The organism is Cohnella silvisoli (assembly GCF_021190915.1).
Taxonomy (GTDB): domain Bacteria; phylum Bacillota; class Bacilli; order Paenibacillales; family Paenibacillaceae; genus Cohnella; species Cohnella silvisoli.
On sequence record NZ_JAIOAP010000010.1, the window covers coordinates 1 to 230,686 of the forward strand.

Below are 230,686 nucleotides of genomic sequence, written 5' to 3' on the forward strand. Positions count from 1 at the left end.
GTAGCCAAGTGCGGAAGGGATAAGCGCTGAAAGCATCTAAGCGCGAAGCCTGCCTCAAGATGAGATTTCCCAATTCGTAAGACCCCTGGAAGAACACCAGGTTGATAGGCTCGGGGTGGAAGCGCGGTAACGTGTGCAGCTGACGAGTACTAATCGGTCGAGGGCTTATCCTAACGAATAGACACGTAAGACAATGGATACTCACCTTCTTCCAATGCAGACCCACACGTATGTGTGGTGTCGACAAACGCTTTGTTTCGCATCCAGTTTTCAAGGCGCAAGCCTTGATTAAAGTTGATCTGGTCTGGTAATAATGGCGGAGGGGTTCCACGCGTACCCATCTCGAACACGACCGTTAAGCCCTCCAGCGCCAATGGTACTTGGACCGCAGGGTCCTGGGAGAGTAGGACGTTGCCAGGCCGGATTCAATTCTTAATGTATGTTTGCTTATATTCCCTGATAGCTCAGTTGGTAGAGCACTCGACTGTTAATCGAGTTGTCACAGGTTCGAGTCCTGTTCGGGGAGCCATTTGGAGAGGTGTCCGAGTTTGGTCGAAGGAGCACGATTGGAAATCGTGTAGGCGTCTAAAGCGTCTCGAGGGTTCGAATCCCTCTCTCTCCGCCACAATACATCAGAAGTAAGCATGGCCCCTTGGTCAAGCGGTTAAGACACCTCCCTTTCACGGAGGTAACAGGGGTTCGAATCCCCTAGGGGTCACCACTACTTAAGAACTGCCAGAAATTAAGTGTTGCAATCGATGTGCGATATAAGGTATGATAAGAAATGTCGCCTCACGAAGTCTCATCATGATTAACGACGCGGGGTGGAGCAGCCCGGTAGCTCGTCGGGCTCATAACCCGAAGGCCGCAGGTTCAAATCCTGCCCCCGCAACCAAATGAACTACCCTCGGGTTGTTACCGAGCTACTAACGTGGAGCTGTGGTGTAGTGGCCCAACATGCCTGCCTGTCACGCAGGAGACCGCGGGTTCGAATCCCGTCAGCTCCGCCATTAATTCACGTAGTTAGGCTCGATAGCTCAGCTGGTAGAGCAGAGGACTGAAAATCCTCGTGTCGGCGGTTCGATTCCGTCTCGAGCCACCATCTACAAACCAAATAACTTTCATGCCGACTTAGCTCAACTGGTAGAGCAACTGACTTGTAATCAGTAGGTTGGGGGTTCAAGTCCTCTAGTCGGCACCATTTCTTATCTCCTAATCGTGGAGGATTAGCGAAGTGGCCAAACGCGGGAGACTGTAAATCTCTTCCTTCGGGTTCGGTGGTTCAAATCCATCATCCTCCACCAGTTTTCTACTCTACATAGGGGCATAGTTTAAGGGTAGAACAGCGGTCTCCAAAACCGTTAGTGTGGGTTCAATTCCTGCTGCCCCTGCCAATTAAATATTAATCGCGGCGGTCGTGGCGAAGTGGTTAACGCATCGGTTTGTGGATCCGACATTCGGGGGTTCAATTCCCCTCGTCCGCCCCATTTGTTTCAAAACCAGACTTGTTGGGGATTAGCCAAGCGGTAAGGCAACGGACTTTGACTCCGTCATCCAAGGTTCGAATCCTTGATCCCCAGCCATTTATATGCGGAAATAGCTCAGTGGTAGAGCATCTCGTTGCCAACGAGAAGGTCGCGGGTTCGAGCCCCGTTTTCCGCTCCATCTTTATCTAGACTTTGGCGCCATAGCCAAGAGGTAAGGCAGAGCTCTGCAAAAGCTTTACCCCCAGTTCGAATCTGGGTGGCGCCTCCAAAACCTTACGCTTGCGCCCTTAGCTCAGCTGGATAGAGCGTTTGACTACGAATCAAAAGGCCAGGAGTTCGAATCTCTTAGGGCGCGCCAATTGTAACGCAATTGAATATGCCGGTGTGGCGGAATGGCAGACGCGACGGACTCAAAATCCGTTTCTCGCAAGGGAGTGGGGGTTCAAGTCCCTTCACCGGCACCACTATCTAAAAGGTACCATGGACTCAATGATCCATGGTTTTTTTATTTTGTCCAAATAAAAGTTACCCCCCGCATACACAAAATCCTGCATTTACATCTTCCAATTTCGCCCCTCCAAGCTCAATTTCACTACTTATTCCTGTTCTTTACGACCATCATCGTTGATTTTCTGACATTTTTCCGAAGGCGATGGCTATATTCTCAAAAGGAATCACTTTATAATAGGACTAATTGGAAGGGTTTACAAACAATTGGAGGGGATGGCGTGATCCACACCAGGGTGATGATCGTGGACGACGAAGTACCCATTCGGGAGAGCCTAAGAATGTTTCCATGGGTCCAGTATGGCTTCGATTTGGTGGGGGAAGCCCGCCATGGAGAGGAAGCGTTGGAGATCAGCGGTCGCCTGAAGCCCGCGATCGTCGTGACCGACATCGTTATGCCGATTATGGACGGTTTGCGGTTGACCCGCTTGCTGAAGGAACGGCAGCCGGAGCTCCAGGTCATACTGCTCACCTGCCATAGCGAATTCGACTACGCCCGCGAAGCATTGGCGCTCGGTGCCAGCGATTATTTGGTTAAGGGCGCATTCCGGGACCAAGACCTGCTTGAGGCATTAAATAAAGCGCAAGAGCGGCTCCCCGAGCAAAAGCCGAACGAACCGGATAAACGTTACGAAATCCGTCATGCGCTCGAATACGTCGATAAGCATTTAAGCGAGCCGTTTGACCTGGGAGCGATGGCTTTGCACGTAGGACTAAGCGCCAATTACTTGGGCGTTCTGTTTCGCAAGGAAACGGGGGCAAGCTTTCAGGATTACGTTAAACGCAAGCGGTTGGAGAAAGCGGCGCATTTGCTCCGGCATAGCCATTTGAAAGTATACGAGGTCGCATCCGAGACCGGCTTTCCGAACTATCGCTATTTCACCGACGTGTTCTGCCAACAATACGGCCGAAGCCCGCGCGAGTTCCGGAATGGCCATGGTTAAGCTGCGCGGCATGTTTGGAAGCATGTTCGTCAAACTGTTCTTGGCGTTATCTTTGGCCAGTCTGCTCGTGTTTTCCGGACAAATGTACAGCGCTCTCGGCAGTTCCCGGCAAGCGCTGATGCAGCAAAAATCGGAAGACATGACGATGTTCATGGAACAGACCGGACAATATCTCGATCTATATCTGCAGAACATCCGCAACATTCTCATTAGCGTATCCGACCGTATGAACGATGATTTGCTGGCTAACCCCGTCGCTATGCAAAGAATGCTTCAGGAGCAAATTGAACGCAACATCGGTATCGTGTCCTTCCTATACATCCAAACGGACGACGGGACGATCGTTTCGAGCAATCAGCTAGCTTACGGCGTGGTCGGACATCCGCAATTGCCCGGCCTTTTCCGTATTTCCGAAGAAACGTATGGGCAGGTCAAATGGAGCGAACCGTATTACTCGCCGATGCTGACCGACCAGACTATCGCTTTCGCTATTGGTTTTAAGAACCGGCCGGGGAAGGTTCTGGCTGAAATCAATAGAGGTAAGGAAGTCGTATACCGGTTTGCATCCAATTCCCTTGGAGATCGTACGGAACGGATCGACTTGATTTACGACGGCGGAGCCGCATTGTCATGCTTGGGACTAGGCGGAAGCGAGGCAGCCGTTCTGACGACGGACCGCAAATTATTGCAGGTTGATCTCGTTAAGGGCACTGTCGGAACAACGGCAGTGTTGCCTGCCGGTGCCGATCTGACGCAACTTCACTGCGTTCTTGACCAAAACACGCTTGTGGCAAGCGATCGGGAGGGCGCTGTGTATGTGGTCAATGGCGAGGGGGACGGTATCCGGCGGTTGGACGGCATTCGCCTCTCTTCCAACGATGCTAGTATCGTTAGGCTTGACGGGGAACGGATCATTTTCTCAGGCGTGAATGATGAAATTCTTATGTATGATCTGCCGAGTGAGCGGTGCGTCACTCTGAACGTGAAAACTCCGTCCATCAAAGGAAGAGCGTTTAGGGCAACGCTGACGGGCGGAGCCGTACTTGCGGACGGAACGATGGTTGGCGGGACAGCGGACGGTTTACTGTTTACCCTCTCGCCGGACCAACACAAAGTGACCGCCTACGGCAGACTGTATTCCAGTGGACAGCTTCGGAATTTCATCAAGCTGAACGGTGATTCCATCCTTGGGGTATATGGTGGCGGCAGGGATGCGGGGCACGTGTTCCATTATTCGCGAGACGGCAGTTTTGTCGATTGGGGCAGACCCCGGGTGATCAAGGACAATATTCAACTCTATTCTCTCGATTCGGAGTGGGCCAGCATTCACGTGATCTCTTGCCTGGCTTATTCTCAAGAGGATGATTGCCTTTATGTCGCGTCGGGAGAACAATACGGGTGCGTCATCCGTTATCAAGGGAATGGGTTTGCGGTAAAAAGGTGCTTGGAATCGTAAAGAAGGGGCTATTCGCCCCTCTTACGCGATTCCAAGCAGACTGGCTGCGTCTCCTACCGCGATCACTCCGGGAGACATAGATCCAACAGACAACCGGAATTCAACCGCGGATTCGTTCCATGTCGCTTCGGCTCCGGCAACAGGTAATGCATCCCCGCTGCCGAGCAGTTTAGTTGGCACCGTAAAAGTCAGCTCCTGTTCCTCATCCGTCAAGTTAAACACATTGATTACGCCTCCAACTTGCTCTTCCAATGTGTGGAGGTGAACATACTCGGTTATTCCATGGAACGTTCCCCGCACGAAATAAGGCTTCAACCTCCGGTACAGACTCATCTGCTCTTTGTAATCGTTATACCGCCGCTCCCGGTCATAGGACGCTAGAGCTCCGGCGAATTCCACGGTCGGATGGCTCGTTTTGCCGCCGATGCCCAAATGCCGTACAGTGGAAGCTGTCCACCAGAAAAACACACACGCGTCGTTGTCGGCTGCCATCGTGATGTGCAAATAAAGCGGGATGCTGCAGCCTAGATTGTAGTAATAGAGCGCTAAAGCTTTGCCTGTCCTCAAGTCTTCGATGCAGTTCCACATATACTCGAAGCCCCAGTTTTCGTCGTAGCTGCCGATTCCCTCGGCGCCTTGCCGGAAATAAGTAGGCACATAGAGCGCATTGGTCCAAGGCCATACCGGATCGTGGACTTCCGTCAGCACATCAGGGCATTGGCGGCGAACCTCCGCGGCCAACCTGTAAACATTGTTGATGTGATCCAGCGGCGTAGAAGGTACCGGGTGCCCGTGGGTCGGGTCATAACAAGGACCGCGCCAATCCATTTCGTCGAACATCATAAACCGGATGCCTTGTTTCGTGATTGCCAGAATCCGTTCCAGCTTCTCCTGATAAAACTCGGGGTGCGAGAGGCACATTTCCCAGAAGTGGTAACCCCACACGGGCTCCATCTTTTCCGGCTGCATAAGTCCGTACGAATGCCGGACCTGATAGTCTTCGTCCCAATGACGTTTGTACGCGCGAAGAATCGTCCGGTAGCCCAAGTCCAGCCCGTATTGCTCCTTCAACTCGCGGACGAGATCGGCTGCGGATCCGAGCCTTGATTCGTCCCAGAGCGTAAGCCCTTCGGCGACCTCCCAACCGGGATCGAGATAAAGCAGCTCGCAACCGCAATCACGGGCCTTCGAGGCCTCTAGCAGAATAGCTTCTTTGTGATAGTGTTGACGCAATTGTTCTTCATTCGAGTGATGCCAGCCGATATCGTATAGAACGTTCCAATTGACGGGTGGGTTATAATCCGCAGCGAACGTATGGCCTTGCTTCTCCAGAAAGGAACGATAGATTGTGTAAGCCGATTGAATACCGCCTTCATAAGGAAAATAATATGTAGTTCCGAAAACAAACTTCTCGCCTGGAGACAAGAGCCGCACTCCGGATGGTTCACCATAAAGGGAGAGCCCTGCGCCCCCAAAGCACAGCACCGCTTCTCCTTCGACATCGCCCGGCCTTGCAATGGAGTATTCGATTTGTTCATTGTTATATTTGATTACGACAATACCCCGCTCGCCATCTCCCCAAGCCCATGCCTCCGAGCGAAGTCCATCCTCGTCGAAGGGCGGCTCTTCTCTCGAAGCGTCTATGTAAGCCGCGTTGCTCGCATTGCCCGACAAGAGGCGTTCAATCGTATAATCGTGTACGCTGCCGTCCAACTGCACCAAGAAGGGAATTGCGCTTAAACGCCAATGTTCCCGATCTTGCAGCAAAGCCGTAAATCCGAATTTTACTTGGTCCACTTGAACCGGATAATCATTAGGGTTAGTTAGAGAAAGGATCTCGGAGAGAAACTCTCCTTCTTTAAGGAATCTCTGCACCAATAATAAACCGGAAGCAGCGAAGGTTCCGGTGATTTCTGTCGCATCGGCATATAGACGGGAGGTCCAATTCGTTAGACTATCCGTGCTGCACAATTGTTCTTGAAAGCGAGATTGAAGCTCGTACTGATAAGGCCGCTCCGAGAAAGTCGTTAGGGAATCCGATGAGGTGAGCAGCGGGGTATTCTCTTGAATGGATAATCGCAGCATGAAACTGCCTCCCAACAATTAGGGTAATATTGCTCTTATTCGCTAATATATCAGATGAAATTTCAAAGTCAACTCAAAAACGAAAAAATGTTGACACTGTTATATCATCTGATATATTAATGAAAAAGGAGTTGTGGATGATAAGATGCCAGACAAAAATCACGACACTATGGATAAAAATTGGCTAGCCGGCAGACTGGATATGAAAGAAGCCATTTACGAAAAGTTAAAAGATATGATCATGAGACGCGATTTCACTCCGAACGAACGGATTGACGCTGCCGAAATCGCCGAGAAATTCGGAATTAGCCGTACTCCCGTGCGTGACGCCTTAAATATGCTGGATGCCGAAGGGTTTATCAAGACTGTGCCGCGTCAAGGGATTTATGTGAAAGGCATTTATAGGCAAGATTTAATCGAGCTTTTCCAATACCGGGAAATGGTCGAACTGTTTGCGCTTGATACCGGCTTTGATGCGTTAATAAAGGATTTGAAAGACATTTCCGCAGATATTCATCGTTTCGAGACGTTCTTGATATCGGAAAATTATGACGGTTATCAGGTGATGGATTCGGATATCAAGCTGCATAAAACAATCGTCGCTTCTACACGAAACAAGGTGATTATGGATTATTACGATAAAGTAAACGGGCATGTCCAGATGGCCAGAGCCTATTACTTGCAAGATTTGCAAAGAATCAAGCAAGCGCATCTCGAACATAAGTCATTTCTTCAAGCTCTTGAGGAGGGGGATAAAGAAGGGGCTAAGCTTCATTTGAAACAGCATTTGGAACAAACATTAGCTAATCTTCTGACGATTATCGATATTTACAAAGTTTTTTAAGGAGGACGTTCAATGAAGAGATTAGCTGGAAAAGTAGCCGTCATTACGGGGGGGACGGCCGGAATCGGTGCCGGAATCGCGAAGTTGTTTGCTCAGGAAGGAGCTAACGTCACCGTTGTAGGAAGAAATCGGGAACGTGGTCTTCAAGTCGTTCGCGCGATTGAAAGCAGCGGCTCCAAAGGCATGTTTATTCAAGCGGATGTAGGCGTCAAAGAGGATACGGTTCGGTACATCGATGAGACGTTATCCGCATTTGGCGGTTTGCACATTATGGTAAACAACGCAGCCATTATTCATCAAGCGCAAGTGGTGGATACTCTGGAGGAAGATTGGGAACTCATTATCCGGAACAATCTCACAAGCTGTTTTCTGGGCAGCAAATATGCCGCGCAAGCTATGATCAAGCAGGGCGAAGGAGGCAGGATCATTAACGTTTCTTCCATTCATGCTACACTTTCGGAGCCTTCCTGTTCAGCTTATACAGCAGCAAAAGGCGGCATTGAGGCTTTTACGAGGACACTGGCCACAGAGCTAGCGCCTCACAAAATTACGGCAAATATACTTGCTCCCGGAGCTACATATACGGAGCTGACGTTGCCGATGTATACGCCTTCTGTGAAGGAAGCGCTGTTCAAAAGAATCCCGTTGAAGGATATTGCCCAACCCGAAGATATCGCTCATGCGGCATTATATTTGGCTTCCGATGAATCCAGATATATGACGGGGTCCACGCTTACGATAGATGGCGGTTACGTTATGGACGGCAGCCTGCCGGATGCAGCCTACTGGGAGAAGTAACTTTTTTTGAGGTTATTGATATATCAACAGATATTTCTGAAAGGGAAAAAGCCAATGAGCGAAAAACTTATAGGTCATGAACAGCTTCACGAATGGTGTGTAAGCAAACTAAAACAGGTTGGAATTAGCGACAGACACGCCGGTATAACGGCTGACGTATTAATTCATGCCAATCTTAGAGGCGTCGATTCTCATGGGGTTCTGCGAATGGAGCACTACGTGCAAAAAGTTAAGCAACAAGGAATAAATTCGGAACCTGATATCACGGTGAAAATCACCGGCCCCGTGACGGCGATTGTGGATGGCGACGATGGACTGGGTCATGTCGTAGCAGAAAAAGCAATGTCCTGTGCGATTGAACTCGCTCATAACAATGGAGTCGGTATCGTTAGCGCCATAAACAGCAGCCATTGCGGGGCACTATCGTATTTTGTAGAAATGGCGGCAAGGGAACAGCTTATTGGCATTGCGATGACGAATACCGATAAAATGGTCGTACCTTTCGGTGGAAGTTCCGCTTACTTCGGTACGAATCCGATGGCGTTCGGCTTTCCGGCCGGAAATCGCCAACCAATTGTTATAGACATGGCTACAAGCTCGGTCGCCTATGGTAAAATTCTCGAAGCCATTCATCTGCGCAAACCAATCCCTGCGGATTGGGCAGTTGATTCAGAAGGACAACCGATTACTGACCCGCATCAATTTAATGCGCTTCTCCCTTTTGGTGGACCGAAAGGTTATGGGCTTGGCATGGTGGTGGACATCTTTGCCGGCATTTTGACGGGGTCGCCGTTCGGTCCTTATATCGGTAAAATGTACGGCGAAGATTTCAGCGACCGCAGGAAATTGGGGCATTTTGTTTGTGCGTTCGATATTTCCAAATTCACCGATCAGGAATTGTTTACCCGGAATATTACGCAAATGATGGACGATTTGCATAATATGCCGCCAGCCCCGGGATTCGACCGCGTCATTCTTCCGGGAGAGCCGGAATGTTTAAGAGAACAGCACAGGCGTCAACATGGAATTCCGATATCTGAGGAGTTATATACCTATTTATGCGTATAACAATAGCGGCGAAAAAAAAGCTCTCAATGGTCAACTGGCCATGAGAGCTTTTTTTATGCCGCCGAGTAGGATGCTGAGAAGATTTCAGGTATATTAATGGGACAGCAAGGAGGGATGAGTGTGAATTTGAAGCATTGGCGAGTGAAAAACAAGATAGCCGGGACCTTTACGCTGCTGTTTTTCGTGGCGATCTTTGGATTGGGCGGCTTGACTTATGTCCATACGGAGAGAGATTACACTAACCGGACGTTGGAGCTGGTTCATACATCGCTTGCGCAGATGACGACAACGGTGGAGCTCTACCTACAGGATATGGAGAGGCTCTCGCTGGCAATTTTCAGCGATCCGATCATTCAACGCATTTTACGCCAATCTTCTTCCGAGTATGGCGTGCAATATGACAATAACGAAATGATGTCCCGGATGGTTCAATTCACCTCTCCGTGGCCGTATATACAAGGCGTCTATCTGTTTGCCGATGACGGCCGGATATTCAGCATTGCGAAAGGCTCAGGGATATCCAGCGATTACAGCATACTACAAGAACCCTGGTATCCCACGATACGTGAAGGTACGGCTGCTCCCTTTTTCTACTGGCCGACGGGACCCGAATCTACGGTAGTCCGCAATCCTCAGCAGGTGTTCTCCTTGATTCGCCCCATTAACGATTTATCTGAAGGGAAAAAACTCGGTTATTTGAAAATAGACATGAACGCGCAAGTGATGAGATCCACATTGTTTAAGGCGGCGCTTGCCAAACAGGATGGAGATCTGCTTTTACGGTATATGCTGCTTGATTCCGAGGCGAATGTCATGTACGACAGCGAGGAGCAGGTGACTGGAAAAAAGGTGCCTTACGAGCTGGAATCCGTGCTCTCGCTTCAGGAAGGGAGCGTGAAATGGTCGGAAACCCGTTATCTGTTCTCCAAGAACAAGTCGAACTATAACAACTGGACTCTCTTGGCTCTTGCGCCTAATAAAGATGTCATTAATCAGTCGGTTAAAATCCGCAGCTTGATCATTTTTCTGGGAATCATTACTTTGGTTGTTATCAGTGTTGCTTCCTATATGCTGGCAGCCGGCATTAGCCGCCCGTTAACTTCTTTAATTAAGACGATGAAGCGCGTGGAGCTTGGCGATTTCAAGGTGCGGGCGGAGGATAGCGGCCAACAAGACGAGATAGGGCGTCTATCCAGAGTGTTCAATATGATGCTGGAGAGCGTGGACAAGCTGATCCATCGGGTATACCTGCTGGATATCCGGCAGAAGGATGCAAAGCTAATGGCGCTCCAAGCGCAAATCAATCCGCATATGCTGTTCAACACCTTAAATAGCATGAAGGCGTTAAGCCGAAAGCAACAAGCGCACGATGTTGCGGATATGGCTGAAAACTTGGCCGATTTGTTCCGTTACAGCATGAAAGGCTGGAATCGTCCGGTAACATTGGCGGAGGAATTGGAGCATGTTCTTAACTATGTCCATATCCAAGAAGTCCGTTATCGGGATAGGCTGAAATTTGAATGTTACATTCCGGATTCTCTGCTTCGTGCCCAAATCGTTAAGCTGTCTATTCAGCCGCTTGTGGAGAATGCTATTATTCATGGATTAGAGCCGAAGATTGAGGGAGGGACCCTCACGCTTAGCGCCCGGGTTCAGCCGGAACCCGAAAGCGAATCCCAGAAAATGATAATCACAGTAAGCGATACGGGCGTCGGAATGTCTCCGGACCGGGTGAGGTCCATTAATGAGGTTCTGGAAAACAACGACATTTCCATGGATGAACTACCGGAGACGAAGTCGGGCATTGGATTGCTAAACATTCATAAGAGGATAAGGCTGCTGTTCGGTGCTCCGTATGGGCTTTATTTGGAAAGCGATGAAGGCGTGTGGACGATCGTTTCTATTCACATCCCCTATAATGACAGCATGATTCACGACAAGGAGTAAATCACAATGAACATTCTAGTTGTTGAGGACGAGCCAATCGCATTGGAAGAGCTCGAATCTTTGCTAAAATCATATGAACCCGGCCATACCGTATATAGTGCCGTAAATGGCCTGCAAGGGTTAGAACTGGCTAAGCGCCATTGTCCGGATTTGATCGTGACGGACATTCGTATGCCGGGAATGGACGGTTTGGAACTGATTCGCCAAATCCAGCAGATCAATCCCAACGTCGAAGCTATTATCATTAGCGGGTATGACGATTTTGCGTATGCACGCACTGGTCTTCAACTGGGCGTGAGAGATTATTTGGTTAAGCCTTGGAAGCAAAAGTCGCTGCTGACCGTGGTTGGCGCTATTCTCGAGCAGCTGTCCGTTCGGTGCGAGGAGAAACGGAAGGCTGACAACTGGAAAATTATTCGGGAATTGGAAGGCCGAAATCCTTATTCGGAACAAATACAGGCGTTGTCCGGAGAATGGATTATTATGGTTTCCACATTAAACAATCTGCGATCCGCGCATAAATGGGTAGAACATGAGCCGCTAACGAAAACCACAATTGCCGAGTTACTTTTTTCCGTTCATATTGTCTTTCCCGATTCCCACTTGCAAGTAGTGTTATTTCCTTGCGATGAAGGAACAACCAAGGCAGTCCTGCAGCAAAGCGTTCAACATATACATGAGGCTTACGCTAACCAAGGGCTGAATGTGCATTCCATTGCTGTCCTTAAGAAAGACGATGAGCTTTCACACGAAGCATACGCCCGAGCGATCAAGATGTTGGAGCAGCAAATTCGATTGGAAAGCAGCACATATACGTATTTGACAACCGAGTATGCTGCGATAGATATGATCGGCGTTTGGAATCAAATCCGGGCTCTGGAGGCTTTGATAGCGAATCGGGAGATCAAGCATATTCGTCCGCAAATCGATCGGATCGTTATGCAGATCCGCGTGCTGAAAGTTCCGGCCAAAGAAATCGGAAGCCTTGTTAACGATATGTTCACAGCGCTGCAATTCAAGCTAATGCCGGATCGGAACTCTCCCTATATCGACATGGAAATCATAACGGATACGCTAATGAGCATTACCTCCTATAGTGAATTGGCAGACTCTCTAGAGAAATGGCTGTTGGAGTTTCTGTGGAATCTAGGCGGCGCGGGCAAGGAGCCAAGAGAGCTTGTCCATAAGCTGATGGGTCAGATCCGTCATGGTTATCATCGTACCGACTCCTTGATTCAATTCGCCGCAGAGCACCATATTAGCGTCAGTTATTTGTCCCGACTGTTTAAGGCAGAGGCAGGTATGAATTTCTCGGAATATTTAATCCGGGTAAAAATCGATCAAGCTAAACAATTGCTGGAGCTGGAAACTCTAAGCGTATCGAAGGTCGGCGAGCGTGTCGGTTACGAGGATAGTAAATATTTCAGCCAGCAATTCAAGAAATATACCGGCTTAACGCCGTCCGAATATCAGAAATCATGCAAAATACTCCCCCCGAAATGAACAAGTTAACCGGAAGCCTTAATGTAGAGCGCCTTTTATAATAAAGACAGTTCCAAATAAAGGGGAGGTCAACAAGGTGATTAATCGCACGAAAATGAGTATTACCGTATGTTGCTTAGCTTTGCTGATTGTATTAGCAGGTTGCGGCGGGGGAGGTAACAATACGGCTGGAGAAGAAGCCTCGCAAGGGGCGGCATCTACGCAAGGGGCGGAATCCTCGCAAGGGGCAGCATCTTCGCAAGGGACAGAGGCCCAGGTTATCCTTAAGCAGTATATCATTAATAACGCGAATATGAATCTGGAAGAAATCAACCGCAGATTCGAAGAAAAATATCCGAATATTAAAATCGAGTATGAAGGCGCTCCGATCGACCAATTTGTAACCGTTATCAAAACTAAGCTTGCTTCGGGCGACGCCCCGGATATATTCACCATTGGCGCAGGAACTGCAAAAGATCCATTCGTCAATGCCGGTTATTTACTCGATTTAAGTGACCAGCCTTGGGTAAGCCGGCTTACGCCGGGGGCGCTTCGTTCAGCGACGACCAATGGCAAAGTTTATGGTCTGCCCCGAAGCCAGAACGTGATAGGCGTTATATACAACAAGAAATTGTTTAAGGACTTGGGGCTGGAAGTTCCAACAGATTGGGAAGCTTTTCTTCAAACCGCCCAAAAGCTGAAGGATGCCGGACTTATTCCGATCGGAATGGGCTTGAAGGATCAATTCGTGACGCAGCTAGTTCCTTACGCAATGGCACCTTCCGCGATTTATCGCGACAATATCGATTTCGACCAACAGATGGCTGAAGGAAAACAAACCTTTGTCGGTTCGCAATGGGAGCAGATGATGAAGGATTATGTCGATCTGGATAAGCAGGGTTATATTAACAAGGGTGCGCTCGGGACGTCTAATGATCAAATTCTTCAGTTAATGAGCGCGGGCAAGATCGCTATGACGGTAAGTCTTAACGCGATGGTGCCAGCATTGAAAGCAGCCAATCCGGAAGCGGATTGGGGAATGTTCCCTTTGCCTTACGTTAAGAAAGGTGAACCGATTTGGGTTTCGGCCGGACCTGCGCTCTTTGCGGGAGGTTATTCCAAAACCAAGTATCCAGATGAAGTGAAAAAGTATTTGGATTTTGTGGCTTCGCAAGAGAGCATGAAACTCATTTTGGATACGGTTCAAGGGTTCTCGGCATTTACCGATGTTACGCCGAATTTGGATTCGGCGCTAATGGAAATCGAGCCTAGCTTGAAAACAGGAGCATACGCCTTCCTGGATCAGAATTGGCCAGCGACCGTGCAACCGGAAATGCTTGTCGGCATCCAGGGCGTATTCGCCGGAGGGGCGATTCCGGATATGCTGGACAAGATGGATAAAGCCTATAACGCAGGCACGAAAAAATAAATGGTTTCAGGGGGCGCAAATGGCAGGCAGCATTTGCGCCTTGCATTTAAGGAGGGGCAGCATGAAGCGAATCGGGTTCGACGGCGTATTTCTAATGCCGGCTTTTATGGTCTTTACTTTGTTTCTGGTATTTCCGGTCATTAGCAGCTTTTATTACAGCATGACCGATTGGAATGGACTCAGCTCCTCGATGGAGTTCATCGGATTGGACAATTTCCAGAGGATGTTTCAGGATAAGGCAGTTTGGAGCGGCTTAAAGAACACTTTTATTATCGCGCTTCTCGTAACCGTTTTTCAGAACGGAATCGGACTTCTATTGGCGCTTGGGCTTCAAGGTACCGGAAGAATTAATCGCTTTATGCGCGTGTGGTTTCTATTTCCCGCGCTGTTAAGCCCGCTTGCGATCGGATATATCTGGAGCTATATGTATAATCCGCTTTTTGGCGTCATTAACTCCATCCTCGAATTTATCGGCCTTTCGGATTGGACACAGGACTGGCTTGGAGATAAGAAGCTGGCAATCTATAGCGTTATATTCGCTATTATTTGGCAATGGGTAGCTTTCAGCATGATTATATACGTTGCAGGGCTGCAATCCATCCCGCGCGACATGTATGAGGCTTCCAATATCGATGGAGCGGGGGCATTAAGCCGGTTCAAGCATATTACTTTTCCGCTCATTGCTCCCGCTTTTACTGTTAACATGGTCGTGACGATGATTGTTGGACTTAAGCTCTTCGATATTGTGTTCGTTATGACAAACGGAGGGCCTGGAGGAGCGACGGAAAACTTAGCACTTATGCTGTACAGACAAGCATTCTCTTTGAATCAGATGGGTTATGCGAATGCGATCGCGATCTTAATGTTTGCGATCATTCTAATCTTCTCGCTCATCCAGGTGACCCTTCTTCGTAGAAGAGAGGTGGAATACTGAGATGAGAGTCCAACGCATGTTTCTTCCGGCTGTGCTGTTGATCTGGTCGATTGTGGTGTTCATTCCGTTTTACCTTGTAGTGACCATGTCGCTGAAATCTCCCATGGATTTGCAGTTCAGTCCATTAAGTTGGCCAAGCTCGCTGCAATTCGCGAATTATTGGAAAGCTTGGACGCAAGCGAATTTGGGGCATTCGTTCATGAACAGTATTCTGATAACGGCGACCTCCGTGATCTTGATTGTCATATTGAGTTCAATGGCTGCCTATCCGTTGGCAAGAAGAACGGAGAAATGGTCGGCGATGTTATATGTGTACTTTCTTGCCGGGATTATGGTGCCGTTTCAGCTCGCTATGATCCCGCTCTATAAGCTATTAAAGGCGCTGCACCTGATAGGGGAGTATACGGGTGCAATCATGATTTATAGTGCGATGGGGATATCATTTGCCGTTTTTTTATATGTTTCTTTTTTCAAGACGGTGCCGCGCGAGATCGAAGAATCCGCGCAAATCGACGGCTGCGGACCGTTGAGGCTGTTTTGGGTCATCCTGTTTCCATTAATTAAGCCGATTACTTCAACAGTCGTTATTATTAATAGTCTTTTCATATGGAATGACTTCTTCATTCCGATGTTGTTTCTGCAAAACAAGGCGATGCGGAACGTTCCTTTGTCGTTATTTACGTTCACGAGTGAATATACGAACAATTGGATGTTGATTTTCGCGGCTGTGGTTATTGGTTCGCTCCCGTTGATCTTGCTATTTATATTGCTGCAAAAGCATTTCATTCAGGGGATTGCTAGCGGAGCCGTTAAGGGTTAATGGGAGAGGATCGTGATAAAATGTCTATTTCAAACAAGCTTGTCGTTGAGCGGTTAAGATGTGAATCAATGATTAATCCGATAGGTATCGATATTGCTATCCCAAGATTTAGTTGGACGCTGAGCTCCGTTCGCCGCGGAGTATCGCAAACCGGATATCAAATCGTCGTTTTCGATGGCAAAGATGTCATCTGGGATTCAGGCAAGGTGCTGACGGATAGCTCTATTCACTGCGAATATGCCGGACCTAATCTGCGATCTAGATGCCGTTATGAGTGGAAGGTGCGGGTATGGGACGAACTGGGGGGGACATCGGCTTGGAGCGAGATCGCCTTCTGGGAGATGGGGCTGCTTCTACCTGAGAATTGGGTGGCGCGATGGGTAGAGCCGGAACAACAGCCGGTGATCGAAGAGTCGCCGATGGACTTTTACGATCGAGCCAAGGGATTGGTACCGACGGATGTCGGGCGTCTACATCCTTGTCCGATGCTTCGGAAGCAGTTTACGGTCGGGCCAGGTGTGAAAAGGGCGCGGATCTATGCGACGGCTCATGGCATCTATGAACTCGAGCTTAACGGAAATCGTGTTGGCGATCAGGACCTAGCACCGGAAATGACAGCTTACCAAGCTTATTTGCAATATCAGACTTATGAAGTAACCGATGTGCTGACGGAGGGCGATCATGTGATCGCAGCGACGCTAGCGGACGGTTGGTATGCGGGTAGAGTCGGGCTAATGGGCGATAACTGCCAGTACGGTAATAAGTTGGCACTGCTTATGCAGTTGGAGATCGATTATGCGGACGGCCGGAGACAAACGGTCATCACAGACCGGAGCTTCAAATCGAATACCGGTGCGCTTGTCTATTCCGATCTATTCATCGGTGAACGATACGATGCCCGGTTAGAGAGAGCCGGATGGAGCACGACAGCTTATGACGACAAAAACTGGCAACCGGTGCGCGAGGTGGAGCATGACCGCGGCTGTTTAATCGCCGCTTATGGCGAGCCTGTTCGGGTCATGCAGGAAATAGAGCCGATTGCTGTATTGCATACGGCTAAAGGAGAAACGGTTGTTGATCTTGGGCAAGTCATTGCGGGCAGAGTTCGCATGCGCGTTCGCGGGGCAGTATCCGGAACAGAGATTAAACTTGAGCATGGAGAAGTGTTGGACGAGAATGGCAACTTTCTCAACAATATTATCGGCCGATACAAAGATCAGACGGATTTTTATGTGGCTCGAGGGGCGGAAGAGGAAGTTTACGAGCCGCGTTTTACCTTTCATGGCTTTCGTTACGTCAAAGTAACCGGATATCCCGGAAAGTTGGATACTGCCGACTTTACGGGGATCGTTCTGTCCTCAGACCTTCGTCCGACAGGGGACTTTGAATGTTCGGATGAGCGGATTAACCAACTGCAGGCCAATATTCAATGGAGTCAAATCGGCAACATGCTCTCCATTCCAACGGATTGTCCCCAGCGGGAACGCGCGGGATGGACGGGAGATATACAAGTGTTTGCCCCGACAGCTTGCTTTAATCGCGACGTGAATGCTTTTCTGACAAGATGGCTGCGCAATGCGGCAGTTGAACAGAGGGTGGATGGACAGGTTCCTATCGTTGTGCCATATTTGAAGGGATATGAAGAAATCACGGCGCTAATGTCGACGGATTCATCGGCAGGATGGGGAGACGCCTGCATTATCGTACCTTGGGTGCTCTACGAGCGATATGGCGATATGAGGGTTTTGCGGGAAAACTATCCTATGATGGCAGGTTGGTTAAACTATATTGAACGGTCTGCATATAAGGGACTGCCGGAAACCGATGACGGATCCATGACACCTGAGCGTAGAGAGCGTCAGCGGTACTTGTGGAATACCGGATTTCATTTCGGGGACTGGCTCATTCCAAGCATGAGCGTCAGCAAAGATGGAAAAGGCGTCGATATGATGCAGAGCGCTTTTGCCACGAAGGAGCTTGTATCCACTTGTTTCTATGCTTATTCGACGCAATTGATGAGCCAGATCGCGCAGCTGCTTGGATGGAATGCGGATGCCCAGCGATATGCTGAGTTGAACCGGAAAGTTCGCATGGCATTCGCCGAAGAATATTTGGACGAGAACGGGAGGCTGCAGGCACACTTTCAGGGCATTTACGTACTCGCGCTGCAAATGAATATGATCCCTGACGAAACTCGCGGCCTTGTTATGAATCAATTGGTAAACCTGATTGAAGAGAACGGCAATCGATTGGACACCGGGTTTCTGTCCGTCCCGTTTCTGTTGGATGTGCTTTGCGATAACGGGCGCAGCGATGTGGCTTACCGTTTGCTGTATCAAACGGAGTGCCCTTCCTGGCTCTATGAAGTCGAGAAAGGCGCGACAACGATTTGGGAAGCGTGGCGGGCAATTATGCCAAGCGGCAAAGTAACGAATGTGTCCTATAACCATTATGCTTTCGGATGTGTCGGGGATTGGTTGTACAGGAAGGTTGCCGGATTAAATAATGCGCTCCCTGGATATAAGCGTATCGTGATCAAACCCGATATCGATTGCGGGCTAACCTATGCGAAAGCTCAATACGAGTCGGTATACGGTACGATTGTGACGGAATGGAAGCTTAAAGGGAATCAGGTCGTTCAGGAAGTTAAGGTACCGGCAAATACGACGGCAATCGTATATTTGCCGGGAGCGAGCTTGGAACGATTGACTGAAGGCGGAGATCCGGTTAAGGACCAGTCGGGGTTAAAGTCCGTAAAGGTTGAAGAGGATGCAGTTGTGATTGAGATTGGCAGCGGTGGTTATGTTTTTGAATATATCAGGACTTGAGTATTTACCCGCTTGATTCGATGGTGTAGCATTGCCTTATAACTGCGCGCAGGAAATAACCGGAAGGGGTATTAAGGTGGCTAAACCAAACGAATCGGCGAGTGCTTTACGTTATGATGAAAATATGCGGTTAGCAGAAACAGATAGCTCCGGTTTGGAATGGTTTTCTCCGATAAGAGGTCCATTTCGAATTTTCGGTTTTGCTTGGCTGCAAAAGGATGAAATTTACCGAAGACTACCGGTTAACCCCGGATGGAATGTTCCAGAGGACGTCGATCAACTGGCCAATTGTACAGCCGGCGGGCAAATCCGGTTTATGACCGATTCATCGAAGCTTTCAATAAGGGTTCGGTTATCCGGGTTGGCAGACATGTACCACTTGCCTGCGACAGGCCAGTGCGGCTTTGATTGCTACATTGGAGAACCGGGGGAACAGCAATATTATTCGACTACAAGGTACGATCATACTCAAAAGGAATATGAAAATGAATTGTTTGACGATGGCGGTGAACGGAAAATTCGGTGCTTCACACTGAATTTCCCACTCTATCAGGGAGTAGAGGAAGTGTATATCGGATTAGAGCCGCGTTGTCATATCAGTGCTCCGCCAGCGTACGATAATGAAAAGAAGGTCATTTTCTATGGTACGTCTATTACGCAAGGAGGCTGTGCTTCCCGTCCTGGCATGGCCTACACGAATATACTAAGCCGCAGAATCAACCTGGAATTTATTAATTTAGGTTTTTCCGGAAACGGTAAAGGCGAACCGGAGTTAGCTCGCATCATTGCGGAAATCGCGAATCCGGCTTGTCTCGTATTGGATTATGAAGCCAACTGCGTAGATACTGAATCACTTCGTGCGAGCTTGCCTGAGTTTATTCGCATTTACAGAGAGAAACATCCGAAAGTGCCGATTTTGATTCTCTCGAAAATTAAGTTCGCTAAGGAAGAATTTAGCGAGACGTCAGCACAAGTGCTGGAAGAACGTAAAGAAATCCAACGATTCAACGTCGAGAAAGCCAAAAATCAAGGAGACGACAATATTCATTTTTTCGATGGATCATCGTTACCGGGTGAATATGCTCAGGAGTGTACCGTAGACGGTGTGCATCCGACAGATTTGGGTTTCCTGATGATGGCCAATGGTTTAACCCCAGTGATACAGAGGCTTGTATCTCAGTAATTATAAAAACTCTCCGGGCTTTAGGCCCGGAGAGTTTTTATTTGTCATCGTGGAAGCAGAGCAGGCAATCATCCTGAAGAATATGCTGGGTCCAGAGCTTCTCGATCCGATCAAAGGGTTCGTTCTGCAACGCGATCAATAACTCCTCATGTTCGGCGGGCACCCTGGCTAAATCCGTGAATAGCTTCGTATTCTTGATAAAATGCAACCGAAGCCTGTTTACGATTCCTGACCAGATTTGTTGCGTATAGGCCGAGTCTTCTGATGAAACAACGATCTCGTGAAAGCGAATGTCTGCTTCGACGAGAGAGGCCAAGTCGCCGTTGTCGGCTGCCGATTTCATAATATCTATGATGTCTCTTAGCGACTGATACATCGTTTCGCTCCAGTTGGAGTGTTTCTGCTTCAATGCATGGATCTCCAACTGCAGACGAATCGGGATCAATAAATCCACGACTTCGCCTTTGCTTACATCCGCTACAGTCGTTTCCCGATAAGGCGAGCTGACGACAAGCCCCAAAGCTTCCAAGTCTCTTAACGCTTCGCGAATGGGCCCGCGGCTAATTGCCATCTGTTGCGAAATATCCAACTCGCGAAGTTTATCCCCGGGCTTAAGATGCCCTTGAATAATCGCATTTCGAATATCGGACATAACGCGTTGACGAAGAGAGAGGTTCTCCTGATTCTTGAAATGGAAAGATGTCATGATTGTCTCCTTAGCTTACAACAGTAAGCGAGATGCTTTATTGGACTAGTATAGAGGAATGAACTCATCAATTCAACAAATGAATGTTTATAATAGATTGTTGACAATTATCGTGCGACGGATCACCAGAGCAGATCGATCGCGTTTTGTAGCGCTTTGGCGATGAATTCATACGAAAAATTCAACAAATGATTGAGATCGATCGATTGTTGACAATCTTCAAAACTGAACGTATGATAGGGCTAAAAAGGTAGAAGGAGGAAAATCCGCATGAATGTATTAGCCATCTGCGCGCATCCGGATGATGCCGAAATCTGGTGCGGTGGAACGCTTGCCAAATACGCCGCCCGCGGAGATCGGGTGACTATCGCAATCGCAACAAACGGAGAGGTGGGTTCGCCTACGCATCCGAAAGAAGAGATTGCGGAAATTCGGCGTCAAGAGTCGATTGTAGCTGCGGAGGTCATCGGAGCGGAATTGATCTGGATGGGCTACCGCGATGAGTTCCTGTTCGATACGGAGGAAACAAGATTAGCTTTCATTGAAGCCATGCGTTCCAGCGGAGCCGATGTAGTGCTTACCCATTGGCCGGACGATCTGTACAATCCGGATCATACGATTACGGGCAGGGTTGCTAACGATGTGGCGATTATGACAACCGTTCCTAACATTGTGACAGCAAGTCCGCCGCTTGGTAAAATCCCTATTGTTTATTTCATCGAAAGCGTTGCCGGACTTGGCTTCCAGCCGGAGGAATACGTGGATATTACGGATTCGTTCGAGCTCAAGCAGAAGATGCTGGCCAAGCACGAGAGCCAAGTTGGCGACTGGCTTAAGGATCAATATGGCTCCAACGCCATGGAAATGATCGAAGTCATCGCCCGTTTTCGCGGTATCCAGAGCGGGGTGCGTTATGCGGAAGGTTTCATCAGAGCCAAAGCTTATCCGCGCAACATTACCGGGACTTTGCTTCCCTGACCTCATTCGAATAGGAGGGATTGGAATTGAGACGATTTGAGAATCAAAGCGTTATCGTTACTGGCGGGGCAACGGGTATCGGATTTGCAACCGCGAAGCTATTCGCAACGGAAGGGGCGAATATCGTCATAGCCGGCCGCAGCGAGTCGAGCGGGGCGCAAGCTTTGAACGAGTTAAAGAAGCTCGGTGGTCAACCGCTGTTTGTTCGCACAGACATAAGCAATGAAGCGGACGTCCGGAATATGATCGAGCGTGCTTCGGAGCAAACGGGCCACATCGATGTAATGGTCAATAACGCGGCGATGTTCTACGAAAGCGAGTTTTTACGGGAAACGACGGACCGTTGGCGCGCTGTCTTCGATACGATCGTCAACGGAGCGTATTGGTGTTCGAAATATGCGGCTAACGCTATGACGGATCAAGGGATCCGCGGAGCAATCATTAATGTATCTTCGATCAATGGATATCGAGCATTGAACCTGTCCAGTCATTACAATGCTGCCAAAGGAGCGCTCGATCAATTAACCCGTTGCACGGCATTTGAACTAGCGCCATATGGAATTCGGGTTAACGGGGTGGCACCCGGCTTTATCGATACGGGGCTGTCGGTCATCGGCGGAGTCAACGAGTTAGAGACGGAATGGTTTAAGAACGACTACGTGGAGAAGCGAAGAATACCGCTCGCTAGAGCAGGGAGTGCCGAAGAGGTCGCATCGGTTATCGCTTTTCTCGCTTCAGAAGCATCCTCGTACATACAAGGCGCAATTATACCCGTAGATGGCGGCTTGTCTATTACATTTTAAGGAGATATCTGAGAGATGTCGCAAGAAGCGTGGCAGCAGATTAACCCGGAAATCCGCCGTAAAATTTTACCGCCCGGCAAGCAAATGATGAGCATGCTGATCGAATTCAAACAAGGCGGCTTCGGGCCTGAGCACGCTCATCCGCATGAGCAGCTTGGCTTCGTAATCCAAGGAAAAATAAAAATGCTGCTAGACGGCAAAGAAATTGTAGCGGAGGCGGGGGATCAAGTTTGCGTACCGGGCAACATCCCTCATTCCGTGCTGGCGCTTGAAGATTCTCTCGTGCTGGAAACGTTCACGCCTTTGCGTGAAGATTTGTTGTCGACGATGCCCGCAATCATAGAAACGGAGATGAAATCATGAAGATTACGGAAGTTGAAGCGATATATTTGAGAATACCGGATCTGGATGCTGCGCAATGCGATGGAACGCAGGATACGCTCCTCATCCGCATCCATACGGACGAAGGAATCGTAGGAGTGGGCGAGGTTGATTCATCCCCAATGGTAGCCAAAGCGGTAGTCGATGCTCCCGCTTCCCATTCCATCGCCGTCGGCCTTCGCAGTTTGCTGATCGGAGAAAATCCGATTGAAATAGAGCGACTATGGGACAAAATGTATCGCGGTACGATTTATTTTGGCCGATCCGGACCGGCGTTGCATGCGATCAGCGGCGTAGACATTGCCCTGTGGGACATTTTCGGCAAAGCTATGAACCGTCCCGTCTGCGAGATGATGGGCGGCGTATTTAATCGGAAGCTGAAAGCCTACGCCAGCGCGCTTATGCCGGAAACGATCGAGGAAGCGGTACGCATGGCGGAGCAAAATGCAAAGCTGGGGTATAAAGCGATGAAGTTCGGATGGGGGCCAATTGGACGGGATCCGAAATTCGACGAGGCCCAAGTCAAGGCGATTCGCGAAGCGGTAGGCGACGATATTGATATTATGATCGATGCCGGGCTCGCTTGGGATTTGAAAGGCGCTCTGCGGATGGCGGATATTTACGAGAAATACGGTGTGTACTGGCTGGAAGAACCGGTCCATTCCAACGATATCGCAGGATACCGCGAGCTTGCGGATCGGACGCGGATTTCCATCGCCGGCGGGGAACAGGAAAGCGGCAGGTTGGCGTTTCAGCGGCTGCTCGACGAGGGGCATTTGGACATTATCCAGCCAGACTTGGCAAGGGTTGGCGGACTGACCGAAGGGAAAAGAATCGCGTATTTGGCTTACGACCGGCATAAGAAGGTCGTCCCGCATGCCTTTAAGACCGGAATTCTAGTTGCAGCCAGCACGCATTTCGCGGTTGCGATTCCGAACGGCTTTATGATCGAATACACAATTTCTAATTCGCCTTTAGCGCGAGATTTGGTCAGCCGGGAAGTGGAATTCAAAGACGGATACGTTACGGTCCCTCTCGATCGCCCGGGTCTTGGCATTGATATAAACGAAACGATTCTAAACCGTTACAGGGTTAACTGAGGAGGAGAGTTCTCATGACAGCAACGATGCGAGCGCTCGTCTACGAAGGACCGTGGACGATGAACATTCGAAATGTCCCAGTGCCGGAACCCGGCGAGAACGAGGTACTTATACATGTTGAACGTGCAGGCATATGTGGCTCCGAATTGGGCGGATTTCTGGGTCATAATTCGTTGCGCAAGCCGCCTCTTATTATGGGCCACGAGTTCGCCGGCACTATTGCGAAGACGGGCAACGGTGCGGTTAAGTATCGAAAAGGCGACCGAGTCACCGTGAACCCTCTTGAAACCTGCGGTGAATGCGTAGACTGCCTAGGTGGAAACGAGCAGCTTTGTTCACGGCGGAAGCTGCTGGGCGCCCATGCGCCGGGTGCTTTCGCGGAATATGTCGTCGTCGCGGAGAACAATATTTACCTCCTTCCGGATTCCGTCACTATGGATCAAGCGGCCTTTACGGAACCGCTCGCTTGCGCTGTTCATTTGTGCAGAATGCTGAATTTAAATCCAGATGACCGGTTGCTTATTATGGGAGCGGGACCAATCGGTTTGTTTGCCCTTGCTGCTGCCCGCACGTTGGGCTTACGAGATATCGTGGTTGCCGATCTCAACGTCGAAAGACTGCGAATCGTCGCGGAGCTTGGGGGTATTCCCGCGCAGGGAGCCGAGGAGATTGCCAAGTTGAAGCCTAATGATGGTTTTCATGCGGCTGTGGATGCAGTCGGCTTGCAAGCGACTCGCCTAGGTTGCGTGGAGTCCGTCCGTAGAGGTGGGAGAATTGGCTTAACCGGTCTTCATGAGGCAGACAGCAACCTTCCTATTAATACGATTATCCGCGAGGAGTTAAAGCTGTTAGGAGCTTTTGCTTACGCGCCGAACGATTTTGAAACCGCATTGCAATGGATCGCGGAAGGAAATATTAATTTGCTGCCGTGGACAGAGCATCGGCCATTGGAGCAAGGGCAGGCTTGCTTCGAGACATTAATTTCGGGACCCGGAGCCATCGCGAAAATCATGCTCCGTCCTTGATAAAGAAAGTATATGAACCATTAATAAGTGATACAGAAGGGATTGAATGTAATGACCGCAAGCTTCGCTTTAGAATGGAAGAAGGGGCCGAGTCGGGGGAACATAACCGTTACTGACGGAAGTGTATCAAGAGGGACAGTGACAAGGGGAAACGGCAAATTTAGCGAGGAAGGTTTCTCCACTGACGGCGGGCAAACTAGACTGGAAGTTACCGTTAATCTTGAAGAGTCGAAAGGATCGGCTGCTACCCTTGTAACCATTGACGCGGCCGAACGTCCGTTCAGCTTTTTTCTGCGCGATGTGAGTGAAAAGTATCCGATTTATATACCCGCATATGGGGTCGCCGTAACCCGATCTGAGGATGCGCGGACCTATGATCAGATCGAGAATGAGATTAGAGCTAACAATCTTCTTACCGATCTGCAGCAAATCGAAGCAGAGCCGGAAGAAAGCTATGATAACGCAGCCAGCCACACTCGCGAGCTTGCGTGTCAAACATGGCTTGGTTTGTCGCGCGATATGAGGATCTTCGGTGTGGGGTTTCGCGGGGTTGGCGGAGAAGAGCGGTTATGGGATTGGATTCAACCGAGATTTCATGGTCATGAAGTAACGCTTCCCGAGAACGAAAATAAACCAGTCTGTTACCGCTATATGCTCGGAAGGGGAATTGGCTGTGTGGATGGCGTAACCCGCAGGCTCGAAGACGGAACGCTCCCCATCCTTCATGCTTCCATCGAGGATAACGATATCATCTATGACACGGTTTCCTTCGTCTCTTATGAGAGTAGCCCGTTAAACGCTGAAACCCTAAGAGGCACCCATTATCTGGCGGCCGATGGATTCGGGCATGGACATATGCTGACCGAAGAGCAGTTAAAGCAGAGGGAGCAATTGTTGCCGCAAGAGTTGAACAGTGAAGAGGAGACGGTGCTCTATTTTCGGGCAGTTGCGACTAATAAGGCGAGAGTACCGCGGTATGCATGGTTCAAGAACGTCATTCCCAACGCCTATGTGATGAACAATGATAAGAATTACGTATTCGATGCCGGGTGCGGTTTTGTTCAATTCTCGGAGGACAGGGTATGCTGCGTTTCGAAATTAAACGGGGAACCCCTCTCAGAGGAAGAAACAGCTATTCTTATCCCTCCCGGCGAGACGGCAACGTTCGAATTTTACTTGCCACATCGGCCGATTACGCGGAATCGAGCGGAAGGGTTGATCCGACAGCAGTTCGTATCCAGACTGGAAGAGTGCCGCGAATTCTGGTTATACAAGCTTTCCCGGGCAGCGTCGATCAAACTTCCGGAAAAGCGCGTGGATGAGATGGTCAAGGCGGGGCTGCTTCATCTCGACCTCGTAACCTACGGCTTGGAGCCGAATAGGACGGTCGTTCCAACAATCGGAGTGTATACGGCTATCGGATCGGAGAGCTCGCCGATTATTCAATTTATGGATTCGATGGGTTGGAGCGATTTGGCGGAGAGATCCCTGCAATTTTTCTTGGATAAGCAGCATGAGGACGGATTTATTCAAAATTTCGGCGGATATATGCTGGAAACGGGAGCCGCGTTGTGGAGCGTCGGCGAGCATTACCGGTATACCCGGAATGATGTTTGGTTGAATCGGATTAAGGGGAATTTGTTGAAGGCGTACGATTATCTCTTGGATTGGCGCAGCCGCAACAAAACGGAGGACCAGCGGGGCAAAGGATACGGCATGCTGGAAGGAAAAACGGCGGATCCGGAAGATCCTTTCCATTCTTTCATGCTGAATGGGTATGCTTATCTGGGGATGAGCCGATTGGCGGAAATTCTGGCTTCAAGCGATCCGGTACGCTCCGAACAAATTCGTGCGGAGGCGGAGGCTTTGAAAGAGGACATCCGTCAAGGATTGTTCGAGGCGATGGCGCGTTCCCCGGTTGTGCCGCTCGCTGACGGCAGTTGGGTCCCCACAGTTCCTCCATGGGTCGAGCACAGAGGCCCGCTCTCCCTATATGCTCAAGGGGGCAAATGGCTAACGCACGGCTCGGTCGTTGCACGCGATTCGCTTCTTGGGCCGTTGTACCTTGTTCTTCAGGAGGTCGTTCAGCCGGACGAAGCCGAAGCGGAATTTATGCTGAATTACCACCTTGAATTGATGTGCACCCGCAACGTGGCTTTAAGTCAACCTTATTACAGCATTCATCCATGGGTTCATCTCAAGCGCGGAGAAATCAAACCGTTCTTGAAGGCCTATTATAACGGTTTTGCCGGATTGGCGGATAGAGACACCTATACCTTCTGGGAGCACTACTGGCACGCAAGCCCGCACAAGACCCATGAGGAAGGCTGGTTCCTCATGCAAACACGTTGGATGTTGTATATGGAAGAAGGCCGCGAACTGAAGCTGCTGCCAGGAATTCCCCGGAAGTGGCTGGATAACGGAAAGGTCATTGAACTGAATGAAGTAGCGACTTACTTCGGATCTGTCTCCTTGCATGTTGAATCGAAATTGGAGCAAGGCGTAATCGTAGCTCGGGTGACCTGCGAATCGGACAGAAAACCGGACACCGTTACGATTCGGCTGCCGCACCCTAATGGCGCAATTCCTGCTCAAATCGTTGGCGGTTCCTATTCCGCTTCGCAGGAATCCGTTCGAATCGATCATTTTACCGGGAAAGCGGAAGTAACGTTACTGTTCTAAGTACAGCGCTCCAGGGATGATTCTATCCCTGGAGTATGTCTTTTTTCTTTTCTTTGAATTTCGATCTAGCATAAAAAATGCCGGGGATCTTCTCATCCGGCGCGTACTTTGATACAATGACCATGTTAAATGATGAAAGGATGTCTCCGGTGAGCCTGCTACCAACAGGCCCGCGCTTTAGGAGGCATCCTTTTCCGGTTGCCGGAATACGGGTCATCAACGATTGGACGTTACAATTCATTTAAGGGGCCAGGCTTCATGAATTATGATAAAGAACCATTCGAACGGACCTTTGAAAGCTTGGAAGAGTTAGCCGATACGATAAGCGAAGCCTTGCAGTGTTCGGTTACGATCGAAGATGCGAATCACAAGCTTATTTCATACAGTTCTCATGATACGGAAACGGATTCCGCACGAATTTCCACGATTATCGGAAGACGTGTTCCGGCGAAAATCATTCAAACGTTATGGCGTGACGGAGTGATCCAGAGGTTGATGAACAGCGATGAGCCTGTGAGGGTGTCAGCCATACAGGAAATTGGCCTCGGGGACCGTTTGGCTATAGCGATTCGTAAAGATAACAGTATTCTGGGTTACATTTGGGTGCTGGAAGAAGAAAAAAGACTGGACGATATAGCTGCCAAACAGCTGATTAAAGCGGCCAAGGCAGCAAAAACTAAACTGCTGCAGCTGCAAATGAAACACAAAAGGGAAGAGCAGGATTATCAAAATTTTTTCTGGCAGCTTCTGACGGGACATATGAAATCGGACACGGAGATTAGCGAACAGGCGGAGAGGCTCAGGCTGTCGCTTCCTCCTCTTTTTCGCGTGAATGTATTGAAATTCGCTTCCGATTTTACGGAAAAAACAATTCAACAGATAAAATATTTGATTACTACCTCATTGCAGAACCACGCGATCTTACATACTTTTAACAACGACCTGCTTATTTTACTCGAGGCCATAACACCGGAAAAGAAATCAAATCGGTCTGCGGATATGATTGCCGTAGCGTTAGAACAAATGAAGGTTCGATTCGGCATGGAGCCCATGGCGAGAGGCTGCGGGTCTGTATACGGACAATATTCAAAGGCTATTCATAGCTATCAGGAAGCTTTAACGGTTATCCAAATAAAGGAGAAGTTCCCCGAGGAAATGAACTCCGTTCATTGGTATGCCGATCTCGGATTTTATAGATTGTTACCGGCCATCTTGAAGGAAAAGCGAGACCATTGTTATGAGAATGAGTGCCTTCAAAAACTGTATAGCTATGATCTTGAACATAACGGCAATCTGCTGCGAACCTTGGAAATTTATTTAAGCAATGATTGCCGAATGAAAGAAACAGCCGAGTTTCTACATATTCACGACAATACTCTCAACTATCGGTTAAAGAGAATTTCTGAGATTGGCGGAATTGACCTGAATAATATGGACCAAAAAGTTACCTGTTAGCTGGAGATGAAAGTGGATAAGTTCGCTGCACCCTCTCGTTAAAACCACAAAGAGTATCTGTTTTTTTCTCGTTTCCCAACATACTCGCAAGAAGACTTCTTCCTTATACTTGATATAGAAGCTTATATCTAAGGAGGAATTATCATGATTATCGGAGTCCCGAAAGAAATTAAAAATAACGAAAACCGCGTTGCCATCACACCGGCAGGCGTCGTTTCCTTCGTGCGCGCAGGACATAAAGTGATCATTGAGAAGGACGCAGGGGCAGGCAGCGGTTTTAGGGACGAGGACTTCAGCGAAGCCGGAGCCCAGATTGCGGCGCATGCCGGAGAGGTTTGGTCCAAGGCTGACATGATTATCAAAGTAAAAGAGCCCGTGAATTCCGAATACGGCTATTTCCGGAATCGGTTAATTCTGTTTACTTACCTTCACTTATCCGCCAATCCGGAATTGGTTCGCGCGCTTAAGGAAACAGGCGTAACGGCCATTGCATACGAAACGGTTGAATTAAAAGGGTCATTGCCTCTATTAACTCCCATGAGCGAAGTGGCCGGCCGGATGGCTGTTCAAATCGGCGCTCAATTATTGGAAAAGCCCCATGGCGGAAAGGGTATCCTTATGGGAGGCGTGCCAGGAGTAAAACGAGGCAAGGTTTCTATTATCGGCGGCGGAGTTGTTGGAACGAACGCCGCCAAGATCGCAACGGGACTGGGAGCGGAAGTAACCATTCTGGATATGAACGCAGATCGGCTTCGCCAGTTGGATGATCTATTCGGACTAAAAGTTAACACGTTGATTTCTAACCCATACAATATTGCCGAAGCCGTCTCCGAATCCGACTTGTGCATCGGAGCGGTGTTAATTCCAGGAGCGAAAGCGCCGAAGATCGTTTCCGAAGACACGATAAGATCAATGAATACCGGCTCTGTAGTTATGGATGTTGCTATAGATCAAGGGGGTATCTTTGAGACCATCGACAGAGTGACAACCCACGACAACCCGACCTATGAAGAACATGGAATCATCCATTACTCCGTGGCCAACATGCCTGGTGCAGTTCCTCGAACTTCTACGATCGCATTAACGAACGTAACCATTCCCTATGCGCTGCAAATCGCCAATAAAGGATTTATGCAGGCGGTTAAAGATATTCCTGCGCTTAAGCTCGGAGTTAACGTAGCTGGGGGCTCGATTACTTATGAAGCAGTGGCTAAAGATTTGGGAGAGGACTATGTCCCGCTGGAACAGATACCGAGCATGACTCTCGCTATGTCCTGAACAGCTGACGTGAGACCTTCAAAATAGAACACCTGAGAGGTGTCCGTCATATGGCCTGGACGATCGATGCTAAGGGCGGGCGAATGATATTCAAGCTCCGCGAAGTGACCCAGTTGTCCCCCGTCAAAGTAGAACTGCATGCAGGAACCTAGGTAATTTTTTCGATTAGAAGGATAGTCCGGATAAACGCCGGAAGGATTTACGCTGAATTGGCGGACGACGAGACTGCTTTTCTTGTCGGCTAATACGCGTGAATACCCGAATCTGCCCGTTGAAGATAGGGCGTCTATGGAAAGCTTAAAGCTGCTCTGGCCTTCGCAATGTAATCTTAATCCATTAGGGAGCAATTCCATATCGATGTTTTCCGTTTGGGAGAACATCGTCAAAGGACGTATGGAACCGTAGGTCGGAGCTATGATTTGTCCACCGGGCGGTACCTGCATGATGCTCCATAGATTGCAAAAGCCGGAGGGGGAGGCGGTTCTGTCCATGGGCTTTGAATTGGAACTAACCGGAGTAAGATTCATATCTGTACGGACTTCATATCCGATATAAGAAACGGACGAGGAATCTGGCGTTAACGCTGAGCTGTTCCTAGGGAACGGGTTCGGCAGAAGCGTAAACCGTTTTTCGAGGTTTACTTGTATCGTTTGGGACGAAGAGGCGTGTTGCAGTTCACAGGACATATTTGCAATCGCGAGAGACTGGGTGGTCTGCGTTAGCTTCCAGTTCCCGGGATCCAACTGAGCTGGAATATGGTAGCTTCCGGAGTCGTCGATGAAATATTCCAATTCGGGGCTGATCCATGTGCGATCGCCGCCCGAATTCCAATTGTTCTCGTTGTGAAGAGCGTTTGGGTCACGCCAGAATGCGGAGGAACTTGCCTCTTCGGCAGTCTTTAACTCCAACACCCGCGCTCCCTTTTCCAGAATGATCAATTGTCCCCCCTGCGAGTTAGACAGGACGGCATAGGAATTGCCGGATTGTTGCAATTGTGATTGGAGCGTATTCCCCATAACAATAATTCCTTCTTTCTGTATCGTTGAAAAGTAGAGATAATTATCGTAATTATAGAACACATGAAGATGTTGTTCAACAAAAGATTGATGTCGATCGATTGTTGACAATTATACAAGTTAAAAAGAGAGGCAGCGAAATCGGCTATGGTTGTTAGCCGATTTCGCTGTTTTCCTTTTCGAGGAGTACTAAATCTATACTATTATCAGTGTTCTGTATATAAAAACTCCGACTTATTGACTTACTAAATCGGATGTTAAATAAAACATCCCATGGCTATAGCCAGAAGTAAAAAGACAAATTGGGATAAGTGCAAAGACGAATTTGAATGTTGTTTATATTGTGCAGTCGTCTACAATTAACGTGTAAGAAAGGAATGAGGAGGTAAATATCATGAGCAAAATGAAAGTGGCCGTTATCGGCTGCGGAACGATCGCCAGCAATGCCCATATCAAGGCATATGCGGCCAATCCGAATGCGGAAATTAAATATTTTTGCGATATTCTCAAGGAAAAAGCCGACATGGCCGTTACTGAATACGGAGGCGGTGAAGCAATCGAAGATTATCACGTCATCTTGGGCGACCCCGAGGTTGAAGCAGTCTCGATTTGCACTCCGAATCACCTTCACTCGTCGATTTCCATTGATTGCTTGCGGGCGGGCAAACACGTGCTTTGCGAAAAACCGGCTGCTAGAACGTATGCAGAGGCGCTGGAGATGCAGAAGGTGCAGCACGAAACCGGCAAAGTGCTCAATATCGGCGTCGTCAACCGCTTTAATAAGGGAGTAAATATAATTAAGGAAATGATTGATAACGGCGACCTGGGAGAGCTCTACCATGTGTACATCAGTTTTCGAGCTCAGCGCTCCATTCCAGGGCTCGGCGGTGCTTTTACGACAAAGTCGATAGCCGGAGGCGGCGTTCTAATCGACTGGGGTGTTCATTTTCTCGATATCGTTATGTACTGCTCGGGAGATCCGCAGCCACGCACGGTTTCCGGACAAGCATACAGCAAGCTTGGGAGGGATATGAAGAACTATGCATTCCTTAACATGTGGGCTGGACCGCCCAAGTATTCGGGCACGTATGACGTGGATGATTTCGTAACGGGTTTGATTCGCACAGAAGGTCCGACCATTTCTCTGAATGGGGCGTGGGCGCAAAATATCGGAGTAGAAGAGATGTATATCGATTTCCTAGGCGACAAGGCGGGCATCCGGTTACAGTACGGGGCCGATTTCAAAATATACAGCGCGCAGAATGGAATTTTGCTGGAAACAGCGGCTAAATACAAAGCAGGCGACATGTTTCAAAATGAAATCGATAGCTTTATTGACTGTATTCGCACGGGCGAAAAGCTTCCGTCCCATATTGATACGGTCATTCTCTCTTCCAAGATCATTCAAGCGATTTATGATTCATCCGAACAAAGATCGGAAATTGTCATTTCTGAATGATGGAGGCAGAAGATAATGAAGAAAATAGGGTTTATCGATTATTATCTCGACGAATGGCATGCCAACAAATACCCGGCGTGGATCGAGCAAGCGACGAACGGGGAGATGAAAGTTACATGCGCTTACGGTAAAAAGGATGCGGAGAACGGTGTCGACAATGCCAGCTGGTGCAAAAACAAAGGCATCGAGCTGCTCGATTCCATTGAAGCGGTTGTGAAGGAAAGCGACTATTTGATCGTGCTTTCTCCAGATCATCCGGAGCTTCATGAGGAGCTGGCGATGCTGGCTCTGCAATCCGGTAAGCCCACTTATGTCGACAAAACGTTCACGCCTGACCGTAAAACCGCGAAACTCTTGTTCGAGACAGCTCATCAACATGGGACGCCTTTGTTTTCGGCCTCGGCGTTGCGATTTGCAGCCGAGTACGAAGCGGCGAACCGGCAAGGAATTGATAGGATATGCAGCATAGGTCCGGGGAATTACGATACCTATTCCATACACCAGATCGAGCCGATCGTTTCCCTCTTGGGCAGCGAGACGGAACGGGTCATGTTCGTTGGATCTAATGTATCTAGTGAGCTGCTAATCGAATTTTCGGGAGGCAGACAAGCCGCGATCCATCATTATACCAACAGCACGTTTAGTCTGACTCTGAATTATCAAAGCAACGATTCAGTATTATTGAAGCCGGAATCGGATTTCTTCGCCGCATTCATCAAGAACATGGTACAATTTTTTCAAACAGGCAAGCCAACGATCGATCCGAAAGAGACGATCGCGATTATAACGATCATCGAATACGGCTTGAAAGCAATGCAAACGCCTTTCCAATGGGTAAAGCTGCCTCAGAATTAAACTTACACAAGATAGAAGCGTGAGACGATGAAGGGCAAGGGAGACGCGGGTTGTCATTTTCACTTTGACAATGTATTTGCTAAGGGCGAGTCGAAGTTCGGCGGCATCGATTTATACCAAATCGGCGAGCTTTGGTGCGAAGCTGGCTATGAAGTTCTTCCGCACAGGCAGTTTTGTCTTGAACTGAGCTATATCGTGTCCGGCAGCGGGTTTTTCTTCATCGACGATGAATGCGTTAAAGTCGGTGAAGGCGATATATTTTACAATGCCGTCGGTCACGTGCATTCAATCAAAACGGATTCCTCCAGCACCCTTCGTTATGTATATTTAGGTTTTATGTTTAACGATGAGGCCGAAGAACAGTTCGCGGATATCCAAGCTTTCTTTCAATCGGCGCAGTATTACCATTCCAAAGACGCTCACAACCTAATGCTTCCTTTTTTTCGCAGCATCGATGAATTTTTTATGCAAAAACCGTGTTCTAACCTTTTGATCAAAAGTTATCTCGAGGAAATTATTGTGCTTTCCTATCGGGCATTGTCCGAGAAGACGGGCAAGATAAGGAGATACAGCCCGCAGAAATCGCCGCATTCGGTTGGCTTTACGGTTTATACGGTTATGCGTCACATCGACAATCACCTGCTGCAGCTCAGAAGCATCAAATCGATCGCCGAAAATCTGGGGTACAGCTATACGTATTTGTCGCATACGTTCAAGGATAAAACGGGAATGACTCTACAGAGATACATTAATCTTAAAAAAGTGGAAAAAGCGCTGGAGATGATAAACTACGGGGGGATATCCCTCACAGAAATCGCGGCGACGCTTAATTATGAGACGATTCAGTCCTTCAGCAAAGCATTTTCACGCATAATGGAGCATCCTCCTTCCTACTATGCTGCGATGCGACGGAATGAAGCCCAAGAAAAATAAATGAATGTTCGCTGTAATGTTGATTCATTGACTTCTCGTCTTTCAAGTGCTGAACCTCGATAGGATATGCTGGGTTTTTATCAACCGTGATCACACGTGGCGATTGATTGTGCGGTGAAGTCAGAGCTTTTTTGAAAAACGTTTGGCCGCGGGAGCAAATGGGGACCTATAAAATCCATCTCTGTGCTGAAAAACTAGTAAAATAAATGATGAGGAGTTGCCCCTGAGGTCTTATCAGACCTTATGGGGCAGCCCCTTCGTGTGTTCGATTTATGATGATGTTATTTCCGATTTTTATCGTTTAGGATTTCTGATTTGGATAATCCGGTAGCTTTCTCAATCACTTCAATGTCTATACCTAATGATAGTAGGTTCATAGCTGTTTCAAGTTTCCCTTCTCGCAAGCCTTCTTGGATACCTTTCTGCAAGCCTTTCTCCATGCCTTTCTCCAAGCCTATTCGCTCGCCTTCCTCGATACCCTTTTTCATTCCCGACCGTTTAGCGGCAGACATAGCGCTGTTATGCTCAATTAGCGCTTCCTCGCGGGCTTCGTACAGACGTAACGTCTCTTTGTCGCTGCTTAACCGAAGCAGGCGTTCCTCTGCAGACTTAATCGTAGAATCCATCGCGATCAACTCCTCTAATTGTTGTTTAGTAACCTTCTCATCTAGAAATAATAGCCAGCGGTGGAGCGGATTATTCAAATCATGCTTCGTACTGCGAAATTTGGGACACTCGAGGAAATGGACTTCCAGAACGTCCGTCAGCATGAAATCCCGTGTGGTATCTTCATATAAGTGAAATGTGCTGTGGAATTGCATGAGCGGTAAATAAGAGAAATCTAAAATATTTATGGCAACTGTTTTCTTTAAGAGCTCGTAATCGTGCCCCTCTTTAATGGAGCTGACGTACATTTTTCCCAGATAGAAAAGGGTGCGTTTATCCATGGCATGCTCGCGTTCAATTTGCACTTCGAGATCGATTTGCTCTTGGTCTGCCGTTTCGCAGCGAACATCAAGGCGTCCGCTCTTGCCATCGATGACCTCTTTGACCAATTCTTTGTTTTCAATGATCGTCACGTCAATAATCTTTTTTTCGTCTATAGGATGAAGAATAGCATTCAACAATGAAATCAGCAGTTGCTTGCTTTCCGTTTCTCCAAATAGGCGTTTAAATAAAAAGTCATTTTTCGGTTTTAGTCGATGTACAATCATCATTGTTCTCCCCTCAGTATATCATGCTCGTTGCTTTCAGAACATGAAAAAGCCGCTTCATCCTGCCCGAGTTAGGGCAAGACAAGCGGCGTGTGCTTCACGTCCGAATATTGCTATCGCTTTCGATTATAGCAGTCGCGAGCCTTTTCATCAATGATCTCACAACAGGCTAATCTGCCGAAACCATTGCCATGTTTCCCACATTAATGTCAACGTAAGACTTCCTGTTTCCTTGGAGAAGTTGTACCGCCCTCGTTAAGCTCGGATTTCGTAATTAGCAAGGAAGAAGTGCCTTCCGGATTACGACTGTTAATGATCTCTAGCAGCAGCGATACGGCCTTTTCATTTTCCGTAGCGGGGACGTATAAGGTAGTCAACTGAGGGACGCTGACCTTCACAAGCTCGGTTAGGCCGGAACCGATTAGACTGACGTCGTTCGGTACGGATACGCCGGTGCTCTGAAGGTACTGAAGGACGCCGAATTGGATAACGGTATTCGCGCAAAAGGCAGCCGTATAATCGAGCCGCAGCTTCTCTGCTCTTTTGCACAGCTCATAGCCATTTTCATCATTGCTAATTTGAATCAGGGATTTGTCCAGAGGAATTCCGTTCGTTTCATGGGCTTGAATATAACCTTCCAAGGCTAATTGATGGATATCGTAATCCAGACTGCCCATAAACAGCGCAATACGGGTATGACCGAGCGACATTAAATATTGGGTAGCATCCAAAGCTAACTTCCTATCATCAAAGGCGATAAAATTAAGCCCCTTTTCTTGGTTGCATAAAGGCAGTCCATAGAAAATATAAGGGGTATTCGAGTGTCGAAACATATTAAGGAGCTTTTCGTCAACGTCGCCGGATATGATGAACCCCTCGATCTCCTGGTTGTCTAGAGATCTTTGCAGTTTGCTCAATGATTCGGGGGCATGCGTTATATTCATGAAAATCAATCCATAATTAAAACGGCTGGCCGCCGCTTCTATGGTTTGCAGATGAACCATATAACGCGGGTCATTCGCATCCCTATCATAGAGAACGAAGCAAAGTTTAGGAGAGACTTCTACGTCCCTGTAGCCAAGGTCTTTGGCCGCCTGAAGTATTTTATTTCGGGTTTCGCTCGATATCGTGCTGCTTGGCGTATTGTTCAATACGAGGGAAACGGCTGTTCGCGAAATGCCGAGATGCTCCGCAATCTCCTTTTTAGTAACCATAGGCTTTCTCCTTCTTAAGAAACAATCATAACGATGGTTATATTATAATTCAAACAGGTAGAAATCGTCAATTTTAAGTACAAAAATGCAGGGCATAATACAAATATAGTAATATGAAAGTATTTTCAAGAGAAAATGCAAGTATAAAAAATAGGATTGACATGCAAATATAACGACTGTTATGATTTCCTTGAAATTAGGTTTACCGATGTATACATAGGAGGGTGGGATCATTCAACGTTTTGCGCCAAATTACAGCAGTACTCGTAGGGGCCGGTGCGAGAGGAAGATTCGTATATGGTGCATATGCGAAGAAGTATCCGGCGGAAATGAAAATCGTCGCAGTCGCCGAACCGAACGAAGAACGAAGACGGCTTGTCGCAACGGAGCACGGACTCTCATCCGATCAGTTGTATGAAAGCTGGGAACAAGTTTTATCAAAAGTAAAAATGGCTGATGTTGCAGTGATATCCACGCAGGATAGAATGCATTACGCGCCGACGATGAAAGCTTTAGAGCATGGTTACGACGTGCTGCTTGAGAAACCGATGTCTCCATCGGCAGACGAAATCATCGCCATGGCTAACGCATCCCGCATGCATAATCGCTTGTTGACGGTCAGTCACGTGTTGCGGTATACCCCGTTCTGGTCGAAGATCAAAGAAATAATAACAAGCGGATCTATCGGGAAGATCGTTTCCGTACAGTTAAGCGAAAATGTGGGTTATTTCCATATGGCACATAGTTTCGTTCGGGGGAACTGGAACAAATCCGAAGAAACGAGTCCGATGATTTTGCAGAAATCCTGTCACGATATGGACATCCTATCCTGGTTGATTGGCGAGAAGTGCGCAAAAATCAGTTCTTACGGCTCGCTGCTGCACTTCCGACCGGAGAATGCTCCGTCCGGTTCAGCGCTCCGATGCACGGACAGCTGCGCGGTCGAACGGGAATGTCCTTATTCGGCGGTTCGAATCTATGAAGAGGATAGTACTCACGAGTGGTCCCGCTTTATCACCAACGATCTGACGCCGGAAGGGATCAATGAAGCGATTAAGAACGGTCCGTTCGGACGCTGCGTATATCGTTGCGATAATAACGTGGTCGACCATCAAGTGGTCAACATGGAATTCGAAAGCGGCTCGACTGCATCGTTTACGATGTCCGGCTTCTCTCACGATGTTTCCAGAACGGTTCAAGTGATGGGAACTTTAGGGGAAATCAGAGGTTATATGGAGAAAAACGAAATTGTTCTATACCCTTATGGGAAAGATGCGATCGATGTTTCCGCCGCCGCCGAAGAAGGAGGGCATGGAGGAGGCGATGAAGGCCTGGTAAGGGAATTCCTGAATCAGGTTCGGGATGAAAATAACAACGGCGGCCAAGGGCTGACGTCGGCTGAAGCTTCGGTACAAAGCCACTTGATGGCCTTTGCGGCGGAGCAATCCAGGTTAGAGGGCGGGAGCTCTGTCGCTATTGCGGAACTGAGCGCTCAACAAACCTGTTCCGTTGGCAGTTGAGCTGAGTTAAACCAGCTTCATATAGCATCAACTGAATAAAACTATTGGGGGGTCACATCAATTGAAAAATGTAAACGCATTATTATTATCTCTTGTTATGGTCGTTGTTCTGTTGGCAGGATGCGCAGGGAATAAAAACAACGAATCGGCGAGTTCCGCGGCAAATACGGAATCAAACGCCAGTCCGAGCGCTATCGCTACAAGCTCAGCAAGCGAAGCCAATGTATACCCGGAAAACGGTTTGTCCAAGGAAGAGAAAGTAACGCTGAAGATGGGTTTCTGGGAAGCTGGTTCCGGACGCGCTTGGATGGATCTGGCGGTAAAGAAATTTACCGAGAAATATCCGAATGTCACGTTCGACATTACTTCGACGCCGACGCTGAATACGATTCTCGAACCTAAGATCGCAGCCGGCGATGATAATGACATGTTCGATTTGTTTATTCCCAATTTCACGGCAGCAGGTCAACTCGAACGTTTGGCTAAAGCCGGCAAGCTGGAATCGCAAGACGATTTATGGGAACGCGACGTACCGGGAGAAACGGGCAAAAAGCTGAGGTCGGTCATCTCTGATGATGCTTACGATTCATCTCTTAGCATGGGCTTTACGGCTAGGGTACCGGTTGCCGGGTATACTGCAGGCCTATTCTATGATCAGAAGCTGTTCGATGAGAAAGGCTGGAATAAAAACCCTGGGACATGGGACGAATTTGTAGCGCTTCTGGATCAAATTAAAGCGGATGGAGTTATTCCGCTTACATTCCCAGGCGTATACGCTGGGTACCTTACGGATTACGTGTTTAATACCATTCAGTTCGACCTGGCCAAAGCCAATGGAACTTTCGATACTTACATCAAAAATTTCCGCAGCTTTACGGGGCCGCAACTCACAACGGCAGAAAACAAAGAAGCATGGAATCGATTATACGAATTTGGAAAGAAGGGTTATTTCCCTTCGGGTGTAGCGGCACTGAACCATACACAATCGCAAATGCAGGTGCTTCAGCATAAAGCTGCGCTTGTTTCAACCGGAGACTGGGTCGGCAATGAGATGAAAGAAAGCACGCCGGAAGGCTTCACTTGGGGATTCATGGCCGTACCGGCTACCAACGATGCTAACCAAACCGTATTCGTTAATTCCGGGGTGGGCGATACCGCATTTGTAATTTGGAAAAACAAGCCTGAGATAAATAAAAAGTGGGCGAAGGAATTCATTATGAGCTTGTACGATTTTGAAATTCAGGAGTCGATTGCTTCGCAAGCGGGAGCCTTTCCGTCGAGACTGGATTATGGCGATGATTCTGCTCGTATCGCGAAGTTGCAGCCAACTCAGGCAGCCGTAATGGATTATGCAACAAAACATAATGTACAGTATATTTCCTATCGTCGCGAATTCGGACTTACAAGTCCTGAAAGCGGTCAAGCTGACAAGATGCTTAGCGAATTAATAACAGCAGCGGCAACAGGGAAGAAAGATCCTTCACCGGTGTTGGAACAAGCGGAGAAACTTAAGCAAATCGCGATTGAGAAAGACCGTCCTAAACAGTAAAAAGCATAGGTTCGGGGGGAAGAGAATTCCTCCCGAATATTTATTCACGTAAGGGGGAGACGCTTTGAACGCCGGGATAAACGGAAATGAAGCGGTTGTGCGGAAGCGGCAGGGATCCGATAAGGCTAGAAGACAGCGAGCCGTCTTTTTATTCCTTGCGGTTGCCCCGTCATTGCTTGGCTATTTTTTGTTCACCTTGTATCCGAATGTAATGTCGGTTTATTACTCCCTTTTAGATTGGGATGGACTAACAGGCGCCACTTATGTAGGATTCGACAACTATGTAAACATGGTCAAAGATCAATTCGTCTGGCGCGCTTTGTACCATAACCTGTTGTATATGATCGTCGTACCTGCGCTTATCGTCTTTATTTCATTATTGCTAGCTTATTTGTTGAACAATAAATCCTATAGAGAAAATTCCATCTATAAAGTTATCTATTTCTTTACGAATGTACTTTCTACCGTTGTTATTGCTTTGCTGTGGTCTTTTATTTTCGATGGAAGCTTTGGATTGCTTAATGGCATGTTGGAGCTATTCGGTTTAAATATGAATGACTTTTACTGGCTTGGGGACTCGAGAACAGCCTTTTGGGCATTGGTATTACCGATGGTATGGGGGGGAGTTGGCCTATATGTCGTTATTTTCATCAATGCGATCAGCGCTATACCTAAATCCCTATACGAAGCGGCCGTTCTTGAAGGAGCGCGTCCGATGACGATCCTGTTCCGGATTACGATTCCGCTCATACGCGGGGTCATTCGAGTTTGTGTGGTTTTTGTCATTCTGGGTTCGATTAAAGGATTTGAGGTCATTATGATTTTGACAAACGGCGGTCCGGAAGGTTCGACTGACGTAATCGGGCTGTATATGTTTAATCTCGCATTTGGAAAAGAATATCACAACTACGGATACGCTTCCGCTATAGGAATGTTCTTGTTCGTCATTCTTGTCGGGGCAAAGTTGATTATCGATAAATGTTTTCCGGAGGAAAATGTCGAGTTCTAGCATGGGTAATCAAGGAGGTAACATGGCATGGCTGAACGGCGAACATTAATGGATGGAGTATGGAGGGTTTTACTGCTTCTGTGGGCGATATCCATCATTTTTCCGGTCATATGGATACTGTATCAATCTTTCAGAACGAACGCTGCTTTCTTCCAAGATATATGGGCTTTACCTACGGAGCTGCGATGGGGCAATTATTCCAAGGCATGGAACGACTATAACATCGGCAAATCGTTCGCGAATACGTTGTATTATGTCGGCGTGAGCTTGGTGCTGGGCACTTTTTTAACAACGCTTAACGCTTATGCGTTAACGCGAATGAATTTTCGCGGAAGAAAGCTGATCTGGGGCTTGATCATGCTTTCGCTGTTTTTGCCGGGAATCAACGCATTGGTACCCCAATACATTCTGATGAAGTCCTTGCATCTGACGAATAGCCTAACAGGCTTGGTAATACTGGATAGCTTCGGGGAGAACGTGTTCTTTCTTATGCTGCTTGGTGGGTTTATGTCCTCGCTTCCTAGAGATTTGGAGGAGAGCGCTTTTATGGACGGTGCTTCGATCTTCCAGATGTTTTGGCGGATTATCGTGCCTTTGTCCACGCCTGGAATCGTAACGGTTGCTATTTTCAAGTTTCTCGGGCTGTACAATAACTTTCTGGGACCATTCATCTATTTGGGAGATCCGGCTAAGTATACGATCGGAGTCAACATGTATCAGGCCAATATGAAGATGCAATATACATCGGATTGGGTGACGATGTTTGCCGGTGTCATGATCGTTATGGTTCCTTCTATTATTTTCTACGTGATCTTTCAGAGAAGAATTATGGAAGGCGCTACTATGGGGGCGATGAAAGGATGAGCAGGAAACAACTCGAACTGTCTTTCTTCGGTGAGTTGAGCGGATTGGATAGCGGTTTGGATATGGTTTGCGGCATGCTCGGCATGAAGCGTACGGACAGCGGAGGCATATCGGTAACGTTGGAGCGAACGGAAGAAGCGATCTTGATTGTGGAATTCGACGGTGTTGGCGCGAGGATAAAATACGCCCAGATAAGCCATTTATTTCGGGCGATCGGGCTAATGGCGGAATCCGTTAAATCGGACAAGCCCATTGAAATTCGAGAAGAGCCGCAGTTCGATACGGTTGGCGTCATGATCGATTGTTCCCGCAATGCGGTACCGAAGACGGAAAGCGTGAAGGAACTTCTGCGTTATATGGCCCTGATGGGGATGAATTCACTCATGCTATATACAGAGGATACTTATTCTGTGGAGAGCGAGCCGTACTTCGGCTACATGCGGGGCAAATATACGCAGGAGCAATTAAAGGAATGCGACGATTACGCCGCAGAGTTGGGAATCGAAATGATTCCTTGTATCCAGACGCTTGCCCACTTGGAGCAGTTTCTTAAGTGGGAGGCGGCATCTCTCTTGAGAGATACGCAGGACGTACTTCTGGCAGGCAACGATTTAACTTACGAATTTATAGAAAGCTTGGTAGATGCAGCATCGCGAAGCTTTCGTAGTAAGCGCATACATATTGGGATGGACGAGGCGCACGGATTGGGGCGCGGCCGTTCTCTCGATCTCTATGGCTACCGTAATAGATTCGAATTAATGAATGAACATTTATCCAAGGTGATGGAAATTACGTCGGCTTATGGCTTGCAACCGATGATCTGGAGCGATATGTACTTCAGGATCGGTTCTGCGGCGAATGACTATTATGATTTGGATGCCGATATCGAAGAAGCTCATGCCAAGCGTATACCTCGGGAAGCGAAGCTCGTCTATTGGGATTATTATCATTACGAGCAAGAGTTCTATGAGGCAATGATACGAATGCACCGTCAACTCGGCTCCGTTCCGGTAATTGCCGGAGGCATATGGACATGGGTCGGAATGTGCACCCATTACGGCCGTACGATGAAATGCTCCAATGCGGCTCTGCAAGCAGGTAAGCAAGAGGGGGTAAGGGAAGTATTCGCTACGATGTGGGGCGATAACGGAGCGGAAAACAATCTATGGTCCATACTTCCGGGAATGCAATTATATGCCGAACACGCTTTCTCCAAAGTATTGGACGAGCAACGATTGAAACAAAGAACGAGCTTCTGCACGGGGATTCCTTACGATCATTATATGAATTTAGAAATGCTGGACGATATTCCGGGTTTGCCGGCGGATCACGGAGATTTCTCCAACCCATCCAAATATTTATTATGGCAAGATGCACTGTTGGGGCTGTTTGACAAACACATAGAAAATCTAGATGTTTCGGGGCATTATGGAAGGCTTGCGGATCTTTATAGCGATCAAGCAACTAATAGCCAAGACGCGAAACGTCTATTTGAGCTTCCTGCCCGATTAAGCGATGTTCTTGCGCTGAAAGCCGATTTGGGAATACGTATTAAACGCGCCTATGATTCAGGAGATCGCGGAATATTGGAGCAAATCGCTTCAAACGAGCTGCCACAATTGTTGCTCAAGGTTGAAGCTTTAAGAATCGCTCATCGCGAACAATGGATGGGAACGAATAAGCCTCAAGGGTGGGAAGTATTGGATATCCGTTACGGGGGCCTGACAGCTAGATTGAGAACGGCGAAGGATCGGATAACGGACTATTTGGAAGGGGGTGTTTCGCGCATAGAGGAATTGGACGAGCAGAGATTGTATTTTGACGACAGGGAAAGACGAGGTGGAGCGGGAACGGACTATTTTACGACGTATCATCGGATTGCGAGTGCTGGAGCTTTCGTTTAATTCAACCTTCAGTTAGGACGGAACTGTTCGATCGCATGAAAAATCTCAATAATATATCAAGTCTATCGCTTTGCTGAAAAACTAGCAAAGTAAGTAATGGAACCAGCATTTGATTGGAAACGCCAAAATAGCTGTTAGTGCTTTATTGCAGTACGGATGCCACATTAATAGGGGCTGTCCCATAAGGTCGTAAATGACCTTAGGGAGCCCCTATTCTCTGGAATTTTTTAATTATTTCAGGAACTCTGCTCTGGATAATCCCGTAGCCTTCTCAATCATTTCAATGTTTATTCCTAATGATAGTAGGTTCTTAGCTGTTTCAAGTTTCCCTTCACGCAAACCTTCTTGCAGGCCTTCTTGGATACCTTTCTGCAGGCCTTCTTGGATACCTTTCTGCAGGCCTTCTTGGATACCTTTCTGCAGGCCTTCTTGGATACCTTTCTGTAAGCCTATCTGCAAGCCTATTCGCTCGCCTTCCTCGATACCCTTTTTCATTCCCGACCGTTTAGCGGCAGACATAGCGCTGTTATGCTCAATTAGCGCTTCCTCGCGGGCTTCATACAGACGTAACGTCTCTTCATCGCTGCTTAACCGAAGCAGGCGTTCCTCTGCAGACTTAATCGTTGAATCCATCGCGATCAACTCCTCTAATTGTTGTTTAGTAACCTTCTCATCTAGAAATAATAGCCAGCGGTGGAGCGGATTATTCAAATCATGCTTCGTACTGCGAAATTTGGGACACTCGAGGAAATGGACTTCCAGAACGTCCGTCAGCATGAAATCCCGTGTGGTATCTTCATATAAGTGAAATGTGCTGTGGAATTGCGTGAGCGGTAAATAAGAGAAATCTAAAATATTTATGGCAACTGTTTTCTTTAAGAGCTCGTAATCGTGCCCCTCTTTAATGGAGCTGACGTACATTTTTCCCAGATAGAAAAGGGTGCGTTTATCCATGGCATGCTCGCGTTCAATTTGCACTTCGAGATCGATTTGCTCTTGGTCTGCCGTTTCGCAGCGAACATCAAGGCGTCCGCTCTTGCCATCGATGACCTCTTTGACCAATTCTTTGTTTTCAATGACCGTCACGTTAACGATCTTCTTTTCATCCACAGGATGAAGGATCGCGTTTAGTAAAGCAATGAGCAAGTGTTTACTTTCGTTCTCTCCGAATAGCCTCTTGAATAGAAAATCATTTTTTGGTTTCAGCCGGTGAGCGATCATTGGTTTTCTCTCCTCAGTATAACATCATCCATAGTTGATGTGCAGAACATGAAAAAGCCGCTATGTTCTTCCCAAGTCAGGGGAGAACATGCGGCGTGTGCTTCACATCCGAATATGGTTTTCGTGGTTTATTGTAGCAGTTGTCAATTTTCATATCAAGGCTAAATTGACCATAAAGGACGTTCTAGAATTGTTGGAATCGGAATATTGTTTAAAATTCATATGTATGAATTAATTATTCATATGAAAAATATTTAATAAAGGAGTGATAAACAATGAAGTCGGAAAAAGTATGGGGAAAAATAAAACGATTTATTTTTTTATCCATGTCGCTTTTGACAGTCTTCTTTGGGACTTCTTATGCCAGCGCATCCGGAACCGGATCATTCGAAGTAGGAGGCTTTTGGCAGCCGCCTATCTATGTGGGAGCAGATTATAACACCAATGCGAATTGGACAAATATAGCTGCTGCTAACATTGATGTCATGACGGGAGTCAGGATGTGGGCGGGTACGATGAATAAGGCTGCTAACGAAACCGGCATTGCCAACAGTTATGCCAACAATGTAAAACTCCAGGTATCAGATGAGAATATAACAGGTAAACTTGTATATTCTGCAGTTGATATCGCAGCCTTGCAAACGGCTCTGACCCCTTATAAAAACGATTCGCGTGTGACAGGTATTCATATCGTGGACGAACCGACGGCCTATCAGATGGAAGGCTTCGCCAATGCTTATAAACAGGCTAAGGCATTTGCTCCTAACATTGATTACTATGTCAACATGTTGCCTAACGTAACGGATGAAAGAGTTCAAGCACCTTATGGTAAATTATTTCTATCCAATTCGGGCGCTCAAGGCAGCAGCTCTAGCGTAACTTCGACTCATAGTTTGGGGCAGACGATTACGATACCTGCAGGCACCCAATATCTTGATGGAGTTGACCTGTATATTGATGCGACCCAGTGGTCCTCGAGTGAAATGTTGATCCTAAGACTTTGGGATAGTCCGGCCAAATCTCTTCTCTTGAGTGAAGCGCTCGCTCTCGGGACTGGTAATAACAAGGACCCGGATTATTATCATTACTTTCAACTAAGCAAAACAGTAACGCCGCTATCCACGTATTACCTGGAGTTGGTTCATACGGGGGGAGGCAATAATTCAATTGGCGGTATTTCACGTTCCAGTACTAATGTCTATATGGGCGGCGCTGCTTATGAGAATGGCGTTGCCCAATCGTATGATTTCTTTTTCAGGCTGTATACCACTCGCGATAATCAAGGCTCGAATTATGAGAACTATTTAGATGATTGGATTCAATATAGCGGAGCGAATTATATACTCTATGATAATTATAATTTTCTATTTGGTTCATCCGATAATCCAAGTTACTTTCAGAATGCAGAGTTAGTTCGCAGCCGGGGTTTGGCTAATGATGTGCTTTACGGCGGATTTGTGCAAAGCCTCGATGGCGACACAAGGACTGTAACGATGGACATGATGAGGTGGAATGTTTATACCTTATTGACCTATGGATCCAAGAAACTGAATTGGTATACCTATTGGCGTCCGGATCCAAGCTCGTCTTTTATCGGAACCCCTGTCGATGACGATGGGACACTCCTTCCCCGCTATACTCAAATTCAGACGCTAAACTCTGAGATGCGCAAGCTTGGAGGAACGCTGAAGGATTTGACTTCCTTGCGTGTATATCATACAGGGACTACACTTCCGCTGGGTACGAAAGCTCTGCCGCCTAATTTTTTTGTCAAGCCGACCGATTTAACGCAACCGATAATTATTGGCTACTTCACAAACGCTAGTGGCCGCAAATACGTCATGCTAACCAATCGAGATTATACTGCGAGTAAAACACTTAACTTTAATTTCAGCCCGAACCCGGCTTTGATCACGGAAATATCCAAGACAACCGGTTTGGAAGTAAGTGTAGCCGGCTACAATTCCGCAACAGGAATAATGAATATTACCCTCAGTCCGGGTGAAGGACGTTTGTTTGCCATGCCAAGTGGATTTTCTCCGAATCTTAACTTAGCCACCGAAGCAACAGTGACTGCCACAAGCTCCTTAGAAAGCTCGAATACAGGATGGGGCAAGCAACTGGTAAATGATGACCAACGCAATACAGTTGCGGGTGCTCTAGGATGGCAAAGCAATAGTAATGTTGCTGCTAATCACACCGAATCTATTACAGTAGACCTAGGCGTTGCGACTACAGTTGGCGAGGTCGACTTGTTTCCGCGCAACGATGCAGGAAATGTCGGCAACGGGTTTCCGATTGACTTCACAATCAAAGTTGCAACAAATTCTTCTGGTCCGTGGACGACGGTTGTAACAAAAACAGGCTATCCTCTACCCGGGAATATCAGTCAATGGTTCTCATTCACCCCCGTAACAGCAAGATATGTGAAGTTTGAAGCAACGAATCTAAGAGTTAATGCCGGTGAGTACCGTTTGCAATTAACCGAGTTTGAGGTTTATGCTGCCCCCAATTATGCTAAAGGTTCGCTTGTAACCTCGACAAGCTCCGTAGAAAATGCGAATTGGGGTGTAGCTAAATCAGCCGATTTAACGCGAAATTCGGTAACCGGATTAATGGGCTGGGCCAGCAATAGCAATGCGGGCATCAATCATACGGAATCTATTTCGTTCGATATGCAAACGACGAGAACGATCAGCAAGGTCGATTTGTATCCAATTAACAATATTGGGAACGTAGGTTCAGGTTTTCCGATTAATTTTACGGTTCAAGCAGCGGCCAATTCCGGAGGTCCTTGGACGACGGTTGTCACCCGAACGGGATATGCATTGCCGCCTGGTTTAGTGCAGAGCTTCACATTTGGCGCACAGTCCGCTAGGTATGTCAAAGTGGTGGGAACAAGCCTGAGAAAAATTACATCTGAGCCAGGCCAGCCCTATCGCATGCAGTTTGCCGAGGTTGAAATTCACTAGAAGTCAATAATCGTTGGACAATTTTATTGGAATTGGATAAAATGAGGGGGGATTCACAAATGTGAATTCAATTCGGTAAAAGGGTGATCAAATTGGAAAAAAATTCTCCAAAAGTTAAGTCCGCCGACCGTGTTCTTGATATTTTTGAGCTTTTTACAGGTGGAACAGACACATATAATCTAACGGAAATATCCAAAAATCTCAAAATGCCTCCAAGCAGTACCTACGGTATATTACAAAACATGCTAAATCGCGGATATTTGGAGGTGGATAAATCAGGGAAGCAATTCAGAATTGGGTATAAGCTATTTATGATCCAAAACAGATATACTCAGGGCACAAGCCTGAGCGATGAATTTTATCAGATTGCCGAGAAAATAGTCGATGATCTCAACGAAACGGTAAGTTTGTCGGTTCGGAAGGACAATCAGCTTCATTACATCGGAGAAAAAGTGAGCTCGCAAGCTTTGCGCTATACACCGAATCAGGGAGATGCGCTTTCGCTGCATGCTACTGCATCCGGGAAAATATTGCTGGCCAATCTAACGATAGAGGAACTGCGGGTGCTGTATCCGACGAATCAATTGGATCAGGTCACTGATAAAACCATAAGCAATTTTGACGATTTGTTAATCGAGTTGGAGAAAGTAAAAAGTACCGGGATAGGCTACAATATTGGTGAAACTGTAAGCGGCGTACATTGCTTGGCATGTGGAGTATATGATCAGAATAATGAGGTCGTTGCGTCAATTAGTATTTCCATGCCAACAGTGCGGATTACTGATGCTACTTGGGCTAAGGCCCATTATTGGATGGAACGTGCAAGCTTTGAACTCAGTCGCAAGGTTTACAATAATATCAGCCGAACTCATGTTAATGAAATATTTTCTCCTGTTTGAGAGGCTTTCGCGTTAGACAAAGAATGTTCGAATGGAATCCTAATCTAATTTGGAATAACCTGAATTCGGTATATATCTCAGGTTGTTCCAAAAAATATTTTAAATGATCGATTATTTGTGCTTTTCCCCTGTTGTCCATCCGATTAAAACCCTCATATTGACTATTGCTGGCTCTTCAAATTTAGTATCCCTTCATTTAAATTCATATTTGAGAAAAAAATTCACAAATGAGAAAAAATCATTGACACTCAAATTGCGGTAACTTACAATACAACTAAATCAGCAATCTATATTATATCGCCTTGCATGTAAGCGTTTTTTTTTAACTTGCAAGTATGAGATGGGGTTTTCTATCATGACAACTGAAGCGATCAAGATTAGCGAAGGAGGAGAAATCACAGCCGTAATATTGTTGGCTCCTGATGCAAATGCTCAAACGTGTCACGCAGCATCGATGCTTGCAAAATATTTACAGCGGTCTACAAGTGGGCAAATATTTCATTTCATCACAACGGATTTACATATACCGCATGAAAAAAAACGTATTTATGTTGGTGTTATGGATCCGGATATCAAATTAAATGCGGAAAGCGCACTCGATGGATTGGGAGATGACGGCTTTGTCATTTATCCGCAAGGAAACAGCATCAGTATTATCGGAAATACTTCATGGGGTACGGAATTCGGAGTACTTGAGTTTCTGGAACGATATGTTGGCGTTTGTTGGCTGATGCCAGGGCCTGATGGGGAGGAGGTTCCGCATCATACCGATATCTCAATTCCAATTGTCATCATACGGGACACACCCCAATCTATCTCGAGACATTTCTTCGGCACGGATAAGCCGGTTACTAGCAGTGAATGGGCCAGACGAAACAGAATGCATGATACGATTCAGTTCCATCACAATATGTCCGAATTATTTGACCCTGAAATTTATGCGGATCATGCTGAGTATTATCCGGATGGAGTATTGCCGAATCATCCTGATAATTGGCAGCCTATCATGAACGACACAACGGCCAATGCGGCGATTCAGCGTATCATTACTTATTTTGAGATGAATCCAGACAAAATTTCTTATTCTCTTGGCATTAATGACAGCCAGAATTACTGTGAAGCTAATCCTGCTCACCCATTGTATACGGGTAAAATAAATTCAATTGGTTATTTGGATATGTCTGACGTTTATTATCCGTGGATTAACAAAATTGTTGCGGGAGTCACCGAGAAATTTCCTGATAAATATTTCGGACTGCTGGCTTATTGGAATGTTTACGACCCGCCAACAAGTGTGAAGCTTCATCCTCGAATCGTACCTTACATCACGGATGATAGAATGTCTTGGATAGATCCCGTTAAGCGGCAAGAAGGACATAACCATACGGAACGTTGGAAGAAAGCGGCGGATCATCTTGCGTTCTATGAATATCTGTACGGCACTCCCTATTGTGTGCCGCGAGTATATATACATAGAATGGCTGAGAACTACAAATACGCAAGGGATGCTAACGTCATTGCACATGTTGCAGAACTGTTTCCTAATTTCGGAGAAGGACCAAAGCCATGGATTTCAGCAAAGCTTCAGTGGAATCCCGGTCTGGACGTCGAAGACTTACTAAGCCAGTGGTATATCCGAACAGTTGGAATAAAGGCGGCCCCATACTTGCGTGAATATTTTGAATATTGGGAATGTTTCTGGGAAACACGTATTTTTAAGACGAAATGGTACCGTAAATGGGCAGATTCCGCCATACGATTTAATTTTCTTGATTTGTTTGATTCCAGTTATTTGCAAGCAGTGACAGACGATGACATGGCAAAGAGCCGCAGGTTAATGGAGAAGGTCGTCTTACATGCGGAAACAGACGCGCAGAAGAAACGAGCTCATCTGCTTATGAGCACTTTCGAATACTATGAAGATTCCGTGCTGAGCTACATGAGAAATAATAGCATCCCCTGCCCGATAAATAATCGGGAAGCGGTGGAGCTGTTATTGGATAATAGTCACAAAGTATCAATAGCTGAGAGGAGGCTGCGCGGATTAAAGGTTCCGCAGGGCGATCCGATACTCGTTCCACCTAGTGACCTTTTCTCCTTCGATGGCGTTTGGATATGGCGCGGTACCGAAAGAGCTTTATCTTCCTGCTTTGCGCAATGGCTTAAGCATACGTCGGATCCTGAGAGGTTCATTCAACAGCTTAAACAGTACGGGAGCAATGAAGAGCAAACGGACTTACGAAATTATGCGCGGTTTATGTTAGCGGAGTTAGATCACGGTGAGAATCTACTGAATAACAATTCGATTTGTTTTGGACCTGCCACGAACACACCCAAAGAAACAATCAAATGGGATTGGTCAGAAAATGCATTAACGAAAATCCGCACCGGCATATGCAGGTTACAAGAAGTTCGCTTGGAACCTGGCTGTTATGGGGTAGTTATCAGACTGAATGTTACGGAAGAGATGGCATTGGACGCGACTATCAATTGGTATTATCAGATTGCCAATGACCGAGATGAGATTGTCGATTATGTCATTACAGGCAGAATACCATTATTGACAGGCAAAGGCGACGAGATCACTTTAGAAGCGATGTTTGAAATTGCGAGTGATAAATGCAGAGTTCCATTGGCATTTCAAGTCTACGAGATTAAGCCGGATGAACAGCTGGATTTGGAAATAGCTCATATAGCAGTGTATAAGCTGAATTAGTTCTGGTCTACCCGTTTATAGTAATCATTCTTAACTAATAACAAAGGGGGTCCTCATAAAATGAAAACGACTAGAACGGCTCGAATCTCCATTCTATTAATTATCTGCTTAATTTCCTTCTGTTTCAGTTCATTATGCGGCGCAGCATCTTCGGCAAGCGTGAATACTGTCAAATATTCCGATTCCAAAGCGGTAAAAGGCGACTATATAAAGGAAGATGAAAGTAAATCACCTAAAAAAGAGAGCAAACCACCTAAAAAGAAGAAGATCAAATCACCTCACTCGTTAACTATTGTAGATTCAGGTGAAGCCGACGCAGTTATTCTGGTGAGTGATACTGCAGACACGCAAACATTGGAAGCAGCTGATTTATTAGTCAAATATATTAAGAAATCGACAGGTGCAGAGCTTGATATTCACACCATTGGGGATGTCGGGATACCGAGCGGAGGTACTCATATTTATGTCGGGGCCATTGCTCCGGGCAGCGAGTCGGGTGTCAATAACCTGCTGCTGAATTTGGGTACAGACGGGTTTGTTATCTATCCTCAACACAATAGCAAGACGATCTCTATTATTGGGGCCAATTCATGGGGAACGGAATTCGGTGTAGTTGAGTTTCTAGAGCGGTACGTAGGCGTACGTTGGCTGCTTCCCGGTCCAGATGGTGAAGATGTGCCGCAGCTATCGGATCTTGTCGTACCCCCCGGAAGCGTTCGGGACCAGCCTGCATTTATTTCCAGGAAATTTTTCGGGATAGAAAGCCTTGCAACGAATGTAGAGTGGTCAAAGCTGAATCGCATGCATGATACCATTCATTTCCATCATAATTTGAATGTATTGTTTGATCCCGCCAAATTCAGCGATCACCCTGAATATTATCCGGGCGGTGTTGTGCCGACCAGTATACATGGCTGGCAGCCATGTATGAATGATGCGACCGCCGCAGCTGCAATTGTTCAAATAAATGCCTATTTCGCGGCCCATCCGGGTGAGATATCCTATTCATTAGGCATTAACGATAACAGTAACTTCTGCGAGGCGAACCCGTCGAACCCTGATTATCCGAATCCGCCTAAATTGAATTCACTTGGCTATTTGGATATGTCGAACGTTTATTATGCGTGGGTCAATAAGATCGTGGAAGGTGTTCTGCAACAATATCCGGACAAGTATTTCGGACTGCTGGCTTACTGGAATGTTTACGAACCTCCAACAGATGCAAATCTCGAGCTGAATCCAAGAGTCATTCCTTATATCACGGATGATCGGCTTTCCTGGAATGATGAAGAAAAGGCAGAAGAAGGGCATCAGCTCACGGAGGACTGGTCTAAGAAGGCAACCGGCTTGGCTTTTTACGAGTATCTATATGGTTTTCCATATGGAGTTCCGCGTTTCTATCCGCATGTCATGGCCAAAAATTATCAATATTCGTTAGCTAACAACGTCGTTGCGCATGTTGCAGAGTTATTTCCGAACTTCGGTGAGGGACCCAAGCCTTGGTTGTCCGCAAAGCTTCAGTGGAATCCAAACCAAGATGTGGACGCGTTGTTGAATGATTGGTATGTGAGGGCAGTCGGCGAGGAAGCTGCTCCGTATTTGAAGCAATACTACGATCACTGGGAACAATTTTGGTCAGAGCGGATATTTTCCTCGGAATGGTATTTGAACTGGGCCAATTCTCCGAACCGTAACAATTTCATGAACCTCTATGACTATATTTATCTGGCTGAAGTAACGGACGAGGACTTGTCCTTAAGCCGCAATTTAATGGAGCAGGTGGTTGAGCATGCAGGAACAAATGCTCAAATTACCCGTGCACAGAAGCTTCTTAGCACATTCGAATATTATGAGGCTTCATCGCTTAGTTATATGCGCAAGTCCAAGATAGCGGCACCAACGTCGCTACAGCAAGCGTTGGATATGCTAACCGAATTAAGCGTTGCGATGGAGATGGCCGACAAGCAAACCGAATTGAATCTAGCTTCGAAATCAGATCCCATTCTTTATCTAACGAGTAATCCAATTAAAGGAACCTTCGGATGGAATGGAACCCAACCGGGCTTGTTCTCCTCGTTATTGTTATGGCTGGAAACTGCACCGTCAATTGAAGTAAATTCCTTTAAGACGAGTCTCACTTCTATCGCACAAGACGGTGAACAACCTTATTTGAAGGAATATGTCTTGCTATTATTAGCGGTAATGAATGATGCTCCTAATTTGGTTAAGAATCCATCCTTTGAGATCGGGGAAGCGGGCGATCCCAAAGAAGCCTGGAACTGGAATCATTGGCAGAACGAAGCAGAGGGCGAATTCATTAGAACTTCAGATTTTAGCCATTCTGGCAACCAGAGTATTGAAGTGAAAGGCGTAACTGCAGTTGGAGGACTTGCTCAAAATGTTCCCCTTAAACAACCTGGTAAGTATGGAGCGCTGCTGCGTTTCTATGTACCGGAAGACTCCGTGACGAAAGGGACCATTCAATGGTATATCAACTTACGGGACATCAATAACAATATTGTCGATAGTGTGATTACGAATTATATGCCGACCTATGCAAACAAGGGTAAATGGGTGACAATGGAGGCCATATTCAATGCTCCCGCATCCGCTGTGACTGCTGAGTATGGTCCTCCGATATGGGGCATGAAATCCGGAGAGAAACTCTATATGGATGACATGGCATTATATTTGTTGGACAGTTCAGCGGTCGATCCCATCCAGGTAACCTCTGTAGAAGCGCAGCAAGGCGCTATTGAAGTAGGATTCGATCAACAGCTTGCATCCGAACCGCTGTTGGCGGATTTCACAATTACGCAAATGCAGCAAATTATTAACAATGGAAAACCTGTTCTATCTTCGGTGAAAGAAATAACGCCGACAGCCCTATCATGGGATGAGTCAACCCATACGGCAAGCTTGTCAATCCCCATACCTTACTCTTCTTATGTGGAGCAAAGTATTATCTACAGTGTATCTTATCAACATCGTACGGCATTACTGTCAAATCCGGTTAATTTGGCTGCTGCAACGAATTTAACTAATTTGTTACAGAATGCATCTTTCGAAACGGGTGATGCACCATGGTGGCTGTGGAAGGAAGGGGTCGACGGCACATTAAGCCGCAGCAGCGCTGTAAAAAGAACGGGTAATTATAGCCTTGGGCTCGATGGCGTCTCCTTCGTGGGCGGGCCGATTCAGACGATAGCTGTAGCTCCGGGTTTATACGAAGCAGTAGCTTATTATTATACGCCTGAAGGTTCCACGACCGGGGCTACAATCCAATGGGGGCTTAATTTGCGGGATCAGAATAATGCAATTGTCAGCAGTGTGGTGACAGGAAAAGAGGCTGTAGCTGCAAGTAACGGTAGTTGGAGAATGATGGAAACTATATTTGAGGTTACAGCGTCGGTTACTCAAGTGCAGCTTATTTTCCCGACATGGGGTCTGCAATCCGGAGAGAAGCTATATTTGGATGATATTGCTTTATACAGGCTGGATGCTCAGGCGACTAAGGTCGCATCCGTACATGCGGAGCAGGGCACAATTGAGGTTGCGTTTAATCAAGCCCCGGCAGCAGCACCTGAGTTGTCCAGCTTTAATGTCAAACAACAAACCAATAATGGTGAGGCAGTAGAAGTGACTCCAACCGCAATGGTATGGAATGAGAATACATTAACGGCAACCTTGAAGATTCCCAAGCCCTACGCAACTTCAGAGGAGAAAAGTATTGTTTATCGTGTCTCCTATGAGGGAGGAGCCTATATTGAAGCAGATCCATTTGTTGTAGAAGCAGCAGCGAATTTATCAAATTTGGTGCTGAATCCCTCCTTTGAAAATGGTGATGCACCATGGTGGTTCTGGAAGGAAGGGGCTAACGGCACAATAAGCCGCAGCGGAACTGTTACGAGAACGGGTGACTTTAGTCTTGAGCTCGATGGCGTTTCCTTCGTCGGCGGACCGATTCAAACGGTCGCTGTCGAGCCGGGTGTATATGAATCTGTATTTTACTATTATACGCCTGCCGGTTCCACCACCGGAGCTACGATTCAGTGGGGCCACAACTTGCGGGATCAGAACGGTGCAATTGTCAGCAGCGTGGTAACCGAGAAAGAATCCATAGCTACTAGCAGCGGCAGTTGGAAGAGAATGGAGCTTGTGTTCGAAGTTACAGCGCCGGTTACCCATGTGCAGCTTAGTTTCCCAACATGGGATCTACAAGCCGGAGAGAAGCTTTATCTGGATGATATTGCATTATATAAGCTAGCAGTACCGCAAGAGTAGTTCGATTTTATTTACTGATATAAAATTATTTCACTTACGTGAAAGAGTTATTGACATCGATTTATGTAAGGGGTAATATCAATTTGACTAAACGTGAAAACAATTCATATCCGTGAAAACGAAAATATGCGGGTTGCTACAATGCAATTGTGAATTGGATAGCGAATAGATCAAACACATTAAATTCGGGGGGCGTCAAAATGAAGGTGTCGATGAACAAAGCCTTAAGCATCATAGTGAGTGTGGTTATGTTGTTAACAATCGTAATCGGTTGCAGCAACAACAATGAGGCTGGAGAAAAAACAACTGCGCCATCGAATAATGCTGCTTCATCAGCGCCAGCTAGTGAAGAAACCAACGTGTATCCGGATAATGGATTGTCTGCAAAAGTTGAAGTAAAGCTCAAGCTCGGGTTTTGGGAAAACGGATACGGTCGTGAATGGATTGATAACGCAATTTCAAAGTTCACGGAAAAATATCCGAATGTGAAGTTTGATGTGACGTATTCTCCCAAAATTATGGATCTAATTAGCACAAAAATTGCCGCCAAAAACGATGATGACATGTTTGACATCATTTCGCCGGCATTTAACTCCAAAGCAGAGAAGGTTCAAGTCATTCAAGCAGGATTGTTCGAAGAGGTAACGGATTTATGGGATCGCGTTCTACCGGATTCGAATGGGCGTACTTTCCGTGAACTTGTCCCTAAAGGCACATTTGAATTCGCGGAACAATATAATGGGAAGTTTTACGAAATTCCGATGGGAGGATCAACTGTCGGGTTGTTCTACGACAAGGCGCTGTTCGAGAAAAATGGCTGGAATGAAAATCCGAAAACCTGGGAAGAATTTCTCCAATTGATGGCGGATATTAAATCCAAGGGAATTATTCCAATCACATATCCTGGTGTATATCCTTCGTATCTATCGTTCGCATTCGGAATCAAACAGTTTGAGATTGCGGAGAAAAACGGCAATTTAGAAGAGTTTACCAAAAGATTCCGGAAGAGCGAATTGCCGATCTATACTTCAGTAGAAAACAAGGAGATTTGGACGCGTATCTACGAGATGGGGAAACTAGGGTATTTCCCTCCAGGAGTAGCGGCACTGAATCATACACAATCTCAAATGCAATTGTTGCAGCACAAAGCGGCGCTTGGGGCAACAGGCGATTGGGTTCAGAATGAGATGAAGGATTCCATTCCGGACGGTTTCAAGTGGGGCTACATGGCGATTCCGTTCAGCAGTACGCCGGGAGATACGATATGGATTGAGAACTACATTGGAGCCGGCGGCATCATGATTTGGAAAAATAAAAGCGATCTGATTAAGAACTGGGCCAAAGAATTTATTGTATTCCTCTTGAGTAATGATATTCAGGCTTATAATAATAAGTCAGCCGGGATTTATCCGATTCGCAAGGACTTCCTGGACAATCCGGACAATATTAAGGAAATGCAGGATGCACCAAAAGCCATTATGGAGTTTTCTAAGAATAACAACATACAGCTTGGATTGACTTCGAAAGAAGTCATCATTGAAGGTCCTATTGCTGCCCAAGCGGATAAGTTGGCAACAGAAATGATTAATGATGCTGCGTCCGGCAAGAAGGATCCTCTACCTGTTCTGGAAGAAGCGGAAAAGTTGATAGAGAGGGCCGTTAAAGAAACGGCTAAAAAATAATACCATTATCTCGGGGGAAGGAAGCAGGATATTCCTTCCCTCTTGTAGTTTCGATCATTTGGAACAGTGTGAAAGGAGACTCAACTATGGCATCGTCTGAAACTACAAGAACAACTCATAAAGGGTCTTTGATGAAAAAGAGCGATATGCAGAAACGGTTGTTTGTACTCATCGCTGTTTGGCCCTGTTTTATTGGATATCTGCTATTTAATCTATATCCGAATATCGTTTCCGTCTACTATTCGTTGATCGATTGGAATGGGATTTCCGAAGCGAAATTCGTAGGTCTATCCAATTTTGTATCCATGTTTCAGGATGTTTTTGTTTGGCGTGCGTTGTATCATAATTTGATTCTAATTCTGACCATTCCTGTTTTGACAGTATATATTTCACTTATTCTGGCGTATCTGCTCATAAACAAAGGTTACCTCGAAGTGAAATTGTACCGAATTCTATTTTTTATTCCTAATATATTGGCCGTTATCGTTATCACCTTGCTGTGGTCTTTTATATACGACGGAAGCTATGGCATATTGAACGGGTTATTAAAAATTATCGGAATCGATATGAAAGAATATTATTGGTTAGGTGATAGGAGCACGGCGCTTTGGGCCTTATTACCGCCGTTAATTTGGAGCGGCGTGGGCTTATATGTCGTCATTTTCATGAATGCAATGAAGAGTATTCCTCCCTCCCTGTATGAAGCAGCAGTTCTTGAGGGAGCATCCCATACGACGAGACTATTTAAAATTACCATTCCATTACTTAGCCCCATTATTAGGGTTGGAGTTTTGTTTATTTCACTTGGGGTATTTAAGGGATTTGAGTTTATGCTGATCTTGACGAATGGCGGTCCGTCCGGGTCGACGGACGTTATTGGACTTTATATGTTTAGTATGGCTTTCGGCAGCACGTCGCATAATTATGGTTATGCTTCGGCCATCGGGATGTTTCTATTCGTTATTCTAATTGCCGTGAAATTGATTACCGATAGAATTGGATCAAAGGAAAGCCTCGAATACTAATTTTACTGCGTATTGAAAGTAGGGGACAGATTGAAGGTAAATGAGCGAACGATAGGTGACTTGTTGTGGAGAATTATTTTATTACTCTGGGCGCTTACCATCATCGTACCATTGCTGTGGGTGCTGTATGAGTCCTTAAAGACGAACCAAGAATTTTTCGCCGATGTATGGGCTCTGCCTCGGAAGTGGGCCTGGGTTAATTACAAAAAGGCATGGGTTTCATATGAGCTTGGTTCGACAATGCTGAACACGTTATATTACGTTGGCGCTAGCTTGGTATTAGGCACTTTTCTTACGACAATTAATGCATATGCTCTTGTTCGACTACAATTTAAAGGACGCCAGCTTATTTGGTCAATGATCATGCTCTCTTTGTTCTTGCCTGGCATTAATGCATTGATTCCTCAATATGTACTTATGCGGGATTTGCATATGCTTAATAGTTTGACGGGTCTTATCCTATTGGATAGTTTGGGCGAGAGCGTATTTTTTCTGATGCTGCTCGGAGGATTCATGCAGTCACTGCCTAAAGAACTGGAGGAAAGCGCGTTTATGGATGGTGCTTCGCTGTTTCAAACTTTCATGCGAATTATTGTCCCATTGTCCACTCCAGGCATCGTCACAGTTGCTATATTCAAATTCCTAGGCTTATACAATAATTTTCTGGGGCCGTTTATCTATTTAAGCGATGCCAAGAAACACACAATTGGGGTGAAGATGTATCACGCAAACCAGATTATGCAATATAAATCGGATCTGGTAACGTTATTCGCCGGTGTCACAATTGCTATGCTGCCAACCCTTATTCTTTATATTGTATTCCAGAAGAAAATAGCTGAAGGAGCAACATTGGGAGCGGTGAAAGGTTAGCAATTTTCAGTACGGGAGGCGATACGACATGAGTTCATTGCAATTGCAAGACAAGGTGATTGTTATAACAGGAGCTTTAGGTGTAGCTGGTCAAGCAGCCATTCAACTGTTTTTGGCCAAAGGCGCGACGATCGCTGCAATAGACATTAAGGAAATTGAAAGCTTTCCAGAAATATATGGCCTGACTAAGAAGTATGGAACAGACCGTTTCGCTTATATTGAAGCCGATTGTACGAATGAAGACCAAGTAAGGGATGTTACCAAACAAATACACAGTCAATTTGGCCGATTAAACGGCTATTATCACAACGCGTATTTCCAACCTTCCAAATCTATAGCGGAAATGTCTTTGAATGAATGGGAACATTCATTAAGGGGAACGTTGACCAGCGGATTTCTCATTTGTAAATATGCTGCACCGTACATGATTGCCTCCGGAGGAGGATCAATCGTGAATACTTCTTCCATTTTGAGCTCTAGGCCTAGGGCGAATAATGCGGCATATGGTTCAGGTAAAGCCGGTCTTGAGCAACTAACTCGTATTATCGCGTTGGAATATTCCGCATATGGGATTCGAGCGAATGCCATTGTCCCGGGCGATTTCAAATCCACGTTGCAGTTAGCGGATTTGGGGCGCGAGCATATCGATGGAATGAAAATAGAGTCGTTGGTTGGTAGAAGCGGGCATCCGAATGAAATTAATGAAGTAGCCGCGTTCTTATTATCCGATTTATCTTCGTATGTAACAGGATCAATCTATCCGGTCGATGGCGGGCTTTGGATATGAGATATCTACAGAGAACAACAATTAGACGGAGGCAACCTTATCATGAATGAGAACCATACAGCATCACGGCTCGCTCCCAAGCCTTTTTCCAGTTCGTCCCGGACGGACTCTTGCCTCTATATTTCCGGGCAGGGTGGACTTGATCCCTTAACTGGTGCTGTCGTGGGTTCCGATATTGAATCTCAGACTGTTTCGACGATGGAGCATATACGCAGAATATTAATCGAAGCCGGGTCATCCTTGAAGGATGTCGTAAAAGTTAATGTATATTTGACGGATCGAGGCCTATATAACGAGTTTAATGAGGTATACGCTCGTTTCTTCGAAGCGCCTTACCCTGCGAGGACGACGATCTATTGCGACCTGAATTATGATTTGTTAGTTGAAATCGATGCAATTGCGGTGGCTGCGTTAAAGAATAATTAATACACAAATGTGCTAATTAAGAGGGATTCATACGAAGGAGTTACGTAAAGTGAGCGAAAAGGTGATTGCAGTCGCTGGCATATTTCACGAGACCAATACCTTTGCACCCGGTCAGACGGGAGAGGAAGCGTTTCGCGAGGAATGGGTTTGTGATCTTGAACAATTCGTTAATGACTATAGCGGCACGCAAACAACCATGGGAGGCCTGATTGACGCAGCCGATAAATGCGGGGTGAGACTGAGTCCTGGTTTATATACGGCTGCATTGCCTAGTGGAATTGTGAAGGCTTCCGTGGCCGATTTACTATTGGACGCTATTATTGAATCTCTTGATGTAAGTGCGCACGGATTAGTATTAATTATGCACGGGGCGATGGTATCCGAGAATTATGATGACTTTGAAGGGGAATGAGAATCTCATGCTGCAGCCATGGCGGCTCCCTTCATTCTTATATCGGGTAAGAAGCAGTGGCTGCAGGGATGGGGATGATTATGGAGCAGCAGGATTACATGACCATGACTTACCGCGGAAGAGGACAAGCATTGGCCAAGGGTCTAAGGTAGATCGGTAATCTTATACCTTGCAACGAGAAAATACGCTATGAATCGTACATTTTTTGGAAAAGCCCCGTTTTTGGGGCTTTTTTGCTATAGTTTTAGATAGAGGTTTACTAAGATCGGAGTGAAATTATAATGTTAAAAACAAACTATGGATTCAGCTATATGGATGAAGCAAAACAACTGATGGTCATTCGAAAAATCGGTTGGGAAAGTACGACTAACGAAACTTATCGTTGGGATGGATTAACGCGAGGAGATAAGTTCGTGGTCTTTCAGTATACGCTTTCGGGAGAAGGGCATTTGGTGTACGAAGACAAACACTTCACGATACCGAAGAACCACGGGTTTTTCGTCAAAATTCCGGACGGACACCGATACTATTACCAATCGGAATCCAAAACACCATGGGAATTTATTTTTTTGGTCGCTGAAGGTGCCCATGTTTTTTCCTACTGGAATGAAATTATCGAGCGTAATGGTCCTATCATGATCCTCAAGCCGAATTCAAAACCTATAACGATCCTTTGGGAAATGATGCAGGATGTTCAAAATAAAGTCATGCTTGATAAATACGATATCTCCGTCCGCTTATACGAGTGGATAGTTAGTTGTTTGCGTTTTATTGACGGAAAGCCCGATTATGGCCATGTCATACCCGAGGCTATAATCAACGCTCAGAAGTTTATGGAAGAGCAGTATCATCGGGTTCTGACGCTGGAAGAAATTGCGGCAGCTGCTAACACATCTAAGTATCACTTTTGCAGGCTTTACGTCAAATATACAGGAGTGACGCCAATCAGCCATTTAACCAAGATTCGCATAGAAGAAGCAGCTAGGCTGCTCCGCGAAACGAAGCAATCAGTTGCGAAGATCGCCGCCTCTACTGGTTTCGAGAACAGCAGTTACTTCGGTAAAGTGTTTCGCAGAATGATTGGCACCTCGCCGCAGCAGTTCCGAGATGCCAGTGACGACCTTCCCGCAAATCATATCTTCATAGATTAAAATATTGAGCAATATTGTTAGAGTTCAATGAAAATATATTGCTATTTACTCCCTATGAATAAGGGATTATGATTATGACCGAAAAGGGAATGAGAGCAATTATTTCATGTGGAGGTATGTTTATATGTTGAGAATTGCCATGATCGGAGCAGGTAGTATCGGGTTTACTCGTAGATTAATCATGGATATGATGGCTGTTCCGGAATTCCGCGATACGGAATTCCGCTTAATGGACATCGACCAGGAGAATCTGGAGATGGTAACGAAATTGAGTCGGCATATGCTCAAACAGAACGGTTTGGATTCGGTGACGATCCTCCCGACAACGAGCCAGAGGGAAGCAATCAAGGGAGCGGATTATGTCCTTTGCCTGGCACGCGTAGGGGGGCTGGAAGCTTATCGGCATGATGTCGAAATCCCATTGAAATACGGAGTCGAGCAATGTATCGGAGATACTTTGGGACCTGGGGGAGTATTCTTCGCCTTGCGGACCATTCCCGTGCTGCTCGATATTGCTCAGGACATGCGAGAGTTAGCCCCGAACGCCTTGTTGCTCAACTATTCGAACCCGATGGCTATGAACACCTGGGCTGTACGTCGCGCTGGCGGCGTCAGAGTTCTCGGACTTTGTCATGGTGTGCAGCACTCACATGAGCAAATCGCCGAAGCACTCGGATTTCCGTTGGATGAGGTAGACCAGATTTGTGCGGGCATCAATCATCAAACCTGGTTTGTCAAGGTAACCCATAAGGGAGAAGATATGCTGCCTCGACTATTGGAAGCATTCGAGAAACATCCGACATTACCACAGACTGAGCCGTGTCGAATAGACGTGCTTCGGAGGTTCGGTTACTATTCCACCGAATCGAATGGACACTTGAGCGAATATTTGCCTTGGTACCGTAAGAAAACGGCTGACATGGACAAATGGATCAACTCCGATGTATGGATCGGCGGAGTGACCGCAGGATATTTGGACTATTGTCTTAATCGTAATGAAGAATATAAAGAGATGTACCCCAAATGGTTAAGCGGCGAATTGGAGTCTATTCCACTAGGACAACGCTCGGAAGAACACGGTTCGTACATTATCGAAGCGTTGGAAACTGGTCGGGTATACCGGGGTAACTTCAACATCGAGAATCGTGGTCTGATTACCAATTTACCGGACAATTGCACAGTCGAAGTTCCATGCTACGTCGACCGGAACGGGATCGCGCCAACATGGATCGGTGATCTGCCGCTTGCCTGCGCAGCAACCTGCCGAGCCAGCATCAGTGTGCAAGAGATGGCGGTAGAGGCTGCTTTGACAGGGAATCGAGAGCTGGTCAAGCTTGCTATTCTTCATGATCCGTTGACCGCAGCGGTTTGTAGCACGGAACAGGTATGGAGCATGGTCGATGAAATGCTGGATGTGCTTGCTCCTTGGTTGCCCCAGTTCAACGGAGAGAACCGTACGTGGAAGGACATCCCTCAGCCGCAAGATAACTATTACCGATTCATCAAGGGTGCGGAGACTGGCCGCACACGTATTGTGCCTCTGTAATTTTATAAATCTATGCAGTTCCGCTCGGAATACGAGAAGATCGCTTCCGAGATTTATATTTTGGATACGCCGGGGGCCAGCACGGCCAACCTGCGTTCGCTGGCATTCAAGAACATACCGAGGCCGATGTATCCGTTCGATGAATCATTCGAATGGACCAGCGCACCTTCGGAGAAAGGTGGAGGGCGATGACGACGGAAAAAACCTATGAAAGCCAGAAAGTACGCAAAATCAGCTTCGAAGGCGACGCGCTCCGAATGTCGATGGACTGGAGCGTCGAAGACCTGGACAAAATCCAGGTACTGGTGGAAAGCACCGCAGGCTCCAGTCATCCGAGCTCGTACCACTTGGGCGAGCTCGCAGCCGAGATGGAGAAGGGCGTTTATCAAATGGGAGGCAAGCCGGCGATATATACGGCGACCGATATTTGCGACGGGGTGGCGCAAGCCCAGGTGGCAGAAGCCGGCCGGATGCTGGCGGCGGCGCAGAGCCTTTCCCGCCGCGAGACGGCGTTCGATCTCGAAGGGGCGTTCGTTTTTCTAGCCTCGCAGGACAGCGATTTTATCACAGGTCAGACGCTGAATGTCGACGGCGGCTGGATGTTACATTAGGAACAATCGATGGTTGATCTGCATAATAGAGACAGCTTCCTGCTGGTTGCTGTCTCTATCTTCTATTTTTTTGAAGAGAATTATTTTGCGAAAATGGAGGGAGAAGCCATGTTCACCATACTTATTGTTGATGATAATAAATCGGACCGGATCGGCATTAAAGGCTTAATCGATTGGGAGCATCTCGGTATTGAGGTGGTTGGACTTGCCGTCGACGGTTCGGATGGATACAAGCAAGCTTTGGATTTACAGCCTGACTTTATTTTGACGGATGTGGCCATGCCTGTTTTGGACGGATTGAAAATGACGCAGAAGATCAAGGCGGAGCTTCCGGAGACGAAGTTTATTTTTATGAGCTGCTTTGATGACTTCGATTATGTGAAAGGCGCAGTGAATCTAGAGGTGAACGGCTACATCTTAAAACCGATTGACTTGACCGAATTAAACGAGGCTCTTCAGAAGGTTAAACAGCTGAAGCAGTTTGAATTGGACAAGGAGCAGAACGAACATAACCTGCGAAGACGCATTCAAGAAAGTTTGCCGGTTCTCCAGGAACAGCTGATCCGGGATCTCCTGACTGGAAAATTCGAGCACGAAGCCGACATCCAAGAACGGATGAATTACTTGGGCATGAAATGTCCGCAGGAATGTTACTCCGTCCTGTTCCTGCAAATTGACAACTATGAAGCGTTATATGCGGATATTACGACCGAAGAAAGGCATTTCATGATCTATAGTATACAGAAATGCGTTGAAGATACGATCTTGAACGAGATTCCCGGTTATATGACGAGTCAGACTTATAACAGCGTTGCAATCATCCTTTTTGTTCAAGATACCGAGAGTGAGGAAGGGTTCAACGGAATCGTCGAGATAGCGAATAGATGCAAGGAAATGGTAAACAGCAAATTGAGCTTGCAAATTACGATCGGGATCAGTGATGTCTCCGACAACCTCAAGCATCTGTCCGGTCAGTTCGAAGCGGCGCAATATGCGGTCAAATCGAAGTTTTACAGCAGCGGCAACCGGATCATCATGGCCTCAGAAGTCATAGATCCTGTAGAAGACTTTCAATATAATCATGCAGACATCAAGCGTAAGCTCGAGTTGCTGCTGGAAAGCAGTGAACATGCGGATATCATCGCTTTTATCGAGGACTGCTACAATGCGAAAGTCCGTTACCCCGAGACGTATATTAAGATTATGACCTATTCGATCATCCATAATATACAGACGATTTTGCTAGTCCGGAATGAAAGCTTCGGCACGGTATTCGGTAGTGAGCTCGTTGTGTGGGACAAGCTTCAGCGCTTCGAAACCCTCGCGGACATCAAGCAATGGCTGATCGACATTCTGGAGACGGTCTGTACGTTTGTGAATAAGGCGGAAAGCGGGCGATACCGGAAGGTAGTCGACGATATTAAAGCCATTATCGATGACAAATATGCCGAAATCGAGAATGTGAGTCAAATCGTCAATTCGCTTTACATCAGCGCGAGTCACGCCAATTTCATCTTTAAACAGCAAACAGGACAAACGATATTCGACTATCTGATCATGAAAAGGATGGAAGTCGCCAAAAAGCTTTTGTTGGATCCATATATGAAAATTTATGAAATCGTTGAAAAAACAGGGTACAAAAGGAATTCGTATTTTACATCCGTCTTTAAGGAGTACACGGGAGTTACGCCCAAACAGTTCAGGGAAAAACATACGGTGTAAAGGGGCTAAGGAACGATGCTCAAACAAATATGGAACTCGTTTTTTTCGGCCTCCTCTCTCAAAAACCAAATATTCCGGAATCTGATTTTGTTTACGACCCTTCCTTTTATCATCATCGCAATTTACATCTATGTATATTCCAGTCAGAAGAACGCGAAAGCGGCCGATGACGAGATCAGAGATAAACTGAACGGCTCCATCCAGTCGATCAATGAAACGCTGGTTAAGTATATCGATAAAAGCAGCTACATCATTACGAACAGGTACCTGATCAAAAATATTCAGAAAGACTATTCGAATGATCTGGAACAAATGATGTATTTTCTCGACAACGTAAGCGCCATGATTGGAGAGCCGTATTCGGATAATATCAAAAACCCCTATATTGTGCATGCCTTTAATGAAACGTTGTACGAAGGCAAATTTGTCGAAGGAAGCGGTTCAATACAAAGGAATGAAACAGTGGACAAGGTGAAGAAATTACCGGCAACGGAAATTGCTTGGGAACCGGATTTGACAGTCAAAAATAACTTTAGATACGTGACATTTTACCGAAACATCGTTGATTTCAACAGATCCGTAGCGATTCTGGAAGTCAATATTCCCTTTCAGGCGATTGAAACGGGAATGGGCGAGATCGGAAGTCCTGAGAAAGGATTGATTTACTCCACAGACGAAACCGGACGCTTGCTGTATATGAATAACCGGACGAGTACGGGCATAACCGACATACGCAATGTTACCCCGAAACATTATAAAATGGTTAGCGGTACCATTAAGAGCGGCTATACGATAACCGTTGCCTTCCCCAAAAGAGTGCTTGATATGAAAAACCTCGAGACTTTTGCTTTACTTATTTTATTCTTTGTATTCTATATAGCGGTCACGCTTCTGGCTTCCCGCATAACGACACAGAAAATGACCAGCAGCTTGGAAAGTTTTATAAGTAAGATCAAAAGGAACGATCATTTGCTGCTGCAGGAAGACTTGATTCAAATCAAAGGAAACGACGAGTTATCCATCATCAAGCAGAAATTTAAAGAACTGGTCAGTCGGATGAATGAAATGTATAAGGAAATGGTAAGCGTAAAGCTGGAAAACAGTTCTATGGAAATGGAGCTGCTGCAAGCTCGAATTAACCCCCATCTGCTGTACAATTCCTTATCTGTAATCAAATGGACCGCTTTATGGAACAAGGACCACAATACGGCACAGATCATCGATGCGATGACGAAGTATTACAGGACAGCCCTGAGCAAGGGGAACAACATTATCAGTATCGCGTCGGAGCTGGACATGATCAAAGAATATGTAACGATCATCCGATATGCTCATTCCTCCAAGTATGAGCTTCATATCGATATGCAGGAAGGGATTATAGACTTCTACACATTGAAGCATCTGCTCCAGCCCATTGTAGAAAATTCGGTCCTGCATGGACTGAATGGGCAAGAAGAAGATGCCCGGGTCACCATCAAAGGTTATAGGGAGCAATCGGATATTGTATTTGAAGTAATCGACAACGGACGCGGGATGGAACGGGAAACCGTTGAACAAATCCTCAATTTGAATTTCACGGCAAGCTATGGGGGATATGGAATTCGAAACGTGATTAAACGAATCCATGCCTATTATGGCAACGACTATGGGATCCAAATCGAAAGTGTTATCGGCAACGGAACTAAAGTGACAGTCAGAATTGAGGCCTTGGTCGAAAATCAATTGAAAGAAAGATTGCAGTCCTCTCTAACACTCCAATAAACCGTCATATAGTGATAAGTTTCAGCAGATTGGAGTCTCGTTATCGCATTTGCAATTTTTTATAATGAGAGTACTTTCCAAGAAAAAATCAACTATAGAGGGTGTGTGGATGGGGCTTATTCATAAAGTAAAGCGGTACAAGTTTTTGTACGTCCTCCTTTCCGGAGCATTGATCTGGACGCTTGTATTTTGTTACGTGCCCATGCTAGGGATTGTCATGTCGTTTCAGGATTTCAACATTTTTAAGGGATTCTTTGGAAGCGATTTCGTCGGCTTCAAACATTTCGTAACGATCTTCACGGATCCGGTTTTTCTGAAGGCGATCGGCAACACTCTGTTATACAATTCGGTTATCCTTTTTCTGGGCTTTCCTTTGCCGATCATCCTTGCACTTCTATTTAACGAGCTGAGGGGCGTGTTTTTCAAGAGAGCAGTTCAAACGATCAGCTATCTTCCGTATTTCCTGTCGTGGATATCGGTTGTTGCATTGTTCTACGCTTTTTTTGAAATGGACGGTCCATTTAACGATCTGAAAGTGATGATTTTCGGAGAGCAAATCGAGCGGACGAACATTTTGATGGATCCGGACAATTTTCTCGGCATCCTGTTCTGGTCGCATATTTGGAAAAATGTCGGGTGGTCTTCGGTCATCTTCCTTGCCGCAATAGCATCGATCGATTCGCAATTGTATGAGGCGGCCGTTATGGACGGGGCCGGAAGATGGAAACAGGTGCTTTATATTACAATACCGGGAATTTGGCCGACGGCCATGATTATTTTCATCCTGTCGTCCGGCAGCCTTGTTTCTTCCAACTTCGAGCAGGTTTTCGGGTTTCAGAATCTGTATACGATGGAGCAGACGCAAGTTGTCAATACGGTTGTGTATAAACTAGGCGTACAGCAGGGCAATTATTCACTTGCCACCGCATTTGGTTTGGCGCAGGGGGTCGTATCCTTCCTCATTGTCTATGTTGTGAACATCATTACGAAGAAATTTAGCAATATCGGCATTTGGTAAAGGAGAAGGCGATGATCAGACACAAGAGCGAACGTATTTTTAACGTTATCAATATCATTTTTATGCTGTTATTATGTGTTGTTACCTTGTATCCCTACTTAAACCAGCTTGCTGTTTCATTGAATGACGGTAAGGATACGATTTTTGGAGGAATAACGATTTACCCCAGGGAGTTCTCTTGGGTAAATTATGCAACCGTGTTTTCGAATTCGGGTTTTGTGACCTCGATCATTGTCTCCGTATTGCGAGTGCTTGCGGGTACGGTTCTCGGATTATTGCTCATTACAGGTGCGGCGTATGCAATTGCGAAGAAAGATTTGCCTGGAAGAAACTTCTTTGTATTCTTCTTGATCATTCCGACCTTTATCTCAGGCGGACTAATCCCGATGTATATCCTTTATAAAAATTTGCATCTGATGAATCATTTCTTAGTTTATATTCTTCCAATGGCGTTCGTTTTCTACTATATGATCATTATCCGTACCTATTTGCAGTCGCTGCCGCCAAGCCTCGAAGAGTCTGCGGTCATCGACGGCGCGAATGAAATGCAGATACTATTTCGAATAATGATACCGCTTTCAATGCCGGTTATGGCAACCGTAACCTTATGGCTGGCCGTTGCCCACTGGAATGACTGGACCAGCTCGCTTTATTTTATAACGAAGAAAGATTTGTTCACCTTGCAATATGTCATGTACAAAGTGGTCAAAGAAGCTGAACTCATTAATGAAATGATGGTTTCAAGTGCAATGACAGGCAATGGGGGAAGTGCCCAACAAGTGAGCGTAACGCCCGAATCCGTCAAAGCGGCTACCATCATTGTCGCAACGCTGCCGATTGTTACGCTGTATCCGTTTCTACAGAAATACTTTATCAAAGGCGTTATGATCGGGGCTGTCAAAGAATAGTAAAGCTCGGATAATACACATCATGTGTTTATCATAATAAAATGACAAAAGGTGGTAGGAACATGCAAAGACACTTGTCCAGATGGCTGAGCTTGTCCATTGTACTGATCATGGTTGTCGGTATTATGGCAGGTTGCACGGAGAACAAAGAGAAGACAGCTGTCGAACAATCGCCGACGGACTCATCAACGGCGCATGCGACTGCGGAAGGGTCAGGTAAAGAAGAAACAGGTTATGTTCCAGGGAAAGAGCTTGAGCTTACGATCTGGAATACGCAAGGGACGGATGTAAAGGCGGTTGAAAAACCGAAGGAAGATATTCCTGGAGACTGGCTGGCCAATAAAACGAAGGTGAAGATCAAGGAGTTTTATGGAAATGGCGGGGGGCAGTGGGATGCCAAGCTTACTACTTTGGTAGCAAGCGGCAATCTTCCGAATCTTGTTCTTACTCAGGCGGGGCAGGGTCCTGCACAACATGCCAAACTCCATGAAGGGGATCTGAACTGGGAATTAACACCTGAAATGATTCAGAAATATGCTCCGGATGTGTGGAAAAGTGTTCCTCCGTTTGTTTGGGATTCCATTAAGGTAGATGGGAAAATTTATGGTATTCCGTTTGGTTTGGCAGTTGATAAAGAAATAGACCCTAGTTTGAGTGATGATTTTGTTACGGCGTTCACTACTCCCAAGGAACGAATAACAAGTAACTCCGGCAGTACTTTGATGGTAAGAGACGATATCCTTAAAAGATTAATACCGTCGGCATTAAACTATGAAGAAATAATGAAGCTTGTTAAAGAGAAAAATGCTCCGATCGGCGATAGCTTCGTATTGCCAATAAAATCTACAGATGAATATGTAAAGTTTATGTACGATATAAAAGCATTAAATCTAAAAGAAGGCAACAAGCCCGTGTATGCGACAGGTTATGATGGTGGGGACAATTGGTTTGCTTTAAGTGTATTGGGTGCTGAAATGCTCGGATACAAAGGCTATTACTATACGGGATGGTTGGACATTCAAAAGAAAAAAATGGGATTCGGATATCTTGACTCCGTATTTAAAGAAGCCGCCAAGATACAAAACAAAATGATAAATGATAGAGTTATTGACCCCGAGTCATTGGTTCATAATGCTGAGAAGTACAAAGAAAAAGTGTTAAACGGACAGTATGCGATTATCTGGAACGCAACAGCCGGGGATGTGAATCCGCTTCTGGAGAAGGCAGGAAAAACCTTTAGATATGTCCCTTTCTATACGCAGGTTCCACAAAGAGCTGAATTTCCGTCTTATAAAGAAGGGCCGCCTTCCTTTTTTTCTGCTTTATCTTTATTGAAAACCTTAAAAGAGGATGAAGTGCCCCAAGTTCTTAACTGGATCAATACTATGTTTACGGATGAGTGGGAAGATATTAAGTTTTGGGGCACCAAAGAAGCGGGATTATATGAAGAATTGCCAGATGGAAAGAGGAAATTCAAAGACGAGAACATGCAAAAGTTTCTTGTAGATCTTGATATGACAGCAATGGATTGGAAGGATGCAAAAGGATTGAACTTTGATAATCTTCCGCTAATTGGAGGTAGTCCAGGAGGATATTGGCAGGGTGTTGTGAAGTGGAACGGTGTTGGAGTCAGTAAATACAATCCACAATTCTTTAACAAATCTATTCAGTATAATACATTAAATGCTGCAATGAAGTTTCCTTCCTCAAGTCCATGGGCAAACGGGTTTACACCTGTACCGAATGTTCAGTCATGGTCGGCGGAATACGCCAATTTGCCTGAGGTGCAGAAACTTTGGTCTACAAGAGCAACATGGGATGATCCATTCAAAGTTTCTTTGACAGCGAAAAACGAAGAAGAGTTCAGCAAGAAGTGGGATGCTGCGATAGCGAATTTCAGAAAAACGATTGATGTCGACAAAATGTTGGATGAACAAACTCAAATCGCACTGCCATTGCTTGAGAAACGTGCTGCACAGGCTAATCAGTAATTGAGCAAACCATCACCATCAGGTACGCAATGTTAACCCTAACAGTATCTGATGGTGATCCTATGTTTGACTAATCAAAATACTAGGAGGGAATATAATGGTCGTAAGGAAAATTTCCCTGGTAATCGTAATCTTGCTCATAATATCCGGTATTGTGCCAACGATGAATGTGTCTGCAGCAACTCAAGCATCGTATTACGTGGATTATGCCAATGGCAGCGACTTAAATTCCGGGACGATCAATTCCCCTTTCAAAACGGTTGAAAAAGCGAAAGATACAGTACGTCTCAGCATCCGCAATATGACGGGTGACATCATTGTCTACCTGCGTGGCGGAACGTATCCTTTAACACATACCCTGCAATTTGATCAAGGCGACTCTGGAACGAATGGGTACAATGTCGTCTACAAAAACTATAACGGGGAAACACCCGTCATCAGTGGCGGGAAAACGATAACGGGTTGGACCTTATTTGATGCTTCTAAGAACATATGGGAAGCCAGTGTCGATGCTTCTTTGGAAACACGGCAAATTTATGTAAATGGTACCCGTGCCATAAGGGCCAAATCTGCAAACGGATTGCCTGGGGCAGTTCTTACTTCGAGCGGCTATACTACCACCGATACGAATATGCAAAACCGGAAAAACAAAAGTGATATTGAGTTTGTATATAGAAACCTATGGATTGAACCACGCGTTGGCGTAGCCAGTATCTCGGGAACAACCATTACAATGAAGCAGCCAGCTTGGGATATGGCTTTTCAAGGTGGAGCACCGCTTACCATTAAACCGGATGGTCCGAGCCCAACCTATATAGAAAATGCATACGAGCTGCTGGATGAGCAGGGAGAATGGTATCTGGATCGATCTGCCAGGAAGTTATATTACAAGCCAAGGGCAGGAGAGAATATGGGCACGGCCGACGTCATGGCTGCTTATCTGAATACGCTTGTCAGTGGAACTGGGAATTTGGATAATCCTGTTCACAATATTCAATTCGAGGGAATTACCTTTGCCTATGCAACATGGTTATATCCTAACGGCAATGAAGGATATACTCCAATCCAAGCTTCTGTCTATTCGAAACCGTATGCTTCGGAAGAGTATTCGTATGATTTGGATAATTGGAATGTGATGCCTGCCAATATCAGCTTCAGCACAGCCAAGAATATCCGTTTCGAACGAAACAAGTTCATGCATCTCGGAGCGTCTGCCCTTGGCTTCAGTAATGGCAGCCAAGATAACGTGATCTCGGGGAATGAGTTTACCGATGTCTCAGGAACGGCTGTACAAATTGGCGGTGTTAGCTTAAATGACAGTTACCCGCAAGACGTGCGTTATGTGGTGAAGAACAACCAGGTGACGAATAACTATATTCATAATATAGCCGTGGAATACCGAGGTTGTGTGGGAGTTTTTGTTGGCTATACGGAAGGTACGCTGGTCAGTCATAACGAAATTGCAGATTTGCCATACACTGCAATTACGATGGGCTGGGGCTGGGGAGATCGGGACTTTGCAGATAAGCCTGATAGAGTTAGTAAACCGGCCGATCGGTGGAGAATACCGAATAATGTACCATCGACCAGCAAAAATAATGTGATTTCACAAAATCATATTCACAATATTATGAGTTATTTAAAGGATGGAGGCGGGATCTACAATTTAGGCGCTCAGCCTGGAGGGGTCATCGAAGGCAATTATATTCATCATGTAAATGACGAATATGGTGCGATTTATTTGGATTCGGGAAGCAGGTACATTACGGTTGCAAACAATATCCTTCATAATTATGTGAGAAACTTCATTCTGGCAGGTTATGACAATGATGTGGAGTTCAATTACTGGAATGCGGACAATGGATATTGGTTTCATAAAACTGGACTAGTAGCGAATAATTACGAAATTGGCAACGCTAATGTGCCTGCTTCGATATTGGACCATGTCGGATTGGAAGCGGCTTATGCCGATCTATTGCCAAGACCTTCTGTCAATTTTGCTCTGGGGAAGCCGACCGCAGCCTATTATAATGACGGTACTCCGGCAATTATGCAGAATAACACGGAAGCCTATAGAGCAGTCGATGGTAATCTCTCGACTGTCGCATTGGCTGCAAATCAGTATGCATGGACGGAAGAGGTTGATTTGGGAAATACGTATCTTATTGATAGAGTGGTCACTACTTTTGCAACAAATCCTCCGGCAACTGCGAATTTGTGGGCGACAGATTACGAAATACAAGTATCGCTCACAGGCGGGAACGGGAACTTCACGACGGTAAAAACAGTAACAGGTTCCGCAGGAGGCACGGACGAGCAGACATTTACCCCGGTTAATGCTAGATATGTACGTATCAAGGCTATTAAACCTGATGGAGGGGGACAAACCGGATCTCAAATGGCTATAGCGGAACTTGCTGTATACGGTAAGGTTACCTTTACACCGTCACAGCTTCCCGACCGGGCGCCTGCTATTATACCGATTTATAATCTTGCTTTGGGGAAAAAAGCTACGGGCTATTATAATGATGGCACGCCAGCATTGATGCAAGCGGCAGCAGATGCGGATAAGGCAGTCGATGGCAATCCCAATAGCGGCTCAATTGCAGCTAATCAGTATGCATGGACGCTCGAAGTGGACTTGGGCAGTATTTATAGCATTAATCGGGTGAAAACGCTGTTTATACCCGGTTTGTATGCAAATGAATATGAAATCCAGGTTTCTACAACAGGAGGAAACAATAATTTTAAAACAGTAAAATTAGTTTCTGGATCCACCGGGGGGTTACGTGAGGAAATCTTTGCTCCGGTAAATGCCAGATATGTGCGCATCAAAGCCTTAAAGCCGGATGGAGCCTATCAGGCGGGAACCCAAATGGCGATCAACGAATTGGAAGTATATGAATATTTCGATTATGCATTTAATAAGAAGGTAACTGCATACAACAGCGACGGAAGCCTTGCCTCCATGCTGCCCGGAGCTGAAGCCGATAAATCGGTAGACGGTGACACGACTACAGGAGCTATGACTGCCAATCAATATGCGTGGACAGAAGTCGTTGATCTTGGCAGCAATTTTGACATTGAGAGAATTAGCGTCATATTTGGGAAAAATAATTATCCTACGGATTTTGAAATGGCCATATCCACTGATGGCGTTAATTACAGCCTACTTGAACATGTTACTAATTTTGGGGCTGATGGGGGTAGAGCTTATGGTTTTATATTATACCAGCCTATCATTCATAGGGAAGCCAGATATGTCCGTCTTAAGGCGAACAAACCGGATGGGCCGAATCAGACCGGTACCCAGATGAAAATTAGTGAATTTTCCGTATATGCCATAGATCGGGCGATTAAAATGTCTCAAAAGACGGATAACCAAGCAGCGGATAAGTTTTATTATCGGACGATATCCAATCAAAGCTTTACATTTGCAGCCGGCGATATCATTTCTTACGATGTTAAGCTGAATACGGACAATGCTGCAATAGGCGGAATAGATATTAAAAATACGGATAATACCTCATTCAGCAGTGCAACCTGGCAAGATCAGAATGGAATTACAGGTTCGCCTATGAACGACTTAAGAGCAAAAGCCTTTGGAAAGTGGTACCATCGCGAGTTGACCGTTCCCGCTAATATGGTTGGCAAAACGGCTGCCGCGTGGATGCTTGCATTCGAAAATGATTCCGTTTCCAAAGTACTGCAAGCCACATATGACAATGTGATTGTAAAAAGAGGCAATGATACGGTTTTGACCGTTTACAAGAGCGGCCAACCGAGCATCAACGTGATGAATCGCTCCAGCCATTTTGATACGGATGCTCCTGTTAATGCGGTTAATAGAAAATAAATAAAATGACGGTGAAACTACGGAAGGAAGATGGCAGTGGATAAAATAAGATTAGGCGTAATTGGTTGCGGAGGAATGGCAAGCAATTCTCATACAAGCGGGTTACTTGCTTTAAGTGATTGGATGACCGTAACGGCAACCTGCGATATCGTGCTTGAGCAGGCGCAGAAGATGGCTGAAATGTTAAATGTGAACATAGCGGTTACAGATTTTCATGATATTTTGGATCAGGTCGATGCAGTATTAATTGCCATACCACATGATTTGCATTTCGAAGTCGGCATGGCTTGTCTTGAAGCGGGAAAGCATGTCTTGATGGAGAAGCCGATGTGCAATACGGAAGAGGAGTGCATCGAACTGATTGGTATGGCAGATCGGATGGGGAAGGTGCTAATGACCGCATATCCTGTGCGTTTCTGGCCTGTCATGGTAAAACTGAAAGAGCTGATCGACAACAAGACTTATGGTGATATCTTTCAGTTATCGATTTGGACAGAGCAATATACGCACCCACCTGAGGGTTCATGGGGTCTTTCAGCTCGACAATTAGGCGGAGGACAGTTTTTCAGCCATGGCTGTCATTACGTTGATCTTATGCTTTGGTTGTTGGGAAATCCAATAAAGGGAACACATTTGGGGACGAATTTCGGGACACCTTGGATGGAAAAAGAAGGGACAAGCAACGTAGTGTTGGAGTTCGAGAATGGCGTGTTGGGTTATCACTTTGGAACATGGGGAGCACGCGGTACGCGTCTGGGCTATAGCATTCACGCTCATTGTACGAAAGGGATGATCGAGATCCATCTTGGAGAAGGGAAAATGTATCTGCACTCGGATATCAAAGAGGAGCATGGCGATTTAGAAAATCGATCCACAACCGAAATTCTGATGGATATCGAACCCGGAAAGCTGACATTTTATGAAACTAAACATTTTTTGGATTGCATTAATAAAGGGACGAGACCTGACACGGATGGACCTCGAAGCTTGCAAGGTTTAAGGGTGATTTGGAGATTGTACGAAGCAGAGCAGGTCAATACGGTAGCTGATTTAAGGGGATTAGGCTTGGAACTGGCCTAGGCTCACTCCGAGCTGCAATCTGTACTAAATAGAAGAAGCGGGATGAGGAGCCGGCAGGCCCACTTTTCCCGCTTCTGTCCACATGTAAGATGTGCTCAAAGAAGCGGAGGTTTAGCAGATATGCATACGGATCTGGAGAAGAACACGGTTCAATACATATTGAGGCCGGGCTTGCCTGTCCTTGAAGATGAGGCGCTTTGGCAAGAAACGTTGAAGTTCGCGAAGGATACGCAGATGGATGCCATTCTAGCCTTTAATGGGCATGGAGAGATGCCCCCGCATCCTAATGAGGACTATATTAGAAAAAACGTGGACCTGTTGGCTAAACGCTTTGCTGAAATTAGAGCCTTAGGCATGACACCCATGTTAAATTATTTCGTGACATTGGGGCACGGAGAAGCCAAACCGGCTGCAGGCATGGATCATTTCCAATGGATCGTGGACGGCCATGGGAATCAATCCATCGGCTGCCCCTGTCCATTGGATGAAAGTTTCCAGGACTATATGTGTAAAGCCTTCGGTTTGTATGCGCAACTGGATGTCGAATCGATATGGATTGATGATGATTTTCGATTGTTTGCAAGGGAAGGTACAGATACGCTTCAATGCTTTTGTAAGCTTCATCTGGGGCGTTTTGCCGACAAGCTTGGCCGTTATTACGAGAGAGACGAAGTCATGGAAAGACTGATGCAAAAGCCGGCAGACCGGGCGTTTCGTAAAGCGTGGTTTGCGGTGCAGGGACAATCGATGCGGGAACTGGCGAGAAAGCTGCGCGATGCGGTTGAAGAAGTGAATGCCAACACAGGTATGGGGGTAATGTTCTGCGCTCCTTATTCCTTCGTTCTGAGCGGGATCGATCTAAATGAAGTTATGCCTGCGCTCAGCACGTCAAATTCTCCGCGTCCATGGCTGCGTACCGGTGGTAACGGTGCTTATCGGGATGAGCGGCCGCTCGATATCCTCCATAAAATCGTTACGGTAGCTGATCCCATACCGGCAATGGTCGACAAGCCGATTCGTCTTTGCTGTGAGATAGAAAATTATCCGTTCGCCACGGGAATCAAATCAGCACGCGTACTGGCACTGGAGATGTATCTCAATACGATTTCGACGAATGGATGGCTTACTTTAAGTATCCTGGATAACCTATTCGGAATTCATGATCCATCGGGAAATGTTGTACCTATGCTTAATAAAATGAAGGCTTATTTGGTTCAAGTTGCAGCCGTAATGGAAGGAAAAGCGCGGCGAGGGGCCTCTCTGCCGTTTCCAGCCCATCCAACCGAGGTAAGCGATCTGACGGAGGACGCATTAAGTCCCCACTGGAATGTGACGCTAGCCCGATTGGGCATTCCGCAAGCTCCGACAGCGGCTTCACCGATTCTATTTACGGGGAGAACAACGGAGCTCTACAACGATGAAGAGATCAAAGCCTTATTGCAACGCGGGAGTATGATGGATCCGGAATCTTATCTCTTGCTGCAAGAACGTGGAATCTTGACGGGTGAGGCCATACTGGTAAAGGCTGAACCCTTCCACAGCAAGGTTCAGTCAGAGAGGGTAAATGCCGGCAATGCTCCAGAGTGGTTAAAGGGCAAAAGCTTGCTGACCAGGTGGCATATCGATTACAACACGCAACATACGATACAGGCGGGAACTGGCGGAGAAGCATTGTCCGCACTTTACGATACGCAGGGGAATTGGATTTCCGATGGCGTGGTGTTCAGTCAATCGCCTTATTCAATTGCGGTTGTCACTCATAACGGCAAGCCAATGAAAGAGTCTGGACGCCAATGGCTCTTCTCGCAATTAATAAACCGCATTACTAACTCCACATTCCCGGTAATGGTCGAAGGAATTTTAGAATTATATCCAGTCTGGTGGGAAAAGGGGAAGGAGTCGGTTCTTGGTCTGTGCAATTTCGGAATCGAGGAATTTCCCGAAGTGAGTCTATGGCTTCCTGGAATGCGAGAGTACGTATCCATAGAGCAATTGGGATCTGACGGAATATGGAAAATGGCCGATTACAGGATCAGCGAGCATCCAGATGGGGGAATCCGGTTAACTCTTCATGGCGATAGCGTGCCTAAACATTTGTCATTCGAGACTTTTCTCTTGAAATTATAAATGACGAATGATGAAAGATAAAAGGGGAGACTTCCTAATCATGAGAATTATCGTAGGTGGAATTTTACAGGAAAGCAACACGTTCAGCACCGCTTTGAGTACAATTGAAGATTTCCGTCGTAGTTACTACAAGATTGACGAGCAACTGAAGGTCGTTCAACCGGAAAATAACGAGTTGAAAGGATTCAACAAAGCAGCAAGCGAGCACGGCGTGGAAGTGTTGCCGACTATTTATACGACAGCGGTTTCCTCCGGGAAAATAAACCGAGCTACATTAAGCGAACTGAAAAATCTATTATACGAACGTGTGGAACGCTATTTGCCATGCGATGGATTATTACTTGCCATGCACGGAGCCTGGACATCCGAAGATGAGGATGATGTAACGGGGGAGATGTTATCCGAGCTGCGCGAGAAAGTCGGTTCCGCAACGCCAATCGTATTGACTCTTGATTCACATGCCAATGTAACCAGGAAAATGATCGACAATGTGAATGGAATGATCGGCTACCGGACATTCCCGCATATGGATTTTATAGAGGTAGGCTATAAAGCAGCAAATCTGCTATTTGATATCGTAACTGGGAAACGCAAACCGCATATGGGCTTCGTGAAGATACCGATGATCGTGCAGGCGGAAAATCATCAAACTTACCGAGGACCTATGGCGGATCTGTGGAGTGAGGCGAAGGCAGGGGAGCAAAAGTTAGGGCGATTCGATACTTCCCTGTTTGCTGTTCAGCCATGGTTGGACGTGAAGGAAATGGGATGTTCGGTCGTGACGGTCGGGGAGAATGCGATTGAAGCGCAGAGGGAAGCGGAGAGACTCGCCGAATTGTTCTGGAACAAGAGAAAGGAATTTGAAGTAGATCTGCTCCGTATTCCGCAAGTGCTGGAGTTGTTGAATAATAGACAGTCGTCCGGGCCTGTCATCATCTCAGATTCGGCGGACAGTCCAAGCGCAGGATCACCAGGCGACAGCAATTATGTGTTGCGGCAGTTACTGGAGGCGGGGGCTCAAACCTTACGAACTGTTCTTCTTCCTCTAGTGGATGCGTCGGCAGCTTATTCAGCTGCAGCAGCCGGAATAGGCAATACAGTACGTTTACAGGTAGGCCATACCATCAGCAGCAATGTGGGACAGCCGCTTGAGATAGAGGCAGTCGTTAGGTTTATCGGCGATGGGAAGTTCAAATACGGCGCTGGTTTCATCGAGAATCAGGAAGCGGACATGGGTTGCAATGCTGTTGTCGCGATCGGCACCATTTCCCTTCTCCTCATGGAGAATGCAGTATTCACTGGAGATCCTCAGATGTATCGCAGCGTAGGTCTTGAACCGCTGGAGCATGACCTGGTACTCGTGAAATCCGCCAATCAATTTCGTGCGGAATATGAGAAATTGTCGAAGGAAATTTACATCGTGGATACTCCGGGAGCAAGCACGGCTAACTTGAGGTCGCTGTCCTTTCAGCACATTCAAAGGCCGATGTATCCTTACGATGACTTTGATTGGAGTTGGAATGAAACAACATGAGGTTGAATAATAGAGTTGCTGTCATTACTGGATCTGCAAGGTCGATCGGCGCAGCTGTTGCGAAGAGATATGCCAACGCGTTTCAATTCTGACGAGAATTGTATGAAGCTGGGAGCTGCCTTATTCGCAGGTATAGCCTTAAAGCGATTAAGTGGGGAGAAGGATTGAAGAACTTTACAGAACCTTACAGTTGGAGAAAAATATTGCTAATGCCTGTCTATCCATGGTTTAATTCGCACTTGACCATTCCCAAAATAGATCTTAGTATGTTCATATAGTGAACATGTTGTGATATTTTGAGTTATACTTATCTCAACAAGCTTATCTTACAAGGAGTGGTCATGTAGTGTCTCAGAAAACCCAAATACAATCCGTTTCGCGGGCCTGTTTAATTTTACAATTATTGAGTGTCAATAAGGATGGACTGACAGCCATAGAGGTGAGCCAGTATTTGAATTTAAATCGCAGTACTGCCCACCATTTACTGTCAACACTGCAATCACACGAATTCATCAGTATGAATTTAAGCGGCAAGTATCAGATTGGTTCTGCAATTGGGGATATGGCACAAGGAATTTCGGATACTACTTTGCGAAATATTGTCCATGGAATGCTGCTTGAATTGGTCAACGTGACGGGAGAAACCTGTTATCTGGCTGTGTTTAATAATGGAGTAACTATAATTGATACTGTGCTGGGTGTAGGGGCACTCAGGGTTGTTCAGGTTTTCCTACATCAGGATAGACCCGCCTATTTGCATGCCCGCTCTTCGGGGAAATTATTTTTGTCCACATTATCTGATAATGATTTGCAGGCCTATATTCACGAGAATCCGTTAATTGCTCTTAATGACAAAACCATTGCGTCCGAGCAGGCACTAATCAGTGAGCTTGAGTTAGTTAGGAGAAACGGGTATGCAACAGACCGGGAAGAGTTTATGACAGGGATTGATTGCTATGGTTTTCCAATCGTTGTGGAAGGGAAGCTTATTGGCTGTGTAACGACTTCCTTTCCTTCTGCGCTAAAAGAAAAGCATGCCATGATTAAGCAGGCACTGGAACAGATCACCCAGCGTTTTAATCATTTATTTCAGGAGAATTCCTCTGATTTACTTTTGAAAAAATAAAATGAAGGGAAGGTGATTATGATGCAGGAAACAATCCGCAGCATTAATGCGCGAAACATTGTGGTTCCATTGGAGCAACCCTTGTGGATTGGGGGCAACACGATACAAAAAAGAGATTATTGTTTGGTTGAAATTACAACGACTATGGATAGGAAGGGATATTCACTGGGCTTCTCCAGAGGAGGAGATTTAAGCTCAGCTATGATTCAGGAAATGGCTCCCCACATAATGAAGTGTAATATTGACGATACGGAAAAAATATGGGAGATCATGTATAATAGTCAAAAATTAAATGGTAGACAAGGGTTTATGATGCGTGCACTAAGCTTGCTGGATATCGCCTTATGGGATTTGAAAGCCAAGAAGGCGGGTCTCCCACTACATACGATGCTTGGCGGATACCGTGAATCCATTCCTCTTTTAATGGCAGGCGGTTATTATGCTGACAATAAGGGCTTGGAGCAGCTTTGCGAAGAATTTACGGGCTATGTGGAAAAAGGCTTCAAGCATTTGAAGCTAATGGTAGGTGGCGTTTCGATGGAAGAAGATTTTGAGCGTTTTGTAGCCGTAAGAAAAAGTCTTCCTGACTCCATATCCTTAGGTATTGATGCCAATGGAGCTTGGAACGATGTCAAAGCAGTCCAGCGCTGGATTGAAAAAGCAGAGATCGCAACGGGCGGAATTGCCTTTGTTGAGGAGCCTTTGCCCCCGGAACAAATGGAAGGGATTTCGTATTTGCGGAATAACCTGTCTATGCCCATTGCTGTTGGGGAATTTCTGGCAGGCAGGTGGATCTTCAGACAATACATAAGCAGCGGATGTATAGATATTGTTCGAGCAGATGCAACTCTTTGTGGGGGGATTACGGAATGGAAAAGAATCGCTGCTTTGGCGGATTCCTCTAACCTTTCGTTGTTCCCTCACTATTTTTCATCGATCCATTTCCATTTGGGAATGGCATTTCCAGGATGCAGGATGATCGAAGTTGTATCTACGGAAAATAGAAACAGCAGCTTTCATCTTATTGCAGGTACCAGCTATGAATTGAGGGATGGAATGGCTTATCCCAAACATCTGCCTGGGTTAGGTTTGACCCTGGACGATTCATTTGTAGAATCGCATACGACTAAGCTTGTCTCTACAGATTCATATTGACATTTAATTTTGCAGACGATATGATGTTCAAATAATGATATGTTCATAATATGAACATATCATTATTTGAACATCAATTTTTTTGGAATCTGGGGAGGAAGTGTATGGGGAGTCTCAGCGGGAAAGTTGAACCCGGAAGATACCATGGAAGGCACCTATACTATTTCAAGCTTAGCTTCTTTTGATATTGAAGAGTTTGTAGCTTTAATCAATCCACCTGAGGCAGGCATTCTCGCTATCGGCTTTAGAGAGCGACCGATGGACAATCGTGCAGAAAAGAGCTTTTGTATGGGAGGGAAGAAATGAAATGAGTATCAGCGATTATAAGATTGCGGTTGCAGGTATTTTTCACGAGACGAATACATTTGCTCCAGGTTTGACAGGGGAGGCAGCATTTCGCGAAGAATGGATTGTTGGATACGAGGCTTTTGCCAAAGAATACAGCGGCACACGCACTACAATGGGAGGTCTCCTCGAAGTATCAAAAGTGCACGGAGCGAAGCTGTTACCCGGCTTCTATACGGCGGCACTACCAAGCGGCATTGTTGCAAGTCCTTTGGATAACAGGCTCATTGAGACGATGTTGGAATCCATTGATACAAATGCAGACGGACTGGTGCTGATCATGCATGGAGCGATGGTTTCTGAGAATTATCCTGATTTTGAAGGGGAATGTTTACGCAGACTTCGTGGAAGATTTGGAAGTGACTTTCCGATTGTATTGACGATTGATCTTCATGCTAATATTTCCGAGCAAATGGCTGCTCTTTCTGATGTAATTGTGATCTATGATACCTATCCGCACATCGATATGTATGAACGTGGCGTCGAGGCATACGAGCTGCTGGTCCGTATGCTTCGTGGAGAAATTCGTCCCTGCCAGGCTTATGTTCATACAGGAATGCTGCTTGTTCCCCAAGTTATGATAACGGATGAGGGCAGCATGAAAGTGCTGAGAGACAGGGCGGTTGAGATGGAAAAGAACGACAAAGTGCTGAATGTGTCTGTAGCAGGAGGGTTCCCGTACAGTGACGTACAAGACGCGGGTATGTCGTTCGTTGTAACGACGGATGGAGACAGTGTGCTGGCAAAGCAATATGCAGCAGAATTAAAGAGCTTAGCTATTGAACGGAGGGAAACCTTTAATGTTGCTTACTGGTCTCCCAGTGAAGCTATTGAGCAGGCGCTGTCTGAACCGGAAGGACCTGTTATCTTGGTGGAAGGCTCCGATAATGTAGGGGGAGGTGCCCCTGCAGATGCGACACATCTGCTTGAGCACCTGCTGGATTTGCCGGAACGCGCTTTAATCGTGATCCGTGATCCCGAAGCTGTAAAGATCGCCTCAGCCATCGGTATTGGTGGCGATTTTACTAGTCTTGTGGGCGGAAAAAGCGATACGCTTCACGGTAAACCAGTACATATCCACGGGAAGGTTCGTCTTTTGTTCGACGGATTCTATCATAACATAGGTCCTTTCAGAGCTGGTCAGTCAGCAGACATGGGAATAACTGCGGTAGTTGAATCCGGAAATCTGACAATAGTACTCACGGAAAAGCGCATGGCACCTTGGGATTTAGGGCATATCCGCTATGCTGGACTTTGGCCGACTGATTTCAAGATCATTGTCGTTAAATCAGCCGTCGCTTGGCAAACAGCATTTGGCACTTTCGCCAAACGCGTCCTAAACATCGATACACCGGGCTGCTGCAGTGCCAATTTACAGCATTTCCAGTATGAACATGCCAAAGGGCTGATTGCTCCCATTTCACATGACTAACAGGGAGTGCAGTGTAAATATACAATAAAGTGCGTGCATATCGACGGAATGAGTGGAAGGGCCCTGCAGACTGCCAATCCCTATCATCCTCATAAGGAAGGTGAATAAGATGGAGAAAGTAATGATTACGGTTGCAACGACAGGCGCGTTCCCGTCAAAGGAACAAAATCCGAATATCCCCCTGACACCAAAGGAGATTGCGGACGATGTTTATGAATGTTGGAAAGCCGGAGCCGCAATTGCACATGTGCATGTGCGAGATGATGAAGGAAAAGGCACGATGAGTTTAGCGAAATTCCAAGAGACGGTGCAACTGATTCGCAGCCGGTGTGATATTGTGCTGAATTTGACAACCTCAGGCGATTTGAATGCTGCGGATGATGAGAGATTAGCTCATTTGGTCGAATTAAAGCCTGAAATGGCATCCTATGATGCAGGAACAATGAATTGGATGCATGACACGTTGTTCGTTAACCATCCTCATTTTCTAGAGAAGCTGGGAAGAACGACGATGGAGAATAACATTAAGCCTGAGATAGAGATTATGGATGCAGGAATGGTTTATAATGCCCTTCATTACATTAACAAGGGAGTTCTTCATTCTCCTGGACATTACCAGTTTGTCATGGGAGTGCCTGGTGGAATAGGGGCTACGATCAAGAACCTCGTTTTTTTAAGAGGCTTGATCCCAGGAGATTCGACATGGTCTGCATTTGGGGTAGGCAGACATCATCTTCCGATCCTGTTTGCAACCCTCGCAATGGGAGGCCATGTCAGAGTGGGAATGGAAGATAATATCTTTTATGCAAAGAACAGACTCGCTAAATCAAATGCAGAATTTGTAGAGCGGGCATCAAGACTCATTAGGGAGGCAGGCAAAGAAGTCGCTACACCGGATGAAGCTAGACAGATATTGAACTTGCCTAACAATGGAGAAAGAAGAATGTTGTTGTGATACAGGACATCGCTGTTATAGGTGCTGGGACGCTAGGACATGGCATTGCAGAAACTTTTGCAAGGTATGGTTATCCTGTTAATTTGTATGACAGCGACGAGATCAGACTCACCTCAGCTCTAGATGAAATTAGAGATGAACTAGAATTATTGGCTGAAGAAAATGTGATTGGCTATGAGGAGATAACGCCAGCAATCGATCGCATTCATTTATTCACAGATTTGAAACAGACAGTCCAAGATCGTGATTATGTCATTGAAGCTATTCCAGATATTTTAGAGCTTAAACAACAACTATTTCAGCAGCTGGACCACGATTGTCTTCCGCACACCATCTTCGCGAGTAATACGTCCAGTTTGAAACTTGCGGAGCTCATGCAGTTGGTAAGCGATGAACGCAAAGAGCGGATGATCATAAATCACTGGTTTAATCCCGGTCATCTGATGCCCATTGTGGAACTATCTTACTTCGGAAATATGCCTGAGCCTATTTATTCAGAAGTCGAGGAGCTCTACAAGTCGATTGATAAACAGACTGTGAAAGTACGAAGAGATGTTCCAGGACTCATTGCCAATCGCATTCAACAAGCCATAGCTCGAGAGGTTTTTTCCATTATCGAATTAGGGATCGCATCCCCAGAGGATGTAGATAAAGCATTAAAGTTCGGGCCGGCTTTCAGATATGCGACAACAGGGCAGCTGGAAATTGCTGATTTAGGCGGTCTGGATCTATGGTGCACGGTAGGGGATAGATTGTTGAAAGATATGGATCATTCACGTTCCTCCAATAAACTATTGAGAAAAAAAGTAGACGAGGGAAAGCTGGGCGTCAAGTCCGGAGAAGGTTTTTATAAATACGATAATGAGGATATCGCAGCAGCAAAGAGAAGATTGGCCCAAAAGTTAATTCAACAGCTGAAAACCTCAAACCATTACATCTGACTCATTATGTTACCAGCGAAGAAATGAGGACGTTTAATTCATGAACATCCAAAGGTTGATGGTGGTTGGGGGAGGGCAGATGGGCAGCGGCATTGTCCAAGTTGCTGCTGATGCAGGAATTAACGTCATTTTATATGATATCGATCCTGTCTTTTCACAAAAAGGGTTAACTACGATTCGGAATAATCTGGTCCGAGAGGTAGAAAAGAGTCGCAAGTCTCAAGCGGAGATTGATTCTATTCTAGCCCGAATCTCTCTATCCAGTGACTTGGAAGATGGACAAAACGCAGATCTTGTTATTGAAGCCATCGTGGAGAACTTACAAATAAAATCGGAGCTCTTCAAAAAATTGGACAAGATCTGCCCACAGCACGCCATACTTGCCAGTAATACGTCATCGCTTGGGATTACGGAGATTGCCTCCTTTACGAAACGTCCAGAACAAGTCATCGGCATGCATTATATGAATCCGGTCCCTGTGATGAAACTGGTTGAGGTCATCCGCGGATTACGTACATCCGATGAGACGTACCTCCGCGTTGAGAATCTGGCTAAGCGGATGGACAAAGTACCGATAGAAGTGAATGATTTCCCGGGATTCGTATCGAATCGAATTCTGCTCTCCATGATTAATGAAGCAGTCTATTGTGTCTACGAGGGAGTCGCAACAAAGGAAGCGATAGATGAAGTCACGAGACTCGGGATGAACCATCCGATGGGACCTTTAGCACTAGCCGATTTTATCGGCTTAGATACATGCTTGGCAATCATGGAAGTTCTTCACGAAGGCTTTGGGGATTCCAAGTATCGGCCTTGCCCGCTGCTTCGCAAGTATGTGGCGGCCGGATGGTTGGGCAAAAAGTCTGGTCGAGGTTTTTACGAATACGAGTAGAATGCCATTCAGGCATTGTATACAAGTAAAATCATGACAACTAAATAAGAGAATGCAGCCATTTCTACTATTCTATAAAGGGGTACTTCATATGGGGAATCTGGATGGACGAGTTTGTTTAGTTACTGGCGCGGGGGGAGGTATTGGGAGAAGCATAAGCTTAAAGCTAGCTTCACAAGGGGCAAGACTTGTGCTGACGGATATCAATGAGGAGCAGTTGAATCATACCGTTCAACAATGCTGCGCGTTAGGAGTGCCCGCTTATGGCTATCGCCTTGACCTGACAGATGTTAGTGCTTTGGAAGATGTCGTCGAGCAAACGAAATCACGCTTTCAAAAAATAGATGTGCTTGCGAACGTCGCAGGGATGATGGAAACGCGTTCGTTCTTGGAAATTACGGCAGACGAATGGAACAGGATGTTTGCCATTAATGTGACGCCCACCTTTCAGCTGATGCAATTAGCAGCCAAGGAGATGATAGGACAAGGAACGGGCGGCAGTATTATTAATTTGGCGTCCACTGCAGGCCGGTTGCATCGGCCAATGGCAGCGCATTATGCTGCGTCGAAAGCGGCCATCATAAGTTTAACGCGTTCAGCGGCCGTTGCTCTGGCGCCATCTAACATACGGGTTAATGCCGTATGTCCGGGAATCATCGACACACCGATGATCCAGCAGGTCCGCGAATCCCGCTCTGAGCTATTGGCTGTATCGCAGGACGATATTCAGAAGCATTGGGAGCGCATTATTCCCATGGGCAGATTGGCTTCACCGGATGAGGTAGCCGATTTGGCTGCTTTTCTGGCCAGCGATGCTGCCCGTTATATTACAGGCGAAGCGATCGGAATCAATGGCGGGACAGATGCATCGTAAAATCGCGCTAAACGATGTCTATCCTATACGAAATGGGAGCTGAACAATGCCTTATATTACAGTGAAGCTGATGGAGGGCCGAAGCAGCAGGCGTATAAAGCTTCTTGCAGCGAAGATGACGGAGGCTGTTTGTGAAACGCTGGAAATAAAGCCGTCGGATGTACGCATAGAATTCGTGGAATTGAAGGCAGGCACCTTTGCGGTGGCCGGCCAGATCGTACCCGAAATTAAAGATTCAGAGGGAGGAAGCCAGCATGAGTAAATATATGAACAAGCATTTACTAGATGAAGCTTCTTGGAAGTGGGACGAGAAGCTCGTGCTACAGGCATGGCGGCTTCTTAATCTCATTCGTGAATTCGAGGAAAAGAGCATAGAAATGTACAAAGCGGGGCTGATGGGCGGCTCGCTTCATTCTTATATCGGGCAAGAAGCAGTGGCAGCGGGAATGGGCATGGTGATGGAACCCCAGGATTACATGACCATGACTTACCGGGGAAGAGGGCAAGCGTTGGCCAAGGGAGCGGATCCGTATCGTCTCTTTGCCGAAATGATGGGGCGGGCTGACGGCTATTGCCAAGGTAAGGGAGGGCCCATGCATATCGCTTCATCCGAGCTGGGCATTTTGGGTGCCAATGGCATCGTAGGGGCAGGTATTCCCATTGCAGTGGGGGCGGCATTTACCTCGAAGCTCAAAAAACAGCAGCGTGTGTCCGTTACCTTTTTCGGCGATGGCGCGACGAACCAAGGCGCTTTCCATGAGGGCTTAAATCTGGCGGCTGTGTTTAAACTGCCTGTCGTATTTGTTTGCGAGAACAATTTATATTCGGAAATGACACCCATCAAGGACTCGCTCTTGAACGAGCACATAGCAGAGCGAGGAGCAGCTTATCGGATTCCGTCTGTTATCGTCGATGGGAACGACATTCGAGCGGTTCATGAAGTCGGACAAGAAGCGATGGCACGCGCGCGGGCTGGCGGCGGACCCACTTTTATTGAAGCAAAGACCTATCGCTTAGTCGGGCATATGTTCGGTGATTCCGAAAGCTATCGGGAGCGTGCCGAAGTAGAGCGCTGGCGGCAGAAGGAACCGTTAATCCAATTCAAAGAGCTATGCCTCAATCTCAATCTGCTCCCTGAAGAGACATTGTCAGCGGTAACGGAAGAAATACGCAATCAAATCGGTGACGCTTATGAACTGGCCAGAAAAGCCAGTGAACCGGAATTGGAGGAAATATTCACCCATGTCTACTGATCGATTGATTAGTTATTCTGAGGCGATTAACGAAGCCTTACAAGAAGAAATGAGACGGGATGCGGACATTGTATTGATGGGGGAAGACATTGGATCGTATGGCGGTGTCTTCAAAGTAACCAAAGGCCTGTACAGTGAATTCGGCGCGGAAAGAGTAATCGATACGCCTATTTCCGAGACCGGATTTATCGGCGCGGGTGTAGGCGCGGCTATGACAGGGCTTATCCCGATTATTGAAATTATGTGGATTGATTTCACCTTGGTCGCGCTGGACCAGATTGTGAATCAAGCAGCGAAGCTGAAGTACATGTCAGGCGGGCAGACGTCAATCCCGTTAGTCATCCGCACGCAGGGCGGTGGCGGACGCGGCAACGGCGCACAACATTCGCAGAGTCTGGAAACGATCTTTGCCCATATTCCTGGACTTAAAGTTGTTGCGCCAAGTACGCCATATGATGCGAAGGGACTGCTGAAAACCGCTGTGAGAGAAGGCAGTCCTGTTATTTTCATTGAACATAAAATGCTTTATAACCAGAAAGGCCATGTACCTTTGGAGTCCTATACGATTCCACTGGGGCAATCGGATGTTAAACGGCGGGGCAAAGATGTAACCCTGGTCAGCTTGTCCAGAATGGTTCTCTTCTCGCTGGAAGCGGCCGAGCTGCTCAGCCAGGAAGGGATTGAGGTTGAGGTTATAGATTTGCGAACCCTCGTTCCGCTCGATCTGGCTGCCGTCATTCAGTCGGTTAAGCAAACCCACCGAGTGGTTATCGTTCATGAGGCGACGGGTGCCTACGGTTGGGGAGCTGAGATATCGGCCAGAATCCAGGAAGAAGCTTTCGACGAATTGGATGCGCCGATTGTCCGGGTAACCGCAGAGGATACACCGGTCCCCTACAATTTGAACCTGGAAAAGGAAATGCTGCCGCAAGTAAAAGATATTGTCAACGCGATTCGTAAATCAATTCAGTAGTGCAGGAGGTGAGGATCATGCCGGGTATAGATCAGTCCGATGTCTATGATGTCGCGATTATTGGCGGAGGTACGGGAGGTTATGTTGCGGCCATTCGTGCGGCGCAGCATGGGAAAAGAGTCGTTATCGTGGAGAAGCATCTGCTGGGAGGCACTTGTCTTCATCAGGGCTGTATCCCGACCAAATCTTTACTTGAGAGCTCCAAGCTATATGAACGAGTGAAGCATATGGAAGAATTCGGTATTGAGGTCAATCAGGATTCCCTTTTCTTTAATGTGGCAAAGGCGTTTGAACGTAAAAAAGCCATAGTGAATCAGTTATATCAAGGGATTCAATATTTAATTAAGAAAAACAAGATTACCCTTATACAAGGTCATGGACATCTTGTTGGTAAACCCAAGCATTTCGAAATCGGGATTGAAAACGGATCAACTGAAAGCGAGCAAACCATTTTCTCCAATCACGTGATTTTGGCTACCGGATCCAGACCCAATATACCAAAGGGCATCACGATCGATGGAATCAAGCTTTTTACCAGTGATGAGATTCTCGCTCACCCGCTTAGACCTGATCATATTACGATTATTGGTGCCGGAGCGATCGGTTTGGAATTTGCCTGTTATTTTCAACAATTGGGCAGTGCTGTTCGGATTGTCGAGTCGGAAGATCGCTTAGCTCCATTGGAGGATGAGGAAATATCCAGACAGATCGGGAGTATTTTCGATAAAAGAGGAATTGAAACGATGCCGGGTTATCAGTTACTCGTTGAACATATTGAGCACGTTGAGGGCGAGCCGATGACGTATACTCTGCAGGATAGGAACGGGGAAAAATCCATGCATCAGACGGATGCGATTCTTTTTGCGATCGGGAGAAAAAATAATGTTTCAGCATTAGGCTTAACCAGCGTAGGCTTGGCTGATGAAGCTGCTTTTTTGCAAACCAATGCCTATATGGAAACCGATGTGTCCGGATTATACGCAGTAGGGGATATCGCAGGCAGCTATCAATTGGCGCATGTCGCGACGCAGCAAGCCCTGATCGCAGCGGATACCATTTGCGGAATAAGCACCTTACCCTATCAGCCTGAAAGAGTGGCACGTTGCACGTATACGCATCCTGAAATCGCCAGTGTCGGCTTGACGGAAGAACAGGCAAATGCTGCAGGATACGATATTAAGGTAGGAAAGTTTCCGCTGCATTTCAACGGTAGATCACTTATTCATGGTGATAGTGAAGGCTTCATTAAAATGATCGTGGATAAGAAAACGGACATGTTGTTGGGCACGCATATGATTGGACAAGGGGCTACGGAGTTAATTGCAATGTCCGGCTTTGCCATATTTATGGAGGGGACCGCTTGGGAAATGGGGATGAATGTTTATCCGCACCCTAGCATTTCTGAAATATTCGGAGAAGCGGCAATGGCTGTATCGGGGATGGCGATTCACAGTTAAATAGCTGTCAAATAAGAGGTGAGAGCATTGAGCATAGAGATCAGATTGCCGAAGATGGGATTAACCATGGAAGAAGCACGCATCGTCACATGGGAGAAGCAGGTTGGCGAATATGTTGAATTGAAGGAAGTCGTAGCGACGATAGAAACCGATAAAGCGACCTTGGAAATAGAATCTGCTGAGCAAGGGTTTCTTATCGAACAGCGGGTCAAGGCAGGTGATGCGATTGCTGTTGGCGGCATAATCGGCATTCTTTCCGCTAATCAGGTGAGTGGGGACGCGATACGCAGCGAACGAATTCGTGTATCGCCGGCCGCAAGAAGATTAGCCGGAGTAAAGGGTATTGTGCTTAGCGAAGTCGACGGAACAGGACCGGATGGAAGAATTGTGTTGCGTGATATTATAGGTGCGCCAGTAACGATTGAATCTTCCGGAAGTAGTACTGAGAGAGAAGCACCCCGAGACACGGCTTTCAAAAAACCACTAAGTGCCATGCGAAAAATAATCTCAGAAAGACTTACTTATAGTTTCCGCGAAATCCCGCAATTCCAAGTCAAGAGCAGCGTGAATCTATTCCATGTGTTGAAAATCCGTGAAATTTTAGTCAATAGTGTCGAGGAGACAGCAGGAGTTCGATTATCCGTGCTGGATTTCATTATTCAGGCCGTGGGTCTTGCATTAAGGCAGGTACCTCAGGTGAACGTTTCCTTCTGCACGGATCCAAGCGGCTCTTATATTTTGGAGCATCAAGAGGTCAATATCGGCTTAGCCGTTTCCGTGCAGGAGGGTCTTGTGGTGCCGGTTATTCGTGATGCCGATCAATTGTCTCTTGTTGAGATCGCCAAGCAAAGGCATGCCCTTGTCAGTCAAGCCAAAGCGGGCACATTAAGTGTCGGTGAAATGACGGGAGGCACATTCACGATTTCAAGTTTGGCTTCCTTTGATATTGCTGAATTCACAGCGCTCATCAATCCACCGGAGGCGGGTATTCTGGCAGTCGGTATGGCGAGGAAGGTGCCGGTTGTAGTCGGTGATGCGATTGAGGTTGCCACAATGATGGATTTGAACGCTTCTTTTGATCATCGCCCTTTGGACGGGGCAGATGGGGCTAAGTTTATGCAGTTGCTTTCGCAGCAATTGCAAAGCGATCGCTGGAAATTAGTCTAATCAGTGGCGGGGAAATAATCACGATTCACATAAAAGGATGGACACCTTGTGGGACATAAGAAATTCCGGTTCGGAGCAGCATTGACAGCGTTGTGGCTATTATGGGGCTCTGTTTTTCTGGCGCTCAAAGTATTGATGACCGCGATGCCGCCATTCTTGACATCGATCCGATTTATTATTGCAGGCGCCTTACTGCTGCTGTTGGCTGTACTGCTTGCGAAGCAACGGCCGACTATCCGACAATTCGTAAATGCAGGTATTGTCGGTGCGCTCTTCATTTTTGGCGGGCAGGGAGGGATGGTTGCGGGAGAGCAATATTTATCTTCGGGGATGACCGGACTTATCGTCTCGACATTGCCAATCTGGGTCACGCTGCTTGAATGGGCGATATTCGATAAGCGACCTTTAGCTGGGGTTAGCTTCGGACTATTTCTGAGCTTTGCAGGCATTGGATTGCTGTTAATACTCTCTAGTATTCAGCAGCATATTAGTATATTGGGTATACTCATCCTGCTCGGGGCAACGCTTTGTTCAGCAGCCGGCACTTTATTTCTGCGGAAGACCAGCCAACCCGGGGTTATTTACGGCACATCCGTGCAAATGATTGTCGGAGGTTTATTCGTCGAAATGATCAGCATCGGCATGGGAGAGTATAGGCAGTTCAGGTGGGAAACTATGTCCGTAGAAAACTATATTGCCTTCGGTTATTTGCAAGCTATTACGATAATAGGTTTCCTGTTGTTTACCTGGCTGCAGAGCGTTAGCATATCAACGACGCTACCCAATACGTATGCATACGTCAGTCCCGTAGTCGCCATCCTTCTGGGCGGGGCGATACTGGGCGAAACGATTACTTTTGCTATTTTATCTTCTGTAGTCATCATCTTAGCGGGAGTCGTCTTTATTGTGATGTCATCTAACAATAGAACGAAGAATTTGGAAGGTTAAATGAAAATGGCTGAATCGATATCTCACGGCAAGCCATTACTTAAATCTTCGCAATGACCGTGCGAAGATATTCAGACGGAGACATGTCCGTGAATGATTTGAAGTGTCTGGAGAAACTATGCACGCTGCCGTAATGGAGCATCTCCGCGATTTCCGTGAAGTTGTGCCGCTGCGCGCGGATGATGCTCTTGGCGTGCTGGATTTTCAGATTGCGATAGTATTTCATGATGCTGATTCCCTTGTTGTCCTTGAAAATCGTCAGCGCATGGCTCTTGCTTAGGTTGAAATTCTTGTAAATATGTTCAAGGCGTATATCGTTATAAACATGCTGCTCCATATAGGTGCACATGCGGTTTACGAGATCCTCTTCGCTCCGTTGTTTGGTGGAACCGGACAAGCGCTGTTCCCGTCTGGCGAGCTCATCTCCCGCATCTCTTAACCGGATCAGCAGCATCTCCAAATAAATTTTGATCAGCTGCTCTGAACCGATCGGCGCATCCGGACGCCTGCGAAGCGTATGGTTTCTCGGATCGTCGAAGGGCGGGAAGAAGGCGGCGAACCCGTTCTTCATGATTTGCGCCAATATTTCCTGCTGCTGGGCATCCAGGGTAAATATTTTATTTTCAAAATAGGCAATTTCCTTGGAATGGCAAACGAAAGAAAGAATGATGACGTTAGGCGCGATTTTCTTGTTGGCCCATACCCCGTGAAATTCATTCGGCTTGTGGAAGATCATATCCCCTTGCTTCAGGCGGTAACCTTCCGTATCCGCGAAAACTTCCAGCTCCCCTTTGTCCACGTAAACGAACTCCCAGAAATCATGCTTTTCCCCTTCGAACGCAAAGTCCTTAGAAAACTCGAAATAATGGAACGAAACAAGCTGTTTGACTGCCAGCGGCTCATGAAGTTTAGTTCGGGCGAATTGAGTGTCCTTGTCCGTCATTGGCTACGCCTCCGTTGCGATTGTTTCGTTGCGTCTATTATATCATTCCGGATTTGGGCGCTGCCAGAAATTGCGGACTTATTGCTACGTTTCGCGGTCTTTTTGCTAAAGAATAGAGGAATGAGAAGGCTTACACTCAAGGGAGTATGGCTAGGCAAAAATGGATTGGAGGAGTTGCGGTGAACGTATTAGCGGTAGGCTGTCATCCGGATGATTTAGAGATCGGCTGCGGAGGGACATTGGCCAAGCTGGCTTCGCAAGGACATCAAGTAACGATGGTGCACGTGGCCAATGGGAATAAAGGACATAAGTTGATACCGCCGGATGAACTGATACAGATTAGAAAGCTGGAAGCTCAGGCGGCGGGCCAATTGATCGGCGCAGAAGTGATTAGCTTAGACGTACCTGACTTGGCCGTGAAATCGGATCAGGATGAGTTGATTGGCAAGCTTGTAAAGGTAATTCGCAAAGTCAAACCGGACTACATTATCACGCATCCGCCAGAAGATTATATGAAGGATCATATGGAAGTTTCCCGTGCAGTATTCGATGCCAGCTTCGCGGCTACGGTGCCTTATTATAATAGCCAAGAGGATGAGGATGCCCATCATAAAGTGGCGCCTATCTATTATATGGATACGTTAGCCGGAGTTGGATTTCTGCCGACCGAGTACGTGGATATCAGCGATTATATCGATACAAAAATCAAGATGAACGATAGCCACCAAAGCCAGATTAAATGGCTGTACGAACATGACGGCATCGACTTTCTGGATTTCGTCAGAACGGTTTCCAAATTCCGCGGGCTGCAGTGCGGCAAAGCGTACGCGGAGGGCTTTAAGCAAGCCCAGGCATGGCCGCGGTTAACGACTGAAAGACTGCTACCATAGCGTTATCGTGCATCAACAACTTGAATGGGAGAGTGATAAGCATGAATTTTATGCAAACCGTGAAGGGCTCCATGCTGGAAGGCTTTTATCCTGCTGGTTGGGATATGGATAAGATAGACAGCTGCTGTTCCCATCCACCGGAGACAATCAGCGAACGCCAATCGTTCTGGCATAATGAATTTCAGCCGATTTCGTGTAACGAAGTCCAAGAGCTTGACGTGAAAATGGGGCATGAAATCGCTTCGCAAATCCGCCGCAGCAAGGTTGCAGGGCGGAAGGTTGCCTTTATTTTACCGGTAGGTCCGATGGGCATGTATAAGTGGGCGGTCTATTTTCTGAAGGAATGGAATATCGATTGTTCTCACGTTTACGGCTTTAATATGGATGAATGGAGCGACGGGGAAGGGCGAACGTTGCCATCCGATAATCCGGGTGCTTTCCAATACGCGATGGAGCAGGCTTTCTATGGACCGCTTGGTGAACTGACCGTACCTGTGAATCAGCGTCACTTCGCGACTTTGGAAACGTTGCCGACCTATGCGGATAAGATCGCGGCCTTGAAAGCGGAAGGCGCTGAGTTGATTACGGTTTTCGGAATTGGCCGGATGATGCATATCGCGTTCTGGGAGCCGCATTTCGGAGCGGAATTCGAGAACGACGCGGAATGGAGTAAACAAACGCATCGAATCGGCGCCCAACTTCATCCGCTTACGATCGAACAGAATGCCATTACGAGCTTTAAAAGCCGGACAACGCTGGTGCCATGCCGTGCCAACACGATCGGACCAGGGTTGTTCCTGCAATCCGACTACATCATCGGCGGCTGTGACGGAGCTTTAGGCCGTGGCATGCAGTGGCAGGGGCTGTCGCTTTGGACAACCTTGCGCCACGGACCGTACAGATGGCTTCCATCTACTTATATGCCTACATTGCCAGGGAAACTATTTTTCTTGAATGAATTGGCAGGTCCACTAGAGGCGGACGTTAACTAGCGGTATAATCGGATTATTGTTCGATTTATAGCCATTGGAGGCCTTTATGACACAGCTTCAGGAAATCGGAACTTATTCATGCGAGTACGTAACCTATGAGGACGGGGTATGGGATCGCGTCGCGCCTACCAGACTGGTAGATGTCGTAACCGGAGGAGCCGTCCAAGAGGAAACGCTGGTCAAAGCTTGTTGGGATCAAAGTGCCTTATACGTGAGATTCGAATGCGTGGACACGTACAGCGTCTCCCAGTATAAGAACAGGAAGGATCCTTTATACGAGCAGGACGTCGTGGAAATGTTCATCGACGAAGAGGGCGATTGCAAACGGTACATGGAACTAGTCGTCAGCCCGAACGGCGTGCTCTGCGACCTCATGATCACCCACGAGGACGAGAACGACCCTTTGAGCTTTAAGATCGACCGCGCGTGGGAAGTACAAGGCTTCGAAAAGATTATCGAGGCTAGCGGGGATCGGCGGACGTACACCTTTACGATTCCGTTCGCGAACTTCTCGCAAGCCCCGATGGGCGGAACGGAATGGAGAATCAATTTCTTCCGTATCGATGAGGAAGAGGGCGGAGAACGTCACTATCAAGCATGGTCTCCGACAGGAGTCGTGAATTACCATGTGGCGGATCGGTTTGGCAGGATAAGGTTTGCGGAATCTAAGGTAGATCGGTAATTTTTCATGTGTTGGAAAAGCCCCGTTTTCGGGGCTTTTTGCGTTGAGCTGGATTAACTATAGGAGATCATAAATGCATGCTGGCAGCGACTTTGGAGAGTTTGAGTTGGTTAAATTCTTCAGCGAAACGGGCTGTCTTGATGTTTGCAATACCACTTAAACTTGCGCCTGCATAGTTTTGGAATACTCCGACGGCGACATGCCGGTTGCGAGCTTGAATTGGCGGGAGAAATAATGAAGGCTAGCGTAGCCAAGCCGCTCGGCAATTTCAGTCATGTTGTACGTTTCCTCGCGGATGTGCTGCTTGGCCCGTTCTATCCTTAACCGCACGACGTATTCCGTTACGCCGCAGCCGGTATGGTCGCGGAATAAGGAGCGAACATACGATTTGCTCAGGGCGAATTCGGCGCATAACGCGTCAAGAGATTGATGCTCCTGGATGTGGGCGTCCAGATATTCGACGATCCGGTTGACGAGGTCGCGCTGTCCTTTCTCTGCAGACACCGAAGACAGCTTTGTCTTTGTCGGTTGAGCCTGATGGCGGCGGATAAGCCGGATCAGAAGCGCCTCTAAATAAATCTTAACGAGCTGCTCGGCGCCGAAATCCGGCTTATCCCTGCGAGCGAGCGGATTAAACGGAACATCGGGCTTTGATTTGGTGGACGTCTGGTTGACCGGGAGAAGAAACAGCTTGTCAGCTTCCTCCATCAGCAACGAGAGTTGTTGCCGTTCTTCGTTACCGAGACGGAGCGTCTTATGCGTGAAAAAGCGCATCGCCTCGGACTTGCAGCCGAACGCAACGATGAACGTATTCGGCGGCGTCTTGCGGTTGCATTTCAGGCTGTGAAATTCGTTCGGCGAGTAAAACACCATGTCACCTTGAGTTAGATGGAAGGAGGCGAAATCGGTCGTGATCTCAACCTCTCCTTTGTCTACATACAAGAACTCCCAGAAGTTATGCTGTTCTCCGCTGTATACATAATCTTTATTTAATTCGTTGTAATGAAAGGAGTAAATTTTATCAATCGAAATTTGCTCTTTCAGCTTGATAAACCGATAACGCGTATTCCCCATGCGCGACCGTCCTTTTCAACGCTTTTGTATTTCGCACCTTCATAGTAATTTGGGCGACTTGATATGTCAATAAAAGTGCAAACGAATTACAAAAGTGCAAATATAAAATCGTTTTCGCCAAAGCTTTTCATTCCGATGCGCCATTATGATTACGGGGAGAAACTGTTTCGAATCGATAGGAGGAAACAACTGTGGGAAAAATTCGCACGGCCGTTGTTGGATTGAACTTGGGGCTTGCCCACGCGCATGCGTTCAAGAAGTCGGAACGCTCGGATTTGCGCTGGGTGGTCGATCTGGATGAGAGCAAAGCGGCGAAAACGGCGGAAGAACTCGGTTGCAATTATACGACCGATTGGACGAAGATACTGGACGATGTCGATGCAGTGAGTTTGTGCACGCCGCATCATCTGCATGCGCCGCAAGCTCTTCAGGCGATTGCTGCCGGCAAGCATGTCCTGTTGGAGAAACCGCTTGCGAACTCGGAGGACGATTGCCTCAGCATCATCGACGCCGCCGATCAAAAAGGTGTTACACTCATGATGGCCTATGTCGTAAGGTACTTGCCTGCGATCCGGAAATTGAAGGAAGCGGTCGACAGCGGCAAGTACGGCAAACCGATCAGCGCCCAAGTTTGGGTGCAAACCTTCCTGAATCCGATGCCGGGGACATGGTTTGCCAGCAAGGAGAAGCTGGGCGGAGGTGTATTGTTCAGCCACGGCTGCCATTACATCGACATCTTGTTGTACCTGCTGGGAGAACCTGACCGTGTTGCCCAATTTGGAACGAGGGTCGGAACCGAATGGATGGAGGGCGAAGGGACGTCCCACGGGATTATAGAATTCAAAAGCGGCGCGCTTGCGCATTTGGTCAGCAGTTGGGGAATGAAGTACACAAATCCGCCAGCCTTGTGCCAAATCCATTTGACGGAAGGTTTGCTGCAATTGAGCAGAGACCTTTGGTCCATTGAAGCAATAACGGAACAGGGAACGACAACGTTGTTCGAGCGGTCGCCAGAGCTAGAATCGACTATCGATATGAATATCGCGTTCGAAATCGAACACTTCCTGCAATGCATTGAATCCGGCGACCGGCCCGAAACGGACGGATATGAAGCGCTAAAATCGCATCGGACGATCTGGGCGATGTCAAGCAGCACGGGAGTTCAAGTGAATTTATAAGACGAGAAGGAGGAGCAGAATATGACTATTAAAATAGGCATTATCGGCTGCGGACTGATGGGTTCTCTGCACGCCCGCACGCTGCATGCTATGCCGGGTGTCAAAGTCGCGGCCGTTCACAACCGGACGCGCTCTAAAGCCGAGGCGCTAGCAGCGGAAGTAGGTGCTACCGTATACGATTCTTATGAGTCGTTGCTGGAGCAAGATTTGGATGCGGTGTGGGTGGCGACTCCCGACCATCTGCACGTGGATGCTTCCAAGGCGGTTCTGGAGTCGGGCAAACATTTGTTTCTGGAGAAGGCGATCGCTACCTCAACGGCCGATGCGGCCAAGATCGTTGAGGCCGGCGCGAAACATCCACACCTGAAAGCGATGGTCGGCTATCCGCTTCGCTTCTCGCCCGTGTACAGAGCGATGAAACAAGCCGTCTCGCGCGGCAACGCCGGCAAACCGATTCAAGCTTGGTCGATGCGTACTCATTTTCTCGATCCGAATCAGCGGGTGTACGATAAATATCGCGATCATTATTACGATACGCCGAGTTGGTATTTCGATGATGAGACGGCGAAAGGGCCGATTTTCTCCCATGGATCTCACGATTACGATTTACTGATGTGGATGTGCGGCGAGATCGAATCGGTATTCGCATACGGGGGTACGTACCTGCTACCGCCGGGAAGCGTCGCGGATGCGTTTACCGTATCGCTTCGTTTCGCGAACGGGGGGATCGGACAGGTCAGCACGCCATGGGTGACCCGCGTCGAATACGACATCACTGGCGTGGCAACGGAAAACCTGACCGTGGTTAACAACAATGGGGAATTATTGGAGAAAGACGATGACGGACCCGGGCGGACTACGACCTTTGCGGACAATGATATGTGGTTTCGCCTGAACTCGCACTTTATCGATTGCATACGTGACAATAAGCAGCTGCTTATCTCGCTTGCGGACGGGATGCGCGTAGTTGCCGTTTCCGAAGCGGCTTACCGCTCGCTCAAGGAGCGCAGGGAAGTGCAGGTTGACTATACCGCCCTAGGAATCGCGACAATAACAGGAAGCAAGGTGCAGCCATGAAGCAAAAAGTCAAGCTGGCGTGCATGACCTGGATCTATAACGAGCATTCGTTCGAGCGGTCGTTGGGAAGCATCGCTCGTGCCGGATATCGCTACGTATCGTTCGGCTTGCCTCATGAGGGCAAGCCGGCTTTCGACGACGGCGCGGCGGGAGAAGCAACGCGGATCATCCGCTTGCTGGAGAGATACGGACTAAAGCCGGTGACGCTTGTCAGCACGGACGTCTTGGCTCCAGGCCGTCCGATTAAGCTAGCGCTGCAGCGGATGGCGTTCGCGCAAGCGATCGGCGCGCAGGAATTGCTTTCGCTCGGCACGACGAGTTACCGGAATTTTCCCGGTGAGCCGCTAACGGACGAGGAGATGAAGCCGATAAACGAAGCGTTTGCGGCGAAATTCCGCGAAGTAGGCGAGGAAGCGGGGAAGCACGGACTTATCGTCACGATCAAGCCGCATACGGGCAACACGGCATCGGCGAATATAATCGCCGATACGCTGAGAACCATCGGTTCACCGCATGTGAAGGCTTCTTACGATCCCGGCAATGTGCGCTTCTACGAAGGCATCGAGCCTTCAGCGGACTTACCCGTAATCGCGGAGCAGACCGTCTCGTTCATCGCGAAAGATCATAAGGGCGAGCGCTCGGAGGCAGACTTTCCTATCCCGGGACAAGGGGACGTCGACTTCCCGGCCATGTTCGCGACGCTGTATGAAGCAGGCTTCGCCGGCCCAGTCGTCGTGGAACGACTTGACGGCGCAGATGGAAGCTTCGGAGCCGGCATACCGATCAGCGTGCTGGATGAACGGGTGGCGAAGGCGCGGGTCAATCTCGAGCGGATGCTGCAAGAAGCCGGATTCGAAATCTAATAGATCATCCTAATCAGATATTAATGTTTTTAATCAAATCGTAATATTGTTGTACATTGCTGGATTCAATAGAATTAGCTTAGGTAATATGTTAGCGTTTTCAAAAATGGATTAACATCAAACACAATCAGGGGGACATGAGAGCATGGCAACAAAAATCCTAAGCTTATCTATCGTATTAACCTTGCTTATCGCTATTATCTCAGCATGTACGAACAGCAATAACAACGCAACTCCAACCAGCAGCAACGCAAGCGAACAATCCACGCAGCCATCGTCCTCAACTGCTGCAGAAGAAGGCTATAAGCCTACCAAAGATTTGGAGCTAACCATCTGGAATACGCAAGGTACGGATGTTCAAGCCGTGGACAGGCCGAAGGAAGACATCCCTGGCGAATGGCTTTATCAGAAAACTAAGGTAAAGGTCAAAGAGTTCTACGGGAACGGAGGACAACAATGGGAGCCGAAGCTTACGACGCTTGTAGCGAGCGGCAATCTGCCTAGTCTCGTTCTCACGCAAGCGGGACAAGGCCCTGCTCACCACGCTAAGCTGCATGAAGGCGATCTGAACTGGGAATTGACTCCGGAAATGCTGCAGAAATACGCTCCCGATGTCTGGAACAATGTGCCGCAATATGTATGGGACTCGATCAAAATAGACGGCAAGATCTATGGCGTTCCGTATAATTTTCGCGTGAATAAGGAACTGGATCCCGGACTGTCCGACGATATGGTGAATACTTTCAGCACGCTGAAAAATAAAATCGCCAGCGACATCCTGTTTGTTAGAGACGATATTCTGAAAAAGCTGATTCCGACGGCAATGAACTACGAAGAAGCGATGAAGCGGATCAAAGAAAAGAACGCTCCGATCGGCGACGACTTCGTATTGCCTATTAAAACCACGGATGAATATATCAAGTTTATGTACGACATCAAGGCTCTTGGGTTAAAAGAAGGTAACAATCCGGTCTATGCCAGCGGATATGACGGCGGCGACAACTGGATAGCCCTCAGCGTTCTTGGTGCTGAAATGATGGGCTACAAGGGCTATTTTTACACAGGCTGGTTGAACATACCGGAGAAGAAAATGGATTTCGGTTATTTGAACCCTGTCTTCAAAGAGGCGGGGAAAATCCAAAATAAGATGATCAACGATAAAGTCATCGATCCGGAATCGCTCGTTCACAATGCGGAGAAGTTCAAGGAAAAGGTCATGAACGGGCAGTATGCGATCGTTCCGGTATCGTGGATCGGACCGGTCGACCAAGTAAATGCGGACTTGGAAAAGGCGGGTAAAAAGTTCAGATACGTACCTTTCTATACGCAAGTGGCGCAAAGAGCGGAGTTCCCATCGTATTTGGAAGGGCCTCCTTCGTTCCTGGACACTTTGTCCATCTTGAAAACGGTTAATGAAGATCAAGTTCCGCAAGTTCTTAACTGGATCAATACGATGTTTACAGCCGAATGGGATGAAATCAGGTTCTGGGGAACGAAGGAAGCGGGCCTCTATGAGGAGCTTGCCGACGGAACGAGAAAGTTTAAAGATGCAAGTCTTCAGAAGTTCCTGATCGATGGCGATTTGACCGCGATGGATTGGAAGGATGCCAAAGGGTTGAACTTCAACAACATCCCTTACAGCGGGGGGACGCCAGGGTTCTGGTACGGCGTAGAGAAATGGGCGGATTCGGCCAGTACATTTAATCCTCTAATTCTAAATAAGCTTACGCGTTTCGATACATTGGGCAAAGCGCTTAAGTTCCCGGTTACGAGCCCGTGGGTGACGGGAATGGTGCCCGTTCCGAACGTGCAGTCCTGGTCGCCGGAATACGCTAATATCCCTGAAGTGCAGAAGCTCTGGTCGACAAGAGCGACATGGGATAATCCGTTCAAGATCACTTTAACCGCTAAAAACGAAGAGGAATTCAACAAAAAATGGGATGCCGCGGTAGCCAACTTCAAAAAAGTGATCGATGTGGACAAAATGCTGGAGGAGCAGACGAAAATCGTCCTTCCTCTACTGGAAAAACGGGAGGCTGCTGCTAAGTAAAGTTTCATGAAATCATCGGCATGGTCAACAGAAATTAATTCCGAGTTGTTCGGAGTCCCGGGGTGCGCAGCGCCTCGGGAATTCCTGATTCAAGGCAGAGACATGAAAGAAAGGCGGGTAAGGACCGATGACACCGCAATCGCATGAAATTAGGCTGGATCGCTTGCATCTTTGCACCTTCGAGCAGGCCCTCGGGCTTAGGAACAGAGGCTTCGAAGGTTACTACACGAATATGACCGTAACAATGGAGCAATTGCTGACTTTATTTTCCGATTACGGCATTCGTCCTGAGTTGTCTGTTGTGGCTCGCTTCGGTGAACAGCCCGTCGGGTTTGTGTTTCTGGCTTTCAAAACCGTAAACGGAGTCAAGTTGGCCTGGAATGGCGGAACTGGAGTTTTTCCGGAATATCGGGGACATGGGATTGCCAAAGCGATGATGGAGGAAGTGCGGCGAATTCTGGAGACTGAAGCGGCAGACCGGGCTTTTCTGGAAGTCGTAACGAAAAATACTCACGCGGTATCGGCTTACGAGAAAGGAGGCTTTCGTATAGTCGATCAAATAACCGGCATGTCATTGTCGGAGCCGTTGGTGCAGCTGTTCAGCGGAATGGCCGTCCCGGCTGGGGTGAGACTTAATTACGGGAATTGTTCCGATGCTGCCGCTATTCCCTTCTACCGTCATGAGGCGGCTTGGGATTGTCAATGGCACAATATCCGGGAAGGCGAGTCGCTGATCTTAACGGATTCGCGTAATGAAGTTATCGCTTATGCCTTGTTTCAACGAAAAAGATCAGCTGATGGTGCAATAAGCTCGGTGAATCTTTATCAGTGCGAAGCGGACCCTTTGCGCGCAGATAAGTCGGTATTATTCGGCATCCTGCTGCATCAACTGTTTGGGGAGTCTGATGGGGCATACGCGAAACAAGCCGTAAATTTGTCGATGTCTCATCCGGAGTTGATCGCGCTGCTCAAGGAAGCCGGATTTACGACCAATTATGAACAATATCTGATGATGTGGGAGAGGAAATAAGATGAAATGCGGAATGAGTGAGATCGATATTACCCCTCCGTTAGGGAGCGCGATACCCGGTTACTTCTATGACCGGAAAGCTACCGGGATTAAAGACAGGCTGTATGCCAAAGCGTTGGTTGTTCAAGCCGATGAGGGCGTCGTCGCAATTGTCGCTCTCGATTGTATCGACCTTACTTCAGCAATCGTAGCTGGTATTCGGGAACGAATTGCCGCTTTTACACCTATCCCCCAATCATGCATTATGGTATCGGCTACGCATACACACACTGGACCGCCGGTCATCAGCACTTCATTTTACGAGGCGGACGATCAGTATCTTTCATGGATGACGGAGCAGGCGGCGGATGCGGCTATTGCGGCTTATCAGCAGCGTCGGAATGCGCAGATCGGCTTCGGAGCGGGACATGAGCCGGATATCGCCTTTAATCGCAGATTTTATATGAAAGACGGAACAGTAAAGACAAATCCGGGTATTGGAAACCCGTTCATCGATCGTCCCACCGGTCCCATCGATCCGCAAGTTTTCGTGATGCGAATTGATGATGATCAGGGCAACCCGATTGGAGTTCTGACGAATTATGCGTGCCATACGGATGTTGTAGGAGGAACCGAATTTAGCGCGGACTATCCGGGCGAGCTCTCCTTCAGGCTGAAGCAAGAGCTCGGGGACGATGTCGTCAGCCTGTTTCATATGGGAACGAGCGGCAATATCAACCACGCCAACGCGATGGGAGGGACAGAAGCAGATTACGACCCGTCCCTTGCTCACTACAAGAAAATGGGCCGCATCCTCTCCTGGGAAGTGCTGAAGGTAAGGGAAAAAATCACAACGTCGACGTCCAAGCTGCCGCTCGCCGTAAAACAAACCGTCTTCCCGGTTCCATATCGGCTACCCTCGGAAAAGGATGTTCAAGCCGTACAGCAAATTCAACTGGGAGATTGGCCTCAAGCGATTAAAGACAATTTTGTTCAAGAGCTGCGGAAAGCGGCCAACGCCGAAGATACCTCGTTCGTCGAGGTCGAAATACAGGTAATCACTCTAGGTGAGTTGGCCTTTGTCGGACTTCCCGGAGAATTATTCGTCGAATTCGGTCTTGAAATCAAGGAAAAGTCTCCCTTTCCTTTCACGATCGTGAACGAGCTGTGCAACGGTTCCGCAACCGGTTATTTCTGCACCCGAATAGCTTATGAGCAGGGCGGATATGAACCGATCATTACCGGCCACAGCAGGCTTGCGATCGATGCTGGCGAAATCTTCGTTCAGCAATCACTCAAGCTGCTGCAAGATATCGGTCAAATTCGTGGATTTTTGGTATGATAAAAAATAAGCGCCAATGAACGGGGAGTTGAGCGAATGTTCTCCATCCTTATAGTTGATGATAATGTTTCCGATAGAGCTGGAATCATAGAGCTGATGGATTGGGAGGCTCTTGAAATTGAAGTTGCAGGTCTTGCGGTTGACGGACTGGAGGGATACCAGCAGGCAATCGAACGGCAGCCTGACTTTATTCTGACGGATGTCTCTATGCCTGTACTGGATGGAATTAAGATGACTGAAATGATTAAAGCCGAACTTCCGGATACTAAGTTCATATTCATGAGCTGCTTTGATGACTTCGAATATTTGAAGGATGCCATCAACCTCGAAGTGTATGGTTATATCCTAAAGCCGATAAATTTGGCAGAACTAACGAGTACGATCGAGAAGGTCATCAAGTTAAAGCAAGCAGAAATGGATAGAGCGCATGATGATCATATTCTAAGAAAACAAATCCAAGAGAGCATGCCGGTGCTTCAGGAGCAATTGATTAGAGACCTCTTATATGGGAAATTTGATAGCGAAGAGGATATCAGGCACCGGATGACCTACTTGGGAATGGATTTTACGGATAAATGCTGCTCGGTGCTTTTCCTGCAAATCGATAATTACGACTTGCTCTATGCGGACACTACGGTGGAAAACAAGCATTTCATGATTTATCGCGTGCAGAAATGCGTCGAAGAGACGATCATGCTTGAAATGCACGGTTACGTAACCAATCAGCTAAACAATAGCTTGGCTATTATTCTTATTCTAGATCTAGCAGAGCGTGCGGACGCGATAAATCGAATCGTAGAGATGGCCAACAGATGCAAGGAGTACGTGAATGATAAATTAGATATACCGATTACGATTGGAATAAGCGATCTTTCCACGAGTATCAAGCTGCTTCCCAAATCGTTTGAATCCGCGCAATATGCGGTAACCTCCAAGTTTTTCAGCGGCGGGAACAGAATCATCATGGCAAACGAAATACAGGAACCCGAGCGAGAGTTTCAATATAATATTCTGGAAATTAAGAGCAAGCTGGACTGGATCATCGAAAGCGGACAATCGCACGATATTGTTTCATTCATGGATAGACTTGTTGATACGAATCTGCATTATCCCCCTGCGTTTATTAAGAGTCTTACCTACTCGATTATTAACGTCGTGCAAACGTATCTGATCGAGAGAAATGAGAGCTTCGGCAGCATCTTCGGAGATGATCTGATCATATGGAGCAAGCTGCAGAAATTTGAAACGATAACCGACATCAAACAATGGTTGATTCATATTATCGATACGGTCAGAAAATTTTTCGAGAAAATAGACAGCGGACGTTATCAGAAAATCGTTGAAGATATAAAAAGGATCATTGAAGAACGTTATGCGGAAATCGAAAATGTTAGTCAAATCGTCAGCTCGCTCTATATTAGCAGCAGCCATGCGAATCTTATTTTTAAGCAGCAAACCGGGCATACCCTATTCGACTATTTGATTATTAAGCGAATGGAAGCTGCGAAGCAGATGCTGCTGGATCCGTATATTAAAATATATGAAATCGCAGAGAGAACGGGCTACAAAACGGCCTCCTATTTTGCTTCCGTATTCAAAGAGTACACGGGCTTAACCTCCAAGCAGTACAGGGATAAATACTCGGTCTGAGAGGGTGCGGCAGCATGGTTAAACAGAAGATTCGTTTCTTTTTTCCCGCCTCGACCATGAACAACCAGATTTTCAAAAACTTAATTATTTTCACCAGCATTCCGATCATACTCATTTCGATCTTTTTTTGCTTCTATACGTATCAGAAGTACAAAGGTGAATATTTGGACACGATCGGGATTCAACTAAATGAGAGCAAAAATTTAATCGATGAGATCCTAGTTAAATATATCGATAAAAGCAGCTATATTATTACGAATCAGAAATTGATCAAGAACCTCCAAAAAAACTACGGCAACGATCTGGAGCAAATGATCTATTTTTTCGAGGACACCGATGCGATGATCGGCGAGCCTTATTATGAAGACATTAAAAGCCCCTTCATCATTCATGCGGCCAATGAGACCTTATATGATGGTAAGTTTGTAGATAAACTGACGAATATACCATCGAATGACTCTATTGAAGAAGCCAAGAATTCTCCCGCCACGGACATTATTTGGAAGTCGGATCTAACCGTGAAAGACAACCAAAGTTATTTGACTTTTTATCGGAATATCGTCGATTTCAAAACTTCCATCGGCATTCTTGAAGTTAACATCCCCTATAACGTCGTCGCTTTGAAAATGGACACGATCGGCGTTCCCGATACGGGATTGATTCTATCCGCGAACAAAGACGGAAATATTCTGCATCTCAACAATCAAACCCGACTCGAGATCCCGAATCTGAAATCAATTACCCCGAAAGACTATTTGATCGTTAGCGACAGCTTAAAGGATGGGAATCAAATCATCGTTGCCATCCCGAAGATGGAAGTGAATAAGAAAACATTTCGAACCATCATGTTGGTGGTCGGTTTTTTCCTCATTTATATTTTCGTAATGCTGCTTGCTTCCAAAACGACCGCGCATCGGATAACGGGGAATCTGGAAAGCTTCATTAACAAAATCAAACGCAACGATCAGCTCCTTCTCAACGAGGAGCTTATTCAAATTTCAGGAACCGACGACGTGTCGATCATCAAACTTAAATTAAAAGAGCTTGTTAGCCGCTTGAACGAAATCCATAAAGAAGTGGTTGCCGTAAAATTGGAAAAAAGCTCTTTGGAAATCGAGCTGCTGCAATCCAGAATCAATCCACATCTTCTTTATAACTCCTTGTCGGTCATTAATTGGACAGCTTTAAGGAACAAAGACGGCAAAACGGTTGAGATTATCGATGCCATGACGAAATATTATCGAATCGCCCTGAGCAAAGGGAATAGTGTAATCAGCGTAGCCTCCGAGCTGGAAATGATTAAAGAATACGTGAAAATTAATGTTCTTGCGCATTCCGTCGACTACCTGCTGGTACTTGATATCGAGGAAGAGATATTAGGTTTCTATACGTCGAAGCACCTCATTCAACCGATTGTTGAAAACGCGATCCTGCATGGGCTTAACGGGAAAAGAGAAAACGCGATCGTGATGATCAAAGGTTATCGGGATTTACGCGATATCGTCTTCGAGATAAGCGATAATGGGCGCGGTATGAGACCGGAAAGCGTTAACGACATTATGAACTTAAATTTCACGGCGAGCTTAGGGGGATACGGGATCAAGAATGTCATCAAACGAATCCAAGCTTATTACGGGTACAACGATGGGATCGCAATCGAAAGTGAAGTGGGAAAAGGCACAAAAGTAACGATCCGAATTGAAGCATTAAACGAGGCTGAGCTTAATGAGAGAAGAGAGTTCAGGACGTTTGATGCGAGCTGAATGTTAACGCCGTCTGCACATGCGCAGACGGCGTTTTGTTAATAAGCAGATGTTGATAGATTTAAGCAATCTGTTGTCTTAATCGTACTTCCGCCTCTTTGTATAATGAATTTATATGACAACTGCAGAGAGGGGAACAGGACAAAATGCATAACCAGCTTACGTTATCTCAGAAAATAAGACGAAATAAGTTCCTCTATTTGCTCCTATCAGGGGCAGTACTATGGACGATTATTTTTTGTTACGTGCCGATGATCGGTATCGTGATGTCCTTTCAGGATTTCAATATTTTCAAGGGGATGTTCGGCAGTCCTTTCGTCGGATTTAAGCATTTTAACGCTATTTTCTCAGATCCTGTATTTGCCAAGGCGGTCGTAAACACTCTCTATTATAACTCTATTATTTTGATAATCGGCTTCCCGTTTCCGATTGTCCTTGCGTTGCTATTTAACGAATTAAAAGGAAGATTCTTTAAGCGATTCGTGCAAACCGTCAGTTATTTACCTTACTTCCTGTCCTGGATATCGGTCGTCGCTTTGTTCTACGCCTTTTTCGAGATGAGCGGGCCTTTTAACGACCTGAAAGAGTTTTTGGTCGGGCATGAAATCGAACGAACGAATATATTGATGGACCCTGACAACTTCGTGGCGATCCTGTTCGGATCTCATCTCTGGAAGAACATCGGGTGGTCATCCGTTATATTCCTTGCCGCAATCGCTGGGATTGACTCTCAATTATACGAAGCCGCCAAGATCGACGGTTGCGGACGGTGGAAGCAGATGATTCATATTACGCTTCCGGGTATCATGCCTACGGCGATGATTATTTTCATTCTTTCGTCCGGCAGCCTTGTCTCTTCGAATTTCGAACAGGTATACGGATTTCAAAATTTATACACCATGGAACAGACTCAGGTAGTCAACACATTGGTTTACCAGCTTGGCATTCAGCAGGGGAATTATTCCTTGGCCACGGCATTCGGTTTGGCGCAAGGCATCGTCTCGTTCCTGATCGTATATGGGGTCAACTGGATTTCCAAAAAAACAAGTCAAGTCGGAATATGGTAAGGGGGAGAGCTCATGAGAACAAGTTTCGGAGAAAAGGCGTTTCGGCTGTTTAATATCGTATTCATGATCTTTCTGTGCGTCATTACGTTATATCCGTACCTGAATCAGTTGGCCGTTTCTCTTAACGACGGACAAGATACTATTTTTGGCGGCATCACGGTGTTTCCGCGGGAATTTACGTGGAGCAATTATGAAACCGTTTTCTCGAATAGCAGCTTTGTCGGCTCACTCGTCATTTCGGGGGGCAGGGTACTGCTCGGAACTTTGCTCGGATTGATTCTGATTACGGGCGCGGCTTATGCGTTAACGAAGAAAAATTTGCCGGGGAGAAATTTCCTGATCTTCTTTCTCATTATTCCTACGTTCATATCGGGTGGACTCATCCCGCTTTATTTTCTGTACAGGTATTTGCATCTGATGAACAATTTCATGGTTTATGTTCTGCCGATGGCCTTTGTGTTCTTCTATATGATCATCGTAAGAACCTACATTCAGTCGCTTCCTAACGGCCTTGAAGAAGCGGCCATTATCGACGGGGCGAACGAAGTCCAGATTTTGACGAGAATCATTATTCCGTTGTCCATGCCCGTGATGGCTACCGTTATCCTGTGGTTGGCTGTGACCCATTGGAACGATTGGACGACCTCGCTCTATTTCATTACCAAGAAAGATTTGTACACCTTGCAGTTCGTCATGTACAAGGTGATCAAGGAAGCGGAACTGGTCAACGAGCTTGCGGTAACGCAAGCGAGAATGGGCGGCGGGGGGAATCAAGCGGTTGCCGTCACTCCCGAATCGATCAAAGCGGCGACGATCATCGTGGCGACTTTTCCGATCGTTGCGCTGTACCCGTTCCTTCAGAAGTACTTTATCCAGGGCGTAATGATCGGAGCTATTAAAGAATAGGCTGCAAGCAGGAGAGTTCTCCCTATCGCGGCAATTGGTCCGCTTGAGCGAAGGTTGAGCCGTGAGCTCTATTGCGATACTGCCTTGGGGATAACCCCGTCTTCTTGCGAAACAGCGCGTAAAAAAACTTAAGGTCCCGGTAACCGACTTGTTCGGCGATTTCTTTGATCGTCAGCGTAGTATGGCGGAGCAGTTCGGTGCTTTTCTTCATTCGGATGTTCTGCAGGTACTCGGTGAAAGATTGGCCGGTCGCCTGTTTGAACATCCTTTGCATGTAACTGGGGCTAGCGGGCAGAAGCTTGGCGATTTCGGCGAGCGTCAGCGGCCTGCTGTAATTGTCCTCCATATATTCAAGCGCGGAGCCGAGCTGAGAATTGGCGGGAAGCGCTGAAGCGAGATTGAGCTCGAGCCGGTACAGATAAACGAGTAATTTGGTCAGGAGCGCATATAGGCAAGACTCATAACCGGGTTGTCGCATGCGGTATTCCCGGTGCAGGGCTTCCATGCCGATTCGGCCTTCATGAAAGGCATCTTTATACCGCCGGTAAGCTTGCGATTGTCCGGTCAATAAGGTCAGTGTGCCCTCCGGAAAAGGATACGCTAGGAGTAGTTTCTCCGGTACCGAAACGTCGAAAATACAGTTATAGACGATGAGCTCGTCTTTCGCGGCTTCGGAAGCAGGACGATAAACGTGCCGGGTTCCGATGGGGATGATGAATAGGTCTCCTTTTTCCACGAAAATTCTCTCATCGCCAATATAATGGTAGCCCTTCCCTTCCGCGACGTATTGAATTTCCACGAAGTCGTGAATATGGATAGGCAGGGTGAAATATTCGCGTTCCCTTGTCACGTACAAAGGAAAGTTGGGATCCCAGAGGGTACGGCCTTCTAACGTATGCGGGGTTGAATTCATCGTGATCGATCCTTCATTTTAGGATGTGATTGCCCTATTAATAGCACAGATTGCCCCCTATATACAAGGGAAAAGCGTATGTTATGCTTTGGAAAAATGCAGGGAGTTGGCGAACATCAATTGGATAGCGGATTGGATTTGGCGTTCACGGCGTGTTCGGGTCAATGATTTTGCTTATTTTCGCAAGGAGTTTGCGGTTCAAGCTTCTCTTATATCTGCGCAATTGCTCGTATCGGCGCACAACTCGGCGTTTGTTTACGTCAACGGAACGAAGGTGGGCGGTTACGGCTCTCCTGCACCCACGAACCCATGGAAGCGGAAATATTATTTGGTTTACGAGATTAGCGGACAACTGAATGAGGGGCTGAATTGCCTTACCGCAGATGCGCATTACCTTGGAGGCAGCGGACAGAATTACGTTAACGGGTTGCCCGGATTCCGGCTTGAGCTTCATCTTACTTATACGGATGGATCGAAGAAAATCGTCAAGACGGACGGTTCATGGGAAACTCTGAAGGATATGCCGCATAAGTCGGGGACTCCCTACCAACAAAATCGCAGGGTGTCCGCCATAGAAGAATATGATGCTAGGAAATGGGATCAAAAGTGGCGTTATGCAGGTTTGAAGGATGATGTAAGCAATACCTCCAAAGCCAAGAAGGCGAAAATCGGCCGGGACGAGTGGCTTATGGTGGAGCAGCAGATTCCGGAAGGCGCCATCGAGGAAGAAATCCGGCTAACGAAACTAAGTTCGGCTTTCGAAGAGGGGGACCCTTCATTCCCGCAGGTGTTCGATGTCGGAAGAATCGTCTCTGGATGGCCCAAATTCACGCTGAAAGGGATCGAAGGGGCAACGATTCGTCTTCGGTACTCGGAGGATTTGGACGAGAACGGCCGCGTGAAGCATAACGTGTGCAATGAGCATTCGGACAATTATTACGATCAATACACGATGCGGGGCGACGATCAGGAAAGCTGGCAGCCGGATTTCTCCTACAAGGCTTTTCGTTATGTCGAGGTAACGGGTTATCCTTTGCCTATCGAGGAAGGGAACAGTCTTACGGTGTGCCTAGCCTATACGGCGATGCCTTACGTGGGAAGCTTTAACAGCTCTGACGAGAATCTTAACGCCTTATACGAGGCGTGCATCCGAACCCAGAAAAACAACACGTTGGGTCAGACGGTCGACTGTCCTCACCGCGAGCAAGCTCAATATACAGCGGATACGGATTTGCAGGTGGAGACGCTTTTCTATAATTTCGATGCTTTGAATGTGATAGAGAAGACGCTAAGCGACTTCACGGACGCGCAGCTGGAGGACGGTACTTTTCCTTTCGTGACGCCTACCAATTACGAGCATCAGGATTTTAACTTGCAGATTCCGGAGTGGGATTTGCATTACGCGACTCTACTATGGAAGTTATATCAAACATCGGGCAACGTTAAGCTGCTGGAAACCTTCTTCGAAACCGCGCGTCGGATGGTGGATTACTTCATAGGGCGATTGGACCCAGTGTCGGGACTTGTCCCGCTGGATAAGGGCTGGCACATCAGCGATTGGCCTTATCCGTCTGTGGAACATAAAGGCGACTTTTTAACCGTTCAGCAGGTTAAGCTCGTGCAGGCTTTAAGAATCGTTAGCGATGCTGCGGCGCTAATCGGCAAACAAGTTGATCATAAGGCATACAAGGAACACGCGGCACGGCTAAGCGATAATCTTGTCCGGAATCTGTATGATCGGGAGCTCAAGCGATTTAGGGACAGCTCGGAATCATCACAGATGCATCAAGGCGTTACGGCTATCGCTTTATACGCGGACTTAGTCCCATCGGCCGATCGCGAAGCAGCCGTTGCATACGTAGCGGACAAACAATGGGAATGCCGGACGGTGCTGTCGTTGCCGCTTCTGAGAATGTTGTTCGAGAACGGGCGCGAAGCGGAAGCTTATGCGCTGCTCAGTCGCAAGGAATATCCGGGCTGGGGCTATATGATCGCGCAAGGCGCGAAGACGATGTGGGAAGGCTGGGAAGATATCGAAAGCCATTCCCATGCGTGGAACGGCTATCCGGCGAGATTGCTGCAAGAGTATGTTGTTGGAATCAAGTCGGAAGCTCCGGGATTCGCGAAAGCGGTTATTCGTCCTTATATGCCAGACGACTTGTCGTTCGCGGAAGCCGAAGTGTGGACACCTCATGGGACCTTATTCGCTCGTTGGGAGCGTTTAGCAGAACAAGGCGGCGTCCGAATCCGGGCTCGTATTCCTGCGGGAATGAACGCGAGACTTGCAGTCAAACTGCCCGCGCGGAACGTTGTGATGGAGCTTGCGCCAGGGGAACGCGATTTGATTTTCGACTAACCGTCATAGGATCAGGAAAAAACATAGGAAACACGTGGGGTCCGGCCTCTCGCGTTTCCTATGTTTTTTCTTATGTCTAGTTTGATTTCAAGGGAACTGGTAAAGTAAAAAGAAGCAGCCAAACCTCTAGCAGATTAAACGAGAATAGAAAGGGAGTTACCAACGGCATGGGGTCATACGTGAACATACAGCGGCTTGAAGCACACTCTAATTTATTGATCGACAGCTTTTATAGAGCGACAGGTCGAACGTTATTGGAATATAATCCTAAGTTGCAGTCGGCAGCTGCAGCGACTGCGTTGTTCGAGGCGAACTTTGTCCTTTTGTCCCACGGAACGGAGCCGGATCCCATATTGAATTATGGAAATAAAGCTGCTTTAAGGTTATGGGAGATGGATTGGGAGACGTTTACCTCAACGCCTTCGCGCCTAACGGCAGAACCGATGGAAAGAACGGAGAGGGAGAAACTGCTGAACGAAGTCAGAAGACAAGGCTACTCCGATGGGTATACCGGCATTCGAGTATCCAGCAGCGGTACGAGATTCGAAATCAGAGATGCTGTGATCTGGAGCGTCGTAGACGCGGATAATCAGTATCAAGGACAAGCGGCTATGTTTAGGGAATGGAAGCGCGTCTAGATAGCGACCTCATCGGGGAAGGAGCGGGGACATGAAGCGGACAAGCATACGCCTGCGGTTGATGCTGCTCATGATTTGCCTGACGACGCTGCCGGTCATTACGGTGACGTGGATCGCCACGAACAATACGAGGGATTCGGTGGAGAAGGAAATCATCAACGCGAACGAGTCCCGGATGCTGTGGGCGAACCAGTATTTGGACGAACTGATTCAACAGATCGATATCCTTTTCTATACTCTGCAGATTAACGAGCCGCTGATGACCGGATTAAATGATAGCGAGAGCACCGATGTAGGCGTCCAGTTCAAAACGCAAAATTACATCAGCAGCACGCTGAAATCGGCTTTTTACGCAAACTCCCGCAAGATAGACCTCCTTACTCTTTATAGTCATCTCAGCCAAAAGGCTTTTTCGGTTAATTACGTAAGCAGCGGCATCGTATCCTCTCTCGATATTTCCGGCGGAGTTTGGAGCCGTATGCGGCAGACTCCGCTCAATATGTACTTCAAGCAGTCGGGAAAAGGAATCTATGCTTTCCATGGCATCTATCGGTTCCCTGACCAGAAGCTGCTCGGAGGTCTTTCCGTCCGCATTAATCGCGATGTGTGGGAGGAAGTCGCGCGCATCCTGAAGTCGGAGCCGGAAAGCTCCGTATTCCTGCTTAACGATGAAGGCGAGATGTTATCCGGTTCTACCGAATCGGGTTACTCGCAGGAAATTCAATCGCAAATCGAAAGCCTTAATATCGGCAATTCCGAGCTGCAATTCACGAGTACAGGCAACTATTTCTATTTTATGAAGAAAGTAAACGATGGATCGTTGACGGTTGTCAAAGCGGTTCCTTCAGGGACGGTAGCCAAGAGCGCAAATGCGACGATTAAGGCCGGTATCGTGACGGGAAGTTTGTTCGCCGCAGCTTCCGTCCTGCTGTCCATTCTCGTATCGCTTCGAATCAGCCGACCGATCGTAAGCCTCGCTAAGACCATGCGCAACGTGCATATTCATAACTTCGAGATCAAATCGGTGCAAAGCCATGATGAGATCGGTTTGCTGGAACGAGGGTATAACTCCATGATGCAGCGTATCAAGGAGTTGATCGAAGACGAGTACCAGCGGGAGATCGATGTCAAGAACGCTCAGCTGTCGGCTCTTCAGGCCCAGATTAATCCCCATTTTCTCAATAATACGCTGCATCTTATCGGGGGAATGGCGCTCACCAAAGACGCTCCCGAAATCTATAAAATAACCCAAGTGATCGGAGAACTGCTCAGATATTCCATTAGCACCGATGGGGATAAGGTTCCGTTGGAATTCGAAATTAAGCACATGCGCAATTATTTGTTCATACAGGAAAACCGTTTTATAGGCCGTTGCAATGCCATTATTTCGATTAACGAGGATGCACTTGAGGGAATGCTCCCCAAATTTACGTTGCAGCCGATTGTGGAAAATGCGTTCGAGCACGGGCTTCAGCGTAAAGAAGGAGCTTGGACGATAGAAGTGCGAGTGAAACGCATAGGCAACCATATCGCCATTCTGATTAAAGACGAGGGCGTAGGTTTCACGAAGGAAAGACTGGAACAGTTGCGAATGGAGCTGTTAAGCGGATTATCATCGAAAGTCGACAAATCGGAGCAAGACGAGCCGCGCAGAAGAAAAGGAATCGGCCTGAAAAACGTCGATGCCCGGCTGAAACTTCATTTTGGTGCGAAGTACGGCTTAAGGATAGTTAGTAACGCTGGACAAGGTACTATAGTCATCATCAAACTGCCGGTATCGGATAGGGGGGCATAACGCATGTTTAATATACTGATTATCGATGATGAACCTTGGTCCAGGCAGGTAGTGAGGGCGCTTGGGGAATGGGAACGGCTAGAAATGAACGTGATCGGCGAGGCGGAGGACGGTACGGAAGGCTTGAGACGGATAGAGGAACTGAAGCCGCACATCGTCATAACCGATATGCGGATGCCGGGACTTGATGGGGTAGGTCTTCTGAAAGCGATGAACGAACGATATCCGGCGCTTAAGATTATCGTTATGAGCGGTTACGATGATTTCATCTACCTGAAGCAGGCTATTCGTTCGCGCGCTGTGGAGTATTTGTTGAAGCCGATCGATCAAGGAGAGCTGAATGCCGCATTGGCTGAATGCGCTCAAGAGTTGAGACAGGTGAACAAGGGGGCGGGCCCTTCATGGAGAACGCCGTTCATATTCGCGGATGCGGCTACGCTTGAACAATATTTGGCTTACCGCCAGCGCGTATACGGATATTTGCTGGAACTGAACAAGCAGGCGGTGCTCGAGACATTGTCGAGGTTGGAGGAATTGTTGCATAGCTCTTCTGCGAATCGAGAAGAAGGGAACATCCTATCCAAAGTCGGGCATGATTTCATGCTGATGCTCGAGGAATTCACAACGGAGAACGAAGTGGACTTCAACAGCTTATGGAGCGATAGGAATGTTGCGCGAAATGCTTCGGTCGATTGGGGCTCCGTTTCCGAGGCTTTCCATGACATTAAGAAGCTGTACGAAGAGGCGGTAGACGCGATCGAAGCGAACCGGAGAAACCGCTTGCGGCTTGATATCGCGGAGGTTCAATCCCATATCGATCGTCATTATCAGGACCAGATATCGCTGGATACGGTTGCGCAGCGCTTTTTCGTCAGCAAGGAGCACTTAAGCCGGGTGTTCAAATCCCAGCAGGGCGAGAATCTTTCCGACTATATTATTCGCAAACGGATGGAGAAAGCGCGGGAGCTCATTGTTGAGCAGAAGATGGCGATTAAACATGTGGCGCAATTAACGGGTTATGCGGACGTTGCTTATTTTTACCGGGTATTCAAGAAGTTTTTCGGCCAGACGCCAGGCGATTTACGTAAAGAAGATTAAAGCGGCAATATCAATAAAGTGCAATAGCGGAAGCTAATATCCTGAAATGAAGCGGGAAACCGTCTCCCCTATACTGAAGATGCATTCAAATAAGAGGGGGTTACACCAAATGAAGAAAGCGCTTTATATGAGTCTTGTCCTTGTTCTTATGGTTTCGGTTATCTCGGCATGCAGCTCGAAAAATAACAATGAAACGAAACCTTCCGCCATTGCTTCGGAATCGGAATCGGCATCCGCATCCGCATCTGCAAGCGAGAGTGCCTCTCCGTCGGAAGTGAAAGCGGATACACCGCCGCAAAAAGTAGAGTTGAAAGTATTCATGAGCTTTCCGAGGTTCAAGGATCAATTCGAAAGCTACTTCGCTCAGTTCAAGGCGAAAGAGTTGGCGGGCAAAAATATCGACGTAACCATTAAGCTGGAAATGCCGAATCCCGATCAAGCGAAGCAAATTTTGCAAACGCGGCTTGCGTCCAACGATGCGCCGGATGTCTTTACGCTTCACGCCATTGCGGATATTCCGACGTATTACAAAGCCGGTTATTTGAGCGATCTGTCGGATCAGCCGTTCGTGCCGAAGGTGTACGAGAGCGTTAGGAAAACCGTCACCTACGACGGCAAAGTCGTGGCGTTGCCACTTGAAAGCTTGTCGTGGGGATATTTGTACAATAAGAAAATTTTCGCCGATCTAGGCATTACGCCACCCCAAACGATTGACGAGATGAACGCTGCGATCGATAAGATTAACGCGGCCAAAATAAAACCGTTTATGCTGGCCTTCCAGGAGTCCTGGATTCCGCAGCTCATGATGGCCTTATCGTTGGGCGGTACCGTCTCCTCCGCGCATCCCGATTGGATCGAGAAGATGAACAAAGGCGAAGCTTCCTATAAAGACGTCGCGAGCGTGTTCGATATAATCGACCTTATCATGGCTAACGGGACGAGCAAACCGTTCGAAGTCGGCAACGAAGCGGGTTCCACCGATTTCGCTAACGGCAAAGCCGCCATGTGGGTGCAAGGACCTTGGCAAGCGGAAACGATTCTGAAGGTGAACCCGAATATGGAATTCGGAGTGGCTCCGCTTCCCGTGAGCAACGATCCTGCCGGGGCGATGATCAACCTCGCCACTTCCACGTCTCTTGCGGTATCTCCGACTAGCAAGAACAAAGAAGTTGCGTTGGATCTGGTCAATTACGTTCTGGACGACAAAGATTCCGCGCCTCTGTTCGAGACTTTGAAATTCAATCCGGTTGCAACTATGCACACTTATGAGACGTTCCCTTGGATCACGGAAGCCAGCTCGTATGTGGCGAAAGGCAAAGCTTATCTGGATCTGTCATTGCCGAACGGCGTAACGGACGAAACGGCGAAGCTGCTGCAAAGCTACTACGCCAAAACCGTGTCGAAAGAGGAAATCATCAAGACGCTCGACAAAACATGGGCGAAGGCTATTAAAACCCAACAATAAGCATCCCGCTTGTATGGGCTGATCGGGAGTGATCTCAGATGCAATGGACGAAGAAGAGGAAGCAAACGATCACTCTGTTAGCCTTCGTATTCCCTGCTTTATTGTTCTACGCCGTGTTCATGCTCGCCCCCGCTTTCGGGGGGATCGGGTATAGCCTGACGGATTGGAACGGGCTGAATCCCACCTATCACTGGGTGGGATTCGCCAATTATACCGAAGCGCTGACGGATGATCCTTATTTTATAAAATCGATTTGGTTTACGCTGAGGTTCGTTGCGTTCATGGTCGTGCTGCAAAATGCGCTTGCCTTATTGCTCGCGGTATTCGTAGAATCGCGGGGGCGCAGCAAAGTATGGTTCCGGACGATATTTTTCATGCCGAATATGATCAGCATGATTATCGGCGGGTTTATGTGGCTGTTTATTTTCACGAAAGTTTTGTCCTATATAGCGGAACATTCCGGTTTTGGATTTCTGGATCAATCTTGGATCGGCGATCCCGATTTCTCATTCTACGCGATCATTATCGTCTCTTTATGGGGCGGCGTCGGCTTCTTGATGGTCATCTATATTGCGGCGATTCAGGGCGTGCCCCAGCCATTAAAGGAAGCGGCCGCAATCGACGGGGCGAATACGTTTCAAACGTTCCGGAACATTACTCTCCCGATGATATATCCCGCTTTAACGATAGGAATTTTCCTTACGCTTAACTCGTCGTTCAAGGCATTCGATGCCGTGTATGCGCTGACGGGCGGCGGACCGGGCAGGGCAACCCAAGTTATCGCGCTCAATATTTTCGAGGAAGCATTCAGTTTCAATTCGAGATACGGTTATGCCAGCGCCAAGGCCATGATCCTGTTCCTCATCGTCTTCCTCATCACCATCGTTCAACTGCGGTTTATGAAGAATAGAGAGGTGGAGGCATGAGTAACCCGGGTACCCGTGCGGGAGAGCGTCAGCTTGGACGCCGTGTCGGCTCGGCCTTCGTCTTCGTTATTTTGCTCATTGGCGCGATCTTTACGCTTTTCCCGATTTATATGGGTTTGTTAAATTCCTTGAAGACGGAAGGCAACATGCTGAGCAACATTTTGTCATTTCCTTCGCGGTTGGAATTCGGCAATTATGCGGATGCTTTCGAGAAAACCGACTTTATGCGCAGCCTGGGCAATACGTTGACCGTTGCCGCCGTCGGCTTGGCGGGTATTATACTGTTTGCGTCAATGGCGGGGTACAAGATGTCCCGAACGCCGGGCAGGGTCAGCGGGTTTCTGTTCGGGCTGTTCGTTCTGTCGATGCTCATTCCGTTTCATTCCATTATGATCACGCTAGTGAAAATCGCGAAGGAGTTGACCGTTCAAGGCTCGACGATCGGGCTTGGCCTTATGTATATCGGACTTGGCGTTCCGATGGCCATCTTCCTGTACCATGGTTTCGTCAAATCGATTCCGCGCGACTTGGACGAGGCGGCTGTAGTGGATGGGTGCGGGGAAATCCGCTTGTTCTTCGTTGTGATCTTTCCGTTGCTGCTTCCGGTAACCGCTACGATTGCGATTTTGAATTTGTTGTGGATGTGGAACGATTTTCTGTTTCCTCTATTGATGTTGACCGATTCCGACAGCTATACGCTGCTGCTTTCCACCAACATGCTTTTCGGGGAGTACAACAACGATTGGTCGGCTATATTGGCATCGCTCGTTATGGCTATGCTGCCTGTTATCGTGCTGTATATCGTGCTGCAGAAGTATATTTTGAACGGGATAGCGGACGGGGCGATTAAAGGCTGAATAGGTTTGGGGGAGGTTGAATTCCAATGTCTGTGCCGGAAAATAAGGAGCATGAAGTAACCGGCTTTCTTAGGGCGGAAGGACGAAAGCTGGTGAACGGAGAAGGCCGGGAAATCGTTCTTCGGGGAGTCGGCTTCGGCAGTTGGCTGCTCCCGGAAGGGTATATGTGGTGTTTCCCGGAGAAGGGAGACAGGCCGCGCCGCATCGAACGGATGATCGAGGAGTTGGTTGGCCGGGAGAAGGCGGAGAGGTTCTGGGAAATTTATTATGACCGATATATAGCGGAACCGGATATCGAGCGGATTGCCGAGGAAGGATTCAATTCCGTTCGGGTTCCTATTAATGCCAGATTCCTTTTAGAGGACGAAGAGCCTGTACGATATAAAGAGCGGCATCTGCAGCTTATAGACAAGGTTATCGATTGGTGCCGTAAATACCGACTATACGTTATTCTCGATTTGCATGGAGCGCCGGGCGGACAGACCGGAACGAATATCGACGATTCGGAGTTCGATCAGCCGGAATTGTTTACGGACGAAAGGAACCAGAGGATTACTGTCGACTTATGGGCCATGCTGGCGGATCGATACAAGGACGAATGGATCGTCGCGGGATATGATCTTCTGAATGAGCCGTTACCCGACTGGTTCGCCAAGTACAACGATCAGATTATGCCCCTCTACAAGGATATCGTGAAGGCAATCCGGGATGTGGACGATCGTCACATGATTATCCTTGAAGGTGCGCATTGGTCGACGGACTGGTCGATCTTCAATGAAGTAATCGACGATAACGTCATGCTTCAATTCCATAAATATTGGAACAACCCGGACACCGAGAGCATCCAGGTTTACTTGGACAAGCGCGAGGAATGGAACGTACCGATCTTCATGGGTGAAGGCGGCGAGAATAATAAAGAGTGGTATACCGGGGCATTCCGTATGTTCGAAGACCATGAAATTTCATGGAACTTCTGGACGTGGAAGAAAATGGACCGAAACAACTCGCCTTGCTCCATCATCATGCCGAACGGGTGGCAGCTGCTGGTGGATTATCTGGAAGGCGGCGTCAAGCCTGATGAGGCAACTGCGGCGCAGGTGTTGTGGGAGTATCTGGATAACCTTCCTATTGAGAAATGCGTTTATTATCCGGAAGTTGCAGGTGCGCTTCTTCGTAAGTGTCCCGTGCGGATTCCTGCTATTTTTTACGGATACAAGGGTGCAGGGGTAAGCTTTGGAATTTCGGAGCGCAGCGGGCGAAGCATCGGCTTTCGCGCGAACGACGGGACGGATATCCGGTTCATCGATAGCGAACGTACGGTTCCCAACTTCCAGCATGGACGAGGGGAACCTTGGCAATCGGATGAGAAGCTGTGCGTTCAACTGGCTCCGGGGGACTGGTTGGCATATGAATTTAATATTCCGGTAGGTTCTAATTTTGAATCTTCACTTTATTCGATAAGCATACGTTTATGCGCGGTGAACGGTAAAGCACGAATCGAAATTTCGGTGGATGGTGCCGCTACTAATGGATACGCGGATGCGAACGGCTGGTCATGGGAGAACGTTCGGTTTGAGGAAGGGATTCGGCTTCGGCCGGGGCTTCACCGGGTTAAGCTCGCTACGATAGAACATCCTGTCCGAATAGAATGGCTTGAAGTCGTTCCGACAAGCTTCATAGACTAACTAGACTGAAGGACGGCGCCAACCGATGGCGCTGTCCTTCGGCTTTATCATAGATTCTTGAAAAAGAAATCGATTTCAATTCTCTTAAGGAGGTGATTCGGAAAATTCAAGGTCGGAAGAAGCCGTCTGCAGGAAAGTTGGCAGTACCGTTTCACCGTTCATAAACCCATTTGGAGGAGGAATTATAATGACTAGGAAAAGATCAGGATTGCTTGCTTTGGTATTGACAGTTGTTCTAAGCGGATTGTTACTGGCGATTCCCCCGCGCGAAGTTGCTCATGCTGCCTTGGGATCGAGCGATTTCCTGAAAGCGAGCGGTACCGTGCTGAAGAACAATTCCGGTACCGGATCGATCGTTACGCTTCGCGGCACGAATCTGGGCGGCTGGCTGTCGATGGAGCAGTGGATGTCTCCGCTCGGCGAAGGAAACTTAAGCCGAAGCGGTTGGACGGCGACTGGATCAGGGAGCAGCGGATATAACAACGCATTGGATGGGAATTTAAGTACCAGTTGGACGGATGGAACGAATCAGACCGCTAATTCGAACTGGTTTAAATTAGATATGGGCGGCCAGAAGACGTTCGACCATCTCTCGATCGACGCGGGGACGTTTATTGGAGACTCTCCGGTTAGTCTGCTCATTCAGGTATCGTCCGACGGAACCAATTGGACGACCGTAAACGTGATCAAGGATAGCGGAACCGCTCAAGAGCTTCGTCTGACTTTGGATAACGTATATACGGCGCGCTACTTATTGCTTATTCAAACGGGCAGCAAAGCCAGTTGGTGGTCCATCGCCGAATTGAATGTTGCCCAAGCGGACGACTATAGCATGCGCACCGCTCTGTACAATCGTTTTGGAGTGAGCGCAACGGATACTTTGCTGGATGGTTATCAGAATACGTGGATCACGACCGCTGATCTGGATCATATCAGGGACATGGGCATGAACATGGTGCGAGTGCCTATCAGCTGGCAGGAGCTTGTCAATTCGGATGGCACTTGGAAAGCTGGAGCATTTACGCAGCTTGACTGGGTCGTCAGCGAAGCTTCAGCCAGAAATATGTACGTCTTGCTCGATCTGCACGTATTGCCAGGCGGCAATTGTCCCTGGGCCAGCTGCGGGCAAGCCGGGCAAAATCCGAACGGATTTTGGACGAACACGGCGAACCAAGACTTGGCCGTAAGCATATGGCAAGGAATAGCAACCCATTTTAACGGCAATCCGGCAGTTGCAGGATACGATCTCATGAATGAGCCACTGCTGAGTTACAATGAAACATCGACGGAGATCACGACCAAGAGCAACGTCTACGACCGTCTTTACGATGCGGTACGCGCGATCGATCCGGACCATACGATTTTTCTCGGCGCGTTTTTCGGCTTTGACAAGATCGCTGCGCCATCAACATATGGGTGGACGAACGTCGTGTACGAAATCCATCCGTACGATATGCCCAATTCGAAGGATTGGAACGCGCAAAATACGTTGATCATGAACGCGCTCAGCCAGCTGGGCCAATATCAGGAACAATGGAACGTACCGGTGTACGCCGGAGAGTATTCCTTTTATTTCTTCTATGACTTATGGTCCAAATGGATGTCGGGCTTGAACGCGTTAAATGCTTCATGGACCAACTGGACTTATAAGGTTACAGGCACCGTCTCGGAGGGCGGGGGCGCCAATTGGGGGTTCTATAATACGAATACGAACCCGGTTCCCGACATCAACAAGGAAACGACGACGTCGATCGCATCGAAATGGAGCCAATTCGGTACGGGCAACTTCCTAGCCAATTCGAATTTGATCAATACGGTAACGAAGTTCGCCGGCGGGCAGCAATGGATGGCTACAATCCCGCTTGATCAGACGGGTTGGACGGCATCCGCATCGGTGTCGGGGTCGGGCACCCCCGCGTCCAATGCCCTGGATTGGAACATCGGCACGCGCTGGAGTACGGGAGCAAATCAAGCAAACGGCCAATGGTTCCAAGTCAACATGGGATCGAGCAAGGTGTTCGACGAAATCTCGATCGAGACGGATGCGACCAACACGAACGATTACCCGGCAGGCTATCTCGTCCAGGTTTCTAATAATGGATCGACCTGGACGACCGTCGCGAGCGGGGCGGGTTTCGGCCATAAGATGGTCATTCCATTCGCGACTCAATACGCGCAATATATTCGGGTTACCCAAACCGGAACAAGTACGACGAACTGGTGGAACATTGCCGAGTTCCATGCTTTCTCCGAGCCGGCGCTTAATCGGACGGGGTGGACGGCGACCGCTTCTTCCACGGAGCCAGGCGGTGCGACGGCAGGAGCTTTGGACGGAAATGCGGGAACGCGATGGAGCAATGGCGCGGCCCAAGCCAACGGACAATGGTATCAAGTGGATATGGGGCAGAATCAGACATTCGATCGGGTTCTGATCGATGCGGGAGCTTCCGCCAGCGATTATCCGCGCGGCTATCAAGTTCAGGTTTCCACGGACGGAACGAGTTGGACGACGGTAAAAAGCGGTACCGGAAGCGGGGCGTCGATCGTGGCGGAATTTCCGGTTCAAGTGGCGCGTTATATGAAAATCATTCAAACCGGCAGTTCGACCAGTTGGTGGTCCATCTCTGAACTGAACGTATACGGGGAATTGGCTAAGAGTCGCACCGGATGGTCTGCCTCCGCCTCGTCGACGGAACCCGGCGGCTCCACGGCGAACGCCTTGGACGGCAATGCGGGTACGCGTTGGAGCGGCGGCGTCGGTCAAGCAAGCGGACAATGGTTCCAAATCGACCTTGGATCTTCCCAGTGGTTTAACCACATCGTGATGGACTCGGGATCGAGCACCGGAGATTACGCGAGGAAATACATCATTCAAGTATCGAGTAACGGAACGAGCTGGACAACGATTGCTAACGCGGAAGGATCCGGCCAAGTCGTTACGGCCAACTTCCCGATCACCGAAGCGCGCTACGTCAAGATTACATTAAAGGGAAGCTCGGGAAGCTGGTGGTCGATTTCCGAGATTAGACTGTTCGAATAAATCAGACAAAGTACCATCAATCCACGCAACTCTACGATTAACGAGCTTCTGTCAGTGCCCGCGGATTTGCTCCCGCGTTTGAACGGACATAGGGAGAAGTAACAGGATAAATAAGTTTTATCCTTACGATCTAGATAGAAAACCCGGACGAGGAAATCTCGGTCCGGGTTTTTGATTATTGCTGCTATTTCGAAAGTACGCTGCCTCCGAAGAGGAAACGCTGTTCCCAAGCCGTTCCGGCAAATTCGCCGACGTGCACTCCTCCGCTTTCATTGGAATACGTGTGAAGGATCTTGCCGTTGCCAAGATAAATCGCAACGTGCGTGATGCGCTCCGTTGACTTGTCGAACCTTTTATAATTTGCGGCGTTGGAGCCTTTATAAGACATGAAGAACATTAAGTCTCCACGTTTCAGGTTGTGCCAATCGGTTTCGGCCGTACCGTTGTCTTTAACGTATGCGCCTTGCTGACGAGAGTCGGCCGGAAGACTTATTCCAAGCGTCTCCTTGAATATCCAACGTACATAATCCGAGCAGTCAAAAGTTGTCGTATTGTTGCGATTGGAGCCGAACTCATAAGGCGTTCCCACATATTTCATGCCATCGGCGATGACCTTTTCTATAGAAGCGGAATTCGACCCATTATCGGTGCCTCCAACGGTCGTTCCACTATTCGTTCCTTCATTAGAGTTCCCGGAACTTGAATCATTATGATTCGTTCCAACGGCGGAAGAAGCAGCCGAAACAACCGGAACGGCATTAAAACCACTGACCAACAATGCTGCGGCAAGCAATCCCAATATATGTTTTTTCATGCTTCAACACCTCCGTTTAACGTATACCTATACGCTAACATAGGAGGAAAGAAGGAAAAACCCACAATTGTTCCCATACCCGCGAACCCTTGGTCTGAGCGGGAAAGGTCGCAGGGCGGTATGTATCCTCGACCACAGTCTAGGGATAAAAACATCCGCGAGTCCGTTATGCATAGAAGCGGATAGGTTTACAATAAGGTCATGAGTTAAACGAGTTACAGAAAAGAGGTGAAGCAAATGCGAAGCGGAAATGGGCTGGCACTGCTGCTGATCGGTTTCGGGGGATTAATCATTCTCGGTAAATTGGGCTTCGGACTTGGGTTTTTGTTCGGACTGCTCATACCGATCCTGATCATCCTGCTCGGAGTCGTGGCTTGGAAAAATGGAAACCGACTGCTCGGCGGAATTATAGCGGTAGTCGGGGGATTCATGCTCCTAGGCAAGTTGTCCTTCTTGTTCGTCTGGGCAGCGGCAATCGTACTGATCTTGTTCGGTATTTCGATGCTCGGCCGTAAAAATCCTAGCACAAGAATGTAACCTAATAAAGCAGCCGCAAGGGAACAAGGAGGTATAGAAATGAGTGTCGTAAAAAGAGTGCGCGATATGACGGTGGCTTCGTTAAACGATCGTCTCGAGAAAGCGGAAGATCCCGTCCGCGTCATTGATCAATTTCTATGGTCGACTCATCAAGAGATCGCCCAAAGCGAAGGACTTCACCGCCAGTACGCCGCTCATACTGAACATCTACATCGGCAATGGATAGAGGCCGAGCAATGGATGGTGAAGCGTGAGCAGCAAGCTCTAACAGCGCTGAAGGCAGGGGAAGAGAACGTAGCTAAGCTAGCGCTTCAGGACAAAGTCATCCATGAAGAGCGGTCGGAACGTTATCGTCAGTTATACGAACAGAGCAAGAGCGAATTAACCGATCTGGACCAACTGCTGCAAGAGCTTCGCAATGAGTATCGATCCGTCTATGACCGTCGGCAGTTTTACGTGGCAAGAATGGAGTCGCTTCGTCTTCAACAAAGATTGAACGCACGGTATGCTCCGGGAAACACGGATACATCCCAGATGTTCCGTAAGATAGACGATCGTCTGACCGACATCGAACTAGAAACACGCAGTTTGCGCGATCTTCGCCGAATGGGGCAAGAGACGTTATTGGAAGCCGGAACTGTCGTCAAAAACACGATCGAAAGAGAATTAGAGCAATTAAAACGCAAGCTGCAACAAGGAGGTTAAAGGAATGCGCAAATTATATCGTTCGTCGCGGGACCGCAAGTTATTCGGAGTATGCGGAGGATTAGCGGAATATTTGGGAGTCGATGCGACTTTGCTTCGCATTTTGCTAATCGTCGTTACCGTTTTCTCCGCAGGTTCCGTGATTATCGTCTATATCATCGCCGGATTCGTTATTCCCCGCGAGCCTCTATATGGGAGCGGTTTTGAAGCAAACCCGTTCGATCAAGGATGGAGAAATCCGGAGCAACCGCAATACGGCAACCAAGGCTGGCACCCCGGCTCTAATCATTTTCCGGGATCGGGCCCAAGTCAAGCTTCTTCCGGCGCTCCTCGTCCAGGACCTGCAGTATCCACGCCTCCCGCAACTGGGCGTTCATCTCAAGGAATAGATGCAATGATGGAGGATATTGAAAAGAAGTCGATGCAAAGAGAAATCGAAGAGTTGAAAGCCAGAATTACCAAATTCGAGAAGGAATCGAAAGGAGAATAACACAATGGGTGTATTCCAAAGAATGAAAGATCTGACAAAGGCGTCCGTACATGATTTGCTTGATAAATTAGAGGATCCAATCGTTATGCTTAATCAATATCTCCGCGATATGGAAACGGAAATTCATGATGCAGAAGTAACCGTGGCCAAGCAAATGGCGGCTGAACGCCGGATGAAGCAGCGTTTGGATGAAGTGATTAGGCTTGGGGTTGATCGCGAAGGGCAAGCGGAGCATTCCTTGCGTGCCGGCAATGAGGGCCTTGCTCGCAAATTGCTCGAGGAGAAAGTTCAGTTTGATCAACAAGCAGCGGAGTTGACTGGCCTTCACGGTCAAGCAAGCGCGCAAGTTAATGAATTAACCATGCAGTTGCATGAAATGAAGGAAGAGTATTACAAGCTTCGCAACAAACGCAACGAGCTGGCGGCACGCACGCAGATGGCTAAAGCCCGCAAGCAAATGGCGCAAATCAGCTCGCTTCATACGATCGAGAGCGGTACGGCTTCCCGCGGGTTCCACCGTATGGAAGAAAAAATTCTTCAAATGGAAGCGGAAGCGGATGTCGTCCGGATCCCCGGTTCACCTTATGGCGGTGCCCCGGCCCGGATTGATCCGGAAAAATCGTTCCGCGTAGAGCAAGAGCTTGAAGCGTTGAGAAGCCGTGTTCAGCCTGAAGCAACCAAAGAGTAATAGACAAGCATTCTCGCATGTCATAAGATATGCTATGATGTCAGGAAGCAAGTTGAGGTTGATATATAAGTCCAAGCCATAACGGATCCCGATCCGTTATGGCTTTAACTTCGAATGAAGATCAGGGCAGCAGGAGGTGTAACCCGACATGAAATGGTCCAACAATGCGATACTTTTTATAGCAGCCGGAATTTACCTCGCGCTTGGTAGCGTGGCGGGTTACGCAACGGTTAATGCAGTTGTCCTCCTGCTTCTCGGTATCGAACGTTATCGGGGAGATCGGTCCCGAATATCTATTATCGTTATTGCCATAAGCACCTTGGTTCTGATCATTAATCAGTTCGCCTTATTTGCGGTAGTCGTGCTTGTATCTCTCGGCACTTATTATTTCCGGGCGCGGCCGCCGGCTTTCGGCACCTACGTCAACAAACATAAAGTATTTCTAAACATGAGGCTTGACGAACAGTCTTGGGTGCTCCATTCGATGAGCTTCTGGCATGCGATCGGAGAAATTCGGATGGATATGTCATTAGCGGTGCCGGAGGACAAAGAGACGACGATCGTGCTGCAAGGATTGGTCGGGGACCTCGATTTGATCGTGCCTGACGATTACGGGCTTCAAGTCGAGGCATCGGTGCTTCTTGGACAAATTTCGTTCAAACAGATGAAGGAAGGCGGGATGTTCCACCGCTTATCCTGGAGGTCGCCGAATTACGAGGACTGCGAGCAGAAGCTGAAACTTCAATTGTTCTATCTCGTAGGAGATATCAAAATACGTACCGTTTAAAAACATTCGCGAGGAGGGAGTCGCATGGAGTCCCGCAAAGTCACCAATATGGTTTGGCGTCACATGGGCGAGGCCGTGCTCTACTCCCTCGGGGTTGGCGCGCTTGTCGTTTACTTATTAATAAGATATGGGCTGGCGGAATCTTTCCTCTCTTGGGGAAAGGTCATATCCTACTCCCTTACAGCAATTGGCGTGCTTACCGTAACCGGAGCCGCTTACGGGTTCTGGCGCAGCTATCCGATCAGGCACCGACTGGAATTGTTAAGGGATACGATGTTGATGTTGGAAAAAGGAAACCCAAACTTGCCGTTACCGGATTTAGGCAAAGACGAGATTGGCCGGTTAGGCGAACAGCTTGGCAAGCTTGGCCGCAAGTGGGAGGATCAGGTGACTTCCTTGCAACGGTTGTCCACGAACAATGCCGAGCTTGCTGCCAAGGCCCGAATGAGCGCGGTTGTGGAAGAGCGTCAACGGCTTGCTCGCGAATTGCACGATGCCGTCAGCCAGCAGCTATTCGCCATCTCCATGACGGCTACAGCCGTCGGGCGCACGTTGGATCATGATTTCGAACGCGCCCGCCGCCAAGTAGAATTGATCGAAGAGATGGCTTCCGTTGCGCAATCCGAGATGAGGGCGCTCTTGCTTCATCTGCGCCCCGTTCATCTGGAGGGCAAACGATTGGTCCAAGCGATTCCGGAGCTGGTCGAGGAAATGAAGACCAAAGTACCGGTGGATATCGCGCTCGATATGGATGAAGACTTGCCGCTGAATAAAGGCGTGGAGAACCATCTTTTCCGCATCGTGCAGGAAGCCCTGTCCAATACCCTCCGCCATTCAAAAGCCACGAAGATGGATATCGTGCTTCAACGTCGCGGGGATACCGTGCGGCTCGGGATTAGAGACAATGGGATAGGTTTTGATACCCAAGTTAAAAAACAAGCCTCTTACGGCATGACGAATATGGAAGAGCGCGTGAACGAACTCGGCGGATCTTTGAATATCGCCAGCGCTCCCGGCAAAGGAACGCGAATTGAAATCAGAGTGCCCTTGATGGCGGAAGGCGGTTAAAGGATGGCGGAAAACTCTATGATCCGGGTTTTATTGGTCGATGATCACGAGATGGTTAGAATCGGGCTGGCAGCTGTTCTCAATACGGAAGAAGGCATTGAAGTAGTAGGGGAAGCGGGAAACGGGTTGGAAGGCCTTCGCCTTGCTCGCGAGTATTCTCCCGACGTGGTGTTAATGGATTTGGTGATGGATGGAATGGATGGCATCGAAACGACACGGCGTCTTATGGAAGAAATGCCGGAATGCCGGGTTATCGTACTTACCAGCTTCTTGGATGACGAGAAAATGTATCCCGTTATCGAAGCCGGAGCATTCAGCTACTTATTGAAAACCTCCCGAGCTTCCGAAATCGCCGATGCCATTCGCGCAGCTGCGCGGGGCCAATCCGTGCTCGAATCCCAGGTCGCCTCCAAGATGATGAACCGCTTCCGGCGCCCGCAGCAAGTAGCCTCGCAGCCGCACGAGGATTTGACCGAACGGGAGATGGAAGTACTGAAGCTGATCGCCCTCGGGAAGTCGAATCAGGAAATTGCCGACGACCTGTTCATCGGGATCAAAACGGTCAAATATCATTTAACGAACTTGTTCGGCAAGCTGAGCGTGGAAGATCGAACGCAGGCAGCTATTTACGCCCACCGCAACGGATTGGCGGATTAGTTTAGCCACAGTATACCTGTTTTAAAGCGCAATAACCGCTCTAATAGGGGAGAGAGGGATGACAGCTTTGGCGGTATTTAACTCCATAGAAGGTCCAAAGCTCAGTGTACCCCAGTAAGCGGAAGTCGAATTCTGTTGCTCCTCTTGGTGTATGTTCTCTTCCGTTTGGATTTTCGCTTTGCGGCCGCGCTTTACCGGACGTTGGGTGCGTTCACCGTTCAGAACGATCGACGTGGGACTACAAGAAGTCAGGATGCCGGTGTACCGCGTATCGTCGTTCATAATCACACATACGGCACGGCCGCATAAGGGAAGAAGAGATTCCTCATTTGCTTCAAACAAAGAGTCGAACATCGCGTTTTTGCCTCCTACAATAATGAATTTGAAGTAGTGTATTCACCCGGGGACAAACGTGTACGGGCGTTTGCCTATAAGGGGTTAAAGACGGTTATAAACATGGTATTGTCCTTTTAATTGTGCTAAACTACAGTACATGAGATTTGACAAAATCAGATCATCTAATCCCGCACATAAGAAAGATGAGGACCATGACGGACAACAAAAACGAGTCTATTTCCGCTCATGAAGCGGTCTATTTCATTTTCGGAGCCACGGGCGATTTGGCCCGCCGTAAATTATTTCCGGCACTATACAGCTTGTATCGCGAAGGAAAGCTAGGGGAACGTTTTGCGATCGTTGGCTTGGCTCGGCGACCGCGTACCAACGCTCAATTTCGCGATGACGTATACGAGTCGATTCAAGAGTTTTGCCGTTATAAGTCGAGCGAGATCGAAGCTTGGAATTCGTTCGTCGAACATTTTACATATCAATCGCTCGATATCGGGAATGTGGATGCTTTTAGACAATTAAAAGCCCATACCGAAGAGCTGGAAACGAATTATCAAATTCCGGGTAACCGTTTGTTTTATTTGGCGCTGGCTCCGGAACTATTCGGAAACGTCTCCCGCAACCTTCGCGACGGAGGAATGCTGGAAAGCGCCGGCTGGCATAGACTCGTTATCGAGAAGCCTTTCGGTTACGATTACCCGTCCGCAGAACGTTTGAACGAAGAGATCCGGCACGTATTCCGCGAGGATGAAGTGTTCCGCATCGATCATTACCTGGGTAAGGAAATGGTTCAAAATATAGAAGTGATCCGCCTGTCTAATGCTTTCTTCGAGCCGTTATGGAACAATAACCATATCGCCAATGTTCAAATTACGCTGGCGGAGACGGTCGGCGTTGAAGAACGGGGTGCCTATTACAACAAGTCCGGAGCATTGCGCGATATGGTACAGAACCATATGCTGCAGATGTTGACGATGATCGCAATGGAGCCGCCGAGCCGACTGGATCCGGAAGATATTCGGGATGAGAAAGTTAAAGTGCTGCGTTCCATTCGCAATCTCGTATCGGGTGAAGAGGTCCGCGAGAACATCGTAAGAGGCCAGTATTCGCAAGGGTTGTCGAAGGGCAAAGAGTTAAAGGGCTACCGCGAGGAAGATTCCGTAGATCCTGCTTCCGTAACCGAAACTTTTTTCTCCGCCCGTTTATTCGTGGACAACTTCCGCTGGGCCGGCGTTCCGTTTTATGTTCGTACCGGCAAACGTTTGCCGGTCAAATCAACGGAAATCGTCATCGAATTCAAGAACGTGCCCAATAACGTTCTGTTCGCCAGACGTCAGGAATTACTGCCGAACTTGCTTGTAATACGCGTGAATCCGATGGAAGGCATCTACATTAAGTTTAATGCCAAGAAACCGGGCAACGATATGACCGTCCAGCCGGTGGCCATGGAATTCTGCCAAAGCTGCCAGATCGGATTAAACACTCCGGAAGCTTACGAACGGCTGATCTTCGATGCCGCTCGCGGCGATCATACTTATTTCACGCGCTGGGATGAACTTGCCGTCGCATGGAAGCTGATAGATCCGATCGCGTCGGCTTGGAGAGAAGACTCGAGCGATCTGCAGTTTTATCCGGCTGGTTCATGGGGACCGGAGAAAACGGAGGAGCTTCTGAAGCGAGAAGGTTTCCATTGGTGGCCCGTGAACGGTCAAGATGAAGACAACGTGATTTGGGTGACTAATACAGGCAAATAGCTCACTGAGAAATGGAGGGCGGCTTAATGGGTAAAATATTCGATATTAGTATGACGATCGAAGAAAGCATGCAAGTATGGAAAAACTACGAGCATAAGAAACCTAAAATAACGAACGTTCAGAATCATGACGAAGGTAAGCCTCATGAAAGTCTGCTGACGATGAATGTTCATACGGGTACGCATGTGGATGCGCCGCTGCATATGCTTGCGGGCGGGGCAACGATTGAATCGATTCCGCTCGAGCGTTTAGTAGGCCCGGCACGGGTACTTGATTTAACTCATCTGAAGGGTTTCATCACCAAGGAGGACTTGGTTCCATTCGCGATTCAACGCGGGGAGAGGCTGTTGTTCAAAACAACCAGCTCTTTAAGCGAAGATTTCGATATGGAATTCGTATTTCTGCGGGATGACGGCGCTCAGTATTTAGCGGACATTGGCGTTGGATTGGTCGCTACGGACGCGCTCGGCATCGAACGCGCCCAACCGGAATATCCGACTCATCGCATGCTTATGCGCAACGATGTTATCATTGTCGAGGGCTTGCGGTTAAAAGAGGTAAATGCGGGCAATTATACATTGGTCATCGCTCCTCTGAAAATGACGGGTATCGATGCTTCTCCGGCACGTGCGTTTCTTATTGGAGATTAATACGATTGCAAAGTAAGTTATGCAGGGACCATGCCTTAGTTGGCGTGGTCCCTTTTCGATTTATATGTCATGGAGCTTCATGCTATAATATATCATACGCCGATACGGAAGCACCGATAGAGCGTGGGTATTGCCCACTAACCCTTAGAAGGAGCGAAAGTATTGGCTAATTACCGATTGAAACCGAAAAACGATTTCATATTTGGGCGTTTGTTTGGAGAAGAGGAGTCGAAAGAAAGCCTCATTGCCCTGCTAAATGCCATTTTGCGTCAGGAAAAGCAAGAACAGATCGTAGATCTTACGGTCATTGAGAACAAACAACTAAAGAAGATAATGTTCGATGAAAAAACCGGCAGGCTCGATATTCGGGCTGATCTAGCGAGCGGTGAACAAATTAACATCGAGATGCAAGTAGTTAACCAATATAATATGATTAAAAGAACATTGTTTTATTTGACCAAACTATTTGTTGATTCGATCAAAGTCGGAGAGCCAGGAGCTGATGGTGTTGGATCCAGTTATTTCGAAGACGGAAGAGAAATTGGAGTTGCTAAGCAGCAATAAATTTATTCGTGAGTTAGCTGAAGCGAGAGGACATGCAATAAGCGATTGGGTTTCGTCAATGGAAGGCAGTCGGATTGAGGGAGAAACCAAATGAGAAGCCAAAGGAAAAGCAGAGATCGCAGCAAAACTGTTGCAAAAGGGAATGGAACCATCATTTATTTCGGAAGTTACGGGGTTGTCTGTACATGAGATTAACCTTCTAGCACAAACGGATTCCGAATAATATAATTTAAGTTCTGCACAAAGGAACCTCATGGTTCCTTTTATTTTTGGCTTTACAACGTAACAGTGTTATGTTACATTGTCTGTGGAGGGATGATGATGGAGCGGGATTTGATATCGAAGAAGGAACTGCTAGATGAGAAAGGCATTTCATACGGTCAGTTGTACCGATGGAAGAGAAAGCAGCTTATTCCTGAGGAATGGTTCATTAGAAAGTCCACTTTTACGGGGCAGGAAACGTTTTTTCCTAAAGATTTAATATTAGCCCGTATCGATAAAATCATGAATATGAAAGACGATCTGTCGCTTGATGAGCTTGCGGGTAAGCTTTCCCCTTTGTTGCCGGACTATGAAATGCGAAAAATCGACTTAATGAAACGAAACATTGTTTCGAGTGTAGTCTTACAGCGGTTTGCGAGCGGGGATTCCGACAAAGTGGTCTACAGCTTCGAGTTTTTGCTTTATTTCTATGTAGTCGACAAGCTGCTGCAAGCGGGAGAGATGAGCATGGAGGAGGGCGAGCAGTTACTCCAGACGATGCGAGAGCATTTTCCCAAGTTCAATGGCAAGCCCTGTGATCTTGTTTTTATACGCAAGATGGGCGTATCCTCCTTTGCATTGATTTCAGTCCCTGCCGAATTTTACTTTGAGAGCGGAGTTAAGCTTATTGCGCGTTTGTCCGTAACCGAGTGCATTGAACAATTAAAAGGAAAATTGGTGTAGGAGGAGAAGAGGATGGACCAATCTATAAAGCCTGATTTAGTTATTAACGGTGTCAGCAGCGCGTGGGGCGGCGAATACGGCAAGGTGAAGATTGACGGTGTCGGTACCGTTCAAAGCAACATAAGTTCGGTGACGTTCGACGCGAACGGAATGACGAAGATTAAAGGTGACTTGATTTCGGAAGAGTTGGATAGCGATGGCTTAATGAAAGTAGAAGGTCATCTTTCCGCAGGGAAGTCGATTATCGATGGTCATATGACTGTGAAGGGTTCACTGAGAGGAGAGCAGCTTAAGTTGAACGGAGTTCTTAACGTCGGCGGGGATTGCGAGATTGAAGTTTTCGACGCGGAAGGCGCCTTTGTCGTTAAAGGATTGTTGAATGCCGGCAGGATGAACGTGAGGCTACACGGTAGAGGCAAAGCTAGGGAGATCGGAGTTGAATTCATTCAAGTCCGGCAAGCGTCCAAGAGCGCATGGAGTAGGTTATGGCGTTGGATGCTGCCCAAGTTTACGCCGGAGCTTCATGCCGTTGCCATTGAAGGGGACGATATCGATTTGGAGTATACGGAGGCGGACGTTGTGAGGGGAAATCGGGTAATAATCGGTAAAGGCTGCAACATCGGCAAGGTTGAATATCGATCTGAGCTCAAGGTACATCCGAGCGCTAAAGTAGGGAAAGGGGTGAAGACAGGTGGCTGAGGAATTTAGACGGGATCTGAAAATGGTAGGAGAGACAACGTCAGCGGGCGGAAAGTTCCGCAATGTTAAGATAATGGGGGAATCCGTGCTCTCAGGAGATGTTGATTGCATCAAGCTATCTTGTACGGGCGAGATCACTGTCAATGGAGGCTTAAGGGCTCTTGAATTGAAACTCACGGGCGAATGCGATGTGAAGGGAATTGTTCACGCTGTGAAAATCGGCGGCAGGGGTGAGTTAGACGTATTATCCGGCATTCGGGCAGAAGATATTAAATTTACCGGCAATGTCAAAACTAAAGGCGATTGCGAAGCCGCCTCGTTCGAGGTGTTCGGAGCTTTTCAAATTGATGGTTTGCTAAGTGCCGAGAAGCTGGAGGTCAGCATGTACGGACCTTGTGTAGCACGTGAAATAGGCGGGGGTACTCTCCGTTTCAAGAGAAGCAAGGCAACGGTATTCAAAAGGTTAATAAACTCCGAGGATGTTGCGGCTCTGAGCGCACAATCGATTGAGGGCGACGTGGTAGATCTGGAGCATACAAGCGCAAGCTTAGTGCGAGGCAATAACGTGAAGATCGGGTCGGGCTGTGAAATCGACCGCGTGGAATATCGGGATACGCTGGACATTCACAAGAGCGCGATCGTTAAGGAAAAAATAAAAATATAGATAGGGTGTGTATTTGAAGTGAAACAACCGCACAAAAGCAATTTAGGTATTGTCATTGCGGGTTTGCTGCTTGGTATTCTGATGGCATCGATGGACAATACAATCGTTGCTACCGCGATGGGGAATATCGTGGGAGAGCTAGGGGGATTGGACCAATTCGTATGGGTTACCTCCGCATACATGGTAGCAGAAATGGCAGGGATGCCGATATTCGGAAAACTATCGGATATGTACGGCAGGAAAAAGTTTTTCGTATTCGGCATTATCGTATTTATGCTCGGGTCAGTTTTATGCGGAACAGCTCATTCCATAACCGAGCTGGCCATGTACCGCGCGATTCAAGGTATCGGGGGCGGCGCGCTCGTGCCGATCGCGTTTACGATCATGTTCGATGCGGTTCCGTTGGAAACCCGAGGCAAGCTTGGAGGTCTCTTCGGGGCGGTGTTCGGTTTATCCAGTATTTTCGGTCCGCTTCTTGGCGCCTATATAACAGACCATATCAGGTGGGAATGGATATTTTACATTAACTTGCCTTTGGGTATTCTGGCCTTTATAATGATCGCGTTTTTCTACAAAGAATCGCATGAGCATTCCAAACAGCCTATCGACTGGGTAGGGGCTTTTACTCTAGTTGGCGCAGTTGTCAGCCTCATGTTCGCGCTGGAGTTTGGCGGAAAAAAATACGATTGGGATTCTGCCATGATCTTGGGTCTGTTCGCCGCATTCGTGGTGCTGGCGATTTCCTTCCTGATTACGGAGAAGCGTGTAGAGGAGCCCATTATCTCGTACAGCTTATTCAAGAACAGATTGTATGCGACGAGTATTCTATGCGCGTTGTTTAGCGGCGCTGCGTTCATAGTCGCCTCCGTATATATTCCTATCTTCATTCAGGGGGTACTGGGAGGATCGGCAACCAACTCGGGGCTTGTGCTGCTGCCGATGATGGTGGGAACGGTCGTAACGGCTACATTGGGCGGTTTTCTGATGACGAAGTTTCCGTACCGGAACATCATGATTCCGACTCTATTCATATTGGCCGCAGGAACGGCGCTAGTGGCGACGCTTAATTCCGATTCCACGCGATTGATCGTTACTTTGTACATGATTCTGATCGGCCTCGGAATCGGAGCATCGTTCTCCGTATTAGGCAACGCGGCCATTCATGGCCTGTCGGCACGGCAGCGCGGATCTGCGAGCGCTACGCTGAACTTTATCCGCTCGCTCGGGATGACAATCGGTATTACCACCTTCGGAATTCTCCAGAGCCATCTATTCACGAATAAGCTGACGAACTTCTTCGGTTCGGGCGGCGGCGGGGCCAAGCTGCCGGAAGGACTCGACATCAAAGATCCCCACTCGTTGCTTACACCGGAATCACGGGCCAATATCCCGCATGAAATTCTGGATCCCATTACGAAAATGCTCTCTTCATCGATCGTATACACGTTCGCGTGGGCGATTATTCCGGCCGTACTTGCGCTGCTTGTCGCATTTTTCATGGGAAGCAAGAAGCTCGATGCGACAGCCGAGTCTGAGGAATATGCAGCAGGGCATTAAGGTGAATCATTTCGTCGTTCATATTTAGTTCATAAATGAAACGTATGGTTACACCTGAAGCAGTTCAAGAATAAAGGTTGGAAGGTGTAACTATGTTAGAAAAAGGAAACAACAAGACGCTCGTGCTGACCGGTTTGATGATCGGCCTAATCTTCGCGGAGCTCGATGAGACGGTCGTATCGACCGCTATGCCGACGATTATCCGCGAGCTTCACGGGTTGTCGCTCTACGGTTGGGTTGCCGGTGTCTACATGCTGGCGGTTACGATGTTTATGCCCATTCTAGGAAAGTTGGCTGACTTGTACGGACGTAAACGCATATATTTAAGCTGCATGGCGCTGTTTATCGCTGGGTCTATCGTAAGCGGACTTGCACCATCGATGACGTGGCTGCTGATCGGGCGGGGTATCCAAGGCATCGGTGCCGGAGGATTAATGCCTCTTGCTCTTGTTATTATCGGTGACACTTATCCGTTAGAGCAACGAGCCAAAATTCAAAGTTTATTCGGACCGCTGATGATCCTCCCCCAGCTTCTGGGGCCGACGGTTGGCGGATATATTGTCGGCAACATAGACTGGCACTGGGTATTCCTGATTAATATTCCCGTAGGCGTTCTCGCGGCAGCCGTGCTTGCCAAGGGGATGAGGGAAACGAAAGGTGTGGAGAAAAGGACGATCGACTGGTCAGGTGCTTTTACGCTTGTTCTTGGGTTATTGTCATTACTCTTGGCTCCGGTACTTATCGATAATCAAGGATTCAGTTGGTCTTCGCCAATCATAATCGGTCTTTTGGCTCTATCGGTCCTGCTGTTCGCGCTTCTCATCCGTATCGAGATGAAGGCTAAGGAACCGTTCATACCGCTGCATCTGTTTCGAAACCGTAATGTTGTCGTGTTATCCTTGCTCGTATTACTTTAATGCTTGGCATTATGGGCGGAATCGCTTCGTTTCCGTTTTTTGCCCAGAACGTAATGGGACTCACGCCGACGGTATCCGGGTACTTAATGCTCGCGTTTATGGCAGGCGCCATCCCTTCAAGCATCCTGAACGGATTCCTAATAACGAGGATTGCCTACCGTAATTTGTTCATCGTTTCCTTTGTCCTGCCCATTATCGGTTTTGTTCTTCTTTCTCGGATTGATATCTCTACGACTGTCCTGTATATCATCATTAGCTTCTTTATTCTAGGCCTCGGATTAGGGGCGTTATTCGGCGGAGACAATCTCATCGTGCAAGAATCCGTGGATAAGGAACACAGCGGGATTGCGTTATCGACCGTTCAATTGTTCCAAGCGCTTGGGGCTACGATTGGACTGAGCATCTTTGGCAGCTTGCTGGCGAAAAATATCGGAGGCGGCGTCGAACACCTGAAGAGCCAGCTTCCTCCGGGAGCAGCCGATCATATTGAAACCGGCGGCATCCCGCCCTGGCTTTCGCCCGATTTGCTAACCAAAGTTCAAGTCGCATTTGCCGATGCCTTTCAGAACATTTTTACGATTTCGTTAATATTTGTGATCATAGCTTTCGTTATTTGCTGGTTCCTGAAAAAATAAGTGCTCTCCAAAAAAGAGCCGGAATCAGCCTCTGCCTCAGCTTCCGTCTCAGCGTAGCGGCATCAAAGTCTTACATCCATAGCCATACCATTCAAATCTCCGCCTTCCTTCTGAAAGGAAGCGCGGAGGTTTTCGGTTGTTTGTGCTATAATGGAAACTGTTATTTTATCAAGGAAGGGAACATCAACGGATGAGCCAGAAAACGACCGATGAATTACGGCAAGAGGTTTCCAAACGCCGTACTTTCGCTATAATATCTCACCCCGATGCGGGGAAAACAACGTTAACGGAGAAGCTGCTCCTATATGGGGGCGCGATCCATATCGCCGGCTCCGTCAAAGCACGCAAAGCGGCGCGTCACGCGACGAGCGACTGGATGGAAATCGAGAAGCAGCGGGGAATTTCGGTTACTTCCTCGGTCATGCAGTTTCAGTACGAGGGGAAGCAAGTGAATATTTTGGATACCCCTGGTCACCAAGATTTCTCGGAAGATACTTATCGGACTTTAACGGCTGCGGATAGCGCGGTTATGCTCATCGACGTTGCCAAAGGCGTTGAAGCGCAGACGATCAAGCTTTTCCAAGTTTGCAGCAAACGAGGAATTCCAATCTTCACCTTCATTAATAAGCTTGACCGGGAAGGGCAAAATCCGTTCGAGCTGCTGGAAGAGATTGAGCGTGTGCTCGGAATCCGTTCGGTTCCGATGAATTGGCCGATCGGCATGGGCCGGGAGCTATGCGGCGTCTACGACCGGATGAAAAATCAAGTGGAGCTGTTCCAAGGCAAAGACCACTCCAGCATCGAGGTTCGCAAAACGTCCGACTATCACGATCCCATTATCCGCGAGATGGCCGGCGATTATTTAGCCGATCAATTGGCGCAAGACTTGGAGCTGCTCGATGTAGCAGGGGATGCTTTCGATTATGAGAAAGTGCGCACCGGTCAACTTACTCCCGTATTTTTCGGAAGCGCGGTTAACAACTTCGGAGTGCAGACATTCCTGGAGAATTTTCTCGAGTTAGCCCCGCAGCCAACCGAACGTAAAAGCACGGAGGGTTTGGTCGATCCGGACGACGAGAAATTTTCCGGTTATATATTCAAAATTCAGGCCAACATGAATCCTGCTCACCGCGACCGCATCGCATTCCTTCGGATTTGCTCCGGCAAGTTCCAAAGGGGAATGAGCGTACGCCATGTTCGGGCTGGCAAAGAAATCAAGCTGTCACAGCCGCAGCAATTTCTGGCGCAAGACCGCGATATCGTCGAAACGGCTTACCCGGGGGATATTATCGGACTGTTCGATCCCGGAATTTTCCGAATCGGAGACAGCCTTAGCGAAGGGCGCGACATCGTATTCGACGAGCTGCCAACGTTCTCGCCAGAAATTTTCTCCAAAGTGTCGATCAAGAACGCGCTTAAGCAGAAGCAATATTTGAAGGGCCTTGATCAGTTGACCGAAGAGGGCATGGTTCAGGTGTTCCGTTCAGTAGGGGCTTTCGAGGACACTTATTTGGGCGTTGTCGGGCAGCTGCAATTCGAAGTGTTCGAATATCGGATGAAGAATGAATACGGCGTCGATATCCAATTGTTCCGGACGCAGTTTCAATTCGCCCGCTGGATCGTCGGGGACAAAGTGGATCCCTCCAAGTTCCGTATCAATTCCATCCTCGTTAAAGACAAAAACAATGTCGACGTCGCGCTGTTCGAGAACGAATACGCCATGAGAACCGCGATGGAACGGATGCCGGACGTGAAGTTCCTGGAAGTCGCGCCATAATAGTTAGTGCTAAGCTCGTCGCCAGTGCGTTGGCGGCGGGCTTTTGTTGTATGTTGCGTGCAGGAATTGTAAAATGGGAAGAAACTTATTGGAAGAAGGCCGATTGTCGTGGCAAACCGTTTAATGATAAAGGACGGGTCGATCGTCCTCCCGGATGGCGTAATCCATGCCGATTTGCTTGTAGAAAACGGAGTCATTGCGGACATAAATTCAAGATCCGGAACTTGGCATAACCGAACGCATTCGGATGTCGACCTTCAGATCATTGACGCCAAGGGGGCATGGGTGCTTCCCGGACTTATCGATATTCATTGCGATGCCATTGAAAAGGAAGTGGAGCCTCGCCCCAATACGCTTTTTCCGATGGACATGGCCTTTCTGCAATTCGAACGGAAGCTTGCGGGACACGGAATTACGACGATGCTTCATTCCTTATCGCTTGGAGTGGGGTTAAGCCTGAGAGGGGAGCATTTGGTCGCGGATATGGTTGACCTGATTGTCTCCATGCGTCGGGAAAGATCGATGATTCGTCACGGCGTTCATCTTAGGTACGAGGTTTCGCATTTGACCGGATTTGATTTGGCTCAGAGGTTTATTTCGGACGGCTTGCTCGACTATTTGTCGCTAATGGACCATGCTCCCGGACAAGGGCAGTATCACCGTCCAGGTGCTTTTGAGCGATATGTCATGAAAAATCAAGGTGTCGGCTTGGACGAGGTTTCCCGAATCGTCGAGGAATTAGAAGGGAGAAGAAGCCGGGTGGATTGGAGCAAGCTGAAGTCGCTAACTTCCGAAGCCCGCAGCCGCGGAATCGCCGTCGCCTCTCACGACGACGATAGTACTGCGGCCGTAAACCGTTCCCTTGATTTCGGCGCTACGGTATCGGAGTTTCCGCTTAGCTTAGAAACCGCGACTTATGCCGATAGCAGAGGAATGGACGTATGCGTAGGCGCTCCCAATATCGTTCGGGGGGGTTCCCATGACGGCAATTTAAGAGCGGTTGAAGCTATCCAGAACGGAGTGGCAGACATCCTTTGTTCCGATTATCATCCCGCCTCGTTGCTCCATGCGATTTTCACATTGGAGACGGAAGGGATTTCGCTTCCAAAGGCGGTAGCAATGGCTTCTCTCAACCCCGCGAGAGCGATAGGGCGTAACGAGAAGTTCGGCTCAATCGAGCTTGGCAAACGGGCTGATATGATCGTCGTAAGGAAGCTTCGAAACAATCCGGTCGTCCAATACACGATCGTCGATGGAACGCTTGTCCATGCCGTGAAGGATTTCGTTTAGGCTTGTTGCGCGTTTAAATGTTTATGGAGCGTAGTAACCATCTTTTTTCGTGCTGCATCCGTACTGTCGTTCCATATCATTTCGAATAATACGCCTAATCCGGGTAATGCCATTTCTTCGTTGCCGATCGAGCCTTCAATAATTTCCTTAAGCTCATCGTTGTCCTTGCCTTGAACTCGCTGATTAATCGCTTGCCGTAAGTTTATTTCCACAAAATTAACCTCCTCCAAGGGAAACTTCCCGTGTAGATTTCCCCATTAGGCGGGCGGTTATGCCGGATACTCTTTGTGTTATAATGACCGTATTGGGAAGCGGAATTAAGGAGGAACGAACAGTTGGCCAAGAAACATGCGGGTAAAAAACAGTTCGCCATTATCGGATTAGGCCGATTCGGTTCGAGCGTGGCTATATATTTAGCGGATTTGGGTTATGAAGTGCTTGCGGTAGACGAAAATGCGCAACGCGTTCAAGACGTCGCCCATGCCGTAACTCATGCCGTAACGGCTGATTCCACCGACGAAGAGGCAATGAGCGCGCTCGGCATCCGTAATTTCGACGTGGTCGTCGTCGCCATTGGACAAGATATCCAGTCGAGTATTTTAACGACCTTGATCTTGAAGGACCTTGGCGTTCCTTATATTATCGTCAAAGCTCAGAATGAGCTGCACGGTAAAGTATTGCACAAAATCGGCGCGGACAAAGTCGTATTCCCCGAACGGGATATGGGTCTTCGCGTTGCTCACCATCTTATATCGCCGAATATACTCGAGCACATCGAGCTATCTGCCGATTACAGCATCGTGGAGATGAAGCTTCCTACCTCGATGATCGGCAAAAACCTTAAGCAGCTCGATATCCGCCTTAAATACAATTGCAACGTTCTCGCGGTCAAAAGAAACGGCGAGATGAACATTACGCCTCGGGCGGATGAACCGTTGGTGCCGGAAGATGTGCTCGTTATCGTCGGCAAGAACGATCAATTGACGAAGCTGGAGCAGGCTTATGCGGAACCTTGACGGCTACATTGGCTCGGCTTCGAACCCGCGGGTCAAAGAGTGGGCAAAGCTGTTAGATCGTAAATATCGGGAACGCGAAGCGAAGTTTCTACTCGAGGGCGTTCATCTCGTTAAGGAAGCGTTGGAAGCAGGCTGGCCGCTCGAGGCTGTGGCCTTTGACGAAGGATCGGGTGTCCTAGGCGAGTTCGAGGCATACATAGACGGCGAACGACAAGGCGGACCGCATTGGATTCCGGTATCGCCTGAGGTTATTATGAAGTGCAGCGAGACGGGAACGCCGCAGCCGATTTTTGCGGTAGCGTTGAAAAGACCGCCGCGGAAAGAATCGCTATTCGGCACGGAGCTTGGATTGGTCGCAGTCCTTGACGGCGTGCAGGACCCCGGCAACGTGGGGACGATCGTGAGAAGCGCGGCGGCCAGCGGAGCGACAGCTGTTGTACTTGGCAAAGGAACGGCTGACTTGTACAATCCGAAGACGATTCGGGCAACGATGGGGGCACTGTTCCGCGTCGACGTGCTTGAAGCGGATTTGAATGAGCTGTTGCCTGAGGCGAAGCGCGAGGGGATTGCCGTTGCGGGAACGAGTTTACAGGCTTCTAAGTCATGCTACGAATACGATTTCCGCCGCAGCGTCTGGTTGGTGTTCGGGAACGAGGGAAGCGGGGTTTCCGCGCAGGTAGATGCCCTGGTTGACGACAACGTCATCATCCCGATGACAGGCCGAGCGGAATCGCTAAATGTCGCGATGGCCGCTACCGTATTGCTCTTTGAGGCTCAGCGGCAAAGGATGGTTTACACAAATAAAACTTCCTGTCCAACCACCTAATTAACTGTCCACACATAATAATAACTGTCCTCCAACTCACCAATGGCTGGAAATTGTACGGGTAATCATCCGACCAAGAAATGGAAGAACCAGAATCCAAGCAATTAACACTTATCTAAAGTCAGTGGAGGATATATTTGAATTTGGTACTAACTGGGACTGCCCCGATCAGTGACCAATTTTGATAAAGGACAGTTCCACTTTTTCCTTGAAAATTTCTCAGCAAGACAATTATTGCGTCTTTGATGTCACGGCTTTAATGTATTTACCTGCTTCAGATTCAATCGCAATAGCTTCATTTTTATCAACATCTTTTATTGACCAGATTTTGGTTCCGATTTTGAAATAATTCGAAAAGTTATCTTGGCTATTATTGTTCTCAGTTGTTGAGTATGTGGCAATTTCACCAATCTCTGCGTCTACATCTACCACAGCATCATTTGTTATCCGATACACGACGTTATTCCATTTTACCAAGGGATAGGGAAAAGATGATTGTGTATTTTTTTGTACGGTTACAGGTTGGTTTGTTGTATGCGTGTTATTAAGACTTTGGTTTGTAGTGATGTTAGCTTTAGAACAAGCACTTAAAACAACAATGGTCAAGACGATTAGCATTATTTTCATTATCCTCACCTCATACCCTTAACGTATTTAAGAAGCCAAATGTTTCGCTTTATCCATTAAATAAGAAATGGATAAGAAGACAGACTTCCAAGTCCAAATTGCAGGTTGGACTTGGAAGTCTGTTTGTCATGTAGTTAATACGATTAAAGTGGATTATTAATACAATCCTAATTTCCCAATTTAATCATCTATTTGAGTTCTTTTTTTGATGAGATATTATTATATTTGTCTTTTTCATTTACATATATGCCGTCATCCTCATTCAGGGGAATATATGTGTTAACGTCAACTTTACGTAAAAACAATACAACTTCCTGGTCTTTCTTTAGGTGGGTGGAATGGCTAGAAAATACCGTATTTACTCCATCTGTACCACCCATTTGCGAAACAATAATATTCGCACCTATTTGGGCTGTATCTCCCTTTATAATTTTTGTTATTGTCAAGTCAACATCCGTTGAATAACTGCTGAAATCTCCTTTCTTAAACTTACTCCCTTTTTCTTTAGAGACAGTCCCTTTGACTACTAGGTCAGCTCCTTTTGTCAATTCTGCTTCATTTGCATAATAAACTGACCAGGAAGCATCAATGTGTACACCATCTGCTTTGGAAGTAGCAGTACCAGTTAAAGTTTTAGCGAAGAGTACCGGATACAACGTGTTAACAGCTCCTAATTAACTGTCCACACATAATAAAAACTGTATTCTAACACACCAGCGGCTGGAAATTGCACGGGTTATCATCCAAGCAATCTCCAGCCTTTATCGTGTCGATCGTCAGGGGAACTCTTCACTTGTTTCCTCGTTATGATTCAAGCAAAACCCAGGCATAGTAAAGCAGGGCAGGGATCAGGAGGGCAAGGCAGGGTACAGGGAAGAAGGGATAGGAAGAGCTTTACCCTATTCCCTCACCCCCGATCTTTCCAGCTCTCAAGGACACTAATTATTATCTCGTTTCGTTCACAATTGCTGCTGTTTCTTTCCAGTTTTGAATCGGTTTTTACCTCTGGTAAGGACAGCAATTATTATCTCGATGATATTCCGATAATTACTCGGGTGCCTTGTGGGATAAAGGATGGGGGAGGATTGGGGGGAGTTTGGGGTAGAGGACAGGATTTTTTATGTTTCTTCAGGATGGTATAGACTAAACTCACCAAGGATTGGAAATTGTTCGGGTAATCATCCGATCGATCTCCAGTCTTTTTTATATATCCCGATATTTCAATTGACACCTTAATTACTTCTATATATATTCAGAATATGGATTATGATTTAATATACTGATTTTATCGTTGTGGAGGAATCGAGATGAGTAAAAGAATTCGGTTAGCGGTTGTAGGCGGGCAAAGAGGAGCTGCATTCGGTAATGCTTTGGAGAGCTTGGCGGATCGAGCGGTATTGACCGCTGTGTGCGATCTAAGTTCGGATGTGCTGAAGGGATGGCAAGAAAAATATCCGGAAATTTCGACATTTACTAGTTACGAGCAATTGCTGGAAAGTCCCCACATCGATGCTGTGTTTCTCGCAACGCCGATGCTAATCCATGCCAGCCAAGCGATCCAAGCGCTAAATGCAGGCAAACACGTTTTAAGCGAAGTTATCGGAACCCATACGATTGAAGACAGCTGGAAGTTGATAGAGGCGGTTAGAGATTCGGGCTTGAAATATATGATGGCAGAAAATTATTGTTATACCCGTGAGAATATGATGATCAAAAACATGGCTCATGCGGCTAAGTTCGGGGAAATTACGTATGCGGAGTGCGGTTACATTCATGATATTAGAAATTTGTTACATTACGGGGACGGAAGCTTGACTTGGCGCGGTCAATATATCCGGGATTATAATGGCAGCACTTATCCTACCCATTCATTAGGGCCGGTGGCGCAATGGCTTGGGATTAATAAAGAAGGGGGAGACGAGTTCGACGAGTTGGTGACGGTCAACTCCAAAAGCCGAGCATCCTCCAAATATTTCTTGGAGCATTTCGGTGCCGAGAACTTAGCCTCCCAACCGAATCATTGGAACCAAGGGGATAGCTCTACTACCCTCATTCGCACCAAAAAGGGAGTTCTCATCTCGCTTAGATTCGATGTCCTGTCCTCACGTCCGCACAACATGGTGCATTATGGATTGCAAGGCACGGAAGGCGCGTATCTTGCACCGCGCTTCGATGGAGAGGATCCTCTCATATGGCTCGAGAAGGATTATAAAGGCGGGTCCCATTATGGAGAAAATGGCCATCATCCGGAATGGCAATCCTTATGGAAATACGAGGACCAATGGGAGCATCCCCATTGGAAACAATGGTCGGAACAAGCGCTGAGTACAGGGCATGGAGGCGGAGATTTCTTCGTTATGCAGGAATTTGTCTCGTCCATTCTGGAAAATAGGAAACCAGCCGTGGATGTATATGACGCAGTAACGTGGAGCTCCGTATTCCCGTTATCCGTACAGTCCGTTGCTGCCGGAAGTACTCCCGTGAAGTTTGTGGATTTTCTGAAAGGTAAATAATAAGTCAAGGCTTAGAATTGTCCTAGTAATCAAGAACCCTTGATTATCAGGACTTTTTTGATTTTTTCTCAGTGTTTAAATTTCATTTACCTTTTTCGTAATCTTGCTATCCTATTCGATTTTCCGTACATAGGGAGGGAGTTGAGGTATATTAGTTGAGAGCGTTATCAAGCGGCGAGGAGTAATAGAGTGGACAAAACGATTAAGGAACAATTATTTGAGTTGGCAGATGAGCAATATCAAAAATTTTCGGCGGCATTGATTCCGAACATCAACAATGTTTTGGGCGTTCGGCTGCCGGAGTTGCGCAAGCTGGCTCAAAAAATCGCAAAGAGCGATTGGCGAACCTATCTTGAACAGGCCGAAAGCGAGTACTTCGAGGAAATTATGTTGCAAGGCATGGTCATCGGCTATGTAAAAACAGATATCGAAGAGATCCTGCGCTATGTCGCACATTTTGTCCCCAAAATTGATAATTGGTCGGTTTGCGATAGCTTTTGTATTGGCTTAAAGTTCACTAAAACGAATATGAAGCAAGTATGGGATTTTTTGCAGCCGTACCTATTGTCCACAAAGGAATACGACATACGTTTCGGCGTGGTCATGCTTCTTGATTTTTATATTGAAGAAGAATACATTAGCCGAGTGTTAGAACTGCTGGACAGTGCCAAGCATGGGGGATATTATGTCAAAATGAGTGTGGCATGGGCGGTATCCATCTGTTGTGTGAAACTTCCTGAGCCTACAATGACATACTTAACAAGCAATTCATTGGACGATTTCACATACAACAAAGCACTGCAAAAAATAACAGAGTCTTTCCGTGTGGATCCGGAAACCAAAAAGTTGATTCGCGGCATGAAACGGAAATAGGAGTAGTGAGCCATTAAGGTTCAAACCCCTTTTGGCTCACATAAATCTGCTCCTCGGAAAAAACCTGTATCAATCGCTCATAGACCTTGCGATAGGCAGCAGGGTGATACCACTCTTCCAATCCAAGCTGCTTGTACAACGCATGGATGCCTAAATTACGCGTTCGTTTTCCGCCGCTGCCGTCCCCCATAAAATAATCATCCAAGCACACGCGATTAACGAGCGACCGTAACCTTTCCGCAAACTCCTCGCTGCTTGGCAGCATAGGTGCAATGGTAGCCTGCGTTGGCACGCCGGCATCAGCCAATAATTGCAGCGTTTTTAATCTGGCGCTAATGGGAGGGGCATTCGGCGAAAAATGTTTACGGATATCCTCCCGATCGGTTTCCACCGTCATACTTACGCGGACCTTATCCCCTAGGCGTAAAAAAAGATCAATATCTCTGCGAACAAGAGGACTTCGGGTCTGCACGAACAAAAAATCGGGTGGATCGCCGGCCATGACCTCTAGCATTGAGCGGGTGATTTGTTCCTTGTACTCAATGGGCTGATAAGGATCTGTGCTCGATGACATGAAGATGGTGACCGGCCCCTTGGTCTTGGCTCTCCGAAGCTCTTTTTGGAAAACAACCGCCGCATCTTTCTTGATATCGACCCACGATCCCCACTCCGCGTCGCGGAAAGTAGAGACCGGCATTTGCCGTACATAGCAGTAAGAACAACCGAATGAACAGCCCGTATAAGGGTTTAGCGAATGACTATATCCTGAGAGAAAACCGGTCCCTTTATTTAAGAGCGTTTTCGGATATTTATACAAGTATTCCGGTTTCATACGATTGTACACCTCTACTTCGCGTCATGAAAAATAATACCCAAACTATATCTTGTCCCCGACTTAATCGTGCTAACGCCGTGCCGAAGCGTAGTTCTATAATAGCCGCCAACGATTGGCTGTTATCGCAAGCTCCGGATATAATCCTTCGCGCAATTGTTGCAGCAAAGACGGAAGGGGAGCGCCGTAATATTTGTACTCCCCGATTCCGAAACGGTATCTGGACATATCAATGGTGCTTCGAAAAAGGTCAGGTACCTCGTAGGTATCGATGATTTCCTTGCACTCCGTTTTATTTAACAAAGCCGGGAGTTTGGCATAACCGTACTCGTCCAGCGATTGATGGAGCGAATTCCAGTCCAGAACGGCTACGCGTTCAGCGAGACGATCAGGCATGCTGTAAACCTCCTTCAGTGAGCATGCAATTCTGCTCTAGCTGCAACGCCTCCACGATCAGTATAACCCCCCAAATGAACGTTTGTACGCAATCTCGAGTGTAAGAGCAAGATAACGAAATTACTCCTGCGGATTGCGAGCTTGCGGCTAATGAGCCCGCCAACGGCGCACAATGATAATGAGGTACTCGAACAACATGTACGAAAATAGGTTTAATTCGCATCACCTGTGTTATTCTTGAAGAGAATGGCCTTTCGAACGGGGCTGCTCATAAGGAACCGAATTTAGGACAAGCCCTATGTCTTTCAGATAAAAAGGGGAAGCGAAATCATGATGGAAAGTTTACTTTTATTAGCGGAAATATTGCTGGTAAACATCGTCTTAAGCGGTGACAATGCGGTCGTCATAGCGATGGCTAGCCGGAACTTACCCGAACACCTGAGGAAACGGGCGATTTGGTGGGGGGCGATGGGAGCGGTCGGGCTCCGGATCGTGCTGTCGGTAGCTGCCGTAGCCCTGCTGGATATCCCGGCCGTCCAGATCGTAGGATCGTTGCTCCTTCTGTATATTGCCGTCCATTTGCTTGTAGATGACGGTGAATCAAAGGAAGTAAATGGCGTTGCTTCGCTGGGGAAGGCGATCGGGATCATTCTTGTGTCCGACTTGGTCATGAGCTTGGATAACGTGCTCGCTATTGCATCCATCGCCAAGAACAATATGTGGCTAATGGTTGCCGGAATCGCACTCAGCATTCCTTTGATTATTTGGGGCAGTCAACTGATACTGAAAGTTCTGAACCGTTTCCCGGCTGTCGTCTGGATAGGCTCGGCTATTCTCGGGTACACGGCGGGCGAGATGCTGGAAGATGTCGAAGGGGTCACGTCTGCTTTTCCGAAGTGGGGTTCGTGGGAGTATGGGTGGATTCCTGTCGCTGCGGTAGTTCTAGTGCTGCTTGCCGGAATCATCTGGCGGAAAATCGTAAACTCAAAATCCGAAAAGGCAGCCTCCAGAGTGCGTATGCAAACAAAAACAAAGGGATAGCGGTAAATGCCGTTACCCCTTTGTTTATTAGTGAAAGTCCTTCCGTTACAACGTGACTGCCTTTACATTCATCAATTCCCCGACCTTCTGGAACAAGGATGCATTGTGTCCGATCGACATCGCGCAGTGATGGGTCGGAGCTTCGGCGAACCAACGGGTCATATAGGCATCCGGATGCTCGCGGAAGCGTACGGGCGTCTGGGTGTTGCCGATTCTCATAATCGGACCGTCCGTTGATTCCCCTTCGCTGCCGATCAGCTTTAGTTTTCCGTCGCCCGTCTGGGTAACGTTCAAAGTCGTGATCGGACCGGTGCGAACTTTCGCTTCCACGGATACGCCGGTACCTTGTTTGCCGTGATACAGTCCCATACCGCGAAGAATCGGTTTGCCTTCCGATATGGCGACGTGGAAAGGTCCGTCATGGCCAAGCAGTACCGTTCCGTCCACGTAATCGACGACGACGATTTCGGAGAAGCTGCCGCCGGTTCCAAGGATATCGCAAATTTTCATTGCGATGGCTGTCTTCAAATCCCCTTCGCCGGAACAAGGGATTCCGCGTGCGGTCAACAGGGAATGCCCAACGATAAAGCCGCCTTGAAGCTTCTCGTATTCTCCGCCCGGAGCTCCATGATAATAATAAGATAAGGCATCTAAATCATATTCCTTCACAAGGCGTTCCTGAGCGGCGGCTACCTTGCAAGACCATTCCAACTGCTCCTCGGAAGGCTTGCGTGCGATCGGGTCGGAAGGAGAATCTCCGCTAATTTGAAACATGCCGTTTACCTCTTCGAGCTTCGTCTTTACATCCTGCGGAGTTACGTCGCGAAGCATGCGGTCCAAATCGCACATTTCGAGCACTTCGATATGAATGCCAGTCTGCGCTTGAAGCATCGTAAAATCGCTGTACATATCGAGCATCCCGCTATACGTGTTGCCGAGGAATCCGAAGCGGCTATGCTGCAACGTTCTAGGCACGGCAGCCGCTCTCGCCCATTCCTCGATTTCTTTCCACGCTCGAACGGCTTCGGCGCGTTCGGCAGTCACTTCGTTCGTCAGCGAGATCGCTGGCGTTACGGACATGCCGAGCAACCCGTTCACGACTCGGAAAGGAATGCCCGCACGGTTAAACGTATTAGCGAACTCAGGAACCGGACAAGCACCGCAATGGGCGAGCCACTCTCCGGTCGTCGAATCCGCATAATTAATCCGCTCAGTGGGCTGCAAATTCAAAAATACGACCGGAGCTTTGCAAATTTGATGAACCGGCAGCACCGTCGAACTCGTGGAATAAGTGGCGGCATGACTGAAAATCAGGTCGACGTTACGCTCATTCAGCCATTCTCCGGCTTTTCTCCCTTCCCCTTCGGTATCTACCAAGCCGTAATTGAAGACATCTCCCCAGCCCGATAATTTCTTTTCGATAAACCTTCCATAGTCGATTAGCCGTTCACGAAGCCCTGGAAACTGATCCCAGTAAGCTCGCAGCCCGACGGAGTACAGACCGATCCGCGGACGTTTGACGGGTTTAATGGGGGATAAATAGGTCATATCGTTCACCTCGTCGTAAGAAAAATAATAGCATTACCAGAATTGTAACCGCTTAAGTTATAATTAACATCGAACAATGTTGGCTGAAAATAATATAATCTTGGGGTGATCATTACACGTTATGTCGACCTATCGCGAAAGAGCTTCACATGCTTGGACGGAGGACTCTATTCGTCTCATTGCGACTCCGTCTTCTTTTGCCAAATCGGCTTTGATGTACGTTCAAGAAGTCGGGCATTTCCGCACGTTATCCCCTTATTTCACCGAACGTGAGCATTTGAATTCCTTTCTGATCGTATATACTCTATCGGGCCTTGGAAATTTGACATACAAAGGAAACGTTTACGAGCTGCGCCCCCGTCAAACGTTCCTCATTGATTGCATGGAATATCAGCATTATGCTACGGCTGCGGATCCGGATCAGCCTTGGGAATTGCTATGGGTGCATTTCAACGGGGAAAGCGTCGCGCCCTATTATTCGGCTTTCGAAACGGCGGGAACCCCGGTCGTAACATTGTCTGTCGACTCGGAGGCGTCGTCAATGCTTCGAGAGCTCATCGTTCTTCAGCAAGAGCGAACGGTCAGAAGTGAGTTGATCGGAAACCGATTAATAATAGGACTGCTGACCGAAGTGCTGTTAGCTGCGCCGGAGCTCAGCATTTCAGTCGCCGATGCACCGGAATATGTTCGTAATTCCATACGGGAAATCGAGCGGCATTATCGGGAGAAGATCACATTGAACCGATTAGCGGGTTTAAGCTCGGTCAATAAATTCCATCTCGCCAAGGAGTTCAAACGGTTCACCGGTTTTTCCCCGAACGAATTTCTCATCAACGTCCGCATGAGCCACGCCAAGGAGCGGTTGAAGTACTCCGATCTCCCCATTGCCGCAATTGCCGCGGAAGTCGGAATCGATAACGTAAGCCATTTTATCCGCCTGTTCAAGGATCGGATAGATGCGACGCCGCTTTCCTTCCGTAAACGGTGGCAGCGTCCGCGTTAATAAGGATATTAGTAAATTCGATGTTTCCATCCATTCAGCTTGGCGATCGCTTCTACGTAATAGTAGTCTCCGTATATAAGGGACACATCGATATTCGTCGTACCGCTTCCCGTGCCATGCAACAGAATAGCTTCATGCTCGGGCTGATCCCATGTCGCGTAATTGTCGGTCAGCGATTTCAGAATCCGCTTCGCGGCTCCGGCATATAGCTGCTTCTCGCCTGCGGGAACCGCATCGGCGAGCTCAAGCAGTCCCGATGCGGCGATTGCTGCCGCAGAGCTGTCCCGGGACATGCCTTCGAGCGACTCAAGCCGGAAATCCCAATACGGCACATGGTCTTCCGGAAGCGCGGCGATAAAGTAGTGGGCAATCCGCTTGGCGGTATTCAGAAACCGGACATCGCCGGTATGGCGGTAAGTATTCGCGAACCCATGCAGCGCCCAGGAATTCCCCCGGCTCCACGTGGAGTCGGGGGCTAAACCTTGTCCGCCGAACGCTTCGATATATTCGCCCGTTTCCGGATCGAACGAAAGAATATGATTGCTGGAGCCATCCTCTCGTATGCCATATTTCATCGTAGTCTCCGCATGCTTGACCGCGATATGTTTGTACCGGGGGTCTTTGGTCACTTCGCTTGCCCAGAACAGGAGCGAGATGTTCATCATGCAGTCGATGATAACCCAGCCGTATTTATCCCCATTCCAAGCGCGGATGAAATTGCCGACTGGATTAAAGCGTGACGCTAGGAAGTTAGCCGCTTCGATTCCCCGGCGGAATCCGTCCTTGTCTCCGGTAATCTTATGTTTGATGACAGCGGTAGACAGAAATTGAAAGCCCACGTCATGGTGAAATTCCTCGGATAGCTTGGGAAACCATTGTGCCAGCGTAATGTCCCAATGCCAAGCCGCTTCCTTGTAATGCTCCTTCCCGGTCATATCGTACATAATCCACAGAATGCCCGGCCAGAATCCGGTCGTCCACCAATCGGTGCCCATATCGTCATATTTTCCGTCCGCTCCCGCGAAATGGGGGGATTTGCTTCCGAGCTGCCGGAGCATGCGATCTACCTTTGTTTCCAGTCTCTTCATTATTTCCGTGCTATAGGCGCTATTCATGGGAAACCTCCTCGTTCGGCGAAGCCGTTTTACTTGTGATTATAACTTTTCATTTGCGCCCAAAGTTGTGATACGATATGTGAAAATGTTGTTATTTTGTCCTGTGCGGAGGAAGCATGAATCGTTTATTCGACCCTGTACTATTTGATGGGAAGCTAATGCTGTGGGATCATAGGGCAAGATCGGATGCCCCGTTCGACGGGTTTTACCATTGGCATAATTGCTTCGAATTCCTTTTCGTCCACGAAGGAGAAGGAACCGTTATCGTTAGCCAACAAGCTCACGAAATTCGGCGCGGCATGTTTTTCATATTCCAGCCGTTTCAGCTGCACAAAGTGTATCCGAGAGCGAGCGCGGAACAGCCGTACATTCGCACGAAGCTGCATTTCAAACCGGACGAAATATCGGACAAACTGGTCTCTTTTCCGCTGCGGCATGGGCTGTTGCTTCAATTGTGGGAAGGCCAGGGTGTAACTCCGGCGTTTGATTTGCTGCGTAATATCACATATATGGAAGAGCTCTGCGAATGGCATGAACGGACCGCCGGGGACGGTGAAGCTCATTCGCAGGAAGAAGACAGGTTGCTGCTCCTGCAAATATTGGGACTCGTTCAGAATGCGCTCAACCAATCGAGTGAGCCTGCCTTGAAAGAAATTCCGCAGAGGCCCTTGCGTTACTCGGAAAAAATCATGAAGTGGATAGAGACGCATTTTGCGGAGGAAGTTTCTTTGGAACGGATCGCGGAGGAGTTGCATCTGTCCAAATTTTACGTGTCCCGGGTTTTTCGACAGGAAACGGGAAGCAGCATTACGGATTACTTGACAGCCCGAAGAATTAAACAGGCAAGCCGCCTCCTTCAGACGACGTTTCTCCCGGTCGAACAGGTCGGAATCGAAGTCGGCTTGCCCGATACGTCCTATTTCGTCCAACTATTCAAGAAAGTCGTCGGCACGACGCCGCTGAAATATCGAAACCAATAACTTCGCATCGAGGGAGAGACAGTGCTTTTTCCTTTTCCATCCGCATAAGCTTGAACCAAGTATCCCGAGGACGACCCCGCCCGGGTCAAAAGTTGACGGTTTCCCGTCCTAGGGAAGGCAAAGCCGTCGTGCTTGGAGGTTAAGCGATGCGGAGAAAATGGGGAAAAGGGTTTAATCTCAATTTGAATTTCCTGCGAAACGGTTCCCTGCCGAAGCCGGTGCCGCGGAAATGGGGGAGAGGGTTCGTTTCCTTTCGCGGCGGATCGCCGTCGCAGCCAGTCCCGCGCAAATGGGGAACTCGCAGGCGCTTTTCAGCGTCTAGCGGTTCCGGTTCCGGCTATTCTACGGTGAAGAAATGGTCCTCGCAGCGCCCGCGCCGGAGGATGAAGCGCAAGCATTTCTGGCTAATTACGATAGTGCTCCTCTTGTTCCTTATTATCCAAGGCACGCTGTTTCTAGATAGAGAGCTTCGGCAGCCGCTTATGTTCCTTGCGAAAATCCGCGTTACCCAGATGGCGACCGAAGCGATCAATACGGCGATAACGGGAGAAATCGCGCAAACCGCAAACACGGATAAGCTCATTCAGTGGAAAACGAATCCAGACGGCAGGGTTACCGGGTTTCTGATCGACTACAAGGAACAAATGGGGCTTACGGCAAAAACGATAGAAGTCGTCAATCGGGTGCTTAAGCAGCATGAGGATGTTCCGGAGCGCATTCCGATCGGCCATGCTTTGAACAGCCCGTTTCTCTCGTCCATCGGGCCGAAAGTATCGGTAACCTTCCATCCTGCAAGCGCGGTAAAGGTCGATGTCGAAACCAAGCAAAGCGAAGCGGGCATCAATATGCTTCTCGTGGAAGTGTATATTCGGATCCGCACGGAAATCGCGGTCATTATCCCGTTCGATCAGACTCCCGAAACGCTGGAGACGAAAATCCCTCTCTCCTATGTGATGGTCGTAGGCGATGTGCCGACTTATTATTACGATAACAAAGGCAACCCGGTCGGCAATGGAGCGGCTCAAGCTCCTTCAATCGCGTTGCCAGGGAAACCGGACTTGCTTCAAACTCCCGAAGAGAGTCAACATTAAGATGATCCCACTCCTTATTCCATTTAGGGGGTGGGATTTTTGTTCGTAATTGTTCGAAAAAGTATGATATAATAAAAATGAACAAAAGAGAACTGGGAGGGAATTATATTGGAAATCCGCCATTCAACGAATCCGGCCGATGCCAAGCACTACGACACCGCAAGGCTGCGCCGGCAATATTTAATCGAAAGCTTGTTCCAATCCGATAAAATAACGATGGTTTATGCCCACGATGATCGATTGGTCATAGGCGGCGGTTTGCCGGTCAAGGAAACTTTAAAGCTGGAAGCAGCGGATGTGTTAAAAACGGACTATTTTCTGGAACGCAGGGAAATCGGCTTCATCAATATCGGCGGCGAAGCCATCATCGACGTGGATGGCGAACGTTATACGTTAGGCAGGTTGGATACTCTGTACGTGGGCAAAGGCGCTCAGGACGTTAAGCTCTCGAGCAGCAACGCTGAACAACCTGCTAAAATTTATTTTACGTCAGCACTGGCGCATGCGACCTACCCGACGCGGAAAGTGTCCGTGCAAGAAGCGAACACGCTTGAGCTCGGCTCATTGGAATCGTCCAACGCGCGGACTATTCATCAAATCATTCACGCAGGCGGAGTTCAAAGCTGTCAGCTCATGTTGGGCGTTACGCTGTTCAAGCCGGGCAGCGTCTGGAATACGATGCCGGCCCATCTCCATGACCGTCGGATGGAAGCATACCTTTACTTCGACATGAACGAGAGCGCCAGAGTATTTCATTTTATGGGAGAGCCGAACGAGACCCGCCATTTGGTCGTGGCCAACGAACAAGCGGTGATCTCGCCAAGCTGGTCGATCCATTCCGGGGCGGGAACGAGCAGTTATGCATTCATCTGGGCGATGGCCGGGGAAAATTATACGTTCAAAGATATGGATGTCGTCGCTATGGATGAGTTAAAGTAGAAGCAACTGAATTCGGGAGGAACACCCATCATGCTTGCCGTCACACGTCATCAATCCATCCTGGATCTACTACAAGCGCAAGGGTCTGTTCAGGTTTCCGAACTGAGCGAACGGCTTGGAGTGACTTCCAAGACGATTCGCGAGGATTTGGAGAAGCTGGAGGAAAAAGGACTGCTCAGAAGAATTCATGGAGGCGCCGTCGGCCAAAACGATCAAGCGGACCCCTTGCTTCCCTTGCAGATTCCCAATACGAAGCATTCGAAGGAAAAAGCAGCGATCGCGATTCATGCCCTTCGTTATATCAAGCAAGATGACGTTATCGCGCTCGATGCGGGAAGCACGACGCTTGAGATTGCCAGGCAGCTTCCTAATATGCCGCTTACCGTATTGACCAACGATCTGCTTATCATTCGCGAATTGATGGCGAAAGATCAGGTACGCCTTGTGGTGCCGGGCGGTTACCGTCATAACAACGTGCTGGTCGGCAACGACGCATTAGATTGGGTGACGAGATTAAACGTTCAGAAGTTGTTTCTTTCCGCGACGGGCGTTCATGACAAATTCGGGCTTTCGGTTTTTACAAGCGAGCTGCTCGATCTAAAAAAAGCTTATTTGGCGGGGGCTAAAGAAATATACGGCGTGGCCGATCATACCAAATTTGACCGCGCCGCTCTTCTCACGTTCGCCAATCTGCAAGATATACACGTCCTCATCACGGACGATGGTCTAGAAGATGAGATATTCCACCGTTACGAAGGAGGTTCGTTGAAAATTGAAAGAGCATCCACGGAATCGATTTGATTTAACGGGCAAAACGGCAATCGTCACCGGAGCGGGACGGGGGTTAGGCCAAGCGTTCGCGGCAGGTTTAGCGGAGGCGGGAGCGAACATCGTGCTCGTGACGAACCGGACTTCCGCTGTAGAAACGAAGGCTATGGTCGAAGCGTTTGGCAGAAAAGCGCACATCGTGCAAGTGGACGTAGCCGATCGCAGCAAGCTGCCATCCATTATCGACGAAGCGGTCGAGACGTTCGGCGGTCTTGATATTCTCGTTAACAATGCCGGCATTATCCGTCGCGCTCCTGCCGCGGAGCATGCTTACTCCGATTGGCAGGAAGTGCTGGACGTTAACTTGAACTCCGTCTTCGTTTTGTGCCAGACGGCCGGCAAGCTGATGATTGAACAGGGCAGCGGCAAAATCATTAATATCGCATCCGTGCTTTCTTTTCAAGGCGGAATCAACGTTCCGGGGTATACGGCAAGCAAACATGCCATGGCTGGTTTAACCAAAGCGCTTGCCAACGAGTGGGCTTCCAAAGGCGTACAGGTTAATGCCATCGCACCCGGATACATGTCAACAGACAACACCGAAGCGCTGCGCAATGATCCCGTCAGAAACCGCCAAATCCTCGATCGTATTCCCGCAGGCCGCTGGGGAACGGATGCGGATCTGATCGGCCCCGCTATATTTTTAGCTTCCGGAGCATCCGATTACATGAACGGACATATCCTCTGCGTAGACGGCGGCTGGATGAACCGCTAGACGCCCGCTGACTAACGGTGGACGCGAAGCGCTTTGCGTTCATCGCGTTCCCAACGCCGCAACATCGGATACGGGTCGAATGCCCACTCTACCAAGCCTCTGTCCCGGTAAACGCCATAATGCAGGTGCGGCGGAAATTTTCCTTGCGTCCCGGGGCGACCGTATCCCGAGCTGCCCACCCACCCGATAATTTGACCCGGCCGGACAATGTCTCCGGCCTTTAGCTTCTTATCGTAGCCCGATAAATGCGCGTAATAATGATACAGGTTGTTGAGATCCCTAATCCCCATTCTCCACCCACCGAAGGCGTTCCATCCCTTTACTTCGATGATGCCGTAACAGGTGCTGCGAACGGGTACCCCGCTGCGCGCGAAAATGTCCGTTCCTTCGTGGATCCGGTACCCGCCCCAGCTTCGATTGTTCCCCCAAGTGCTGCGAAAGGAATAGACGCTTCCAAGCGGCAGGGGAAAAGCATGCTCGGACAAGTCCAAGCGATCGAAAGTTCTGTACAACTTAGCGAACTGCATGACTCGTTGAACGGCCCGGGTATTATGGTAATATTCCCACAGCCCGATACTGAAATCCTCTTCCGTGCTCCCATGCTGCAATGCCTGAGCCGCTACCGAATAGAGCAAGTCTTCGTCTTTGCCGCGGTCCGCGATTCCGTCCCCCGAGCCGTCTCTGCCGACTCCGTGGAAAAATCGGATGGAAGCGGGATCGGTATCGCTTTTCTCTGGATTAAGCGCGCCGCTCCAAACCGTATCCGTAATGAAAATTCCCGTTAACGCATCTTTGCGTATAGGCCTTGACTTAGGGTGAGCATGCGATAGCGTGCGTTCATACTGATCGATGGCCGCTATAAGCTGCCATTCGATCCCTGTCTTGAGGCTGATGGCCTCATAAAGCTGACGGCGTTGCAAGCTCGAGTTCGGTTCGGAGGCGATTTCCGAACCATGAGCAGTCGAGTCGAATCCGCCCATGCATAGCAGGAATAGGGATGCTGCTGTGGACCATAATAATAGGACCTTCATGCTTCCGCAGCTTCTTCGCCAATTTTGCGGCAACGTTACTCCTCCTTGTTGTCTACATGTAGAAGTAGGGTTTACAGATCATTGGTTTTTATCCGAATCGTGCTATAATAAGGGGGACAGAAAGAGAGGAATTAAGATGACGACAAACGCCAAACCACGCAAGCCCGATTGGCTGAAGATAAAGCTGACAACTGGCGAGCCCTATCAAGAGCTTAAACAAGTGATGCGGAGCAAGACGCTTCATACCGTTTGCGAAGAAGCGCGCTGTCCGAATATATATGAATGCTGGGCTAATCGTACGGCAACCTTTATGATTTTAGGCGATATTTGTACCCGGGCTTGCCGTTTCTGCGCCGTGAAGACGGGCTTGCCGACCGAGCTCGATTTGCAAGAGCCGGAGAGGGTGGCGGAAGCCGCCGAGCAGATGAGTTTAAAGCATTGCGTCGTAACTTCCGTAGCAAGGGACGACTTGCAGGATGGAGGTTCCTCCATCTTCGCCGCCACCGTCAAGGAGATTCGCAAGAAACTTCCGTTCTGCAGCGTTGAGGTGCTTATACCCGATTTCCTGGGCAACAGGGATTCCCTGCAGATCGTAATGAATGCTAAACCCGACATCCTTAATCACAATATCGAAACCGTTGAACGGCTCTCGGATCGTGTACGAGCCAAAGCGAAGTACAGACGTTCGCTTGAACTAATCAGACAAGCCAAAGAAATGAACCCCGACATTCCAACCAAATCGAGCATCATGCTCGGACTAGGCGAAACGTTCGAAGAAATCCTGCAGGCCATGGACGACCTTCGTGCGGTTGACTGCAACATTCTTACTTTAGGACAGTACTTACAGCCTTCGGATTCGCATTTAGAAGTCGTGAGATACGTTCACCCGGACGAATTCGCGGCATTGAAAATAGAAGGGTTAAACCGTGGATTTTCCCATGTGGAATCCGCGCCTTTCGTTCGCAGCTCTTATCATGCGCATGAGCAAGTAAAATCCGCGGAAGCAAGGACGACGAGTCTTCGGGAGGAGATCCTATCATGATTTTCATGGCTGGAGGCAACGCATACACGCTTATGCACGAACATAAAAGCGGATGGAATCCGGAAGCATTCCGCGAAAGATACAGCGATGTACTAGAGCGTTTCGACTATATCGTCGGGGACTGGGGTTACAACCAGCTTCGCCTCCGGGGCTTTTATCGGGACGGGCATCCTCGGGCCACCAAGGAAAGCGCGATTTCCAGCTTCGTCGATTATATTAATGAATATTGCAACTTCGGATGCGCTCACTTCGTTCTGACGAAAATGGATAGCAACGCGTTGCCGCCCGAATCGGAAATTTCCAAAGAGGAATCGCCTGAAGCTATTCTAGCTATGAATGAAACGGGGGAGCAGGTTGCCGAGACTGCCGCCGCCTTTAGCGGTCCGATTATGCGCTGGCCGCTTAAAGAGCGTGCAGGCGGTCCTGTCCGGGCTCCGAATGTAACCATATCGGCCGTTGCTAGGGCAGCGGCCGATGCCGAACGCCGCAACGCGAGCGCTATCGCAGGCTCGAACGTTTCCTCCGGTTCTGCTGTGCAGAACCGGGGAAGTCAATCCAGGCCGGGCCAGGATAGCGGAAACAGCTCCCGTCAAGGACGTTCTTATAACGTGCCGTCTAGCGGCGATCGTCGTCCGCAGCCGCAAGGTCAAGGCGGCAGCCAATCGATTAACAAACAGTCTTATCCCCCTAGAGGACCCCGTCCGCAAGGGAATGATCCGGCAAATAGAGCAGCTGAAGATACCCGCAACTCGGATGCGGGCAACGGTCGTCACGATCCGGCAAGGAACGATAGCCGTTGGCCAGGTAAAAATCGCCGTCGCAAAACGTTCGGAGGAAAACCGAATCATCGCCCTGACGGGGCGCCTAGACCGGATGTCGGTAACCCCCGTTCCGGAGAATAGGTTTATAAATAAGAAATGGGCTCTCCCTGCAGGGGAAAGCCCATTTCTTATTTATTTTTGTCCGAGCCGATGAAGGCTTCTCTTACGCGATTCCAGAAAGGGAAGGGACGATACCGGGCGAACGTAACTTTATTTTCCGCAACTCGGCAAGTAATCGATTTAACTCCAGACATCTGCATGAGCTGATGATCGATGCCGATGAACAACTCTTCGTCCGGTTCGGGGATAATATCGCAATGATGATGCTTCGGCAGAATGACCGAAGAGCCTAGCGTACGGTATACCCGGTTGTTAATGGAAGCCATTTCCGCAATTTGCAAAGCTTCCAGGGATGGATGAATAACGGCGCCTCCAAGGCTTTTGTTATAGCCGGTACTTCCCGTAGGAGTGGAGATGACGATGCCGTCGCCGCGAAACATCTCGAAGGGCTCGTCGTTAATCTGAAGCGCGGCAACCAATGTGCCGTCGATGCTTTTTAGAGTGAACTCGTTAAGCGCCAGAAATTCGGAACTACCCTCAGAGGTCGTTATTTCTACATGCAATAAAGGATATTGAACTTTGCGCGGCTGGGAGGACACCATTAAATCGAGCAATTCGGACAGCTCGTCCTTCTTCCAATCGGCATAAAAGCCGAGATGGCCGGTATGTATGCCGATAAAAGCGACATGTTCCAGTTGGTTCTTGAATCGATGGAAAGCCTGCAGAAGAGTGCCGTCCCCGCCGATCGAGAAGACGATATCCGGCGATATTTCATTTTCCGTGAACCCCCGCGCTTTCGCTAAACCATGAAATTCCTCCGATAATGCCCGGGATAATCGGTCTCCCCGGTCAAGCAATGCGTATTTCAAACCTGGCCGCTCCTTCCGACTAAACCCTAATACTAACAACTGATTCGATCATAAACAATAACGGTAGGGAATTCAATCCTACACTTCCCGGCCTCGTCGCATCTTGGCGATACCTAGGGCTAATGCTCCGGCCGCAACGATAACCGCAATGACGGTTAAGACGACAAGCGGAAGCCAGGCGACCGTGGGGATAAGCGTCCGATGAAAAGGCGGAATGGCTTGCGCCCACACAGGTAAACTCATGGTTTCTTTTTGCATGAACAGGGGCCAAACCAAATAAACGAGCAGCATAGCGAGCAATCCATGTATGAAACGGGCTCGGGCGAAAGGGATATACCGCCAATCCGTTCGGCTCATCAATCCGGCGACCTGGGCATGTACGGACAAACCTCCCCAAGAGAGGACGAATGCGGCAGCGGCTGCCCGATCGACCAAAGGGATTGCGGTGTCGGCCGCCGAAGACTTGGCTCCAAGCGTTACTTCGAAGGTCCCTTTTACAAAAGAAGAAGCTAAACCCGGATATAACCCGAACTCATGGAGCAGCCTTGCCGTCAAATCGCGAAAAAACATAAGAAACCCGCTGTGCACGAGAAGCTCCAAAGCCGCGGAGAAAAAAACGACCAATCCGCCGACGATCATCATTAAAGTCAAAGAGGATTGCAGCGATTGCTGCAGCAAGATACCGAAAGGCCTTCCGTCAGCCAGACGTGCGCGGTGCATCGCGGATAATGCTGCCCCGATTCTGCTGCCTTTAATAGGGTGTACCGTTTCTAAGAAAGACGAATGGCCTTGTTTCCGAAAATGCGAGAAAACCCCCAGCAAAAGCGCACCCCCATAGTGAGCGACTGCCAGCGCCGGAGCTGCTTCCAAGCTTCCGAAGAAACCGATGCACACGGCGCCTATCAGGAAAATAGGATCTGAAGTCGTCGTCATAGCTACTAGTCGCTCACCTTGATTCCGCGTGACCAGCTTCTGCTCCATCAAGCGAGAAGTTAGGCGTGCGCCTACCGGGTACCCTGAGGCAAAACCCATTGCGACGACGAAGCCTCCTACACCCGGAAGACGGAACAGCGGGCGCATGAAGGGATCAAGCAATGTGCCCGCCAAGTGGACGATGCCAAACCCGAGAAGCAATTCGGACAGAACGAAAAAAGGAAACAGAGCAGGGAATAATACTTCCCACCAAACCGAGACGCCCCTAAGCGAAGCTTCCATTGCGACTTGCGGGCTGATGATTGCCAAACACCCAATAAATAACGAAATTCCGCCTAGGGTGAACACGCTTGCCAGCGTATACCAGCGGGACGATTGTTCCTTGTTTTCTTGCTCCTTGCGCACTTAAATTCCTCCCATGCAATAAAGCCTCTTGTCCCAATATATGTAACGAATCGGGAAATCTTGACGTTCCTCGAAAAAGGATGAAGAATTAATGTAACCGTTTGCAAAAATGTCGTGAACAACTGCTGCGACTATGATACAATGGAACTAGGAAAGCAGGAGTTATCCACGGAAGTCAAATTCATCGAAGCCGGGGTGATGAGCATGGCTGGTATCGTTGCAGGATTGCTTGTATGCATTTTCGTATATGTCATTCGGGAGTCTTTGCTTAGCCCTGAAGAAGAAATGTAAGCCAATATTCCTATTTGTCGGCGGATTGCCGGTTTCAAATCGCCCTGTCGGGCGATTTTTGTATTTTAACAGAGGTAAATGTCCCCTTTATGATATAATGAAATTTAAAAAAGGCCATTCCGGATAGGGCTTGCTGCCTAGATCAAGGAACGAAATAGGAGGAATAAATTGACCAGCTACTCCAGTCTCTATGAAGCCATCGGCGGATCAGCCGTCATTCGCGATATCGTCACCCGATTTTACCCGAAAGTGCAAGCGCATCCTTTATTAGCTCCTCTGTTTCCGAAAGACATCGATCCGGTAATGGAGAAACAATATTTATTTTTGAGTCAGTTTCTAGGGGGACCTTCCCTGTATTCCGACGAATACGGGCATCCGATGATGCGGGCTCGCCATTTGCCCTTCCCCATAACGCCGGAGAGAGCTCAGGCATGGCTTTCGTGTATGGCCGCAGCCCTTGCCGAGACTTCGATACCGGAGCCGCTTCAGGAGGTCGTCATCGAACGATTGTCCGGCCCTGCTAATCATTTCGTTAATACCGACCCATCTTAAAGAGTATGAGGAGGCCATTTAGTGGAACCGCTTTTTCAAATTAAAGTCAAATGCATTTGCTGTGAAGCAAGCTTTCAAACGTCTCGCGTGAGGCCAAGCCTGAAGAAGGCAGTGAAAACGGACTCCGACTTTTGTTCCTACTTCAAAACCGTTAATCCGGATTTTTACGTCGTACGGGTTTGCCCGTTCTGCGGATTCGCTACGACGGAAAACTTCAACGAACGAATTAATGAAAAGCAAAGAACAGCCTATTACGAGAAGATAGGCAATCAATGGAAACATCGGGATTACGGCAGGGAGCGTGACCAAGCCGAAGCGATGGAATCCTACAAGCTATCTCTAGTAACGGCCCAAGCCATTGGGGAAAAGGACCGCGTCATTGCGGCTTTGCTGCATCATATTGCCTGGTTGTATCGCTATGAGGGGAAGAAGGAGCAAGAGGATCGGTTTCTGAAATTCGCCAAAGACGCCTATGTCCGGGTATACGAGACGGAACGGGATTCTTTGAGCAATGCTCGCCTTATGTTCTTGATCGGGGATCTGCATAGGCGATTGGGTGAATACAATGAAGCGGTAAGATGGTTCGGAAGGGTTATCCATGATAAGAATATCACGGACGGAGCGATGATTCGCGCATCAAGAGAACAATGGCAAAATATTCGCGAAGATATGACGGGACAGGGATTGGAATTGCCGGAGGAGATGCGGCTAAGCGGAAGTTGAGTTGCATATCGAGTTATTTTCCGCGGATTGGACGATTGGCCAACAAATAATCTTGGTCCGCATCGATTAGCCGAAGACTGCCGTGGCAGCAGGGAAAAATAAGTGTAATTTTGCGAGCGCCTCCGTACATACTCTTAATGTCGTCCGGTTTTAGCGGAAGAAGAACGTGCGGGCTGCGGCAAAATGGACATTCTTGAACGAATACGTCATTTCTAATGATGTCGTAAGGCCAGGTGTTTCGAAACGGGATCACGGTCAAGCCTCCTTTCACGTCTATAAACATACAACACGGAAATAGCAGAGCGCAATGGAAACGGAGAGATGGATAATGAAACATTCTTTAAAGTGGGACCTGGAGTCGCTGTTTTCCGGCGGCTCTTCTTCTTCGGCATTCGCCGCTTTCGTTGAAAAATCCGAAGCGCTGGCCGCATCGTTGCTGAAAGAACTTCAGGATGAAGGAGATCATCCGGCAGATAATGAGCGATTAACGGAATGGACCGTTAAGATTCAAGACGTATTGTCCCGGTTAAGGGAAGCGGATTCCTTCGTTTCATGCTTGACTTCGCAAGAGATGAGCGATAAGCGCGCGGTCGCATGGACGGAGCGGATTCAGACGCTTTCCGCACGTTTCAAGCAATCTATGGATTTGTACGACGCGAAGCTGGCTTTGGTACCGGAGCAACGTTGGCAACAATGGAGCGGACAGCCGGAGCTGTCAGAGGTGCTTTTCCCGCTTAACGAACGCCGGGATTCGGCAAAGGATAAATTACCGCCCGCATTGGAGGCGGTGGCTAGCGAGCTCTCGGTCGATGGCTATCATGGCTGGGGCGAGCATTACAATACGATTGTTGGCCGGATTTCCATTCCGTGGGAGGAGAACGGCGAGCAGGTTCGTTTATCCGTTGGTCAAGCAGCCAACAAATTAGACGATCCCGAGCCTGCCGTACGGGATTCGATGGCTGCCAAGTGGGAGGAAGCATGGGCTGGCCAGGCCGATTTGGCCGCGGATACGCTAAATAGGCTGGCCGGCTTTCGGTTGAAGCTCTACGGGATGAGAGGCTGGAACGATCCTTTACGTGAACCGCTCCGTATTAACCGTATGAGCCAAGAGACGTTAGATGCGATGTGGGGCGCAGTAGAAGAGGGTCTGGAGCCGCTTAAACGGTATTTAGAGCTTAAAGCGAATCGCTTTGGCAAGGAGAAATTGTCCTGGCATGACGTCGACGCTCCGATTGCCGCCAATCAAGCGAAGATCTCATATGATGAAGCCGCCGATTTAATAACGGATGCTTTTCAGCATTTTTCAGCGGATATGGCGCAGCTTGCCCGAACCGCTTTTGAACGCAGCTGGATTGAGGCGGAAGACCGCTCAGGCAAAAGGCCCGGAGGCTTCTGCACTAGCTTTCCGCTTAGTCGCCAAAGCCGGATATTCATGACGTACTCGGGCACGCCGGGGAACGTGTCTACGTTAGCGCATGAACTTGGCCATGCCTATCACGGGGCGTTAGTGGAGGAGCTGCCAGCGTTAGCGCAAGAATACGCGATGAACGTCGCGGAAACCGCTTCTACGTTCGCGGAAGCGATCGTAGGCGATGCGCTGCTGCGAAGAGCGCAAAGCGATGAGGAGAAATTAGCTTTGCTCGATGATCGATTGCAACGCGCCGTTGCGTTCTGCATGAACATTCGGGCGAGATTTCTGTTCGAAACCCGTTTCTATGATCGCCGGTCTTCAGGGATGCTTGAAGCGGATGAATTGAATGAGCTGATGTTGGCAGCGCAGAAAGAAGCGTTCGGAGATGCGCTGGGAAGCTGGCATCCCCATTTCTGGGCGGCTAAACTGCATTTTTATTTAACCGATGTACCTTTCTACAATTTCCCTTACACATTCGGTTATTTGTTCAGTACCGGACTTGTTGCCATAGCGGAGCGAGAAGGCGCTTCTTTCAGCAAGCGTTACGAACAATTGCTTCGGGACACGGGGGTTATGACCGTGGAGCAATTAGCTTCCCACCATCTCGACGTTGCGTTGGACCAGCCTCAGTTTTGGAAGGACGCGGTCGCGCGAGTTGTAGCGGACGTTGAATCATTCGCTGAGCTGTGCAAGTAAGCTTCTGAACATTTTGTCTTATTTTCTTGCCAAGCAGCTGCGAATTCGGTATCGTGAACACATATAAAGGCTTTTTCGCGTGAAGCACACGCCGCTTGCTCCTATTTGCCGGAGCTGGCGGCGTTTTATTTTTCTCAAGAAGCTGGGCGATTGGCTGGGCTTGAGAGTTACACGAAAAATTCGATTAATTCCTGTACGGCGGGGGTTAGTGGGGGGAGTTACACGAAAAAATCGATTAATTCCTGTACAGCGGAGCTTTGCGGAGGGAGTTACATGAAAAAATCGATTAATTCGTGTACAGCGGAGCTTAGCGGAGGGAGTTACGCGGAAAAATCGATTAATTCCTGTACAGCGGGGGTTAGTGTGGGGAGTTACACGAAAAAATCGGTTAATTCCTGATCAGCAGGGGTTAGTGGGGGAAGTTACACGATAAAATCGATTATTTGGGTGCACTATGGGTAACGACCAAATCAAATCTTGAAGGAAAAGAGGTGTGTAAAGAGAAACCTCAAGCCCGCGTGTTTCCGGTTTTTTTCATAAAAACAGATCACCAGATTACAAAATAAACCAAAATTAGACAAAATGGTTGAAGTATTCAAAATATTCAATTATAATGAGCCTGAAGTCGTAATAGGTAATACCTAGAAAATATGAGTAATAAGCACAAAGGAGGAGAATGATGACTTTGGAACAGGTTTCTTTAGCTCGGCAAGTGGATGTGGCATTGGAGAAATTGGGTGGTGAACTGAGGGGATTGACCGCAGGTACGATCGTTTTGCAAATTCGTGACGATACGGTAGGAAGATTCGGTATTCGCCATTTACCAATGGATTGCGGAAATGGTGAGCAGGGTTTTAATGGGATGTCAGTTTCGCAGGTTCAGCTTTTAAGGCGCTTGGCTGTTGAAGCCCTCCGGCACAAGAGTGGATGGACTCATGGAGAAATTTCTTACGATTTTGTATTAAAGCAAGGGCAAGTTTTCGTAAGCGTTCAGTTCGAATCCAATTACAACATGGCCAACTTGATGTTCCGGTTTTCTCCGAAAAAACGAGATCGCAGGGAAGCATCTAACGAATAGCAATCTACATAATCGAAAGCCGGCATACTCGTTAAGAGCATGCCGGCTTTATTCATGTAAGGACATAATTCCCGTCTTACTCCAAACCGAAGTCTAAGTCTGGAGTGACGTAAGGGTCTTTAGGGGGAGTAATCTTGACGGCTTTGTTGACTTGGATCTGAATAATCTCGTTGCCATTGTACATCGTGGTGCCGAGTTTTCCGGTAACCGTAATCCATTCATCGGTGGTAAACGTGTCAGCTTTGCCGAAATTGGCCATTACTCCGTAGGGTGAAGCATCGGCCGAGCAGCAGGAAATCGCGAACCTGCTTATGCCGAATTGCTGTTTCCCCATCGAGTCTTCGCGGTAAACGAATCCGCTTATCTGAATGGTTTTCCCGATAAAGGCGGTCCGGTACAAATCAAGCGTCGTTAACGTCTCGATGAATTGCTTTTCCTTGACCTGAATCAGGTCCTGTTTGACAAGCTGTTTGCCGAATTTGGCGTAGCTCTCCGTAAATTGGTCGGAAGGAAATAAAATATCGAGCGCGGCTTCCTCAATCTGCGTACCGGATTTCGTCGCGGAAGGCGAGGCCGTATCTCTTGATTCGGATTCAACCTCTATGGTTGGAAGGTCCGACTTAGGCTGGACGATCTGCTGCGGCGTGAACTGTACGCCTTTGGCTGACGCCATGCTGCTTCCAAGCAGTCCATCCGGAACTGTAAATCCAATAATTAACGGAACGGCGAACCAACCATAAAGCAGCAAGCTTTTGCCCCAAGTCGAAGGCATCTCATGATTGCAATCGCAGGAAGGAACGTGTTTGCTGCTATCGAACCATGCTCGAATAGCGGCATATAACTGCTGAGCGGCGACTGCATACATACCTAGGGCGGACAATTTAACGATGAATTGCATCCGGCTGGCGATATAGAGATTCAGCGTGCCGGATTGGACAAGATGAACGATATAGAAGGCGAATCCTGCCAGCAGGATAGCCCTTGCCGCATAATGGACTGCCGTAGCGGCCGCCGTTTTTTTTCTCATTGGGCTTTCCTCCTTATACGAAACCTAGATGATCGAACAGAATGGAGCCTATCAAGACGAGCAATGCGATTAGAATACTGAATTTCAGAACGAACCGTTTGCGGAAAACGGCAAGCATCATGAGGGTGTTCTTCAAATCCAGCATTGGCCCGAATACAAGGAAGGACAGCAACGCGGCCGGAGGAAACATATGGTTAAAGGATGCGGCTACGAAAGCGTCGGAGGTGGAGCAAAGCGACAACGCGTAGGCGAAGCCCATCATGAATAGATGAGATAGCAGCTCATGGTCCGCAACGGCTGCGAAAGACGCTCGGGCGACGAAAGTTTGCAATATGGCGGTAATGAATGAACCCAAAATAAGATATTTCCCAATATCGAAAAATTCTTCGGCGGCATGGGCGGGTATATCCGTCAAACGTTTCAACATGCCACCATTCTGATTATGTTCATGAAGGTGCATGTGGCTATGATTGTGATGTTCATGTTCGTGATGCGCGTGATGCTCATGTTCATTATGTTCGTGATGATTTTGTTGCTGTTCGGGCTTGAGAGGGTTCCGTTTCATAAAGTAGTACAAGATAAGTCCTAAGGCAACGGATACCAAAAAGGCTAAATAAAAGCGCGAATAAGCCAAGTCCCTGTTTGTCCGAAAAGCGGCAATTGTTGCGCCGAAGACGATAGGGTTAATAATCGGGCCGGCAACGATATAAATAAGGCCTATGTAAGCGGGCAATCCTTTGCGGAGCAGCCTGCGCACGATGGGGATCATGCCGCATTCGCAAAGGGGAAGGACTATGCCGAGCAAGCTGCCGAAGAGCACGCCCGCGATCGGATTGCGGGGAGTTATCTTCTGGATGAGTTTGTCGGATACGAAAGCTTGCAGAAGCGCAGATACCAACACTCCGACCAGCAGGAAAGGCAAGGCTTCCAGTATTATGCTTAGAAAAACGATTTTGAACGTTTGAAGCCTTGCGAGATCAAAGCTCCATTGCGAAATATCTCTTCCGAAAAATATAAGCGCCAAAAGCGCCGCGCACCCAAGCGTAGCGGCAGCCGTCCCAAGGCGCATTATCGTATTGGGCACCGGTCCACTTCCTTGCAACTTATTGTAATCATTACGATTATTATAGCTTATGCTTGTATTAGGGTAAATCAGAACATAGAAATTTGATAAAGGACACTTCGTCGTGGCGGTTGACAATGCGTTAGCTAGGGGTATAATGAGTAACTAAAGTCATATACGGCGATGAAGAGAACAAGTACGCAAGGAATAAGCGCTCCCAGAGAGCCGGTAATTGCTGGAAGCCGGTGCGCGGGCCTTGCCGAATGGATCTTGGAGCCGAGAGCGAAACGATTGTGCCGCATGCCAAGATGAAGTTAAACCGATGCGACTCGTCCTATGCTCTCCGACTGTTCCCCGTTAACGGAACCGAAGGTATTGCGGGCGTGATTGCCGTAATACGAATAAGGGTGGTACCACGGCTTCTCGTCCCTTGCGGAGGAGGCCTTTTTTTGTTTTCCAAAAAAATCGTAAAAAAGGGGTTCGATTAGGATGGCTAAACAACGCGTACTATCCGGGATTCAGCCAAGCGGCAAGCTGACGTTAGGAAATTACATCGGCGCAATGAAAAATTTTGTCGCCTTGCAGCATGAACATGACTGTTTTTTCATGGTAGTCGATTTGCACGCGATCACGGTACCGCAGGAGCCGGCGGCGCTTCGAGAGCAAAGCGAAGCGGTGGCAGCGCTCTTCGTAGCCGCCGGTCTTGATCCGGCGCAAGCATCGATTTTCATGCAATCCCATGTTCCTGCACATGCGGAACTCGGCTGGTTGCTGACGACGATGACGTATATGGGCGAACTGGAACGGATGACGCAATTCAAGGACAAATCAGAAGGCAAGGATGCCGTCGGAGCCGGCCTGTTCGTATACCCGTCCCTTATGGCGGCAGATATTCTGCTCTACAATTCAAATCTTGTTCCCGTCGGCGACGACCAGAAGCAGCATTTGGAGCTTACCCGCGATCTTGCAGGCCGTTTCAATTACAGGTACGGAGAAACATTTGTCATCCCCGAGCCATTCATTCCGAAAGTCGGAGCACGCATTATGTCTCTGGATGATGGTACCAAGAAAATGAGCAAAAGCAGCCCCAACGTCGGCAGCTTCATTGCTCTTCTGGATTCACCTGACGAAATTCGCAAAAAAATATCCCGAGCCAAAACGGACTTGGGTCGGGAAATTATTTACGACGTGCAGAACAAACCCGAGGTCAGCAATCTGATGACGATATTCGCGCAATGCTCCGGACAGACGCTTGAGCAAGTTCAAACCACTTACGATGGCCAAGGTTACGGCGCTTTTAAGAAGGATTTGGCGGAAGTCGTCGTTCAGGCTTTAGAGCCGCTTCAAAATAAATATGCGGATATAAGGTCTTCCGGCGAAATCCATCACATATTGCGCGAAGGCGCGGAACGAGCCAGCACGGTTGCGGAAATAACGCTGCGCGAAGTAAAAGAAGCGATGGGTTTCTTGCCGCGGGCGCACTAAGGTGTTGGAGGTTTTTTTCGCAGACGCGCTTTAACAACGAATCCGAAAGCGATCATGGCAAGCGTAAGAAAGCTGAACATTAGCGCAAGCCAGCCATTGTGGCTGAGGGAGAAAGCGGTAGCGAGCATGAGAACGACGGAAGCAACCGCGAAAAAAAGCGAAAGAGATTTGCTCATAACTTCACCTCCTCTAATGAAATACATGTGTTCTGAAATATCGTTAAATCCAAGCATATTTTTCTTCGTTTCTAGCATACTAAGTTGGCAAGCTTGCAAACCAATTATCTAGGCGAAGGGAGAATTTACTCATGGCAGCGAATCAAAGCGGAGGACGCAACCAGCTTGTCGTCCCTCAAGCCAAAGCAGCATTGCAAAGCATGAAGGCAGAAGCAGCTCAATCCTTAGGTGTACAAATTCCGGCTGACGGATATTACGGCAACGTAACATCCCGCGATGCAGGCTCGCTCGGTGGTTATATCACCAAGAAGCTTGTTCAAATGGCCGAGCAACAACTATCCGGTCGCTAAGGACATGATTGTCCGGCACCGAAAGCCCGAGGCTAGCCTCGGGCTTTTCATATTGTGCGCTTATGGCTAACAAACGTCAAGCGGGAAGCCTGCGAATGAGGCTTCCCGCTATATAAATTAGTACGTATTCATGCGAAGCCGTTTTTCCAAACGTTCATCGCTTAGCCATCCCACATACGATTGAAGCGGGGCGAAGGATAGATCCATCAGAACAACCGCGACGAAAGGATATTGCCTGCGGTAACGATATCGGATGTCGACCCATCGCACTTCAAAACCCCAAGATTGCTGCTTTACGTGCCCGCAAGGAAACGGGGTAACGCTCAGGAAAGCCTGTACATCGGCACTTTGCTTGGAAGCATCAATAGCGGGATGTTCGTCGCATTTCAGCACGTCGACCCATCTGAGCTTCCCATGATCCCATTCGCCGACGCCGAAAGTGCAATCGGTGGATAACCTCACAAGATTCCAACGGTACAGCGAAATGGTCGGAAGCAGCGTATAACGATCTCCATGCCGCCCATCCGGGTCTTGCTTCGGAATTTGTCGTGACAACCTTCGATGGACCAGCGTTCTCCAGCCGTAATATACGGCTAATAAAACATAAAGGACCGGGAAGACAGCTTGCGGAGTCGCGATACCCGATAACCACAGCAGAATAGCGAGCAAATGGGCGGAGAAAATAAACGGGTCGAAAATATGGATGATATTCCACGCAACCCATTGACGGTTGACAGGGCGAAAAGCTTGCGTGCCATAGGAGTTGAACAGATCCGACAGCACGTGGACAATAACCGCGAGCAATACCCAGAAACCGATGTGCCACCAAGGAATTTCTCGGAAAAGCAAATGGACAGCTGTCGTGATCAGAGCGGCCCAACCCACGATTGCAGGAAAAGAATGGGACAACCCTCGGTGATTTTTGATATAATCGGCATTGCTTTTGAATCTCAGCAAGCCGTCCAGATCCGGAGCGTTGGAGCCTGCGATCGTGCCAATAAGTATGGCGACGGGTCCATAGGTGTGAGAAGCGATTTCAGGGTCGATCAACGCCAACCCGCCTAATCCTAAGCCGAACACGAAATGCGTGCCGGTGTCCATGACGAACTCAGCCCCCTTTATTGCTTCAGTATGGTCTTCTGGACGTCAAATTATGAAAGAAAGTAGTGAGGAAAGTGGTTCTTTTCTGTGAATACGTCATCCCGGATTTGCACCGAGATGCTTTCGTTGCTTGGATCCAATCCAATCCGGAGCGGTGGCGCGGAATCCAATTGTTGGAAAATACGGGACAGCCCGGAGTATATGTAGAAATAGTGACCGTAAACACGGTGGAAGATGCGGCTGAAATCGAAAAAGAACGCCGCGATGGGCGTTCTTGGAATGAGATGGAAAAGTGGGTTAAAGGCGGACGGGAAGGCTTGCGGATATGGACTTTTCGCCCGGTAACGATTACCGGGACCCAGGCATCGTGCCGAACGGAAGCGTGTAATTGATGGGCTCGTCGAATGTGATATAGTCCAGGTTAAGCGTAAGCAGCAAGTAGCGTTTGCCCGTAACGGGATCGCTAATGATAATGTGGTCACGACCGGCCGCTTCCAGCACGCCTTTGAATATTTTGGCATTCCACTCGGAATTGTTCTCGTAGGTCATATACAAAGTCGCGACTTTGCCAAGGTTCATACGAAGAATGTTCTCTACGTAAGATTCTTCCTGCATGGGTACTCCGGGTAAAGTTACTCCGGCCTGAGTGATAGGCATTCCGCTTGTGACAGGCGGGGGAACCATCCCTTGCTGCATCATTGTCATGTTGGGCATGCTCATAGGCATCATCGATCCCGCAGCTTGGGTTTGCGGGTATGCCGGCCAAGGCATTTTGTTGTTATACATTGTAAATCCTCCCTTGAATTAATAAACTTGCGGACAATCTTCCGGAGTAGGGGCAAAGAAACAATGCAATTTGTATCTTCCCGTGCCCGCTTGATCGTACCAGGTATCGGGACAGGCGCCGACTGGACGAAAATACCACAAGGCGTTGGAAGCGGGATATTGACGCTCCCCGTTGATAGCACGTTGGGCGAGCCTAATATCCTTGTCTCGGGCTTTTTGGTAGAAATAAGACAACGTTGCCGACCATAAGCATTCCGAGTTCGCCTTCGCCTTCGGCTTCCGCACGCATGAGCCGGGCCAACGTTTTTACATCCTCGCTGTTTGCCTTAATGACGGCCAATTCACATGCCACCCTTCCTTATTCAAGTCGCCCACGCTATTGACTTTGGCATTAGGCGATTGTCGCAATACAGTGTATTTCATGCGCCCGAATTGTGTGACAGGGTAACAATTGTTTTTACCGGCGTTCGCACCTTGTTCACAGGCAATGGCGATTTCATGAACTCCGGGTGGCGAACATTGTCAATGCTTGAAGATTTGCGGTATCATTGAACAAACGTTAGGTGTTGCTGCTCTGCTCTGACATTAAGGAGGAACTCCGTGCTTAAAGATCTTGTGGCCCTCACCAAGCCGCGTATTATTCGTTTGAATTTAATTGCGGCATTCGGTGGTTACTGGGTGGCATCCAAGTGGGATATCGCTATCTGGCCTTTAATATGGATGCTGCTCGGATCCGCGTTAACGATGGCTTCCTCGTGCGTTTTCAATAACTACTTAGATCGGGAACTGGATTTGAAAATGGCGAGAACCCGCGATCGCGCGCTTCCGCAAAATAGGATGACGCCGCGATTCGTTTTTGGTTATGCGGTCGTGTTAGGCATTGTTGGATTAATCGTTCTATTCGTTTTGGTAAACGCGTTGACGGGTTGGCTTGGTTTGTTGGGGATGTTCGTATATGTAGTCGTCTATACGATGTGGCTAAAGCGAAGCTCTACCTGGAGCACCTCGATAGGAGGAATCTCCGGCGCAATGCCTCCTGTTATTGGATATTGCGCGGTTTCCAATGAAGTGGACGCAGGCGCTTGGATATTGTTCGCTTTGCTATTCCTATGGCAGCCCGCTCATTTCTGGTCGCTTGCGATTAGGCGCATGGAAGAATATAGGGCCGCGGGATTTCCGCTTCTTCCGGTCGTTAAAGGCGTTACCCGTACGAAATGGCAGATGCTTCCGTATATCGTGCTGCTCATTCCCGCTTCCGTCCTCATGTATTACTATGATTACGTGGGCATTTACTTCCTTGTCTTATCTGTCGGCATAGCGATCGTTTGGTTTGTTCACGCGATTTCCGGGCTGCGCGCGAAGGATGACGAGAAATGGGCGAAGGCCGATTTTATGATATCGATTAACTACTTGATGATTATGTTTCTAACGATGATACTGGATACGAACGGAGTGTAAATTGCTATGGATCAGCCAATGGAAGAACAGACCCAGCAACCCGCAGCGCAAAACAAGCCGCAACGGTCGTGGCTGCGACGTTACGGCTTCTCATTATTCGTCTTGGCATTGTGCCTGGTGATGGGCTATTACATTTATATGCAGCAGAATAAGAAGGACGAGCTGCCTGTTCAAGGCAAAGGCGCGGAGTTTTCGTATACGGATAGCGACGGAGCGAACGTAACGCTTAGCGGAACGAACGGGAAAGCGCGATTGCTTTATTTCTTCTTCGCGACTTGTCCGGACGTATGTCCTCCGACCACCTTCCTGATGTCGCAAGTTCAGGATGTTCTGAAGAAGGATGGAGTATTCGGAGATGAGGTGGAGTTTCTATCAGTCACGATCGATCCGACTCACGATACGCCGGAGGTACTGAAGGAGTACGCGAAACGCTTTAATGCGGATCCAAGCGGTTGGAAGTTTCTGCGGGGAGACGAGAAAGAGACGGCTGCATTAGCCCGGAAATACGAGATTCTGGTAACCAAAGACGACCAAGGTAACTTCGGTCACATGAACCTGATCGTCTTGCTCGACAAGGATGGACAAATTCGCGATTGGATCTCGCTTAACGATTATCTCGAACAAGGCGACAAAAACTTGACCGCTAAAGACATGGCCAAGAAGATTGAAAGTTTGCTGTAGAATTCATTTACAGTAAATGTTATAATCAGCATCAACCAAATATTCGGACGTGAAGCACACGCCGCTCATCCCATGCTGTTAGGGGATGCAGCGGCTTTTTTTTGTGTCCTCGGACAGCAAAAGCCGCATGGAGGAAAAGTTGATTATCAGCGATGAAAAAGGAGAGATTGAATGGGTGACACGACGAATGTACCGCACGACGAAGCCTTCAAGAAGCTATTGCAAACTTTTTTCGCGGAATTTATCGAGCTGTTTTTTCCTGAACTCGACCGGCTTCTAGATCATACCCATACCCGTTTTCTCATGCAAGAATTGCTAGTGGATATCGTAGGAGAGGAAGCTCGCAGCTTGGATCTGCTGCTTGAAACCCGATACAAATCTCTGGATGCTTATGTACTTATACATCTGGAACCGCAATCTTACTCGCAGGAATATTTCCGAGAAAGGATGTTTATATATTTTAGCCGACTTTTCGAACGCCATCGGAAAGAACATAAAATTATTATTCCTATAGCAATATTTACATTTAACCAAATGCGGGATGAACCAGATACGTTAGAGATACAAATTCCGGAGCATGATATCCTTCGATTTCAGTTTCTGAAGGTGGAATTACGGAAGCAGGATTGGCGGCGGTTCATCGAATCCGATAATCCTATAGCTGCTGCTTTATTGGCTAAAATGGGGTATAATAACAAAGACAAGAAAGAGATGCGGCTTGCATACTTACGGATGATCTTACGGTTAGACAAGAAATTGGATGCTGCTCGATTGGCGCTCATTATGTCGGTGGCCGACCTGTATTTTCAGCCGAATAAAGAGGAAGACGATGCGCTTCTAAGCGCGATAAATGAAGAAAACCCGGAGGAAGGTGCGACGATTATGGAATTAATGCCAGCCTGGAAACGTTGGGGTTATGAAGAAGGTATTGAAGAGGGCATGGAAAAGGGCATGGAAAAGGGCATGGAAAAGGGCATGGAAAAGGGCATGGAAAAGGGCATGGAAAAGGCAAACCGGCTTGTCGCGCGTAAACTTCTTGAAAAAGGTTTTTCACCGGAAGAGGTAGCTGAGATAATTGAATTACCGGTTGATGAAGTTCGGAAATGGATAAAATGATCATTTAATGCGAGTAAGGCTGCAAAGCAGGCAGCCTTACTCGCTTTTCTTATTCCTCGATCCATACAGCCGAAGGATCGGGATACAAAATATATTCCTCCAGCCCCGCCTTCTCCAGCTGTTGAATGAGATATTCTTCAGGAGTACCCTCAACACCGCTATAGCCGCGGCGGGTATAGATATGTTCCGCGTCCGGAAACACATCGCGCAGCACGCCGCGGATTCTGCGACCGGATGCGTCAGGATCGGTAAACAAATACACTTGGCTGTTGCCGACGGCTTTTCTTAACGCTTCAATGCGATTCGTATTAAGCGTGCCAAAGGTGCAATGTATCGGAATTTCGGAAGAAAGAACACGGGAGAGACGGCTTTTGTCGTTTTTCCCTTCGACGATAATGGCTACATCCATTGCGAGATCCTCCGTGATAAGGGCCGTTTTACTTGACTAGATATGTATTGTACCACTATTGCGGAATTTATTGAGCTAGAATGCAAAAGGGCCGCAAGCAGAGCGGCCCGTCTATGTGGCGCACCGCAAATCCTTAGCATGCGCGCAACACGATTACTAGTAAAATGAACAAAACAATCGTCATTGTCGTCGTCATACCATGGCCGCCGCCTGCGCAACTGCATCCGCATTGGGACATGTCCGTCACCCCTCTTATGCAGCCAAGATTGAGCCGATAACCGCGTGATGCCGGATTTGGGCGTAGGCCACATAGCATGATATGCCCACATCCCATCCTTGACGTGTGCGAGTACCCAGTTTTGTTAAGTAATGAACGAATCTCTCCAGGCTAGGCATTATGAACCTGAGACAGGAGGCGCTGATGAACGCGTATTCCAATTGGCATGAAAGGAAGAACGCGGGAACAAGAAAACAAGGGCGATCATAAGAGCGAGAAAGGAAATGAAATAGGGCGAAAAATAATCCCTTACCGCCCCCGCTATAACCGGTCCAAGGAACGAACCGATCGAAAGGGAGATGGACAATAGCGAGAAGGTCCTTCCATAGCGCGTCGGGCCGCTTAACTGCAGCAGGAAAGAGGTCATAGCCGGAAAGATGACTCCTTTTGCCATCCCGACGATGAAAAGCAGCATAAGAAGCGGGATTGGCCAATCGGAGGCCAAACCGTAATAACAGATCGCAAGCAGCAGGACGCCAATGATCGTACGCGAATAAGGCAAGTAGCGATTAAGAAAGAGTAAGCCGAGCGTTACAAGAGCGCCGAGGCTGACAATCGAGAACAAAAGGCCTGTGGTCATGATCGATGCGCTGCCCGTGCCGCGCAAGGGCAATTCAAAGGCCAAGATGCCCTGGGCGCATGCAAGTCCGATCGGAAGCGAGAAGATGGACCACGGGAATCCAGAGGATGAGTTTTCTTTAACGTCGATGCTGGGTGACTGTGCGAGCGGTTTTTTTTGCATGTTTGCGATTTCTTCCGGCGTTCGGGCGGGTTCCCTCACGAACCAAACGGATGTTATTCCGGTAACGAGAAGTATCCAGCCCAATATCGCGAACGACTGACTGAAACCGATCGTTGCGGCTAAATAGGCGCCTGCTGCCGGAGAGACGACGGAAGCGATCGTATGAACAAGGCCGTTGCCGGCCATCAGCTTCCCTTGGTGGATGTGATCCCTCGCAAGCCTAGCGAGCAGCGACATGCAAGCCGGAGACAGGAAGGCTAAGACGAATCCGCTTATAGAGCGAATGTAGAGCAACTGCCAAGGGTTAGTCACGTGTGATTGGAAAAGCAGCAAAATCCCTGCGCCGGTTAGGCTGGCCGCGATGAAGATCCGGCTGCCATAACGGTCCACTGCAAAGCCGGCAATGAGATTGCCTGGAAGATGGGTGAGCGAATACATTCCCATCACCAATCCGATAAATGAGGGCGCAGCCCCCATGGAAACGGCAAAAGGGGTAAGCATAGGATATTGGGCGTGAAGATCGAAAAAAGCGACGAACAAAAATAAATAAAGCCAAATGGCTGTTTTCATTGGTCACTACCTCCTTGTGCTGGGATCGTATCCCTCGTCCGTATGTACGGCCTATCCTACTTGTACGTGTCTTAGGTCGTGGTTATGACGGTCGTTTACGGGTTATAGGGCATTAAGGTATAATAGGAGCATTGTTGTGCTCGGTTTGAGACTGTATGTGGGGGAAAAATATGAATTTCGATCCGGATGTATGGGTTCAGTTTGTAAAGGACCATTGGGTTGTAGTAGCTATCGCTATCGTTGCTATATTTGTCGTTATGAAATTAGTCAAAACCGTGCTCAAATGGGTGCTGGTTGCCGCCATTATCATCGGGATTGTAACTTACGGAGGCTACAGCATTAAAGATCTGGGCGAGATCGGCACAAAAGTGACCGACGAATTGAAGGATCAAGCAATCAAGGCGATGGCTAGGGAAGCTAAAGATGCGAAGTACGTCAACAACGAAGATGGCTCTTATACGATTAAGTCAACGAACCTGGAGCTTGACGGAGTACCCAATTCCGGGGAAGTAACCGTTAAGCTTAGAGGGATATCCTTAGGCACTTGGAAGATGGAAGGCGCGGTGCGCGATTTTGTCGTTCAGTCGCGAGCTTCGGCTAAATAAGTCAGATGAGCGGCGACGGATGGACGATTTTCGATGCCAATTGGGTAACATGGATTTTGTTGGCGGTAGTGGCGTTTTCTTTGTATCAGGGAATCCGGCGAGGGGCTTCGGGCTCGGTTAAACAGCTGTTGTTTTTTCTAGTTAGCGCGATCGTGTCCGTAATCGTGATAATCCTGTCTGCAGTAGCTGCTTCTTCGGTATCCCCCTATCTTAAGGATTGGCTTATTGAACGAGATTTAGTGCGCCCTAAGGCGGACGCTTCTTTCTTCGCCCAATTCGGCTATACCGCGTTGTCAGGACTGCGCGATTTGCCGTTACTCCGATTTTCTGCCTTGTTTCTCGTGTTCCATACGATCGTTCGGCTTTTAACGGGGCTTGCGACGAGGCTAGTCGCTTCTGTCATCTCGTTTCCGTTTTCCATCGTACCGACAGGGGGAACGGTCAGCCGGTCGATCGGCGGCGTAATCGGCGCAGCGCTAGGAACAGGCAGGGCATTGCTGTTTACGGCGGTACTCTTCGCGTATTGCGCATTATTTCCGCAAGGGCCTTTCACTGATTATATCGGACAATCCGGTTTGTACAGGGAGGTTGCCGCGCAAGTTATACGACCGGCAACCGGAAAACTTTTCGAGGAGAAATTGCCTGTTTTCGCGCAAGCGATGACGAGCGAGTTGGATCAGTTATGGCAGAAACGCTATGACGTTATCGACGCGGACCTTCCTGCTAATATCGTGCAGGCTGCAGCATCGGTAACTGAAGGCAAGCCCGATGATGAAGCGAAAGCACGCGCGCTGTATGATTGGATAGGCAGCAGAATCTCGTATGATAACGACAAGGTCGTTGCTTATGAGGAAAAGGGAGATTGGCGGGAGCAGAACCCGGAGCAAACTTTCGCAACCCGCAAAGGAGTATGCATCGATTATGCCCGCCTGTATGCGGCGATGGCCCGGTCCGTCAATTTGGATGTAAGGGTCGTTACCGGACTAGGTTATGATGGTCGCGGCGGGTATGGTCCTCACGCTTGGAACGAAGTTTATTTGACGAAGCAGCAGAAGTGGATTCCACTCGATTCGACATGGGCAAAGACGGGGAATTGGTTTGACTCCCCCGGATTTAGCGATACGCATATACGGCAAGGAGGATTAACGGGGTGAGCAATAACTTAACGGAAGAAGCCCAGAAACGAGAATTAAGAAACCGGAGGCATTTCAGCTTCCGACTCAACGTCTTTTTCTTTTTCACTTTTTTCATATTTTCCTTATTGATCGTAAGGCTTGCCTATCTGCAATTCGTCGAAGGTGATTCTCTGAGGGCTAAGGAACATGAAATTGGCTCCAAGCAAGTCTCAGTGCCCCCGATCCGAGGTAATATTTACGATTCGAACGGAACTCCGATCGCATATTCCGTCTCTACGCAATCGTTGTATTATACATTGGACATGAAAATGAAGGAGGCAGATGGGAAAGCGTTAGCGGCAAGCATGGTCGAAATATTCGATAAGTATGGTGCCAAGAACGCCAAGAAGCTTACGGCGCAAGACGTATTCGATGATATGGACCTTAACGGCAGCGTCCATTACTCATACCAGCCGCGTAGGATCAAATCCGGGCTTACCAAAGAAGAAGTCGCTTATTTCTCCGAACATCGTGATCAGTTCAAAGGCATTGATGTCGTCGAGGAGAGCATTCGGCAATATAGTCAAGACAAAGTCGCCGTACAACTTGTTGGCTACATGAAAAAGCTGAGCGGGGCAAGCAAGTTGGAGAAGTACAAGGATATCAATAATGAGCAAACGGATAGCACGCTTAAATATATTTCCACGGAAGAGGTCGGAGTCGACGGTCTCGAGCTCATGTACCAAGACGAGCTGAGAGGACGCAATGGCGTAAAGGAATATCCAGTAAATAACCAGAGCGAGATTATCGGTCCGATGAAGTTGACGAAGCCGATTAAGGGCGAAAATTTATATTTGACCATCAATAAAGATATTCAAATAGTCGCACAACAGGCGATTATGGATCAGCTTCAGTTGATCCGCACGTCACCGAGTAAACAATTTGAAAATACGAAAGCAACGACGGGCTACGCCGTAGCGATGGAGGTCGATACCGGGAAAGTGGTAGCGATGGCAAGCATGCCCGATTACGATCCAAGCGTCTGGCAGGGCGGTATAAGCACGAAGGACTTGGAACAAATCCAATTTTTCCAGTATAACGGTGCGATTAAGGAAGTGTATCCTCCTTACCCTGATGACAAAGAACGGAAAAATCACCCATCCTCGCTAGTCTATCTAGGTTCGACGCAGAAACCGTTGTCTGTTTTGGTTGGCTTGAACGAAAAGCTGTTCAACACCCACACAATGTTTAATGACATTGGGTACTTCGAATTCGGTAAAGAAGGCCATAAAGTAAGGGTTAGCAATGCCAGCAACGCGGTAAACGGACCACTTAATGCTACGTCGGCAATTGCGAAATCTTCGAATGCGTTCATGTCCGCAATGGTCGGCAATGAACTTTATCGCAAGTATAAAGGGAACGTAGAAGGGGTAGACGTCTGGGATAACTACATGAAGCAATTCGGTCTTGGAGTAACGACGGGAAGCGGATTGCCGAGCGAATCGGCCGGTGTGGTGGATTATTACCACGAGGCCGAGAAGGCGAGCACTCAATCAGCTCTTATTCGGGCCGCATGGGGACAACAAGGAAGATATACGGCGTTGCAGCTTGCGCAATATGCAGCGACGCTCGCCAGTCACGGTAAGAGGATGAGACCGCAATTCGTTGACGTAATCAAGGATGTTAACGACAACGTGACACAGCCATACCAGGCTGAAGTGCTGAATACCGTCGATTTCCCGGATTCTTATTGGAATGCGATCGAAGCAGGGATGGCGCAAGTTAAAGTAACAGGCTTCGAAGGCGTTCAGTACACCTTTCTTCGTAAAACCGGAACGTCTCAGCAGGATGTCGGCAACCGTCCCCGGGTTGAGAATGCCGTATTTATCGCCTATGCTCCGGCAAAAAATCCTAAACTCGCTGTAGCCGTAGTCGTTCCTGATGGCGGATACGGCGGTTGGGGAGCGGCACCGATCGCCCGGAAAATTTTCGATGCCTACGATGAGAAAGTCGGACTGACGGGAACTCCCCGGAAACCTGCAGCACCTGTAACAAATAATACAAATATGACGACTTTGCAAAACCAATAATGGAGCATATGAACAAACCGCCTTTGTTTTGAAGGCGGTTTTGATTTATGATCCGAAGTTAATTTTAATTCCCGTGTCAAAATGTGATAGAATGACGTTGAAATAGGGTAGGGATGACGGCAGCAGGGAGTGAGTTGAACAATTGGCTTATCAGATGGGGAAATATCGACTATTAGCTTTGGATTTGGATGGTACGTTATTAAACGAACAAAGTGAAATTAGCGAAATGAATGCGAAATGGGTAAAACATGCCATTGAGGCTGGAGTTACGGTGTGCGTATCTACAGGACGCGGGTTTCCGAGCGCCCTTCCTTTTGCAGAGCAGCTCGGTTTGGATACTCCGATGATTACGGTCAACGGAGGAGAAATCTGGACGAAGCCCCATGCTTTGCATCAACGCACTTTGCTTGATTCAGACAAAATCATGAAGCTGCATGCGCTTGCTGAGCGTTACGATGTCTGGTTCTGGGCGTATACGACAGAGGACATTTATAACAAGGAACGTTGGGTCGGAGATACGATCGCTCGTAATTGGCTAAAATTCGGGTATTATACCGAGGATGCACCGATTCTTAGCGCTATACTCAATGAGATCCAAACTTGGGAGGGGCTTGAGCTAAGCAATTCTTCCCCCCACAATATCGAAATCAATGCGCAAGGCGTTTCCAAAGCGTCAGCGCTGATGGAAGTGTGCCGTATGCGCGGCTACGACATGTCCGAAGTTGTTGCGGTGGGCGATAGCATGAACGATATCGCGGCTATCAGAGCTTCAGGGCTAGGCGTGGCAATGGGCAACGCGCAGGATGAAGTGAAGTTAGCCGCGAATGTAATAACGGGAAGCAATCAGAAGAACGGCGTAGCTGAGGTCATCCAAAACTATGTGCTGAGGGCGTGATTTTCTAATGGACATATTGGGATGGCTGATCATCGCGGCTCTATTCGCGCTGGGGATGGCTGGAGCAATTTTCCCGATTTTGCCTGGAGCATTAGCCATATATGCGGCATTTTTCGTGTATGGGTGGATTTTCACGTTCGAGCCTTTCGGCTTTTGGTTTTGGAGCTTTCAGACGATTATCGTCGTTGTGCTCTTCGTAGCGGACTATTTGGTTAACGCTTGGGGAGTCAAGAAATACGGAGGCTCTCGGGCATCCGTCATTGGAAGTACGATCGGTATTATCATAGGTCCGTTCGTCATTCCGGCTTTCGGTCTCATTATCGGGCCCCTTGCGGGAGCCGTGATCGGGGAGTTGCTGCACGGTTCGTCGATGAATCGCGCGTTAAAAGTAGCTTGGGGCGCTTTGGTCGGGTTGTTTAGCAGCATGATCGTCAAAATCATTTTACAGGCGGCAATGATCGTAATCTTCGTTATCTGGCTCATTGCCGATTAACGCTTAGGAGAGATGGACAATGGTAAGAGTTACCGTATGGAACGAATACAAGCATGAGCAGATTCACGAGGAAGTCCGCAGCGTATATCCGAACGGCATTCACGCAGTAATCGCGGCGGGCTTGGAGGCTGAGGGACAAGGCTTTGCGGTTCGTACGGCAACCCAGCCGGAGCCGGAACATGGGTTGACGCAAGAAGTGCTCGACAACACGGACGTGCTAATCTGGTGGGGACATATGGCCCATGATGAAGTGGACGATCATATCGTCAATCGCGTACACGAACGCGTGTTGAACGGCATGGGATTAGTTGTATTGCATTCCGGACATTTTTCGAAAATCTTCAAGAAGCTGATGGGAACCGGATGCGATCTGAAATGGCGCGAAGCGAATGAAAAGGAGCGTATCTGGACCGTAGATCCTTCTCACCCGATCGCGGAAGGCATTCCCGAATTTTTCGAGCTTAAGCCGGAGGAAATGTATGGCGAGCACTTCGACATTCCCGCTCCGGACGAGCTCATCTTCGTCAGCTGGTTCGAAGGCGGGGAAGTATTTCGCAGCGGCTGCACCTTCCGTCGGGGGCAAAGCAAAATTTTCTACTTCCGTCCAGGACATGAAACGTATCCGACTTACTATCATCCGATTGTTCGCCGCGTCATCTCTAACGGCGTGAAGTGGGCAGCTCCATCAGGCGTGGCACGACCTGTTCGTGGTAACCACCAGCCGCTCGAAACCATTAACTAATAAAGAGGTTCCCTTGAAAAAAGACACGTTACTCAAAGGCACGCTAATTCTCGCAGCCGCCGCTCTCGTCGCCCGAGCGCTTGGCATTTTCCAGCGGGTGCCGTTAGATTATCTAATGGGCGAGGTCGGAAATGGTTACTTTGCCGTGGCGAATAACTTATATCTGCTACTGCTCGTTGTCGCAACGGCCGGCATTCCAAGCGCGATCAGCAAAATGGTGTCCGAGCGCTACGCGCTTGGACGAGTCGATGAGGCCAGGCAAGTGTATCGGGCTGCACTGTTGTTCGGTGCAATAGCAGGTTTGGTTATTACACTGGGAATGTGGTTTCTAGCACCAGTAATTGCAGGTCCAATATTGAACGAACCCGATGCCGCTGCAGCTATTCAGGCGATAGCGCCGTCTCTGTTATTATTCCCGATCATCGCAATGATGAGGGGCTACTTCCAGGGGCGGCAATTTATGACTGCTGGTGGAGTATCGCAGATTATCGAGCAGATCTTGCGCGTATTCGCTGCTGTTGCGATTGCGTATGCAGTTTACTTATCGAATCCGCTCAATAATAAAGGAATGGCGTCCGGAGCGGCGCTAGGAAGCGTATTTGGCAGCATTGGGGCATTCGTGGTCATGCTATATTACGCTCGTAAACTGAAGGCTAGAGATAAATTCGAACCAAAGCTGAAACGGGATACATCAAGAACTCTCGGTTTACGTACGATATATCGTGAGCTGTTCCAATTTTCCATTCCGATTGTTATGACCGCCATTACCGTTCAATTGCTTTATACACTGGATACTACAATGGTTAAGTCCCTCACGAGAGGATATTTTGAACCGGAGACCATTAATCATTGGTGGGCGGTTCTTGGTATGAATGCTCAATCCATCGCGGGTATTCCGGTTATCCTTGCAGTCGCTCTTAGCCAGTCGATTATCCCTGTAATCTCATCCGCTCATGCTACGGGAGATCGTGAGAGGGTCGGCCGTCAAGCCTCTTTAGCAGTAAGGATCGCTTTGTACAGTGCCATGCCTATCGTGTTATTGCTGGGTATTGGGGCCTACAGCGTTAACGGCTTAATTTTCGAAAATGCGAAAGGCAGTGCGATTGTTGCGATGTTGACGTTAGGAACATTGTTCCAAGTCGGGATGATGGTCACGAACTCGATTCTGCTTGGAATCGGCGAGCCGAAGAAAGCGACGATGCATGCTGTTACCGGCGTCCTTATCAAGATTGTTCTCAGTTTCTTGTTGGCCCCTTTCTTCGGAGTGTATGGAATCGTAGGTGCAACAACGGTTTGTTTTATATGGGCATTGTCCTTTAATATCCTTAGCTTAAAAAAACGGTCGCAATTCAAACTAATCGGAAACCGTTGGTCGGCATTTCTAACGACAACAGTTGTCGTAGCGGCAGCGCTTGCTTTTGTCGAATGGGCAGTACTTGCAATATGTAATGGACTCCCGCACAAATTAGCGTTTTTCCTCTCTTGCTCGGTAATGGGAGGTGTTTTGTTGGTGCTTTATCCTTTTCTGCTCGTTTTCTTGCGAGTCGTATCAGCGGAGGAGATCGCCACTTATCCTCGCCCAGTCCGTCGCCTTCTGGCACCGTTCATGAAACTTCGTTCGAGGAGCACCGCAGTTTGAAGCTTGTTCTGTCCAAGCAAATGTTCGTGCGTCATGTCGATGACACGGGGCAGCTTAATCGTTTTCAAATAGTTCAACGCTTCCAAGCTCCCGAACCAATCCTTTTCCTTAGCCGGAATGATTGGTTTATCCGGCCAGGCATCGGAAAGCGAGGGGCTCAGCCAACCAGAGCACAATAACCGGCCGGCGGCCAGGTCCGACTTCTCGGGCTTGCCGCCGGCTTCTGTTTTGCTCTCAGACGTAAACCGATGAGGCCAATAGTCCGCCCTCGATCCGGTATGGGCAACTTGCGCCGCGAATGCGGCGGCCTTATGAAGCACGGTAGGGTAGCCAAACAGCATTCCGTACAACCCTTTGCCGAATTCGATCCTCTCTTGCACATTCTCGAAATTTTCCAATACTCTCCCAGCTAAACGCATGGGCATGCTTCGGCTCGCCTTAGCAGCCCGCCACAAAGGAAATATTATTTGGTTCAGTTGCATCAAAGGTTGGCTTCGAAAGGCCAAGGAAGAAAAAACGTCCCGCCGATAACGATCATCTTCAACGACGCGGGATTGAATGAAGCTCTGCTCGTTGATAATTAGCGCCTCCGTAAGCGGGACGGGATTGCCATCTTGCCAGAAATTGTTCCAGAAAGGGGGCATGAACGAGGAAACGCCAAATTCTGGGAGCAAGTATGTTAGATTACGGCCTGAGCGTTTACTCTCGGCATAAAGTCTTAACTGCGGATAAGCATCTCCGAAAATAAGCGAGTTGCAAGCCTCCAACATATCGAAGATAGAGGCGACTAAATGATCGCTGAGCAGATGGGAAAGCCACTGTCCCTTAAGGTCGGTCATGCTCCATCCGCCGTTCCGCGACACAAGGTGCGCGAGTAAAGCCCAATGAAGCTCGGGGTGAGCTTTGAAAATATCCCAATAAGCCATCGTCCGCGTGATGTTATTCTTGTTCAACTTTACTGTCTCATTCCGTATATCGGTGCACAATTGTACTTCTGCATGAAGGGAATGCCCGTTAAAGCTATGGTCGGAGCTTATGGACGTTTCGAATAAGCTTGTTAATTGCCGTGGGAGCTTTTCATCAAGGGGAAGAGGTGTGTGCCGACGGGTTAGACGGTAGGAGTGCCAAAGGCCATTGATTTTGCCCGCTGCACCGGATATAAGCTGCCATGGCATATTGAATATGTTGGGCAAGCCCGCGCCCGAGCTTTTTTCAGCCTTATTTTCCACGTCATGATTGCTCCTTCGCAAGAAACTCGGAGTATTATTATGCGCTTGTTCGGGTCCGGATATCGTTGGTTACAATGAATTTGCAAGAGGGTATAATAGCTGTAATAGCTAACGATTGGGGTGCGCATTATGCGAAAGATCACAGAAGAATCTGCTTTCCGCGAGCAAATAGGAGAGGACCGTCTAACGGTCGCCATATTCAAAACAACCTGGTGCAAGGACTGCCATTATATCGAGCCTTTTATCGCCGACGTAGAAACCGCGTATGCAGACCGGTTAACGATGGTAGTGATAGATCGCGACGATATGGCTGAATTATGCAGCGAGCTGAATATCCTCGGTATTCCAAGCTTTATCGCTTTCCGCAAGGGGAAAGAGCTAGTCAGATTCGTAAGCAAGCTGCGCAAAACGCGCGAAGAAATCGAACAATTTCTCGATCGGGCGGTTGAGGTTTCTCGTGCCCTTAATGTAGAGAGAATTTAGTTTTAGGACATTGATACTGTATGACTTAACGACCTCTGGAGCGCCCTCCGGTGCGACCTCTCGTGCGACCTCCGGTGCGATCTTCGATGCGATTACAGACGCGGTCGCCCCAAAAGTAGCCCCATCCCAAGTTTTGTGTAGCCGCTTTCTGTACCTCGGAACGTTCTGGGGTGGCTTTATTTTGCAGACTTGTCCTCAATTTGTTAATACCTCCTTGTTAAAGATGATTCAGTTTATGAAAAATTGTCGCTCACGGTAAGAGACAAGCGTAGGAACCCTCGCAAAAAAGGCGTTTAAGTGTTTAGCACGAGTTTGTCACATTCTTTTGGCATGAAGAAGCTGTTCACAGTTTGATCATGGAATTGCAGGTTAGCGTCCGGTATAATGGGAAATGGCTCCTTGCGCCTACTTTCACAAGAAATCGGGGATGGGCATGACCTCACAAAGATATCGTATTTTGACTCTACTTACGTGCATCGGCATGTTTCTCGTGCTGATTGCGGGCGTTCTCGTAACGAACACGGATTCCGGTCGGGGCTGCGGCACGGACTGGCCATTATGCAACGGCAAATTCGTACCTGCTTACACGGTTGAATCCATGGTTGAATATACTCATCGGGCATTAAGCGGACTTGTCGGCCTATTGGTCGGAGCGACTTTTCTCGTTACGCGCTTCTGGAAGCCTGCCCGTCGCAAGGAAAATGTCCTCTACGCAGGCGGAGCGTTGCTTTTCACAGTCATGCAAGCGGTTCTTGGGGCGATGGCCGTCGTATGGGAGCAATCTTCGATCGTGCTCGCTCTTCACTTCGGCATTTCCTTATTCGCATTCACGTGTACTTGGCTGTTATATACACTTGTTAAAGGGCAATCGGCGGATGTGAAACAGCAAACGACGGGTTCAGCTATTCCGAAGGTCGTATTCCGCAGTATTGTCGCCGTACTCGTTTACTGTTATGGAGTTGTTTATTTAGGGGCATACATCCGTCATACAAGCTCAGGCGGCGCATGCGAAGGGTGGCCGTTGTGCAACGGCGAAATCGTGCCCGAACTAACCGGTTCGACAGCAATCGCGTTCGCGCACCGGTTTGCGGCGTTGTTGCTGTTGGTATTGGTCGCTATTCTTGTACTGTATGTCAAGAGGGCGGCAGGCAAGTCTTCCGAATTAGCCTCGATCGGCAATAAGGCCCTAGTTCTGGTTTGCCTTCAAGTGCTCAGCGGCGGGCTGCTCTCCGTTACTCTAAGCAATGAAGATGTTTATATTTTTACGGGATTATTGCATACGGTCATTATTTCGGCGCTTTTCAGCATGTTGGTTTTGCTCGCGATTCGAGCGCGGCGGTTGACTCGCTAGCAGCTATTCGGAGGTTTGGATATGATTTTTCAATCTTTAAGGCCCTTTATCGAAGCATTGCGCCAGAATAATGAGTTAGCAATCATAGAAGCGCCCGTAGATCCCGTGCTCGAGATCGCGGAAATACACCGTCGAGTCATAGACCGGGAAGGGCCTGCTTTACTGTTCACTAACGTGAAGGGAAGTCCTTTTCCCGTCGTCACCAATCTATTCGGGACTAGCAGGCGGGTAGATTTAGCATTCGGGCCAAGACCGGAGAAGTTGGTTAATCGGCTTATCGGCGCGATGGATACTCTTGTTCCTCCAACGTTGCCAGCATTGTGGCGGGAGAAGGATATGCTGTTCGATCTCGTTAAGGTCGGCATGCGCAACGTTTCTAAAGAGCACGCACCGATATTGCAAGCCTCGAGGACGGAACGTCCTTTGGCAGGTTTACCGGCGTTAACATGCTGGCAAGAGGACGGCGGACCGTTCGTTACGCTTCCGCTTGTGTACACGGAGCATCCCCTGCACGCGAAGCAGCACAATCTAGGTATGTACCGCATGCAGGTGTACGATGATTCGACAACCGGCATGCACTGGCAAATCCACAAAGGCGGCGGATTCCACTATCACGAGGCTGAGTTGCGCAACGAAGCTTTGCCTGTGTCCGTATTTCTAGGCGGACCGCCGGCGTTGATCGCTTCCGCGATCGCCCCGGTACCGGAGAACGTTCCGGAGCTGTTGTTAGCTTCGTTCATCATGGGCGGCAAATTACCGATGGCAGACAATCCGTTGGGCGGGCATCGGATACCGGCGGAAGCGGAGTTCGCGATCGTCGGCAAAGTTCCGCCGCATGAACGGAGACCGGAAGGACCTTTCGGCGATCATTTCGGGTACTATTCGCTAACGCATGACTTTCCTGTACTAAAGGTTAATCATATGTGGCATCGCAAGGATGCCATTTATCCGGCAACGATCGTGGGCAAACCAAAGCAAGAGGATTATTACTTAGGCGAGTTTCTTCAACGTCTGCTTTCGCCGGCATTCCCGATCGTAATGTCTGGCGTTCGCAGCCTATGGACCTATGCAGAGACGGGATTTCACCCTTTGGCTGCTGCTGTCGTTCGGGAAAGCTATTCCCGCGAAGCGCTTGGAACGGCGTTCCGGATTCTTGGCGAAGGCCAGTTGACGCTGACGAAGTTCTTGATTCTCACGGATCGTCCGATGGATTTAGCGAACTTCCCATTGCTTCTGGAAACAGTGTTGGAGCGGTTTGATCCGCAGCGTGATTTATTCGTTTTCGATAATACGTCCCACGATACGCTGGATTACACGGGGCCGCGCCTCAACCACGGCAGCAAAGCGGTGCTCATGGGTGTAGGAGAGCCCGTACGCCAACTTCCAGCCGAGTATGAGGGCGGAGACATACCCGGCATTAACCGCGTTAAGCCTTACTGCCGCGGCTGCCTAGTAGCTGAAGGGGCGAGTTACGCCGAGGATCCGCAGCTAGGAGCTAGATTGGCTGAACGCCTCTCAGCGGAGGGCTGTCCATGGCCGCTCATTGTACTCGCTGACGATGTCTATATTTCGGATGCTCAAACGCCGTTTCTATGGACGACGTTCACGCGCTTTAATCCGGCTGCGGACTTATATGCGGCAAGCGATGCGGGCAGGCATCATATCGGATACAGGCTGCCGATCGTTATCGACGCACGAATGAAACCAGGTTATCCGGATGAATTATTCCCGCGCGAAGATATTGTAGAGCTTGTTGATCGGCGCTGGAAGGAGTATTTTCAGACAGCGAATTGGATCGGTTAGAAATTGGAGGCGGCAGGCGTATAACCGTTATCGGTTGAGCGCGCCGTCTCTTTTGCGTTACAATGGAGGAATGATGTCGCGTACAGGCACGTGAGTGGAGGAAATAGTGTTGCTAAGAATGTTATTCGGAGAACAGCAGAGAGAGTGGTCGGGAGAGTCCCTTGACACGGTGCAATCGATAGAACATTTCATTTTGCTTTGTTCCGAAATCGCCGAGCGTTTGCCAAAGCAATCATCCCGATATTATACGTTGGCTATATGGGCGGAAGGGCTGCTTCGCTCAATGGATGAGTTGGAACAAAGCTGTTATGCGGCCAAACGTTATGCCGGTCAAATTAACCACACACTAGTGGACGAATTGTCCGCCGAGGAACGCCTCAGCTATAACCGTCACGTATATTACGATAAGAATGCTTATATTCGCGTATTCGCGACTCTCGACAAACTGGGCACGCTCCTTAACCAAGTATTCAACTTGCGGACGGAACGAATGAAAGCTCAATTTTCCTATTTCACGGTAATTCGGAACATGAGGGAGCATCAGTTGCACCTAGAGCTAATGAAGCCGCTAAACGAGCTTAAGGAGCGTCATCAGGAAGCCCTTAATCGGCTTCGGGACCGAAGAAACCTGGAAATTCACCAGATGAATGCCGAATTGCAGGATGACCTGAATCAGAGCTTGGCTAATCATAGCGAACGCAGAACGCTTGAGAATCTATTATCCAATATGGCCGACTTGGACCAAAGCTGGGATATGGTTCAGGTCTCGCTTGGCCACTCCTTCCGCTTAGCATGCAAGTGGTTGCGACGGCTGACTGACTGAATGAATGACGGGGATGGAGGGGAAAACGCGTGAGCTTAAGGCTGCTAGGCAGAATTGCGCTTATTACGGGAAGTGCCAAAGGATTAGGGCGCCGGACCGCATTAGAGCTGGCTTCTTCCGGCTGTGATCTGGCAATAAATTATGTATCCAGCCGGGAAGAGGCTGAGAAACTTGTTCAAGATATCGAATTAATGGGACGAAAGGCTTGCGCCATACAAGCGGATATCGCTAAAGCGGATGATGCCGAGCGGCTCGTCTCCGAAGTAGAGGAGCGGTTGGGCGGCATAGACATTCTCGTAAATAATGCGGGCCCGTTCATTCGGGAACGACGCCTGTTCGCGGATTATAAACCGGAAGATATTCATTATTTGATGAACGGCAACCTCGTCGGAACGATGCTTATGGATCACCGGGTTTTGCCGGGAATGAGAAGCAGGCAATGGGGCAGGCTCATCCATTTCGGTTTCGGACATGCTTCGGAAGCGAGGTCGTGGCCGCATCGGGCGGTATACGCCGCGGCCAAGGTAGGCCTGGTCTCCTTTACGAAGACGCTTGCGGTTGAAGAGGCCGCTAACGGCATTACAGTGAATATGATCTGTCCGGGAGATATACGTGGCGGTAACAAAGAGAAAAGCATCATGGATGTAGCGGGCATAATAGATGATGAATCGCCTCGAGGACGCCCTGGTACGGGCGAGGACGTAGCGAGAATGATCGCGTTCCTATGCTTGCCGGAATCCGATTTCATTACCGGCAATACGATCGACGTGTCCGGGGGATTAGATCCCATCCGCACGCATTTGAAGAGATGACAAAAGGCCCCGCCGCTAGGGCAGGACCTCCATCGCTTCTTGCTTAAGAAGTAAAATCAGAACACTTGCATAACTTCTTGAATGCCTTCGACCTCTTCCAACAACGCGCGCTCGATACCCGCTTTAAGCGTGATCGTGGAGCTTGGGCAGCTACCGCATGCGCCCATTAGGCGAAGCTTGACGATGCCGTCTTCAACATCGACGAGTTCAACGTCTCCCCCGTCGCGTTGCAGGAACGGACGTAACTTATCGAGTACGTCGAGAACTTCGTCATACTGTGTGCTTGGAGCATTTGCACTCATGATCATCCACTCCTTTCAACTTCTATTATAGTACAAATAATCAGGTTTTCAAACAGACGCTTGTTAGCAATTCGCTTAAAGAAAGGAAAGGGACTAATGCATATCGTGGAGTTCTGTGTAAGTAATATGCATCATGGAACGGATCGGGTAATGAAAAAGCTAGAAGAGCTTCCACACATTGAAGTCATTGAATACGGCTGCTTAGGCAACTGCGGAGAATGCTTCCTGTCTCCATACGCGTTAGTTAACGGAGAAAGCGTCGTTGCCGAAACAGCTGACGAGCTGTATGATTTGGTTCTAGCCGAGATAGCAAGTCAAGAAACTAACAAATCCGCTCTAGACAAGCTGTTGGACGATCTTTAACCGAAATGCCGCTTGCTCCTCCAGAGAACGCCGCTCTTGAGCATTCGGGGTATCCGGCCGAGCAGAGGGGTGCCTCCCATAATTCCGAATCCGGATTTTTTGCCTAAAGAACCAAGCACTCCCTTAAGTTTAATGCGGGATAGCTTTGGTTCTTTGTTGTCCCAACGGGCCCGAATGACTTCGGCGACCTGTTTGCCTTGGGCACCCGCAAGCTGCGCGCTTGGAGAGAAGGGCTGGCTGGAGCAATCGCCGATCACATAGACCTGGGGAGCATCGGGCAACTCGTGCCACTCATTGACGATCAGCCGCCCTTGTTGGTCCTTAGGCAGCGTCATGCGCTGGACTAGCTCGACAGGCTGTATTCCCGCTGTCCATACGGTTGTATCCGTGAAAATGGGCTCATCCCCATTATGAATAATGCCCTGCTCCAATGAGGTGATGCATATATGCGAACGCATCTCCACATCGTGAAGGCGAAACCATGAAGCGACGTACTCTTGCAGTTTATTGGGAAAAGCAGACATGACGCTGTTGCCTCGGTCGAGTATGCGAATGTTAATGTCGGCCCGGCTTTCCCGCAATTCCGAGGCGATTTCCACGCCGCTTAAGCCGCCGCCCACAATCGTTAATTGTCCGTATGGGCGGATATCATTAATTTGCTGGTAAGTGCGCCTAGTCGCGGACAGCGATTGAATGCTGCAGGAGTAGTCAGAAGCTCCGGCAATACCATGATAATTGTCCGTACAGCCTAGAGCAATAACTAGGGAGTCGTAGGAAATCGGTTCCTGATTCGTAATATGAACGACCTTAAGGTCCAGATCGAGATCGGTTACTTCCCCAAACACCATTTTTAGTTGCGGATGAATCGGGTAATGAACCCTGATATCCAGATCCGACACCGTTCCTGCCGCCAAAGCATAGTATTCCGTCTTAAGTCCTTGATAAGGCATGCGATCAACGAGAAATAATTGGGCATCTTTCGGCAAGTGCTCCAGCAGCTCTTGGACGACCATTAATCCGCCATAACCGCCGCCCAGTATGACGACCTTGCTCATGTTACGATCTCCTTTATATAGGATAGTCTTAGTATGACACAGAAGAGCCCCCGTCTACCCGACGGGGAACCCTGAATTACTCGTATATTTTCATTTCATTGTAGAAAGTATCGCGTTCCACCGGAATACGTCCAGCGCCTTTAATTAACCAAACCAGGTCTTCTCGGGTAATGCCTTCTGGAGTTAATGCACCCGCCGCATGGCTGATCTTCTCGCGTACGATCGTTCCGTGAGCGTCGGAAGCTCCCATTGTAAGCGCTACCTGAGTCAACTGCGTCCCAATATTAATGAAATAAGCTTTAATGTGTTGAATATTATCGAGCATGAGACGGCTGATCGCAATGGCTTTCAGATCGTCATAAGCGGAATTTCGGCGTCGAATGCTTGCTTTAGGGCTGATCGGCTGCATAGACAGGGGAATAAACACTTGAAATCCATTCGTCTCGTCTTGAAGCTCCCGGATATGAAGCATATGCTGCACGCGCTCTTCTAAAGATTCTACGGAACCATAGAGCATAGTGGTGTGCGTGCGTAAGCCGAGTTGATGAGCGATTCGATGAACGTCCAAATATTGCTCGATGTTCGCTTTTTCCACCCGCATTTTTTTGCGATACTGATCGGACAAAATTTCGGCACCGCCGCCTGTTAAAGTTTCCAAACCGGCTTCTATAAGGCGCTCAAGAACTTCTTTGTAGGATAAACCGGAAATACGGGAGAAGAAATCGATCTCGGCCGCCGTGTAAGCTTTCATCGTGACGTTTGGATATTTTTGCTTCAGTGCCCTTATGGATTCTACGTAATATTCAAACGGAACGTTGGCATTGTGTCCGCCGACGATATGGAATTCACGAACGCCGGGATGAATATGTTGTTCGACGTAAGCAATCATTTCCTCCGGCGTTAACGTATAGGAACCTTCTTCCCCTTCATCCTTGCGGAAATTGCAGAACGCGCAATGCGCTTCGCAAACATTGGTGAAATAGAGGCTCATGTTTTCGATGAAATAAACCTTTTTGCCGTTTTTCTTTAAATTTACCTCGTTGGCCAATTGGCCGATCGTCAATAAGTCATCAGAACGATAGAGAAAGATTCCATCTTCTAAAGATAGCCTTTCGCCGTTTCTGACTTTATCAGCGATTTCCGCCATTTGCCGATCGGGGTGCGTCGTAACGAGTGTCATGACATGCGCCTCCTGTAACCTATGATCTGTAAAATGATGAAGAGTGAAGATGCAAGAAAGGTTTGTGAAAAAAATAACTTACCAATTCTGCACGTAAATCAAGGTTGAACAACTGTAAATATTATAAACCTCATCATAACTTGCGGCAACTGGAAATAGAAAACGTATAAAGGTTGGCAAAATCGGGAATGAACTTGAATAATAAACATTTTTTGGTTATGTTAATAATAATAACGAATGAGGCGGTGTTTTCAACTGAAACCGGAGATTTTGCCACTCAGTGAATTGGAGAAGCTGGACGAGGCTGAGAAGATCCAGACGTTGCAGCAATATCGGGCTGCGTATACGATCAAAGATTTAAGCCAAGCATGGAGCTTATCCAATCCGATCCAATACTATATGTGGCTCAAGAAACAGCGGATTTACGAGCAGATTGTGCGTCGGGCTGACAAGTTCGAACCTCATAAGGAATGGAAACGACTGCAGGATACGGAGGGGCGCGAAGTAGAGAGGGTAAGAGTGCGCGGCCTATCGGCGGATCAGTTCCGGTACATGCTGGATACGGATTCGTCGGGACCGGAGCTAGCCCTTGTATTTCGCCGGTTAGCCGAATTTCTGCAAAATGAGAAAGGACAATTTCGCTGCCGCATCGAGCTTAAAGCGATTGCCGGGCAAATGGCGGGCGATACATCTCTTGAGGCATGAGGCTCTCTAAGGTATACTAAAGAGAGATCAGGCATAGGGAGGGAACCGGTATGGTGAACATTAGCGAGTCGGCCGGCGACAAAATTCTAGAAATGCTGGCTGCGGAAGAAATACCGAATTTGTTTCTGCGTATTGGAGTCCAAGAAGGCGGATGCAGCGGTTTTTCATATGGCATGGGATTTGACGACGAGAAGCACGATGGCGATAAGGAAATGGACATTCGCGGCGTGAAGGTCGTCGTTGACGGTGACAGCATGAAATATTTGAACGGCCTTGAAATCGATTGGAAAGATTCCGCCATGGGCGGAGGCTTTACGATCAACAATCCTAACGCTACCGCAACTTGCGGGTGCGGCAGCAGCTTTAGAACGGCAACAGAGGCGGGTAACCCGGCTGCTGAGCCTTGTTAATTGCCCATTAGGCGAATTCAATGCCGATTACGATTTCCAATCTCCCGGAGCTGTGTATGATTTCAATACACAACCGGGAGATTTTTATTTTTACGGATAGAAAGAAGGAGCCTTTGCAGGCTCCTCTTTGACGGTGGTTGATTGTTGAGTCTCTCCAAATATCACACTTCGCGTTGTTGGAATAACTTGGGCGCGCTAGTTCACTCTCCAGTTACACTGAATCGTTAGCAGGCGCGAGCTTATCAGAGATACTCTGCGGCACAACCCCTCGCTTCCTGTGGCTAAGTGATTAGATAAGTTCCTCTTGCAGTCCTTGCACCATAGGGTCCAATGGAACCACACCTCTCTCCACACCGTCTGAATTAGATTGCGATAAATTCCTAAAAAATATTCAATTTTATTTGGTCCCGTAAGTCAAGGTAACCGTCGATCCATCCTTATCTTCCTCGTTCTTCGCAATTCCGACCAGAAAGCTATGGGTGTCATTGCCGCCCATCAGCGTAATGTTCGAATCCTCTGAAAACTCCGAAAGTTCGAACCCTTGCTCCTTAAAGGTTTTACGATAGAAATCTCCAACTTCCTTCGCGCTCTGCTTTACGTTAAAAATAACGATATAACCTTCTCCATCCGTCGTACTCGTTTTCATCGTGTTAACAATTTGGGCACCATCTGGAATGGCTGCCTCTTTCGGGAAATCTTCGGGAAGCTCGGATGTGCCCGTCTGTATTTTAACCGTTCCGCCTTCTCCATCCGATCCTTTGAATTCAACGGTACCGTCTTTCTCATTCGTTTTGATTTTCATTTCTCCGTTTTCCGATTTTACCGTAATGTCTCCTTTGTCTCTTGCAATCGCATCTCTCCCGTCGGCCGTTTTTAACGTTCCAGAGCTGCAACCATCCAGTAAAGCCGCAAGCAGCGACCCGGCGGCTATGAGCACGATCGCCTTACTCCAAGTTTTTCCGCGCATACAAGCATCCTCCTCGGATTTTTTTCCATTAAATAAAGTTATGCATCACTTCAAACAATGATGATAGTGCAGGATTTTGTTGAAAACTGTCGAATATCCATTTTCGGAAACATTAATTTACTAAAATATTCCACGGAGGCTTGTATAAGTATGACTCAGCTTGCAGAGAGTTCGGAACCGGTTGCCACATGGCAATCCTGGATGAGGTCTAAGAAAGGGATAACGATTATAGTTAGCTCGATCATTGCATTAGCGATAGTTGCGGGAGGAATTTGGTTCTATTTATCGACTAAACCCGAGAAGCTGTATTATCCGAGCGGCGAGTTGTTATATATGGGGGAACTGAAGGACCGCGTTCAGTCCGGTCAGGGCATTTCTTATAGTAAAGACGGGAAAGTCATCTACGATGGACATTGGATCAACGGTTTATACGACGGTACAGGTACTCTGTACGATAATCAGGGCGCTATACAATTCAAGGGGGAATTTCATAACGGAATCCCTTGGAACGGCGCAGGGATCGTGACCGCATCCGATGGTTCCAAGTACGAGGGATCAATTAAGGACGGGAAGAAAAATGGTGCCGGCAAAAGCTATGATAAGAGCAACCGGGTTATCTATGATGGGAACTGGGCTGACGACCAATATGACGGGGAAGGAACATTGCACAAATCGGACGGGAGCACTGATTTCAGCGGAACCTGGAAGAAAGGCCAGCGCTGGGAAGGGACTTCGGGGGCTATCCGTTACGAACACGGCGATATCGTCAATCTGAAACCGGTGCAAGTAGGCGGGAAGTGGGGATATGTCGCACTGGATGGGACATGGGTCATTAATCCTCAGTTCGAGGATGCGAGGGAGTTCAGCGAAGGTTTGGCTGCCATCGCCATTGGTTCTCCCGAAAATAGCCAATGGGGTATGTAGACTATTCCGGCAAAATCGTGATCAATCCGCAATTTTATTACGCTTATGATTTCAAGGATGGATTAGCGAGGGTGACGGAGGAAACGGACATTGAATACGAGAGCCTATATGGTTTTATCGATAAAACGGGCAAATACGTCATCAACCCGCAGTTCGAGAACGCGGATGATTTCACCGAGGATCTTGCTGCCGTTGGAATCGGACATTACCCGGATACCAAATACGGGTTTATCAATCGGCAAGGTAAAGTCGTCATTAACCCGCAATTTGATTCCGCATATCATTTCGAAGACGGTTTGGCTGTCGCAGCTTTGCAAGACGACGAAGATCGCTACAAGTGGGGGTTCATAGACACGAAAGGAAAATGGATTATTAATCCGACTTATAGTTATGTGTATCCGTTTAAGGAAGATTTGGCCGCGGTCGGCGTGGAACGCGCAAACGATAAAAATTTTGCGTGGGATTGGGGCTTTATCGATAGGAAAGGAAAAGCGGTGATCCCCTTGCAATTCGGTTCAGCTTCAAGCTTCAGCGGTGGGTTAGCCGCCGTAAGTATCCAAGATAAGTACGGTTATATCGATAAAACCGGTCAAATAAAAATCAATCCGCAATTCGAATTCGCGTCGACTTTCGTGGACGGAATAGCTTTGGCGACAATCACCAAGAAAAATGACAAGCAATGGGTATACGGATATATTGGCACAGATGGGAAATGGATGATCGACCCGCAGTTTACTTACGCCAACGACTTTGATAAGGGGACGGCAATTGTGTCGATTAGCGGAGGCAATATGGGACTTATCGATACGAAGGGGACCTATGTCACCAATCCTGGATTTTCGGAAATGGCCCGAGCTCAGGATGGAATCATTGCAGTCGGGAAAACAACGAAAAGCTCTACTGTTTTATTCGGCTATATGAACGATCATGGAGAGACTTTGGTCGAACCGCAATTCGATTTGGTGCATGAGTTGGAATATTACGAAGAAGATGGCGATTATTGATAGTAAGTCGTAAGTCGTAGCCGATATTTCCGGGGATATGGTCGAATAATCGCGATATTATGCAAAATAGAGGCGAATTGCCGGGGGGCATCCATCCAAGAACCTGTCCGTAATGCAGAGTATGTATAAGTATACCCTGAGGAAAGGAGCCCCGGATGGATGGATGCTACAAGAAGTCGGCAGTTGGCGAGCAAATGGCTGAAGACCAACGCATTGCTTTCCGATCCATACATTGCACGGCATATCCCGTCTTCGCGGTTATTTAGTGCGGCGAATTTACGCATGATGATTTCGAGATTTGGGATGGTTATCCTGAAGCCTGTTCGCGGAGCAGGGGGAATCGGAGTCATGAAGGTGGAGAGGCATGGGATTGGATTCAAACTTTCACATAAAAAGCATAGAAGAACCTTTTCCAGCTTCACTCGATTGATGTCTGCCTTAAACAGAACTTGCAGGAGACGCTCCTATTTGATTCAAAGAGGCATTCATCTCGCTACTATTGGGGGAAGACCGATCGACTACCGGGTCAAATACGTGAAAGAAAACGGTCGGTGGACTTATCGAGCGATGGTTGGCCGGATGGCGAGGCGCGGATTGTTCGTCACGAATCTCTGCCGCGGCGGTTCGCAGATGACAGCTGCTCATGGAATTCGAAGATCTTTGTCTAAGCGGCTTGTCGGATTGAAGAAACGGGAGATGCGACAATTGACGAAAGCTTCAACAGGGCTGCTGGAGAGCCGTTATCCCGGTATTGGCCAATTGGGATACGATTATGGAATCGACCGAAACGGACATATTTGGATGCTGGAGGTCAACACTCGACCGCAATAACTCGGTTCATCTGACAATATTTTCTATTAAATCCTTTAATCGAATTTTTTGCGGTTATGAAACGTTTTTATGAAATAGATTGAAATAAATCTGTGCATAACTTCATCCACAATTCTCACATTACCGACAGGGGTCTACAACCCTTTTTCAACAAGTTGCTCACATGTTACCCACACCCTATTGTGGATATCGGAATGCTTGTCCATGAAGTCGGGAGCATGCTATGATGCCTTCACAATCTTCCTCAAATTAAGGAAAGGGTGTGGGCAATGTTGCCTCTGCTGCCCGATGAACTGTTGTTGGATGCTTACCGAAGCGCGCTCCGTTTGCAATTGGATAGGGATTTTGTACACATGCTTAGATCGGAAATCAGGCGAAGAAAGCTTTCCGTTCCGGAAGAACGGGTATTCTAAACATGCCAAGCCGTAACTTCTACAGTGAATGGGAGATGACAGGCCGTACAGCGGACGGCATGCTGGCAGACGGAATCGTTCAGGATCAGAGCAGATTCTTCGACAGTGTTAAACAACGTGGGTTCATAGGGAGAGTAGGGACCGCTCCAATCGCTCCAACGACCTTCGTCTTCGGCTGCGGAACCGCACTGCGGACAAGAAACCTCTAGGAGGCTCAAAGCATTGCAGACAGGACAAATCAAAAGGGCAACCTCCTTAGGCGCCGGATTCATTCCGGTATAACCCAAGGTAGGATGCCCTTTTGTTCATCATTATAAAGTCAGTCTAGCTATAAATCGTTATAACTTCATGTTGCTGCTATGGCCTGGGGATAACTTGGCGTCCGGGTCCACATATACTTTGGCGTTGTTGATTGCTGTCGGAGCTTCTCCGAAGCCTACGGCAATAAGCTTGAGTTTGCCGGGATAGGTTGTAATGTCTCCAGCGGCGAAAATTCCGGGGATGTTCGTTTCCATGCGGGAATCGACGTTAATCGATCCGCCTTCGATGTTAAGCCCCCATTCGGCGATCGGGCCGAGCGTGCTGACGAAACCGAAGTTAATAATAACGGCATCGACTTCATAATCGGAAGTCTCGCCGGATTTAACGTCCGTAAGCGTCACCTGTTTGATGGATCCTTCTCCATGCAAGCCAGTGATCTCCGTCGGCGTTATGACCTTCACTTTGGATTTCATGAGTAACTCGACGCTATGCTCATGCGCCCTGAACTTATCGCGGCGATGTACGAGCATCACCTCTTCTGCGATAGGTTCCAACATGAGTGCCCAATCCAGCGCCGAGTCTCCGCCACCGCTAATGAGAACCTTCTGGCCGCGATAACGTTCCAGGTCGCTGACAAAATAGTGTAGATTGCTTTTCTCATACTGCGCCGCTTCCGGTAATTCTAACCGACGAGGTTCGAATGCGCCGACGCCGGCTGTAATAATAACGGCCCGTGCATGGTGAACGCGCTTATCGGTAACAATTTCAAAGAGGCGTTCTTCGAGCTTGCTCACCTTGACTACTTTTTCTTCCAAGTACAAACGGGAATGAAAATGGTCCATTTGACTTTTTAAGTTGTTGACGAGCTCCTGCGCGGTTACTTTAGGAAACCCGGCTACATCATAAATATATTTCTCGGGGTAAAGTGCAGCGAGTTGACCGCCGAGCTGAGGCATACTTTCGATAAGACTAACCGACATTTGCCGCATGCCGCCGTAGAAGGCTGCGAACATGCCAGTGGGGCCTCCGCCAATGATGGTCACATCCACGGCAGATTCAATGCTCTGATTCAAAAGGGTGACACCTCCGTTAATTATGCCGAAACTTGGGACAACTTAACGTTTTAATTATAATCTTGCGAATGGGGCATGAAAAGGATTTTGTAGAGATGTCCAAATATATTCGTGAAAATGGACCTTGAAAATTGTTGGAAAAGCCGATATGATCTACTTGTAGAGTTCCGTTAAAGCGACTTAACGAAGAACATTGTGTAATTTTTCACAAACTAAACACACATAAGGATTGGATGGGATCACCAATGAGCAGTATACCGAAAATTGTTATCCTTGGAGCAGGTTATGGGGGCGTTTTGACCTCGCTTCGACTGCAAAAGGAATTAAACTATAATGAAGCGGATGTAACGTTGGTCAACAAACACGACTACCATTACATCACGACCCACCTGCACATGCCTGCAGCGGGTACGGATAATCCGGAAAACGCGCGAGTTAACATCTCCAAGCTGATCGATGAATTCAAAATCGATTTCGTCAAATCGACCGTTGTCCAAATTCGTCCTCAAGATCGCAAGGTCATTCTGGAAGACGGAACTTTATCTTACGATTATCTGATCGTCGGCCTAGGCGGCGAGCCTGAAACCTTCGGTATCCCCGGACTGGGCGAACATGCCATGAACATTCGCAGCATTAATTCCGTTCGCTTGATTCGCGAGCATATCGAGTATCAATTCGCACGCTTCAAGCGCGAGCCTCACCGGACGGATTTCTTGACATTCATCGTCGGCGGCGCTGGATTTACCGGTATTGAATTTATCGGCGAACTTGCGGACCGTATTCCGGAATTGTGCAAACAGTTCGACGTAGACACTTCGCTCGTGAAAATCATTAACATCGAAGCGGCTCCGACGGCATTGCCGGGCTTTGACCCTGAGCTTGTAGAATACGCGATGCAAGTGCTGCAAAAGAAAGGCGTTACATTCCGTATTGGCACAGCCATCAAGGAATGCACGCCGGACGGCGTAGTAGTTGGCGAAGGCGAAGAAATCAAATCGCAAACCGTTATTTGGACCGGCGGCGTTCGCGGTAACCGTCTGATCGAGGAAGCCGGATTCGAAACGATGAGAGGCCGCGTGAAAGTCGATGAGTTCTTGCGCGCTCCCGGCCACGAGAACATCTATATTCTGGGAGACAACTCTCTGGTATTTAATCCGGAAGGTCGCCCGTATCCGCCGACAGCTCAAATGGCTATGCAACAAGGCGTTAACTGCGCGCACAATTTAGTTGCATCTATCCGTAATCAACCGTTGAAAACTTACACCTACGTTAGCAAAGGTACAGTTGCATCGCTTGGCAAAGGCGAAGCTATCGGCGTTGCTTTCGGCAAGAAGTACAAAGGTCGTTTAGCCGCATGGCTCAAGAAAGCGATCGATCTGCGTTATTTGTTCATCATCGGCGGAATCCCGCTTGTGCTGCGTAAAGGCAAATTCCTGTAATGCGACACTGCAGCGTGCAAGTGCGGGGCCTGTTAACGAGAGACGAACTGGACCGTTACAACGCGCTGATGGAAGTGGGCTCTTATCTAGAGTCGCAGAGCCGGTACGATCTTGTAGCGGTCGTGCAGGCGGAAGTGGATTTGCTCATTCAACCCGCGATAGAACGGCTGAAAGAAAAAGGCCGCGCGCGAGACCGGATGACGCAGGAATATTTGGAAGAGAAACGCCGCGCGGAGTGGGAAGCCCAGATGCGCGATTTGAACGAAGAGGATTAAGGATTATAACCGATCCCGGTTGCTGGGGTCGGTTTTTTTGTGGTAGACTTTGGGTCAAGTGGCTGGAATCTTAATCCATTATGATTGGAGAGTCCAACAATTGTTTGCACAGCAAAGGCACAAAGCGATTATTCAGAAAATAAACGAGGAAAAGTCGATCAAAGTGCCGGATTTAATGCAAATGTTCGGTGTTTCGATAGAAACGATCAGGCGTGATTTGGAGTATCTAGAAAAGGAAGGTTTTTTAAAGCGCGTGCACGGCGGGGCTATGCTGGCGGAAATCGATTATAAAAAAGAGCTGCCGTTCGCGGTGCGGGAAACGACATATAGGGATGAAAAAAATGAGCTCGCCGAAATTGCGACCCGTTATGTATCTGAAGGTCAATCCATAGCTATGGACGTAAGCACGACTAATACGCAGTTTGCTAAGGCTTTAAAAAATAAAGTCGAATGGTTAACCGTAATTACGAACTCATTGCCGATAGTTAACGAGTTGGTTGAAATGCCGCATTATACGATCATCCTTACCGGCGGGGTGATTCGAAACCAGGAGCGCTGTGTCGTTGGCGACATGGCCGAAGCATTCGTTTCCCAATTCCATGTCGATACTTTTTTTATGAGCATAAGCGGAGTATCGCTTGCCGAAGGGGTTACGAGTTACGGTATCGGTGAAGTGGAAATTCAGAAACGAATGTTGAAAAATGCGAAACAGACGATCGTACTAGGGGATAGCAGCAAGTTTGAAGCGGTATCGTTATTAAAAGTTTGTAACTGTACCGATGTGGATAGATTTATAACGGATTCTAAAATAAGCAGGGATATCGTCGATAAATATGCGAAGCAAGGAATAGAAATTGTTTATGAATGAGCCTGCATCGATTAGGGTCGCCTTTAACGGGCGGCCCTATTTTTGTGTTTCTCTGATTTTGCTGATTGTATTTAGTTTTATGTAGTTGCATATTGTTGTATATGTGTGTTATTGTGGGGCTGAATTCGATGAAAATCATTTGATCACCGTGTCAGAGGAGTGGGGAACGCGTGAGCCATCTAAGAGAAAGTCAAACTATTAGTGGCAATCAAGAGCACAATTTCGGTGCTTATACGAAGCGATTTAATGTTTCCATGGATTGGATCATACTTCGTTTGGATTTTGAAGAAAGTTGGGGACCGCTTTTATTATGGGATCCAAATGGTGAACTTCGTGTGCAATATTTGCATTACAGAAATTTCAAAACCGTAGTTCTTCACCGTGACCCCCTGTATTCCAGCTATTTGACCGTTCCGGGTCCTTTGCCGCTCGGCGAGTGGAAATTCGAAATCCTAGGCTCGGTAAAAAACTTTTCCATCCAATGGGAATGTGGATCCGGGAGCTTGCCGGACGATGTTGTCGTTCATAACGGCCAGGCGGGTTTTTGGTCTGCGACGGGGCATGAAGATGAAGACGGCGCAATCGTTTTATCCGGATATGATTGGAACTCGCAACGCAACCAAGCGAAAAAATGGTACAAAGGCGATTTCCACACGCACACGATATTGTCGGACGGCAAGCTTACCCCGGAAGAAGGGATGCGGCAGGCGGAAAAAATGGGCTTGGACTTCTTCGTTGCAACCGATCATAATCTCATACCGACAGTTTGGCCTGAAGGTTATCCGCTCGTCATTCCAGGCATGGAAATTACGTCGTCGAAAGGGCATTTTAATGCACTAGGGTTGAAGAAATGGGTTGACTGGAGACAGAGCGGAGAGGATGGCGGGATGGAAAGCGAAGAAGGAATGAACCGCGTTCTCGAAGATACGGCTAAGGCCGGTGCACTCCGTTCTATCAACCACCCAATGCTGGCGCCTTGGGACTGGCTATTTAAAGAAACGAAGCTAGCAAACATAGATACCATGGAAATTTGGAACGATCCGACATTCCCGGGAAATCCGCAAGCGACTGAAAAAGCTCTCATCCTATGGAATGCTTTATGGAACGAAGGTTACCGGATACCTGGAATCGGAGGTTCGGATTCGCATAATTTACCGACGGAAAGCTATGAGGATAATGGACCGCCTTCGTTGATCGGGGAGCCTGCGACCTATGTTTTAAGTGACGGTTTATCGGCTGGGGAAATTTTGAAAGCCGTTAAGCGCGGGAATGTTTATGTAACTAGGGGGCCCGTACTGGACATTGCCATCACGGTCGGCAAGCGAAATTTTGTCGTGGGTGACGATCTCACAAGTGCCGTGAACGCTGCGGAGGATGGAATGGTTCATTGTCTTCTCGTCGTTTCCAACCAAACAAGCGGCAGTATCCGCTGGATAGAAAATGGAATAGAAGTTCTTGCGCAGCCGATCGGAATCGAAGATAAGTATGAATGTGTATTTGATTGGAATAACGCGGAATACGTGTGGAGAAGGATCGAGATTCGCGGCAATGAAGGGGAATTGCTTGCTTTTACGAACCCTGTGTATTGCGGTGAAAAGAAGCCGGGGATTACGACATGGGATCAATTGATTGATAAAGTATCTGGACTGCTGTAATCGCTTGGAGATGATCTTTTGTTTTTATTTTCGGTGCTTTTAGTCATAGGTTCGGGTTTAACCCATGCGGTCTGGAATTTATTCGCTAAGAAAAGCAATAACAAAAGCGTGTTTTTATGGTCGATGCTTGCGCTGACCTCCCTTATTTTATTACCTTCGTTTCTATCGGAAATGTTCACGGCCGCTCTTCCATTGAAGGCTTATGTATTAATTGTTTTATCTTTGCTTCTGCAAGGCTGTTACGCCGTGCTGTTAACAAAAACATATGACAATGGCGAGTTGTCTCAGGTGTACCCTATAATGCGGGGAACGGGAACGTTGCTGATCCCGGTCATAGGCGTCGTTTTTTTAGGAGAATCGCTTTCTGCATGGGGTTGGGCAGGTTTAGCATGCATTATTTCCGGTTTTTTCATATTAAGCGGATGGTCATTTCGGATGCGTGCTCGCAAGTTCGCTTTCAAGCCCGTAATGCTGGCTATGGGAGTTGGGCTTTGTACGACTTGTTACGTATGGGTTGATAAAATAAATCTTCAGTATTTGTCGCCGTTATCCCTGCTTGAAATAGCTAATATCGGCTTCATGCTGGCGTTAACCCCGGCTGTGCTCGGAACTAAACAATTAAAAGAAGAGTGGGCAAATAATTGGAAACAGATCCTGCTTGGGTCGGTTCTTAACCCCGGATCGTACTTATTGTTCTTATTCGCGATGTTGCATGCACCGATTGCTCATATTTCGCCGATTCGCGAAATTGGAACGGTTTTCGCGACGCTGCTGGGCGTTCTCATCCTTAAGGAGAGGCAAGGTTTTCAACGAATCATGGCCTCCGTCTTGATCGTAATCGGAATCATCGCGATCAGCGCAGCAGGGTGAGAATGAATCGTCAATCCGTGTCCCATTCAAATAATGGATTCGGAATAAGGATTTAGTGTAAAATAAATTTGGTATAGTCGCAGCTGAAGGGGGATCTAAATGTCCGGTCGAATCGAGAAAGATTCATTGGGAAGCAAAGAGGTGCCTGATTCGGTCTATTATGGAATTCAAACGCTGAGAGCGGTCGAGAATTTTCCGATTACAGGCGTGCCGGTTCATCCACAGCTCATCATCGCCTTGGCGCATGTGAAGAAGGCGGCTGCTCAGGCAAACACGGAATTGAAGCGGCTGCCTCATCAAATCGCGGAAGCGATTATCCAAGCAGCGAAAGAAGTATCCGGCGGTCAGTGGTCTGATCAATTTATCGTCGACTCGATCCAAGGCGGGGCTGGGACATCGATTAACATGAACATGAATGAGGTTCTGGCGAACCGCGCTCTGGAAATCATGGGGTTTGCCAAAGGCGATTATTTTCACTGCAGCCCGAATAATCATGTGAATATGTCCCAGTCAACCAACGATGCGATTCCGACAGCGCTTCGAATTGCGGCTTATACGCTGACTGAGCAACTGCTTGTTACGATGCGCGAAGTACAGCAAGGATTCGCGCGCAAGCAATCGCAATTTGACGATGTCATCAAGGTGGGGAGGACCCATTTGCAAGATGCGGTTCCGATTCGGATGGGACAGGAATTCGGGGCATACGCGAAAGTGCTGGATCGGGATATCGGCAGAATTTCTCGCGCCGCCGAAGGTTTATTATCCGTTAATATGGGAGCAACAGCCGTAGGAACCGGATTAAACGCAACTGTTGAATATATTCATCTCGTCGTTAAGCATATGGCCGATGATCTTCAGATCGGCCTCTATTCCGCCGCCGATCTGGTTGACGCCACGCAAAACACAGATGCCTATACGGAGCTATCCGCTTCGCTTAAAGTGTGCGCAGTCAATTTATCCAAAATCTGCAATGATATTCGTCTAATGGCATCAGGCCCAAAAGTGGGATTAAACGAGCTTTTGCTCCCGCCCCGGCAGCCAGGCTCGTCCATTATGCCGGGCAAAGTAAATCCGGTCATGGCGGAAGTCGTAAACCAAGTGGCTTTCCAGGTGATGGGCAACGACCATACGATTTGCATGGCATCGGAAGCCGGACAGTTTGAGCTGAACGTCATGGGACCCGTCATCGCCTTTAACTTGCTGCAATCGTTGCAGGTGATGCAAAGAGCGTTAGATGTGTTTAACCGGTTTGCTCTTGAAGGAATGGAAGCAAACAGGGTCCGATGCCAAGCCTACGTAGACCAAAGCTTCGGAATCGTAACGGCCCTTAACCCGCATCTAGGATACGATGTTGCCGCGCAGTTGGTGAAAGAGGCAATGGCGACAGGGATGACGATCAAGGAGCTGATCTTGGAAAGAAACTTGCTCACACCGGAAGAGATGAATGAAATTTTGGATCCCGTGCAAATGACGACGCCTGGCATCGCGGGCGAGAGACTGTTAAAGGATCAGCTATAACTTAATAACAAGCGAACAAAAAAAGTCCAAGCTTGTTCTCGGTCATTCGAGAGCAGGCATGGACTTTACTCGTACATATACCCAAATGAATCGCGTTATCCTTGAAGCAACCGGGAAATCGATTCGCCGGTCAGCAGGTTACCCACGTAGAAGGTGCCAAATTCGCCATAACGCGCGCTTACTTCGTCGAAACGCATTTCATAGACGAGTTTTTTGAATTGCAGCGCATCGTCCGCGAACAAGGTAACCCCCCATTCCCAATCGTCGAACCCGACCGAGCCGGAGATCACTTGTTTTACTTTGCCCGCGTAGCCGCGGCCGATCATCCCATGGCTTCTCATCAGCGTTTTGCGTTCTTCCATCGGGAGCATGTACCAATTGTCTTGAAGGTCGCGTTTCTTGTTCATCGGGTAGAAGCAAATATGATTGCTTTTCGGCAAAGTCGGCTTCAAGCGGGCCACGATCTCCGGTACTTGCAAAGGATCGACCCCCGGCGGGCTCATGTAATTGCTGAGCTCCACGACGCTAACGTAAGAATATTCCTTGCGGGTAAACCTGCCGAAGGCAGAGCGATTGAAGGCGTTCTCGATCGCGTTCAGCTCCTCCAACGTTTCCCGCAGATGCATAAAGATAATGTCTGCTTTCTGCCCCACGACGGAATAAAGGGCCAAGCTGCCTTCTTTGCGCGTTTCAACGGCTTCCCAATCCGCCACTAGCTTCAAGAAATCGTTCAGCGCGGAATCTTTTTCAGAGGGAGTTGCTGCATTCCAAGCTTCCCAATCGATACTGCGCAAATCATGCAATACATACCAACCGTCCAGTGTTTGCGCGGCTTCGCTCATCATTCATCTCTCCTTGTCGAACTCGCTTTTCCTATTGTAGCCGATGTGTCGGGGCAGGGGCAAACGAACGGATAGGTCGTTTGATGCCAAATCGACGCCAACCGGGATTTTGTTCACAACCCATTCACACCCTGTTCGTTGACTGGCTGGAAACCGTTCTTGTAAACTGGTACAGTAAACTAAAATGGAGGGAACATCATGTTCGGTGCAATTATGTTTTCTGTTGTTGGATCGTTGCTCTGTATCGTACTATTTTTCGGCATCGGTTTTATATTGAATATGCTTATCAAGACGACCTGGTTTCCGCTCTGGCTATTCCTAATCTTGGTCGTGCCGCTTGGAATTTGGCATTTGTGGCAGCCCGATCTTAGTTTCACGGAAAACATACAATCGATGCTCGTCTCGGACATCATTCTGATTGCGGCCGGCGCATTCGGCGCTTATATGAGCGGATGGGCGATTCGCGCGCTTCGTCGCGGCGGCTATAAAATGTTCTAAACGCTTCAAAGCTCGCTCGTGGACAGGAGGAGTTACATGCTCCGATTATCGGAAGGAAAGAGAATAGCGAAGTTTGCACTTGTTGGCGGGTTGAACACGGGTGTGGATTTCGCTGTTTTTTGCGCATTGGTATATGCTGCCGGAATGGCTACGATCTGGGCGCAAACGATCTCGTACGCGGCAGGATTAATTAACAGCTACTTGTTAAATCGATACTGGACGTTTCAGGTCAATGGTCAGCGCAGTCTGACGGAAATGCTGCGTTTTATTCTAATAAACGCGTTAGCTTTCGGAGCTGCGACCGCAGTCCTGCTCGGATTGGAGAAGTTGGGGTTGGAATCCGCTTGGGCCAAAATCGCTTCCGTTGTTTGTTCGTTGGTCGTAAATTACTTGGGTTATCGGCTGTGGGTATTTCGAGGAATGGAATTGCATGGAAAAAGGGCAAACTAACGAAAACCTAATTTCACGAGGTGTTGGTTATGCCCTTGATTCACGCAAACGGCGTGGAGATTCATTATCACTTGCAAGGCAAAGGGACGCCGATCGTCTTTCTCCACCCTCCTTGCATCGCTAGCCGCGTGTTCACGTATATCCGGAATGACCTGTCGCAGGATCATAAGACACTGCTGTTCGATTTCCGGGGGCATGGCCGCAGCGGCAGCTCCGAAGCCCCGATTACGATCCCGCTTCTAGCTGAGGATGTTCGCCGCTTGCTGGATGCGCTGAATATTTCAAAAGCTTACTTATGTACTTACTCTTTAGGATCAATGGTAGGTCTTCACGCGCTATTAACTTACCCCGACCGTTTTTTTGGCGGTATTTTTCTAGGCGGACTTGCCGAAGCCAGCGGTTGGAAAACGCGGGCTAAGCTTAAGGCCGGCATATGGGCGAGCAAGCTAAAAGCACGGGAGCTCATATCTCTGCCCTCATTATGGGTGCATGCGGATAATCACGAAACTTTCTACCGGTTGCGCGGCGAGACGAGAGCGGGAGATATCGCCAAATGGCGGGAATATATGACGAGCGGCTTGAGTTATTCGGCTGTCGGTCGTCTGAAGGATGTACGCCAGCCCGTATTGTTATTGTGCGGGGAAAAGGACACCGAATTCAAAGGTTATATGGACGTAATGCAAAAGGGACTGCCTAATGACAGTTCCGCGTACATACCTGGGGTTAAACATACGTTGCCTATTTACGGAGCCGGCTCAATCGGAGAGCTAATTAGAGGGTGGGTAGGCGCCGAGCGGCAACATGAAGATTCGGATGCTGATTCCTCCTACTCGATTCGGTCAGACGAAATGACCCCTGCGGGGAAAATTCCAATCGCGGATCAAGACTACGAAGTCCAAGAACCGTATTACCATTAAAATTTGAGGAATTCGGATCGGACTCTTGCGGGCGTAATCGCGCTTGACGGCATCGTCAGGTTAGCGAGCGTATGCGGAGTCTTTTTTTGCATCTCTGCGGAAGGGCTGTTTTATGCTACAATAGAACAATCATTCTTTAAGCGAAAAGAGTTGTCGATCCGGCTATGCGCGTGTCGAACATAATGGAATTCACGGAAAACCACCGCTATTTTACGAGTCGAGACTTTGCCCTCAGCGGCCTGGACCGCAAATTGTTTATATCCCTCTATCAGCCGATGGTTGGGGCGATTTCCGCCGCATTCTATCAGCTTCTCTATCATCAAATTGCGGAAGATAGGACGGGCTCTTCATCTCCTGAGCCGCAGCGCAGGTTGTTTTTTGGACTCGGGTTGGAGCCGAATGCCGCAGGTCGCCAGACGGCGATCGATGCGGCTTCCAGACTGGAAGCCGTCGGGCTGATGCAAGTATTTCGAAATCATAATCCGATAACAGAGGAATCTTTATACGAATACGTTCTGCAGCGTCCGCTTAACTCTCAGGAGTTTTTTTCGAATTATCATTTGACTCTGCTGCTTAGAGATAAAGTCGGCAAGAGTGCTCTGATAGAGCTTCGCGATGGATTTAAGACGGAGCCGCCGGCAGAGCTTGCCCGGTTTGTCAATCGGGAAGAGGCAACGATGCCCTTCTACGAGATGTTTCGGATCGGTGCGGGCGCGATGGATCCGGAGCTTGAAACGGGATGGGCGGAAAGCGCGACGGCGAAGGAACGCACGCCTTCTTTCCAGCCGCAGGAACGTATCCGCCATAGCGAGATGATGCTGCGGTTTCCGCGCGGATCCGCTAATCGCGGTTTCGTGGAGCGGCTTAATCGGGCGCCGGAATTGATGGCCCAGCTGAACTATTTGGCCTATAAATTTAGCTTGGAGGTGCCGGAAATTTGCCGATTGCTCGACGAGGACGGCATTTTCCACGGCGATGGTACGCTGCTTTGGGACGAGCTTCAAGCAAGAGCGAATTTAATCTATCGCCAGGACCGCAAGCGGGATGAGGAAAGGGAGAGATTTCTCGCGCGCGGAGAGGAAAGGTCGGGAACGGAAACTTCGGTCGATATGTCGCACAGTTCGTCGTTCCACCTTGACATACCGGAACGTTTCCAGACGGATGTTACCGTGACACGATATAATGAGATGCTGCGGCGAGAACCTTACACCCGGATGCTTGAGCGTTATTTTCCAGGGGCGGTTCCGGATGCCTTTGTCCGTATGTTCGAACGAATCGACTTGAATTACAAGCTTCCTGAACCGGTCATCAACGTCCTCATTCACTATGTTTTCAGCATGAGTCATGCTCAGCGTTTGACTAAGTCTTTCATCGATTCCATAGCATCCAATATGTTGGCCAAAGGGATCGATACTTTGGATAGAGCGGTGATGTATATCCGCGAGCAAGAGAAGCTGAATGTCACATTGGAGCGCAAACGTCGGGGGGAAGAGCCGGGGCGGGATGGCGGAAACGCCTTCGGAACCCAGGGACAAGGACGGAACGCTCGGCGCAAGCCTGCGATGTCGGTCGTTAAAGATAATGGACCTATTGAAGAAGTGTCGCCGGAAGAAATGGAGAAAATGCTGGAGCTTGCCAGAAAACTTCAGGGTGATAAGTAATCGTAATGACAATTGCAGAAGTATATTCGCACCAAAGGGGGACGGGATATGGAATCTCTAGGTGAGGCGTTGCGTCGCATGCCGCCAATAAAGGGTTTGGGAAATGCAGAAGAGATAACGAAGCAGGTGTTGAACGACCCATTAGTTGTTATGCTGCGTTCCCGTTACCCCGGATTGGACGAGTCGGTGCTGAGGGCGAATCTCAACCGATTGTACCAGATGACAAAGGAGTATCGGGCATGCAAGGAATGCCCAGGATTAACAAATTGCCCGAACGATATGCAAGGACATTCGACGGGGATTAATTGCGTCCAGGTGGGCGGGCAGTGGCAATTGAACGATTACAAGACCGCATGCTCCAAATGGACCGCCAATGAACAGCAGCAGCTAATTCGTCGAAGAATTACAAGTTTCTATGTGGATGAGACAGTTTTTGGCGAGCAATATGCGGAGTCCGAGATGATTAAGCTGGATGCCAATCGGGCGATAGCCGTGAATCAACTACAGAACTACGTCCATACGACCATAAACCACGGGTTGCAAAAGCAAGGTTTATACTTAAAGGGCGACTTCGGTACGGGGAAAACCTATATGGCTGGCTATTTGCTTCAGAAGCTGGCTACCGCGGGCTACTCGGGGGTAATCGTGTATATGCCGGAGTTTGTAGAAGATGCCAAGGCGCTTATGTTCGAGCCGCAGAAGCTGAGGGAAACGATCACGCTCATGAAAGACGCCGATCTGCTTGTATTCGACGATATAGGTGCAGAGAATTTGACCCCATGGGTCAGGGACCATGTACTCGGAGCCATACTGAATCATCGGATGAACCGGAAGCCGACCTTCTATACTTCCAACCACGATTTAGACGACTTGGAGAAACATTTCAGCTTTACCCATAAGGAAGGCGAAGAGATGCATAAGGGTCAGCGGCTGATGGACCGCGTACGCCCTTTTGTCGACGTTGTGCATGTGCGTGGCCGTAATCATCGCGGCTCGTAGAACAATGGAATCATTTATCGAGGACATCAACAACTCTCAATCTTGAGGGTTGTTTTTTTATCGTGGAGTTGCTCGATAAAATCGAGTAATTCGAGCGAGGCAGGGTGTACTGAAGGAGAGTTGCTCGATAAAATCGTGTAATTCATGCGAGGCAGGGTGTACTGAAGGAGAGTTACTCGATAAAACCGTGTAATTCGAGCGAGGCAGGTGTATTGAAGGAGAGTTGCTCGACAAAATCGATTAATTCGATTAAGGCTTAGTACATTGAGGGAAGTTGCTCTATAAAATCGATTAATTCGTGCTCAAAGTCAATTTTTGCAAAGACGTGCGGGCAAGAGCCCGCATATAATACAAAAAATTATTTATCAATTTTTTTTATAGCACTTATTGACAGTAGGCGAGGTCACCTGTTATCATAGCTCCAATACCAACTAAACAGGTAGGAATTATAAGGCGGATAGGAATTGTCCTAGATTAGACAACCGGATCGGCCATCCGGAGTCACATGAGAATGCGAAAACCAATAATAAAATAATAGAGGTGCAATGAAAATGAAAACATTTAAAAACCTCCAATGGGCGCTAATTGCGGCTTTAATCCTCACTGTATTGTCCGCATGCGGCTCGAAAAACAACGACCAACCATCCTCTCCGGCAGCAAGCAAGTCAGGCAAAGTTCCGGATCCGATTGAACTGCTCAACGTCTCTTATGATCCGACTCGCGAGCTTTACGAAGAATTCAATAAAAGCTTCGCCGATTATTGGAAACAAAAAACGGGCGGAACCGTGACGATCAAGCAGTCGCACGGCGGTTCCGGCAAACAAGCCCGTGCGGTTATAGACGGATTGCACGCAGATGTCGTCACGCTGGCGCTTGGATATGATATCGATGCGATCGCCGAAAAAGGATTAATAAAAACGGATTGGCAAAAATCGTTCGAACAGAACAGCACTCCATATACATCAACTATCGTTTTCCTCGTTCGCAAAGGTAATCCCAAAGGAATCAAGGACTGGGGCGATTTGATCAAAGAAGGTACGCAGGTGATTACTCCGAATCCTAAAACTTCGGGCGGTGCTCGTTGGAATTACCTTGCAGCTTGGGGTTACGCCACTAAGACACTCGGATATGATGAACCGCAAACGTTGGATTTCCTCAAGAAGCTGTTTAAGAACGTCCCCGTATTAGATACGGGAGCACGGGGCTCGACGACTACGTTCGTGGAAAAAGGTATCGGCGACGTGCTGCTCGCTTGGGAGAACGAAGCTTATCTGGCTTTGAAAGAGTACGGGGACGATTACGAAATCGTCACGCCTTCCATTAGCATCCTGGCTGAGCCGCCGGTTGCAGTCGTTGATAAGAATGTCGATAAGAAAGGCACTCGCGCTGCGGCGGAGGAGTACCTCAAATATCTTTATTCCGAGCAAGGACAGGAAATCGCAGCGAAAAACTTTTACCGTCCGCGCCTTCAATCGGTCGCCGACAAGTACAAGGATCAATTCGGACAATTAAATTTACTGTCGATCGACAAAGACTTCGGCGGTTGGAAGGAAGCTCAAGCGAAACACTTCGCGGATGGCGGAACATTTGACCAAATATATACACCGGGTTCCTAACAAAGGGCCGGGAAGAGGAGTTAGGGCGGGCACATGACATCACTTCGCAAGAAAGACCGGGTATTGCCGGGTTTATCGATCACTTTGGGGTTTTCGGTCCTATACTTGAGCTTGATCGTGCTCATACCGCTCGCCGCTCTTGTCATCAAGTCGGCCGGCCTTACTCCCGCCGAATGGTGGGACACCGTAACCGATCCCCGGGTGGTTGCCTCGTATAAGCTAAGCTTAATGACTGCGTTCTTCGCGGGGCTTGTCAATTTGGTATTCGGTCTCCTTCTAGCCTGGGTTCTTGTCCGGTACAAGTTTCCTGGCAAACGGATCGTGGACGGCTTGATCGATTTGCCTTTCGCGCTTCCGACTGCGGTTGCGGGCATTGCGCTAACGACGATCTACGCGCCTAAGGGCTGGGTGGGTTCCCTTCTGGAACCGCTGGGCATAAAGGTAGCATACACGCCGTTAGGAATAACGCTAGCGCTTATCTTTATCGGGATTCCATTCGTCGTTCGGACCGTTCAACCGATCTTGCAGGATATGGAATCCGATATGGAAGAAGCCGCCGTATTGCTTGGTTCCTATCGCGCGCGAACCTTCTTCAAGATCATTTTGCCGGACTTGATTCCGCCTTTATTGACCGGTTTTGCGTTAGCTTTCGCCCGTGGAATCGGGGAATACGGCTCGGTCGTGTTCATCTCCGGCAATATGCCGATGAAAACCGAGATCGCGCCCTTGCTTATCATTACGAAATTGGAACAATACGAGTATAGCCAAGCGGCTGCGATAGCGGTCGTGCTGCTCCTCATCTCGTTCGTGCTGCTGCTCTTCATCAACATCTTGCAAAGGTGGAGCAATCGCCGCTTGCGCACCGTCAAAGGAGGTTAACCGATATGGCAGGAATCGTAACCAATCCCCGTTCAGGGAAGAGCCAGCCGGGACGACCTCATTTGACGGAATCAAAGGCAGTTCGCTTTACGCTGATCGGAATCGCGCTCCTCTTCCTAGGTCTTATCGTCATTCTTCCTATGGTATCCGTAATAGTCGAATCGTTCCGCAAAGGCTGGGAGGCATACGTATCCGCTCTTTCGGATCCGGATGCGATGGCAGCGCTCAGATTAACGTTGATAACCGCTGGAATCGCCGTTCCGCTGAATACGATATTCGGAGTCGCGGCAGCTTGGGCCATTACGAAATTCAAGTTTCGCGGCAAAAACCTGCTCATTACGTTGATCGATCTTCCGTTTGCGGTGTCACCCGTTGTTAGCGGTCTTATCTATGTGTTGCTGTTCGGCGCGCAAGGCTTCTTAGGCCCTTGGCTAGACGCGCATAATATTAATATTATTTTCGCGACTCCGGGCATTGTGCTCGCTACTATGTTCGTTACGTTTCCTTTCGTCGCCAGAGAGCTTATCCCTCTCATGGAGGCGCAGGGAGTGCATGATGAGGAAGCGGCAGTCAGTCTAGGCGCACGCGGCTGGCGGGTGTTCTTCAAAGTTACGCTGCCCAACATCAAGTGGGGCCTCCTGTACGGCATGATTCTCTGCAATGCCCGTGCGATGGGTGAATTCGGAGCCGTATCGGTTGTCTCTGGACACATTCGGGGAGAGACGAACACTTTGCCGCTGCATATCGAAATCGTATACAACGAGTATCAGTTCAGCGCGGCGTTCGCGGTTGCTTCGATGCTGATGCTTCTAGCCATTATTACGCTCGTTGCGAAATCCGTATTGGAAAGCCGCATGAGCAAAGAGCACCATGAGTGAACGAATTCCAACTAACTCTAACAACGGAATGAAATCGGGAGGGAAACGTAATGGCGAAACCGGTAGAAGTAGATGATCGTTGGCTAAGCCGTATAGCCGAACAAGTCAATGGATTGGAGTATGGCGAGGTTAATATCGTCGTGCACGATGGCAGAATCGTACAGATCGAGCGTAAGGAACGGAAGCGTTACGATGATTCGTCCGTTCGAGCCGCCAAGCAAGAAAAGAGCGAAGCATGAGAGGGTTATAAAAGTTGCTTTAAACCGCTGATATGGCGGTTTTTTTGTTGTATGCTAAAGTTATTCTTGATCGGTGAATATAAAAAACGCATCTCGAAGTCCCGGTTAAAGGGACTCGAGATGCGTTTCTTGGTTTGGCGGGCGACACGAATTAAGAAATAATAAATTTAACGACAACCGCAACAGTGAATACAACGAACATGAAGCCGAACATAGCTCCGAAGCCGATTGCCGTATCCATAAAATCGTCGCGCGGCTCTTCGTTGATGTGCTGGCGGGGATCTCTTACGTTTTCCATGGGAAGCCTCCTGACACATTCGATACCACTAGTATACCCAACATCGCTTTTTGTTGTAAAGTATTCCTGCATGACTCCGGTGACAAGTTTGCGACATCGATTAATCGGACCGCGCGGAATTTCCCTATGATGTGCTACAATGGAAGGAACGGGTGTTCTCACCCATCGATGCCGTATAGGAGGTGCCCTCCATGGACACTCTGACTCCATTCGCCGACAGAGATAGAGCGATGGAAAATATTCGCCACAAGCTGGCGCTTCTCCCGGATCAACCGGGCTGTTATTTGATGAAGAACGACGAAGGCAAAATTATATACGTAGGCAAAGCGAAAGTGCTCAAAAACCGCGTGCGCTCTTATTTTTCGGGAAGCCATGACGGTAAAACCCAGAAGCTCGTTTCGGAAATCCGGGACTTCGAATATATCGTCACCGCCAGCAACACGGAATCGCTAATTCTGGAATGCAATCTGATTAAGGAACATTTTCCCCGGTACAATGTGTTATTGAAGGACGATAAGTCTTTTCCGTATTTGAAAATCACCCATGAAGCGCATCCCCGCCTTGAAGTGACGAGGCGCATCGTCAAAGATAAAGGGAAGTATTTCGGCCCTTACCCGAATGCCTATGCCGCTCAGGAAACGAAGAAGCTGCTCGATCGCCTGTACCCGTTGCGCAAGTGCAATACGATGCCGGATAAAGTGTGTTTGTATTATCACTTGGGCCAGTGCGTGGCGCCTTGCGAATATCCGGTAGAGCAGGCCGTATATGACGAGATGATCGGCGAAATATCCCGGTTTCTGAACGGCGGCCATGCGGAAATCAAACGGGAGCTTAGGCGCAAGATGGAAGCCGCAGCAGGGGAACTGGCTTTCGAACGGGCTAAAGAGTACCGTGATCAGATCGTTGCGATTGAATCGCTTATGGAGAAGCAAACGATCAATATGGCCGATGCGATGGACCGTGATGTGTTTGGCTATTCGGTCGACAAAGGCTGGATGTGCGTGCAAATTCTCTATATGCGGCAGGGGAAAATGATTCAAAGGCACGTATCCGTATTTCCATACTATGGAGAGGCTTATGATGATTTTCTCAGTTATGTTACCCAATATTACAGCGACAATCCAGCTCTCCCCCGGGAGATGCTGTTGCCCGCGCCGCCGGAAGCCGGGGAAGAACAGCCTCATTTTCCTATGGCGGACAGCGCCGGCAAGCTTCCGACAATTGTATCCGAGGCGAAGGAAGCCTATGGCGACGATGCGGATACCGTTGAAGAGGGGGAGGCGGCAGAGGTTGGAGAATCTTTGCGCCGCTGGCTGAAAATCAAAGTCGCCGTACCTAGACGGGGGTCAAAGCGCCAGCTTGTGGCGATGGCGTGCGATAATTCCCGCGTGGCTTTAGAGGAGAAATTCCGGCTTATCGAACGTGACGAATCCCGCAGCGTGAAAGCGGTAGAGGGGCTGGCCCAATGGATCGGAATTGCTTCCGCCAACCGGATCGAAGCGTTCGACAACTCGAACATGCAAGGCGCATCCCCCGTATCCGCTATGGTCGTATTTACTAACGGGAAGCCCGATAAGAAGGAATACCGTAAATATAACGTTCGGACCGTGCAAGGCCCCGACGACTACGAGACGATGAGGGAAGTCGTGCGCCGCCGTTACGAACGGGTGCTTAAGGAAGGGCTGCCGTTACCCGATCTCATTGTGGTAGATGGAGGCAAAGGACATATCGCGTCCGTGTTGGACGTACTCGTTAATGAGCTCGGCCTAGACGTTCCCGTATGCGGCTTGGCTAAGGATGCCAAGCACCGCACGGCACAACTGCTTGTCGGAGATCCACCGGAAGTCGTTCCGCTGCCACGGGACAGCCAAGAATTTTATTTGCTTCAACGTATCCAAGACGAGGTCCACCGCTTCGCGATCACCTTTCATCGGGATAAACGAGGCAAGTCGATGATTGCCTCCAAGCTGGATGCTATTCCCGGAATCGGTGAGAAACGCCGCAAGCAGTTGCTAAGCCACTTCGGCTCGCTTAAGGCGATCAAAGAAGCAGCCGTCGAAGATTTCAAGGCGGTATCTATCGGTGAAGCGCTAGCCGGTCGAATTCTCGAAATTTTGAACGCGGAGTAAATATCGTGTGATCCTATTAATAATGAATAGAGCTCCCGGAAGGGCAATGTCATTAAGTTAAGTTCAAAGACAAAACAGGGAATAAAAATGGAATCCGAAACGGCATGGGAAAAAGCCCTGTGCCGTTTGTTTTTTTGGTGCAAGCAAGGGAAAAGCGTACAGCAAACAAAGCGGATGGAAGATCCGCTTAAAAAATGTTCATGTAAAACGAATTATGCTACTCTGTAGACGAAGCTACCGTTATATTCAGATGCGTGAGGAAGGTTCTCCCCCATTATTCAGGTAGTGCTTTCTCATTTTATTAAAGACGAAAAAGTGGCTTATAAAATGGAGACGATCGGTTCTGTGGCGTGTGTGAAAAGGGTGTTTCGCCCGTCAAAAGGAGGCCAAGATGAACGAAACAGCATTAGAGCTTCAGTTATTTGAGAACTTAAAGCCTGAGTTAACTTCGTTCTGTTACAGAATGCTAGGATCCATCGATGACGTAGACGATGCTGTTCAGGAAACCTTTATTCGTGTTTGGCAAAGTTGGCATTCATTCAGGCAGGATTCCTCATTCAAAACATGGGTTTATCGTATTGCATCAAACTTATGCCTGGACAAGCTAAGACAAGCCAAACGCCGCACGCGTCCGTTGACCTATCCGACCCAACGGTAGCGTTGTTTCATGAGGAAGGCCGTCTGTCAATGCCGCCTTTCGCAATGTGGGTACGCGGCAAAGACGATTTGTTCAAGTTTTTTGCGCTCACACGCTGTCATTGTGAGGGATCCCGGTTTTTGCCGATTACGGCGAAAGGGGGTAATCCTGCTTTCACACAGTATGAGCCAAGCGGTGAAGACTCCTACTTGGTACCCTGGGGTATTTACATTATTGAAATAAAGGACAAGCAAATATACCACGTCCAAAATTTCATTAATACAAAATTATTTTCCCGATTTGGGCTTCCTGCACAAATACACCGATGACTATCGTAATCCAATTTCGTCTAAATAAATGAGAAACAAAATTACGATTATCAAAGATAGGAAGGACGATAGTTCATGCGTAAAATCATTCTATTCATTCACAGTACTATTAATGGAGTTGTCACTGGCGACCCAAGCGAGGACAAAACCAATTGGGCGGTCTGGAGAAATAGCGCTGGCATTGAGGAAGGTTCCCAGTATCTATTAAATATTTTCGAGACAGCTGATACCATTTTGCTTGGCCGCGGAACCTACGAAGACCTCTCTAGAAAGTGGCCGACTATTCGAGGGTCCAAACGGGACGATGGAGGTTCAAGCCTGGGTGATAAGATAAACAACGCCCACAAACTAGTTGTAACAAGCGCCCGCCCGCTCGACAAGCTAAAATGGGGAGAATTTGAAGCTCCAAAACAATTGACCGGCAGTAATATAGAAGAGCAAATTAAGGACCTAAAAAATGGTGACGGTGGCGACATTGTTATTTTCGGTAGTCCAACGCTCGTGCGATCACTTGCAAACGCAAATCTTATTGACGAATATCAGATAGTCATGCACCCGGTTGTGGTCAACGTAGGTGAGCATTTGTTTGACAATCTTAAGGAGCAGAAGGAATTCCATCTCGTGGACGTCAAAACACTTAAGGTGGGTTCCCTCTTGGTAACCTACAGACCCGCTAAAGCTTAGCTCAACCGGGCAGATCATTACTGTCAACACAAACAGCTACCCAGTTGATAAAGTGCAATGGACCGTCTGTTAACACAGCACGCCGACAGGCAGCTCACCTTGACTACCTACGAAGGAACCTTTTTCGGGGATGGTTTTGGCACTATATAGGTCGAAGACGTCCTGCCAAGTTTTAATGGTTCGCATGTAATCCCTCCTAAAAAAAAATGACCCCCTCGAAAAGCCCCGGATGGGGCTCTTTTTAATGCCCGGAATGAACGGGCGTTATTTTAGCTTATATCGGTTCTTGTTTTTATCATCCCCTTGATCATCTTCATCCTCATGTTCTTGTTTCTCTTCGTGGAATTCTACGGGCGAATGGCCGGTTATGTAGTCGAATGGTGTGTAATGAGAATTCGGAAGCTCTTTTTTGCGAATCATCTTTGAGATCACAATCCCAAGCAACACAAAAATGAGTAGAGATATCGCTCCGATTCCATATAGTCCGGTATTCATAGTCATCCTCCAGAGGTAAGGTTTATTAGGTTTACGGATAGAAATTCAATTTGTTTCAAGCAATAATCTTTATTAAATCTTCAGAATCTCCTCAAGTGGTTCCTTATTTTTGTTTAATATGATTTGTTCATCAAACAATTCACGTTGAGGTGGAGAAGATGAACATGAATCATAGTTTAACCGAACAAAGTCAAAGGTTTTCTTATAAACCGCTGTTGTGGCTTCTGGCCATTCCCCTCTTGAACGTCCTGTACGCCCTGCAGAATGGGCCCGGCGATAAGGTTCATTCGTTAGTAACATCCGTTGATATCAACACTCCGTTTATTCCGGCATTCGCTATTCCTTATGTCATTTGGTATCCGTTTCTTTTCCTGACGTTAGTGCTTATATTGCGAAAAAGCGAAAAGCAGTATTATCAAACTTTGTTAGCTCTATGCATGGGGCTTATCCTCTGTAATCTGGTTTACGCCTTCTTCCAGACGACCGTCCCTCGTCCCGAGGTCCCGTCAACAGGGTTTTTGAATCATCTCGTTTCATTTGTTTATGCCAACGATGAGCCGTTTAACTGTTTTCCTAGTATTCACGTGTTGACCAGTTCTCTGATGATTGCCGGCTCCAGCGTATTGGGATGGAAAATAAGAATACCTGTGGTCGTAATCGCCCTAAGCATTATCGCGTCGACTTTGTTTATCAAGCAGCATGTCATCGCCGATGTTATGGCGGGAATGCTGGTCGCTAAGTTCATGTTTTGGTGTTCGGGACAATTACTTCCTATCATACGTCATCGATTGACTTCAAGAAACCAAAGGGGGTTGCCCTATGCGGATCATAAGTAGGGAAGCCCGCATTTTCCTCCGCAAATTCATGAATCACCCGAAACAAATCGGGAGCGTCGTGCCAAGCTCAAGATTTTTGGCCGAAAGCATGGTAAACGCCATCCCTTGGCATAACGTGAAGGCAGCAGCGGAATTGGGAGCCGGAACCGGGGCCATCACCCAATATATCGCTCAAAGGGCAAGCAAGGACGCCGAAGTGTATTTATTTGAGAAAGATACGAAGATGAGAAGGCAGTTGAAGCTGGAATATCCCGGTTTTACTTGTGCCGCGAATGCTGCCAATATGCTGCGCATTCTTGAAGGAAACGGTGAACGGCATCTCGATTGCATTCTCAGCGGGCTCCCTTTTTATAATTTTCCACAAGAGGTTCGCGATCAGCTTATGGAGCAAATCGTAGGAGCATTAAAACCGGGCGGCTTATTCGTTGCTTTTCAATATTCGCTTCAAATGAAGAAACAGATGGCGAAATTATTCGATATCGAGAAAATCAAATTCGTTCCGCTTAACTTTCCGCCCGCTTTCGTTTATGTTTGTAGGAAGAGATTAACGATAAAGGGTGAGTGCGATCATGCAGATGAACAAGAATACTATTCTGGTCGTGGATGATGATTCCGAAATACGTGACGTCATTCATGTCTACCTGCGCAACGAGGGGTTTCGCGTTCTGGAAGCGGAGAACGGCAACCGGGCATTGGAAATCGTAAGGGCGGAGACCGTGCAGCTCATTATTCTTGATGTCATGATGCCTGATTTGGATGGGATCAAGGCTTGCCTCAAAATAAGGGAAACGCTTAACGTTCCCATTATTATGCTGTCCGCCAAGCAAGAAGATATCGATAAGATTACGGGGTTATCCACGGGCGCGGACGATTATGTCACCAAACCGTTCAGTCCGCTGGAGCTAATCGCAAGGGTCAAAGCGCAGCTTCGCCGCCAAGGGTTTACCGCCAAGACGGAAGATGATTCCATAATATTAGTCAACGATCTTGCGATCGATATCGCTCAGCATCAAGTGACCTTGAAGGGGGAAGAGGTTGCGTTAACCCCTTTGGAATTTTCGATTCTCGAATTGTTGGCCAGCCATAAGGGACAAGTATTTCATGCGGATAAAATTTACGAGAAGGTATGGAAGGAACCGACCGGATATTCGGACAATACGGTTATGGTCCATATCCGGAATATTCGCGAGAAAATCGAAGTGAATCCACGCGAACCTCGGTACATTAAGACGGTATGGGGAGTGGGATACAAAATTGAAAAATAAATTTTTTCTTATGTTATCCGGCAGAAAAAGTATCCGCCTTCAAATGATTTGGTCGTTCATCGCCAGTCTCATTCTTGGAATGTCGGTATCGACGGCGATCCCTACCGGTCTCTTTTTCGATATTCCTTTGTCGATGATTACGTTTATTGGCACGTTTGTCGTTTCTTTTTTCTTCCTAACCCGCCATACGATTAAATACTTGCGTACGCTATCCGACGGTCTGACCGTCATCTCGGGAGGGAATCTTCATTTCAGAATTCCCTCGACAAGGCAAGACGAGCTAGGCAAGGTTGCCGAACATATCAATGCGATGGCCGAGAAATTAGAAAGCCAGATCGATAAGGAACGTCAGATCGAAAAATCCAAAATGGACTTGATAACGGGCGTTTCTCATGATTTGAGAACGCCTCTTACGAGTATTATCGGTTATATTGATTTGCTTAAAGAAAAAGCCTACCAGGATGAGGTTGAACACGATCGATTCATTGGGAATACGTACAATAAAGCGATGCAACTGAAAACGCTCATTGACGATTTGTTCGAGTACACGCGTCTTGCCCACAACGAAGCTAAGCTTAAGTTCGAGACAATCGATCTTAGGGAGCTGCTGAACCAGATGCTCGTTGAATTCCAACCTCTCGCCAAAGATAATGAAATTTCCATGGAATCGTCATTACCCGAACACGCGGTATTCATCCAGGTAGATCCCGAACAAATAAGGAGAGCTATTGATAATTTGTTGATGAATGCGTTGAAGTTTTCGGTTAAACCCGGCGTCGTAAGGGTTTCGTTCGCTATTCGCGACGACATGGCAACAATCATGATAGAGAACGAAGGCGAAGCGATTACGAAGGAACAGGAGAAGCATTTGTTCGAACGATTTTATAAAATCGACGATTCCAGAACGAATATGCCTTTGTATGGCGGTTCCGGCTTAGGATTGTCCATTACGAAAAGTATTGTTGAGCTTCATGGCGGACAAGTGTTTTTGAAACATTCATCCGGACACTTTGTTTTCGGTATCGAGCTGCCCCTGACTCTTAAGTAGCGATTTTATTTCTCCCCGAAATCGCCCCGTGAAGCCACCAAATAACGATCCCTGCCAAACCCGGCATAAGAAGGCTAAACACTCCCCCGAAGAAATCTCCTGGGAGCCCGTCGAACATCATCTGCATGCCCATTAATGTCGCGTCTAGCGTTACGTGTGCAAATATAACGGTAATGACCCCGAATCGCAGCATGAACCATCCGAACAAGATGGACATGATGACAAGCTCGATGATTCGGGTATAAACCGGGTAGATGGCATATCCGACATGGCCCATTGCCCATAACAGCCCTGGGGGGATCATGGCAACAGTCGTCAATACGATCGCCGTTCTGCGCGAAGGCTCTCGACGGAGCAGCTTGCGCGCTCCTCCCACGAACCAGCTGCGAAATACGCCTATGCCGAGCAAGCGGCTTTGCAGCTCTTCCGAAATGCCGGCGCACCATGCCAGGAGAGGGAGCAGCAAAGGATAAGTCATATTGTACATAGACTGCGATGCGTCCGAAGAAGCGAAAGAGCCGAGCGACTTTTCCAACACCAGAAGGATGATGGATTGCGCCCCCAGCAATATAAAGGCAAGGAAATAACCTTCCCGCATGCTCCTAAGCACGGCAGCCCCATAGTTCGATTCATTCCACCGGGGCCAAAGCGAACGCCCCATCGATTTCCAGAGGCCATCACCGCCGACCGCCGAAAAATAGGTGAGAATGGCCATTGCTGCGTAGGTAACGAGACTGATGACGAGGTTAACGTTATCCCCCACGTTTGCCCCCGCTTTCCAAGTTCCAGCTCTCAGTCCAGGTAACATATTAAAGGTTAAGCCTGCGTATAGCGCGAAAAATAAGGCCGCTAAAAATATCCCGCGACGGTAGGATGTATATTTTCCGTGCGTACCCGTGTAGACAATGGCGATGATGAACAAGATGATTTGAGGCAAAATAAATCCTAAAATGGATAGTTTGGCAGACAGCTTCTCCTGATCCTTCATGTAGGCTGTAAAGGAAGCGGGCAAATCAACGCCATAAGTAACCGAACCCCCGGCCCATGGAGGGAAGGAGGATTTGAACACGCTGAAGCCGTCCGGAACAGCGACTTTAAGCCACAGTCGAGACTCTCCAATGTTTGCTTTCCGGGAAACGAATTTAACGCTGCCCGTCTTCTTGTCATTTCCGATCCATTCCCAATCTTGCGGCGTGACTCCCCAGAATTGCGCGTAGTCAAGTGCATGAGCGGCTAGCTTGTCGGTTTCCATGACAGGCTTATCGACAACTTTATTCGTCGCGCCAGCGTTGTTCAGATGCTGCCAAGCGACTAATTTGCCTGTTTCCATATGTATGTAAAGCAGCAAAGCTTCAGCTTTATCGCGTAAATGCAATTTAACGGCATAGACATCCGTCGGAGCAAACTTTGACCATTTTTTATTATAAGAATCCATAAGTTGATTTTTAGTAAAGTAGCCTACCGTATCGCTGTCGGAAAGATGGGTAACCGTGACTGCATCTACTTCCTCATGCTTGATCCCGAATCGGGATGTTGCCCATTCGAACGCTTTGTTCTCAGCCGTGGTCCTCGTCATGACGGGATGAACGTCCGTTGTAAACAATTGGCCGGTTACGGGGAAAACTTGAATGAGCAAGAAAAGCAATAAACCTATAGCAGCCGTCCATAACCAGCGCTTATCCAGTTGAAATGGGCTTAATCGGTCCAAATTTCATCTCTCCTCATTCAAAACAAGCTCAAGTAAACGCATACAGTGGGTGTAATCTAATTCGCTGCCTTATTTTCATCAAGTATCTCGTATTTTCGACGAAAATGAAAGGAAAGGGATCGATAATCGTTGTCCGGGGCCTGATCTATGGGTAAGCTATTCGTTAAATCGTCCAAATGAGTCGGTATGCCCCCATTCTGGTGTTGTCCCCCTCGGTTGGAAAGAATATAATTCGTAGGTACGTTTTTAATTAGATTAATATCTAGCCGAATTTCTTAAGATGAAAACGGGGGAACCAACTCATCGCCGATACAAGCTATTTGTATTCGGAGATCCCGGGGTGAATTCCTATCGCTTAAACTCGCGATGGATAGGGCAGCCTGTTCGAGCCCGAACCCGACAGCTAACCTCGTAGGCTATGTGCGAACAGGACTCGTGTGCGAAATTGAAGCACTGGGGTTCCAGTGCTTTTTTTGTTGCGTGAATTTAGGTAAGAGGTGACCTGTTTGTTCAAACGATTAGTGAGATGGTTTAGCGCTTCGCCTCCAAGAGCTTTGCTGATGGGTTTTGGATTTATTATCTTTGCAGGCGCTCAACTGCTGAGATTGCCAATGGCTTCGGAAAGCGGGCAATCAACGTCTTTTATCGATGCGCTGTTTACGGCAACCTCCGCCACATGTGTCACAGGGCTGGTTGTCTTCGATACCGGAACTTATTTTTCCACTTTCGGTCATTGGGTTATTCTTGTGCTTATTCAGATCGGCGGAATCGGCTTCATGACGATGGCTACGCTCTTCGCGCTCATCCTTAGAAGGCGGATTTCGTTAAAGGAAAGGCTGATTCTGCAAGAATCCCTGAATCAAGGCAGCATCGAAGGGCTCGTCAGACTCGTCAGAAAAGTAATCCTATT

Annotated in this window: 210 protein-coding genes, 15 tRNA genes, 2 rRNA genes, 3 pseudogenes, 1 riboswitch and 1 other annotated feature (1 of these 232 cut by a window edge); of the genes and pseudogenes, 188 read left to right on the top strand and 42 right to left on the bottom strand. The window is 48.1% G+C overall.

Annotated elements, in window-relative coordinates; translation table 11 throughout:
- The 19 genes from K7P76_RS18310 to K7P76_RS18400 all read left to right on the top strand — a co-directional run.
- Positions 1–173, top strand: a 23S ribosomal RNA gene (locus K7P76_RS18310); the annotation flags it as partial.
- 130 nt (positions 174–303) lie between these two features.
- Positions 304–420: ribosomal RNA gene (gene rrf / locus K7P76_RS18315) — 5S ribosomal RNA — on the top strand.
- 33 nt (positions 421–453) lie between these two features.
- Positions 454–529: transfer RNA gene (locus tag K7P76_RS18320), tRNA-Asn, on the top strand.
- Positions 530–532: 3 nt separating this feature from the next.
- A tRNA-Ser gene (locus K7P76_RS18325) sits at positions 533–625 on the top strand.
- Positions 626–646: 21 nt separating this feature from the next.
- Positions 647–721: transfer RNA gene (locus tag K7P76_RS18330), tRNA-Glu, on the top strand.
- Between the two features lie 97 nt (positions 722–818).
- Positions 819–895, top strand: a tRNA-Met gene (locus tag K7P76_RS18335).
- 38 nt (positions 896–933) lie between these two features.
- Positions 934–1,010 (top strand) — tRNA-Asp (locus K7P76_RS18340).
- A 16-nt stretch (positions 1,011–1,026) separates the two neighbouring features.
- Positions 1,027–1,102, top strand: a tRNA-Phe gene (locus K7P76_RS18345).
- 23 nt (positions 1,103–1,125) lie between these two features.
- A tRNA-Thr gene (locus tag K7P76_RS18350) sits at positions 1,126–1,201 on the top strand.
- Positions 1,202–1,220: 19 nt separating this feature from the next.
- Positions 1,221–1,304, top strand: a tRNA-Tyr gene (locus K7P76_RS18355).
- Positions 1,305–1,320: 16 nt separating this feature from the next.
- A tRNA-Trp gene (locus tag K7P76_RS18360) sits at positions 1,321–1,394 on the top strand.
- 17 nt (positions 1,395–1,411) lie between these two features.
- Positions 1,412–1,487: transfer RNA gene (locus tag K7P76_RS18365), tRNA-His, on the top strand.
- Between the two features lie 22 nt (positions 1,488–1,509).
- Positions 1,510–1,583 (top strand) — tRNA-Gln (locus tag K7P76_RS18370).
- Positions 1,584–1,590: 7 nt separating this feature from the next.
- Positions 1,591–1,665 (top strand) — tRNA-Gly (locus K7P76_RS18375).
- A 16-nt stretch (positions 1,666–1,681) separates the two neighbouring features.
- Positions 1,682–1,755, top strand: a tRNA-Cys gene (locus tag K7P76_RS18380).
- A gap of 13 nt (positions 1,756–1,768) precedes the next feature.
- Positions 1,769–1,845, top strand: a tRNA-Arg gene (locus K7P76_RS18385).
- A gap of 20 nt (positions 1,846–1,865) precedes the next feature.
- Positions 1,866–1,951 (top strand) — tRNA-Leu (locus K7P76_RS18390).
- Between the two features lie 264 nt (positions 1,952–2,215).
- Positions 2,216–2,938: a response regulator transcription factor gene (locus K7P76_RS18395; protein WP_232186769.1), complete on the top strand. Its 723-nt coding sequence runs from the start codon at positions 2,216–2,218 to the stop codon at positions 2,936–2,938.
- Entirely contained in the window at positions 2,925–4,394 is a 1,470-nt protein-coding gene (locus K7P76_RS18400) for a PDC sensor domain-containing protein (RefSeq protein ID WP_232186770.1), read from the top strand. Before K7P76_RS18395 ends, K7P76_RS18400 begins: the two co-directional genes overlap by 14 nt.
- A 21-nt stretch (positions 4,395–4,415) precedes the next feature.
- Here K7P76_RS18400 and K7P76_RS18405 read toward each other — a convergent pair whose 3' ends face one another.
- Complete coding sequence (locus K7P76_RS18405; RefSeq protein WP_232186771.1) at positions 4,416–6,479, bottom strand: alpha-amylase family protein; 2,064 nt, start codon at positions 6,477–6,479, stop codon at positions 4,416–4,418.
- Between the two features lie 145 nt (positions 6,480–6,624).
- Between K7P76_RS18405 and K7P76_RS18410 the strand changes: the two genes are divergently transcribed.
- The 10 genes from K7P76_RS18410 (at position 6,625) to K7P76_RS18455 (ending at position 19,812) form a co-directional block, all read left to right on the top strand.
- Positions 6,625–7,323 (top strand): GntR family transcriptional regulator, encoded by a 699-nt coding sequence (locus K7P76_RS18410; RefSeq protein ID WP_232186772.1) that lies wholly within the window; start codon positions 6,625–6,627, stop codon positions 7,321–7,323.
- Between the two features lie 12 nt (positions 7,324–7,335).
- A complete protein-coding gene (locus K7P76_RS18415) occupies positions 7,336–8,121 on the top strand; it encodes an SDR family NAD(P)-dependent oxidoreductase (RefSeq protein ID WP_232186773.1) in 786 nt (261 codons plus the stop codon).
- A 54-nt stretch (positions 8,122–8,175) separates the two neighbouring features.
- Entirely contained in the window at positions 8,176–9,189 is a 1,014-nt protein-coding gene (allD, locus tag K7P76_RS18420; protein ID WP_232186774.1) for an ureidoglycolate dehydrogenase, read from the top strand.
- A gap of 120 nt (positions 9,190–9,309) precedes the next feature.
- Positions 9,310–11,136: a cache domain-containing sensor histidine kinase gene (locus tag K7P76_RS18425; RefSeq protein ID WP_232186775.1), complete on the top strand. Its 1,827-nt coding sequence runs from the start codon at positions 9,310–9,312 to the stop codon at positions 11,134–11,136.
- 6 nt (positions 11,137–11,142) lie between these two features.
- Complete coding sequence (locus K7P76_RS18430; RefSeq protein ID WP_232186776.1) at positions 11,143–12,639, top strand: response regulator transcription factor; 1,497 nt, start codon at positions 11,143–11,145, stop codon at positions 12,637–12,639.
- Positions 12,640–12,715: 76 nt separating this feature from the next.
- Positions 12,716–14,047 (top strand): ABC transporter substrate-binding protein, encoded by a 1,332-nt coding sequence (locus K7P76_RS18435; RefSeq protein WP_232186777.1) that lies wholly within the window; start codon positions 12,716–12,718, stop codon positions 14,045–14,047.
- 61 nt (positions 14,048–14,108) lie between these two features.
- Complete coding sequence (locus tag K7P76_RS18440) at positions 14,109–14,981, top strand: carbohydrate ABC transporter permease (protein ID WP_232186778.1); 873 nt, start codon at positions 14,109–14,111, stop codon at positions 14,979–14,981.
- A gap of 1 nt (position 14,982) precedes the next feature.
- A complete protein-coding gene (locus K7P76_RS18445) occupies positions 14,983–15,801 on the top strand; it encodes a carbohydrate ABC transporter permease (protein ID WP_232186779.1) in 819 nt (272 codons plus the stop codon).
- Positions 15,802–15,821: 20 nt separating this feature from the next.
- Complete coding sequence (locus tag K7P76_RS18450; RefSeq protein ID WP_444880219.1) at positions 15,822–18,629, top strand: glycoside hydrolase family 78 protein; 2,808 nt, start codon at positions 15,822–15,824, stop codon at positions 18,627–18,629.
- A 76-nt stretch (positions 18,630–18,705) separates the two neighbouring features.
- Positions 18,706–19,812, top strand: coding sequence for an SGNH/GDSL hydrolase family protein (locus K7P76_RS18455; protein WP_232186781.1), 1,107 nt, complete (start codon positions 18,706–18,708; stop codon positions 19,810–19,812).
- Between the two features lie 37 nt (positions 19,813–19,849).
- On the opposite strand, the gene K7P76_RS18460 is transcribed toward K7P76_RS18455, so the two are convergent.
- The gene (locus tag K7P76_RS18460; RefSeq protein ID WP_232186782.1) at positions 19,850–20,518 is read right to left on the bottom strand and encodes a GntR family transcriptional regulator; all 669 of its coding nucleotides are present in this window, start codon (positions 20,516–20,518) and stop codon (positions 19,850–19,852) included.
- A gap of 270 nt (positions 20,519–20,788) precedes the next feature.
- On the opposite strand from K7P76_RS18460, the gene K7P76_RS18465 reads away from it, so the two are divergent.
- The 8 genes from K7P76_RS18465 to ald all read left to right on the top strand — a co-directional run bounded on the left by K7P76_RS18465 (position 20,789) and on the right by ald (position 30,220).
- Positions 20,789–21,496 (top strand): PIG-L deacetylase family protein, encoded by a 708-nt coding sequence (locus tag K7P76_RS18465; RefSeq protein ID WP_232186783.1) that lies wholly within the window; start codon positions 20,789–20,791, stop codon positions 21,494–21,496.
- Between the two features lie 26 nt (positions 21,497–21,522).
- On the top strand, positions 21,523–22,299 hold the full coding sequence (locus K7P76_RS18470) for an SDR family NAD(P)-dependent oxidoreductase (RefSeq protein WP_232186784.1): 777 nt from the start codon (positions 21,523–21,525) through the stop codon (positions 22,297–22,299).
- Positions 22,300–22,314: 15 nt separating this feature from the next.
- Positions 22,315–22,662 (top strand): cupin domain-containing protein, encoded by a 348-nt coding sequence (locus K7P76_RS18475; RefSeq protein WP_232186785.1) that lies wholly within the window; start codon positions 22,315–22,317, stop codon positions 22,660–22,662.
- Positions 22,659–23,780 (top strand): mandelate racemase/muconate lactonizing enzyme family protein, encoded by a 1,122-nt coding sequence (locus K7P76_RS18480; RefSeq protein WP_232186786.1) that lies wholly within the window; start codon positions 22,659–22,661, stop codon positions 23,778–23,780. The genes K7P76_RS18475 and K7P76_RS18480 overlap by 4 nt, the downstream gene beginning before the upstream one ends.
- A 14-nt stretch (positions 23,781–23,794) precedes the next feature.
- Positions 23,795–24,805 (top strand): zinc-dependent alcohol dehydrogenase, encoded by a 1,011-nt coding sequence (locus tag K7P76_RS18485; RefSeq protein WP_232186787.1) that lies wholly within the window; start codon positions 23,795–23,797, stop codon positions 24,803–24,805.
- A gap of 51 nt (positions 24,806–24,856) precedes the next feature.
- Entirely contained in the window at positions 24,857–27,487 is a 2,631-nt protein-coding gene (locus K7P76_RS18490; RefSeq protein ID WP_232186788.1) for a glucosidase family protein, read from the top strand.
- Positions 27,488–27,745: 258 nt separating this feature from the next.
- Positions 27,746–28,942 carry a PucR family transcriptional regulator gene (locus K7P76_RS18495; protein WP_232186789.1) on the top strand — a complete coding sequence of 399 codons (1,197 nt, stop codon included), beginning with the start codon at positions 27,746–27,748 and terminating at the stop codon, positions 28,940–28,942.
- A 144-nt stretch (positions 28,943–29,086) separates the two neighbouring features.
- Complete coding sequence (ald, locus tag K7P76_RS18500) at positions 29,087–30,220, top strand: alanine dehydrogenase (protein WP_232186790.1); 1,134 nt, start codon at positions 29,087–29,089, stop codon at positions 30,218–30,220.
- Here the strand turns inward: ald and K7P76_RS18505 are convergent.
- Positions 30,172–31,236: a DUF6786 family protein gene (locus K7P76_RS18505; protein WP_232186791.1), complete on the bottom strand. Its 1,065-nt coding sequence runs from the start codon at positions 31,234–31,236 to the stop codon at positions 30,172–30,174. The genes ald and K7P76_RS18505 overlap by 49 nt on opposite strands.
- Before the next feature lie 394 nt (positions 31,237–31,630).
- Between K7P76_RS18505 and K7P76_RS18510 the strand changes: the two genes are divergently transcribed.
- Genes K7P76_RS18510 through K7P76_RS18520 form a run of 3 tightly spaced genes read left to right on the top strand, consistent with a single transcriptional unit; the run spans position 31,631 to position 34,483 of the window.
- Positions 31,631–32,695 carry a Gfo/Idh/MocA family protein gene (locus K7P76_RS18510; protein ID WP_232186792.1) on the top strand — a complete coding sequence of 355 codons (1,065 nt, stop codon included), beginning with the start codon at positions 31,631–31,633 and terminating at the stop codon, positions 32,693–32,695.
- Between the two features lie 15 nt (positions 32,696–32,710).
- Positions 32,711–33,550, top strand: a complete 840-nt coding sequence (locus K7P76_RS18515) for a Gfo/Idh/MocA family oxidoreductase (protein ID WP_232186793.1) — start codon at positions 32,711–32,713, stop codon at positions 33,548–33,550.
- A 27-nt stretch (positions 33,551–33,577) separates the two neighbouring features.
- A complete protein-coding gene (locus K7P76_RS18520) occupies positions 33,578–34,483 on the top strand; it encodes an AraC family transcriptional regulator (protein WP_232186794.1) in 906 nt (301 codons plus the stop codon).
- A gap of 25 nt (positions 34,484–34,508) precedes the next feature.
- Here the strand turns inward: K7P76_RS18520 and K7P76_RS18525 are convergent.
- From K7P76_RS18525 to K7P76_RS18535, 3 genes and pseudogenes are all read right to left on the bottom strand, one after another.
- Positions 34,509–34,622, bottom strand: a pseudogene (locus K7P76_RS18525) (IS6 family transposase); the annotation flags it as partial.
- A gap of 142 nt (positions 34,623–34,764) precedes the next feature.
- Positions 34,765–35,700 carry an Rpn family recombination-promoting nuclease/putative transposase gene (locus K7P76_RS18530; protein ID WP_232186795.1) on the bottom strand — a complete coding sequence of 312 codons (936 nt, stop codon included), beginning with the start codon at positions 35,698–35,700 and terminating at the stop codon, positions 34,765–34,767.
- A gap of 206 nt (positions 35,701–35,906) precedes the next feature.
- Positions 35,907–36,911 (bottom strand): LacI family DNA-binding transcriptional regulator, encoded by a 1,005-nt coding sequence (locus K7P76_RS18535; protein WP_232186796.1) that lies wholly within the window; start codon positions 36,909–36,911, stop codon positions 35,907–35,909.
- A 242-nt stretch (positions 36,912–37,153) separates the two neighbouring features.
- Here K7P76_RS18535 and K7P76_RS18540 point away from each other — a divergent pair, with 242 nt between their 5' ends.
- The 5 genes from K7P76_RS18540 to K7P76_RS18560 all read left to right on the top strand — a co-directional run bounded on the left by K7P76_RS18540 (position 37,154) and on the right by K7P76_RS18560 (position 43,757).
- Entirely contained in the window at positions 37,154–38,431 is a 1,278-nt protein-coding gene (locus tag K7P76_RS18540; protein WP_232187005.1) for a Gfo/Idh/MocA family protein, read from the top strand.
- Between the two features lie 61 nt (positions 38,432–38,492).
- A complete protein-coding gene (locus tag K7P76_RS18545; protein WP_232186797.1) occupies positions 38,493–39,980 on the top strand; it encodes an ABC transporter substrate-binding protein in 1,488 nt (495 codons plus the stop codon).
- Between the two features lie 64 nt (positions 39,981–40,044).
- The gene (locus K7P76_RS18550) at positions 40,045–40,989 is read left to right on the top strand and encodes a carbohydrate ABC transporter permease (RefSeq protein WP_232186798.1); all 945 of its coding nucleotides are present in this window, start codon (positions 40,045–40,047) and stop codon (positions 40,987–40,989) included.
- A 27-nt stretch (positions 40,990–41,016) separates the two neighbouring features.
- Entirely contained in the window at positions 41,017–41,853 is an 837-nt protein-coding gene (locus K7P76_RS18555; RefSeq protein WP_232186799.1) for a carbohydrate ABC transporter permease, read from the top strand.
- Positions 41,850–43,757, top strand: coding sequence for a beta-N-acetylhexosaminidase (locus tag K7P76_RS18560; protein WP_232186800.1), 1,908 nt, complete (start codon positions 41,850–41,852; stop codon positions 43,755–43,757). The genes K7P76_RS18555 and K7P76_RS18560 overlap by 4 nt, the downstream gene beginning before the upstream one ends.
- A gap of 231 nt (positions 43,758–43,988) precedes the next feature.
- Here the strand turns inward: K7P76_RS18560 and K7P76_RS18565 are convergent, their stop codons facing one another.
- Positions 43,989–44,978 carry an Rpn family recombination-promoting nuclease/putative transposase gene (locus K7P76_RS18565; RefSeq protein WP_232186801.1) on the bottom strand — a complete coding sequence of 330 codons (990 nt, stop codon included), beginning with the start codon at positions 44,976–44,978 and terminating at the stop codon, positions 43,989–43,991.
- A 275-nt stretch (positions 44,979–45,253) separates the two neighbouring features.
- Here K7P76_RS18565 and K7P76_RS18570 point away from each other — a divergent pair, with 275 nt between their 5' ends.
- The 36 genes from K7P76_RS18570 (at position 45,254) to K7P76_RS18755 (ending at position 93,874) form a co-directional block, all read left to right on the top strand.
- Positions 45,254–47,950, top strand: coding sequence for a discoidin domain-containing protein (locus K7P76_RS18570; protein WP_232186802.1), 2,697 nt, complete (start codon positions 45,254–45,256; stop codon positions 47,948–47,950).
- A gap of 92 nt (positions 47,951–48,042) precedes the next feature.
- Positions 48,043–48,849, top strand: coding sequence for an IclR family transcriptional regulator (locus K7P76_RS18575; RefSeq protein ID WP_232186803.1), 807 nt, complete (start codon positions 48,043–48,045; stop codon positions 48,847–48,849).
- 355 nt (positions 48,850–49,204) lie between these two features.
- Positions 49,205–51,565 (top strand): DUF4838 domain-containing protein, encoded by a 2,361-nt coding sequence (locus K7P76_RS18580; protein WP_232186804.1) that lies wholly within the window; start codon positions 49,205–49,207, stop codon positions 51,563–51,565.
- A gap of 60 nt (positions 51,566–51,625) precedes the next feature.
- A complete protein-coding gene (locus K7P76_RS18585) occupies positions 51,626–55,849 on the top strand; it encodes a DUF4838 domain-containing protein (RefSeq protein WP_232186805.1) in 4,224 nt (1,407 codons plus the stop codon).
- Positions 55,850–56,049: 200 nt separating this feature from the next.
- Positions 56,050–57,531, top strand: coding sequence for an ABC transporter substrate-binding protein (locus K7P76_RS18590; RefSeq protein ID WP_232186806.1), 1,482 nt, complete (start codon positions 56,050–56,052; stop codon positions 57,529–57,531).
- Positions 57,532–57,617: 86 nt separating this feature from the next.
- Positions 57,618–58,556, top strand: a complete 939-nt coding sequence (locus tag K7P76_RS18595; RefSeq protein ID WP_232186807.1) for a carbohydrate ABC transporter permease — start codon at positions 57,618–57,620, stop codon at positions 58,554–58,556.
- Between the two features lie 30 nt (positions 58,557–58,586).
- Entirely contained in the window at positions 58,587–59,426 is an 840-nt protein-coding gene (locus K7P76_RS18600) for a carbohydrate ABC transporter permease (RefSeq protein WP_232186808.1), read from the top strand.
- A gap of 28 nt (positions 59,427–59,454) precedes the next feature.
- A complete protein-coding gene (locus K7P76_RS18605; RefSeq protein WP_232186809.1) occupies positions 59,455–60,213 on the top strand; it encodes an SDR family NAD(P)-dependent oxidoreductase in 759 nt (252 codons plus the stop codon).
- A 42-nt stretch (positions 60,214–60,255) separates the two neighbouring features.
- On the top strand, positions 60,256–60,639 hold the full coding sequence (locus tag K7P76_RS18610) for a RidA family protein (protein ID WP_232186810.1): 384 nt from the start codon (positions 60,256–60,258) through the stop codon (positions 60,637–60,639).
- Positions 60,640–60,688: 49 nt separating this feature from the next.
- The gene (locus K7P76_RS18615; RefSeq protein ID WP_232186811.1) at positions 60,689–61,051 is read left to right on the top strand and encodes a M81 family metallopeptidase; all 363 of its coding nucleotides are present in this window, start codon (positions 60,689–60,691) and stop codon (positions 61,049–61,051) included.
- Between the two features lie 281 nt (positions 61,052–61,332).
- Positions 61,333–62,202 (top strand): helix-turn-helix domain-containing protein, encoded by an 870-nt coding sequence (locus tag K7P76_RS18620; protein ID WP_232186812.1) that lies wholly within the window; start codon positions 61,333–61,335, stop codon positions 62,200–62,202.
- Positions 62,203–62,326: 124 nt separating this feature from the next.
- The gene (locus K7P76_RS18625) at positions 62,327–63,748 is read left to right on the top strand and encodes an alpha-glucosidase/alpha-galactosidase (RefSeq protein WP_232186813.1); all 1,422 of its coding nucleotides are present in this window, start codon (positions 62,327–62,329) and stop codon (positions 63,746–63,748) included.
- A 188-nt stretch (positions 63,749–63,936) separates the two neighbouring features.
- The gene (locus K7P76_RS33170) at positions 63,937–64,359 is read left to right on the top strand and encodes an SDR family oxidoreductase (protein ID WP_304518411.1); all 423 of its coding nucleotides are present in this window, start codon (positions 63,937–63,939) and stop codon (positions 64,357–64,359) included.
- Positions 64,360–64,467: 108 nt separating this feature from the next.
- Entirely contained in the window at positions 64,468–66,081 is a 1,614-nt protein-coding gene (locus tag K7P76_RS18640) for a response regulator transcription factor (RefSeq protein WP_232186814.1), read from the top strand.
- Between the two features lie 15 nt (positions 66,082–66,096).
- Complete coding sequence (locus tag K7P76_RS18645) at positions 66,097–67,842, top strand: sensor histidine kinase (RefSeq protein ID WP_232186815.1); 1,746 nt, start codon at positions 66,097–66,099, stop codon at positions 67,840–67,842.
- Positions 67,843–67,951: 109 nt separating this feature from the next.
- Positions 67,952–68,860, top strand: a complete 909-nt coding sequence (locus K7P76_RS18650; protein WP_232186816.1) for an ABC transporter permease — start codon at positions 67,952–67,954, stop codon at positions 68,858–68,860.
- Positions 68,861–68,871: 11 nt separating this feature from the next.
- The gene (locus K7P76_RS18655; RefSeq protein WP_232186817.1) at positions 68,872–69,768 is read left to right on the top strand and encodes a carbohydrate ABC transporter permease; all 897 of its coding nucleotides are present in this window, start codon (positions 68,872–68,874) and stop codon (positions 69,766–69,768) included.
- A 62-nt stretch (positions 69,769–69,830) separates the two neighbouring features.
- Positions 69,831–71,759 (top strand): type 2 periplasmic-binding domain-containing protein, encoded by a 1,929-nt coding sequence (locus K7P76_RS18660; RefSeq protein ID WP_232186818.1) that lies wholly within the window; start codon positions 69,831–69,833, stop codon positions 71,757–71,759.
- Between the two features lie 97 nt (positions 71,760–71,856).
- Positions 71,857–75,615 carry a discoidin domain-containing protein gene (locus K7P76_RS18665; RefSeq protein WP_232186819.1) on the top strand — a complete coding sequence of 1,253 codons (3,759 nt, stop codon included), beginning with the start codon at positions 71,857–71,859 and terminating at the stop codon, positions 75,613–75,615.
- A gap of 30 nt (positions 75,616–75,645) precedes the next feature.
- Positions 75,646–76,695 (top strand): Gfo/Idh/MocA family protein, encoded by a 1,050-nt coding sequence (locus K7P76_RS18670; protein WP_232186820.1) that lies wholly within the window; start codon positions 75,646–75,648, stop codon positions 76,693–76,695.
- 120 nt (positions 76,696–76,815) lie between these two features.
- Positions 76,816–78,822 (top strand): hypothetical protein, encoded by a 2,007-nt coding sequence (locus tag K7P76_RS18675; protein ID WP_232186821.1) that lies wholly within the window; start codon positions 76,816–76,818, stop codon positions 78,820–78,822.
- 40 nt (positions 78,823–78,862) lie between these two features.
- Positions 78,863–80,356, top strand: a complete 1,494-nt coding sequence (locus K7P76_RS18680; RefSeq protein ID WP_232186822.1) for a M81 family metallopeptidase — start codon at positions 78,863–78,865, stop codon at positions 80,354–80,356.
- Between the two features lie 346 nt (positions 80,357–80,702).
- Positions 80,703–81,482, top strand: coding sequence for an IclR family transcriptional regulator (locus K7P76_RS18685; RefSeq protein WP_232186823.1), 780 nt, complete (start codon positions 80,703–80,705; stop codon positions 81,480–81,482).
- An 18-nt stretch (positions 81,483–81,500) separates the two neighbouring features.
- Entirely contained in the window at positions 81,501–82,637 is a 1,137-nt protein-coding gene (locus K7P76_RS18690; protein WP_232186824.1) for a mandelate racemase/muconate lactonizing enzyme family protein, read from the top strand.
- A gap of 126 nt (positions 82,638–82,763) precedes the next feature.
- A complete protein-coding gene (locus K7P76_RS18695) occupies positions 82,764–82,943 on the top strand; it encodes a 2-oxo acid dehydrogenase subunit E2 (protein WP_232186825.1) in 180 nt (59 codons plus the stop codon).
- Position 82,944: 1 nt separating this feature from the next.
- Positions 82,945–84,414, top strand: coding sequence for a M81 family metallopeptidase (locus K7P76_RS18700; protein ID WP_232186826.1), 1,470 nt, complete (start codon positions 82,945–82,947; stop codon positions 84,412–84,414).
- A 109-nt stretch (positions 84,415–84,523) separates the two neighbouring features.
- A complete protein-coding gene (locus K7P76_RS18705) occupies positions 84,524–85,369 on the top strand; it encodes a beta-keto acid cleavage family enzyme (RefSeq protein ID WP_232186827.1) in 846 nt (281 codons plus the stop codon).
- Complete coding sequence (locus K7P76_RS18710; protein ID WP_232186828.1) at positions 85,366–86,310, top strand: 3-hydroxyacyl-CoA dehydrogenase family protein; 945 nt, start codon at positions 85,366–85,368, stop codon at positions 86,308–86,310. Before K7P76_RS18705 ends, K7P76_RS18710 begins: the two co-directional genes overlap by 4 nt.
- Before the next feature lie 40 nt (positions 86,311–86,350).
- Positions 86,351–87,202: a 3-hydroxybutyryl-CoA dehydrogenase gene (locus tag K7P76_RS18715; protein WP_232186829.1), complete on the top strand. Its 852-nt coding sequence runs from the start codon at positions 86,351–86,353 to the stop codon at positions 87,200–87,202.
- A gap of 91 nt (positions 87,203–87,293) precedes the next feature.
- Entirely contained in the window at positions 87,294–88,076 is a 783-nt protein-coding gene (locus K7P76_RS18720; RefSeq protein WP_232186830.1) for an SDR family NAD(P)-dependent oxidoreductase, read from the top strand.
- Positions 88,077–88,122: 46 nt separating this feature from the next.
- Positions 88,123–88,338, top strand: a complete 216-nt coding sequence (locus K7P76_RS18725) for a tautomerase family protein (RefSeq protein ID WP_232186831.1) — start codon at positions 88,123–88,125, stop codon at positions 88,336–88,338.
- Positions 88,331–89,329, top strand: a complete 999-nt coding sequence (locus K7P76_RS18730; protein ID WP_232186832.1) for a thiamine pyrophosphate-dependent dehydrogenase E1 component subunit alpha — start codon at positions 88,331–88,333, stop codon at positions 89,327–89,329. The genes K7P76_RS18725 and K7P76_RS18730 overlap by 8 nt, the downstream gene beginning before the upstream one ends.
- Positions 89,319–90,302, top strand: coding sequence for an alpha-ketoacid dehydrogenase subunit beta (locus tag K7P76_RS18735; RefSeq protein WP_232186833.1), 984 nt, complete (start codon positions 89,319–89,321; stop codon positions 90,300–90,302). The genes K7P76_RS18730 and K7P76_RS18735 overlap by 11 nt, the downstream gene beginning before the upstream one ends.
- Positions 90,303–90,319: 17 nt before the next feature.
- Positions 90,320–91,759 (top strand): dihydrolipoyl dehydrogenase, encoded by a 1,440-nt coding sequence (lpdA, locus tag K7P76_RS18745; RefSeq protein ID WP_255678632.1) that lies wholly within the window; start codon positions 90,320–90,322, stop codon positions 91,757–91,759.
- Between the two features lie 27 nt (positions 91,760–91,786).
- A complete protein-coding gene (locus tag K7P76_RS18750; RefSeq protein ID WP_232186834.1) occupies positions 91,787–92,926 on the top strand; it encodes a dihydrolipoamide acetyltransferase family protein in 1,140 nt (379 codons plus the stop codon).
- A 48-nt stretch (positions 92,927–92,974) separates the two neighbouring features.
- Entirely contained in the window at positions 92,975–93,874 is a 900-nt protein-coding gene (locus tag K7P76_RS18755) for an EamA family transporter (protein WP_232186835.1), read from the top strand.
- Between the two features lie 40 nt (positions 93,875–93,914).
- Here the strand turns inward: K7P76_RS18755 and K7P76_RS18760 are convergent, their stop codons facing one another.
- Positions 93,915–94,817 (bottom strand): AraC family transcriptional regulator, encoded by a 903-nt coding sequence (locus tag K7P76_RS18760; RefSeq protein ID WP_232186836.1) that lies wholly within the window; start codon positions 94,815–94,817, stop codon positions 93,915–93,917.
- Between the two features lie 179 nt (positions 94,818–94,996).
- Here K7P76_RS18760 and K7P76_RS18765 point away from each other — a divergent pair, with 179 nt between their 5' ends.
- The 3 genes from K7P76_RS18765 to K7P76_RS18775 are packed head-to-tail and all read left to right on the top strand — an operon-like array spanning position 94,997 to position 97,381.
- On the top strand, positions 94,997–95,707 hold the full coding sequence (locus K7P76_RS18765; protein WP_232186837.1) for a PIG-L deacetylase family protein: 711 nt from the start codon (positions 94,997–94,999) through the stop codon (positions 95,705–95,707).
- A 41-nt stretch (positions 95,708–95,748) separates the two neighbouring features.
- Positions 95,749–96,699, top strand: coding sequence for a sugar phosphate isomerase family (locus K7P76_RS18770; protein WP_232186838.1), 951 nt, complete (start codon positions 95,749–95,751; stop codon positions 96,697–96,699).
- A 46-nt stretch (positions 96,700–96,745) separates the two neighbouring features.
- Positions 96,746–97,381 carry a carbohydrate-binding family 9-like protein gene (locus tag K7P76_RS18775; RefSeq protein ID WP_232186839.1) on the top strand — a complete coding sequence of 212 codons (636 nt, stop codon included), beginning with the start codon at positions 96,746–96,748 and terminating at the stop codon, positions 97,379–97,381.
- 156 nt (positions 97,382–97,537) lie between these two features.
- On the opposite strand, the gene K7P76_RS18780 is transcribed toward K7P76_RS18775, so the two are convergent.
- A complete protein-coding gene (locus K7P76_RS18780; RefSeq protein ID WP_232186840.1) occupies positions 97,538–98,455 on the bottom strand; it encodes an AraC family transcriptional regulator in 918 nt (305 codons plus the stop codon).
- 191 nt (positions 98,456–98,646) lie between these two features.
- On the opposite strand from K7P76_RS18780, the gene K7P76_RS33490 reads away from it, so the two are divergent.
- The 10 genes from K7P76_RS33490 to K7P76_RS18830 all read left to right on the top strand — a co-directional run bounded on the left by K7P76_RS33490 (position 98,647) and on the right by K7P76_RS18830 (position 111,360).
- Positions 98,647–99,633 carry a Gfo/Idh/MocA family protein gene (locus K7P76_RS33490; protein ID WP_232186841.1) on the top strand — a complete coding sequence of 329 codons (987 nt, stop codon included), beginning with the start codon at positions 98,647–98,649 and terminating at the stop codon, positions 99,631–99,633.
- Positions 99,634–99,654: 21 nt separating this feature from the next.
- Positions 99,655–100,710, top strand: a complete 1,056-nt coding sequence (locus K7P76_RS18790) for a Gfo/Idh/MocA family protein (RefSeq protein WP_232186842.1) — start codon at positions 99,655–99,657, stop codon at positions 100,708–100,710.
- The gene (locus K7P76_RS18795) at positions 100,707–101,573 is read left to right on the top strand and encodes a sugar phosphate isomerase/epimerase family protein (protein ID WP_232186843.1); all 867 of its coding nucleotides are present in this window, start codon (positions 100,707–100,709) and stop codon (positions 101,571–101,573) included. The genes K7P76_RS18790 and K7P76_RS18795 overlap by 4 nt, the downstream gene beginning before the upstream one ends.
- Positions 101,574–101,718: 145 nt before the next feature.
- Positions 101,719–103,623, top strand: coding sequence for a type 2 periplasmic-binding domain-containing protein (locus K7P76_RS18800; protein ID WP_232186844.1), 1,905 nt, complete (start codon positions 101,719–101,721; stop codon positions 103,621–103,623).
- 127 nt (positions 103,624–103,750) lie between these two features.
- Entirely contained in the window at positions 103,751–104,653 is a 903-nt protein-coding gene (locus K7P76_RS18805) for a GNAT family N-acetyltransferase (protein ID WP_232186845.1), read from the top strand.
- Position 104,654: 1 nt separating this feature from the next.
- Positions 104,655–105,974 (top strand): neutral/alkaline non-lysosomal ceramidase N-terminal domain-containing protein, encoded by a 1,320-nt coding sequence (locus K7P76_RS18810; protein ID WP_232186846.1) that lies wholly within the window; start codon positions 104,655–104,657, stop codon positions 105,972–105,974.
- 36 nt (positions 105,975–106,010) lie between these two features.
- Positions 106,011–107,624, top strand: coding sequence for a response regulator (locus tag K7P76_RS18815; protein ID WP_232186847.1), 1,614 nt, complete (start codon positions 106,011–106,013; stop codon positions 107,622–107,624).
- A 14-nt stretch (positions 107,625–107,638) separates the two neighbouring features.
- Positions 107,639–109,387 (top strand): sensor histidine kinase, encoded by a 1,749-nt coding sequence (locus tag K7P76_RS18820; RefSeq protein ID WP_232186848.1) that lies wholly within the window; start codon positions 107,639–107,641, stop codon positions 109,385–109,387.
- A 146-nt stretch (positions 109,388–109,533) separates the two neighbouring features.
- Positions 109,534–110,454, top strand: a complete 921-nt coding sequence (locus tag K7P76_RS18825) for an ABC transporter permease (protein ID WP_232186849.1) — start codon at positions 109,534–109,536, stop codon at positions 110,452–110,454.
- 12 nt (positions 110,455–110,466) lie between these two features.
- Positions 110,467–111,360, top strand: coding sequence for a carbohydrate ABC transporter permease (locus K7P76_RS18830; RefSeq protein WP_232186850.1), 894 nt, complete (start codon positions 110,467–110,469; stop codon positions 111,358–111,360).
- 22 nt (positions 111,361–111,382) lie between these two features.
- Here the strand turns inward: K7P76_RS18830 and K7P76_RS18835 are convergent, their stop codons facing one another.
- On the bottom strand, positions 111,383–112,273 hold the full coding sequence (locus tag K7P76_RS18835) for an AraC family transcriptional regulator (RefSeq protein ID WP_232186851.1): 891 nt from the start codon (positions 112,271–112,273) through the stop codon (positions 111,383–111,385).
- A 106-nt stretch (positions 112,274–112,379) separates the two neighbouring features.
- Here K7P76_RS18835 and K7P76_RS18840 point away from each other — a divergent pair, with 106 nt between their 5' ends.
- The 9 genes from K7P76_RS18840 (at position 112,380) to K7P76_RS18880 (ending at position 126,133) form a co-directional block, all read left to right on the top strand.
- Positions 112,380–114,629, top strand: coding sequence for an alpha-L-rhamnosidase (locus K7P76_RS18840; RefSeq protein ID WP_232186852.1), 2,250 nt, complete (start codon positions 112,380–112,382; stop codon positions 114,627–114,629).
- Between the two features lie 167 nt (positions 114,630–114,796).
- Complete coding sequence (locus tag K7P76_RS18845) at positions 114,797–115,267, top strand: MEKHLA domain-containing protein (RefSeq protein WP_232186853.1); 471 nt, start codon at positions 114,797–114,799, stop codon at positions 115,265–115,267.
- 31 nt (positions 115,268–115,298) lie between these two features.
- Positions 115,299–117,062, top strand: coding sequence for a sensor histidine kinase (locus K7P76_RS18850; RefSeq protein WP_232186854.1), 1,764 nt, complete (start codon positions 115,299–115,301; stop codon positions 117,060–117,062).
- 3 nt (positions 117,063–117,065) lie between these two features.
- Complete coding sequence (locus tag K7P76_RS18855) at positions 117,066–118,160, top strand: response regulator (RefSeq protein WP_232186855.1); 1,095 nt, start codon at positions 117,066–117,068, stop codon at positions 118,158–118,160.
- Between the two features lie 109 nt (positions 118,161–118,269).
- Positions 118,270–119,625 carry an ABC transporter substrate-binding protein gene (locus tag K7P76_RS18860; RefSeq protein WP_232186856.1) on the top strand — a complete coding sequence of 452 codons (1,356 nt, stop codon included), beginning with the start codon at positions 118,270–118,272 and terminating at the stop codon, positions 119,623–119,625.
- Positions 119,626–119,663: 38 nt separating this feature from the next.
- Positions 119,664–120,551, top strand: a complete 888-nt coding sequence (locus K7P76_RS18865; protein ID WP_232186857.1) for a carbohydrate ABC transporter permease — start codon at positions 119,664–119,666, stop codon at positions 120,549–120,551.
- A complete protein-coding gene (locus tag K7P76_RS18870; protein ID WP_232186858.1) occupies positions 120,548–121,408 on the top strand; it encodes a carbohydrate ABC transporter permease in 861 nt (286 codons plus the stop codon). The genes K7P76_RS18865 and K7P76_RS18870 overlap by 4 nt, the downstream gene beginning before the upstream one ends.
- Before the next feature lie 26 nt (positions 121,409–121,434).
- Entirely contained in the window at positions 121,435–123,093 is a 1,659-nt protein-coding gene (locus K7P76_RS18875; protein WP_232186859.1) for a cellulase family glycosylhydrolase, read from the top strand.
- A gap of 187 nt (positions 123,094–123,280) precedes the next feature.
- Entirely contained in the window at positions 123,281–126,133 is a 2,853-nt protein-coding gene (locus tag K7P76_RS18880; protein ID WP_232186860.1) for a discoidin domain-containing protein, read from the top strand.
- Positions 126,134–126,317: 184 nt separating this feature from the next.
- Here K7P76_RS18880 and K7P76_RS18885 read toward each other — a convergent pair whose 3' ends face one another.
- On the bottom strand, positions 126,318–126,947 hold the full coding sequence (locus K7P76_RS18885; protein WP_309244776.1) for a C40 family peptidase: 630 nt from the start codon (positions 126,945–126,947) through the stop codon (positions 126,318–126,320).
- Positions 126,948–127,184: 237 nt separating this feature from the next.
- On the opposite strand from K7P76_RS18885, the gene K7P76_RS18890 reads away from it, so the two are divergent.
- The 7 genes from K7P76_RS18890 to K7P76_RS18920 all read left to right on the top strand — a co-directional run bounded on the left by K7P76_RS18890 (position 127,185) and on the right by K7P76_RS18920 (position 131,879).
- Positions 127,185–127,484 carry a LiaF transmembrane domain-containing protein gene (locus tag K7P76_RS18890; protein ID WP_232186861.1) on the top strand — a complete coding sequence of 100 codons (300 nt, stop codon included), beginning with the start codon at positions 127,185–127,187 and terminating at the stop codon, positions 127,482–127,484.
- A 39-nt stretch (positions 127,485–127,523) separates the two neighbouring features.
- A complete protein-coding gene (locus K7P76_RS18895; RefSeq protein ID WP_232186862.1) occupies positions 127,524–128,189 on the top strand; it encodes a PspA/IM30 family protein in 666 nt (221 codons plus the stop codon).
- Between the two features lie 4 nt (positions 128,190–128,193).
- Positions 128,194–128,679, top strand: a complete 486-nt coding sequence (locus K7P76_RS18900; protein ID WP_232186863.1) for a PspC domain-containing protein — start codon at positions 128,194–128,196, stop codon at positions 128,677–128,679.
- Positions 128,680–128,683: 4 nt separating this feature from the next.
- Positions 128,684–129,367 (top strand): PspA/IM30 family protein, encoded by a 684-nt coding sequence (locus K7P76_RS18905; RefSeq protein ID WP_232186864.1) that lies wholly within the window; start codon positions 128,684–128,686, stop codon positions 129,365–129,367.
- Between the two features lie 148 nt (positions 129,368–129,515).
- Positions 129,516–130,154, top strand: coding sequence for a cell wall-active antibiotics response protein LiaF (gene liaF / locus K7P76_RS18910; protein ID WP_232186865.1), 639 nt, complete (start codon positions 129,516–129,518; stop codon positions 130,152–130,154).
- 24 nt (positions 130,155–130,178) lie between these two features.
- Entirely contained in the window at positions 130,179–131,222 is a 1,044-nt protein-coding gene (locus K7P76_RS18915; protein ID WP_232186866.1) for a sensor histidine kinase, read from the top strand.
- Positions 131,223–131,225: 3 nt separating this feature from the next.
- Positions 131,226–131,879: a response regulator gene (locus K7P76_RS18920; protein WP_304518412.1), complete on the top strand. Its 654-nt coding sequence runs from the start codon at positions 131,226–131,228 to the stop codon at positions 131,877–131,879.
- 21 nt (positions 131,880–131,900) lie between these two features.
- On the opposite strand, the gene K7P76_RS18925 is transcribed toward K7P76_RS18920, so the two are convergent.
- Entirely contained in the window at positions 131,901–132,233 is a 333-nt protein-coding gene (locus K7P76_RS18925; RefSeq protein ID WP_232186867.1) for a hypothetical protein, read from the bottom strand.
- Positions 132,234–132,427: 194 nt separating this feature from the next.
- Between K7P76_RS18925 and zwf the strand changes: the two genes are divergently transcribed.
- From zwf to K7P76_RS18980, 12 genes are all read left to right on the top strand, one after another.
- Complete coding sequence (zwf, locus tag K7P76_RS18930; RefSeq protein ID WP_232186868.1) at positions 132,428–133,981, top strand: glucose-6-phosphate dehydrogenase; 1,554 nt, start codon at positions 132,428–132,430, stop codon at positions 133,979–133,981.
- Positions 133,982–134,007: 26 nt separating this feature from the next.
- A complete protein-coding gene (locus K7P76_RS18935) occupies positions 134,008–134,631 on the top strand; it encodes a cyclase family protein (RefSeq protein WP_232186869.1) in 624 nt (207 codons plus the stop codon).
- 162 nt (positions 134,632–134,793) lie between these two features.
- On the top strand, positions 134,794–135,195 hold the full coding sequence (locus K7P76_RS18940; protein ID WP_232186870.1) for an Rpn family recombination-promoting nuclease/putative transposase: 402 nt from the start codon (positions 134,794–134,796) through the stop codon (positions 135,193–135,195).
- Positions 135,196–135,310: 115 nt separating this feature from the next.
- On the top strand, positions 135,311–135,418 hold the full coding sequence (locus tag K7P76_RS33860) for an Rpn/YhgA-type helix-turn-helix domain-containing protein (RefSeq protein WP_490166410.1): 108 nt from the start codon (positions 135,311–135,313) through the stop codon (positions 135,416–135,418).
- A gap of 98 nt (positions 135,419–135,516) precedes the next feature.
- On the top strand, positions 135,517–136,140 hold the full coding sequence (locus tag K7P76_RS18945; RefSeq protein ID WP_232186871.1) for a YhbD family protein: 624 nt from the start codon (positions 135,517–135,519) through the stop codon (positions 136,138–136,140).
- A gap of 12 nt (positions 136,141–136,152) precedes the next feature.
- Positions 136,153–136,839, top strand: a complete 687-nt coding sequence (locus K7P76_RS18950; protein WP_232186872.1) for a hypothetical protein — start codon at positions 136,153–136,155, stop codon at positions 136,837–136,839.
- Positions 136,832–137,503: a hypothetical protein gene (locus K7P76_RS18955; RefSeq protein WP_232186873.1), complete on the top strand. Its 672-nt coding sequence runs from the start codon at positions 136,832–136,834 to the stop codon at positions 137,501–137,503. The genes K7P76_RS18950 and K7P76_RS18955 overlap by 8 nt, the downstream gene beginning before the upstream one ends.
- A gap of 18 nt (positions 137,504–137,521) precedes the next feature.
- Positions 137,522–139,060 (top strand): MDR family MFS transporter, encoded by a 1,539-nt coding sequence (locus K7P76_RS18960; RefSeq protein WP_309244777.1) that lies wholly within the window; start codon positions 137,522–137,524, stop codon positions 139,058–139,060.
- A 92-nt stretch (positions 139,061–139,152) separates the two neighbouring features.
- Positions 139,153–139,977, top strand: coding sequence for an MFS transporter (locus K7P76_RS18965; RefSeq protein WP_232186874.1), 825 nt, complete (start codon positions 139,153–139,155; stop codon positions 139,975–139,977).
- Complete coding sequence (locus tag K7P76_RS18970) at positions 139,977–140,612, top strand: MFS transporter (RefSeq protein ID WP_232186875.1); 636 nt, start codon at positions 139,977–139,979, stop codon at positions 140,610–140,612. The genes K7P76_RS18965 and K7P76_RS18970 overlap by 1 nt, the downstream gene beginning before the upstream one ends.
- Before the next feature lie 190 nt (positions 140,613–140,802).
- The gene (locus K7P76_RS18975) at positions 140,803–142,389 is read left to right on the top strand and encodes a peptide chain release factor 3 (RefSeq protein ID WP_232186876.1); all 1,587 of its coding nucleotides are present in this window, start codon (positions 140,803–140,805) and stop codon (positions 142,387–142,389) included.
- A 108-nt stretch (positions 142,390–142,497) separates the two neighbouring features.
- The gene (locus K7P76_RS18980; protein WP_232186877.1) at positions 142,498–143,679 is read left to right on the top strand and encodes an alpha-D-ribose 1-methylphosphonate 5-triphosphate diphosphatase; all 1,182 of its coding nucleotides are present in this window, start codon (positions 142,498–142,500) and stop codon (positions 143,677–143,679) included.
- Here the strand turns inward: K7P76_RS18980 and sspI are convergent.
- Entirely contained in the window at positions 143,676–143,891 is a 216-nt protein-coding gene (sspI, locus tag K7P76_RS18985) for a small acid-soluble spore protein SspI (RefSeq protein WP_232186878.1), read from the bottom strand. The two genes, K7P76_RS18980 and sspI, sit on opposite strands and share 4 nt — an antisense overlap.
- A 123-nt stretch (positions 143,892–144,014) precedes the next feature.
- On the opposite strand from sspI, the gene K7P76_RS18990 reads away from it, so the two are divergent.
- On the top strand, positions 144,015–144,695 hold the full coding sequence (locus tag K7P76_RS18990; protein ID WP_232186879.1) for a potassium channel family protein: 681 nt from the start codon (positions 144,015–144,017) through the stop codon (positions 144,693–144,695).
- The gene (locus tag K7P76_RS18995; RefSeq protein WP_232186880.1) at positions 144,682–145,521 is read left to right on the top strand and encodes a TrmH family RNA methyltransferase; all 840 of its coding nucleotides are present in this window, start codon (positions 144,682–144,684) and stop codon (positions 145,519–145,521) included. Before K7P76_RS18990 ends, K7P76_RS18995 begins: the two co-directional genes overlap by 14 nt.
- 231 nt (positions 145,522–145,752) lie before the next feature.
- Here K7P76_RS18995 and K7P76_RS19000 read toward each other — a convergent pair whose 3' ends face one another.
- Positions 145,753–146,148, bottom strand: a complete 396-nt coding sequence (locus tag K7P76_RS19000) for a hypothetical protein (RefSeq protein WP_232186881.1) — start codon at positions 146,146–146,148, stop codon at positions 145,753–145,755.
- A 188-nt stretch (positions 146,149–146,336) separates the two neighbouring features.
- On the bottom strand, positions 146,337–146,804 hold the full coding sequence (locus tag K7P76_RS19005; protein ID WP_232186882.1) for a hypothetical protein: 468 nt from the start codon (positions 146,802–146,804) through the stop codon (positions 146,337–146,339).
- Between the two features lie 651 nt (positions 146,805–147,455).
- Between K7P76_RS19005 and K7P76_RS19010 the strand changes: the two genes are divergently transcribed.
- Both K7P76_RS19010 and K7P76_RS19015 read left to right on the top strand, forming a co-directional pair.
- Positions 147,456–148,661, top strand: a complete 1,206-nt coding sequence (locus K7P76_RS19010) for a Gfo/Idh/MocA family protein (RefSeq protein ID WP_232186883.1) — start codon at positions 147,456–147,458, stop codon at positions 148,659–148,661.
- 189 nt (positions 148,662–148,850) lie between these two features.
- Entirely contained in the window at positions 148,851–149,534 is a 684-nt protein-coding gene (locus K7P76_RS19015; protein WP_232186884.1) for a DNA alkylation repair protein, read from the top strand.
- Between the two features lie 13 nt (positions 149,535–149,547).
- Here the strand turns inward: K7P76_RS19015 and K7P76_RS19020 are convergent, their stop codons facing one another.
- Positions 149,548–150,366 (bottom strand): SPL family radical SAM protein, encoded by an 819-nt coding sequence (locus tag K7P76_RS19020; RefSeq protein WP_232186885.1) that lies wholly within the window; start codon positions 150,364–150,366, stop codon positions 149,548–149,550.
- Between the two features lie 14 nt (positions 150,367–150,380).
- Positions 150,381–150,762: pseudogene (locus tag K7P76_RS19025) on the bottom strand (2OG-Fe(II) oxygenase).
- Positions 150,763–151,092: 330 nt separating this feature from the next.
- On the opposite strand from K7P76_RS19025, the gene K7P76_RS19030 reads away from it, so the two are divergent.
- The gene (locus K7P76_RS19030; protein WP_232186886.1) at positions 151,093–151,803 is read left to right on the top strand and encodes a TerC family protein; all 711 of its coding nucleotides are present in this window, start codon (positions 151,093–151,095) and stop codon (positions 151,801–151,803) included.
- A 45-nt stretch (positions 151,804–151,848) separates the two neighbouring features.
- Here the strand turns inward: K7P76_RS19030 and K7P76_RS19035 are convergent, their stop codons facing one another.
- Positions 151,849–153,351 (bottom strand): L-fucose/L-arabinose isomerase family protein, encoded by a 1,503-nt coding sequence (locus tag K7P76_RS19035; protein ID WP_232186887.1) that lies wholly within the window; start codon positions 153,349–153,351, stop codon positions 151,849–151,851.
- 121 nt (positions 153,352–153,472) lie between these two features.
- On the opposite strand from K7P76_RS19035, the gene K7P76_RS19040 reads away from it, so the two are divergent.
- The gene (locus K7P76_RS19040; protein WP_232186888.1) at positions 153,473–154,354 is read left to right on the top strand and encodes a helix-turn-helix transcriptional regulator; all 882 of its coding nucleotides are present in this window, start codon (positions 153,473–153,475) and stop codon (positions 154,352–154,354) included.
- A gap of 8 nt (positions 154,355–154,362) precedes the next feature.
- On the opposite strand, the gene K7P76_RS19045 is transcribed toward K7P76_RS19040, so the two are convergent.
- Positions 154,363–155,469 carry a glycoside hydrolase family 88 protein gene (locus K7P76_RS19045; protein ID WP_232186889.1) on the bottom strand — a complete coding sequence of 369 codons (1,107 nt, stop codon included), beginning with the start codon at positions 155,467–155,469 and terminating at the stop codon, positions 154,363–154,365.
- A gap of 116 nt (positions 155,470–155,585) precedes the next feature.
- Here K7P76_RS19045 and K7P76_RS19050 point away from each other — a divergent pair, with 116 nt between their 5' ends.
- From K7P76_RS19050 to kduD, 5 genes are all read left to right on the top strand, one after another.
- On the top strand, positions 155,586–156,449 hold the full coding sequence (locus tag K7P76_RS19050) for an AraC family transcriptional regulator (protein ID WP_232186890.1): 864 nt from the start codon (positions 155,586–155,588) through the stop codon (positions 156,447–156,449).
- A gap of 146 nt (positions 156,450–156,595) precedes the next feature.
- Positions 156,596–157,540, top strand: coding sequence for a sporulation protein YunB (yunB, locus tag K7P76_RS19055; RefSeq protein WP_232186891.1), 945 nt, complete (start codon positions 156,596–156,598; stop codon positions 157,538–157,540).
- A 108-nt stretch (positions 157,541–157,648) separates the two neighbouring features.
- Positions 157,649–158,479 carry a 5-dehydro-4-deoxy-D-glucuronate isomerase gene (gene kduI, locus K7P76_RS19060; RefSeq protein WP_232186892.1) on the top strand — a complete coding sequence of 277 codons (831 nt, stop codon included), beginning with the start codon at positions 157,649–157,651 and terminating at the stop codon, positions 158,477–158,479.
- A gap of 30 nt (positions 158,480–158,509) precedes the next feature.
- Positions 158,510–159,280: a DeoR/GlpR family DNA-binding transcription regulator gene (locus K7P76_RS19065; RefSeq protein WP_232186893.1), complete on the top strand. Its 771-nt coding sequence runs from the start codon at positions 158,510–158,512 to the stop codon at positions 159,278–159,280.
- Complete coding sequence (gene kduD / locus K7P76_RS19070; RefSeq protein WP_232186894.1) at positions 159,252–160,022, top strand: 2-dehydro-3-deoxy-D-gluconate 5-dehydrogenase KduD; 771 nt, start codon at positions 159,252–159,254, stop codon at positions 160,020–160,022. The genes K7P76_RS19065 and kduD overlap by 29 nt, the downstream gene beginning before the upstream one ends.
- An 11-nt stretch (positions 160,023–160,033) precedes the next feature.
- Here the strand turns inward: kduD and K7P76_RS19075 are convergent, their stop codons facing one another.
- The gene (locus tag K7P76_RS19075; protein WP_373692436.1) at positions 160,034–161,002 is read right to left on the bottom strand and encodes a M23 family metallopeptidase; all 969 of its coding nucleotides are present in this window, start codon (positions 161,000–161,002) and stop codon (positions 160,034–160,036) included.
- Positions 161,003–161,051: 49 nt separating this feature from the next.
- Here K7P76_RS19075 and lipA point away from each other — a divergent pair, with 49 nt between their 5' ends.
- Both lipA and K7P76_RS19085 read left to right on the top strand, forming a co-directional pair.
- Entirely contained in the window at positions 161,052–162,095 is a 1,044-nt protein-coding gene (gene lipA / locus K7P76_RS19080) for a lipoyl synthase (protein WP_373692437.1), read from the top strand.
- A complete protein-coding gene (locus K7P76_RS19085; RefSeq protein WP_232186896.1) occupies positions 162,092–162,997 on the top strand; it encodes a YutD family protein in 906 nt (301 codons plus the stop codon). The genes lipA and K7P76_RS19085 overlap by 4 nt, the downstream gene beginning before the upstream one ends.
- A 47-nt stretch (positions 162,998–163,044) precedes the next feature.
- Here the strand turns inward: K7P76_RS19085 and K7P76_RS19090 are convergent, their stop codons facing one another.
- Both K7P76_RS19090 and K7P76_RS19095 read right to left on the bottom strand, forming a co-directional pair.
- Entirely contained in the window at positions 163,045–163,845 is an 801-nt protein-coding gene (locus tag K7P76_RS19090; protein ID WP_232186897.1) for an NAD kinase, read from the bottom strand.
- A gap of 78 nt (positions 163,846–163,923) precedes the next feature.
- Positions 163,924–165,183 (bottom strand): nucleoside recognition domain-containing protein, encoded by a 1,260-nt coding sequence (locus tag K7P76_RS19095; protein ID WP_232186898.1) that lies wholly within the window; start codon positions 165,181–165,183, stop codon positions 163,924–163,926.
- A 141-nt stretch (positions 165,184–165,324) separates the two neighbouring features.
- Between K7P76_RS19095 and K7P76_RS19100 the strand changes: the two genes are divergently transcribed.
- The 3 genes from K7P76_RS19100 to K7P76_RS19110 all read left to right on the top strand — a co-directional run bounded on the left by K7P76_RS19100 (position 165,325) and on the right by K7P76_RS19110 (position 166,749).
- Positions 165,325–165,474, top strand: a complete 150-nt coding sequence (locus K7P76_RS19100; RefSeq protein WP_232186899.1) for a hypothetical protein — start codon at positions 165,325–165,327, stop codon at positions 165,472–165,474.
- 168 nt (positions 165,475–165,642) lie between these two features.
- Positions 165,643–166,026: a globin domain-containing protein gene (locus K7P76_RS19105; RefSeq protein ID WP_232186900.1), complete on the top strand. Its 384-nt coding sequence runs from the start codon at positions 165,643–165,645 to the stop codon at positions 166,024–166,026.
- 21 nt (positions 166,027–166,047) lie between these two features.
- Positions 166,048–166,749, top strand: a complete 702-nt coding sequence (locus tag K7P76_RS19110; RefSeq protein WP_232186901.1) for a DUF2225 domain-containing protein — start codon at positions 166,048–166,050, stop codon at positions 166,747–166,749.
- A gap of 13 nt (positions 166,750–166,762) precedes the next feature.
- Here K7P76_RS19110 and K7P76_RS19115 read toward each other — a convergent pair whose 3' ends face one another.
- Positions 166,763–167,002, bottom strand: coding sequence for a hypothetical protein (locus tag K7P76_RS19115; RefSeq protein ID WP_232186902.1), 240 nt, complete (start codon positions 167,000–167,002; stop codon positions 166,763–166,765).
- A gap of 75 nt (positions 167,003–167,077) precedes the next feature.
- Here K7P76_RS19115 and K7P76_RS19120 point away from each other — a divergent pair, with 75 nt between their 5' ends.
- Complete coding sequence (locus K7P76_RS19120) at positions 167,078–168,856, top strand: M3 family oligoendopeptidase (protein ID WP_232186903.1); 1,779 nt, start codon at positions 167,078–167,080, stop codon at positions 168,854–168,856.
- 676 nt (positions 168,857–169,532) lie between these two features.
- Positions 169,533–169,934 carry an O-methyltransferase gene (locus tag K7P76_RS19125; RefSeq protein ID WP_232186904.1) on the top strand — a complete coding sequence of 134 codons (402 nt, stop codon included), beginning with the start codon at positions 169,533–169,535 and terminating at the stop codon, positions 169,932–169,934.
- 76 nt (positions 169,935–170,010) lie between these two features.
- Here the strand turns inward: K7P76_RS19125 and K7P76_RS19130 are convergent, their stop codons facing one another.
- Together K7P76_RS19130 and K7P76_RS19135 are read right to left on the bottom strand one after the other, a co-directional pair.
- Positions 170,011–170,961 carry a TIGR03943 family putative permease subunit gene (locus K7P76_RS19130; protein WP_232186905.1) on the bottom strand — a complete coding sequence of 317 codons (951 nt, stop codon included), beginning with the start codon at positions 170,959–170,961 and terminating at the stop codon, positions 170,011–170,013.
- A gap of 13 nt (positions 170,962–170,974) precedes the next feature.
- Positions 170,975–172,045, bottom strand: coding sequence for a permease (locus K7P76_RS19135; protein ID WP_232186906.1), 1,071 nt, complete (start codon positions 172,043–172,045; stop codon positions 170,975–170,977).
- A 153-nt stretch (positions 172,046–172,198) separates the two neighbouring features.
- Positions 172,199–172,458 (top strand) — a binding site (T-box leader).
- Between the two features lie 55 nt (positions 172,459–172,513).
- Here K7P76_RS19135 and trpS point away from each other — a divergent pair.
- Positions 172,514–173,509, top strand: coding sequence for a tryptophan--tRNA ligase (trpS, locus tag K7P76_RS19140; protein WP_232186907.1), 996 nt, complete (start codon positions 172,514–172,516; stop codon positions 173,507–173,509).
- Here trpS and K7P76_RS19145 read toward each other — a convergent pair.
- Entirely contained in the window at positions 173,506–173,685 is a 180-nt protein-coding gene (locus K7P76_RS19145; RefSeq protein ID WP_232186908.1) for a hypothetical protein, read from the bottom strand. The two genes, trpS and K7P76_RS19145, sit on opposite strands and share 4 nt — an antisense overlap.
- A gap of 131 nt (positions 173,686–173,816) precedes the next feature.
- On the opposite strand from K7P76_RS19145, the gene K7P76_RS19150 reads away from it, so the two are divergent.
- A complete protein-coding gene (locus K7P76_RS19150) occupies positions 173,817–174,035 on the top strand; it encodes an alpha/beta-type small acid-soluble spore protein (RefSeq protein ID WP_232186909.1) in 219 nt (72 codons plus the stop codon).
- A gap of 117 nt (positions 174,036–174,152) precedes the next feature.
- Here the strand turns inward: K7P76_RS19150 and K7P76_RS19155 are convergent, their stop codons facing one another.
- Positions 174,153–175,136: a metal-dependent hydrolase gene (locus K7P76_RS19155; protein ID WP_232186910.1), complete on the bottom strand. Its 984-nt coding sequence runs from the start codon at positions 175,134–175,136 to the stop codon at positions 174,153–174,155.
- 65 nt (positions 175,137–175,201) lie between these two features.
- On the opposite strand from K7P76_RS19155, the gene K7P76_RS19160 reads away from it, so the two are divergent.
- The gene (locus K7P76_RS19160; RefSeq protein ID WP_232186911.1) at positions 175,202–175,528 is read left to right on the top strand and encodes a hypothetical protein; all 327 of its coding nucleotides are present in this window, start codon (positions 175,202–175,204) and stop codon (positions 175,526–175,528) included.
- Here K7P76_RS19160 and gerQ read toward each other — a convergent pair.
- Both gerQ and K7P76_RS19170 read right to left on the bottom strand, forming a co-directional pair.
- Positions 175,485–175,922: a spore coat protein GerQ gene (gerQ, locus tag K7P76_RS19165; RefSeq protein ID WP_373692432.1), complete on the bottom strand. Its 438-nt coding sequence runs from the start codon at positions 175,920–175,922 to the stop codon at positions 175,485–175,487. The genes K7P76_RS19160 and gerQ overlap by 44 nt on opposite strands.
- Positions 175,923–175,940: 18 nt before the next feature.
- A pseudogene (locus K7P76_RS19170) lies at positions 175,941–176,262 on the bottom strand (cell wall hydrolase).
- A gap of 260 nt (positions 176,263–176,522) precedes the next feature.
- Between K7P76_RS19170 and cyoE the strand changes: the two are divergent.
- The 3 genes from cyoE to K7P76_RS19185 all read left to right on the top strand — a co-directional run bounded on the left by cyoE (position 176,523) and on the right by K7P76_RS19185 (position 179,177).
- The gene (gene cyoE, locus K7P76_RS19175; RefSeq protein WP_232186912.1) at positions 176,523–177,380 is read left to right on the top strand and encodes a heme o synthase; all 858 of its coding nucleotides are present in this window, start codon (positions 176,523–176,525) and stop codon (positions 177,378–177,380) included.
- 6 nt (positions 177,381–177,386) lie between these two features.
- Positions 177,387–178,061: an SCO family protein gene (locus K7P76_RS19180; RefSeq protein WP_232186913.1), complete on the top strand. Its 675-nt coding sequence runs from the start codon at positions 177,387–177,389 to the stop codon at positions 178,059–178,061.
- Between the two features lie 171 nt (positions 178,062–178,232).
- On the top strand, positions 178,233–179,177 hold the full coding sequence (locus K7P76_RS19185) for an Rpn family recombination-promoting nuclease/putative transposase (RefSeq protein ID WP_232186914.1): 945 nt from the start codon (positions 178,233–178,235) through the stop codon (positions 179,175–179,177).
- 49 nt (positions 179,178–179,226) lie between these two features.
- Here K7P76_RS19185 and K7P76_RS19190 read toward each other — a convergent pair whose 3' ends face one another.
- On the bottom strand, positions 179,227–179,586 hold the full coding sequence (locus K7P76_RS19190; protein ID WP_232186915.1) for a toprim domain-containing protein: 360 nt from the start codon (positions 179,584–179,586) through the stop codon (positions 179,227–179,229).
- 395 nt (positions 179,587–179,981) lie between these two features.
- Positions 179,982–181,175 carry an MFS transporter gene (locus tag K7P76_RS19195; protein WP_232186916.1) on the bottom strand — a complete coding sequence of 398 codons (1,194 nt, stop codon included), beginning with the start codon at positions 181,173–181,175 and terminating at the stop codon, positions 179,982–179,984.
- A gap of 170 nt (positions 181,176–181,345) precedes the next feature.
- On the opposite strand from K7P76_RS19195, the gene K7P76_RS19200 reads away from it, so the two are divergent.
- The 7 genes from K7P76_RS19200 (at position 181,346) to K7P76_RS19230 (ending at position 188,754) form a co-directional block, all read left to right on the top strand.
- Complete coding sequence (locus K7P76_RS19200; RefSeq protein WP_232186917.1) at positions 181,346–181,780, top strand: hypothetical protein; 435 nt, start codon at positions 181,346–181,348, stop codon at positions 181,778–181,780.
- Positions 181,781–181,785: 5 nt separating this feature from the next.
- Positions 181,786–182,934 (top strand): transglutaminase domain-containing protein, encoded by a 1,149-nt coding sequence (locus K7P76_RS19205; protein ID WP_232186918.1) that lies wholly within the window; start codon positions 181,786–181,788, stop codon positions 182,932–182,934.
- Positions 182,931–184,985, top strand: coding sequence for a peptidoglycan D,D-transpeptidase FtsI family protein (locus tag K7P76_RS19210; protein WP_232186919.1), 2,055 nt, complete (start codon positions 182,931–182,933; stop codon positions 184,983–184,985). Before K7P76_RS19205 ends, K7P76_RS19210 begins: the two co-directional genes overlap by 4 nt.
- A 142-nt stretch (positions 184,986–185,127) precedes the next feature.
- Complete coding sequence (locus tag K7P76_RS19215; protein WP_309244778.1) at positions 185,128–185,880, top strand: Cof-type HAD-IIB family hydrolase; 753 nt, start codon at positions 185,128–185,130, stop codon at positions 185,878–185,880.
- Between the two features lie 7 nt (positions 185,881–185,887).
- Positions 185,888–186,373, top strand: a complete 486-nt coding sequence (locus K7P76_RS19220) for a DUF456 domain-containing protein (protein ID WP_232186920.1) — start codon at positions 185,888–185,890, stop codon at positions 186,371–186,373.
- Positions 186,374–186,392: 19 nt separating this feature from the next.
- Positions 186,393–187,115, top strand: a complete 723-nt coding sequence (locus tag K7P76_RS19225; protein ID WP_232186921.1) for a ThuA domain-containing protein — start codon at positions 186,393–186,395, stop codon at positions 187,113–187,115.
- A 13-nt stretch (positions 187,116–187,128) separates the two neighbouring features.
- Positions 187,129–188,754 (top strand): putative polysaccharide biosynthesis protein, encoded by a 1,626-nt coding sequence (locus K7P76_RS19230; protein ID WP_232186922.1) that lies wholly within the window; start codon positions 187,129–187,131, stop codon positions 188,752–188,754.
- On the opposite strand, the gene K7P76_RS19235 is transcribed toward K7P76_RS19230, so the two are convergent.
- Positions 188,685–189,983: a DUF2515 family protein gene (locus K7P76_RS19235; RefSeq protein ID WP_232186923.1), complete on the bottom strand. Its 1,299-nt coding sequence runs from the start codon at positions 189,981–189,983 to the stop codon at positions 188,685–188,687. The two genes, K7P76_RS19230 and K7P76_RS19235, sit on opposite strands and share 70 nt — an antisense overlap.
- A gap of 129 nt (positions 189,984–190,112) precedes the next feature.
- On the opposite strand from K7P76_RS19235, the gene K7P76_RS19240 reads away from it, so the two are divergent.
- The 5 genes from K7P76_RS19240 (at position 190,113) to K7P76_RS19260 (ending at position 195,255) form a co-directional block, all read left to right on the top strand.
- Entirely contained in the window at positions 190,113–190,466 is a 354-nt protein-coding gene (locus tag K7P76_RS19240) for a thioredoxin family protein (RefSeq protein WP_232186924.1), read from the top strand.
- 433 nt (positions 190,467–190,899) lie between these two features.
- The gene (locus tag K7P76_RS19245) at positions 190,900–191,817 is read left to right on the top strand and encodes a COX15/CtaA family protein (RefSeq protein WP_232186925.1); all 918 of its coding nucleotides are present in this window, start codon (positions 190,900–190,902) and stop codon (positions 191,815–191,817) included.
- Between the two features lie 21 nt (positions 191,818–191,838).
- Positions 191,839–193,620, top strand: a complete 1,782-nt coding sequence (locus tag K7P76_RS19250) for a UbiD family decarboxylase (protein WP_232186926.1) — start codon at positions 191,839–191,841, stop codon at positions 193,618–193,620.
- Positions 193,621–193,726: 106 nt separating this feature from the next.
- The gene (locus tag K7P76_RS19255) at positions 193,727–194,443 is read left to right on the top strand and encodes a Cthe_2314 family HEPN domain-containing protein (RefSeq protein ID WP_232186927.1); all 717 of its coding nucleotides are present in this window, start codon (positions 193,727–193,729) and stop codon (positions 194,441–194,443) included.
- A 29-nt stretch (positions 194,444–194,472) separates the two neighbouring features.
- Positions 194,473–195,255, top strand: a complete 783-nt coding sequence (locus K7P76_RS19260) for an SDR family oxidoreductase (protein ID WP_373692434.1) — start codon at positions 194,473–194,475, stop codon at positions 195,253–195,255.
- A 56-nt stretch (positions 195,256–195,311) separates the two neighbouring features.
- On the opposite strand, the gene K7P76_RS19265 is transcribed toward K7P76_RS19260, so the two are convergent.
- Positions 195,312–195,557: a NifU family protein gene (locus K7P76_RS19265; protein WP_232186928.1), complete on the bottom strand. Its 246-nt coding sequence runs from the start codon at positions 195,555–195,557 to the stop codon at positions 195,312–195,314.
- 96 nt (positions 195,558–195,653) lie between these two features.
- Here K7P76_RS19265 and K7P76_RS19270 point away from each other — a divergent pair, with 96 nt between their 5' ends.
- Positions 195,654–195,920, top strand: a complete 267-nt coding sequence (locus K7P76_RS19270; RefSeq protein WP_232186929.1) for a YuzB family protein — start codon at positions 195,654–195,656, stop codon at positions 195,918–195,920.
- Here K7P76_RS19270 and K7P76_RS19275 read toward each other — a convergent pair.
- Together K7P76_RS19275 and mqnE are read right to left on the bottom strand one after the other, a co-directional pair.
- Complete coding sequence (locus K7P76_RS19275) at positions 195,917–196,975, bottom strand: NAD(P)/FAD-dependent oxidoreductase (protein ID WP_232186930.1); 1,059 nt, start codon at positions 196,973–196,975, stop codon at positions 195,917–195,919. The genes K7P76_RS19270 and K7P76_RS19275 overlap by 4 nt on opposite strands.
- Positions 196,976–197,051: 76 nt before the next feature.
- Positions 197,052–198,155, bottom strand: a complete 1,104-nt coding sequence (gene mqnE / locus K7P76_RS19280; protein WP_232186931.1) for an aminofutalosine synthase MqnE — start codon at positions 198,153–198,155, stop codon at positions 197,052–197,054.
- A 270-nt stretch (positions 198,156–198,425) separates the two neighbouring features.
- Here mqnE and K7P76_RS19285 point away from each other — a divergent pair, with 270 nt between their 5' ends.
- A complete protein-coding gene (locus K7P76_RS19285; protein WP_232186932.1) occupies positions 198,426–198,860 on the top strand; it encodes a hypothetical protein in 435 nt (144 codons plus the stop codon).
- A 50-nt stretch (positions 198,861–198,910) separates the two neighbouring features.
- On the top strand, positions 198,911–199,270 hold the full coding sequence (locus tag K7P76_RS19290; protein WP_232186933.1) for a HesB/IscA family protein: 360 nt from the start codon (positions 198,911–198,913) through the stop codon (positions 199,268–199,270).
- A gap of 397 nt (positions 199,271–199,667) precedes the next feature.
- Here the strand turns inward: K7P76_RS19290 and K7P76_RS19295 are convergent, their stop codons facing one another.
- The gene (locus tag K7P76_RS19295) at positions 199,668–200,237 is read right to left on the bottom strand and encodes a hypothetical protein (protein ID WP_232186934.1); all 570 of its coding nucleotides are present in this window, start codon (positions 200,235–200,237) and stop codon (positions 199,668–199,670) included.
- A 150-nt stretch (positions 200,238–200,387) separates the two neighbouring features.
- Between K7P76_RS19295 and K7P76_RS19300 the strand changes: the two genes are divergently transcribed.
- The 4 genes from K7P76_RS19300 (at position 200,388) to sda (ending at position 203,409) form a co-directional block, all read left to right on the top strand.
- A complete protein-coding gene (locus K7P76_RS19300) occupies positions 200,388–201,161 on the top strand; it encodes a WG repeat-containing protein (protein ID WP_232186935.1) in 774 nt (257 codons plus the stop codon).
- On the top strand, positions 201,149–202,165 hold the full coding sequence (locus K7P76_RS19305; protein ID WP_232186936.1) for a WG repeat-containing protein: 1,017 nt from the start codon (positions 201,149–201,151) through the stop codon (positions 202,163–202,165). Before K7P76_RS19300 ends, K7P76_RS19305 begins: the two co-directional genes overlap by 13 nt.
- 159 nt (positions 202,166–202,324) lie before the next feature.
- Positions 202,325–202,996 (top strand): YheC/YheD family protein, encoded by a 672-nt coding sequence (locus K7P76_RS19310; protein WP_232186937.1) that lies wholly within the window; start codon positions 202,325–202,327, stop codon positions 202,994–202,996.
- A 269-nt stretch (positions 202,997–203,265) separates the two neighbouring features.
- The gene (gene sda, locus K7P76_RS19315; RefSeq protein ID WP_232186938.1) at positions 203,266–203,409 is read left to right on the top strand and encodes a sporulation histidine kinase inhibitor Sda; all 144 of its coding nucleotides are present in this window, start codon (positions 203,266–203,268) and stop codon (positions 203,407–203,409) included.
- Here the strand turns inward: sda and K7P76_RS19320 are convergent.
- Both K7P76_RS19320 and K7P76_RS19325 read right to left on the bottom strand, forming a co-directional pair.
- A complete protein-coding gene (locus K7P76_RS19320; RefSeq protein ID WP_232186939.1) occupies positions 203,406–203,651 on the bottom strand; it encodes a hypothetical protein in 246 nt (81 codons plus the stop codon). The two genes, sda and K7P76_RS19320, sit on opposite strands and share 4 nt — an antisense overlap.
- Positions 203,652–203,747: 96 nt before the next feature.
- Positions 203,748–204,743 carry an NAD(P)/FAD-dependent oxidoreductase gene (locus tag K7P76_RS19325; RefSeq protein WP_255678635.1) on the bottom strand — a complete coding sequence of 332 codons (996 nt, stop codon included), beginning with the start codon at positions 204,741–204,743 and terminating at the stop codon, positions 203,748–203,750.
- 245 nt (positions 204,744–204,988) lie between these two features.
- Here K7P76_RS19325 and K7P76_RS19330 point away from each other — a divergent pair, with 245 nt between their 5' ends.
- The 6 genes from K7P76_RS19330 to K7P76_RS19355 all read left to right on the top strand — a co-directional run bounded on the left by K7P76_RS19330 (position 204,989) and on the right by K7P76_RS19355 (position 211,368).
- Positions 204,989–206,182, top strand: coding sequence for an NAD(P)/FAD-dependent oxidoreductase (locus K7P76_RS19330; RefSeq protein ID WP_232186940.1), 1,194 nt, complete (start codon positions 204,989–204,991; stop codon positions 206,180–206,182).
- Positions 206,182–206,457 (top strand): hypothetical protein, encoded by a 276-nt coding sequence (locus K7P76_RS19335; protein WP_232186941.1) that lies wholly within the window; start codon positions 206,182–206,184, stop codon positions 206,455–206,457. Before K7P76_RS19330 ends, K7P76_RS19335 begins: the two co-directional genes overlap by 1 nt.
- 100 nt (positions 206,458–206,557) lie before the next feature.
- Complete coding sequence (locus tag K7P76_RS19340; RefSeq protein WP_232186942.1) at positions 206,558–207,325, top strand: DeoR/GlpR family DNA-binding transcription regulator; 768 nt, start codon at positions 206,558–206,560, stop codon at positions 207,323–207,325.
- Between the two features lie 170 nt (positions 207,326–207,495).
- Positions 207,496–208,980, top strand: coding sequence for a CehA/McbA family metallohydrolase (locus K7P76_RS19345; RefSeq protein ID WP_232186943.1), 1,485 nt, complete (start codon positions 207,496–207,498; stop codon positions 208,978–208,980).
- A gap of 18 nt (positions 208,981–208,998) precedes the next feature.
- Positions 208,999–209,850, top strand: a complete 852-nt coding sequence (locus K7P76_RS19350) for a DMT family transporter (protein WP_232186944.1) — start codon at positions 208,999–209,001, stop codon at positions 209,848–209,850.
- 99 nt (positions 209,851–209,949) lie between these two features.
- Positions 209,950–211,368: an aspartate ammonia-lyase gene (locus K7P76_RS19355; RefSeq protein WP_232186945.1), complete on the top strand. Its 1,419-nt coding sequence runs from the start codon at positions 209,950–209,952 to the stop codon at positions 211,366–211,368.
- 95 nt (positions 211,369–211,463) lie between these two features.
- Here the strand turns inward: K7P76_RS19355 and hemQ are convergent, their stop codons facing one another.
- Positions 211,464–212,210 carry a hydrogen peroxide-dependent heme synthase gene (hemQ, locus tag K7P76_RS19360; RefSeq protein ID WP_232187015.1) on the bottom strand — a complete coding sequence of 249 codons (747 nt, stop codon included), beginning with the start codon at positions 212,208–212,210 and terminating at the stop codon, positions 211,464–211,466.
- 198 nt (positions 212,211–212,408) lie between these two features.
- On the opposite strand from hemQ, the gene K7P76_RS19365 reads away from it, so the two are divergent.
- The 9 genes from K7P76_RS19365 (at position 212,409) to K7P76_RS19405 (ending at position 220,347) form a co-directional block, all read left to right on the top strand.
- Positions 212,409–212,708, top strand: a complete 300-nt coding sequence (locus K7P76_RS19365) for a YuiB family protein (RefSeq protein WP_232186946.1) — start codon at positions 212,409–212,411, stop codon at positions 212,706–212,708.
- A gap of 36 nt (positions 212,709–212,744) precedes the next feature.
- A complete protein-coding gene (locus tag K7P76_RS19370) occupies positions 212,745–213,158 on the top strand; it encodes a GtrA family protein (RefSeq protein WP_232186947.1) in 414 nt (137 codons plus the stop codon).
- A gap of 29 nt (positions 213,159–213,187) precedes the next feature.
- On the top strand, positions 213,188–214,075 hold the full coding sequence (locus K7P76_RS19375) for an alpha/beta fold hydrolase (RefSeq protein ID WP_232186948.1): 888 nt from the start codon (positions 213,188–213,190) through the stop codon (positions 214,073–214,075).
- Between the two features lie 164 nt (positions 214,076–214,239).
- Complete coding sequence (locus K7P76_RS19380) at positions 214,240–215,736, top strand: DnaD domain protein (RefSeq protein WP_232186949.1); 1,497 nt, start codon at positions 214,240–214,242, stop codon at positions 215,734–215,736.
- Positions 215,737–215,784: 48 nt separating this feature from the next.
- Complete coding sequence (locus K7P76_RS19385) at positions 215,785–216,735, top strand: ATP-binding protein (protein ID WP_232186950.1); 951 nt, start codon at positions 215,785–215,787, stop codon at positions 216,733–216,735.
- Between the two features lie 551 nt (positions 216,736–217,286).
- A complete protein-coding gene (locus K7P76_RS19390) occupies positions 217,287–218,351 on the top strand; it encodes a sulfate ABC transporter substrate-binding protein (RefSeq protein WP_232186951.1) in 1,065 nt (354 codons plus the stop codon).
- A gap of 33 nt (positions 218,352–218,384) precedes the next feature.
- Entirely contained in the window at positions 218,385–219,230 is an 846-nt protein-coding gene (cysT, locus tag K7P76_RS19395) for a sulfate ABC transporter permease subunit CysT (protein ID WP_232186952.1), read from the top strand.
- Positions 219,231–219,235: 5 nt separating this feature from the next.
- Complete coding sequence (gene cysW / locus K7P76_RS19400; RefSeq protein WP_232186953.1) at positions 219,236–220,108, top strand: sulfate ABC transporter permease subunit CysW; 873 nt, start codon at positions 219,236–219,238, stop codon at positions 220,106–220,108.
- A gap of 50 nt (positions 220,109–220,158) precedes the next feature.
- Positions 220,159–220,347 (top strand): YezD family protein, encoded by a 189-nt coding sequence (locus K7P76_RS19405; protein ID WP_232186954.1) that lies wholly within the window; start codon positions 220,159–220,161, stop codon positions 220,345–220,347.
- Between the two features lie 151 nt (positions 220,348–220,498).
- Here the strand turns inward: K7P76_RS19405 and K7P76_RS19410 are convergent, their stop codons facing one another.
- On the bottom strand, positions 220,499–220,645 hold the full coding sequence (locus tag K7P76_RS19410) for a YqzM family protein (RefSeq protein ID WP_232186955.1): 147 nt from the start codon (positions 220,643–220,645) through the stop codon (positions 220,499–220,501).
- Positions 220,646–220,836: 191 nt separating this feature from the next.
- Here K7P76_RS19410 and uvrC point away from each other — a divergent pair, with 191 nt between their 5' ends.
- From uvrC to K7P76_RS19425, 3 genes are all read left to right on the top strand, one after another.
- A complete protein-coding gene (uvrC, locus tag K7P76_RS19415) occupies positions 220,837–222,774 on the top strand; it encodes an excinuclease ABC subunit UvrC (RefSeq protein WP_232186956.1) in 1,938 nt (645 codons plus the stop codon).
- 391 nt (positions 222,775–223,165) lie between these two features.
- Positions 223,166–223,432, top strand: coding sequence for a sigma-70 family RNA polymerase sigma factor (locus K7P76_RS19420; RefSeq protein ID WP_232186957.1), 267 nt, complete (start codon positions 223,166–223,168; stop codon positions 223,430–223,432).
- Positions 223,433–223,815: 383 nt separating this feature from the next.
- On the top strand, positions 223,816–224,424 hold the full coding sequence (locus K7P76_RS19425; protein WP_232186958.1) for a dihydrofolate reductase family protein: 609 nt from the start codon (positions 223,816–223,818) through the stop codon (positions 224,422–224,424).
- A 264-nt stretch (positions 224,425–224,688) separates the two neighbouring features.
- Here the strand turns inward: K7P76_RS19425 and K7P76_RS19430 are convergent, their stop codons facing one another.
- Positions 224,689–224,919 (bottom strand): DUF3951 domain-containing protein, encoded by a 231-nt coding sequence (locus K7P76_RS19430; protein WP_232186959.1) that lies wholly within the window; start codon positions 224,917–224,919, stop codon positions 224,689–224,691.
- A 164-nt stretch (positions 224,920–225,083) separates the two neighbouring features.
- Between K7P76_RS19430 and K7P76_RS19435 the strand changes: the two genes are divergently transcribed.
- Genes K7P76_RS19435 through K7P76_RS19450 form a run of 4 tightly spaced genes read left to right on the top strand, consistent with a single transcriptional unit; the run spans position 225,084 to position 228,068 of the window.
- A complete protein-coding gene (locus K7P76_RS19435) occupies positions 225,084–225,755 on the top strand; it encodes a phosphatase PAP2 family protein (RefSeq protein WP_232186960.1) in 672 nt (223 codons plus the stop codon).
- Positions 225,739–226,362 carry a class I SAM-dependent methyltransferase gene (locus tag K7P76_RS19440; protein WP_232186961.1) on the top strand — a complete coding sequence of 208 codons (624 nt, stop codon included), beginning with the start codon at positions 225,739–225,741 and terminating at the stop codon, positions 226,360–226,362. The genes K7P76_RS19435 and K7P76_RS19440 overlap by 17 nt, the downstream gene beginning before the upstream one ends.
- Positions 226,331–227,020, top strand: coding sequence for a response regulator (locus tag K7P76_RS19445; protein ID WP_373692438.1), 690 nt, complete (start codon positions 226,331–226,333; stop codon positions 227,018–227,020). Before K7P76_RS19440 ends, K7P76_RS19445 begins: the two co-directional genes overlap by 32 nt.
- Complete coding sequence (locus K7P76_RS19450; RefSeq protein ID WP_232186963.1) at positions 227,010–228,068, top strand: sensor histidine kinase; 1,059 nt, start codon at positions 227,010–227,012, stop codon at positions 228,066–228,068. Before K7P76_RS19445 ends, K7P76_RS19450 begins: the two co-directional genes overlap by 11 nt.
- On the opposite strand, the gene K7P76_RS19455 is transcribed toward K7P76_RS19450, so the two are convergent.
- The gene (locus K7P76_RS19455) at positions 228,061–229,776 is read right to left on the bottom strand and encodes a CPBP family intramembrane glutamic endopeptidase (RefSeq protein WP_232186964.1); all 1,716 of its coding nucleotides are present in this window, start codon (positions 229,774–229,776) and stop codon (positions 228,061–228,063) included. The two genes, K7P76_RS19450 and K7P76_RS19455, sit on opposite strands and share 8 nt — an antisense overlap.
- Positions 229,777–230,030: 254 nt before the next feature.
- Positions 230,031–230,208: riboswitch (cyclic di-AMP (ydaO/yuaA leader) on the top strand.
- A gap of 128 nt (positions 230,209–230,336) precedes the next feature.
- Here K7P76_RS19455 and K7P76_RS19460 point away from each other — a divergent pair.
- Positions 230,337–230,686, top strand: partial view of a TrkH family potassium uptake protein gene (locus tag K7P76_RS19460; protein ID WP_232187016.1) — the start only. Its footprint extends 940 nt past the window's final position; 350 of the gene's 1,290 nt are visible here — the first part of the coding sequence; the start codon lies at positions 230,337–230,339; the stop codon falls past the right edge of the window.

Coding starts and splice junctions, on each gene's coding strand:
- K7P76_RS18400 (WP_232186770.1), top strand. CDS start 2,925: ATGGCCATGGTTAAGCTGCGCGGCATGTTTGGAAGCATGTTCGTCAAA.
- K7P76_RS18405 (WP_232186771.1), bottom strand. CDS start 6,479: ATGCTGCGATTATCCATTCAAGAGAATACCCCGCTGCTCACCTCATCG.
- K7P76_RS18410 (WP_232186772.1), top strand. CDS start 6,625: ATGCCAGACAAAAATCACGACACTATGGATAAAAATTGGCTAGCCGGC.
- K7P76_RS18415 (WP_232186773.1), top strand. CDS start 7,336: ATGAAGAGATTAGCTGGAAAAGTAGCCGTCATTACGGGGGGGACGGCC.
- allD (WP_232186774.1), top strand. CDS start 8,176: ATGAGCGAAAAACTTATAGGTCATGAACAGCTTCACGAATGGTGTGTA.
- K7P76_RS18430 (WP_232186776.1), top strand. CDS start 11,143: ATGAACATTCTAGTTGTTGAGGACGAGCCAATCGCATTGGAAGAGCTC.
- K7P76_RS18440 (WP_232186778.1), top strand. CDS start 14,109: ATGAAGCGAATCGGGTTCGACGGCGTATTTCTAATGCCGGCTTTTATG.
- K7P76_RS18445 (WP_232186779.1), top strand. CDS start 14,983: ATGAGAGTCCAACGCATGTTTCTTCCGGCTGTGCTGTTGATCTGGTCG.
- K7P76_RS18450 (WP_444880219.1), top strand. CDS start 15,822: ATGTCTATTTCAAACAAGCTTGTCGTTGAGCGGTTAAGATGTGAATCA.
- K7P76_RS18460 (WP_232186782.1), bottom strand. CDS start 20,518: ATGACATCTTTCCATTTCAAGAATCAGGAGAACCTCTCTCTTCGTCAA.
- K7P76_RS18465 (WP_232186783.1), top strand. CDS start 20,789: ATGAATGTATTAGCCATCTGCGCGCATCCGGATGATGCCGAAATCTGG.
- K7P76_RS18475 (WP_232186785.1), top strand. CDS start 22,315: ATGTCGCAAGAAGCGTGGCAGCAGATTAACCCGGAAATCCGCCGTAAA.
- K7P76_RS18480 (WP_232186786.1), top strand. CDS start 22,659: ATGAAGATTACGGAAGTTGAAGCGATATATTTGAGAATACCGGATCTG.
- K7P76_RS18485 (WP_232186787.1), top strand. CDS start 23,795: ATGACAGCAACGATGCGAGCGCTCGTCTACGAAGGACCGTGGACGATG.
- K7P76_RS18490 (WP_232186788.1), top strand. CDS start 24,857: ATGACCGCAAGCTTCGCTTTAGAATGGAAGAAGGGGCCGAGTCGGGGG.
- K7P76_RS18495 (WP_232186789.1), top strand. CDS start 27,746: ATGAATTATGATAAAGAACCATTCGAACGGACCTTTGAAAGCTTGGAA.
- ald (WP_232186790.1), top strand. CDS start 29,087: ATGATTATCGGAGTCCCGAAAGAAATTAAAAATAACGAAAACCGCGTT.
- K7P76_RS18505 (WP_232186791.1), bottom strand. CDS start 31,236: ATGGGGAATACGCTCCAATCACAATTGCAACAATCCGGCAATTCCTAT.
- K7P76_RS18510 (WP_232186792.1), top strand. CDS start 31,631: ATGAGCAAAATGAAAGTGGCCGTTATCGGCTGCGGAACGATCGCCAGC.
- K7P76_RS18515 (WP_232186793.1), top strand. CDS start 32,711: ATGAAGAAAATAGGGTTTATCGATTATTATCTCGACGAATGGCATGCC.
- K7P76_RS18520 (WP_232186794.1), top strand. CDS start 33,578: ATGAAGGGCAAGGGAGACGCGGGTTGTCATTTTCACTTTGACAATGTA.
- K7P76_RS18530 (WP_232186795.1), bottom strand. CDS start 35,700: ATGATGATTGTACATCGACTAAAACCGAAAAATGACTTTTTATTTAAA.
- K7P76_RS18535 (WP_232186796.1), bottom strand. CDS start 36,911: ATGGTTACTAAAAAGGAGATTGCGGAGCATCTCGGCATTTCGCGAACA.
- K7P76_RS18555 (WP_232186799.1), top strand. CDS start 41,017: ATGGCTGAACGGCGAACATTAATGGATGGAGTATGGAGGGTTTTACTG.
- K7P76_RS18560 (WP_232186800.1), top strand. CDS start 41,850: ATGAGCAGGAAACAACTCGAACTGTCTTTCTTCGGTGAGTTGAGCGGA.
- K7P76_RS18565 (WP_232186801.1), bottom strand. CDS start 44,978: ATGATCGCTCACCGGCTGAAACCAAAAAATGATTTTCTATTCAAGAGG.
- K7P76_RS18570 (WP_232186802.1), top strand. CDS start 45,254: ATGAAGTCGGAAAAAGTATGGGGAAAAATAAAACGATTTATTTTTTTA.
- K7P76_RS18580 (WP_232186804.1), top strand. CDS start 49,205: ATGACAACTGAAGCGATCAAGATTAGCGAAGGAGGAGAAATCACAGCC.
- K7P76_RS18585 (WP_232186805.1), top strand. CDS start 51,626: ATGAAAACGACTAGAACGGCTCGAATCTCCATTCTATTAATTATCTGC.
- K7P76_RS18590 (WP_232186806.1), top strand. CDS start 56,050: ATGAAGGTGTCGATGAACAAAGCCTTAAGCATCATAGTGAGTGTGGTT.
- K7P76_RS18595 (WP_232186807.1), top strand. CDS start 57,618: ATGGCATCGTCTGAAACTACAAGAACAACTCATAAAGGGTCTTTGATG.
- K7P76_RS18605 (WP_232186809.1), top strand. CDS start 59,455: ATGAGTTCATTGCAATTGCAAGACAAGGTGATTGTTATAACAGGAGCT.
- K7P76_RS18610 (WP_232186810.1), top strand. CDS start 60,256: ATGAATGAGAACCATACAGCATCACGGCTCGCTCCCAAGCCTTTTTCC.
- K7P76_RS18620 (WP_232186812.1), top strand. CDS start 61,333: ATGTTAAAAACAAACTATGGATTCAGCTATATGGATGAAGCAAAACAA.
- K7P76_RS18625 (WP_232186813.1), top strand. CDS start 62,327: ATGTTGAGAATTGCCATGATCGGAGCAGGTAGTATCGGGTTTACTCGT.
- K7P76_RS33170 (WP_304518411.1), top strand. CDS start 63,937: ATGACGACGGAAAAAACCTATGAAAGCCAGAAAGTACGCAAAATCAGC.
- K7P76_RS18640 (WP_232186814.1), top strand. CDS start 64,468: ATGTTCACCATACTTATTGTTGATGATAATAAATCGGACCGGATCGGC.
- K7P76_RS18645 (WP_232186815.1), top strand. CDS start 66,097: ATGCTCAAACAAATATGGAACTCGTTTTTTTCGGCCTCCTCTCTCAAA.
- K7P76_RS18650 (WP_232186816.1), top strand. CDS start 67,952: ATGGGGCTTATTCATAAAGTAAAGCGGTACAAGTTTTTGTACGTCCTC.
- K7P76_RS18655 (WP_232186817.1), top strand. CDS start 68,872: ATGATCAGACACAAGAGCGAACGTATTTTTAACGTTATCAATATCATT.
- K7P76_RS18660 (WP_232186818.1), top strand. CDS start 69,831: ATGCAAAGACACTTGTCCAGATGGCTGAGCTTGTCCATTGTACTGATC.
- K7P76_RS18665 (WP_232186819.1), top strand. CDS start 71,857: ATGGTCGTAAGGAAAATTTCCCTGGTAATCGTAATCTTGCTCATAATA.
- K7P76_RS18670 (WP_232186820.1), top strand. CDS start 75,646: ATGGCAGTGGATAAAATAAGATTAGGCGTAATTGGTTGCGGAGGAATG.
- K7P76_RS18675 (WP_232186821.1), top strand. CDS start 76,816: ATGCATACGGATCTGGAGAAGAACACGGTTCAATACATATTGAGGCCG.
- K7P76_RS18680 (WP_232186822.1), top strand. CDS start 78,863: ATGAGAATTATCGTAGGTGGAATTTTACAGGAAAGCAACACGTTCAGC.
- K7P76_RS18690 (WP_232186824.1), top strand. CDS start 81,501: ATGATGCAGGAAACAATCCGCAGCATTAATGCGCGAAACATTGTGGTT.
- K7P76_RS18700 (WP_232186826.1), top strand. CDS start 82,945: ATGAGTATCAGCGATTATAAGATTGCGGTTGCAGGTATTTTTCACGAG.
- K7P76_RS18705 (WP_232186827.1), top strand. CDS start 84,524: ATGGAGAAAGTAATGATTACGGTTGCAACGACAGGCGCGTTCCCGTCA.
- K7P76_RS18715 (WP_232186829.1), top strand. CDS start 86,351: ATGAACATCCAAAGGTTGATGGTGGTTGGGGGAGGGCAGATGGGCAGC.
- K7P76_RS18720 (WP_232186830.1), top strand. CDS start 87,294: ATGGGGAATCTGGATGGACGAGTTTGTTTAGTTACTGGCGCGGGGGGA.
- K7P76_RS18725 (WP_232186831.1), top strand. CDS start 88,123: ATGCCTTATATTACAGTGAAGCTGATGGAGGGCCGAAGCAGCAGGCGT.
- K7P76_RS18730 (WP_232186832.1), top strand. CDS start 88,331: ATGAGTAAATATATGAACAAGCATTTACTAGATGAAGCTTCTTGGAAG.
- K7P76_RS18735 (WP_232186833.1), top strand. CDS start 89,319: ATGTCTACTGATCGATTGATTAGTTATTCTGAGGCGATTAACGAAGCC.
- lpdA (WP_255678632.1), top strand. CDS start 90,320: ATGCCGGGTATAGATCAGTCCGATGTCTATGATGTCGCGATTATTGGC.
- K7P76_RS18760 (WP_232186836.1), bottom strand. CDS start 94,817: ATGACGGACAAGGACACTCAATTCGCCCGAACTAAACTTCATGAGCCG.
- K7P76_RS18770 (WP_232186838.1), top strand. CDS start 95,749: ATGAATTTTATGCAAACCGTGAAGGGCTCCATGCTGGAAGGCTTTTAT.
- K7P76_RS18775 (WP_232186839.1), top strand. CDS start 96,746: ATGACACAGCTTCAGGAAATCGGAACTTATTCATGCGAGTACGTAACC.
- K7P76_RS18780 (WP_232186840.1), bottom strand. CDS start 98,455: ATGGGGAATACGCGTTATCGGTTTATCAAGCTGAAAGAGCAAATTTCG.
- K7P76_RS18790 (WP_232186842.1), top strand. CDS start 99,655: ATGACTATTAAAATAGGCATTATCGGCTGCGGACTGATGGGTTCTCTG.
- K7P76_RS18795 (WP_232186843.1), top strand. CDS start 100,707: ATGAAGCAAAAAGTCAAGCTGGCGTGCATGACCTGGATCTATAACGAG.
- K7P76_RS18800 (WP_232186844.1), top strand. CDS start 101,719: ATGGCAACAAAAATCCTAAGCTTATCTATCGTATTAACCTTGCTTATC.
- K7P76_RS18805 (WP_232186845.1), top strand. CDS start 103,751: ATGACACCGCAATCGCATGAAATTAGGCTGGATCGCTTGCATCTTTGC.
- K7P76_RS18810 (WP_232186846.1), top strand. CDS start 104,655: ATGAAATGCGGAATGAGTGAGATCGATATTACCCCTCCGTTAGGGAGC.
- K7P76_RS18815 (WP_232186847.1), top strand. CDS start 106,011: ATGTTCTCCATCCTTATAGTTGATGATAATGTTTCCGATAGAGCTGGA.
- K7P76_RS18820 (WP_232186848.1), top strand. CDS start 107,639: ATGGTTAAACAGAAGATTCGTTTCTTTTTTCCCGCCTCGACCATGAAC.
- K7P76_RS18825 (WP_232186849.1), top strand. CDS start 109,534: ATGCATAACCAGCTTACGTTATCTCAGAAAATAAGACGAAATAAGTTC.
- K7P76_RS18830 (WP_232186850.1), top strand. CDS start 110,467: ATGAGAACAAGTTTCGGAGAAAAGGCGTTTCGGCTGTTTAATATCGTA.
- K7P76_RS18835 (WP_232186851.1), bottom strand. CDS start 112,273: ATGAATTCAACCCCGCATACGTTAGAAGGCCGTACCCTCTGGGATCCC.
- K7P76_RS18845 (WP_232186853.1), top strand. CDS start 114,797: ATGGGGTCATACGTGAACATACAGCGGCTTGAAGCACACTCTAATTTA.
- K7P76_RS18850 (WP_232186854.1), top strand. CDS start 115,299: ATGAAGCGGACAAGCATACGCCTGCGGTTGATGCTGCTCATGATTTGC.
- K7P76_RS18855 (WP_232186855.1), top strand. CDS start 117,066: ATGTTTAATATACTGATTATCGATGATGAACCTTGGTCCAGGCAGGTA.
- K7P76_RS18860 (WP_232186856.1), top strand. CDS start 118,270: ATGAAGAAAGCGCTTTATATGAGTCTTGTCCTTGTTCTTATGGTTTCG.
- K7P76_RS18865 (WP_232186857.1), top strand. CDS start 119,664: ATGCAATGGACGAAGAAGAGGAAGCAAACGATCACTCTGTTAGCCTTC.
- K7P76_RS18870 (WP_232186858.1), top strand. CDS start 120,548: ATGAGTAACCCGGGTACCCGTGCGGGAGAGCGTCAGCTTGGACGCCGT.
- K7P76_RS18875 (WP_232186859.1), top strand. CDS start 121,435: ATGTCTGTGCCGGAAAATAAGGAGCATGAAGTAACCGGCTTTCTTAGG.
- K7P76_RS18880 (WP_232186860.1), top strand. CDS start 123,281: ATGACTAGGAAAAGATCAGGATTGCTTGCTTTGGTATTGACAGTTGTT.
- K7P76_RS18885 (WP_309244776.1), bottom strand. CDS start 126,947: ATGAAAAAACATATATTGGGATTGCTTGCCGCAGCATTGTTGGTCAGT.
- K7P76_RS18890 (WP_232186861.1), top strand. CDS start 127,185: ATGCGAAGCGGAAATGGGCTGGCACTGCTGCTGATCGGTTTCGGGGGA.
- K7P76_RS18895 (WP_232186862.1), top strand. CDS start 127,524: ATGAGTGTCGTAAAAAGAGTGCGCGATATGACGGTGGCTTCGTTAAAC.
- K7P76_RS18900 (WP_232186863.1), top strand. CDS start 128,194: ATGCGCAAATTATATCGTTCGTCGCGGGACCGCAAGTTATTCGGAGTA.
- K7P76_RS18905 (WP_232186864.1), top strand. CDS start 128,684: ATGGGTGTATTCCAAAGAATGAAAGATCTGACAAAGGCGTCCGTACAT.
- liaF (WP_232186865.1), top strand. CDS start 129,516: ATGAAATGGTCCAACAATGCGATACTTTTTATAGCAGCCGGAATTTAC.
- K7P76_RS18915 (WP_232186866.1), top strand. CDS start 130,179: ATGGAGTCCCGCAAAGTCACCAATATGGTTTGGCGTCACATGGGCGAG.
- K7P76_RS18920 (WP_304518412.1), top strand. CDS start 131,226: ATGGCGGAAAACTCTATGATCCGGGTTTTATTGGTCGATGATCACGAG.
- K7P76_RS18925 (WP_232186867.1), bottom strand. CDS start 132,233: ATGTTCGACTCTTTGTTTGAAGCAAATGAGGAATCTCTTCTTCCCTTA.
- zwf (WP_232186868.1), top strand. CDS start 132,428: ATGACGGACAACAAAAACGAGTCTATTTCCGCTCATGAAGCGGTCTAT.
- K7P76_RS18935 (WP_232186869.1), top strand. CDS start 134,008: ATGGGTAAAATATTCGATATTAGTATGACGATCGAAGAAAGCATGCAA.
- K7P76_RS18945 (WP_232186871.1), top strand. CDS start 135,517: ATGGAGCGGGATTTGATATCGAAGAAGGAACTGCTAGATGAGAAAGGC.
- K7P76_RS18950 (WP_232186872.1), top strand. CDS start 136,153: ATGGACCAATCTATAAAGCCTGATTTAGTTATTAACGGTGTCAGCAGC.
- K7P76_RS18965 (WP_232186874.1), top strand. CDS start 139,153: ATGTTAGAAAAAGGAAACAACAAGACGCTCGTGCTGACCGGTTTGATG.
- K7P76_RS18970 (WP_232186875.1), top strand. CDS start 139,977: ATGCTTGGCATTATGGGCGGAATCGCTTCGTTTCCGTTTTTTGCCCAG.
- K7P76_RS18975 (WP_232186876.1), top strand. CDS start 140,803: ATGAGCCAGAAAACGACCGATGAATTACGGCAAGAGGTTTCCAAACGC.
- K7P76_RS18995 (WP_232186880.1), top strand. CDS start 144,682: ATGCGGAACCTTGACGGCTACATTGGCTCGGCTTCGAACCCGCGGGTC.
- K7P76_RS19000 (WP_232186881.1), bottom strand. CDS start 146,148: ATGAAAATAATGCTAATCGTCTTGACCATTGTTGTTTTAAGTGCTTGT.
- K7P76_RS19010 (WP_232186883.1), top strand. CDS start 147,456: ATGAGTAAAAGAATTCGGTTAGCGGTTGTAGGCGGGCAAAGAGGAGCT.
- K7P76_RS19020 (WP_232186885.1), bottom strand. CDS start 150,366: ATGAAACCGGAATACTTGTATAAATATCCGAAAACGCTCTTAAATAAA.
- K7P76_RS19030 (WP_232186886.1), top strand. CDS start 151,093: ATGATGGAAAGTTTACTTTTATTAGCGGAAATATTGCTGGTAAACATC.
- K7P76_RS19035 (WP_232186887.1), bottom strand. CDS start 153,351: ATGACCTATTTATCCCCCATTAAACCCGTCAAACGTCCGCGGATCGGT.
- K7P76_RS19040 (WP_232186888.1), top strand. CDS start 153,473: ATGTCGACCTATCGCGAAAGAGCTTCACATGCTTGGACGGAGGACTCT.
- K7P76_RS19045 (WP_232186889.1), bottom strand. CDS start 155,469: ATGAATAGCGCCTATAGCACGGAAATAATGAAGAGACTGGAAACAAAG.
- K7P76_RS19050 (WP_232186890.1), top strand. CDS start 155,586: ATGAATCGTTTATTCGACCCTGTACTATTTGATGGGAAGCTAATGCTG.
- yunB (WP_232186891.1), top strand. CDS start 156,596: ATGCGGAGAAAATGGGGAAAAGGGTTTAATCTCAATTTGAATTTCCTG.
- K7P76_RS19065 (WP_232186893.1), top strand. CDS start 158,510: ATGCTTGCCGTCACACGTCATCAATCCATCCTGGATCTACTACAAGCG.
- K7P76_RS19075 (WP_373692436.1), bottom strand. CDS start 161,002: ATGGGCGGATTCGACTCGACTGCTCATGGTTCGGAAATCGCCTCCGAA.
- lipA (WP_373692437.1), top strand. CDS start 161,052: ATGCTTCCGCAGCTTCTTCGCCAATTTTGCGGCAACGTTACTCCTCCT.
- K7P76_RS19085 (WP_232186896.1), top strand. CDS start 162,092: ATGATTTTCATGGCTGGAGGCAACGCATACACGCTTATGCACGAACAT.
- K7P76_RS19100 (WP_232186899.1), top strand. CDS start 165,325: ATGGAACTAGGAAAGCAGGAGTTATCCACGGAAGTCAAATTCATCGAA.
- K7P76_RS19120 (WP_232186903.1), top strand. CDS start 167,078: ATGAAACATTCTTTAAAGTGGGACCTGGAGTCGCTGTTTTCCGGCGGC.
- K7P76_RS19125 (WP_232186904.1), top strand. CDS start 169,533: ATGATGACTTTGGAACAGGTTTCTTTAGCTCGGCAAGTGGATGTGGCA.
- K7P76_RS19130 (WP_232186905.1), bottom strand. CDS start 170,961: ATGAGAAAAAAAACGGCGGCCGCTACGGCAGTCCATTATGCGGCAAGG.
- trpS (WP_232186907.1), top strand. CDS start 172,514: ATGGCTAAACAACGCGTACTATCCGGGATTCAGCCAAGCGGCAAGCTG.
- K7P76_RS19145 (WP_232186908.1), bottom strand. CDS start 173,685: ATGAGCAAATCTCTTTCGCTTTTTTTCGCGGTTGCTTCCGTCGTTCTC.
- K7P76_RS19150 (WP_232186909.1), top strand. CDS start 173,817: ATGGCAGCGAATCAAAGCGGAGGACGCAACCAGCTTGTCGTCCCTCAA.
- K7P76_RS19155 (WP_232186910.1), bottom strand. CDS start 175,136: ATGGACACCGGCACGCATTTCGTGTTCGGCTTAGGATTAGGCGGGTTG.
- gerQ (WP_373692432.1), bottom strand. CDS start 175,922: ATGTATAACAACAAAATGCCTTGGCCGGCATACCCGCAAACCCAAGCT.
- K7P76_RS19180 (WP_232186913.1), top strand. CDS start 177,387: ATGGATCAGCCAATGGAAGAACAGACCCAGCAACCCGCAGCGCAAAAC.
- K7P76_RS19185 (WP_232186914.1), top strand. CDS start 178,233: ATGGGTGACACGACGAATGTACCGCACGACGAAGCCTTCAAGAAGCTA.
- K7P76_RS19190 (WP_232186915.1), bottom strand. CDS start 179,586: ATGGATGTAGCCATTATCGTCGAAGGGAAAAACGACAAAAGCCGTCTC.
- K7P76_RS19195 (WP_232186916.1), bottom strand. CDS start 181,175: ATGAAAACAGCCATTTGGCTTTATTTATTTTTGTTCGTCGCTTTTTTC.
- K7P76_RS19200 (WP_232186917.1), top strand. CDS start 181,346: ATGAATTTCGATCCGGATGTATGGGTTCAGTTTGTAAAGGACCATTGG.
- K7P76_RS19205 (WP_232186918.1), top strand. CDS start 181,786: ATGAGCGGCGACGGATGGACGATTTTCGATGCCAATTGGGTAACATGG.
- K7P76_RS19220 (WP_232186920.1), top strand. CDS start 185,888: ATGGACATATTGGGATGGCTGATCATCGCGGCTCTATTCGCGCTGGGG.
- K7P76_RS19225 (WP_232186921.1), top strand. CDS start 186,393: ATGGTAAGAGTTACCGTATGGAACGAATACAAGCATGAGCAGATTCAC.
- K7P76_RS19240 (WP_232186924.1), top strand. CDS start 190,113: ATGCGAAAGATCACAGAAGAATCTGCTTTCCGCGAGCAAATAGGAGAG.
- K7P76_RS19245 (WP_232186925.1), top strand. CDS start 190,900: ATGACCTCACAAAGATATCGTATTTTGACTCTACTTACGTGCATCGGC.
- K7P76_RS19250 (WP_232186926.1), top strand. CDS start 191,839: ATGATTTTTCAATCTTTAAGGCCCTTTATCGAAGCATTGCGCCAGAAT.
- K7P76_RS19265 (WP_232186928.1), bottom strand. CDS start 195,557: ATGAGTGCAAATGCTCCAAGCACACAGTATGACGAAGTTCTCGACGTA.
- K7P76_RS19270 (WP_232186929.1), top strand. CDS start 195,654: ATGCATATCGTGGAGTTCTGTGTAAGTAATATGCATCATGGAACGGAT.
- K7P76_RS19275 (WP_232186930.1), bottom strand. CDS start 196,975: ATGAGCAAGGTCGTCATACTGGGCGGCGGTTATGGCGGATTAATGGTC.
- mqnE (WP_232186931.1), bottom strand. CDS start 198,155: ATGACACTCGTTACGACGCACCCCGATCGGCAAATGGCGGAAATCGCT.
- K7P76_RS19290 (WP_232186933.1), top strand. CDS start 198,911: ATGGTGAACATTAGCGAGTCGGCCGGCGACAAAATTCTAGAAATGCTG.
- K7P76_RS19295 (WP_232186934.1), bottom strand. CDS start 200,237: ATGCGCGGAAAAACTTGGAGTAAGGCGATCGTGCTCATAGCCGCCGGG.
- K7P76_RS19300 (WP_232186935.1), top strand. CDS start 200,388: ATGACTCAGCTTGCAGAGAGTTCGGAACCGGTTGCCACATGGCAATCC.
- K7P76_RS19305 (WP_232186936.1), top strand. CDS start 201,149: ATGGGGTATGTAGACTATTCCGGCAAAATCGTGATCAATCCGCAATTT.
- K7P76_RS19310 (WP_232186937.1), top strand. CDS start 202,325: ATGGATGCTACAAGAAGTCGGCAGTTGGCGAGCAAATGGCTGAAGACC.
- sda (WP_232186938.1), top strand. CDS start 203,266: ATGTTGCCTCTGCTGCCCGATGAACTGTTGTTGGATGCTTACCGAAGC.
- K7P76_RS19330 (WP_232186940.1), top strand. CDS start 204,989: ATGAGCAGTATACCGAAAATTGTTATCCTTGGAGCAGGTTATGGGGGC.
- K7P76_RS19335 (WP_232186941.1), top strand. CDS start 206,182: ATGCGACACTGCAGCGTGCAAGTGCGGGGCCTGTTAACGAGAGACGAA.
- K7P76_RS19355 (WP_232186945.1), top strand. CDS start 209,950: ATGTCCGGTCGAATCGAGAAAGATTCATTGGGAAGCAAAGAGGTGCCT.
- hemQ (WP_232187015.1), bottom strand. CDS start 212,210: ATGAGCGAAGCCGCGCAAACACTGGACGGTTGGTATGTATTGCATGAT.
- K7P76_RS19365 (WP_232186946.1), top strand. CDS start 212,409: ATGTTCGGTGCAATTATGTTTTCTGTTGTTGGATCGTTGCTCTGTATC.
- K7P76_RS19370 (WP_232186947.1), top strand. CDS start 212,745: ATGCTCCGATTATCGGAAGGAAAGAGAATAGCGAAGTTTGCACTTGTT.
- K7P76_RS19375 (WP_232186948.1), top strand. CDS start 213,188: ATGCCCTTGATTCACGCAAACGGCGTGGAGATTCATTATCACTTGCAA.
- K7P76_RS19380 (WP_232186949.1), top strand. CDS start 214,240: ATGCGCGTGTCGAACATAATGGAATTCACGGAAAACCACCGCTATTTT.
- K7P76_RS19385 (WP_232186950.1), top strand. CDS start 215,785: ATGGAATCTCTAGGTGAGGCGTTGCGTCGCATGCCGCCAATAAAGGGT.
- K7P76_RS19390 (WP_232186951.1), top strand. CDS start 217,287: ATGAAAACATTTAAAAACCTCCAATGGGCGCTAATTGCGGCTTTAATC.
- cysT (WP_232186952.1), top strand. CDS start 218,385: ATGACATCACTTCGCAAGAAAGACCGGGTATTGCCGGGTTTATCGATC.
- cysW (WP_232186953.1), top strand. CDS start 219,236: ATGGCAGGAATCGTAACCAATCCCCGTTCAGGGAAGAGCCAGCCGGGA.
- K7P76_RS19405 (WP_232186954.1), top strand. CDS start 220,159: ATGGCGAAACCGGTAGAAGTAGATGATCGTTGGCTAAGCCGTATAGCC.
- K7P76_RS19410 (WP_232186955.1), bottom strand. CDS start 220,645: ATGGAAAACGTAAGAGATCCCCGCCAGCACATCAACGAAGAGCCGCGC.
- uvrC (WP_232186956.1), top strand. CDS start 220,837: ATGGACACTCTGACTCCATTCGCCGACAGAGATAGAGCGATGGAAAAT.
- K7P76_RS19420 (WP_232186957.1), top strand. CDS start 223,166: ATGAACGAAACAGCATTAGAGCTTCAGTTATTTGAGAACTTAAAGCCT.
- K7P76_RS19425 (WP_232186958.1), top strand. CDS start 223,816: ATGCGTAAAATCATTCTATTCATTCACAGTACTATTAATGGAGTTGTC.
- K7P76_RS19430 (WP_232186959.1), bottom strand. CDS start 224,919: ATGAATACCGGACTATATGGAATCGGAGCGATATCTCTACTCATTTTT.
- K7P76_RS19435 (WP_232186960.1), top strand. CDS start 225,084: ATGAATCATAGTTTAACCGAACAAAGTCAAAGGTTTTCTTATAAACCG.
- K7P76_RS19440 (WP_232186961.1), top strand. CDS start 225,739: ATGCGGATCATAAGTAGGGAAGCCCGCATTTTCCTCCGCAAATTCATG.
- K7P76_RS19445 (WP_373692438.1), top strand. CDS start 226,331: ATGAACAAGAATACTATTCTGGTCGTGGATGATGATTCCGAAATACGT.